The 230686-nt window shown below is 65.2% G+C and carries 209 protein-coding genes, 1 tRNA gene and 19 pseudogenes (2 of these 229 running past the window's edge); 161 read left to right on the top strand and 68 right to left on the bottom strand.

Features of this window, described 5'->3' with window-relative positions:
• The 4 genes in view from LRS12_RS09765 to LRS12_RS09780 are tightly spaced (at most 54 nt apart) and all read left to right on the top strand, a layout consistent with a single transcriptional unit that may run on beyond the window.
• A protein-coding gene (locus LRS12_RS09765; RefSeq protein WP_257844425.1) for an NAD(P)-dependent oxidoreductase crosses the window boundary here: on the top strand, positions 1-652 show its 3' portion. The gene continues 221 nt to the left of window position 1, outside the view; 652 of the gene's 873 nt are visible here — the last part of the coding sequence; its start codon lies beyond the left edge, outside the window; the stop codon is at positions 650-652.
• Positions 639-1520, top strand: coding sequence for a cupin domain-containing protein (locus tag LRS12_RS09770; RefSeq protein WP_257844426.1), 882 nt, complete (start codon positions 639-641; stop codon positions 1518-1520). Before LRS12_RS09765 ends, LRS12_RS09770 begins: the two co-directional genes overlap by 14 nt.
• A gap of 4 nt (positions 1521-1524) precedes the next feature.
• Positions 1525-2055, top strand: coding sequence for a carboxymuconolactone decarboxylase family protein (locus LRS12_RS09775; protein WP_075150287.1), 531 nt, complete (start codon positions 1525-1527; stop codon positions 2053-2055).
• Positions 2056-2109: 54 nt separating this feature from the next.
• Positions 2110-3771, top strand: coding sequence for an MFS transporter (locus LRS12_RS09780; protein WP_257844427.1), 1662 nt, complete (start codon positions 2110-2112; stop codon positions 3769-3771).
• A gap of 6 nt (positions 3772-3777) precedes the next feature.
• Here the strand turns inward: LRS12_RS09780 and LRS12_RS09785 are convergent, their stop codons facing one another.
• From LRS12_RS09785 to LRS12_RS09800, 4 genes are read right to left on the bottom strand one after another with little or no spacing between them, the layout of a single operon-like run.
• The gene (locus LRS12_RS09785) at positions 3778-4569 is read right to left on the bottom strand and encodes an enoyl-CoA hydratase/isomerase family protein (RefSeq protein ID WP_257844428.1); all 792 of its coding nucleotides are present in this window, start codon (positions 4567-4569) and stop codon (positions 3778-3780) included.
• A gap of 7 nt (positions 4570-4576) precedes the next feature.
• On the bottom strand, positions 4577-5383 hold the full coding sequence (locus LRS12_RS09790; protein ID WP_257844429.1) for an SDR family NAD(P)-dependent oxidoreductase: 807 nt from the start codon (positions 5381-5383) through the stop codon (positions 4577-4579).
• A 2-nt stretch (positions 5384-5385) separates the two neighbouring features.
• A complete protein-coding gene (locus LRS12_RS09795; protein ID WP_257844430.1) occupies positions 5386-5802 on the bottom strand; it encodes a nuclear transport factor 2 family protein in 417 nt (138 codons plus the stop codon).
• Positions 5799-6590 carry an SDR family NAD(P)-dependent oxidoreductase gene (locus LRS12_RS09800; RefSeq protein WP_257844431.1) on the bottom strand — a complete coding sequence of 264 codons (792 nt, stop codon included), beginning with the start codon at positions 6588-6590 and terminating at the stop codon, positions 5799-5801. Before LRS12_RS09800 ends, LRS12_RS09795 begins: the two co-directional genes overlap by 4 nt.
• Positions 6591-6743: 153 nt before the next feature.
• Here LRS12_RS09800 and LRS12_RS09805 point away from each other — a divergent pair, with 153 nt between their 5' ends.
• From LRS12_RS09805 to LRS12_RS09815, 3 genes are read left to right on the top strand one after another with little or no spacing between them, the layout of a single operon-like run.
• The gene (locus LRS12_RS09805; protein ID WP_257844432.1) at positions 6744-7808 is read left to right on the top strand and encodes a phosphotransferase family protein; all 1065 of its coding nucleotides are present in this window, start codon (positions 6744-6746) and stop codon (positions 7806-7808) included.
• Between the two features lie 24 nt (positions 7809-7832).
• Positions 7833-9212 (top strand): acyl-CoA dehydrogenase family protein, encoded by a 1380-nt coding sequence (locus LRS12_RS09810; RefSeq protein WP_257844433.1) that lies wholly within the window; start codon positions 7833-7835, stop codon positions 9210-9212.
• On the top strand, positions 9212-9979 hold the full coding sequence (locus tag LRS12_RS09815; RefSeq protein ID WP_257844434.1) for an SDR family oxidoreductase: 768 nt from the start codon (positions 9212-9214) through the stop codon (positions 9977-9979). The genes LRS12_RS09810 and LRS12_RS09815 overlap by 1 nt, the downstream gene beginning before the upstream one ends.
• Here the strand turns inward: LRS12_RS09815 and LRS12_RS09820 are convergent.
• From LRS12_RS09820 to LRS12_RS09830, 3 genes are read right to left on the bottom strand one after another with little or no spacing between them, the layout of a single operon-like run.
• Positions 9976-10317: an enoyl-CoA hydratase-related protein gene (locus tag LRS12_RS09820; protein WP_257844435.1), complete on the bottom strand. Its 342-nt coding sequence runs from the start codon at positions 10315-10317 to the stop codon at positions 9976-9978. The two genes, LRS12_RS09815 and LRS12_RS09820, sit on opposite strands and share 4 nt — an antisense overlap.
• 1 nt (position 10318) lies before the next feature.
• Positions 10319-10747: an enoyl-CoA hydratase-related protein gene (locus LRS12_RS09825; protein WP_257844436.1), complete on the bottom strand. Its 429-nt coding sequence runs from the start codon at positions 10745-10747 to the stop codon at positions 10319-10321.
• Positions 10744-11541, bottom strand: a complete 798-nt coding sequence (locus LRS12_RS09830) for a tyrosine-protein phosphatase (RefSeq protein ID WP_257844437.1) — start codon at positions 11539-11541, stop codon at positions 10744-10746. Before LRS12_RS09830 ends, LRS12_RS09825 begins: the two co-directional genes overlap by 4 nt.
• A 125-nt stretch (positions 11542-11666) precedes the next feature.
• On the opposite strand from LRS12_RS09830, the gene LRS12_RS09835 reads away from it, so the two are divergent.
• Together LRS12_RS09835 and LRS12_RS09840 are read left to right on the top strand one after the other, a co-directional pair.
• Positions 11667-12800, top strand: a complete 1134-nt coding sequence (locus tag LRS12_RS09835) for an epoxide hydrolase family protein (RefSeq protein WP_257844438.1) — start codon at positions 11667-11669, stop codon at positions 12798-12800.
• A complete protein-coding gene (locus tag LRS12_RS09840) occupies positions 12797-13216 on the top strand; it encodes a PaaI family thioesterase (protein ID WP_066580735.1) in 420 nt (139 codons plus the stop codon). Before LRS12_RS09835 ends, LRS12_RS09840 begins: the two co-directional genes overlap by 4 nt.
• On the opposite strand, the gene LRS12_RS09845 is transcribed toward LRS12_RS09840, so the two are convergent.
• The gene (locus tag LRS12_RS09845; RefSeq protein WP_257844439.1) at positions 13213-13833 is read right to left on the bottom strand and encodes a cysteine hydrolase family protein; all 621 of its coding nucleotides are present in this window, start codon (positions 13831-13833) and stop codon (positions 13213-13215) included. The two genes, LRS12_RS09840 and LRS12_RS09845, sit on opposite strands and share 4 nt — an antisense overlap.
• 115 nt (positions 13834-13948) lie before the next feature.
• Here LRS12_RS09845 and LRS12_RS09850 point away from each other — a divergent pair, with 115 nt between their 5' ends.
• Together LRS12_RS09850 and LRS12_RS09855 are read left to right on the top strand one after the other, a co-directional pair.
• Positions 13949-14878, top strand: coding sequence for an alpha/beta fold hydrolase (locus LRS12_RS09850; RefSeq protein WP_257844440.1), 930 nt, complete (start codon positions 13949-13951; stop codon positions 14876-14878).
• On the top strand, positions 14875-15645 hold the full coding sequence (locus tag LRS12_RS09855) for an SDR family NAD(P)-dependent oxidoreductase (protein WP_257844441.1): 771 nt from the start codon (positions 14875-14877) through the stop codon (positions 15643-15645). The genes LRS12_RS09850 and LRS12_RS09855 overlap by 4 nt, the downstream gene beginning before the upstream one ends.
• 179 nt (positions 15646-15824) lie before the next feature.
• On the opposite strand, the gene LRS12_RS09860 is transcribed toward LRS12_RS09855, so the two are convergent.
• From LRS12_RS09860 to LRS12_RS09880, 5 genes are read right to left on the bottom strand one after another with little or no spacing between them, the layout of a single operon-like run.
• Positions 15825-17831: an FAD-dependent oxidoreductase gene (locus tag LRS12_RS09860; RefSeq protein ID WP_066580741.1), complete on the bottom strand. Its 2007-nt coding sequence runs from the start codon at positions 17829-17831 to the stop codon at positions 15825-15827.
• 16 nt (positions 17832-17847) lie between these two features.
• The gene (locus tag LRS12_RS09865) at positions 17848-18657 is read right to left on the bottom strand and encodes an SDR family NAD(P)-dependent oxidoreductase (RefSeq protein ID WP_075150279.1); all 810 of its coding nucleotides are present in this window, start codon (positions 18655-18657) and stop codon (positions 17848-17850) included.
• A gap of 38 nt (positions 18658-18695) precedes the next feature.
• Positions 18696-19859, bottom strand: a complete 1164-nt coding sequence (locus tag LRS12_RS09870; protein ID WP_308222999.1) for an acyl-CoA dehydrogenase family protein — start codon at positions 19857-19859, stop codon at positions 18696-18698.
• Complete coding sequence (locus LRS12_RS09875) at positions 19856-21982, bottom strand: acetate--CoA ligase family protein (protein WP_257844443.1); 2127 nt, start codon at positions 21980-21982, stop codon at positions 19856-19858. Before LRS12_RS09875 ends, LRS12_RS09870 begins: the two co-directional genes overlap by 4 nt.
• Before the next feature lie 42 nt (positions 21983-22024).
• Positions 22025-22168 carry a hypothetical protein gene (locus LRS12_RS09880; RefSeq protein WP_257844444.1) on the bottom strand — a complete coding sequence of 48 codons (144 nt, stop codon included), beginning with the start codon at positions 22166-22168 and terminating at the stop codon, positions 22025-22027.
• A 9-nt stretch (positions 22169-22177) separates the two neighbouring features.
• Here LRS12_RS09880 and LRS12_RS09885 point away from each other — a divergent pair, with 9 nt between their 5' ends.
• The 13 genes from LRS12_RS09885 to LRS12_RS09945 are packed head-to-tail and all read left to right on the top strand — an operon-like array spanning position 22178 to position 34781.
• Complete coding sequence (locus LRS12_RS09885) at positions 22178-22960, top strand: enoyl-CoA hydratase/isomerase family protein (RefSeq protein WP_257844445.1); 783 nt, start codon at positions 22178-22180, stop codon at positions 22958-22960.
• A 3-nt stretch (positions 22961-22963) separates the two neighbouring features.
• Complete coding sequence (locus tag LRS12_RS09890) at positions 22964-24142, top strand: acyl-CoA dehydrogenase family protein (RefSeq protein ID WP_257844446.1); 1179 nt, start codon at positions 22964-22966, stop codon at positions 24140-24142.
• Between the two features lie 10 nt (positions 24143-24152).
• Complete coding sequence (locus LRS12_RS09895; protein WP_257844447.1) at positions 24153-24845, top strand: acyl-CoA dehydrogenase family protein; 693 nt, start codon at positions 24153-24155, stop codon at positions 24843-24845.
• Positions 24763-25272, top strand: coding sequence for an acyl-CoA dehydrogenase (locus tag LRS12_RS09900; protein WP_257844448.1), 510 nt, complete (start codon positions 24763-24765; stop codon positions 25270-25272). Before LRS12_RS09895 ends, LRS12_RS09900 begins: the two co-directional genes overlap by 83 nt.
• A complete protein-coding gene (locus tag LRS12_RS09905) occupies positions 25269-26072 on the top strand; it encodes an enoyl-CoA hydratase/isomerase family protein (RefSeq protein WP_075150274.1) in 804 nt (267 codons plus the stop codon). The genes LRS12_RS09900 and LRS12_RS09905 overlap by 4 nt, the downstream gene beginning before the upstream one ends.
• A 2-nt stretch (positions 26073-26074) precedes the next feature.
• On the top strand, positions 26075-26791 hold the full coding sequence (locus LRS12_RS09910) for a hypothetical protein (protein WP_257844449.1): 717 nt from the start codon (positions 26075-26077) through the stop codon (positions 26789-26791).
• Entirely contained in the window at positions 26784-28919 is a 2136-nt protein-coding gene (locus tag LRS12_RS09915) for a CoA transferase (protein ID WP_257844450.1), read from the top strand. The genes LRS12_RS09910 and LRS12_RS09915 overlap by 8 nt, the downstream gene beginning before the upstream one ends.
• Positions 28916-29773 carry an alpha/beta fold hydrolase gene (locus tag LRS12_RS09920; RefSeq protein ID WP_257844451.1) on the top strand — a complete coding sequence of 286 codons (858 nt, stop codon included), beginning with the start codon at positions 28916-28918 and terminating at the stop codon, positions 29771-29773. Before LRS12_RS09915 ends, LRS12_RS09920 begins: the two co-directional genes overlap by 4 nt.
• 20 nt (positions 29774-29793) lie before the next feature.
• Complete coding sequence (locus LRS12_RS09925; protein WP_257844452.1) at positions 29794-31950, top strand: acetate--CoA ligase family protein; 2157 nt, start codon at positions 29794-29796, stop codon at positions 31948-31950.
• A complete protein-coding gene (locus LRS12_RS09930; protein WP_075150270.1) occupies positions 31950-32312 on the top strand; it encodes a Zn-ribbon domain-containing OB-fold protein in 363 nt (120 codons plus the stop codon). Before LRS12_RS09925 ends, LRS12_RS09930 begins: the two co-directional genes overlap by 1 nt.
• Entirely contained in the window at positions 32309-33460 is a 1152-nt protein-coding gene (locus LRS12_RS09935; RefSeq protein ID WP_257844453.1) for a thiolase, read from the top strand. The genes LRS12_RS09930 and LRS12_RS09935 overlap by 4 nt, the downstream gene beginning before the upstream one ends.
• Positions 33460-34299 (top strand): MaoC/PaaZ C-terminal domain-containing protein, encoded by an 840-nt coding sequence (locus tag LRS12_RS09940; RefSeq protein ID WP_075150268.1) that lies wholly within the window; start codon positions 33460-33462, stop codon positions 34297-34299. The genes LRS12_RS09935 and LRS12_RS09940 overlap by 1 nt, the downstream gene beginning before the upstream one ends.
• Positions 34299-34781 (top strand): nuclear transport factor 2 family protein, encoded by a 483-nt coding sequence (locus LRS12_RS09945; protein ID WP_257844454.1) that lies wholly within the window; start codon positions 34299-34301, stop codon positions 34779-34781. Before LRS12_RS09940 ends, LRS12_RS09945 begins: the two co-directional genes overlap by 1 nt.
• On the opposite strand, the gene LRS12_RS09950 is transcribed toward LRS12_RS09945, so the two are convergent.
• Genes LRS12_RS09950 through LRS12_RS09960 form a run of 3 tightly spaced genes read right to left on the bottom strand, consistent with a single transcriptional unit; the run spans position 34774 to position 36042 of the window.
• The gene (locus LRS12_RS09950) at positions 34774-35259 is read right to left on the bottom strand and encodes a hypothetical protein (RefSeq protein WP_257844455.1); all 486 of its coding nucleotides are present in this window, start codon (positions 35257-35259) and stop codon (positions 34774-34776) included. The two genes, LRS12_RS09945 and LRS12_RS09950, sit on opposite strands and share 8 nt — an antisense overlap.
• Positions 35260-35276: 17 nt before the next feature.
• Positions 35277-35759: an SDR family oxidoreductase gene (locus LRS12_RS09955; RefSeq protein WP_308223038.1), complete on the bottom strand. Its 483-nt coding sequence runs from the start codon at positions 35757-35759 to the stop codon at positions 35277-35279.
• Entirely contained in the window at positions 35725-36042 is a 318-nt protein-coding gene (locus LRS12_RS09960; protein ID WP_257844456.1) for an SDR family NAD(P)-dependent oxidoreductase, read from the bottom strand. The genes LRS12_RS09955 and LRS12_RS09960 overlap by 35 nt, the downstream gene beginning before the upstream one ends.
• Positions 36043-36141: 99 nt before the next feature.
• On the opposite strand from LRS12_RS09960, the gene LRS12_RS09965 reads away from it, so the two are divergent.
• On the top strand, positions 36142-36960 hold the full coding sequence (locus tag LRS12_RS09965) for an SDR family oxidoreductase (RefSeq protein ID WP_257845478.1): 819 nt from the start codon (positions 36142-36144) through the stop codon (positions 36958-36960).
• Positions 36961-36981: 21 nt separating this feature from the next.
• On the opposite strand, the gene LRS12_RS09970 is transcribed toward LRS12_RS09965, so the two are convergent.
• A complete protein-coding gene (locus tag LRS12_RS09970) occupies positions 36982-37986 on the bottom strand; it encodes an aromatic ring-hydroxylating dioxygenase subunit alpha (protein ID WP_257844457.1) in 1005 nt (334 codons plus the stop codon).
• Positions 37987-38011: 25 nt separating this feature from the next.
• Positions 38012-39022, bottom strand: coding sequence for an aromatic ring-hydroxylating dioxygenase subunit alpha (locus LRS12_RS09975; protein WP_257844458.1), 1011 nt, complete (start codon positions 39020-39022; stop codon positions 38012-38014).
• Between the two features lie 83 nt (positions 39023-39105).
• Here LRS12_RS09975 and LRS12_RS09980 point away from each other — a divergent pair, with 83 nt between their 5' ends.
• The gene (locus LRS12_RS09980; protein ID WP_257844459.1) at positions 39106-39633 is read left to right on the top strand and encodes a MarR family winged helix-turn-helix transcriptional regulator; all 528 of its coding nucleotides are present in this window, start codon (positions 39106-39108) and stop codon (positions 39631-39633) included.
• On the opposite strand, the gene LRS12_RS09985 is transcribed toward LRS12_RS09980, so the two are convergent.
• On the bottom strand, positions 39630-40619 hold the full coding sequence (locus LRS12_RS09985; RefSeq protein WP_257844460.1) for an NADP-dependent oxidoreductase: 990 nt from the start codon (positions 40617-40619) through the stop codon (positions 39630-39632). The genes LRS12_RS09980 and LRS12_RS09985 overlap by 4 nt on opposite strands.
• 173 nt (positions 40620-40792) lie before the next feature.
• On the opposite strand from LRS12_RS09985, the gene LRS12_RS09990 reads away from it, so the two are divergent.
• A complete protein-coding gene (locus LRS12_RS09990) occupies positions 40793-41464 on the top strand; it encodes a hypothetical protein (RefSeq protein ID WP_257844461.1) in 672 nt (223 codons plus the stop codon).
• A gap of 2 nt (positions 41465-41466) precedes the next feature.
• Positions 41467-41952: a hypothetical protein gene (locus LRS12_RS09995; RefSeq protein ID WP_257844462.1), complete on the top strand. Its 486-nt coding sequence runs from the start codon at positions 41467-41469 to the stop codon at positions 41950-41952.
• Here LRS12_RS09995 and LRS12_RS10000 read toward each other — a convergent pair whose 3' ends face one another.
• Positions 41953-42774: a class II aldolase/adducin family protein gene (locus LRS12_RS10000; protein WP_075150259.1), complete on the bottom strand. Its 822-nt coding sequence runs from the start codon at positions 42772-42774 to the stop codon at positions 41953-41955. It lies immediately after the preceding gene.
• Positions 42775-42795: 21 nt separating this feature from the next.
• On the opposite strand from LRS12_RS10000, the gene LRS12_RS10005 reads away from it, so the two are divergent.
• The 3 genes and pseudogenes from LRS12_RS10005 to LRS12_RS20345 form a co-directional block, all read left to right on the top strand.
• Positions 42796-43872, top strand: coding sequence for a glycerol dehydrogenase (locus LRS12_RS10005; RefSeq protein WP_257844463.1), 1077 nt, complete (start codon positions 42796-42798; stop codon positions 43870-43872).
• Positions 43869-44942: an NADH:flavin oxidoreductase/NADH oxidase gene (locus LRS12_RS10010; protein ID WP_257844464.1), complete on the top strand. Its 1074-nt coding sequence runs from the start codon at positions 43869-43871 to the stop codon at positions 44940-44942. Before LRS12_RS10005 ends, LRS12_RS10010 begins: the two co-directional genes overlap by 4 nt.
• Positions 44939-45259 (top strand): annotated as a pseudogene (locus LRS12_RS20345) (nuclear transport factor 2 family protein); the annotation flags it as partial. The gene LRS12_RS10010 and the pseudogene LRS12_RS20345, both read left to right, overlap by 4 nt.
• Positions 45260-45556: 297 nt before the next feature.
• Here LRS12_RS20345 and LRS12_RS10020 read toward each other — a convergent pair.
• Entirely contained in the window at positions 45557-46279 is a 723-nt protein-coding gene (locus tag LRS12_RS10020) for an SDR family NAD(P)-dependent oxidoreductase (RefSeq protein ID WP_257844466.1), read from the bottom strand.
• 184 nt (positions 46280-46463) lie between these two features.
• On the opposite strand from LRS12_RS10020, the gene LRS12_RS10025 reads away from it, so the two are divergent.
• Positions 46464-46964 carry a 2,4'-dihydroxyacetophenone dioxygenase family protein gene (locus LRS12_RS10025; protein ID WP_066581594.1) on the top strand — a complete coding sequence of 167 codons (501 nt, stop codon included), beginning with the start codon at positions 46464-46466 and terminating at the stop codon, positions 46962-46964.
• 84 nt (positions 46965-47048) lie between these two features.
• A pseudogene (locus LRS12_RS10030) lies at positions 47049-48037 on the top strand (CaiB/BaiF CoA transferase family protein).
• A 24-nt stretch (positions 48038-48061) separates the two neighbouring features.
• Here LRS12_RS10030 and LRS12_RS10035 read toward each other — a convergent pair.
• Together LRS12_RS10035 and LRS12_RS10040 are read right to left on the bottom strand one after the other, a co-directional pair.
• On the bottom strand, positions 48062-48991 hold the full coding sequence (locus tag LRS12_RS10035) for an electron transfer flavoprotein subunit alpha/FixB family protein (RefSeq protein ID WP_257844468.1): 930 nt from the start codon (positions 48989-48991) through the stop codon (positions 48062-48064).
• Positions 48988-49737 carry an electron transfer flavoprotein subunit beta/FixA family protein gene (locus LRS12_RS10040; protein ID WP_257844469.1) on the bottom strand — a complete coding sequence of 250 codons (750 nt, stop codon included), beginning with the start codon at positions 49735-49737 and terminating at the stop codon, positions 48988-48990. Before LRS12_RS10040 ends, LRS12_RS10035 begins: the two co-directional genes overlap by 4 nt.
• Before the next feature lie 170 nt (positions 49738-49907).
• Here LRS12_RS10040 and LRS12_RS10045 point away from each other — a divergent pair, with 170 nt between their 5' ends.
• The 12 genes from LRS12_RS10045 (at position 49908) to rlxS (ending at position 61004) form a co-directional block, all read left to right on the top strand.
• Positions 49908-50693 carry an enoyl-CoA hydratase-related protein gene (locus LRS12_RS10045; RefSeq protein ID WP_257844470.1) on the top strand — a complete coding sequence of 262 codons (786 nt, stop codon included), beginning with the start codon at positions 49908-49910 and terminating at the stop codon, positions 50691-50693.
• A 34-nt stretch (positions 50694-50727) separates the two neighbouring features.
• Positions 50728-51909 (top strand): beta-ketothiolase BktB, encoded by a 1182-nt coding sequence (gene bktB / locus LRS12_RS10050; RefSeq protein ID WP_075150250.1) that lies wholly within the window; start codon positions 50728-50730, stop codon positions 51907-51909.
• Positions 51910-52332: 423 nt separating this feature from the next.
• Entirely contained in the window at positions 52333-53280 is a 948-nt protein-coding gene (locus LRS12_RS10055; RefSeq protein WP_257844471.1) for an ArdC family protein, read from the top strand.
• Positions 53277-53723, top strand: a complete 447-nt coding sequence (locus LRS12_RS10060; RefSeq protein ID WP_257844472.1) for a DUF2958 domain-containing protein — start codon at positions 53277-53279, stop codon at positions 53721-53723. Before LRS12_RS10055 ends, LRS12_RS10060 begins: the two co-directional genes overlap by 4 nt.
• Before the next feature lie 74 nt (positions 53724-53797).
• Positions 53798-55543, top strand: coding sequence for a ParB/RepB/Spo0J family partition protein (locus LRS12_RS10065; RefSeq protein ID WP_257844473.1), 1746 nt, complete (start codon positions 53798-53800; stop codon positions 55541-55543).
• A 73-nt stretch (positions 55544-55616) separates the two neighbouring features.
• Entirely contained in the window at positions 55617-55739 is a 123-nt protein-coding gene (locus LRS12_RS10070) for a hypothetical protein (protein ID WP_257787067.1), read from the top strand.
• A gap of 408 nt (positions 55740-56147) precedes the next feature.
• The gene (locus tag LRS12_RS10075) at positions 56148-56468 is read left to right on the top strand and encodes a DUF736 domain-containing protein (protein WP_066581897.1); all 321 of its coding nucleotides are present in this window, start codon (positions 56148-56150) and stop codon (positions 56466-56468) included.
• A gap of 146 nt (positions 56469-56614) precedes the next feature.
• The gene (locus tag LRS12_RS10080) at positions 56615-56842 is read left to right on the top strand and encodes a helix-turn-helix domain-containing protein (protein ID WP_066581896.1); all 228 of its coding nucleotides are present in this window, start codon (positions 56615-56617) and stop codon (positions 56840-56842) included.
• Complete coding sequence (locus LRS12_RS10085) at positions 56835-57332, top strand: S26 family signal peptidase (RefSeq protein ID WP_257844474.1); 498 nt, start codon at positions 56835-56837, stop codon at positions 57330-57332. The genes LRS12_RS10080 and LRS12_RS10085 overlap by 8 nt, the downstream gene beginning before the upstream one ends.
• A complete protein-coding gene (locus LRS12_RS10090; protein WP_257844475.1) occupies positions 57320-57919 on the top strand; it encodes a lytic transglycosylase domain-containing protein in 600 nt (199 codons plus the stop codon). The genes LRS12_RS10085 and LRS12_RS10090 overlap by 13 nt, the downstream gene beginning before the upstream one ends.
• A gap of 433 nt (positions 57920-58352) precedes the next feature.
• A complete protein-coding gene (locus tag LRS12_RS10095; protein ID WP_257844476.1) occupies positions 58353-58712 on the top strand; it encodes a hypothetical protein in 360 nt (119 codons plus the stop codon).
• A 309-nt stretch (positions 58713-59021) separates the two neighbouring features.
• A complete protein-coding gene (gene rlxS, locus LRS12_RS10100) occupies positions 59022-61004 on the top strand; it encodes a relaxase/mobilization nuclease RlxS (RefSeq protein ID WP_257844477.1) in 1983 nt (660 codons plus the stop codon).
• Positions 61005-61192: 188 nt separating this feature from the next.
• Here the strand turns inward: rlxS and LRS12_RS10105 are convergent, their stop codons facing one another.
• Positions 61193-61576, bottom strand: a complete 384-nt coding sequence (locus LRS12_RS10105) for a hypothetical protein (RefSeq protein ID WP_257844478.1) — start codon at positions 61574-61576, stop codon at positions 61193-61195.
• Between the two features lie 492 nt (positions 61577-62068).
• On the opposite strand from LRS12_RS10105, the gene LRS12_RS10110 reads away from it, so the two are divergent.
• Positions 62069-63556: an aldehyde dehydrogenase family protein gene (locus tag LRS12_RS10110; RefSeq protein ID WP_257844479.1), complete on the top strand. Its 1488-nt coding sequence runs from the start codon at positions 62069-62071 to the stop codon at positions 63554-63556.
• Positions 63557-63568: 12 nt separating this feature from the next.
• Positions 63569-65251: pseudogene (locus LRS12_RS20350) on the top strand (GMC family oxidoreductase); the annotation flags it as partial.
• On the opposite strand, the gene LRS12_RS10125 reads toward LRS12_RS20350, so the two are convergent.
• Positions 65248-66069: an enoyl-CoA hydratase-related protein gene (locus LRS12_RS10125; RefSeq protein ID WP_066581870.1), complete on the bottom strand. Its 822-nt coding sequence runs from the start codon at positions 66067-66069 to the stop codon at positions 65248-65250. The pseudogene LRS12_RS20350 and the gene LRS12_RS10125 sit on opposite strands and share 4 nt — an antisense overlap.
• Positions 66070-66264: 195 nt before the next feature.
• Between LRS12_RS10125 and LRS12_RS10130 the strand changes: the two genes are divergently transcribed.
• From LRS12_RS10130 to LRS12_RS10155, 6 genes are read left to right on the top strand one after another with little or no spacing between them, the layout of a single operon-like run.
• A complete protein-coding gene (locus LRS12_RS10130) occupies positions 66265-66588 on the top strand; it encodes a 2Fe-2S iron-sulfur cluster-binding protein (RefSeq protein WP_066581868.1) in 324 nt (107 codons plus the stop codon).
• Between the two features lie 14 nt (positions 66589-66602).
• Positions 66603-67820 (top strand): cytochrome P450, encoded by a 1218-nt coding sequence (locus tag LRS12_RS10135; RefSeq protein WP_083954482.1) that lies wholly within the window; start codon positions 66603-66605, stop codon positions 67818-67820.
• A 33-nt stretch (positions 67821-67853) separates the two neighbouring features.
• On the top strand, positions 67854-68663 hold the full coding sequence (locus LRS12_RS10140) for an SDR family oxidoreductase (RefSeq protein WP_066581861.1): 810 nt from the start codon (positions 67854-67856) through the stop codon (positions 68661-68663).
• A gap of 16 nt (positions 68664-68679) precedes the next feature.
• The gene (locus LRS12_RS10145; protein ID WP_257844480.1) at positions 68680-69453 is read left to right on the top strand and encodes an SDR family NAD(P)-dependent oxidoreductase; all 774 of its coding nucleotides are present in this window, start codon (positions 68680-68682) and stop codon (positions 69451-69453) included.
• Positions 69454-69478: 25 nt separating this feature from the next.
• Positions 69479-70639: an acyl-CoA dehydrogenase family protein gene (locus LRS12_RS10150; protein ID WP_075150236.1), complete on the top strand. Its 1161-nt coding sequence runs from the start codon at positions 69479-69481 to the stop codon at positions 70637-70639.
• A gap of 20 nt (positions 70640-70659) precedes the next feature.
• The gene (locus tag LRS12_RS10155) at positions 70660-71466 is read left to right on the top strand and encodes a crotonase/enoyl-CoA hydratase family protein (protein WP_066581957.1); all 807 of its coding nucleotides are present in this window, start codon (positions 70660-70662) and stop codon (positions 71464-71466) included.
• Here the strand turns inward: LRS12_RS10155 and LRS12_RS10160 are convergent.
• Positions 71459-72193 carry a FadR/GntR family transcriptional regulator gene (locus tag LRS12_RS10160; protein WP_257844481.1) on the bottom strand — a complete coding sequence of 245 codons (735 nt, stop codon included), beginning with the start codon at positions 72191-72193 and terminating at the stop codon, positions 71459-71461. The two genes, LRS12_RS10155 and LRS12_RS10160, sit on opposite strands and share 8 nt — an antisense overlap.
• Positions 72194-72446: 253 nt before the next feature.
• On the opposite strand from LRS12_RS10160, the gene LRS12_RS10165 reads away from it, so the two are divergent.
• The 13 genes and pseudogenes from LRS12_RS10165 (at position 72447) to LRS12_RS10225 (ending at position 84432) form a co-directional block, all read left to right on the top strand.
• On the top strand, positions 72447-74462 hold the full coding sequence (locus tag LRS12_RS10165; protein ID WP_257844482.1) for a conjugal transfer protein TraG: 2016 nt from the start codon (positions 72447-72449) through the stop codon (positions 74460-74462).
• 3 nt (positions 74463-74465) lie between these two features.
• Complete coding sequence (locus LRS12_RS10170) at positions 74466-74870, top strand: CopG family transcriptional regulator (protein WP_066581919.1); 405 nt, start codon at positions 74466-74468, stop codon at positions 74868-74870.
• Positions 74867-75856, top strand: a complete 990-nt coding sequence (trbB, locus tag LRS12_RS10175) for a P-type conjugative transfer ATPase TrbB (protein ID WP_066581922.1) — start codon at positions 74867-74869, stop codon at positions 75854-75856. The genes LRS12_RS10170 and trbB overlap by 4 nt, the downstream gene beginning before the upstream one ends.
• A 2-nt stretch (positions 75857-75858) precedes the next feature.
• Entirely contained in the window at positions 75859-76194 is a 336-nt protein-coding gene (locus LRS12_RS10180) for a TrbC/VirB2 family protein (protein ID WP_257844483.1), read from the top strand.
• Positions 76191-76463, top strand: coding sequence for a VirB3 family type IV secretion system protein (locus tag LRS12_RS10185; RefSeq protein ID WP_257844484.1), 273 nt, complete (start codon positions 76191-76193; stop codon positions 76461-76463). The genes LRS12_RS10180 and LRS12_RS10185 overlap by 4 nt, the downstream gene beginning before the upstream one ends.
• A pseudogene (gene trbE, locus LRS12_RS10190) lies at positions 76457-78917 on the top strand (conjugal transfer protein TrbE). Before LRS12_RS10185 ends, trbE begins: the two are co-directional and overlap by 7 nt.
• Complete coding sequence (gene trbJ, locus LRS12_RS10195) at positions 78914-79648, top strand: P-type conjugative transfer protein TrbJ (RefSeq protein ID WP_257844485.1); 735 nt, start codon at positions 78914-78916, stop codon at positions 79646-79648. The pseudogene trbE and the gene trbJ overlap by 4 nt, the downstream one beginning before the upstream one ends.
• Before the next feature lie 122 nt (positions 79649-79770).
• Positions 79771-81063 (top strand): P-type conjugative transfer protein TrbL, encoded by a 1293-nt coding sequence (gene trbL / locus LRS12_RS10200; protein ID WP_257845480.1) that lies wholly within the window; start codon positions 79771-79773, stop codon positions 81061-81063.
• Between the two features lie 3 nt (positions 81064-81066).
• Positions 81067-81903 carry a conjugal transfer protein TrbF gene (trbF, locus tag LRS12_RS10205; RefSeq protein WP_257844486.1) on the top strand — a complete coding sequence of 279 codons (837 nt, stop codon included), beginning with the start codon at positions 81067-81069 and terminating at the stop codon, positions 81901-81903.
• A complete protein-coding gene (gene trbG, locus LRS12_RS10210) occupies positions 81900-82751 on the top strand; it encodes a P-type conjugative transfer protein TrbG (protein WP_257844487.1) in 852 nt (283 codons plus the stop codon). Before trbF ends, trbG begins: the two co-directional genes overlap by 4 nt.
• A 29-nt stretch (positions 82752-82780) precedes the next feature.
• A complete protein-coding gene (locus tag LRS12_RS10215; RefSeq protein WP_257845481.1) occupies positions 82781-83971 on the top strand; it encodes a TrbI/VirB10 family protein in 1191 nt (396 codons plus the stop codon).
• Positions 83972-84199, top strand: a complete 228-nt coding sequence (locus LRS12_RS10220; RefSeq protein WP_257844488.1) for a DUF2274 domain-containing protein — start codon at positions 83972-83974, stop codon at positions 84197-84199.
• Positions 84200-84264: 65 nt separating this feature from the next.
• On the top strand, positions 84265-84432 hold the full coding sequence (locus tag LRS12_RS10225) for a helix-turn-helix domain-containing protein (protein WP_257845482.1): 168 nt from the start codon (positions 84265-84267) through the stop codon (positions 84430-84432).
• Here the strand turns inward: LRS12_RS10225 and LRS12_RS10230 are convergent.
• From LRS12_RS10230 to LRS12_RS10245, 4 genes are all read right to left on the bottom strand, one after another.
• A complete protein-coding gene (locus LRS12_RS10230) occupies positions 84394-85599 on the bottom strand; it encodes a site-specific integrase (RefSeq protein ID WP_257844489.1) in 1206 nt (401 codons plus the stop codon). The two genes, LRS12_RS10225 and LRS12_RS10230, sit on opposite strands and share 39 nt — an antisense overlap.
• A 220-nt stretch (positions 85600-85819) precedes the next feature.
• Positions 85820-87418, bottom strand: a complete 1599-nt coding sequence (locus tag LRS12_RS10235) for a family 43 glycosylhydrolase (protein ID WP_257844490.1) — start codon at positions 87416-87418, stop codon at positions 85820-85822.
• A gap of 17 nt (positions 87419-87435) precedes the next feature.
• Positions 87436-88461, bottom strand: coding sequence for an alpha/beta hydrolase (locus LRS12_RS10240; RefSeq protein ID WP_257844491.1), 1026 nt, complete (start codon positions 88459-88461; stop codon positions 87436-87438).
• Between the two features lie 14 nt (positions 88462-88475).
• On the bottom strand, positions 88476-91295 hold the full coding sequence (locus LRS12_RS10245) for a TonB-dependent receptor (RefSeq protein ID WP_257844492.1): 2820 nt from the start codon (positions 91293-91295) through the stop codon (positions 88476-88478).
• 666 nt (positions 91296-91961) lie between these two features.
• Here LRS12_RS10245 and LRS12_RS10250 point away from each other — a divergent pair.
• The 7 genes and pseudogenes from LRS12_RS10250 to LRS12_RS10280 form a co-directional block, all read left to right on the top strand.
• Positions 91962-92171 (top strand): annotated as a pseudogene (locus tag LRS12_RS10250) (TonB-dependent receptor plug domain-containing protein); the annotation flags it as partial.
• Positions 92172-94020: 1849 nt separating this feature from the next.
• Positions 94021-94959 (top strand): TonB-dependent receptor domain-containing protein, encoded by a 939-nt coding sequence (locus LRS12_RS10255; protein WP_257844493.1) that lies wholly within the window; start codon positions 94021-94023, stop codon positions 94957-94959.
• Positions 94960-94998: 39 nt separating this feature from the next.
• On the top strand, positions 94999-96267 hold the full coding sequence (locus LRS12_RS10260) for a polysaccharide lyase family 1 protein (protein WP_257844494.1): 1269 nt from the start codon (positions 94999-95001) through the stop codon (positions 96265-96267).
• 47 nt (positions 96268-96314) lie between these two features.
• A pseudogene (locus LRS12_RS10265) lies at positions 96315-96608 on the top strand (ThuA domain-containing protein); the annotation flags it as partial.
• A 4-nt stretch (positions 96609-96612) separates the two neighbouring features.
• A pseudogene (locus LRS12_RS10270) lies at positions 96613-96963 on the top strand (ThuA domain-containing protein); the annotation flags it as partial.
• Positions 96964-97002: 39 nt separating this feature from the next.
• Positions 97003-97398, top strand: coding sequence for a cupin domain-containing protein (locus tag LRS12_RS10275; protein ID WP_374581278.1), 396 nt, complete (start codon positions 97003-97005; stop codon positions 97396-97398).
• Positions 97395-98978: a pectate lyase gene (locus LRS12_RS10280; protein ID WP_257844495.1), complete on the top strand. Its 1584-nt coding sequence runs from the start codon at positions 97395-97397 to the stop codon at positions 98976-98978. The genes LRS12_RS10275 and LRS12_RS10280 overlap by 4 nt, the downstream gene beginning before the upstream one ends.
• Here the strand turns inward: LRS12_RS10280 and LRS12_RS10285 are convergent.
• Positions 98975-100144: a cytochrome P450 gene (locus LRS12_RS10285; RefSeq protein WP_257844496.1), complete on the bottom strand. Its 1170-nt coding sequence runs from the start codon at positions 100142-100144 to the stop codon at positions 98975-98977. The two genes, LRS12_RS10280 and LRS12_RS10285, sit on opposite strands and share 4 nt — an antisense overlap.
• Positions 100145-100169: 25 nt before the next feature.
• Between LRS12_RS10285 and LRS12_RS10290 the strand changes: the two genes are divergently transcribed.
• Positions 100170-100754, top strand: a complete 585-nt coding sequence (locus LRS12_RS10290) for a TetR/AcrR family transcriptional regulator (protein WP_374580751.1) — start codon at positions 100170-100172, stop codon at positions 100752-100754.
• Here the strand turns inward: LRS12_RS10290 and LRS12_RS10295 are convergent.
• From LRS12_RS10295 to LRS12_RS10325, 7 genes and pseudogenes are all read right to left on the bottom strand, one after another.
• Positions 100739-102284: pseudogene (locus LRS12_RS10295) on the bottom strand (carboxylesterase/lipase family protein). The gene LRS12_RS10290 and the pseudogene LRS12_RS10295 overlap by 16 nt on opposite strands.
• Positions 102281-103294: a sugar kinase gene (locus tag LRS12_RS10300; RefSeq protein WP_257844498.1), complete on the bottom strand. Its 1014-nt coding sequence runs from the start codon at positions 103292-103294 to the stop codon at positions 102281-102283. The pseudogene LRS12_RS10295 and the gene LRS12_RS10300 overlap by 4 nt, the downstream one beginning before the upstream one ends.
• A 113-nt stretch (positions 103295-103407) precedes the next feature.
• A pseudogene (gene kduD, locus LRS12_RS10305) lies at positions 103408-104162 on the bottom strand (2-dehydro-3-deoxy-D-gluconate 5-dehydrogenase KduD).
• A gap of 144 nt (positions 104163-104306) precedes the next feature.
• A complete protein-coding gene (gene kduI, locus LRS12_RS10310; RefSeq protein ID WP_257844499.1) occupies positions 104307-105149 on the bottom strand; it encodes a 5-dehydro-4-deoxy-D-glucuronate isomerase in 843 nt (280 codons plus the stop codon).
• A gap of 34 nt (positions 105150-105183) precedes the next feature.
• The gene (locus LRS12_RS10315; protein ID WP_257844500.1) at positions 105184-105837 is read right to left on the bottom strand and encodes an RpiB/LacA/LacB family sugar-phosphate isomerase; all 654 of its coding nucleotides are present in this window, start codon (positions 105835-105837) and stop codon (positions 105184-105186) included.
• 149 nt (positions 105838-105986) lie between these two features.
• Entirely contained in the window at positions 105987-107429 is a 1443-nt protein-coding gene (gene uxaC, locus LRS12_RS10320; RefSeq protein WP_257844501.1) for a glucuronate isomerase, read from the bottom strand.
• A 79-nt stretch (positions 107430-107508) separates the two neighbouring features.
• Positions 107509-108534 (bottom strand): LacI family DNA-binding transcriptional regulator, encoded by a 1026-nt coding sequence (locus tag LRS12_RS10325; protein WP_257844502.1) that lies wholly within the window; start codon positions 108532-108534, stop codon positions 107509-107511.
• A 242-nt stretch (positions 108535-108776) separates the two neighbouring features.
• Between LRS12_RS10325 and LRS12_RS10330 the strand changes: the two genes are divergently transcribed.
• From LRS12_RS10330 to LRS12_RS10380, 12 genes and pseudogenes are all read left to right on the top strand, one after another.
• Positions 108777-109568, top strand: a complete 792-nt coding sequence (locus tag LRS12_RS10330; protein WP_257844503.1) for a 2-keto-4-pentenoate hydratase — start codon at positions 108777-108779, stop codon at positions 109566-109568.
• Between the two features lie 13 nt (positions 109569-109581).
• Positions 109582-110775 carry an MFS transporter gene (locus LRS12_RS10335; RefSeq protein ID WP_308223000.1) on the top strand — a complete coding sequence of 398 codons (1194 nt, stop codon included), beginning with the start codon at positions 109582-109584 and terminating at the stop codon, positions 110773-110775.
• Complete coding sequence (locus tag LRS12_RS19985; protein ID WP_308223001.1) at positions 110747-110887, top strand: hypothetical protein; 141 nt, start codon at positions 110747-110749, stop codon at positions 110885-110887. Before LRS12_RS10335 ends, LRS12_RS19985 begins: the two co-directional genes overlap by 29 nt.
• Positions 110888-110992: 105 nt before the next feature.
• Positions 110993-111373 carry a MarR family winged helix-turn-helix transcriptional regulator gene (locus tag LRS12_RS10340; RefSeq protein ID WP_308223002.1) on the top strand — a complete coding sequence of 127 codons (381 nt, stop codon included), beginning with the start codon at positions 110993-110995 and terminating at the stop codon, positions 111371-111373.
• 153 nt (positions 111374-111526) lie between these two features.
• Positions 111527-113623, top strand: a complete 2097-nt coding sequence (locus LRS12_RS10345; protein ID WP_257844504.1) for a malate synthase G — start codon at positions 111527-111529, stop codon at positions 113621-113623.
• A gap of 71 nt (positions 113624-113694) precedes the next feature.
• Positions 113695-115870 (top strand): annotated as a pseudogene (locus LRS12_RS10350) (autotransporter assembly complex family protein).
• Positions 115870-120063, top strand: a complete 4194-nt coding sequence (locus LRS12_RS10355; protein WP_257844505.1) for a translocation/assembly module TamB domain-containing protein — start codon at positions 115870-115872, stop codon at positions 120061-120063. Before LRS12_RS10350 ends, LRS12_RS10355 begins: the two are co-directional and overlap by 1 nt.
• Before the next feature lie 86 nt (positions 120064-120149).
• Complete coding sequence (locus LRS12_RS10360; protein ID WP_257844506.1) at positions 120150-121016, top strand: aspartyl protease family protein; 867 nt, start codon at positions 120150-120152, stop codon at positions 121014-121016.
• Between the two features lie 57 nt (positions 121017-121073).
• Positions 121074-122549, top strand: a complete 1476-nt coding sequence (locus LRS12_RS10365) for an NAD(P)/FAD-dependent oxidoreductase (RefSeq protein ID WP_257844507.1) — start codon at positions 121074-121076, stop codon at positions 122547-122549.
• Positions 122550-122615: 66 nt separating this feature from the next.
• Positions 122616-123380, top strand: coding sequence for a trehalose-phosphatase (gene otsB / locus LRS12_RS10370; protein ID WP_257844508.1), 765 nt, complete (start codon positions 122616-122618; stop codon positions 123378-123380).
• Positions 123377-125173, top strand: a complete 1797-nt coding sequence (locus LRS12_RS10375; RefSeq protein WP_257844509.1) for a glycoside hydrolase family 15 protein — start codon at positions 123377-123379, stop codon at positions 125171-125173. Before otsB ends, LRS12_RS10375 begins: the two co-directional genes overlap by 4 nt.
• A complete protein-coding gene (locus LRS12_RS10380) occupies positions 125170-126585 on the top strand; it encodes a trehalose-6-phosphate synthase (protein ID WP_257844510.1) in 1416 nt (471 codons plus the stop codon). The genes LRS12_RS10375 and LRS12_RS10380 overlap by 4 nt, the downstream gene beginning before the upstream one ends.
• On the opposite strand, the gene LRS12_RS10385 is transcribed toward LRS12_RS10380, so the two are convergent.
• The 3 genes from LRS12_RS10385 to hppD form a co-directional block, all read right to left on the bottom strand.
• Positions 126582-126938, bottom strand: coding sequence for a Rieske (2Fe-2S) protein (locus LRS12_RS10385; protein ID WP_257844511.1), 357 nt, complete (start codon positions 126936-126938; stop codon positions 126582-126584). The genes LRS12_RS10380 and LRS12_RS10385 overlap by 4 nt on opposite strands.
• A complete protein-coding gene (gene hmgA / locus LRS12_RS10390) occupies positions 126935-128215 on the bottom strand; it encodes a homogentisate 1,2-dioxygenase (protein WP_257844512.1) in 1281 nt (426 codons plus the stop codon). Before hmgA ends, LRS12_RS10385 begins: the two co-directional genes overlap by 4 nt.
• 136 nt (positions 128216-128351) lie before the next feature.
• The gene (gene hppD / locus LRS12_RS10395) at positions 128352-129389 is read right to left on the bottom strand and encodes a 4-hydroxyphenylpyruvate dioxygenase (RefSeq protein WP_257844513.1); all 1038 of its coding nucleotides are present in this window, start codon (positions 129387-129389) and stop codon (positions 128352-128354) included.
• A 114-nt stretch (positions 129390-129503) separates the two neighbouring features.
• Between hppD and LRS12_RS10400 the strand changes: the two genes are divergently transcribed.
• From LRS12_RS10400 to xylA, 25 genes and pseudogenes are all read left to right on the top strand, one after another.
• Entirely contained in the window at positions 129504-130106 is a 603-nt protein-coding gene (locus LRS12_RS10400; protein WP_257844514.1) for a TetR/AcrR family transcriptional regulator, read from the top strand.
• Complete coding sequence (locus LRS12_RS10405; RefSeq protein ID WP_257844515.1) at positions 130103-130780, top strand: hypothetical protein; 678 nt, start codon at positions 130103-130105, stop codon at positions 130778-130780. Before LRS12_RS10400 ends, LRS12_RS10405 begins: the two co-directional genes overlap by 4 nt.
• A 105-nt stretch (positions 130781-130885) precedes the next feature.
• On the top strand, positions 130886-132370 hold the full coding sequence (locus LRS12_RS10410; RefSeq protein ID WP_257844516.1) for a tetratricopeptide repeat protein: 1485 nt from the start codon (positions 130886-130888) through the stop codon (positions 132368-132370).
• A 23-nt stretch (positions 132371-132393) separates the two neighbouring features.
• Complete coding sequence (locus LRS12_RS10415; protein WP_257844517.1) at positions 132394-132555, top strand: hypothetical protein; 162 nt, start codon at positions 132394-132396, stop codon at positions 132553-132555.
• Positions 132556-132639: 84 nt separating this feature from the next.
• Positions 132640-133488: a S1C family serine protease gene (locus LRS12_RS10420; RefSeq protein ID WP_257844518.1), complete on the top strand. Its 849-nt coding sequence runs from the start codon at positions 132640-132642 to the stop codon at positions 133486-133488.
• Complete coding sequence (locus LRS12_RS10425) at positions 133442-134062, top strand: PDZ domain-containing protein (protein WP_257844519.1); 621 nt, start codon at positions 133442-133444, stop codon at positions 134060-134062. Before LRS12_RS10420 ends, LRS12_RS10425 begins: the two co-directional genes overlap by 47 nt.
• A 14-nt stretch (positions 134063-134076) precedes the next feature.
• Positions 134077-134883: a response regulator transcription factor gene (locus tag LRS12_RS10430; RefSeq protein ID WP_257844520.1), complete on the top strand. Its 807-nt coding sequence runs from the start codon at positions 134077-134079 to the stop codon at positions 134881-134883.
• 5 nt (positions 134884-134888) lie between these two features.
• The gene (locus tag LRS12_RS10435) at positions 134889-136307 is read left to right on the top strand and encodes a HAMP domain-containing sensor histidine kinase (RefSeq protein WP_257844521.1); all 1419 of its coding nucleotides are present in this window, start codon (positions 134889-134891) and stop codon (positions 136305-136307) included.
• Positions 136297-137718 carry a trypsin-like peptidase domain-containing protein gene (locus tag LRS12_RS10440; RefSeq protein WP_257844522.1) on the top strand — a complete coding sequence of 474 codons (1422 nt, stop codon included), beginning with the start codon at positions 136297-136299 and terminating at the stop codon, positions 137716-137718. Before LRS12_RS10435 ends, LRS12_RS10440 begins: the two co-directional genes overlap by 11 nt.
• 276 nt (positions 137719-137994) lie before the next feature.
• The gene (locus LRS12_RS10445) at positions 137995-138687 is read left to right on the top strand and encodes a hypothetical protein (RefSeq protein WP_257844523.1); all 693 of its coding nucleotides are present in this window, start codon (positions 137995-137997) and stop codon (positions 138685-138687) included.
• A 97-nt stretch (positions 138688-138784) separates the two neighbouring features.
• Positions 138785-139504, top strand: a complete 720-nt coding sequence (locus LRS12_RS10450; RefSeq protein WP_257844524.1) for a hypothetical protein — start codon at positions 138785-138787, stop codon at positions 139502-139504.
• A gap of 34 nt (positions 139505-139538) precedes the next feature.
• Positions 139539-141290, top strand: coding sequence for a CHAT domain-containing protein (locus LRS12_RS10455; RefSeq protein ID WP_257844525.1), 1752 nt, complete (start codon positions 139539-139541; stop codon positions 141288-141290).
• Between the two features lies 1 nt (position 141291).
• The gene (locus LRS12_RS10460; protein ID WP_257844526.1) at positions 141292-142305 is read left to right on the top strand and encodes a tetratricopeptide repeat protein; all 1014 of its coding nucleotides are present in this window, start codon (positions 141292-141294) and stop codon (positions 142303-142305) included.
• A 97-nt stretch (positions 142306-142402) separates the two neighbouring features.
• Positions 142403-142828, top strand: a complete 426-nt coding sequence (locus tag LRS12_RS10465; protein WP_257844527.1) for a hypothetical protein — start codon at positions 142403-142405, stop codon at positions 142826-142828.
• Positions 142825-143079 carry a hypothetical protein gene (locus LRS12_RS10470; protein WP_257844528.1) on the top strand — a complete coding sequence of 85 codons (255 nt, stop codon included), beginning with the start codon at positions 142825-142827 and terminating at the stop codon, positions 143077-143079. Before LRS12_RS10465 ends, LRS12_RS10470 begins: the two co-directional genes overlap by 4 nt.
• Before the next feature lie 122 nt (positions 143080-143201).
• Positions 143202-144818: a caspase family protein gene (locus LRS12_RS10475; protein ID WP_257844529.1), complete on the top strand. Its 1617-nt coding sequence runs from the start codon at positions 143202-143204 to the stop codon at positions 144816-144818.
• Complete coding sequence (locus tag LRS12_RS10480; RefSeq protein WP_257844530.1) at positions 144727-145503, top strand: hypothetical protein; 777 nt, start codon at positions 144727-144729, stop codon at positions 145501-145503. Before LRS12_RS10475 ends, LRS12_RS10480 begins: the two co-directional genes overlap by 92 nt.
• Before the next feature lie 74 nt (positions 145504-145577).
• Positions 145578-146081, top strand: coding sequence for a hypothetical protein (locus tag LRS12_RS10485; protein WP_257844531.1), 504 nt, complete (start codon positions 145578-145580; stop codon positions 146079-146081).
• Between the two features lie 130 nt (positions 146082-146211).
• Positions 146212-149298 (top strand): response regulator, encoded by a 3087-nt coding sequence (locus LRS12_RS10490; RefSeq protein WP_257845484.1) that lies wholly within the window; start codon positions 146212-146214, stop codon positions 149296-149298.
• Positions 149283-150155: a protein-glutamate O-methyltransferase CheR gene (locus LRS12_RS10495; protein WP_257844532.1), complete on the top strand. Its 873-nt coding sequence runs from the start codon at positions 149283-149285 to the stop codon at positions 150153-150155. Before LRS12_RS10490 ends, LRS12_RS10495 begins: the two co-directional genes overlap by 16 nt.
• A complete protein-coding gene (locus tag LRS12_RS10500) occupies positions 150145-151962 on the top strand; it encodes a response regulator (protein WP_257844533.1) in 1818 nt (605 codons plus the stop codon). Before LRS12_RS10495 ends, LRS12_RS10500 begins: the two co-directional genes overlap by 11 nt.
• Positions 151963-152013: 51 nt before the next feature.
• Entirely contained in the window at positions 152014-152799 is a 786-nt protein-coding gene (locus LRS12_RS10505; RefSeq protein ID WP_374580770.1) for a FadR/GntR family transcriptional regulator, read from the top strand.
• A 132-nt stretch (positions 152800-152931) separates the two neighbouring features.
• Positions 152932-154056 (top strand): glycoside hydrolase family 43 protein, encoded by a 1125-nt coding sequence (locus LRS12_RS10510; RefSeq protein WP_257844534.1) that lies wholly within the window; start codon positions 152932-152934, stop codon positions 154054-154056.
• Positions 154056-155509: pseudogene (gene xylB / locus LRS12_RS10515) on the top strand (xylulokinase). Before LRS12_RS10510 ends, xylB begins: the two are co-directional and overlap by 1 nt.
• Before the next feature lies 1 nt (position 155510).
• Positions 155511-156831: pseudogene (gene xylA / locus LRS12_RS10520) on the top strand (xylose isomerase).
• Positions 156832-156885: 54 nt separating this feature from the next.
• Here the strand turns inward: xylA and LRS12_RS10525 are convergent.
• Complete coding sequence (locus LRS12_RS10525) at positions 156886-157143, bottom strand: helix-turn-helix domain-containing protein (protein WP_257844535.1); 258 nt, start codon at positions 157141-157143, stop codon at positions 156886-156888.
• 36 nt (positions 157144-157179) lie between these two features.
• On the opposite strand from LRS12_RS10525, the gene LRS12_RS10530 reads away from it, so the two are divergent.
• Entirely contained in the window at positions 157180-158085 is a 906-nt protein-coding gene (locus tag LRS12_RS10530; RefSeq protein ID WP_257844536.1) for a HEPN domain-containing protein, read from the top strand.
• Between the two features lie 205 nt (positions 158086-158290).
• Positions 158291-158497, top strand: a complete 207-nt coding sequence (locus tag LRS12_RS10535) for a helix-turn-helix domain-containing protein (protein WP_257844537.1) — start codon at positions 158291-158293, stop codon at positions 158495-158497.
• A 287-nt stretch (positions 158498-158784) separates the two neighbouring features.
• Here LRS12_RS10535 and LRS12_RS10540 read toward each other — a convergent pair whose 3' ends face one another.
• Both LRS12_RS10540 and LRS12_RS10545 read right to left on the bottom strand, forming a co-directional pair.
• A complete protein-coding gene (locus LRS12_RS10540) occupies positions 158785-159729 on the bottom strand; it encodes an AraC family transcriptional regulator (protein ID WP_257844538.1) in 945 nt (314 codons plus the stop codon).
• 514 nt (positions 159730-160243) lie between these two features.
• Complete coding sequence (locus LRS12_RS10545) at positions 160244-160834, bottom strand: hypothetical protein (RefSeq protein WP_257844539.1); 591 nt, start codon at positions 160832-160834, stop codon at positions 160244-160246.
• A gap of 107 nt (positions 160835-160941) precedes the next feature.
• Between LRS12_RS10545 and LRS12_RS10550 the strand changes: the two genes are divergently transcribed.
• From LRS12_RS10550 to LRS12_RS10565, 4 genes are all read left to right on the top strand, one after another.
• Positions 160942-161169 (top strand): hypothetical protein, encoded by a 228-nt coding sequence (locus tag LRS12_RS10550; RefSeq protein ID WP_257844540.1) that lies wholly within the window; start codon positions 160942-160944, stop codon positions 161167-161169.
• Positions 161166-163292, top strand: coding sequence for a hypothetical protein (locus LRS12_RS10555; RefSeq protein WP_257844541.1), 2127 nt, complete (start codon positions 161166-161168; stop codon positions 163290-163292). The genes LRS12_RS10550 and LRS12_RS10555 overlap by 4 nt, the downstream gene beginning before the upstream one ends.
• A 683-nt stretch (positions 163293-163975) precedes the next feature.
• Entirely contained in the window at positions 163976-164899 is a 924-nt protein-coding gene (locus tag LRS12_RS10560; protein ID WP_257844542.1) for a hypothetical protein, read from the top strand.
• Positions 164900-164981: 82 nt separating this feature from the next.
• Positions 164982-165959, top strand: a complete 978-nt coding sequence (locus LRS12_RS10565) for an autotransporter domain-containing protein (protein ID WP_257845486.1) — start codon at positions 164982-164984, stop codon at positions 165957-165959.
• Positions 165960-166147: 188 nt separating this feature from the next.
• Here LRS12_RS10565 and LRS12_RS10570 read toward each other — a convergent pair.
• Positions 166148-166222, bottom strand: a tRNA-Glu gene (locus LRS12_RS10570).
• Positions 166223-166467: 245 nt separating this feature from the next.
• Between LRS12_RS10570 and LRS12_RS10575 the strand changes: the two are divergent.
• Positions 166468-167776 (top strand): annotated as a pseudogene (locus tag LRS12_RS10575) (UDP-glucose/GDP-mannose dehydrogenase family protein).
• A gap of 29 nt (positions 167777-167805) precedes the next feature.
• Here the strand turns inward: LRS12_RS10575 and recJ are convergent.
• From recJ to LRS12_RS10590, 3 genes are all read right to left on the bottom strand, one after another.
• Complete coding sequence (recJ, locus tag LRS12_RS10580) at positions 167806-169560, bottom strand: single-stranded-DNA-specific exonuclease RecJ (RefSeq protein ID WP_257844543.1); 1755 nt, start codon at positions 169558-169560, stop codon at positions 167806-167808.
• Positions 169561-169719: 159 nt separating this feature from the next.
• Complete coding sequence (locus tag LRS12_RS10585) at positions 169720-171012, bottom strand: MFS transporter (RefSeq protein ID WP_257844544.1); 1293 nt, start codon at positions 171010-171012, stop codon at positions 169720-169722.
• A gap of 99 nt (positions 171013-171111) precedes the next feature.
• A complete protein-coding gene (locus LRS12_RS10590) occupies positions 171112-172560 on the bottom strand; it encodes a S41 family peptidase (RefSeq protein WP_257844545.1) in 1449 nt (482 codons plus the stop codon).
• Between the two features lie 235 nt (positions 172561-172795).
• Here LRS12_RS10590 and rpsU point away from each other — a divergent pair, with 235 nt between their 5' ends.
• Together rpsU and LRS12_RS10600 are read left to right on the top strand one after the other, a co-directional pair.
• Positions 172796-173002 (top strand): 30S ribosomal protein S21, encoded by a 207-nt coding sequence (gene rpsU, locus LRS12_RS10595; RefSeq protein WP_010162663.1) that lies wholly within the window; start codon positions 172796-172798, stop codon positions 173000-173002.
• Positions 173003-173093: 91 nt separating this feature from the next.
• Positions 173094-173711: an FKBP-type peptidyl-prolyl cis-trans isomerase gene (locus tag LRS12_RS10600; protein ID WP_257844546.1), complete on the top strand. Its 618-nt coding sequence runs from the start codon at positions 173094-173096 to the stop codon at positions 173709-173711.
• Positions 173712-173723: 12 nt separating this feature from the next.
• Here the strand turns inward: LRS12_RS10600 and glpD are convergent, their stop codons facing one another.
• Together glpD and LRS12_RS10610 are read right to left on the bottom strand one after the other, a co-directional pair.
• A complete protein-coding gene (gene glpD / locus LRS12_RS10605) occupies positions 173724-175259 on the bottom strand; it encodes a glycerol-3-phosphate dehydrogenase (RefSeq protein ID WP_257844547.1) in 1536 nt (511 codons plus the stop codon).
• A gap of 23 nt (positions 175260-175282) precedes the next feature.
• Entirely contained in the window at positions 175283-177376 is a 2094-nt protein-coding gene (locus LRS12_RS10610; protein WP_257844548.1) for an acyltransferase family protein, read from the bottom strand.
• Between the two features lie 242 nt (positions 177377-177618).
• Between LRS12_RS10610 and LRS12_RS10615 the strand changes: the two genes are divergently transcribed.
• The 31 genes and pseudogenes from LRS12_RS10615 to LRS12_RS10760 all read left to right on the top strand — a co-directional run bounded on the left by LRS12_RS10615 (position 177619) and on the right by LRS12_RS10760 (position 208565).
• On the top strand, positions 177619-178851 hold the full coding sequence (locus LRS12_RS10615) for a M48 family metallopeptidase (protein WP_257844549.1): 1233 nt from the start codon (positions 177619-177621) through the stop codon (positions 178849-178851).
• A 43-nt stretch (positions 178852-178894) separates the two neighbouring features.
• A complete protein-coding gene (locus LRS12_RS10620; protein ID WP_257844550.1) occupies positions 178895-180322 on the top strand; it encodes an O-antigen ligase in 1428 nt (475 codons plus the stop codon).
• Positions 180323-180394: 72 nt separating this feature from the next.
• A complete protein-coding gene (locus LRS12_RS10625) occupies positions 180395-180730 on the top strand; it encodes a polysaccharide biosynthesis/export family protein (protein ID WP_257844551.1) in 336 nt (111 codons plus the stop codon).
• Between the two features lie 29 nt (positions 180731-180759).
• Positions 180760-181083 (top strand): polysaccharide biosynthesis/export family protein, encoded by a 324-nt coding sequence (locus tag LRS12_RS10630; RefSeq protein WP_257845487.1) that lies wholly within the window; start codon positions 180760-180762, stop codon positions 181081-181083.
• A 28-nt stretch (positions 181084-181111) separates the two neighbouring features.
• Entirely contained in the window at positions 181112-183334 is a 2223-nt protein-coding gene (locus LRS12_RS10635) for a polysaccharide biosynthesis tyrosine autokinase (RefSeq protein ID WP_257844552.1), read from the top strand.
• A gap of 81 nt (positions 183335-183415) precedes the next feature.
• Entirely contained in the window at positions 183416-184474 is a 1059-nt protein-coding gene (locus LRS12_RS10640; protein WP_257844553.1) for a Gfo/Idh/MocA family protein, read from the top strand.
• A 22-nt stretch (positions 184475-184496) separates the two neighbouring features.
• Positions 184497-184895 carry a hypothetical protein gene (locus LRS12_RS10645; protein ID WP_257844554.1) on the top strand — a complete coding sequence of 133 codons (399 nt, stop codon included), beginning with the start codon at positions 184497-184499 and terminating at the stop codon, positions 184893-184895.
• Positions 184896-184914: 19 nt separating this feature from the next.
• On the top strand, positions 184915-185205 hold the full coding sequence (locus LRS12_RS10650; RefSeq protein WP_257844555.1) for a hypothetical protein: 291 nt from the start codon (positions 184915-184917) through the stop codon (positions 185203-185205).
• Between the two features lie 30 nt (positions 185206-185235).
• A complete protein-coding gene (locus tag LRS12_RS10655; RefSeq protein ID WP_257844556.1) occupies positions 185236-186336 on the top strand; it encodes a DegT/DnrJ/EryC1/StrS aminotransferase family protein in 1101 nt (366 codons plus the stop codon).
• Positions 186337-186358: 22 nt separating this feature from the next.
• Positions 186359-187771 carry a lipopolysaccharide biosynthesis protein gene (locus LRS12_RS10660; protein ID WP_257844557.1) on the top strand — a complete coding sequence of 471 codons (1413 nt, stop codon included), beginning with the start codon at positions 186359-186361 and terminating at the stop codon, positions 187769-187771.
• Between the two features lie 535 nt (positions 187772-188306).
• Positions 188307-189305, top strand: a complete 999-nt coding sequence (locus tag LRS12_RS10665) for a hypothetical protein (protein ID WP_257844558.1) — start codon at positions 188307-188309, stop codon at positions 189303-189305.
• A 427-nt stretch (positions 189306-189732) separates the two neighbouring features.
• Complete coding sequence (locus tag LRS12_RS10670) at positions 189733-190788, top strand: hypothetical protein (RefSeq protein ID WP_257844559.1); 1056 nt, start codon at positions 189733-189735, stop codon at positions 190786-190788.
• A gap of 1 nt (position 190789) precedes the next feature.
• Entirely contained in the window at positions 190790-191800 is a 1011-nt protein-coding gene (locus LRS12_RS10675) for a glycosyltransferase (protein WP_257844560.1), read from the top strand.
• Entirely contained in the window at positions 191737-192012 is a 276-nt protein-coding gene (locus LRS12_RS10680) for a hypothetical protein (protein ID WP_257844561.1), read from the top strand. Before LRS12_RS10675 ends, LRS12_RS10680 begins: the two co-directional genes overlap by 64 nt.
• A gap of 1 nt (position 192013) precedes the next feature.
• Positions 192014-192874 carry a bifunctional 2-polyprenyl-6-hydroxyphenol methylase/3-demethylubiquinol 3-O-methyltransferase UbiG gene (locus LRS12_RS10685; RefSeq protein ID WP_257844562.1) on the top strand — a complete coding sequence of 287 codons (861 nt, stop codon included), beginning with the start codon at positions 192014-192016 and terminating at the stop codon, positions 192872-192874.
• 144 nt (positions 192875-193018) lie between these two features.
• Positions 193019-193744 carry a hypothetical protein gene (locus LRS12_RS10690; protein WP_257844563.1) on the top strand — a complete coding sequence of 242 codons (726 nt, stop codon included), beginning with the start codon at positions 193019-193021 and terminating at the stop codon, positions 193742-193744.
• An 82-nt stretch (positions 193745-193826) separates the two neighbouring features.
• Positions 193827-194981 (top strand): N-acetyl sugar amidotransferase, encoded by a 1155-nt coding sequence (locus LRS12_RS10695; RefSeq protein WP_257844564.1) that lies wholly within the window; start codon positions 193827-193829, stop codon positions 194979-194981.
• Positions 194978-195580, top strand: coding sequence for an imidazole glycerol phosphate synthase subunit HisH (gene hisH, locus LRS12_RS10700; RefSeq protein ID WP_257844565.1), 603 nt, complete (start codon positions 194978-194980; stop codon positions 195578-195580). Before LRS12_RS10695 ends, hisH begins: the two co-directional genes overlap by 4 nt.
• A gap of 2 nt (positions 195581-195582) precedes the next feature.
• Positions 195583-196362 (top strand): AglZ/HisF2 family acetamidino modification protein, encoded by a 780-nt coding sequence (locus tag LRS12_RS10705; protein WP_257844566.1) that lies wholly within the window; start codon positions 195583-195585, stop codon positions 196360-196362.
• A 33-nt stretch (positions 196363-196395) separates the two neighbouring features.
• Positions 196396-197436 (top strand): polysaccharide biosynthesis protein, encoded by a 1041-nt coding sequence (locus LRS12_RS10710; protein WP_257844567.1) that lies wholly within the window; start codon positions 196396-196398, stop codon positions 197434-197436.
• Entirely contained in the window at positions 197433-198545 is a 1113-nt protein-coding gene (locus tag LRS12_RS10715; RefSeq protein WP_257844568.1) for an NAD-dependent epimerase/dehydratase family protein, read from the top strand. The genes LRS12_RS10710 and LRS12_RS10715 overlap by 4 nt, the downstream gene beginning before the upstream one ends.
• Positions 198546-198549: 4 nt before the next feature.
• Positions 198550-199683, top strand: coding sequence for a non-hydrolyzing UDP-N-acetylglucosamine 2-epimerase (gene wecB, locus LRS12_RS10720; RefSeq protein ID WP_257844569.1), 1134 nt, complete (start codon positions 198550-198552; stop codon positions 199681-199683).
• Positions 199684-199779: 96 nt separating this feature from the next.
• A pseudogene (locus LRS12_RS20355) lies at positions 199780-200184 on the top strand (glycosyltransferase WbuB); the annotation flags it as partial.
• Positions 200185-200366: 182 nt separating this feature from the next.
• Complete coding sequence (locus LRS12_RS10725; protein WP_374580788.1) at positions 200367-200912, top strand: glycosyltransferase family 4 protein; 546 nt, start codon at positions 200367-200369, stop codon at positions 200910-200912.
• A gap of 1 nt (position 200913) precedes the next feature.
• Positions 200914-201444, top strand: a complete 531-nt coding sequence (locus LRS12_RS10730) for a WbuC family cupin fold metalloprotein (protein ID WP_257844571.1) — start codon at positions 200914-200916, stop codon at positions 201442-201444.
• A 124-nt stretch (positions 201445-201568) separates the two neighbouring features.
• A complete protein-coding gene (locus LRS12_RS10735) occupies positions 201569-202792 on the top strand; it encodes a sugar transferase (protein WP_257844572.1) in 1224 nt (407 codons plus the stop codon).
• A 288-nt stretch (positions 202793-203080) separates the two neighbouring features.
• A pseudogene (locus LRS12_RS10740) lies at positions 203081-204047 on the top strand (IS481 family transposase).
• Positions 204048-204133: 86 nt separating this feature from the next.
• Positions 204134-204649: pseudogene (locus LRS12_RS10745) on the top strand (transposase); the annotation flags it as partial.
• A gap of 124 nt (positions 204650-204773) precedes the next feature.
• Positions 204774-205670, top strand: a complete 897-nt coding sequence (gene cysD, locus LRS12_RS10750) for a sulfate adenylyltransferase subunit CysD (RefSeq protein ID WP_257844573.1) — start codon at positions 204774-204776, stop codon at positions 205668-205670.
• Positions 205670-207584, top strand: a pseudogene (gene cysN, locus LRS12_RS10755) (sulfate adenylyltransferase subunit CysN). Before cysD ends, cysN begins: the two are co-directional and overlap by 1 nt.
• Positions 207585-207812: 228 nt before the next feature.
• Positions 207813-208565 carry a 3'(2'),5'-bisphosphate nucleotidase CysQ gene (locus tag LRS12_RS10760; RefSeq protein WP_257844574.1) on the top strand — a complete coding sequence of 251 codons (753 nt, stop codon included), beginning with the start codon at positions 207813-207815 and terminating at the stop codon, positions 208563-208565.
• On the opposite strand, the gene wecC is transcribed toward LRS12_RS10760, so the two are convergent.
• The 3 genes from wecC to LRS12_RS10775 are packed head-to-tail and all read right to left on the bottom strand — an operon-like array spanning position 208562 to position 212054.
• Positions 208562-209863 carry a UDP-N-acetyl-D-mannosamine dehydrogenase gene (gene wecC, locus LRS12_RS10765; protein WP_257844575.1) on the bottom strand — a complete coding sequence of 434 codons (1302 nt, stop codon included), beginning with the start codon at positions 209861-209863 and terminating at the stop codon, positions 208562-208564. The genes LRS12_RS10760 and wecC overlap by 4 nt on opposite strands.
• Positions 209841-210980 carry a non-hydrolyzing UDP-N-acetylglucosamine 2-epimerase gene (gene wecB / locus LRS12_RS10770; protein WP_257844576.1) on the bottom strand — a complete coding sequence of 380 codons (1140 nt, stop codon included), beginning with the start codon at positions 210978-210980 and terminating at the stop codon, positions 209841-209843. Before wecB (LRS12_RS10770) ends, wecC begins: the two co-directional genes overlap by 23 nt.
• A 51-nt stretch (positions 210981-211031) precedes the next feature.
• Positions 211032-212054, bottom strand: a complete 1023-nt coding sequence (locus LRS12_RS10775; RefSeq protein WP_257844577.1) for an NAD-dependent epimerase/dehydratase family protein — start codon at positions 212052-212054, stop codon at positions 211032-211034.
• Positions 212055-212153: 99 nt separating this feature from the next.
• Here LRS12_RS10775 and galU point away from each other — a divergent pair.
• Positions 212154-213022, top strand: a pseudogene (gene galU / locus LRS12_RS10780) (UTP--glucose-1-phosphate uridylyltransferase GalU).
• Between the two features lie 285 nt (positions 213023-213307).
• On the opposite strand, the gene LRS12_RS10785 reads toward galU, so the two are convergent.
• Positions 213308-213550, bottom strand: coding sequence for a hypothetical protein (locus tag LRS12_RS10785; RefSeq protein ID WP_257844578.1), 243 nt, complete (start codon positions 213548-213550; stop codon positions 213308-213310).
• 224 nt (positions 213551-213774) lie between these two features.
• Positions 213775-214518, bottom strand: coding sequence for a metallophosphoesterase (locus LRS12_RS10790; protein ID WP_257844579.1), 744 nt, complete (start codon positions 214516-214518; stop codon positions 213775-213777).
• Between the two features lie 116 nt (positions 214519-214634).
• Between LRS12_RS10790 and LRS12_RS10795 the strand changes: the two genes are divergently transcribed.
• Entirely contained in the window at positions 214635-215645 is a 1011-nt protein-coding gene (locus tag LRS12_RS10795; protein WP_257844580.1) for a M48 family metallopeptidase, read from the top strand.
• Here the strand turns inward: LRS12_RS10795 and LRS12_RS10800 are convergent.
• The 3 genes from LRS12_RS10800 to LRS12_RS10810 form a co-directional block, all read right to left on the bottom strand.
• A complete protein-coding gene (locus tag LRS12_RS10800) occupies positions 215642-216529 on the bottom strand; it encodes an alpha/beta fold hydrolase (protein WP_257844581.1) in 888 nt (295 codons plus the stop codon). The genes LRS12_RS10795 and LRS12_RS10800 overlap by 4 nt on opposite strands.
• 62 nt (positions 216530-216591) lie before the next feature.
• Positions 216592-217491 carry a pirin family protein gene (locus tag LRS12_RS10805; RefSeq protein WP_257844582.1) on the bottom strand — a complete coding sequence of 300 codons (900 nt, stop codon included), beginning with the start codon at positions 217489-217491 and terminating at the stop codon, positions 216592-216594.
• Positions 217492-217566: 75 nt separating this feature from the next.
• Positions 217567-217851, bottom strand: coding sequence for a BolA family transcriptional regulator (locus LRS12_RS10810; protein ID WP_257844583.1), 285 nt, complete (start codon positions 217849-217851; stop codon positions 217567-217569).
• A 35-nt stretch (positions 217852-217886) separates the two neighbouring features.
• Here LRS12_RS10810 and LRS12_RS10815 point away from each other — a divergent pair, with 35 nt between their 5' ends.
• Complete coding sequence (locus LRS12_RS10815; protein ID WP_257844584.1) at positions 217887-218492, top strand: J domain-containing protein; 606 nt, start codon at positions 217887-217889, stop codon at positions 218490-218492.
• 1 nt (position 218493) lies between these two features.
• Here the strand turns inward: LRS12_RS10815 and LRS12_RS10820 are convergent, their stop codons facing one another.
• From LRS12_RS10820 to LRS12_RS10860, 9 genes and pseudogenes are all read right to left on the bottom strand, one after another.
• Positions 218494-219009 carry a dihydrofolate reductase family protein gene (locus tag LRS12_RS10820; RefSeq protein ID WP_257844585.1) on the bottom strand — a complete coding sequence of 172 codons (516 nt, stop codon included), beginning with the start codon at positions 219007-219009 and terminating at the stop codon, positions 218494-218496.
• Between the two features lie 167 nt (positions 219010-219176).
• Positions 219177-219836, bottom strand: a complete 660-nt coding sequence (locus LRS12_RS10825; protein ID WP_257844586.1) for a glutathione S-transferase family protein — start codon at positions 219834-219836, stop codon at positions 219177-219179.
• Positions 219833-220624, bottom strand: a complete 792-nt coding sequence (locus LRS12_RS10830; protein WP_257844587.1) for a VOC family protein — start codon at positions 220622-220624, stop codon at positions 219833-219835. Before LRS12_RS10830 ends, LRS12_RS10825 begins: the two co-directional genes overlap by 4 nt.
• A gap of 114 nt (positions 220625-220738) precedes the next feature.
• Positions 220739-221149, bottom strand: a complete 411-nt coding sequence (locus LRS12_RS10835) for a DUF1428 domain-containing protein (protein ID WP_257845488.1) — start codon at positions 221147-221149, stop codon at positions 220739-220741.
• Between the two features lie 66 nt (positions 221150-221215).
• Positions 221216-221329 (bottom strand): annotated as a pseudogene (locus LRS12_RS10840) (DUF1428 family protein); the annotation flags it as partial.
• Position 221330: 1 nt separating this feature from the next.
• The gene (locus tag LRS12_RS10845; RefSeq protein WP_257844588.1) at positions 221331-221465 is read right to left on the bottom strand and encodes a DUF1428 domain-containing protein; all 135 of its coding nucleotides are present in this window, start codon (positions 221463-221465) and stop codon (positions 221331-221333) included.
• 22 nt (positions 221466-221487) lie between these two features.
• The gene (locus LRS12_RS10850) at positions 221488-222138 is read right to left on the bottom strand and encodes a glutathione S-transferase family protein (RefSeq protein ID WP_257844589.1); all 651 of its coding nucleotides are present in this window, start codon (positions 222136-222138) and stop codon (positions 221488-221490) included.
• A 26-nt stretch (positions 222139-222164) separates the two neighbouring features.
• A complete protein-coding gene (locus LRS12_RS10855; protein WP_257844590.1) occupies positions 222165-222659 on the bottom strand; it encodes a VOC family protein in 495 nt (164 codons plus the stop codon).
• A 24-nt stretch (positions 222660-222683) separates the two neighbouring features.
• Positions 222684-223127: a VOC family protein gene (locus LRS12_RS10860; protein WP_257844591.1), complete on the bottom strand. Its 444-nt coding sequence runs from the start codon at positions 223125-223127 to the stop codon at positions 222684-222686.
• Positions 223128-223263: 136 nt separating this feature from the next.
• Here LRS12_RS10860 and LRS12_RS10865 point away from each other — a divergent pair, with 136 nt between their 5' ends.
• From LRS12_RS10865 to LRS12_RS10880, 4 genes are all read left to right on the top strand, one after another.
• On the top strand, positions 223264-223944 hold the full coding sequence (locus LRS12_RS10865) for a helix-turn-helix domain-containing protein (protein ID WP_257844592.1): 681 nt from the start codon (positions 223264-223266) through the stop codon (positions 223942-223944).
• Between the two features lie 217 nt (positions 223945-224161).
• A complete protein-coding gene (cobS, locus tag LRS12_RS10870) occupies positions 224162-225166 on the top strand; it encodes a cobaltochelatase subunit CobS (RefSeq protein ID WP_257844593.1) in 1005 nt (334 codons plus the stop codon).
• Positions 225167-225218: 52 nt separating this feature from the next.
• Complete coding sequence (locus LRS12_RS10875) at positions 225219-225491, top strand: type II toxin-antitoxin system Phd/YefM family antitoxin (RefSeq protein WP_257844594.1); 273 nt, start codon at positions 225219-225221, stop codon at positions 225489-225491.
• A 3-nt stretch (positions 225492-225494) separates the two neighbouring features.
• Complete coding sequence (locus LRS12_RS10880; RefSeq protein ID WP_257844595.1) at positions 225495-225881, top strand: type II toxin-antitoxin system VapC family toxin; 387 nt, start codon at positions 225495-225497, stop codon at positions 225879-225881.
• Positions 225882-225932: 51 nt separating this feature from the next.
• Here the strand turns inward: LRS12_RS10880 and LRS12_RS10885 are convergent, their stop codons facing one another.
• Entirely contained in the window at positions 225933-228116 is a 2184-nt protein-coding gene (locus LRS12_RS10885; RefSeq protein ID WP_257844596.1) for a methyl-accepting chemotaxis protein, read from the bottom strand.
• A 194-nt stretch (positions 228117-228310) separates the two neighbouring features.
• Between LRS12_RS10885 and cobT the strand changes: the two genes are divergently transcribed.
• The 3 genes from cobT to LRS12_RS10900 all read left to right on the top strand — a co-directional run.
• On the top strand, positions 228311-230143 hold the full coding sequence (gene cobT / locus LRS12_RS10890; RefSeq protein WP_257844597.1) for a cobaltochelatase subunit CobT: 1833 nt from the start codon (positions 228311-228313) through the stop codon (positions 230141-230143).
• A gap of 57 nt (positions 230144-230200) precedes the next feature.
• On the top strand, positions 230201-230407 hold the full coding sequence (locus tag LRS12_RS10895) for a ribbon-helix-helix domain-containing protein (protein WP_374580802.1): 207 nt from the start codon (positions 230201-230203) through the stop codon (positions 230405-230407).
• A 79-nt stretch (positions 230408-230486) separates the two neighbouring features.
• Positions 230487-230686 carry the 5' end (the start) of a TonB-dependent siderophore receptor gene (locus LRS12_RS10900; protein ID WP_257844598.1) on the top strand. It continues 2119 nt past the right edge of the window, so only the first 200 of its 2319 coding nucleotides appear in the window; the start codon lies at positions 230487-230489; the stop codon falls past the right edge of the window.

Here is a 230686-nt window from a genome sequence, read left to right on the forward strand (position 1 = left end):
GATCGATCGCGGCATGATCGCGGCTCTGCGCAAGCGAAGCCTGGTCGCGATCCATTCGACCATCAACCCGAAAACCTGCGTCGAGCTGGCGCGAATGGTTTCCGCCCGGGGCGCCACCTTGCTCGATATGCCGGTGTCGGGATCAGGGCATGCCGCGCTCGCGCGCAAATTGCTGGTGATGACGGGGGGCGATGCCGGCGCGATCGCGCGAACCATGCCGGTGCTCGAGAGCTACGCAGGAACGATCATCCGCATGGGGGATGTCGGCGCCGCGATGAATGCGAAGCTGGTCAACAACCTGATGGCCGTGGTCAATATCGGCCAGGCATTCCACGCGCTCGCGCTCGGCCGGAAGGTGGGAGTCGAGCCCGCGGCGCTGCGCCAGGCGCTGATGGTGGGAACCGGGCGCAGCTTTGCCATCGATCTGATCGCGCGGCTGCATGTGCCAAAGCGCGCGCATCATGTGCGAGGGGTATTGGTGAAGGATGTCGACCTGGCGATCGATGCGATGCCGGCGGACGAACGCGCCTATTGGCGGCCGCTGGCTCAGGCCGGGTTGGATGCACTCGAACAACTGATCTCCGGCGGGGTGACGCTGCTGCCGGCGAAGGAGGAGGAACATGGCGAATATATCGTCTATGGCACGGCCTGACAGGGCCGCTGCGCGCGCTGAATTCTATGCGCCCGAAATCGCCTTCGACCGCCCCGTGCCCAAGGTGCCGGCCGCGGCGTTCCGCGCGGAGCGCGATCGCGCGTTCGCGGCCGATGCGGCGACGGGTTCGATCCCTTGCGACCTGTCCGGGCAGCTGGGCAGCCCCTGGCCCGCGACCACGCCGACCATGCTCGCCCGTTATGTCGTGATCCGCGCGGGCGAGACGCTGCAGCACCAGCACTGCTCGACCGGCGAGGTCTTCTACGTCATGCGCGGCGCGGGAGAGACGGTGTGCCGGGCCGAACAATTTGCGTGGAAGCGCGGCGATGCATTCTGCCTGCCCGGCGGTGAGCCGGTCGAGCATCTGGCAGCGCAGGATGCGATCCTGCTGCAGGTGACCAACGAGCCCGAGCTCGCCTATCTGCGGGCCGCGCCGGGCGACGCCGCGATCGAGCCGACGCTGTTTCCCGGCGAGATCGCCGAACAGCATCTCCACAACGTCCATGGCCGCAACAGCGAACAGCGCGCGGCGGGCAAGTCCGTCGTGTTCCTCACCGCGATGATGGCGAGCCGCCGTGTCACGACGCCGACCCTGCTCTCGGCGCTCAACACGCTGGAGCCCGGCGGCGACCAGCGGCCGCATCGTCACAGCTCGGTTGCGCTGACGCTGAGCATCCAGGGCGAGGGCGTCTATTCGATGGTCGATGGCGAGCGCATCGACTGGGCGCCCGATACGCTGTTCGTCACCCCGCCCGGCGCGGTGCATTCGCACCATAACCGGGGAGACAAGATGATGCTGAGCTATGTCGTGCAGGATACCGGCCTTCACAGCCAGCTGCGTACCACCAACTTTGCATGGACGGAGTGACACGATGCCGGTGATCGCCCCGTTGCCGATGGAAGAGATCGATGCCGAGAGCCGCGCGCGGATCGCCGCCGGTCAGGCGACGGGCATGTACAGCCAGACGCTACCGCTTCAGGTCATGGCGCGTGCGCCCGCCGCGTTGCGCGCGATGGACGAGGGGTACAAGGCGATGTTCCGCCGGTCGCTGCTGGATGACCGGCTACGCGAGCTGCTTCGCATCCGCAGCGCCCAGCTCAACGGATGCGGACCCTGCTCGCAATCGCGCAAGGAGACGGACGTCGCCGAAAGCGACGTCGCGTGCCTGATCGATCCCGACGCCGGCAGCTATTCGCGACGTGAACGTCTCGCGCTCCAGTTCCTGGTGCGTCTGTGTACCGAACCCGATGCGATCACGCCGGCGACCTATGTCGAATTGGCCGAGGCGTTTTCGGTCGCGGAGATCGTCGAACTGGGCTGGACCTGCGCACAGACGATGGCGGGGCATCGATTCATGCACACACTGGATCTGCTGGGTGACGGCGAGGCCGTTCTTGGATGATGCGTCGTTGGGCGCAGCTTGCCGCGGATGCGGACGCAGCATGGCGGCGAAGCGGTGAACGAAGAAGCTGATGGCACCAGGAAGGACAGCGGCACCTTCCAGCCGCTCGTCCATCGCAATTTTCGCGAGATATGGCTCGCCAGCCTGATGTCGAACCTGGCGCTGCTGATCACCGGCGTCGGTGCAGCCTGGGCGATGACGCTGCTGACGGACAGCGCGCAGATGGTGGCGCTGGTCCAGTCCGCGCTGATGCTGCCCTTTCTGTTCCTGGCAATGCCGGCGGGCGCGATCGCCGACAGCTATGACCGGCGCAGGGTGGCCATCCTTGCGATGGGGGGCGCCGCCTTGTCCAACCTGCTGCTCCTTGGCGTGGCCCTATCGGGCCTGCTCACGCCCTGGCTGTTGCTGGCGCTGTGTTTTCTGGTCGGCATCTTCAACACCATTTTCACGCCCTCCTGGCAGTCGGCAGTCTCCGAACAGGTGCCGGCCGAGGATCTGCCGCGCGCGGTCGCCCTCAACGCGATCAGCTTCAACATCGCGCGCAGCTTCGGGCCGGCGCTGGGCGGCGCGATCGTCGCCGCCATCGGCGCGGCAGCGGCATTCGCGGCATCGGTGCTGCTCTATGTGCCGATGATCGCCGCCTTCTGGCGCTGGAAGCGCGTGCCGGACACGCCGCGCCTGCCGCCGGAGCGCGTGGGCGGAGCGATCGTCTCGGGGATCCAGTATATTGGACATTCAGGGGCGATGCGCGCGGTGATCGTGCGCAGTTTCCTCTATTGCGCAGGGGCGTCGTCGGTCGCGGGATTGCTGCCATTGATCTCGAAGCTCCATCTTCAGGGCGGCCCGCTCGTCTTTGGCCTGCTGCTTGCCTGCTATGGCGGCGGTGCGGTGATCGGTGGCGTGTTCCTGCAGCGGCTGCGCAGCATGCTGGGACACAGCCCGACCGAGAATGGCGTTGCCCTGACGGCGGCGGCGATCATTGCCCTGGCCTTTGCAGGGTCGCTTTGGGTAGCGGCGCCGATCCTGATCTTCCTGGGGGCGGTCTGGACGCAGGCGCTGACCACGCTGAATGTCGCGGTTCAGACGGGCGCGCCGCGCTGGGTCTCGGGACGGGCGCTCGCAGGCTTTCAGGCGACGGCGGCGGGAGGTTTTGCGCTCGGCAGCTGGGTGTGGGGCTATGTCGTGGAGGAATCGTCGCTGACGGCGGCGATGATCGCATCGGGTGTCGCGTTGATGGCCTTCTCGATTGCCGGGCGCTTGATGAAATCGCCTGAGGATATCCCTAACCCTGCCGCCGCACGATACGATCCGGCCGACCCCGAGATCGACCTCGCGCTAACCGGGCGTAGCGGCCCGATCGCCATCCAGGTCGTGCATATCGTGCCCGAAGAAGATGCGCGCGGCTTCTATGACATCATGCTGGAAATCCGTCGCATCCGTCGCCGCAACGGGGCCAGCGCCTGGTCGCTTGCGCGCGATATTGCTGACGCGCGCCGCTGGATCGAGCGATTCCACTGCCCGACCTGGCATGACTATCTTCGCCATCGCACCCGCCTGACCGCCGAGGAGCTCGGGCTACTGAGCGTTATCGCGGAACGCTATGGCGAGAATGGTCAGCTTCGCATGACCAGGCTCCTCGAGCGGCCGGTCGGGTCGGTGCGTTGGCAGGCCGACACGCCTGATCGGGGCGAGCTTCCCGCCGCGCTCGCCCCCTGAGGACGATCAGCTGCTCCGCGTGAAGTCCGGCGGCCGTTTCTCGAGAAAGGCGCTGATCGCCTCCCGAAAATCGCCCGAACCGCCGCACAGCAATTGGGTCCGCGCTTCCAGCGCAATAGCGGCCTGCATCGAAGCGGTCTCCAGGTTGCGGCGGACGACGTCCTTGGTCATCGCAACGCCAAAGGGCGCGTTCGCGGCGATCAGGCGGGCCGTTTCGAGCGCGGTATCGAGCAGCGCATCGTCCGCCACGGTCCGCAGGACATAGCCGATCCGCTCGGCCTCCTCGGCCTCGAATTTGCGGCCGGTCAGCATCAGCTCGAATGCGCGCGACAGGCCGATCAGGCGCGGCAACAGCCAGGAAATTCCGCACTCGCCAGCCGAGAGACCCAGCCGTGCGTTGGCGATGGAAAAATGGGCCGAGCGCCCGGCGATGCGAATATCGGCGGCAAGCGTGAAGGCGAAGCCGCCGCCCGCCGCCGCGCCGTTGACTGCGGCGATCACCGGCTGGCGCAGATTGGCGATGCGCTCCATCAGCCTGGCGAGGCGAAGCTGCGAAGCCAGCGACTCTTCGGGTCCTGCGCTTTCCACGAAATCGCTCTTGAGGTCAGCTCCGGCGCAAAAGGCGCGGCCGGCGCCGGTCAGGATCAGGACCCGGGCCTCGCGATCCGCGTCCAGCCGGTCGAACAGCGCCTCGAACGACGCGATCAGGTTGCGGTCGATCGCATTCATGCGCGCCGGGCGGTTGATCGTGGCGATGACGATGCCGCCGTCGTGCCTGTCGATCTGCAGTTCGTTCATCTGGCCCTCACTGGAAATGGGAGCCGCCATCGACATTGGTGTTGGCGCCGGTCATGAAGGTGGAGATACGCGAGGCGGCGAGCAGGATGGCGGGCGCGATCTCCTCGGGATGTGCCACGCGGCCGAGATCGGTGCTGCTGCCGAACCGCGACTTGAGCCATTGGCCCGATGCGGCGAGGTCGTCGGGATCGACACGACCCTCCGACCCCGAACTGACATAGGCACGCAGATTGGCCGACATGACCGGGCCGGGCGAGACGATGTTGACCAGGATCCCCTCGCCAGCCAGCTCGAGTGCCATGTTCTTGCTGATCGAAACCAGCGCGGCCTTGGCGGCGGTATAGTCCGCCAGCCCGCGCGAATGATGCTGGGTCGACATCGCGGACAGGTTGACCACCCGCGCCCAGGGCGCCGCGCGCAGCAAGGGCAGGGCGGCGCGAACGCACCGCATCGCGCCGAGCGCGCCGATGCTGAACGAGTCGATCCACCGGGCGTCATCGATTTCGTTCCATGGCTGGCCGCAGGTCTGCGGTCCGGCGGCGTTGACCAGCGCGTTGAGATGCGGCCAACGTGCCGCGATGGCCGCAAATGCGGCAGCGACCGATGCGGTGTCGCCGATATCGGCAACCGCGGTCAGCACGTCGGGACTGCCCAGCTTGCGCAGCGCGCTGGCGGTTTCGCCGAGGCGGCCGGCGTCGCGCCCGATCACGGCAATTTTCGCGCCCTCGCGCGCGAAGGCTTCCGCCGCCGCCCGGCCCATGCCTGCGCTGCCGCCGGAAACGCAGACACAGGCGTCACCCAAGCCGAGATCCATATTTAATCTCCCAGTGTCCAGAGCAGCTTGACGCGGCGATGCGCGATCTGCCAGCCGGTCGGCCCCCGGACAAAGCGATCGACATAGCTTCCTTCCTGGATCACCTGGCCGGCGCGCATCACGAAGAAATAGGTCCAGCCCTGTGCGTTGCCCGCGTCGGTGAACTCGATCCGGCTCGTCGTCAGATGATGGCGCGATCCGCGCAGATCGATCCCGTCCGATCCGGTCGCGGCGACGCCGGACAGGAATCGCGTGATCGCCTGTTGTCCGCGATGGATCGCATTGGGAATCTCCAACACTCCATCCTCGGCAAACACCGCCACCACCTCGTCGATTTTCCCGCGATCGCCAGCGCTGTTGTAAACGCTTTGAAGATGCCGGATCTCGGCGCGCGCCTGTGCCTGCTCGGACTCGGTCATGACGTAAGCTGCCAGTTGCCGGTCTCGGAGCGATGCCATCCGCCGGCCGCCGTGATGCCACCGTCCACCGGGATGGTGGCCCCGGTCACCCAGGACGCCGCCGGGGAAGCAAGGAAGGCGATGACCGATCCTGCTTCATGGATCGTCGCCATTCGACCCAGCGGCACATGACGGTCGCGCGCCGCGATCCTGGCTGGCTCGGTCGGCATGTGCGGGCGCAGGCCGGGCGTGTCGATCAGGTCCGGCGCGATGCAGTTCACCCGAATCGCCCGTGGGGCAAGCTCCAGCGCCATCGTCTTGGTGAACTCGACCATCGCCGCCTTGCAGGCAGCATAGACGCTGAACCCTGGCGCCGCCCGCAACGCTTCGGTGCTGGCGACATTCACGATCGCGCCCCCGTTCGCCATCACCCGCGCCGCTGACTGAGTCGCGGCCAGCATGGAGGTGAAGTTGAGATCGGTGACCCGCTGCCAATTGCCCTCATTCTGATCGAGAAAGGCGCGCGGGCGCACGCCGCCTGCGTTATTGACCAGAATGTCGATCCGCCCGAACTCGGCCGCTGCGAAATCCACCAGCGCGCGCGCCTGATCGGCCTGCATCATGTCGGCAGGCCGGAAGGCTGCGCGGCCGCCGATCGCTTCGACCGCTGCCGCGACGCGCGCGCCGTTATCGGCATCGATATCGCCGAGCACGATGTCGGCGCCCATGCCCGCCAAAGCGAGCGCTGCGCCCTCTCCGATTCCGTTCGCGCCTGCGGTCACGACCGCGACCTTCCCTTGGAGCTGCACTGTCCTCTCCTGTCGCTGCGATCTCGACCCAAGGCTTCGGAACCGTCCGGCGCAACCCGCAAGCACATCGCATCATGGATGCGATGGAACACAAGACTTGCTGGACACTTGTCTAGTCAGATGTCTAGCGAGGTGCGAACGGAGAGGAATCGGATGAGCGATCTATTCACGCCCGCGCAATTCGAAGCGCTCGACGCGTGGCTGACGGCCAATGTTCCCGCGCTGGGCGATGGCGTGCTGACAGCGAGTTTCGTGACCGGCGGCACCAGCAACATCGTTGTCCGGCTGAGCCGCGGCGATATCGCCGTCGTGCTGCGCAAAGCGCCCGAGCAGGCGCCCCCCGCCAGCGCGAAGGCGATCCAGCGCGAAGCGACCGTGCTGAAGGCGCTGGGCGGATCGCGGGTCCCGCACCCCCGCTTCCACGGCTATTGCGGGGACGCCTCGATCGCAGGCGGTCCATTCTACATCATGGATCTGGTTGATGGTTGGGCCGCCGATCTCAGCCCGGTCGATAACCAGATGCGTTTCAATGCCGCCTTTACCGGACCCGATCTGCATTATCTCGCGCATGCCATGATTGACGGCATCGTCGAGATGGCCAACCTCGACTATGTCGCGGCCGGACTGGAGGGCTATGGCAAACCCGACAAGTTCCTGGAACGCCAGGTGGAGCGGTGGCGCAGCCAGCTCGCGAGCTATCCCGACCGTTATCCGGGCTTCGAGAGCCGCCAGCTGCCGGGCCTCGACTATGTCGCCGACTGGCTGAGCGCGAATGTGCCGACGACCGGCCGGCCCGGACTGATGCATGGCGACTATGCGATGAACAATGTGCTGTTCGCCAATCGCCCGCCTGCGCGGCTCGCGGCGATCATCGACTGGGAAACCTCGACCATCGGCGATCCGATGATGGATCTTGCCGCTTATTGCGGACAATTGCGCCGTGGCAACGGACCGCAGCCGGCGAGTCCCTATCTCGATCCCGTCCGTTTCCCCTGGTTCGAGGATGCAGTCGATTATTTCGCGGAGCGCACCGGGCGCGACGTGTCCGCCATCGACTATTACCAGATCCTCGCCAAATACCGGATGGCCTGCATCATCGAATACAAAGTCGCCGAGGCAGCGATCGGCCTCGCGCCGCCCGAAAAGGGGCGGCGTTTCGACGGACTTGTCCGCGGCTTGTTGTCCGAAGCCGAAAGCATCGCCCGCGCCAGGGGCTGACACCTTATCTCCAGGAGACTAGCCATGGATTTCACCGTCGACGCCGAGTTTCAGAAGAAGCTCGACTGGATGAAGGACTTTGTCGAGAACAAGGTCCGGCCGCTCGAATTCATCTATGATTACGACAAGGATGCCGCCTACGACATCGAGAACAAGCCGCTTCGCAAGGTCATCAAGCGCCTCCAGCAGGAGGTGAAGGACAATGGCATGTGGGCTGCCCATCTGCCCGAACATCTGGGCGGAAGCGGCTGCGGCGCGGTCAAGCTCACCTATATGAACGAGATGTTCGGCACCTCCGCCTTCGGCCCGGTGGTGTTCGGGTGCCAGGGGCCGGACACCGGCAACAGCGAGATCCTCGCGATGTTCGGCACCGAGGAGCAGAAGGCGCAGTATCTGCAGCCGCTGCTCGACGGAGACATTTTTTCGACCTTTGCGATGACCGAGCCCCAGGGCGGGTCGGACCCGACCAATTTGCGCTGCGTCGCGGTCCGCGATGGCGACGACTGGGTGATCACCGGGGACAAATGGTTCGCATCCAATGCCAACCATGCCAGCTTCATGATCGTGATGGCCGCCACCGATCCGACGGCGCCGCCGCATAGCCGTGCGACGATGTTCATCGTACCCACCGATGCGCCGGGCTTCGAGATCGTCCGCAACATCGGCTTCTGGACGGACAGTCCCAATTCGGGCGGCCACCCCTGGATCCGCTTCAACGGGGTACGCGTGCCGGACAGCGCCCGGCTGGGACCGGTGGGCGAAGGGTTCAAGGTCGCGCAATCGCGGCTGGGCGGGGGACGCCTGCATCACGCCCAGCGCACGATCGGGCTGGTCAAGCATTTGATCGACATGATGGCCGAGCGCGCGGTCAGCCGCATGTCGGGCGGGGAACCGATCGGCAACAAGCAGGCCGTGCAGGCGATGATCGCCCAAAGCTATATCGAATATATGCAGTTCCGACTGCTTGTCCTCTACACCGCCTGGATGTTCGACCAGCAGCAGGAACATGGCCGCGAGGGCCGCAAGATGATCAGTGCGATCAAGGCCGCGATGGCGAAGATCGCCCAAGACGTGACGATCCGCGCGGTGCATCTGCATGGCTCGCACGGCCTGTCGAACATCATGCATTTCGGCGAGTATCTCGCGGTAGCGCTGCACGAGGGAGCGGCGGACGGTGTGACCGAACTCCATCTCGGCGCCGTCGCCAAGCAGGTGCTGCGCGACTACAAGCCGCGCGAAGGCAGCAACTTGCCGAGCGAGACGACGTTCCTCAAAAAGGCCTGGGCGGAAAAGCAGCTCAAGCCGATCCTCGATGAGCTTGGCCTGACCTTCGACGATGGCCGTGCGGACATCGAGAAGAACCTGCCGGTCGAGAAATATAACCTGAAGCCGGTATCGGCCTGATGGATCTCTCGATCGGGTCGCTGTTCACGGTCGCGGGCAAGACCGCGATCGTGACCGGCGGGTCGAGCGGGGTGGGACGGATGATCGCGTCCGCGCTCGCCGCCAATGGCGCGCGGACCTGTATCGTCGGCCGCAAGCGGGCCGCGCTCGAGGCGGTAGCGGGCGAGATCGGCTGCGATTTCATTGTCGCCGATCTGTCGTGCCCCGATGCGATCGCCCGGCTCGCAGGCGAGATCGCCGCGCGCGAGGCCGCCATCGACATCCTCGTCAACAATGCGGGCACGACCTGGGGTGCGCCCTTCCCGGCATTTCCGCTGGAGGGATTCGACAAGGTGTTTGCGCTCAACGTCCGCACGCCGTTCCTGCTGACACAGGCGCTGTTGCCGCTGCTCGAGGCTGGAGCGAGTACCAAGGACTTCTCGCGCGTCATCAATATCACCTCGGTGGGCGCGCGGATGATCGGCGAGGATGGCGGGTCGGTTGCCTACGGCCCGTCCAAGGCCGCGGTCGAACAGATGACACGCGTGATGGCACGTCAGCTCGGCAGGCAACGGATCACCGTCAACGCTATCGCGCCTGGCTGGTTTCCGTCCCGGATGAATGCGCCGCTCGGCGATCAGGCGGCGGAGGACTGGATTTCGCGGACACCTGCCGGACGCCTCGGCACCGCGCGGGATATGGCCGGGCTGGCGCTGTTCCTGTGTTCGCCGGCCGGGGCCTATGTGAGCGGGCAAGTCATCGATATCGATGGAGGCCGCTCGCTCTAGGCGTTGCGGGCCTTTGTGGCGATCGCCTCGCGGTCGAGCGATTCCTTGCGGAACGACTGGTTGGCATCGCGCGATCTGTGATGCTCATTGTCGATCGCGCCGGCATAGGTGAGACCGAAATTCTCGTCGATCAGCGCGTTGTAGCGGCGGATGACGGATGGGTCGTTCGCTGCGATATCGTCGGCCAGCTTGAGCGCGGCTTGCATCAATTCCGCCGGTTCGACGACGCGGTTGACCAGCCCCCAACGCTCCGCCGTTTCGGCATCGATGGCATTGCCGCCGAGCGACATTTCCTTGGCGCGCCCGATGCCCACAAGGCGGGAGAGCAATGCGCTCATTCTACCCCCCCGGAATGACGCCCACGCGCGCATGGGTATCCGCGAATTTGGCGCCGCGCGCCGCGATGCGGATGTCGCAGCACATAGCGAGCTCAAGCCCGCCCGTAATCGCAAAGCCATTGATCGCGCCGATCACCGGGCCATGGAATGCCGCCATGCCGAAACGGCGATGGCCCGCACCCTGGTCCTCGTCCGGCGCTTGCAGCCCCGACTCGCCGCTCGACAATTCCTTGAGGTCCATTCCCGCGCAAAAGGCACGTCCCTTGCCGGTCAGGATCGCGACCCGTGTCGCGTCGGAAAGGCCGGCAAAGGCAGCTGCAAGCTGCGAGGACAGGGCGCGCGACATCGCGTTCAACGCGTCAGGCCGATTGAGCGTGACGATCGCGATCGGCCCGCGATGTTCGACGAGGACGACGGGTTCTTCCATCATTCAGGCTCCAGCAAATGGGTGCGGATCGCGTTGATTTCGGCATCGCCAAGACCAAGCCACCCGAAATAGCCGGCGATATTGCCATGGGCCTCGTCGATCGCGGCAAACATCGCGTCGAGATAGGCGGCATCGACGATCAGCATCGGCTCCCACACCGCAGGATCGACGTCGTGCCGCGCGATATGGTTGTGGAAGCGGCGGCGGGCCGCATCGAGATAGACATTGCTCAGCAGATAGTCCGCCATGATGTCCGGGCGGGCGACGCCCAGCAGATCCAGCATGAGCGCAGCCAGCGCGCCGGTGCGGTCCTTGCCTCCGGCACAGTTGAACAGCAGGGGAAGCTCACCTGCTGCCGCGGCCTGAAATATCGGCTTGAACGCATCGGCCTGATCGAAGGGGAGGGCGCGGTAAAGCGCCAGCATGCCATCGCGCATGTCTGCGGCGGTCGGGGTCGCGGCGGCTGCGAGGGCGGGAAGATCTGCGCCGCTGTGGCGATAATCGCGCGCGAGACGACGGATCTGCGATCCCCAGCTGCGTGCCGGACGGCGTTCGCGCTCGATGCTCGTTCGCAGATCATAGATCAGGCGAAGATCCAGCGCCTCCAGCGTGGCAATATCGGCATCGGTGATCTTCGCCAGTTCGCCCGCACGATAGAGCTGGCCCCACCGGACCGTGCGGCCGAAGCGTGTCGCATAGCCGCCCATGTCGCGCACATTACCGGCGCGCTCGAGGTGGACATGGCGATCGACGACCTCGCCTGTTCGCAGCCGGACCCTGTTCGTCTCGCATTCCATGCCCTCACCCTGACCGGCCGCGGCGGTTGCGGCCAGCGTTGAAGTGCAAAGCATCGCATAGGTGCTGGGTGCGGGATTGCCTCGTCCGGCCCGAGCGGTGATGGTCCGCGGCCAAGGAGGGACCGATGGTCAAGGCATTTGCAGTTGAGTGGAGCGAGCGCGAGGTCGAGGCGCTGAAGGCTCGGCTGGCGGCCTGTCCGCTCCCGCCGGCGCCGCAAGGTTCCGGCTGGGCGCTGGGTTGCGATCGGGATTTTCTGGAGCGGTTCCGCGACCGGTGGCTGAACGGCTATGACTGGCGTGCCGCGATGCGCGATCTCAACCGTTATCCGCAGTTCATCGCGGAGATCGACGGCCAGACGATCCATTTTGTCCATATCGAAAGCGCGGTCGCGGATGCGCGGCCCTTGTTGCTGACCCATGGCTGGCCCGGTTCGCATTACGAATTCTGGTCGGTGATCGAGCCATTGTCGGCGGCGGGGTTCGATCTCGTGATCCCAAGCCTTCCTGGCTATGCATTCAGCGGCAAACCCGATCAGCCGATCGGGCCGAAGCGAACGGCAGCGCTGTGGGACGGGTTGATGCGCGATGTTCTGGGCTATCCGCACTATCTTGCGCAGGGAGGCGATTGGGGGGCGACGGTGACGTCGCAGATTGGCCTCAACCATCCCGAAGGCGTGCGCGGCATCCATCTCAACATGCTGGGCCTGCGCAGCACCGAACCGCCGCAGAATGAGGCGGAGGCTGCCTGGATGGCGAAATCCGGCGGCGCGCAGCAGATGCTCGGCGGCTATTCGGCGTTGCAGATGGTGAAGCCCCTCTCGCTCGGCTGGCTCGGGGCAGGCAATCCGCTGGGGCAAGCAGCGTGGATACTCGAGCGGTTTCACGACTGGGCCGATCTGTCCCAGGGCGATCTCGAGACCCTATTCGGTCTCGACCATCTGATCACCAACGTCATGCTCTACATGATGACCGACAGTTTCGCCTCGTCGCTTTGGTTCTATCACGGACTGATCCGCGAGGGCGGGATCAACGTGGCTGCCGGGCAGCGTTGCGAAGTGCCGACGGGCTTTGCTGCCTTCCCCCGCGACGCGCTCATGCCGCCACCGCCCAGGAGCCGGGTCGAGCTGTGCTTCAATCTCGTCCACTGGACCGAACCGGACATGGGCGGGCATTTCGCCGCGATGGAGGCACCGCAGGCCTTCGCCGCCGATGTGATCAAATGGGCCGACAAGGTCTGGCTGACGGAGACTCACGCATGACCGACTTGATTCCCGACGGGTATAGCTATGCCGAGTCGCCAAGCGCATTCCCGAATCATGTCGGGCGCATCTTCCACAAGACCGTTGAAGTGCCCGGTGGCGAGCCGGAGAAGTGGGTCGCGCTCTATGTCGAGGACCATCATGTCAACAGCTGGGGCATGGCGCATGGCGGCCTGATCGCCTTCCTCGCGGAAGTCGGAACCGCCGGCGCTGCCTGGGATCCGGCTGGGCCGCCCGTGGTAACGATCTCCCTCACCATCCAATTCCTTCGCGCGCCCAAGCTTGGTCAGTTGCTGGAAGTGCGGGCAAAAGCTTCGCGCCGGACCCGGAGCCTGGTGTTCGTCGATGCGCAGGCCTTTGCCGGTGGCGAGCTTCAGTTCACGGTAACCGCGGTGAACAAGGTGATCGGCGGCTAGGAGGCTCGGTCGAGCGCCGCGATCACCTCTTCCGCCGTCGTGATGCGCGCGAGCATGCGCAACTGTTCGGTGACGATCACGCGATGCGTCTCGGGGTCGGCGCCTGCGGTGCAATCTTCCGGGATCACGACATAATAGCCCAGATCGACGGCGGTCATGGTGTTGCCGGGCATGGCGATATTGGTCGAGACGCCGGTCAGCACCACCGTCTGGATGTCCATGCGCCGCAGCGTCGCATCCAGATTGGTCCCGTTGAACGCGATCAGGCCGGCGGGCCGGTCAAGCACGAAGTCCTGGGGATGCGGTTTCAACTGCGGCACGAATTCCGCCTCGACGCTCCCTTTCTTCAGCTTGCCGCCCTTCAGCGTCAGCGCGTTGATCAGCGAATTGGGCTTGATGTCGGCGAGATCGTCGCGATGGACGACGGGGGCATGAAATACCGGCAGCGTCCTCGCGCGGAATGCATCGGCCAGCGTCGCGATACGATCGAGAATCCCGCGCTCGGCGACTTGGTGGGCCAGCCCCTTGAAGCCGGCATAGGCCGCATCGACGACACCAAGCTGGCATTCGTTGATGATCAGCGCGGCGCGACCCTCGATCTTCATTTCCTTCGCCATTGCATGCTCCTCTCTGGCGATCCGGGTTAGCGCAAACGAGCCGTCTATTCCCGCACATCCTTGATCAAATGCGCCGGACATTGCGGCGTTGCGCGCAGGCGGGAAGAGGTAGGGCATGGACCAGATGAAGCCAGCCGGAGTGCTTGCCCCCTATGCCGGTGCGCCGCCGCCTGCGCCTGCATGGTATCGATGGGCAATAGACCAGCTACCCGCGCGATCGATCTTCGAATGCGACGGCGTTCCCGTCGAGCTGTTGACATGGGGTGAGGTCGGCAAGCCCGGCCTGCTGTTCCTCCATGGCGATAGCGCCCATGCGGACTGGTGGTCCTATACCGCGCCCTTCTTTGCCGACGAATGGCGATGCGCGGCGATCTCCTGGAGCGGGATGGGCAGTTCGGGGCGCCGTCCTGACTACACATTCGACGCATGGGCCAGGGAGGCGATCGCTGCGATCGACGCCGCTGCGCTCGACAATGGCACCGGCACCATGGTCGTCGCGCATTCGCTGGGCGGGTACCCAGCGCTCATTGCCAGCGCGCGCGAGCCCCGCATCCGCGGCATTGTCTCGCTCGACAGCGCGATCATCCCTCAGGATCTGATGGCGGAGGTGCCGCGCCCGAAGCCCCGTCCGCACAAGGTCTATGCGAGCGAACAGGAGGCGCTTGGCCGATTCCGCTTCATGCCGCCAACCATCGGCGACCAGCATTATGCGGTGGATCACATCGCGCGGCGCGGCCTGCACGAAGCGGAGGGCGGCTGGACATGGCGCTTCGATCCCGAAATCTGGCGCGATCTTGAAAGCCGCAGCGGGGAGAATCTCGCCGACTTGCCGCGCAGGGCGAAATGTCCGCTGGCGCTGATCGTCGGCGAACGGTCCGAACTGATCCGCGACGAAATCGCCACCTATATGCGCGGCATCTACCCCGCAGGAACGCCCTTCATCGGCATCCCGGATGCAGGACATCATATCATGGCGGACCAACCGCTGGCGCTGATCGCCGCGCTGCGGAGTTGTTTCGCCTACTGGCCGGAGAGGACGCCATGAAGCTTGCAGGCAAACGGTTCATCGTCACCGGCGCGGCGACGGGCATGGGCGCGGCGAGCACCGCCGCGTTCGTTCGCGAAGGGGCGAAAGTCATCGGTTTCTATCGCAGCCGCGGTTATGAGGCATTGGCCGAGCGCCTCACCGGGGAGGCCGGATCGGTGCACTTCCTGAAGGTAGACGTCGCCGAGCAAGATCAGGTGTTGCCGGCATTTGCGCAGGCCGTGGACTGGCTTGGCGGGCTTGATGGCCTGATCCACGCGGCCGCGATCTGCCCGACCACGCCCGCGGAAGATATCCGCCACGAGCAGTTGATGGACGTGCTTCGCGTCAATGTCGGCGGGACAATGCTGACCAACCAGGCCGCGCTGCCCTATCTCAAGGCCAATGGCGGCGGACGGATTATCAACTTCGCGTCCTCTACCGGTGCGACAGGGTCGGCGATCAAGGCCGACTATGCCGCGTCGAAGGGGGCGGTGATGGCATGGAGCCGATCGATCGCCACCGCCTGGGCGAAGCATGACATCACGGTCAATATGATCTGCCCGGTGATCAGCACCGACATGTATCTGGCGACGCGCGCGGCGATGACCCCCGAGCAGCTTGCCGCGCATGACGCCTCGCTGGCGACGTCGATCCCGCTGGGCGGGAGGTTCGGCGATGCCGAACGCGATTTCGCGCCCGTGGCGGTATTCCTGGCCGGCGACGGCGCGGGGTTCATGACCGGACAGATGTTCTCGGTCGATGGTGGCGTATTGATGGTACGATAGTCATGAGCGTGGGGCGGGATCAGCCGCCTGGCCCGGCCGCGGCTTATAACGGCTTGCTGCCTCGGACTCGCTGACCATCCTCCTGCAAATCGCGGGCGCCGCATTCCGGGTATCCTCTGCGACATGAAGGCCGGCCCATGATCGCGGGTCCTTGTCGGCCGTTGCCCGCCATCCGCGGGTCAGCAGGCCAGTTTCGGCATTCTCGCATATTGCGCGCTCAGTGCCTGAACCGCGCGGTAGGACATGTGCACGGCATCACCGATGCGCCCGACCTGACGGCTGTCGCCGACCACGCTGACGGCGATCCCGGCATCGCCCAGCGCCGCGGCCAGTTCGTCGGCGGAGCGGCGCCCTTGGGCGAGCAACAGGCGATCCGCCTCGATCTCGCGTGCGACGCCGCCCGTTTCGATCGTCACCTTGCGATTCCCGACGCTGCGGACATGACTATTGTCGACAATCGTGATGAGCGGATTTTCGTGCAGGCGGCGCAGCAGGCCCATCCGATAGACCCACTCCGCCGAGCGGGCGAGCTTGTCGGCGGGGGAGCGACTGACCAACGTCACATGGACGCCGTGATGCGCGCAGAATTCCGCCGTCTCGCAGCCGGTCTCGCCGCCGCCATAGACGATCGCATGCTGTCCTTCGGTCAGCCCGAGGTCGCGCTCGCGCATCAACAGGTCATAGGCATCCATCACGATCGGATCGTCCAGGCCCTCGATGGGCAGGTCGATGCGGCGTGTGCCCGCAGCAAGGATCGCGACATCCGGGTTCAGCGCGAGGATATCCTCCAGTTCCGCACGCTTGCCGAAATGACGGATCACGGCGCTTTCGGCCAGTCGGTTGCCCAGATAATCCGAATACCAGAACAGCTTGTCCTTGCCCGGCGGGGTGGCTGACGCGATGATGCCGCCGCCGGTGAAGGCGCGGGTCTCGAAGATGTGTGTCTCGAACCCTGATTGCTGCAACAGCAATGCCGCCGACGCGCCGCCCGGACCTGCGCCGATCACGACAGCGCGCTTGCCCTTGCCCATATCGACCGGAATCGGCGGATCGAGTTCGGTGCCTGTGCGCGGATTTTCAGCGCAGCCGACCTGGACGCGCCCCGGATGCGGGCTGATGCACCAGTTGCAGGAGGTGCATGGACGGATCAGGTCGCGGCGGCCCGCCTTCGCCTTGTTCGCCCATTCGGGATCGGTCAGCATGGGCCTGCCCAGCGCGATCAGATCGGCATCGCCGCTCGCGACCGCCTGTTCTCCCGTCTCGGGCCAGCGGATCTGTCCGACGGCGATCACCGGGACGCCCGTCGCAGCCCGGATGCGCGCCGCATAGGGAATGCGCCAGCCCTCGGGCATCGACATCGGTTCTACCACTTTTTCGAAGGCTGGGCCGACACCCCAGCCCATCGAGACATGCAGCGCATCCGCACCCGCTTCGACCAGCCTCGGTGCGATTTCTTCCATGTCATCGATCGTCAGTCCGCCGGGCCGGAACTCATCGGCGGAGAGCCGATAGACCAACGGCAGCTCACCCAGTTTCTCACGCACCGAGCGGATCACTGCCAGCGGGAAGGCAAGGCGCCGTTCGGCATCGCCGCCCCACTCGTCGTCCCGTTTGTTGCCCAGCGGCGACATGAATTGCGTCAGCAGATAGCCGTGCGCGCCATGCAGCTCGACGCCGTCATAGCCGGCCTCGACGGCCAGCGCGGCGGTGTTGCCAAAGGATATGACGAGCTTTGCGATCTCTTCGGACGTCAGTCCGCGGCAGGTCATCTGTTCGGGATCGCGCTTCGAGAAGATGTCGCTTGGCCCCACCGGCATACCGCCGGGCAGCACCTTGCGATTGGCATATTGGCCGCAATGCTGGATTTGCATGAAGATCTTCGCACCCGCGTCATGGATGGTGCGGACCAGACGGCGATGGCCGTCGAGATTCTTCCGGTCGTCCAGCGTCAGCTGATATTCGTGCGCGCGGCCGGTATCGGGATCGACACAGGTATATTCGACGATGATCAGACCCATGCCGCCCAGTGCACGCTCGCGGTAGAAAGCGATCATCGCCGGCGTGACCTCGCCTTCCAGCCCGCCCAACTCGGTCGACATCGGCGCCATCACCAGCCGGTTCGGCAGTTCGACGCCGCGCAGACGCAGCGGCGTGAACAGATTGGGATAGGCGGTCGAACCGGTCATTGGGTGCGGGCCTCGTTCAGGACAGCGACGGGGAAAGACCCCCGTCGACATGGAAATTGATACCGTTGATGAAATCCGACCGCGGGCTTGCGAGCATGACGACGGCATAACCGATGTCGCGCACCTCGCCGATCCGATTGACCGTCTGCCCGCCGCCTTTGGCGATATAATCCTCTGCCTTGGCGAGGTCGTCGCCCCAGCCGCGCTTTTCCGCCATCTTTCTGAGGACCTTGATCAGGCCTTCGGTGCGGATCATGCCGGGGGAGACGCTGTTGACGGTGACACCGGTCTGTTTCAGCGCCTTGGACAGGCCGAGCGACATGTTGAGCATCGCCGCCTTGGCAGGACCATAATCGGCTTGCCCGGAAGTCGGCGTGATCGCGGCGGCGGTACTGATGTTGATGATCCGGCCCCAGCCGCGCTCCTTCATCTCGGGCGCGAAGGCGTGAATCAGCCGAACCGCTGCCAGCGTGTTGCGCTGATAGGTATCGACCCATTGATCCGTATCATAGGCGAACCAGTTGGGGCTGTCCGACACGGCGCTGCCACCGGCATTGTTGACGAGGATGTCGATGCCTCCGAACGCAGCGTTGGCGGCTTCAGCCACGGCGGCGCATCCCTCCGTGGTGGACAGATCGCCGCACGCGGTCGCCGCCCGATAGCCCTGATCGGCGAGACGCTTGGCGACCGCATCGACGCGCGCGGAATCGCGGCCGTTGACGACAACCGATACCCCTTCTGCCGCGAGCATTTCGGCGATGGCGACGCCGATTCCCGAGGAACTTCCGGTGACCAGCGCCCGCTTGCCTTCGAGATTCAGTTCCATGCCGCTCCTCATTCTCTCTGGGTGGCCGGGAAGAAGGGTCAGGCGCGCTGATTGAAGCGGCGGCCGACCAACGCCGATGCGATATTGGTTTTCTGGACGTCGGTTGTGCCGCCCGCGATGCCCCAGGCGTAGCTGTCGCGCACGCGCTGCTCCATGCGATACTCCTTGGAGTAGCCATAGCCGCCCATGATCTGCAGCCCCTTGGACGCGACCTCGACGACCATTTCGTTCGAGAAGCATTTGGCGAGCGAGCTGTCGAGGATCGAGGGCAGACCCTGGCTGGCGTTCACCGCGGCGCGATAGATCAGCAGGCGTGACGCTTCGACCTTCATCGCCATCTCGGCGAGCTTCAGCTGGATCGCCTGGAAATCGACGATCGGCTTGCCGAACTGATGGCGTTCCTGCGAATATTCGGTCGCCTCCTCCAGCGCAGCGGCGGCGATGCCGAGGCCCATGGTGGCGTTGCCGCAGCGTTCGAGGCTGAACGCGGTCATCAGCTTGCCGAAGCCGCCCTTGGGCACGATCAGATTGTCCTTCGACACGCGTACTTCGTCGAGATAGATGTCGGCCGAGGGGATGCCGCGAAAGCCCATCAGACTTTCCGGGCGTCCGAAGCTGATCCCTTCGCGCTCCTTCTCGACCAGCACCGCGCCGATGCCCTTGGCGCCCGGCTCATCATCGAAGCGGCAATAGACGATGTAATAGTCCGAATGGCCGCCGCCCGAGCACCAGCGCTTCTGGCCGGTGAGGACGATCTCGTCACCGTCATAGCGGGCAGCGGTCTTGAGATCGGTGAGCGCGGTGCCTGCTGCGGGTTCTGACATCGAGACCGCGACGATCTTCTCGCCCTTGATGACCTCGGGCAGGATACGCGCCTTGAGCTTGTCGCTCGCGAAATGCTCGACGGTGCGGACGGGACCCGTGGCGCTCTCGAAGATGGGCCATGCGACGGCCGGCGAAATCATTGCAAACTGTTCGAGCACCAGCAGTGCCTCGAGATGCCCGAGGCCCAGGCCGCCATATTGTTCGGGCAGGTTGATCCCCAGAAAGCCCATTTCGGCGTAGCGTTTGCGCATTGCGTCGGGGAGCGGCATCGCCTTCTCCTCCATGTCACGCGAAAGTTCCATCAGCTCGGATCGCGCAAATTTCCTTGCGGTTTCCTGTAGTTCTTTCTGGTCGTCGCTAAGCTGGAAATCCATCATTCTGCCTTTGTCTCGATGACCGCGTCGAGCGCGACGACCCCGCCTTGACCGGGCCGGGCCACAAGCGGGTTCACTTCGATCGTCGCAAGCGTGTCGCGATGCTGCACGGCGAGGATCGACAGGCCCGAAATGGCCTTTGCCAGTGCCTCGATGTCGTGGCGCGGTGATCCGCGCCATCCGGTCAGGAGCGGCGCGGTCTTCAGGCTCCCGATCATCTTCAGCGCCTGCGCCTCGCTGACCGGGGCGAGGGCGCAAACCGTGTCCTTGATCAGTTCGACCAGTGTCCCGCCAAGGCCGAAGGTCACGACCGGGCCGAACGCTTCATCCCGGTGGATGCCGACGATCGTCTCGACCCCGCCGCTCACCATTTCGGAGATCAGATAGCCGTCGATCCTTGCATCCGGCAGCTGCCGCGGGATGTTGTCCGCCATCCGCGTGACCGCATCATGGACCGCTTCTGCCGAAGAAAGGCCCAGCGCGACGCCCCCCACTTCGGTCTTGTGCAGGATGTCGGCGGAAACCACCTTCACGACGACGGGGAAGCCGATGCTCGCGGCAAGCTGCATCGCCTCCTGCGCATCGCTCGCCAGCGCTTCCTTGGGCGACGGCACCCCGGCCCGTTCCAGCAGCGCCTTCGCCTGCGCCTCGTTCAGCTTGCCGTGAACGCCGAGCGGTGTCGCGGCGGGCAGCGCCAAGGGCTCGGGCGCAGGCTGCGCGAAGGTATCGCGGAACTTCGACAAGGCCGAGAGCGCAGCGATGGCGCGCGAGGGGTCCTCGAACGCGAGCAGTCCCTTCGCGTCATATTCGCGAACCATTTCAGCGTCTGTCGTGACCGAGACGAAGACGAGCTGATCGGGCGCGCGGGCATGGGCATTGGCAATCGCCTGTTGCAACGGACGAGCCATCGAAGGCGCGGCACCGGCAATGCCGAGAAAGATCAGCGTCGCGTCGAATGCCTTGGAAGCGAACACCGCATCCAGCGTCTTTTCCATGATGTCATGGTTGGTGGTGACCAGCCCGGTCATGTCGATCGGATTGGCAGGCGAGCAATGCGGCACCAGCGCTTTCAGCGCGGTCTGGGTTTCCGAAGGAACCGTGCCCATCTTCAGGTTCGCGTCGCTGACGAAATCGGCGATCTGCACCCCGACTCCGCCGGAGATGCTGATCACGCCGACGCGCGGCCCCTTGGGTAGCACCCCCTTGGACAGCGCATAGGCGATGTCGAGCAGTTCGTCGGTCGTGCGCGCGCGATGGACGCCATATTGGTCGAAGACCGCGTCATAGATGCTGTCCTCGCCGGTCAGCGATGCCGTGTGGCTTGCGGCCGCAGCGCTTCCCTCGGCCGTGCGGCCGACCTTCATCATCACGACCGGCTTGTTGGCGCGGCGCGCGCGGTCGAGCGCTGCGATCAGCTTGTCCGCGTCGCGCAGCCCTTCGATATAGGCCAGCAGCACGTCGCTTTCGTCCTGGCCCGCCATCCACCACAATGCATCGCCGATATCGACATCGGCTTCGTTGCCGGTCGTTACCCATTGGCTGATGCCGAGGCCGCGCCGGAACAGATGCTTCATCAGATAGCCGCCATAGCCGCCGCTCTGGCTGGCGACGGCGATCCGGCCGGGGGCGGGAACCCCCTCCTCCAGCGCCGAGGCGAAGGTGCCGTAAAAGCGGGCATGGGTGTTCATCAGGCCCATGCAGTTCGGGCCGAGCAGCCGCATGCCCGCCTCGCGCGCTGTCGCCACGATACGGTCCTGCCGCGCGCGACCCTCCTCGCCCGTTTCGGAGAAGCCGGCGCCATACAGCACGGCGCTCTTCACACCCCGTGCGATGCAATCCTCGATCGTCTGCTGGGTCGCGTCGGCGGAGATGGCGAGGATCGCGCAATCGACGGGTCCGGGCACATCCAGAATCGACGGATAAGCGGTCAGCCCCTGAATCTCCGGACGGCCCGGGTTGACCGGATAGACCGGCCCTTCGAAGCCCGCTTCGAGCAGATACTGAATCGGACGCCCGCCGAAGCGGCGCTGGTCGCTTGATGCGCCGATGACGGCGACGGAGCCGGGCGCAAACAGTGCGGTCAGGTTGTCGGCTGCCGGCGAAGAAGGTTTGAGTAAAGTGGCCATGATCGGGCTGCCTTTGACCTGAAGCTGCGGCGCTTCCAACCGTTACGCCGAAACCAACACATCCATGCTAACCCCTGCAATGAGGCCTGCACCGGTATACGCCCGCCGACCAACTGGATACATCAACAATGCCAATTCAGCGCCGGACAGCGGGATCATCGCGTCTGTCGAGCGGTATTTGATCACAGGGGCTTCATGTCGGAATTCATTCTGCAGCGCGAACAAGATGGCGTCGTCGTCTTGACGCTGAACGTGCCGCAATTGCGCAACGCGATCTCGCTCGAAATGCGCGAAGCGTTGCTTGGTCATCTGCGCGAAGCGGGCAACAATCCTGACATTCGGGCGGTGGTGCTGACGGGGGCCGGAGGCAATTTCTGTTCGGGCGGCCAGTTGCAGCCGACCAACGGCGCGGCCGCGCCGGATGCGCAGCGGACCAAGCGCAACATCGCAATCCTGCAGGACATTGTGCGGTTGCTGAGCGGCGGGCCCAAGCCGACGATCGCGGCGGTCGAGGGGTATGCCTATGGCGCGGGCATGTCGCTCGCCACGGCCTGCGACGTGCTGGTGGCGGGCGAAAGCGCACGTTTCTGTGCATCCTTTGGCAAGATCGGGTTGATGGCGGACGCAGGGATGCTCTGGTCGCTGCCGCAGCGCGTCGGGCCGGGGCGCGCGCGCGAGATGATGCTGACGGGGCGGGTCGTCGAAGCAGCTGAGGCTGGTGCCTTGGGTCTGGCGAACCGGGTGGTGTCTGCAGGAAGCGCACTGGATGCAGCCCTGGAAGTTGCTGCGGGCTTTGCCGGTGTCGCTCCGCTTGCGATTGCCGCGATGAAGCGGGTCATGGCGCGCGGACCGAATTCGCTGGAAGACGTGCTTCATGCCGAAAGCGACGCGCAGCCGGTCCTGGCGTTGAGCCAGGACTATGTCGAGGGCCGCACGGCGTTCAAGGAGAAGCGCGCGCCGATGTTCCGGGGAGCCTGAACGATGGATTTGACGATTCCGCCTGAAGCCGAGGCGCTGCGCCAGGCGATGCGGAGCTTCCTGCGCGACCAGCTGCCTCCCGAACTGGCGGAGGCGACGCTCTATGGCAGGAAGCTGACTAAAGACGATCATCAGCGCTGGCAGCGGATCCTGGAGAAACAGGGCTGGCTGGCGCCGAGCTGGCCCACGCAATGGGGCGGCACCGGCTGGGGGCCGCTTGAACGCTTCATCTGGGACGAGGAATCGGCGCTGGCGGGCGCGCCGCGCGCGAATATCCCCTCGCTCGACCTGCTGGGGCCGGTGATCGTCGAATTCGGCACCGAGGCGCAGAAGCGGGAATTGCTGCCCCGGATCCTGTCAGGCGAGGACTGGTGGTGTCAGGGCTTTTCGGAGCCGCAGGCCGGGTCGGATCTCGCTGCGCTTCAGATGCGAGCGGTGCGCGACGGCGACGACTATATCGTCAACGGTACCAAGCTGTGGACCAGCTGGGCGCACATGGCGAACAAGATCTTCTGCCTGGTCCGCACCTCCGCGGACGGACCCAAGCAGGCAGGGATCTCGTTCCTGCTGATCGACATGGAACAGCCGGGCGTGACGATCAGCCCGATCCTGACACTGGGTGGCATGCACGCGGTCAACGAGGTGCAGATCACCGATGTTCGCGTGCCGGTCGCCAATTTGCTGGGCCAGGAAGGCGATGCCTGGACCATCACCAAATTCCTGCTGGGGCACGAGCGGCTGGTCGGCGCCGGCATTGGCCCGAGCATGGCGTTGTCGCGGCAGTTGCGCGGCGCGCTTGGCCGTATCGGGCCGGGCGGAGCGCCGCTGGGCGATGATCCGGTTCTCGCCCAGCGCGTCGCGGAGGTCGAGACCGATCTGCTGGCGCTACGCTACACAGCGTATCGCGTGCTGGCCGATGAATTGTCGGGCAAGGCACCGGGGCCGGAAGTCTCGGTGCTCAAGATCCGCGGCGGCGAGGTCCAGCAGGCGCTGACCGAATTGCTGATGGAGGTCGGCGAGATCGTCAGCCTGACCCATCCCCTGACCGTGTCAGAGGGCGTGGTGCCGATCGAAAGCGCCTATATGGCGCAACAGCATTTCGACCGGCGCAAGCTCACCATCTACGGCGGCAGTTCCGAGATTCAGCGCAACATCATTGCGCGCCGGCTGCTGAACGTCTGAGGGCGGAACGATGGATTTTCATTACGGCGACAACCAGCAGATGCTGCATGACACGGTCGACCGGTTCCTGACCGACAAATACGACCTTGTTACGCGGCACAAGCTGCTCGGCGACCTCGAGGGACAGGCGCAGCTATGGCGCGAGATGGCCGAACTCGGCCTGATCGGCGCCGCATTCCCCGAAGGGCTCGGCGGCTATGGCGCATCGCCCGTCGATGCGTTGGTGGTGATGGAGCGTTTCGGGCGGCATCTGGTGACGCTGCCCTATCTGATGACCGCGATCGTGTGCGGCCGGCTGCTGATTGCGGGCGGGCGCACCGATATGATCGAACGGGTGATCGCGGGCGATGCGCGGTTGGCGCTGGCGGCGGGCTCGACGCACGTGCTGCGCAGCGCAGAGCATCACAGCTTTACCGCAGCTGCAGCGGGCGCCGGCTGGACGATCAGCGGGCGGATGCCAGTGGTGATCGGGGGGGGACAGCGCGGACACGTTCATCGTGGCGGCGCGGACCTCGGGCGCATTGGGGGATCGCGACGGCATTACCTTGTTCCTCGTCGATGCAGACCAGGTTGCGCGCCGCAGCTTCCGCATGATCGACGCGCACGGCGCGGCGGAAGTCGTGATCGACGCACTGAGCGTCGGCGAGGATGCGGTGCTGGGCGAGATCGGCGGCGGCGTTGCGCTGGTCGAACTGGCGCTTGACCATGGTATCGCTGCAGCATGTGGCGAGGCGATCGGGTCGATGGGCCATCTCGTGCCCGCCACTGCCGAATATACCCGCACCCGCGAACAATATGGCGCGCCGCTCGCCAAGTTTCAGGTGCTGCAACACCGTATGGCGGACATGTATATCCAGACCGAAACGGCGCGTTCGATGGCCTATGTCGCGTCGATGTCGCTCGGCGACACTCCGGTGGAGCGGGCACGCATCGTCTCCGCCGCCAAGGTCCAGATCGGCAAGTCGGGCAAGTTCGTCGGCTATCAGGCAGTGCAGCTTCACGGTGGCATGGGCGTGTCCGAGGAGCTGGATATCGGCCATCACTATATCCGCCTCAACACGCTGAACCAGATGTTCGGCGATCCCGCTTTCCATCTGCGCCGCTTTGCAGCGGTAGGAGCACCGGCATGAAATTCGACTATTCCCGCTATGACAAGCTCAGCGTCCAGCTTGACGATGCTGTCCTGCGCTTGACGCTGAACCGGCCCGAAAAGCGCAACATCATCGACGATCCGGTGAACGAGCAGATCTCGGATGCCTTCCATGACGCGACGTTCGACGAGCGAGTGCGGTGCGTGGTGCTGTCCGGCGAGGGCAAGTCGTTCTGCGGGGGCGGCGATTTCGCCCAGATGAAGCGCAAGGTCGAGGATCCCGGACTGTTCTTCAAGGGCATCTGGAACTCGCGGCGGCTGGTCTATACCGTGCTGGATTGTCCCAAGCCGACCATCGCCCGGATCCACGGCCATGCGATGGGTCTGGGCGCGACGCTGCCGTTGCTCTGCGATTTCGTGGTGGCGACGGACGATACCAAGATTGCCGACCCGCATGTCAATATCGGGCTCGTCGCGGGCGATGGTGGGTCGCTGATCTGGCCGCAGATGATGGGCTATGCCAAGGCGCGCAAGTTCCTGATGCTGGGCGAACCGATTACGGGCAGGGAAGCTGCGGATCTTGGTCTGATCGCCGAATCCGTCCCGACGCTTGAGGAGGCAACCGCGCTCGCCGATCGCTGGGTCGACAAGCTGGCCAATGGTGCGAGCATGTCGATCTACGGCACGAAGATGACGATCAACCAGCCGCTGCGCCAGCTTGCACATGCTGCGATGGATACCGGCATGGCCTATGAAGGCCTGTCCAACATCAGCCGGGATCATGCCGAGGCGATCGAGGCCATCGGCGAAAAGCGCAAGCCGAACTTCAGCGGGGAGTGACGGTGGCCGACGCGTTCACCGGCTACCGGCGGCGTGTTCGCGTCGTGCCGGGAGACGGGCGCATCGACGTCGACATGGAGGATGACGCGCATTGCTTTGGCGTGTCGCTGATCCATGATGGCGCACGGATCGAAGCGGTGGAGACGCGGGCGCCGCGCTATCCCTGGTCGACCTGCCCCGCCGCCGGAGGCTTCCTTGCCCAACGGATGGCCGGGGTCGCGCTCGCCGATGCGGCCCTGGTTGAAAATCAGCGCGATCACTGCACGCATCTGTACGACCTGTTCGTTGTCGCCGCGCGACATGCGCTCGATCCTGCGCCGTTCACCTACGACATTCGCGTATCCGATCCGGTCGAGAGCGTGATCGTTGCCGAGATTGATCGCGATGGCGAGACGCTGTTGCACTGGCAGTTCGACGATGTTCGCGAAAACGCGGTCGGCGTACCGGCCGGCGACCGGCGGGCGTTCGATGCCTGGACCCGGGCGCAGCCGGAGAATCTCATCGAAGCCGGGCTGATGCTCCGCCGGGGGGTGATGGTGTCCGGCACCCGCTTTTTCGATTTTCCCGTCGGGGCAGCCGCAAGCGCGATGAGCCAGATGATCGGATCCTGCTTCACCTATGCGCCCGAGCGCGCCGGACAGGCGTTGCGCGCACCCGACACGATTCGCGATTTCTCGAATCATCCAGAAAAAATGCTGAGCGGAGAGCGGGATGACTGACGTGTTGCGCGGTTTCAAGGTGCTCGATCTTGGTGCCGGACAGGCGGTGTCTGCGGCAGGATTGCTATTGGCGCAGAGCGGCGCCACGGTGATCAAGCTCGACCGCGACGATACGCCTCTCAGTCCCGAGCAAGATGCGCTGTGGAACCGCTACAAACAGCGTGAGCCATTCAGCACAGCGCGGCTTGATGCGCTGCTCGGCGAAGTCGATGCAGTGATCCACGACGTGCTGCCCGCCGCTGCGGGCGCGCTCGGCCTTGATAACGCGACACTCTCCATGCGCCATCCGGCACTGATCCATGTCGCGGTCGGCGGCTGGCCTGCCGGCCATCCGAACGAGAACCGCCCGGTCAGCGACGCGCTTGTTTTGGCTGAAGCCGGCCTGCTGGACGAGCAGAAGGCCGTGGCACGCGATGGCCCGGTCTGGCTGCGCTTTCCGCTGGGCAGCGCGCATGCGGGCTATCTTGCGGCGATCGGCGTGCTGGCGCGGCTCTATGCGCGACGGCGCACGGGCAAAGGCGGATCGGTAGCGACCAGTCTGTTGCAGGGCGCGCTGATTCCGACCGCGCTGATCTGGCACCGCGCCGACAGGCCCTCGCCGGCGCTCAAATTCGGATTTCCGAAGGATGCGGGGGCGACACTGTTCGAATGTGGCGATGGTCTGTGGATGCATACCATGGGTCAGCCGATCAAGGCGCCGTCCGTCGCGCGCGCGCTGGCGGCAATGGACCCGGACAGGCGCGCTGCACACAACGCCAGATATGCGAACGCCGTGATCAAATATATCGAGGATCGCGGTGCGATCGAGGCGATCTTCAAGACGCGCCCGCGCAGCGAGTGGCTCGAGGAACTCTGGGCGTCCGATGTGCCGGCCCAACCGGTGCAGAACATGGGCGCACTCTATGAGGACGAGCAGGCGGCGGCGAATTCCTATGTCGTCGATGTCGAAGATACGCGGTTTGGCCGGACCCGCCAGCCCGGGCCGCCGATACAGGTCGCGAGCGGAACGCCGACAGGCGAACCCATGGTCGAAGCGTGCGCGATGGCATCACCGCTGCAGGGCCTGAAGATCGCCGATTTCGGCAACTTCCTGGCAGGGCCGCTGGCTCCGCAACTGCTCGCCGATATGGGCGCGGACGTCGTGAAGGTCAGATCGACGACGGGCGATCCGCTGCGCCATGCCGACTGGGCGTTCAATGGATGCCAGCGCAACAAGCGGGACATCGCAGTCGCGCTCAAGCATCCCGATGCGGGCAAGGTGCTCGAGAAGCTGATCGGATGGGCCGATGTGGTCCACCATAATCAGCGGATGCCTGCCGCGGAAAAGCTGGGCTTTGGATGGGATGCGGTTCGCGCCACCAACCCGCGTGCCGTCTATTGTCACGTCAATTCCTATGGACCGCAGGGGCCGCGCAAGGACTGGCCCGGCTACGACCAGTTGTTTCAGGCTGCCTCCGGATGGGAAGCGGCGAATGCGGGCGAGGGCAATCGTCCGACCTGGTGCCGTTTCGGGATGATGGATCACCTGTGCGCGCTCGCATCGGTCGTGGCGACATTGCTCGCATTGCTCAGGCGCGACGCGACGGGGGAGGGCGAGTTCGTCGCGGCGTCATTGCTCGGCGGCAGTCTCGCGACGATGGAGACCTTTGTCCTCCCCGACGGCACGCTCGCCCCCTTGACCCGACTTGATCGTGACCAGATCGGGATCGGGCCGGCGCAGCGGCTGTTCGAATGCGTGGATGGCTGGGTTGCCGTCGATGCTCCCGGCCGCGATGCCCTGCCCGGCGAGCTGAGCGAAACGGCAATTGCGGCGATGACCAAAGCAGCGGCGGTGTCGGCGCTGACCGCTCGGGGATATCCGGCTGCCGCCGTCGCGCTGGACAACGGCGCTGCCTTTCTCGCCGATCCTGACAATCGCGCAGCGCGTCTCGTCGCCTCGTTCGACCATCCAGCCTATGGCGGCTATGATCAGGTCGGCGTTGCGTGGAGTTTCGGCGATCTCGCGACGCCGCTTCGCCGGCCGCCGCCGTTGCTCGGCGAGCATAGCGCGCAGCTTCTGGAGGAGCTCGGCTTTGATGCCGATGCACGCGCCGCGCTGTTCGCCGCCGAAGCCGTGAAAGCCGCATGACCAGCTGGCTCAGGGGGCTGGGTGGCATAAGGCTGGCGGCGAGCATGTTCGGCCCGGTCGATGGGCCGCCTGTGCTGATGCTGGGCGGATTGGGCCAGACGCGCCATGGCTGGTCGCGCGCGGCGGAACGGCTGAGCGAGCGAGGCTGGCGCGCGATCACGCTCGACCTGCGCGGGCATGGCGAAAGCGATTGGTCACCCGATGGCCATTATGGCTATGCCCGCACGGTCGGCGACTTGCTGGCGGTGATCGACGGACTTGGCCGGCCATGTGTACTCGTCGGCGCCTCGCTCGGCGGCAAGATCTCGCTCGTGGCTGGAGCACAGGCCGGAGCGGAGAGGGTTCGCGCGCTGGTGATCGTCGATACCGTCCCGCGGACCAATCCGGCTGGAGTAGCAGAAGTTACGCAAGTGCTGCGTGCGCCGCCCGAAGGGTTCAGCTCGCCCGACGAAGCCGCGGCGGAACTGGCGCGCATCCGCGGGCAGGAGCCCAGGCCGGACGCGGGCGAACGCATGCAGAGAAACATGCGCATCGACGGGGCTGGGCGCTGGCACTGGCACTGGGATCCGGCCTGGATGGACCGCGAACAGGGAATCGGACTTGCCGCCGCGACCGGCTTTCTCGAAGAAATGTCCGCGCGGCTGACCATGCCGGTCCTGCTGACCCGTGGTGAGCGGAGCCAGGTCGTGAGCGACGAGGGGCTCGCCGCGTTCCGTGCGATCGTTCCCCAGCTTGAAGTCGAGTCGATCGCAGGCGCGGGGCACATGATCGTCGGTGATCGCAACGATGTCTTTGCCGATGCCGCGCTCGCTTTTCTGGACCGGATGTTCGGCCTTCACCCCGTATGTGATTGATTGCTCCGCGCACTTGCCTTGTGCCTCGCATCGACGAAGAGCGAACGGACAATCATAAAGGGCTTTCGATCGACGTGCTTTCGAGCTTCTTCACGCCCGCCAGCATCGCCGTGGTCGGTGCAGCCGACGATCCGTCCAAGCTTCGCGGCAAGCTGCTCAAGCTGGCAAAGGACAGCGCCTATCCGGGCGTGGTGCATGCGGTTCATCCCAGGGGCGGTACGATCCAGGGACAGGCTGCCTATACCAGCCTGAGCGAGATCCCCGGCGGCGCGGAACTGGTGCTGGTCGCGACTCCTGGCGCAACGGTGCCAGGCGTGGTGCGCGAGGCGGTGGCGGCAGGCGCGAAGGCCGCGGTGATTCTGTCCTCGGGCGTCGATATGGCGGATCTGACCGACGCGATCGGCGATAGCGGGCTGCGCTATATGGGACCAAATACCGAGGGGTATTTCGATCTTGCCGGCATTGCCTCCACCTTCGCCGCAGTGGTCGAGGAGGCGCTGTCGCAGAACAGGGCCGCCCCGCGCCCGGGGCGCAAGGTTTCAATCGTGTCGCAATCGGGTGGCCTGGGCTTTTGTCTGTTCGGCCGGGGGCTGTCGGAGAATCTCGACTTCCAGTCCGTCATCACGACGGGCAATGAAGGCGACCTCGAATCCCTCGATTTCGTCGATCACCTGCTCGACCAGGGCGAGAGCGGTGTCATCGTCATGTTCATCGAGGGGCTGAAAAACCCCGCGCGCTTCGCGTCGGTAGCCGCAAAGGCAGCCGACAAGGGCGTGCCCATCGTCGTCATGAAAGTCGGCCGCTCGGAAGCGGGGCAGCGCGCCGCTGTCAGCCACACCGCCCATCTGACCGGCGCGGACACCGCCTATGACGCGGTGTTCGACCGCTACGGCGTGATCCGGGTGTTCGATATGGAAGAGATGCTGGCGGCTGCAGCAGCGCTGGCACGATTCCCGCAGGGCCGTGTGGCCCGTGCGGCGGTGGTCTCGACTTCAGGCGGCGCAGGTGCCTGGGCGGCGGATCTGCTCGGCGCCGCGAGCATCGACGTCCCCGTTCTGTCCTCGCAGCTGCAGGCGAGCCTCCAGGAATTCATTCCCGAATTCGGGTCACCCGCCAATCCGGTCGACGTCACCGCGCAGGCCGTCGAGGCGGGCGGGCGGCCGCTGGTCAAGGTGCTCGAACGCCTGCAGCATAGCGATGAGATCGACGCGATCGTCGTCAATATGGGCCTGCACAAGCCAGGTCGGGTCAAGGCGCTCGCCGACCTGCTCGGGCCGCTCTATTCGGGCGCGACCAAGCCGATCCTGTTCCATTCGCATATTCTGCCGCACCCGGAGAATATGGCGGCACTGGCGGAACTGGGAGGTCAGGGCTTTGCAAGCTTCCGTGGTTGCGCATCCGCCCTTTCGGCGCTCAACAAACATGCGGCCTTTCTGGCTGACTGGAAGGCGCGCGCACCTGTTCTGGCGCCGGCTGCAGCAGCGGTCTGCAACGATATCGCGCCGGGCATATTGAACGAGCTGCAGACCCGCTCGCTGCTGTCGGCCTATAGCATCCCGGTGCCTGCCAACGCGCTGGTTTCCGATCGCGCGGCGGCGCTCGCACAGGCGCGCGCGATGGGCTTCCCGGTCGTGCTGAAAATCCAGTCGCCCGATATCGCCCATAAGACCGAGGCCGGAGGTGTCGCGCTCAACATCGGCGAAAGCGATGTCGAGGCGGCGTTCGACCGGATCATGGCATCGGCGATAGCCTATGCGCCCGATGCCCGAATCGAGGGGGTTCTGGTCCAGAAGATGATGCCCAAGGGGCATGAAATCGTGATCGGCATCACACGCGATCCCGATTTCGGACCGCTGGTGATGTTGGGATCCGGCGGCATCTATCTCGAGGTCCTGAAGGACGTGGTGTTCGCGCCGCCGCCCATTTCGACCGAGGCGGCAAAGACGCTGATCGGGCGTTTGAAGACCGCCCCGATCCTGGAAGGTGTTCGCGGGGAGGCGGCGGGAGATCTCGACGCCCTGGCGGCGCTCATCTCCCGCGTCGCCGACCTCGCGCGCGCCGAAGACAATATCGACCAGCTCGATCTCAATCCCGTATTTGTCTACCCGGCGGGTGAAGGCGTTGTCGCGGTCGACGCGCTCGCCGTCGCCGGCCAGCCCGTCGGCGGAGGCCATTGATGCAGCCCGAAGAACAATATCTCGCGTTTCTCGCCCAAGGGCGCTTCATGCTCCAGCGCGCGAAGGAGAGCGGGACCTATGTCTTCTTTCCGCGCGTCGCTGTGCCGGGAACGGGCGAGACAGACCTCGAATGGGTGGAAGCGTCGGGGGACGGAACCGTCTATTCGACCACGGTGGTTCGCAGCAAACCGCCTGCCGAAGACTATAATGTCGCGCTGATCGACCTGGCCGAGGGGGTACGGATGATGGGCCGCGTCGTCGATATCGACCCGGCAGCCGTGCAAATCGGGCTGAAGGTGAAGGCGAAGGTCGGTGAGATCGACGGCAAGCCCGCAATCCTGTTCACGGAGGCAGGCGCATGAGCTTTCCACGCGGCAGGACAGCGGTGGTGGGCAGCGCCACCTTCGGTATGGGATCGGCACCGGGCTATACGGCGGCCGAACTGCTGGCCAAGGCATCGCTCGGCGCCATCGCCGATGCGGGTCTGAAGCCTTCGGACATTGATGGCGTCTTTGCGATGCTGCCGCAGGACCCGTTCTGCGCGATGTCCGTTCCTGAATATCTGGGCATCCGGCCCAAAATAGTGGAATCGACGCGCACCGGCGGATCGGCGTTCCAGATCCATGCGATGTGGGCAGCGCTCGCGCTCGAGGCGGGCCTGTGCGACGCGGTCCTGATTGCCTATGGCAGCAACCAGCGGTCGGCATCGGGCGGCTTGGTGTCGAGTGGCGCGGCCCCCTTTCCCTACGAGCAGACCTACAAGCCGCGCAATCCGCCGAGCAGCTACGCGCTCGCCGCCGCGCGGCACATGCATGAATATGGCACGACGCGCGAGCATCTGGCCGAGGTTGCGGTAGCCGCACGCAAATGGGCGCAACTGAACCCGGATGCATTCGCGCGCGATTCGCTGACGATCGAAGACGTGCTGGCCGCGCGGATGGTATCCGATCCGCTGACGGTGCGCGATTGCTGCCTCGTTACCGACGGCGCCGCGGCGATCGTGATGACACGCGCCGACCGGGCAAGAGACTTGCCCCAGCCCCCCGTCTATCTGCTGGGCGCGGCGTCGGCGACCTGGTTCAAGAACATCTCCGAAGCAACCGACCTGACCGTGACTGCAGCATCGGAAGCCGGCGCGCGGGCCTATGAACAGGCCGGCGTGAAGCCTTCGGACATTGACATCGTCGAACTCTATGATGCCTTCACGATCAACACGATCCTGTTCCTCGAAGATCTGGGATTTTGTCCGAAGGGGGAGGGCGGACGGTTCGTCGCCGATGGCGGGATCGCGCCGGGAGGCCGGCTGCCGGTCAACACCAATGGCGGCGGCCTGAGCTGTGTCCATCCCGGCATGTACGGTCTGTTCACAATGGTCGAGGCGGTGACCCAATTGCGCGGTCAGGCGGGCACCCGGCAAGTGGCGGACGCGAAGCTCGCGCTGGCGCACGGCAATGGCGGCACGCTTTCCAGCCAGTCGGTCACGATCTTCGGCACAACGGAGACACTCTGATGCCGCTCAACGCCGACTATATCCTTTCGCGCGAATTCGCGCCGGTCGAATCGGTGGTCACCGACCGCGATGTCATGTTCTATGCGCTGTCGATCGGCCTCGGCCGCGATCCGATGGATCCATGGGACTTGCGCTATGTGTTCGAGAAGGACCTGAAGGTCTTTCCGACCATGCCCATCGTCATCGGCCACCCCGGCAACTGGATGACCGATCCCGAAACCGGGATTACCCGAACGATGGTCGTCCATGGCGCGCAGCGGCTGACGACGCTTCGCGACCTGCCGGTTGGCGCGACGGTGATCACCACCAACCGCGTGACCGGCATCTGGGACAAGGGTGACAAGGGCGCGGTCATGGATCTGGTGCGCGAGACCATCGACAAGGCGACCGGAGCGTTGATCGCGCGCAGCGAATCGAGCGTCTTCTGCCGCGCTGATGGCGGCTTTGGCGGACCTCAGGGCGAGTCGCATGTCTTTGAACCGGTGCCCGATCGCGCCGCCGACCGCTCGGTCGAGATGCCGACCGATCCGAACATGGCGTTGATCTATCGCCTCAACAACGATCGCAATCCCCTCCACGCCGAGCCGGCTTTCGCCGCCAAGGCGGGCTTCCCACGCCCGATCCTGCACGGGCTGGCCACCTATGGCGTCGCTGCGGTCGCGGTCGCGAAGACATTCCCCGAACGGGCGATCACCTCGTTCGAAGCGCGCTTCTCCAAGCCGGTGCTGCCGGGCGAGACGATCGCGGTCGATCTGTGGGATGAGGATGGCGCGGTCGCGTTTCGGGCGCGCGTCGGCGACAAGGTCGTGCTCGATCGGGGGCGGGCAATATTGTCGTGATGCTGCTTGAACGCCGGCTGATCGACGAGATCGAGATCCAGCGGCTGGCCGCGGCGTACAGTCATGCGGTGATGCGGCTCGACGGGGCCGCGGCGGCAGCAACCTATGCCGAAGACGGCGTTCTCACCGCCTTCTCCAAGCCCGGCATTGTCGGGCGCGCCGCGATCGCGGAGGCACTGATCCTGACGCTGGAGCCGCTCGCCTTTCTCAATCAGAATTGCGGCGCAGGAATCATCTCGGTCGACGGCGATAGCGCAACCGCAAGCTGGACCGTCACCGAGCTGCTTCAGCGCAAGGGTGAAGACCGTCTATCCTGCTGCTTCGGCAGCTATCAGGACCGGTTGGTGCGCACAGCCGATGGCTGGCGGTTCGCGCACCGGACCTTCGTGCCTTTCTTCCGGGGACGGATCGAGGCGGACGGTCGCTCCTACCCCAATCCGGCTTTCACCGGGCCGGCGGGGCCGCAGAGCGCGCTTAGCTGACCGGGCCAGGCAGCGGGTTTCCCTTCGCTTTCCACGGTTCGCGGTTCTTGAGCGCCGGCACGATGCCCTGCTTCGCGCCATTTTTCTCCAGCAGCGCCAGATAGTCGGCCATGTCCTGTTCCGACCAGAATGCCTCACCACTACCGGCGATCACACCGAGCAATTCGCAGCCGTCCGGCCCGGCGACCCAGGGGCCGAAACGGTCGCCATGCATCAGGAAGATGTGCGTGCCCTTGTGGCATCGCCGGTCGCCGACCGTCACTTCGCCCTCGAGCACGAACACGGTGTGATCGCCCTGGTGCCCATGGGTGAGCGAGATCATCCCCGGCTCCCATCGATTGTAGAATGCGAAGTAACGCGGCATCGATCCGAGGAAGCGTTCATAGATCGAAGCCGTTCGCCCGTCCGCAAACTCGATGCGAACCACCTCCTGCTCGTAAACCTCGTCGATATGTTTGATCCGCGGTGCGCCCAGCATCTTCGCTCTCCCGTCTGTTATCGCATCATCAAGGCCCCGCCATCGACGGGAATGATCTGTCCGGTCATGAAATGCGCGCCGTCTGAAGCCAGGAACGCGACCACCGGCACCAGGTCGCGCCCGATATCGCCGAGCTTGCCGCCGATCGGGATCGCGATCTTGAGGGCGGCATCATGGGCAGCAAGCTGGTCGGTGCTCATGCTGCTTCGGGTCTTGTCGTACATCGGTGTCCAGATGGTGGGCGCGATGGCGTTGACGCGGATATTGTAGCGGCCCCATTCGCTGGCGATTGAGCGCACCCAGGCGACGACGGCCCCCTTGGCGGCGGCATAGGCTGCCTTGCCCGGATAGCCCTTGATCCCAGCCGCCGATGCGAAGTTGATGATCGCGCCGCCCCGATCCTTGAGGTGCGGGAACACCGCCTGATTGATCAGGAAAGTGCCGGTCGCGTTGACGGCGATGGCTTCAAGCCATTGCGCCGGCGGGATCGATCTCGGCAGGCGCGCCGGGCGCTATTCCCGCGGCATGGATCAGCACGTCCAGCCCATCCAGCGCAGCGACGGCTTGGTTCGTCGCAGCATCGACCGAGGCCTTGTCCGTCACGTCGACCGCAAGGAATCTCGCGCCCGCTTCTCCGGCGACCCGTGCCCCGGCATCGGCGTTGAGGTCGAGCGACACGACGCGCGCGCCCATCGCAGGCAGGGCGCGGACCAGCCCTTCGCCCATACCGCTCGCTCCGCCCGTCACGATGATCCGGCGGCCCTCCAACATCCTGTCTGCCATCGCGCTCTCCTTGGACCCTCGATAGCACCGACCAACTGTCCAGCGGATCGCGGCTGTGATCGTTAGCTTCAACGCGTTGCGAAATATCCGCGACTGGCGATCCTTTGGGCCACTGGTTCAAGGGAGAGAGGCGATGGATTTCGGTATCCGGGACAAGGTTGCGTTCGTGTCGGGGGGAGCAAGGGCATGGTGCGCGAGGCCGCGCTGATGCTGGCCGACGAAGGAGCGAAGGTGGCGATCGTCGCCCGCACGCAAGGGCCGATCGACGATACGGTCGCTCAGATCCGCAGCCGGGGCGGTACCGCGATGGGTTATTCCGCTGACCTGACGACACGCAGCGGCGTACGCGACGCCGTAGCTGCGGTGCGTGCGCAATTCGGCGATCCCGACATCGCGATCAGCTGCGTCATGGAGAATATCGCCGGCGACTTCGACGATGTGAAGGATGAGGATTTCGAACGCTTCTTCATCGTCTATGCAATGTCGGTGGTCTATCTGGCGCGCGAGGTCATTCCGGCGATGAAGACCAAGGGCTGGGGCCGGTTCGTCGCGGTCGGATCGGGTACCGCGAAGGAACCCGTCGGCAACATCCACCATATGCTCGCGAACACGACGCGGCCCGCTGCCGTCGGTTTCGTCAAGACGCTGTCGGACGAAGTGGCAAAGTACGGCATTACCTGCAACACTGTCGGGCCGGGCTGGATCGGCACCGCCAATATGTACGACTATCTCGAGAAGAAGATGGGCGTGACGCCCGACAAGGTCGGCGAATTCCTGCATGATCTGATTCCGGCGGGTCGTGTCGGCCGGCCGGAAGAGATCGCATCGACCATCGCCTATCTATGCTCCGACCTCGCCGGCTATATCAGCGGCAACTGGATCGGCGTGGACGGCGGCAAGCACAAGTCGCTGTTCTGACGAGGCGAGGCGGTGGCCGGGCTATAGCTCGACCACCGCGCGGGTCGGTGTCGTGCCCTCGGGCGCTTCATAGAATTGTTCGCCCCATTTGCGCAGCGCCATATAGCCGGCAATGTCCTGTTTCGCGAACACCGGGCGCTGAACGAAGACCTGATGCCGCCAGATGCGCGCATCCTCCTCGAACAACTCGATCGTATGGTGCGCGAAATCACGTTTCGCCTGGGGCATCACGTCGGGGGACGCAGGGTCGCGGGGCAGGAAATAGCTGACCCGAAGGTCCGACACGGCATCGTCTACCGGCGTCGCTGTCAGGATCAGGCGATAGGGATTGCGTCCATCGAATGCAGCGAAGGACAACCCCGGCCCCATGTTGAGCGTATGCAGTGTCATTGCCACCTGCTTGGTCTTTGCCGATTTGAATCCCATGCGCGAGCGCCACCGCGTGCCGGGCGTCTCGAACCACAGGAGCTCAGGGTCTTCCGGCGCGCCATGCGTGAAGCGGAAGTGCATCGAATCGGCCGCATTCTCCTGGATGAGTTGCGGGTGGATCGGTTCGGAAGGCTTGTCGACGATCGCTTGCGGATAGCAGGGATAGCAGTCTGCCTCGCTTCCGGGGAGATCGAAATCGGCGAACAGGTCGGGTAGCTCCCAGCCTTCGCGCGGTGGCCCGCCGGCTGGATCGTGCCACATGAAGATCAACCCGTGCCGCTCGATGATGTGGCGGGTGCGTAACCTCGCGCCGGTCGGCTTGTCCTGATAAGGGATCTGGGCGTTCCGGCCGTCTTTGTCCCACATCCAGCCATGATAGGGGCAGACGACGCAGCCATTTTTCACCTTGCCGCCATAGCCGAGATGCGCACCGAGATGCTTGCAGTGCGCATCCATCACAGCAAGGTCGCCAGCTTCGTCGCGAAACGCCACCATGTCCGCGCCGAAATAGCGCATCGGGACCACGCCGCCCGGAGCGATCTGCGCGCTCCAGCCGATCTGGAACCAGCCTGTCGGTTTCATGCTCAGTTTCAGCATCGATCGTCCTTCGGTGTAGCGATTGTCAAAGGGTCTCGACAAAGGGGGTCGGTGAAGTGCCAGACTCGCCTTCGTAGAAGCGTTCGCTCCAGCTGCGCAGCATCGTGTAGCCCCTGATATCCTGCTGGGCGTAGACGGGGCGCTGGACGAAGATCTGATGCCGCCAGATGCGGGCATCCTCTTCGAACAACTCCGCGGCATGAGCGGCGAAGTCGCGCAACCTGAGCGGCATCATATCGGGCGATGCCGGATCGCGGGGCAGGAAGTAGCTGACCCGGAAATGGGCCGTTTCGTCGTCGATCGGCGTCGCGGTGAGGATCAGGCGATAATGGACATTGTCGCCGTCGAAAAAGGTGAATGAGAGGCCGACATTCGGCTTGATGCCCCGGTTGAACAGGGCGAACTTTCCGGTCTTCGGCGACTTGAACGCCATGGTGCTGTGCAGACGATTGCCCTCGATCCGGCAGTCGGTAAGCTGCGGATATTCCGGCGCGCCATGGGTGAACACGAAGTGCACCGAGTCTGCCGTGTTCTCCATCATCAGTTGTGGATGGATATGCTCGCCCGGCCGGTCGACCACCGCTTGCGGATAGCAGGGATAATAGTCAGCCTCGTCCGCGAGGCTTTCCGGAAAATCGGCGAACAGGTCGGGCAACTCCCACCCGTCGCGCGGCCCCTCGCCGCTCGGATCGTGCCAAAGGAAAATCAGCCCATGGCGTTCGATCGTGGTCCATCTGCGCAGCTTCGCGCCCGTCGGCTTGTCCTGATGGGGGATGTCGGCATTGCTGCCGTCTTCGCGCCACGCCCAGCCATGATAGGGACATAGGATGCAATCCCCGCGAACCTTGCCGCCATGGCCGAGATGAGCGCCCAGATGCTTGCAATGCGCGTCCAGCACGCTCAGGCGGCCGGCACCGTTGCGAAAGGCGACGAGGTCTTGCGCGAAATAGCGCAGGGGCACGGCTTGACCTGGTGCGATTTCAGCCGACCATCCGATCTGAAACCAGCCGGTGGGCTTCATGTTGAGTTTGAGCATCGTCGTCTCGATTTAATTCGAAAATCGAAGTATCATGCGCGATGCGCGGTTTCATCTCTGCGTGCCGATCCACCACATATGCGATGGCGGCGGCCGGAGGGATCGGGCAGCGTGACCGGATGAGCGAGGACCTGCCCAAGACTGTCGCGCATTTGCAGGCCCGTCTTCCATCGGGTCCGATCGGGCGATTGCTGGCGTCGATCGGCAATCTGTCGACCTCGTTGGGCGCGATCCATGCCCGCTTCGCCCAGGACCATGGCCTCGGGCCTCGCGGGATCTGGATCATGAGCTGGATTTCGGAAGGTCAGGGCAATCCCGGCGCCATCGCCCGCGCGATGATCCTGCCGCCCAGCGTCATCTCGGGAGACCTCAACCGGCTGGTCGAGCAAGGACTGGTCGTCCGGCAACGGGGCGCAGCGGACGGCCGGCGGCTCGACTATAGCCTGACCGAAACGGGACAGGCATTGCTGGCGAAAGCGCATGCCCGCTATGTCGCGATCCTGCAGGGCAAGTTCGCCGAATATCCGCCCGACCAGATCGATGCGCTGCTGCGTATTCTCTTCGAGATCAGCGGTCATGTCCGGTCGCATCTCGACGCCGCGGACGATTAAAGGCGGATCAGCCGCTTACCGATCCCCGCACCCTGCAGCATGTTGAGATAGGCGGCGGGGGCCTGTTCCAGATGATCGATGATCGTTTCGCGATGCACGATCGTGCCGCTTGCAATGCCGTCCGCCAGTTCGGCGCGAGCAGGTTCGAACAGCTCTGGGTGCTCGGCGGTGATGAACCCGCGCAATGTGAGCGCGCGATAGAGCAATGTCTTGAAATGCCTGAGCGCCAATGGCGCCTCGTCATTATAGTGCGCCGCCAGTCCGCACAGCATGATCCGGCCGCCCTGCACCATGGCGGGCAAGGCCGCATCGAGACTGGGACCGCCGACATTTTCGAACAGGATATCGATGCCCTCAGGCGCCGCCGCGGCGATCCGGCCCGCCAGATCGGGATCGCGATGGTCGAGGCAGGCATCGAACCCCAGCGTTTCGACGACATAGGCGCATTTGTCGGCGCCCCCGGCGGTGCCGACGATGCGCAGTCCGCGCGCCTTTCCAAGCTGGCCGACCACGCTTCCCACCGGGCCGCTGGCGGCCGAGACGAGAAGGGTTTCGCCCGCTGCAGGCTGAGCGAGGTGAAGCCCGACCCATGCGGTCATGCCCGAGCGGCCCAGCACCCCCAGCGCCAGCCGGGGCGGGTGGATCGCCGCGGAAATTACTTCGGCACGAGCGGCGGCAAGGCTTTGCACCGCTTGCCAACGTCCGATGGCCAGCACGGTATCGCCCACGGCATAGCCCGGCGCTCGCGATGAAATGACTTCGCCTATGATCCGGCCATGGATGGTACCGTCCGCCCAATCCGGAACTTCGCCCGCCCAGCTGCGCATCGCCCGCGCGAGATAGGGGTCGAGGGCGATGTATCGCGTATGGATGGTAATCTCATTCTCGTCCGGCGCACGTGGCTCATCCGCGGCGAACACGAAATCGTCCAGCGCCAGCGTTTCGCAGCGCCGACGCATGCGCCAGAAGCCGTTACTGCCCTGCATCGCCACCTCCCGCCCGGGACTTAACGCATCGATGCCGCATCGCCAGCCGACATGGCATAGAGCGCACATACTTGCGCAATCGGCGCGCGACTTGAAACCTACACCTTGTCGGCTTTAGGGCTGTGAGCAACGTCGAGATACGCCCAGAGGAATTGGATTCCATGCCATCAGCCGTGATCGTTAGCGCAGCGCGCACCGCCGTCGCCACCGCCCGCAAGGGAACGCTCGCCAATACCAGTGCGGAGACATTGGCGCTGGCCGTGCTCAAGGAAGTCGTGGCGCGTTCGGGCGTCGCGCCGGACAGGGTAGACGATGTGATCCTTGCCGAATCGCTCTATGGCGGCGGCGCGGTCGCGCGGCATGCCGCTGTCGAGGCCGGTATGACAAAGGCCGGGGGGATGGCGCTCAACCGGCATTGCGCGGGGAGCCTGACTTCGGTCGGCCTTGCCGCAGCTCAGGTCATGTCGGGGATGGAAACATTCATCGTTGCGGGCGGGGTGATGTCGATCTCGACCGCGCCGAAGATGCAGCGCAGGGTGCCCGGTACGGAGGACGTCCAGGATTTCTGGATGCCGCCGACTCACCCGGACAGCCCGGAGGCACCCAATCTCGACATGTCGATCACGGTCGGCTGGAACACCGCCCGGGCGGCGGGGCTGACGCGCGAGGAACAGGATGCCTGGGCGGTCCGCTCGCACCAGCGTGCGATTGCCGCGATCGACGCGGGATATTTCAACCAGCAGATCGTACCCGTCCAGGCATTGATGCCGGATGGCTCGACCGTGGCGTTCAAGGTCGATGAGCATCCCCGCCGCGATCGACCATCGAGAAACTCGCCACGCTGAAAGTGCTGCATCCCGAAATCGAGGGCTTCTCGATTACCGCAGGCAATTCGAGCGGCGTCAATGATGCGGCATCGGCGATGATGGTGACCACCGACGCGGTTGCCGCGGCCCAAGGTCTCGGGGTGATGGCAAAGATTCGTGCCTGGACCTCGGTCGGCGTCGATCCGGCGAAGACCGGACTTGGCGTTCTCGATGTCATCCCCAAGCTGCTGTCGCGAGCCGGGGTGGATCAGTCCGACGTGGCGTTGTGGGAGATCAACGAGGCGTTCGCCTCGGTCCCGCTGGCAGCGTCGCGGATGCTCGGCATCGATGACGAGACGATCAATATCTCGGGTAGCGGATGCTCCATCGGCCATCCGGTCGCGGCGTCGGGCGGGCGGATGCTGATCACGCTGATCCATGATCTCAAGCGTCGCGGCGGGGGGCTCGGTGTCGCGGCGATGTGTGCCGGCGGCGGTCAGGCGGGCGCCGTCCTCATCGAGGTCTGATCAGTCCCGGTAGCGTGGATCGGCCCGGTCGAGCTGCCGCAGCAGCGCGGGCCATTCGCGACCGCCATCGGTCGAGACCTCCGCACTCCCCGTTTTCGGGGCGAATAGCTGCGCGGTGCGCTGCTGGCTTTCCGCGCTCGGCATGACCGGGGCGCCGCCCGCCAGCGCTGCTACCTGGATCTGGCACGCCGTCTCCAGCCGCTGCATCAGCAGGAACGCTTCCGGGATCGATCGGCCGACGGTCAGCAGTCCGTGATTGCGCAGGATCAGCGCGTCGTTGGCGCCGAGCGCAGCGATCAAACGGACCCGCTCGCCCTCGTCGATCGCCGGCCCTTCGAAATCATGATAGCCGGTGCGGCCGAGAAAGCGCAGTGCGGTCTGGCTGATCGGCATCAGCCCCTGCGGCATGCACGAAACCGCGACGCCCGCACGGGTGTGCGTATGAATGACCGCCTGCACATCGGGCCGGGCCGAATGCACTGCGCTGTGGATGACATAACCCGCCCGGTTTATCCCATAGTCCGTATCGCCCGCGTCGAGGACATTGCCCTCGATGTCGATCCGCACCAGTGAACTGGCGGTAATCTCTTCATACAGCAGCCCGAACGGGTTGATCAGCAGATCCTCCGTATCCGGGATGCGCGCCGTGATGTGATTGAAGATCAGATCCGTCATCCCGTAGCGCGCGATCAGGCGATAGCAGGCGGCAAGGGCGATCCGGGTGTCGCGTTCGATCGGGTTCATGCCCGATGTTTTGCGCCGATCCGCCCGAACCAACAATCGCGGATGGGATGCTTTCGTTTGAACCTTTCGCACGGGCATGTGCTGGGGCAATTTCGGCGGATGATCAGGATCTTTGGCGGGCCGACCCGCTATGTGCAGGGCCCAGGCGCCATCGGCGAACTCGGCACGCTTACGGAACGGCTGACAAAGCGGCCTTTGCTGGTGGTCGATGCCGATGTGCTGCCCTTCGTCGAGGCGCAACTCTCGACCGCCTTTACCGGGCGTCCCAGCATCACGCTCGCCTTTCGCGGCGAGGTCACTCACGCCGCCATCGACCTGCTGGTCGAACAGGCCGGCGACGCGGATTGCGTGATCGGCATCGGCGGGGGCAAGGGACTTGATGCGGCCAAGGGGGTGGCATTCAAGCTGGGCCTCCCGTTCATTGCCGTGCCTTCGATCGCGTCCAACGACTCGCCCACGGGCCGCTCGATGGCGATCTATAATGACGAGCATGTGCTGGTCGCGATCGAGACGATCCCCGACAGTCCGTTGCTGGTCGTCACCGACACGCAATTGATCGCGAATGCGCCCGCACGCTTCCTGCGGACGGGCATGGGCGACGCGCTTGCCAAGAAGTTCGAGGCGGAGCGCGCGGTGGCCGATGGCGCGAGCAACTTCTTCGGAACACGCCAGTTGCGCACGGCATTGGCGATTGCCGATGCCTGTTATCAGACGCTGCGCGAACATGGCGTAGCGGCGATGGCGGCAGCCGAACGGCACGAGCCCGATGAGGCGTTCGAGGCGGTGGTCGAGGCGAATGTTCTGATGGCGGGGCTCGCCTGGGAGAGCGGCGGCCTGTCCTACGCCCATGCTGTCGTACGCGGGCTGGTCAAGGCGCGTGGCGCCGCCAGCGCACCGCATGGCGACCATGTCGGCTATGCGACGCTGGTTCAGCTTGCCATCGAGGGACGCGATGACGGGTTTATCCTCGACGTGATCGGCTTCAACCGAAGCGTCGGTCTGCCTGCCTCGTTGGCGGAGCTGGACATGGGATCACCGACGCCGGATGAAATCGCCGAAATCGCGCGGTTGACGACAATCGGGCCCAAGGGCGGCCGCATCATCGTGAATGCTGACCCCGGCCAGATCGCAGACGCCATCAAGCGGATCGAGCAACTGGCGACCCGGGAGTCGTGACGGCATCGCTCTTTACGCCGTTCACCCTTCGCGGCGTTTCGATGCGCAATCGCATTGGCGTGTCGCCCATGTGCCAATATTCCGCAACCGACGGGCTGGCGAACGCCTGGCACCTCACCCATCTGGCCAGCCGCGCGGTCGGTGGCGCAGGACTGGTGGTCACCGAAGCCGCCGCGGTGACCCCGGAAGGCCGGATCAGCCCGGCCGATCTTGGCCTATGGTCCGATCGGCACAGGGAGGCGTTGCGGCCCGTTGCCGCCGCGCTTGCAGCCGCCGGCGCAATCCCTGGAATCCAGCTCGCCCATTCAGGACGCAAGGGCAGCACTCAGGTGCCATGGCTTGGCCGCGAGGCGGTGCCGCTCGAAGCAGGGGGGTGGAGGGCCGGGAGTGCGACCGCGGCGCCGTTCTCGGCCAGGTCAGCGCCAACCTATGCGCTCGATACCCCGGCTATTGCGGCGATCGTCGATGGCTTTGGCGCAGCCGCGCGCCGGGCCGTTGCTGCAGGATTCCGCTGGGTCGAATGCCATTTTGCGCACGGCTACCTGGTCCATTCCTTCCTGTCCCCGCTCGTCAATGACCGCACCGACGACTATGGCGGCAGCTTCGAGGGACGGGCGCAGCTGGCATTGGAGATCGTCCGGGCCGTCCGCGCCGCGGTGCCGGAAGATGTCCCGGTCGCGGTGCGGCTGTCCTGCGTCGACTGGACTCCCGGCGGCTGGACACTCGACGAGTCGATTCGCCTTGGCCGGCTGCTCGGTGAAGCCGGAGCCGACCTGATCGATTGTTCGAGCGGGTCCGCGATACCCGGTGATGCCCCGCCGGACGGGCCGGCGGTCCAGCGGGATTTCGCGCGCGTCATTCGGGCCCGGACGGGGATGCCGACCGCAGCGGTGGGCGGAATTGTAACGGCTGAGGAAGCCGAGGCGCTCGTCGCGAATGGGGCCGCCGATATCGTCCTGCTCGCGCGCGCCATGCTTCGCGATCCCTATTGGGCGCTGCATGCGGCCCGAGCCTTGGGCGAAACGCCGTCATGGCCGCCACAATATGCGCGCGCGATGGGGACCGGATGACCGACGACATCACCGCAAGGCTCGGGCGGATCGAGGCGATCGAAGCGATCCGGCAACTGGCGTTCGGCTATGCACTGTGCGTCGATGCGCGCGATCTCGATGCGCTGGTCTCGCTCTATGTCGATGACGTTCGGGTGGGCGAGGGCAAGCAGGGACGACCGGCACTGCGCGAAACCTTCGACGCGGCATTGCGCCAGTTCACCACCAGCGCACACCATGTGACCAATCACCTGATCGAACTGCTCGGCCCCGACGACGCCATCGGGCTGGTGAGTTGCCGGATCGAGCATGAAGTCGGCCCCGATTGGGTGACGGCAAGCCTGCTCTATCATGACCGCTATGCGCGGCGGAACGGCATATGGTTGTTTCGCGGGCGGGTGCAGGCCCGGCTCTATGCGACGGCGCAGGACGATCCGCCGGTGGGGCCGGCCAAGATGCGTTGGCCGGGCGCGCCGGTTGCGGAAACCGGCTTCTACGACCCCCTTGCCGTCCTGGGCCGAATATTGGGATGGCGGGACGCGAACGGCATGGAACGGAGAGGGCGCGGATCTGCTCGTTTCCCGCCTGCGGCGCGGCACCCGCCTGCCGCCGCCGCCGCGCTACATCTTCCGGGATCAGACGGAGGAATAGCCCCCATCCACCGGCAATACGACGCCGGTGATGAAGCTCGCTTTGTCCGAACAGAGGAATGCCACCGCATCGGCAATATGGCGTGGCTCGCCCCAGCGGCGCATCGGCGTGCGGCCGATGACGCGCTCGCGCAGCGCAGGGTCGATCTGACGGTCGGTCAGCGGCGTGACGATCCAGCCCGGTGCGACGGCGTTCACGCGAATGCGCTGTTCGGCCCAGGCGATCGCAAGGCTCTTGGTCAGCAATGCAACGCCGCCCTTGCTCGCCGCATAGCCTGGCGCAGTACCGCTGCCGAAGAGGCTCATCATCGATGCGATGTTGACGATCGCGCCGCCGCGTACGGCCAGGGCCGGGCGAAACGCGCGGCAGCAGCGCATCGTACCGGTGAGGTTGACGTCCAGCACATGCTGAAATGCCTCCTCCTCGAACGCCGCGTGGCCGCGTGCGGTCGTGCCCGCGCAATTGACGAGGAAGTCGATTCCACCGGTGTCTGCGGCAAAGGCGCGGACCGCGGCGTCATCGCTGACGTCCAGCGGCTTCATGGCGATTCCGGCAAAGCCCGCTTCGCCGGTCCGGGCATCGACCTCGGCCTGATCATATCCGGTGGCGACGACCTCCGCGCCCGCGGCGTGCAGCGCCTGCGAGATCGCACCCCCGATACCGCCGATACCGCCAGTCACCACCGCGCGTTTGCCCGTGAAGTCCATTTCGCCGTCTCCTTTCCTCTGGTGGATAGTCAGAGACGGGGTGCCATGACAGGGCAAGGCCAGCACATGGGTGATGACTGGCCGTCGGCCGTCCCAGCCATTGACCCTGCGCTACCCCAGGCCGATGAAAGCGTGGACAGGGGCCGCGCCCTCGCGTGTTCCAATTTTGAAGCGGAGCTGCACTATGGCGTCGATCGCCAAGGATTTCCGGCCGGAAGGAATGGCCGCCAATTTTCTGCCCAAAGACCTGGTGGTCAAGATTCCGGAGGATCTGAGCAAATGGGTCCGGCGTCCGGCCGGGCATTATTATTGCCCGATCATGTTCGACACCTCCGCCGGCATTACCGTCAACGTGCTTCACTATCCCAATCCCGGCGTGATCGGACGGCACGTACATGACGGTCCTGTCTTCTCCTACACGATGGAGGGAAGCTGGTATTATCCCGAGCACGACTGGGTCGCGGAGAAGGGATCGTTCGTCTGGGAACCGCCGGGCGAGCATCACACGCTGACCGTCAAGGAATCGATGACGGCGCTCTATGTCATGCATGGCGGCCTGACCTTGCTCGACGAGAATGAGAAGCCGATCGGCTTCGACAATTGCCTTACCCTGCTAGGCTTCTGTGCCGAATGGTATCGCGAGCAGGGTTATGACGACGACTATATCAAGCAATTCATTCGCTGAGCTGCGGCGCGAATGACCACTCGCCCGCTGGATGGCATCCGGGTCGTCGAATTCGAAGGTCTGGGACCCGGACCGACTTGCGGGATGATATTGGCCGATTTCGGGGCCGAGGTCGTTCGCATCTCACGGCCGGATTACGCGCAATGGGCTGACCCGGTCACCTCGCGCGGCAAGGGGCTGCTTGCCGTTGACCTCAAGGATCCCGCCGGGATGACGCAGGTTCGCGAGGCGATCGGGTTGGCCGACGTGCTGATCGATCCGTTCCGGCCGGGCGTCATGGAGCGGCTGGGTCTCGGCCCGGATGATCTGCTGCAAAGCCGTGCTCGCCTCATCTACGCGCGATTGACGGGCTGGGGGCAAACGGGGCCGCTTTCGCAGCGTGCCGGCCATGATATCAATTATCTGGCGCTGTCGGGCGCGTTGGACGGGATCGGCCGTCCGGGCGAAGTGCCGACACCGCCGCTCAACCTGATCGGCGATATGGGCGGCGGCGCGGCGCTGGCTGCCTTTGGTATCTGCGCCGCATTGTTCGAGCGAGAGCGCTCCGGGCTGGGGCAAGTGATCGACGCGGCGATCGTCGATGGCACGAGCATGCTGATGGCAATGTTCCACGGCATGCAAATCCCGCTGACGCGCCAGGACTCGCCGCTCGGCGGGACACAGCCTTGGTATGACTGCTATGCCTGTTCCGACGGGCGACACATCGCAATTGGCGCGCTGGAGCCGCAATTCTGGGACAATCTGGCCGAAGCGATCGAGCTGCCGCAGCAATTGCGCGATCGCCAGCGCGTTCCCGCAGACGTGATCCGGGGGCACTGACGGCGATCTTTGCGACGCGAACGCGTGACGATTGGGACAATCGATTATCGCAGCTCGATGCGTGTGCGACGCCGGTCCTGTCTGTCGACGAAGCCATGGCGCATGCCCAGGCGCTGGATCGTAACCGGTATTGCGAACGCGGTGGGATTGCCCAGCCTTCGCCCGCGCCGCGTCTGTCGCGAACCCCGGCGGCGCCATCGGCCGAGCGGGACGGGTGGGCAACGGTTGAGCGCTGGCGTACGGCGGGGAGCTAGTCCCGCCGTACGCCGACGCGACGCTCAGAGCTTCTCGGTCAGTTCCGGAACGATCTTGAACAGATCGCCGACCAAACCGAGATCCGCGACCTGGAAGATCGGCGCATCCTCGTCCTTGTTGATGGCGATGATGGTCTTTGAATCCTTCATGCCGGCAAGGTGCTGGATAGCGCCCGAAATGCCGATCGCGACATAGACTTCGGGGGCTACGATCTTGCCCGTCTGTCCGACCTGATAGTCGTTGGGAGCATAGCCCGCATCGACCGCCGCACGGCTGGCGCCAACCGCCGCGCCGAGCTTGTCGGCGAGTGGGTCGATCAGGCCGTGGAACTGCTCCGACGAGCCCAATGCGCGGCCGCCGGAGACGATCACCTTGGCGCTGGTCAGCTCCGGACGCTCCGATTTGGCGATTTCCGCGCCGACGAAGCTGGAGAGACCCGAATCGCCCTTGCCCGAAACCGCCTCGACACTTGCCGAGCCGCCCTCGGCCGCAGCCTTTTCGAACGCAGTGCCGCGCACGGTGAGGACCTTCTTGCCGTCGGCCGACTTGACGGTGGCGATCGCATTGCCGGCATAGATCGGGCGGGTGAAGGTGTCGGCGCTTTCGACCGACAGCACTTCGCTGATCTGCATGACGTCGAGCAAAGCGGCGACGCGCGGCGCGATGTTCTTGCCGGTGGTGGTGGCGGGCGCGACGAAGGCGTCGTAGCCGGCCATCAGATCGGCGACGAGCGGCGCGACATTCTCGGCCAGCGCATGACCGTAAGCGGCGTCATCCGCCAGCAGCACTTTCGAGACGCCGGCGATCTTCGCCGCGGCATCGGCCGCACCCTGCGCGCCCTGTCCCGCAACCAGCGCGACGACATCGCCCAGCTTGGTGCCGGCGGTGACGGCGGCAAGCGTCGCGTCCTTGACGCTTTCATTGTCGTGTTCGACCCAGACCAGAACGCTCATTTCGCAACTCCCAGCGCCTTGAGCTTGCCGACAAGCTCATCCACATCCGCAACCTTGACGCCGGCCTGGCGCTTGGCCGGCTCGGTGACGCTGACGACGGTGAGGCGCGGGGCCACATCGACGCCATAGTCGGCGGGGGCCTTCTGATCGAGCGGCTTGCTCTTCGCCTTCATGATGTTGGGCAGCGAGGCGTAGCGCGGCTCGTTCAGGCGAAGGTCGGTGGTGACGATCGCGGGAAGCTTGAGCTTCACCGTCTCCAGCCCGCCATCGACTTCTCGGGTCACGTCGACCTGCTCGCCGGCGATCTCGACCTTCGACGCGAACGTCCCCTGGCCCCAGCCGAGCAGCGCGCCCAGCATCTGGCCGGTCTGGTTGTTGTCGTCGTCGATCGCCTGCTTGCCCAGGATGATCAGGCCCGGCGCTTCGGCCTCGGCGACCTTCGCCAGCAGCTTGGCGACGCCCAGCGGCTCGACCTTGTCTTCGGCGACAATCAGGATCGCGCGGTCGGCACCCATCGCCAGCGCGGTGCGCAGCGTTTCCTGCGCCTTCTGCTCGCCGATCGAGACCACGACGATCTCGGTCGCCGCACCCTTTTCCTTGAGGCGAATCGCCTCTTCGACGGCGATTTCGTCGAACGGGTTCATGCTCATCTTGACGTTGGCGAGGTCGACCCCCGTTCCATCCGCCTTCACCCGCGGCTTCACGTTATAGTCAAGCACACGCTTGACCGGCACCAATATCTTCATTCCGTTTCTCCGACCGCCTCGAGGCCTTGGATTGCATCGCGCGCCATGCGGAAATGGCGGCTCCCCCGTCAATGCGAACGCCGGTTTGATCAGGAGGGTGATGGCGAAGGGGCGAAGCTTGCCGCGGGCAGCCTGGGCCTTCTAGCAGCAGTCGCGCCAAAGGAGTTTCCATGACTGAATCGCCGTCCGTTATCTGGCAGATTGACGAAGGCGTGGCGATCGTGCGGCTGAACCGCCCCGAACGGCTCAATGCCCTGACGCTCGAGATGCTCGATCGCCTTCGCTACACGCTTGACGAAGTCGTGGCCGCGGGCGCGCGCGCGATCCTGGTGACCGGCGAGGGCCGTGCCTTCTGCTCGGGGGCCGATCTTGCTTCAAGCGAGGACGGGCTGACCGAGCGCGACTTGGGCGATGCGGTGCGGGCTCACTATAATCCGTTGACCCAGACCTTCGCCGCGCTGCAGGTGCCGGTCGTAACCGCGGTGAATGGCGCAGCGGCGGGGGCGGGCGTTTCGATCGCGCTTTCGGGCGACATCGTGGTCGCAGCGCGTTCTTCCTATCTGCTGCTCGCCTTCGCCAATATCGGACTGGTCCCCGATGCCGGCGCAACCTGGCTGATCGGCAAGTCGGCGGGACGGCTCAAGCTCCTCGAAATGGCATTGCTCGGCGAACGGTTGGGCGCCGATGCGGCGCTCGATGCCGGGTTGGTGACGCGGGTGGCAGACGACGATGCATTGCTGGAGACGGCGATGGCGCTCGCGCGCAAGCTCGCCGCGATGCCGACAGTCGCGCTGGGACTGATCCGCACACAGGCGGCGGTCGCGCTCAGCGGCACGCTCTCCGATCTGCTCGAGGTTGAAGCCGCCCATCAGGGACGCGCCGCCGACACGAGCGATTTCCGCGAAGGGGTCGCCGCTTTCCTCGACAAGCGCAAACCCAGTTTCACGGGGCAATGATCCCCCAATCCCCGGCTACTCAAGGAAATCCATCATGTCTGACGTTCTCATCCTCTCCGGCGTCCGTACCGCGATCGGCGACTTTGGCGGTGCCCTGAAGAACGTGCCCGCGGCGGATCTGGGCGCGCTGGTGATCGGCGAGGCGATTGCGCGTGCGGGTATCGCAGCCGATGCGGTCGGGCATGTGGTGATGGGCAATGTGATCCCTTCTACGCCCAGCGACGCCTATCTGGCGCGCGTCGCGGCGGTGCGCGCGGGCGTGCCGGTGGCGGTGCCCGCACTGACCGTGAACCGGCTGTGCGGATCGGGGCTACAGGCGATCATCTCCGCGGCACAGGGCATTGCGCTTGGTGAATGCGGCGTGGCGGTCGCGGGCGGCGCCGAGAATATGAGCCAGGCGCCGCATTATGTGGCCAGCGCGCGGTTCGGCCAGAAGATGGGCGACATCCAGATGCTCGACGCGCTTACCCGTACGCTGAGCGATCCGTTCGACCAGGTTCATATGGGGGTGACTGCGGAGAATGTCGCGGCGCAATGCGGCATCGATCGGGCGGCGCAGGACGAAGCCGCAGTCGAGAGCCATCGCCGCGGCGCGCGTGCGATCGCCGAGGGACGTTTCCGCGATCAGATCGTACCGGTCGAGATCAAGAGCCGCGGCGGCACCGTGATGTTCGATACCGACGAGCATGTCCGGGCCGAGGCGACGCTGGAGGATATGGCGAGGCTGCGCCCTGCCTTCCAGCGCGACGGAACGGTCACCGCGGGCAACGCTTCGGGAATCAACGATGGTGCTGCGGCGGTGGTGCTGGGCTCGCCCGAGGAAGCGCAGCGACTTGGGGCCAAGCCGCTCGCACGGATCCTGGGCTGGGGCCATGCCGGGGTGGAGCCCCGGGTGATGGGGCTTGGGCCGGTCGAGGCGGTGCCGATCGCACTGCGGCGCGCGGGCGTGACGCTCGACCGGATCGATGTGATCGAATCCAACGAAGCGTTCGCGGCGCAGGCATGCGCGGTATCGGCGCAGCTCGGGTTCGATCCCGAAAAGACGAACGTCAACGGATCCGGCATCTCGCTTGGCCACCCGGTCGGCGCAACCGGGGCGATCAATACCGTCAAGCTCCTCTATGAACTCCAGCGATCGGGCGGCCGCCTCGGCCTGGTTACGATGTGCATCGGCGGAGGGCAGGGCATCGCGCTGGTGATCGAGCGACTGGGCTGAATTTCAACCGGTCCAGTCCGCTCGCTTGCAGCTCCCCCAGACCGGCGCATCATCAGCGCCCCTGAAATGCCTTGCGCCCCGCCCGTGACCGGGCGGCCGCGTGCTATGGCTCGGCTGCGCCTTGCCACCGAGCCCCGGCGGGTCTCGGCCATGCGGTGACGCCCGCTGGCGCGAAGGCCCTGCGGGCCAGCGGTCGCCGCTTGCGCGGCGGCGTTGCGGGTGGCCCGCCGGCAGCGGGGATGGGCGACCGCTCGCAGCAAAGGCCGGTTCGGGCCGCCGGCAAGCCGGGCCCTGCCCGGCTGCTCCACTTCGTTCCGCCCCCTCGGGTGCCGGCGCCCCTTGGGGAACCGGCCTCCTTGCTCGCTCGCCGCCCACCCCCGCTGCCGGGGGCCATGCTGGTTTTGGGGCGGCGAGGAGGAGAAGATGCCCCGCCACCGCCCCGCAGGAGATGGGCCGCGCGCCAGCCTCTATGATGAGGTCACCCAGCGCATCGTCGCCGAACTCGAACAGGGCTGCGTTCCATGGGTTCAGCCATGGGACAGCGCCGCCGCCGGGCCTTCGCTGCCGCGCAATGCGCTGACCGCGCGCTGCTATTCGGGCGTCAATATCCTCATCCTCTGGGCGTCAGGCGTCGCGGGCGGTTTTTCCTCGCAAAGCTGGCTGACCTTCCGTCAGGCCCAACAGGCCGGAGGCTGTGTGCGCAAGGGCGAGCGCGGGACGGGCGTTGTCTTCGCCGACCGCTTCATTCCCCAAGCCGAGCTGGAACGCGCCACCCGCGACGGCGAGGCCGCCAAGGCCGTGCCGTTCCTCAAGCGCTTCACCGTCTTCAACGTCGCGCAATGCGACGGACTGCGCCCCGGTCTCGCCGACGATCCCGCGCCGCTGCCGCGCTGCGGGATCGCCCCGGTTGCAGAAGCCGTGATCGACGCGTCGCGCGCCGATTTCCGCGTCGGCGGCGCGCACGCCTTCTATGCGCCGGGCGAGGACTATGTGCAGGTGCCGCCGCACAGCGCCTTCGGCGATCCGATCAACTGGTATCGCACCGCGCTCCACGAACTCACCCACTGGACCGGGCACGGCTCACGCCTCGCGCGCGATCTTTCAGGGCCGTTCGCATCGGCGGCCTATGCGCGCGAGGAACTCGTCGCCGAAATGGGCGCGGCTTTTCTCTGCGCCCATCTCGGCATCCATCCGAGCGTGCGCCATGCCGACTATATCGCTGCGTGGCTCGCCGTGCTGCGCACCGACAATCGCGCCATCTTCCGCGCCGCCGCCGCAGCCTCGCGCGCCGCCGACTATCTGCTTGCACTGCTCGGCGAGGCCAAGGCGGCAGCGCTCGAAGTGGCGCAAGCGGACAGGATCGCGGCATGATCGCGCTCCCGCCCGACCTGCGCGCCGCGCTGCTGGCCAATGCCCGCGCCGCCGCCGCCAACCCCCATCTCGATCCAATGCCGCTGGTCAAGTTCTTCAATCCCATGGGCGCGGCGACATGGCTCGCAAGTGAACTCGATGCGGACGGCGACACGCTGTTCGGGTTGGTCGATCTCGGCTTTGGCTGCCCCGAACTCGGCAGCTTCAGTCTCGCCGAGATCGCCAGCGTGAAGCTCCCCTATGGCCTTACCATCGAGCGCGATCTCAGCTTTGCGACCCGGTTCAGCCTCTCGATCTGGGCCGACTGGTCGCGCCGCGCCGGATCGATCCTCTGGGCGGAGACCCTGCTCCGCCGTGTCGAGATGAGCGTGCCGCCCGGCACCGACCCGCTTCCGCCCCATGCCAACGATCCGGCTCCGCCGGACCGCCGCAAGGGCGGCTGACGCTGGCGGCCGTCCGCCGCCGAACATGAGCCGGTCCCCGGCAAGCCCGGGACCCGCACCCAAGGAGACGACCGATGAAACTCGACTTCATTGCGCTCGACAGGCTGGCAGTCAGCCCGCTCAACATGCGCCACGGCAAGAAACCGCCTGACATATCGGACATCCTCCCGACCGTGCTCAAGCGCGGCATCATCCAGCCGATGATCGTCCGCCCCGAGGGCGGGGAAGGCCGGTTCGGCGTCGTCGCCGGGGCGCGGCGGCTGCACGCCGCGCAACTTGCCGCGCAGCAGACCGGCCATACCGATCCGCTACCCTGCGCGATTCTTGAAGAAGGCGACGACGCCGACGCCATCGAGGCCTCGCTGATCGAGAATGTCGCACGCCGCGATCCCGACGAGGTCACCCAATGGGAAAGCTTCGTGAAGCTGGTCAAGCAAGGCCGCGATCCCGAAGCGATCGGCGTGACCTTCGGTATCCCCGAAGCGGGCGTGCGGCGCATCCTTGCCCTTGGCAATCTGCTCCCGCGCATCCGCAACCTCTACCGCGCCGAAGAGATCGACCGCGCCACGATCCGCCACCTGACCATGGCCTCCAAGAAGCAGCAAAGCGCATGGCTTGCGCTGCTCGATGATCCGCACGCCTATGCCCCGACCGGCCATCAGCTCAAGTCATGGCTGCTCGGCGGGCACTCGATCCGGACCAGCCATGCGCTGTTCGCGCTCGACGAGTATAAGGGACCGATCATCGCCGACCTGTTCGGCGAGGACAGCTATTTCGGGGATAGCGCCGCCTTCTGGACGCTCCAGAACGCGGCCATCGAACGGGTCCGGCAAAGCGCGCTCGATGATGGCTGGCACGAGGTGGTGGTGATGCCGCGCGACACCAGCTTTCATAGCTGGGAGCATGAGAAGACGCCCAAGGCCAAGGGCGGGCGCGTCTATGTCGAGGTGCGCGAGAGCGGCGAGGTCGCGATCCATATCGGTTACCTGACGCGCAAGGAAGCGCGCGCCCGCGAACGCGGCGAACCCGCTATGACCGCCGCCAAGCCCGCACGACCCGAGGTCACCAGCGCGCTCAACGACTATGTCGATCTCCATCGCCACGCCGCCGTGCGCGCCGCGCTGACCGCGCATCCCGGTGTCGCGCTGCGCCTGCTCGTGGCGCACGCCATTATCGGTTCGCCGCTTTGGCGCGTGCGGCCCGAACCGCAGGCCAGCGCGAACGAGGCGGTCTGTGCCAGCGTCGCCGCCGCGCGCGGCGAAGCCGTGTTCGGCGAGCGGCGCCGAGCGGTGCTGGCGCTGCTCGATCTCGATCCCGAGCGCTCGACCCTGACCGACGGCAATGGCGACGATGCCGCGCTCGCGGCGCTGTTCGCTCGCCTGCTCGACCTCCCCGACCCGGCGCTGCTCGATGTCGCAGCGGTGGTGATAGGCGAGAGCCTGCACGCCGGAAGCGCCGCCGTCGAGGCAGCGGGGGCAAGGATCGGTGTCACCATGGCCGACTGGTGGCAGGCCGACGACACGCTGTTCGAGCTGATCCGCGACAAGGAGGTCATGCACGGAATCGTCGGCGAGATTGCCGGACCCGCGACCGCGAGCGCCAATATGGACGAGAAGCTCAAGACCCTGAAGCGCATCGCTCGCGACCATCTCGACGGCACCGGCAGCCGCAAACGGCACGAGGGCTGGGTGCCGCGCTGGATGGCGTTCCCGCCCGCCACCTATACCGCGCGCGGCGGTGTCCGTGCGGTCACCGCCCATGCAACGCTCGCCGGCGCGTGCGCCCCCGAAGCCGGTCCGGCGCTCGCCATCGCTGCCTGACCGGCGCGGCGGCGCGGTCTCCCGCCGCGCCGCCGCACTTTCCTACATCGCCGCGATCTGCTCCAATCGGGCGGTGAAACGGCGTTCCGGCTCGCGGGCCTTCGCGCTCGCGCTCGAATATTGGCTGCTCGCCGCGCTGCTCGCAGGCGCGTTCCTGGCTGGTGTCTGGGGCGGCCTGCGCACGCTCATCGGCTGACCATCGCCCCTGAATCACCGCGCGCAGAAGGCACGAAAGGCTGCGCCGATGGGCGGCTATGAGCAAGCGGATCCGGGACCACAGGCCCGCGATTGCGCGCCGTTGCCGCGATAGCAGGGCGGGGGTGCGCGCCATGCGAGGGTTCGAACCGCGCGCCGCCCGCGGTCCAGTCCGGGCCTGACGTGCTTGGCTGGCAGCGCCGCGCCTGCCCGAAACCATCGCCCCGGCGCTTATTTCCCCGGCGGGCTGTGCCCGCCTCCTCGCGGCCGCTTCGCTGCAAATAAGCGCTGGGGCTCCGGTCCTCCGCTCGCGCTCCGGCCGTGCCGGTTCGGTCCGCCGCTCGATCCGCTGCCTTGTGCCGCACATCGCCCCGGATGGTCCGCGGGCGAGACGCAAGGAGTATGAACCATGCCTGCAATCGGACACGTCACCCGCACCAGCGACGGCTTCAAGGGCCAGCTCAAGACCATCTCGGTTCGCGCCGAGATCGAGATCGTCGCCAACCGCAGCCGCACCAGCGAGGCGCAGCCCGACTATCGCGTCTTCTGCGGCGGCACCGAGGTCGGCGGCGGCTGGGTCCGCACCGGCGAGCGCTCGGGCAAGGACTATGTCTCGCTCAGCCTCGCCGCGCCCGAGTTCGGGCCGCGCACCCTCTACGCCAATCTCGGCCGCGCCGCAGGGCAGGACGATCCCGATGCGTTCGCGATCATCTGGAACCCGGCCGACTGACCTCGCTCCCGCCCGCGCCGGCAAGCCCGGCGCGGGCGGGGCTCGATTTTGCGGGGGAGGGTTTTCGAGCCTCCCGCAGAGCCGCGCCGATCCGCATCCCTTGCCGCACCGCGCGGCGCCCCGCCGCGCCAGCCAGCGAGGCAAGGATGCAGGACGAGGATGCGAATGACCGGGCAGCGCGCGCGGCGCGCGGATCGCCCTTTCTCACGCCCCAGCAGGCCGCGCACTTCCTCGGCCTCTCGGTGCGTACGCTCCAGGAATATCGCTCGGCGGGCACCGGGCCGCGCTACCGGCGTCACTCGCGCCATATCCGCTACCATATCGACGACCTCGAGCATTGGTCGCGGCAGGTCGCGGAAGCCGGCGATGCGTAAGCGCAGCCTGCTCGCGCTTGGCGTACTGGTCGCGGGGCTGGGGGCGACGCTGGTCTTCGATCTGCCGCCCTTGCTGATATGGAATCCGAGCGCCAGCGCGCCGGTCGGGCTCTACGCCGTTCTACCCGGCGTGCACCTGAAGCGCGGCGACTTCGCGCTGGCATGGCCACCGCGCGCAGCGCGCGAACTCGCCGCACGTCGCCACTATTTGCCGCGCAACGTGCCGTTGGTGAAGCGCGTCGCCGCGCTCGATGGCGACCGTATCTGCGCCCGCGGCGTCCGGATCATGGTCGGTCAGCGCATCGTTGCGCGGCGGCACGCAGTCGACGCCCATGGCCGCCCGCTGCCCGCCTGGCAGGGCTGCCGCATGCTGACGGACGGCGAGGTCCTGTTGTTGATGCCGCACCCCGACTCGTTCGACGGACGCTATTTCGGGGCGACGCAGCGCGCGCAGGTGATCGGCAAGGCGGTGCCGCTATGGGTGCGCTAAGCCACGCGATGAGCGCGCTGGCGCTGCTCGGCGCACAGGCACCCGCCGAGGATCGCGTGACCCGCTGGGCACCGCTGATCGAAATGGCCGCACGGCGCTGCGTCGTGCCTGCGTCATGGATCGCGCAGGTGATGGGTGCCGAATCCGGTGGCCGGACGCAGCTGCGCGGGAGCCCGATCGTCTCACCCAAGGGGGCGATGGGTCTCATGCAGCTGATGCCCGGAACCTGGGCCGAGTTGCGCGCCGCCCATGGGCTCGGCAGCGATCCGCATGACCCCCATGACAATATCGTCGCCGGGGCCTGCTACCTTAAACGCATGCATGACCGGTTCGGCTATCCCGGCTTGTTCGCTGCCTATAATGCCGGGCCAGCGCGCTACGCCGCCTATCTCGCCGGACGCGCGCGACTGCCCCGCGAGACGCGCGACTATCTTGCGCGGGTGTCGGGAACGAGCACCGCGCCGCCGCCTGCGCGCCAGCCTTCCAGTGCGCTCTTCTTCACGCTGGGCCATGCCAATGACACCCCGATCTTCGTGCGTCGCAGGCCAGCGCAAGTGGCCCGTCGCGCGGATCAACCGGAACACTGAGACGATGCGGGGCAGTTCAAGCAACGATGGTGTTTCGGGTTTCGCGATGGTATTATTCGCTACCCCGGTCTGGTGACGCGGTAACGCCCACCCACCTCTGAGAACGCTCTTGGGATGGCCGGGGGACCATTCTTCGAACCTGACGATCATCAGCGCATGAGCTCATGTGTCATCTGGTGTGCCGCCGAGGCACGCGATGCCATCGGTCCGACCTTGCGGGCGGGTAGGAAGCTGTCTCGGCTCTTCCCATGATGACGGGCGCCGCGGCGGCTGTGCAAGGCCGGCGGCCCCTCCAATTTGCTTCGCAAATCGGTTCCTCCGCCGCCGCTCCGCGGCGCGCCGGCATGCGCCGGCGCGGCCCTGACAGCCGCCGCGCCGCCCGCCCGCAGGCGACCTGTCCTCGTGGTGAGGACGGGATCGCAAGGAGGTTGTCATGGGCATGTTCGAGCAGGTTTCAGTGGCATCGGATCGCGTGATCGAGGCACTGGTCGCAGGGCTCGAAATCGAGTTCGGACGCGGCGCAGGGGAGGCGCTGGCGCAGCGATTTCTGACGGCGGAGGAGGTGGATTTCTGTTGGGAATCCCGCCTCGCGGAACGCTGGCTCGGCTATTATGGACGCGGGGAAGACGAGCGGGATATCGAGCTCGATCGGGTACGGATCGTCGGATTTCTGGATGGCAAATGGTTCGTCGCGACGATGATCGTGGACGGCGATGGCATTGCGCACGGCATGACCGGGCGGCGCGAGTTCATGGCCGAAGGCGAGGCACTGGCTGCATATACGGATGCATGAAGCGGCCGGTTTTTCATGGGGATGGTGCCGGGGTGGGCGCCGTCCCTCTTTTTGCCCTTGGCTTGAGCTCGGGGCGTGGAGGGAGTGGGGAGGCGCGGAAGGCAAGATAGAGAAGCTACGGCACCGTTGGTTGCCGTAAGCTATTGTCTGCACATCCATATTTCAGGCGCAGAAACAGTGCTGCTCCGCCGAAGCCAGTGCCAGTGCGCCGGAAAGTGGCGGAATTCTGAGGTGTCTGGCGGCACCGATTTCCAACTGCAGGGCATGGACGCATGGTTGGGCTCCCGCTTCCCTTTCCTGGCTCCGCACATGCCCAGCGATGATGATTTCAAACCCGAACTTGGCCGCTTGCGGAGCAGGGGCGGGCAGCCGCGCGCGCGCAAGTTCCTCTCCCGTGTTCTTGCTGCTGCGAACCTCGCTCGCGGTGGAGGTGCCGCGCGTTCGCGCAGGACCGGTTTTACCGGCAGCCGGATCGGCCGCGGCGCCGGTGTCGGACGTGTCCTTTCCGCGCGTGATCGCTATGCGGCGTTTCGGCAGCGGCGGGTCATCGTCAAGGCGCGGCTCGTGTCGCTCAAGGGCAGGGGGTTCGATGGCGCCAAGGCACACCTCCGCTATGTCGAACGCGATGGTACGACGCGCGAGGGCGGGCGGGGTGAACTTTATGGCGCCGAAAGCGACAAGGTCGATCGTGGCGCCTGGCTCGAGCAGGGAAGGGATGACCGCCATCAGTTCCGCTTCATCGTCAGTCCCGAGGATGGCGCCGAATATGAAGACCTCAGGCCGCTGACGCGGCGGCTGATGGCGCGCATGGAGGAGGATCTCGGCACCCGGCTCGATTGGGTGGCGGTCGATCATTACAATACTGGCCGTCCCCACACCCACATCATCCTGCGCGGGAAGGACGAGCGCGGGCAGGATCTGATCATTGCGCGCGACTATATCAGCCATGGCCTGCGCGAGCGGGCGTGCGAGCTGGTCGACCTCGATCTTGGCCCGCGCAGCGACAACGCAATCGAACAGCGCCTCCGTGCCGAGATCGAGCAGCAACGGCTGACCAGCGTCGACCGCGCGCTGATCCGCGATGCCCAGGAGAATATCCTGGCCAGTGCGGAGGGGCGCGGTGCGTTCGATCAGACGATCCGCATGGGACGGCTGAAGACGCTCGAACGGCTTGGGCTCGCGAAACAGATTGGTTCGCATTGGCGTCTCGCGCCGGACCTTGCGGATACGCTGCGGCGCATGGGCGAGCGCGACGACATCATCCGCTCGATGCAGCGCGCCTATGCGGCGCGGGGCACTGCGCCAGCGCTTGCCGACCAGGTGATCTACGATCCGGCTGCGCCCGGCGCGCGTCCGCTGGTCGGTCGGATCGTCCATCGTGGGCTGTCCGACGAGATCGCCGATCGATATTACATCATCGTCGAGGCGACCGACGGGCGCTCGCACTATGTCGACATCGGTAAGGGCGAGAATGTCGAGAGCCATGCTCCTGGAGCGATCGTGCGCATATCGCCCGTCGAGGTTGGTATTCGCGCGTCCGATCAGACCGTGGCCGACGTCGCCGCGGCGAACGGCGGTCGCTATTCGATCGATGCGCATCTGCGCCACGATCCTGCGGCGACCGAGGCCTTTGCCGAAGCTCATGTCCGGCGGCTGGAGGCCATGCGTCGGCTGACCCGCAACATGGAACGCGATCCCGACGGAAGCTGGGTCATTGCGAGCGATCATCTCGACCGCGCCACCGCCTATGAAATCGCGCGTGCGAAAGATCAGCCCGTGACCGTCGAAACACTGTCGCCGCTGCCGCTCGAGAAACTGGTAGGCGCTGAGGCTGCGACGTGGCTCGATCGGGAACCCTTTGTGTCCTCTCCCGAGCCACTGCGTGACGCCGGGTTCGGGCATGATGCGCGCCAGGCCCAGATGCGGCGGCAGCAGTGGCTGGTGGCCGAAGGATTGGCGGAGGAGCGGGGAGGGCAATTTTCCTATTCGAGCGGGATGCTCGCGACGCTTCAGCGGCGCGAGCTGCTGCGTGTCGCGCAGGGCTTGTCGGAAGAGCTGGGATTGCCGTTCGCGGAGCCGAAGGTCGGCGAACGGATTGATGGGATCTATCGGCAATCGGTCGATGCTCTGAGCGGGCGCTACGCGTTGATCGAAAGGTCGCGCGATTTCACACTCGTGCCGTGGCGCCCGGTACTGGATCGCCATGCCGGTAAAGCCGTGTCGGGTATCATGCGCGATACCGGGGTCAGCTGGACACTGGGACGGCAGCGCAGCGGGCCGAGTATTTCTTAGTCTGGCCGCTAACGGCCAGTCTGCTTTCTGACGTTAAAACGAAGGATGGGACGTCGCCCGCTTGTCAGTTTGTGCATAATCCAAGGCCTCGTGCCTTGCATTCCATAAGTACCTTCTCGACGAGGAAGTCGATCAGACGGCAGCATTTGTTCGGCTTGACGCACATTATGGCGTGCCCTCCGCCTCGCTCATTTCCCTGGCTCTACATCTAAGCGACCAACCTGCTCGCGGCTTTTGAGATCGAGTACCGGGCCGGGGAAACACTCGGGGTCCGCGACGATCGCGCATACATGCCGGCCGACTTCGATGTCGGTCACCCAATCGGGCTGGGCGCGGTCGCGCTTGCTTTGGCCGTTGACCATTGAGACGATAATGAGTTCGCGGATCGCAACGCCTTCGCGCTGCTCGCGAGCAAGTCCGCGATACAGCATTCGCTGGGCTGCCTGCATTACCGAGAGCGGCGCCATCTTCGGAATGATGAAATCGGCGGTGCCACCACCGATACCGAGGAAAACCCCATCTGCCGGCAGTCGGGGAATGAAGATTTGGGCGGCAATGAAGTGGCTGACCACGTTGGAGGCGAACAGCGCAGACAGTTCGTTCGGCTGCCACGCGGTAAGCGGACGAATTTCGTTGGGGGGCGTTCACAGCGATGATGGCGGCGTCGATCGTGCCGAACGATGACGTTGCGCCAGCCCAAATGGCTTCAGCGCCGGCCTCCGTAGAAATATCGCCGACGATGGCGGCGATACCGGGATCGTCGCCGAACCGGGTCAGCTTGTCCGCAGAGCGGCCCACCGCCACAACACGCCAGCCGCAAGTACGGGCAGCGGCTACGATGCCCTGTCCGACATCACCCGCGGCACCCACGACCAAAATTGTCTTTTCAGCCACCTGCCAGCTCCCATTCCAACCACTCCTGTCTATGCGGAGAGGCAACCGGCTTCGAGGCGCCGGGAGGTTTCAGCGCATATGTGCTGAGGCAGTGCGCCTCCTGTGAGTGAACGATGTGCCGATATAGGTAGATATTTGATCTACCAATACGAGAATTCGTCAGGAGAGATATGGCCAACCCCAGCGGGAATCAGCGTCGTTCCGAAGCGTCGCTCTATATCGATGGAGCATTCGTTGGCGGGCTGGGTGCACCGGTGGACGTCGAGAACCCATCTGACGGGACGATTTTCGCCACTGTACAGGGCGCCTCGGCCGCGCAGGTGGAATCGGCGATCCACGCTGCGTGGCAGGCTCGGCAGAGCGGACTCTGGAGCGGCAGACCAGCTGCGGATCGGGCGGCAGATTTATCCCGAATGATAGCGTGGTTCGCAGACAACAAGGATGTCATCGAAGATCTTCTGGTGGCTGAGGCGGGCGTAGTGCGGGCATCGCTGGTGCGTGCAGGACAGCTGGACGCCGCGATCCAGCATGCAACCGACCTCATCGAGCTGTTCCTGACGCTACCTGAGATCGAGGACAATCCGCTTCCGCTTCGCGATCGATTCAAGGAAGTGTCCGCCATACAAAGTCTTCGGCGTTACGAGTCCGTAGGGGTCGTCGCTGCGATTTCGGCCTATAATTTCCCGTTCGTCATCAGCATGTGGAAGACGATTTCAGCACTGATCGCCGGAAACTCTGTCGTGCTACGCCCAAGCCCGCTCGCCCCGCTTTCCAGCCTCGTGTTCGGAGAAGCCGCGCATACCGCGAACCTTCCGGCAGGCGTATTCAACGTGATCGTCGAATCCGGGGCGGAAGGCGCCGTCCTGCTAGGGACCGATCCCCGGGTCGACATGGTGAGCTTTACGGGCTCGACCAAGGTGGGCCAGCAGGTGATGGTGCAGGCCGCCGCGACAATGAAGCGCCTGCAGCTTGAGCTGGGTGGAAAGTCCGCGCAGATATTCCTGCCCGACGCTACCGCCTTGGCTTCCACGGCCGGCAATCGCGCTTGCGTACCCCACTCAGGCCAGGTCTGTGTCGCCGGTACGCGAATCTTCGTGCCGCAGGACGAGAAGGAAGCGATAATGGCCGCGATCGCACAATCGCTGGCCGGCGTCGTGATCGGGCCTGCCGACCACCCGGCCACTACCATGGGGCCGCTGATCAACGGAACTGCCGTCCGGCGATGCGAGGCTTTCGTTGCAGATGCGCTGGCCAGCGGTGCCCGGCTCATTTGCGGCGGCCGTCGCCCACCAAAACTTGATCACGGACATTATTTCGAGCCGACAATTCTGGATTTGCCGGATTGCGCCAATATAGCCGCTCGCGAAGAGATATTCGGGCCTATCGCCTGTGTCATCGGCTATCGCGACATCGACCACGCCATCGAGATGGCGAATGATACGCCCTACGGCCTGTCAGGCCATGTGTTCGGCAAGGATCTGAGCCGCGCGATCGAGGTCGCCTGCCGGCTGCGGACCGGATCGGTCAACGTGAACGGCAGCGCGCTGAGCGCCTTTGCCTCAGGCGGCGGGCAACGGTTGAGCGGCGTGGGCCGCGAGCGGGGGATTGAGGGTCTGCGCATCTATCAGGAGCTGAAATGCATCACCGTCGTGAGCTGACCGGCCGATGAGATACAGCCACATCATCATTGGCGGTGGATCCGCGGGATCGGTGCTTGCGAGTCGGCTCTCCGAGCGTGGCGCAAACCAGGTGCTGCTGATCGAGGCCGGCCCGGATACCCCACCTGGCGATGAACCGGCCGCGATTCTCGATAGCTATCCAGGTAGCGCCTACCTCGACGCGCGCTTCGTTTGGAGCAATCGGCGGGTGACGGTCGCTCCGACCGGAAACCTCCAGCCCGGGACCATGTTGCCGCCGCGCAAATATGAGCAGGCACGGGTGCTTGGCGGAGGCTCCGCCATCAACGGGCAGCTCGCCAACCGCGGGTTGCCTTGGGATTTTGAAGACTGGGTTGCTCGTGGTGCGATGGGGTGGGGATGGGACGATGTCCTGCCCTTCTTTCGCAAGCTTGAGAACGATCTGGATTTCGATGGTCCGCTCCACGGGAATACGGGGCCATTGCCCATCCGGCGGATTCCCGAGGCGTTCTGGCCCGGTCAGGCAAAGGCATTTTCTGCCGCGCTCACGGAAGCGGGATTGCCGTTCCTCGCCGATCAGAACGGTGAGTTCGGTGACGGGCACTATCCGTTGCCGATCTCAAATATCGACAACCACCGCGTGACCGCGGCGATGGCCTGGCTGACACTCCAAGTCCGCTCCCGCTCCAATCTTCAGATCAGGACCAACACCACCGTCGAGGCGCTGCTGTTCGATGGCTTGCGAGCCATCGGGGTTCGAGCGGGGGAGAGGTACTGCTTGGCAAAACCATCATCCTTTCGGCCGGCGCGCTCATGACCCCGGAACTCCTGCTGCGCAGCGGGATCGGTCCTGCCGACGATCTCGCAAGAGTCGGAGTCGAGGTTCGCCTGAACGCGCCGGGTGTCGGGCGCGGTCTGACCGATCATCCATCGATTGCGATTGCAAGTTACCTTCCGAGCGCGGCCCGACTCCGCCGCCAGCGGCGGCACATTCTGCTCGGCGTTCGCTTTTCCACCGACACTAACCGCTTTCCGGCGGGCGATATGTCGGGGCTCATTTCAACAAAGGCTGCGTGGCATGCAGTTGGTGAGCGGCTCGGCACATTGGCTTTCTGGATCAACCGGCCGCTATCCGAAGACGGTCGTATTCACCTGACATCTGCTGATCCTCGCCAGGCCGCGCAAGTCGATTTCAACCTTCTTTCCGATTCGCGGGACGTCGAGCGGCTGATGCGCGGCTTCCGGCGGATGGCAGCGCTTCATTTGTCGCCGCTGCTTGGCAATGCAGCCCTGGACGCCTTCCCTGCCAGCTACAGCGAGAAGGTGCGTCAGATTGGCACCATCAATCTGAAGAACCGCATTCTGACTCGGCTCGCGGCCCTGTTTCTCGACGGTCCAGCTCCGATCCGGAGAGCATTCATCGAGAATCTGGTCATGGAGGGCGAGTCGATAGCCGACCTTCTATCCGACGACGCAAAGCTGGAGGTATTTGTACGCTCCGCCGTCGCCGGGGTATGGCATGCGAGTTGCTCGTGCCGCATGGGGGCCGCCGACGATCCAATGGCAGTCCTGACCCCCGATGGACGGGTCAAGGGCATCGAGGGCCTGCGCGTCTCGGACGCTTCCGCTTTTCCCGCGATCCCCAGCGCCAATACCAACCTAGCAGTCTTGATGCTGGCGGAGAAATTGGCCGAGCAAATGAAGGCTGAGAACTAGCGACCGGTGAATGCCGGGATACGACGCTCCATCACTGCGGCCACCGCCTCGTGCTGGTCGTCGGTCTGCTGCACGATCGCCTGCATCCCCGCGGCGATCTCGAGCGCGGTATGCAGGTCGAGTCTGGCGGAATCGCGCAGGAGCCGAGTGTTGAGCCGGATCGAGTGCATCGGATGTCGCGTAATCCGCGCCGCCAAGGTTCTCGCCTCGTCGAGCAGCGCATCATGTTGGACCACGCGAGACACGAGTCCGATCGCAAGCGCTTGTTCGGCATCGAGCGTGTCGCCGGTAAGCGCCATCTCTGCGGCTGCCGACTGGCCGATCGCGCGCGTCAGAAACCATGCGCCGCCCGCTGCCGAAGTCAGGCCGAGCTTGATGAAACTTTCCGCGAACTTCGCTCGATCCGACGCGATCCGCATCGTGCACATGGTAGCAAAGTCCATTCCGGCACCCATTGCGGCGCCGTTTACCGCAGCGATGGAAGGCACCTCCAGATCGTGGAGCGCGCGCGCGATCGTCTGCACGCCGGCCAGATAGGTCCGACGGATCTCGGCGGCGTTGCCGGCGAAGTGATTGGCGCGGGCGTACATGTCCTTGAGGTTGCCACCGGCACAGAAAACATCGCCTGCCGCCGTCAGGATTACGCATCCTACGCTCATATCGGCATTGATGGCATCGCATGCGGCGACCAGCTCGCGCGTGAGTAATGGACTAAGTGCGTTGCGGGTGCCGGGATCGTCGATGGTCAGAATGACGAGTGGCCCATCGCGCTCGACCCGAAGCACGGCGCGGCTGCTTTCGTTCACGTCAGCGCTCATGCGCCAATCTCCAGACCCTGCCGCTCGGCATGCATCAATCGCTCGTCAGTCATGATTCCTCCCGCAGGTGACCTGCCCATCACCAGTGTGCGGACTTCTAGCTGCATCTGGAGAACAGGCACGCTCTAAAATAGGTAGATATATAACCCGCATGGTTCTGATGCTTCGACTGGCACCGCACGAAAGAGAAATGAGATGCGCATCGTTTTCGGACTCCCTTCCCAGGAACAGATCTTTGCAACGGTTGCGGAAGGGGAAAGTCTCATGCGCGCCGCCGTCGAGCATGACGTGCCCGGGATCTATGGCGATTGCGGGGGGCAGTGCGCGTGCGCGACCTGCCATGTCTATATCGACAGCGACTGGATCGAACGCGTGGGCACGGCCGAACCCGGCTCGACTGAAGAATCGATGCTCGAAGGCGCTCCGGCCGATGTCCAGCCTAACTCCCGGCTGGCGTGCCAAGTGATCCTCACGCCTGAACTCGACGGGCTGGTCGTGCTTGTGCCGGAAGGCCAATGAGAAAGGACGGGGCAATGAACACTCAGATTCGCGGTGCGATCGAGACGATCGATGTCAGCCGTCCGAGCATCTTCCGCGACGATTCCTGGCGACCGCTGTTCGCGAAGCTCAGGGCAGACGATCCGGTGCATTACTGCGCCGACAGCCGCAGCGGACCCTATTGGTCGATCACACGCTACGAAGACATCGTCCGGGTCGATACCGACCCAGACGGCTTCTCTTCCCATTATTCGCGCGGAGGTGTGACCCTGGATGATCGCAAGACGAGCCAGAGCTTCATGCAGATGGATCCGCCCGACCACACGCGTAAGCGCAAGAGCGTCACGGGCATCGTCGCCCCAAAGAGCCTGGGCCAGATGGAAATTCTTATCCGCGAGCGGGCTGGCCGTACGCTCGATGCGCTGCCCCGCAACGAGGAGTTCGACTGGGTCGAGAATGTATCCGTCGAGCTCACCTCGATGATGTTGGCCACGCTGTTCGGACATCCGGTGGAAGATCGCCGCCGGCTGGTGCGCTGGTCGGACATCATTACCGCTGATCTTGAGGATCCGGAGAGTCCCATCAGCACGGAGGAAGAAAGGCAGGAGGTTCTCAAGGAGTTCTACATGTCGATGGTGGAGGTCTGGCAGCGACGCCAGAGCGAGCCGCCGGGCTTCGACATCATTTCGATCCTCGCGCACGACCCGGAGATGCGCAACGCGTCGCTTCAGGAAATCACCAGCGTCTTCGGTCTCTTCCTCGTCGGCGGAAACGACACCACCCGCAACTCTATGTCGGGCGGGGTATGGGGATTCGCGCAGAACCCCGATGAGTGGACGAAGCTCAAGGCAAATCAGAAACTGCTCGGCAACGCCGTGTCCGAGATCATCCGTTTTCAGACACCGGTCATCTATGAGCGCCGAACCGCGACGCGCGACATCGAGCTTGGCGGTAAAATCATCAAGGAAGGCGACCGGGTCGCCATGTGGTATATTTCGGGCAATCGCGACGAGAGCGTGTTCGATGAGCCCGATCGTCTCCGGATCGAACGACCGAACGCACGCCAGCATCTATCATTTGGCATGGGGCCGCATCGCTGCATCGGCTCGCGCCTGGCGGAAATGCAGTTGCGCGTATTGTGGGAGGAAGTGCTGGCCCGCGGACTCGAGATCGAGGTGCTTACACCGCCCACTTACGCTTTCTCGAATCTCGTGCGCAGCCCGACCCGGCTGCCGGTCCGTATCAAGGGCTGAAAGCAGATCAGCTCATAATTTACTGGACAGTTCATGACCCGATCAGTCTTTCGTCCTGACCTCTTGCGAGGCAAGTCGGTCTTCATCGCCGGCGGCACCAGCGGCATCAATCTTGGTATCGCAGAGGCATATGCGGATGCGGGCGCAAGCGTAGCCATAGCCGGCCGCGACGCCGAAAAGGCCGAGAACGCCGCGAACCATCTGCGCGGGAGAGGTGGCGAGGCCATCGGTGTCAGCCTCGATGTGCGGGACTATGCCTCGGTGGAGGCGGGGCTTGAACTCGCGCGGAACAGGTTCGGCGAATTCGACATCGTCATATCAGGTGCTGCCGGAAACTTTCTCGCGCCCGCGCTCGGCATGTCGGCGAACGGATTTCGCACCGTCATCGACATTGATCTCAATGGTACCTTCAACATATTCCGCGCCGCCTATGCGCTGCTTCGCAAACCCGGTGCATCGCTGATCGCGATCAGCGCGGGTCAGGCGACGAACCCGATGATGTTCCAGGCACATGTTTGCGCAGCGAAGGCTGGCATCAACATGCTTGTGAAGGTCCTGGCGATGGAATGGGGCCCGGCGGGGGTGCGCGTGAATGTGATTTCACCAGGCCCGATCGGCGGTACCGAGGGCATGGCGCGTCTCACTCCCACAGCAGAGGAAGAAGCGTCCTGGAAGGCCCGCATAGCGCTGCGTGATTTCGGACAGAAAAGCGATGTCTCCGAGATGGCGATGTTCCTCGCAAGCGACGCATCGGCCTATGTCACTGGCTCGATCTTCCAATGCGACGGTGGCTGGACGCTGGGTAATTCCTCGGGCGAGACCCTCGGCGGCGAGGCGCGATAGCAGAATGGAGACGAACATGATCAACCCGATGTCACTCGATGGCCGCAGCGTGATCATTACGGGCGCCGCGCAGGGAATAGGACTGGCGACCGCTCATCTGTTGTACGAACTCGGCGCGCATGTAACGCTGCTCGATCGCAATGAGGAAAGGCTTAGCGAAGCCGCCTCGGCATTCGATGTACAGCGCATTCTCGTGCAATGCGGCAGCATTACCGACCGGTCGTTCGTGGGCCGCGCCATGGCCGCACATATCGCCCGGTTCGGTGCGGTCGATGGTCTGGTCAACAACGCAGGGATCACCCGTACGGCGATGATCGAGAAGATGACTCTCGAGGATTGGCAGGCCGTGATCGATGTCAATCTCACCGGCGTCTTCAACATGCTGCAGGCAGTCGGCACAACGATGATCGCCAGAGCCAAAGAGGGCGAGGCCAATCCGGGCGCTATCGTCAACATATCCTCCGATGCCGGTCGCAAGGGAACGATCGGCCAGATCAATTATGGTGCCGCGAAATCCGGAGTGCTCGGGATCACGATGAGCGCAGCCCGTGAATGGGGCCGTCACGGCATCCGCGTGAACAGCGTCGCCTACGGGGTCGTCGAAACTGAGATGACCGAGATCGCACGCAGCGAGAAGTTCCGGGACCGATATCTTTCGAACATCCCGCTCGGCCGCTTCCTCAGTCCAGACGAAGCCGCCTACTCGATCGCCTTTCTGCTCTCGCCTGCCTCGGCCTTCATTACGGGTCAGCATCTCAGCGTGAACGGCGGCGGCCACATCACCGCCTGATCCTACTCGTGACGGGAAGATAGACATGGAATTTCGGCTCACGGACACCCAGCGCGAACTGCAGGAAGCCGCGCGCAAGTTCGCCCGCGCGGAACTCTCGGACCTGGCGCGGGAGCTTGAGGAGAAAGCGAGTCCGGTCCCGGACGCGATGCGCAAACGCTACGCCGAAATGGGCTTTCTCGGCGTTAACCTGCCCGAACAATATGGCGGCCTGGGCCTCGGGCATCTCGAGGCACTGCTGGTGCTCGAACAATTCGCAATGATCTCGGTGGCGGTGGCATTTCCGGTGTTCGAGAGCGCCACGGGTCCCGTCCGCACCGTCGAGCATTTCGCGAGCGACAAGCTCAAGGCGCGTATCCTGCCCGAGGTCATCAAGGGCGAGAAGATCGTCGCGGTCTCGATGTCCGAACCTGCAGCAGGCACCGCGCTCACCGATCTCAAGACCGCTGCCCGCTATGACGGTGACGAGATCGTCCTCACCGGCCAGAAGCGCTGGTGCTCGGGCGGCGGCCATTCGGACTATTACATCGTCTATTGCCGCTTCGATGATGAGCCGGGCGCCAAGGGCATCGGCGCGGTGCTGGTCGAGAAGGAGCGCGAAGGGATCAGCTTCGGACGCCCGGAAAGTCTGATGGGCTTTCGCGGCATCCCCTCGGCCGACATCTATCTCGACGAAGTACGCGTGTCGAAGGACAATCTGATCGTGCCCAAGGGCGGCTTCGGCAAGCTGATGACCGCGTTCAGCCTCGAACGCTGCGGCAACGCCACCATGGGCCTGGGCATCGCCGCCGCTGCGCTGGAGGAGGCGACCGAATATTCCCAGGAACGCCATCAGTTCGGCAAGCCGATCGTCGATTTCCAGGCGATCCAGCTGAAGCTCGCCGAAATGGCGATGAAGGTCGAAGCGTCACGCCTGCTGATCTATCGCGCCGCGGTGAACGCCAGCCAGGGTCTGCCCTCGATCCTCGACAGCTCGCTCGCCAAATGCTTTTCGAACGAAATGGTGGTCGAGGTCGCGTCCAAGGGGCTGCAGATCATGGGCGGCTATGGCTACTCCAAGGAGTATCGCATGGAGCAGCGCGTGCGCGACAGCTACGCCTGGGGCATCGCGGGCGGCACAACCGACGTCCAGAAAACCAATATCGCATCGGCGTTGGTCGGCCGCCGCTTCAATCAGCGCGCCTGATGCGCCAACTTCAGGAGCGCATGATCGGCGATCGCGTCTCGATCGGGAGAGCGGGCGCCGTCGCGGATATTCGATTGCGCCGCCCGTTCAAGATGAATGCTCTGGATGGGCCGATGTTTGATGCTCTCATCGCGGCCGCGGAGTCGGTCGCAGTCGATCCGACGATCCGGGCAGTAGTTCTCTCTGGAGAAGGCAAGGCGTTCTGCGCAGGAATAGACTTGGAAAGCCTCCAGGCTTTGATGAGCGACGAGGGCAAACAGGCGATGCAGTCGCGCAGCCACGGACTCGCTAATCGCTACCAGCAAGCTGCCTTGGCATGGCGCGAAGTTCCGGTCCCGGTAATTGCCGCGCTGCATGGCGTCGCCTTTGGCGGCGGATTGCAGATCCCGCTCGGCGCCGACATTCGCATTAGCGCGCCGGACACTAAATTCTCGCTGATGGAGGTTCGCTGGGGAATCGTTCCCGACATGGCGGGCACCGTCCTGCTGCGTTCGATCGTTCGGGAGGATGTGCTGCGCGAGCTGATCTATACCGCGCGCGTGTTCACGGGGATCGAGGCGGCGTCGATGGGCATCGTTACCCAGCTGGCGGCGAATCCTCACGTCGCGGCACTCGAACTGGCGAGTTCCATCGCGGAGCAGGGACCCCGCGCCGTTCGGGCGGCAAAGCAACTCCTGAACGAGACTCAATCGGTGTCGCCGCAGGTCGCCCTATTGTCTGAATCCGAAGCCCAAGTCGGTCTTCTGGCTGGCCCCGATCAAATTGAAGCGCTAAACGCGCATGCCGAACAGCGAAAGCCTTACTACACCGATCCTGAGGTCAGCTAGCCGTTCCCGGCGTTATCATTCGCTGATCGAGCAGCGAAGGATCGATGCGTGACCGCGAGAAATGCGCATTCTGGCGGCTCGCACGTTGCGCTTGCTCGACATCCCCAGCAACGATCGCCGAGAGCAGCCGCACTCTGGCTGTCCGACGAAATTGCATCAAATCTTCGCGCCCCTCGAAAATGGAGGGAAAGGCGGAAACGCCCAGCGAATACATCATTCGCAGCAACAGCTCGACAGCAGGGTTGCTCCCCATCTCACAAAGTAAGGTGATCAGCGTAATTTCGTCGTGCTGAAATCTTGCGAGGTCCTGCGGTGTATTCTCGGCCGCAGCCAACGTTTTCAGAAGCTCCCCAGCCCTCGCTCTGAGCGCTTCATCTTGGAATCCAGCCGCCAGCGCAGCGGCGTCACGTAACAGCGACGTAGTTGTCAGAAGCAGATCCCCCAAAGTCGTCCCGCGCGAGATCAGGAAAGTCGATGCCGAGGAAATCACTCCGCCAATGTCTGGCCGACGACTGAAGATGCCGCCCTTGACGCCGCGAACCACCGAAAGCAGCTGCTCGTGCTCGATCAAGTTGACCGCTTGCCGAAAAGTCGGGCGGCTAACACCAAGCGCGCCCATCAGATCCTTTTCTGACCCCAGGAATACACCCGGCGCTTCCGAAAGCGAGATACGGCGCAGTTCTTGGGCGACGCTTTGCGTAAGCGGTCGGTGCTTGGGTCGGGGCATATCCCTCTTTGGCGGTATGGCTGCCGCCACTGCAAGTCGCATCAGCGTGACCTGCGATATCGGCGCTCGAAGTGTCACGCCCGAAATCCGCAGCTATACGCTCGAGCACACGCTCTGAACGACCGCTCTCATCGGCGATGGCGCGTAGAGACGCCTAGTGGCGCGCCAAGGGCGTAATTTTCTCGAATCGCCAAGTCCTCAATTCTTCGAGGCCTGAACCGGGGCGGACTGTCGCCTGCGGGCGGAGCGCCTCATGACCCCCACCAAATTGCTGATCGGCCAGATCCTCGTCGTGTTCGCGATCGTCGTGGCGGGCGTCTGGGCCGCGACACAATGGTGCGCGGCCATGCTCGGCTACCAAGCGGAGCTCGGTACGGCTTGGTTCCAGATCGGCAACCTCCCGATCTATCGCCCCTGGGCGATTTTCTGGTGGTGGTATTCGTACGACGCCTATGCGCCGCATGTCTTCGACAAGGCTGGTACGCTTGCCGGGGCCAGCGGTTTCCTCGGCTGCGCCGCGGCGATCGCCGGATCGCTCTGGCGTGCGCGGCAATCGCGGCATGTAACGACCTATGGTTCGGCGCGCTGGGCGACGTCCGGCGAGCTTGTCCGGGCAGGCCTTCACAATGACGCGGGCGTCTTTCTGGGGCGGTTTCGCGGGCGCTATTTGCGTCACGACGGACCAGAGCATGTCATGGCGTTCGCGCCGACACGTTCGGGCAAAGGCGTCGGGCTCGTTGTCCCCACGCTCCTGAGCTGGACCGGCAGCACGGTCGTCCACGACATCAAGGGCGAGAACTGGCAGCTCACCGCCGGCTGGCGCTCGCGCTTCTCCCACGCGCTGTTGTTCAACCCGACCGATCCGGCATCGGCCAAGTATAATCCGCTACTGGAAGTCCGCAGGGGAACCGACGAAGTCCGCGACGTTCAGAACATCGCAGATATTTTGGTCGATCCCGAAGGGGCGCTCGAGCGGCGCAACCACTGGGAAAAAACCTCCCACTCGCTGCTGGTCGGCGCGATTCTACACATTCTTTATGCCGAGGAAGAGAAGACGCTCGCCCGCGTCGCGACCTTCCTCTCCGACCCGCAGCGCCCGTTCGTTGCCACGCTCAAGCGGATGATGGAGACCAACCATGTCGGTAGCACCGATGCGCCGAAGGTTCATCCCGTCGTGGCTTCCGCCGCGCGAGAAGTTCTGAACAAGAGCGAGAACGAGCGCAGCGGCGTGCTGTCGACCGCGATGTCGTTTCTCGGTCTCTATCGCGATCCGACCGTGGCGGCGGTGACCTCGCGATGCGACTGGCGCATTGCCGACCTGGTCGAGGCCGAACATCCGGTCTCGCTCTATCTCGTCATTCCGCCTTCGGACATCTCGCGGACCAAGCCGCTCGTTCGCCTCGTGCTCAACCAGATTGGCCGCCGCCTGACCGAGAAGCTCGATGCCGATCGGGCAGAGGGCCGCAAGCACAAGCTCCTGATGATGCTGGACGAGTTCCCGGCGCTCGGGCGGCTCGATTTCTTCGAGACCAGCCTGGCCTTCATGGCGGGCTATGGCGTGCGCGCATTCCTCATCGCCCAGTCATTGAATCAGATCGAAAAGGCATACGGCGAGCACAACTCCATCCTCGACAACTGCCATGTGCGCGTCGCCTTTGCCACGAATGACGAGCGCACGGCGCGTCGGATCTCCGATGCACTCGGCGTCGCCACCGAGCAGCGCGCGATGCGCAACTATGCCGGACACCGGCTCGCGCCCTGGCTCGCGCACGTCATGGTCAGCCGGCAGGAGACCGCACGCCCGCTGCTAACGCAGGGCGAGGTGATGCAGCTGCCGCCCGCCGACGAGCTGGTGCTGATCTCCGGCATGGCGCCGATCCGCGCCAGGAAGCTTCGCTACTATGAGGATCGCAACTTCCGAACCCGGCTCGCGACCCCGCCAGCGCTGGAGGCGGAAGGCTATAGCGACCGGCCGCGTCCGCGCACTGACGATTGGAGCGATTGCGTCAGCGCGGTCGATACGCGCCTCAATGTGGAACAGGTCGATGCCGTCGAGAGCGAAGGCGGCCTCGAACAGCAACGGCATCCCGGGATCGAGGTGAAGCCCGCCAAGGCCGAACCCGCAAAGCAGCTCGAGCTCCTCGATGCTGATCGCGACGACCCCGATGCCGCCGCCGACAAGCGGGTGATGGATCGCGTGCGTGCCTCGCTCGTGCGCGGCCACGCGATGAACCAGTCCCAGACTCCAGATCTGATGCCGGGGATCTGAGCGATGAAAGTCCGCCAAAATCTCTACATCGATCTTGACCTCAGCAATGCGCTCGACGCGCTGGTGATCCGGCGCGGCGGCAACAAGTCGCGCATCGTCAACGAGGCTCTCAAGACCTGGCTGGCGCGGGGCGCGAGCAAGGAGGTCGATGATCTCCTGAAGGTCCGGCTCGATCGCATCTCGCGTGAGGTCGGTGCAAGCCGACGCGACATCGAGGTGGTGCTGGAAGCGCTGGCCCTTTTCGTTCGCTACCAGCTGACCGTCACGGCGCCGTTGCCCGAGGCCGATGCTGCTGCGCTGGCGGTCGGTAATCAGCGTTTCGAGCGCTTCATTGCCCAGCTTGGTCGCCAGATCGCCGGTGGCAAGCGCACACTCGATACCAGCGACATGGCGGAGGCGCGGTCATGAGCGAACTGCTCTCGGCCGAGCGCCGCCGTGCCATGCTCCGCACCGCGATGGGACCGGCGATCACCGGCGCGCTCGCGGATCCCGCGGTCATCGAGATCATGGTCAATCCCGACGGGCTGCTCCGGCTCGACCGGCTCGGCGAGGGCCGCGTCGATACCGGTATCCGCTATGACCCCGCCCAGATCGAACGGATCATCCGGTTGGTCGCGAGCCATGCCCGCACCGAGGCTAATGCGGTATCGCCGATCATATCGGCCGAATTGCCGCCGCATGGCGACGGAGCAGGAGAGCGGTTCGAGGGGGTGTTGCCCCCCGTCAGTCTCGCGCCCTGTTTCTCGATCCGGAAGCCCGCGGCACGCATCTACACGCTGCTCGACTATGTGACTGACGGCATCATGCCCGCTGAAACCGCGCGGTTGCTGTCGCTGGCCGTGGTCGAACGCCGGAACATCCTGGTCGCCGGCGGCACAAGCTCGGGCAAGACGACGCTCGCCAATGCCTTGCTTGCCGAGATGGCGCATCTCGATGAGCGCGTGCTGATCATTGAAGACACGCGCGAGCTGCAATGCGCCGCGCCCGATGTCGTTGCGCTGAGGACCCGATCCGGCAGCGTCAGCATGGCCGATCTCGTGCGCTCGACGCTGCGCCTCCGCCCCGATCGCATCGTCGTCGGCGAAGTCCGGGGCAGGGAAGCCCTCGACATGCTCAAGGCCTGGAACACCGGCCACCCCGGCGGCATCGCCACGGTTCACGCGAACAGCGCCGTCTCCGCGCTCTATCGGCTCGAGCAGCTGGTGCAGGAAAGCGTGATCACTGTGCCGCGTCGGCTGATCGCCGAAGCGATCGACATGGTCGTGTTCATCTCAGGGCGAGGGCTCGCCCGCCGCGTCGACACCGTCGCGCGCGTCGCGGGCCTCGACCCGGACGGAAACTACGCGGTCCTCGACCTCACCCCCGATCCCACCAGTCATTGCGAAGGAGAATAGCCATGCGTCTGTCCCGCATCTCTCAAACCAGCAACATCGTCACCGTCGCGGCCGTCGCCGCGCTCGGTCTCGCTATCGCAACAACCGCGCAGGCGGCGGGCTCGGGTATGCCCTGGGAAGAACCGCTCCAGCAGGTGCTGGAGTCGGTGCAGGGACCGGTCGCCAAGATCGTCGCGGTGATCATCATCATCGTAACCGGTCTGACCCTGGCGTTCGGCGAGACCGCGGGCGGGTTCCGCCGGTTGATCCAGATCGTCTTCGGTCTCTCGATCGCCTTTGCCGCGTCGAGCTTCTTCCTGAGCTTCTTCAGCTTCGGTGGCGGGGCGCTGATCTCGTGATCGGCACCGGGCAGCATATCGACGGCTTCGAGGCGCCGATGCACCGGGCGCTGGCCCAGCCGATCCTGCTTGGCGGAGCGCCGCGCGCGATCGCGATCGTCAATGGTACGCTCGCGGCGGCGCTCGGGCTCGGCCTCCAGCAATGGATCGCGGGCCTCATCATCTGGGCGTTCGGGCACACGCTCGCTGTGTTCGCGGCGAAGCGCGATCCCGATTTCGCGCCGGTACTCGCCCGCCACCTTCGTCAGAAGGGGCGGTTGTCATGCTGAACCTTCGCGAATATCGCAGCCGCGCCGACCGGCTTGCCGATCATCTACCCTGGGCAGCGCTGGTGGCGCGCGGCGTCGTCCTCAACAAGGACGGCAGCTTCATGCGCGTGCTCGCTTTCCGCGGGCCAGACCTCGAATCCGCGACCGAGGCCGAACTGGTCGGGGCGTGCGCGCGCGCGAACAATGCCCTCAAGCGCTTCGGCTCGGGCTGGGTGCTGCATTTCGAAGCCGAGCGACGCGAAGCGCTGGGTTATCCGGCCAGTCATTTCCCCGAAGCGGCTTCCTGGCTTGTCGAGGAAGAACGCCGCGCCGCGTTCGAGAGTGCGGGAGCGCATTTCGAGAGCTGCTATCATCTGACACTGAGTTTCCTGCCTTCGCCCGATCAAGCGGACATGGCGGGCCGCGCGCTGGTCGAGCGCAGCGACGAGGTGAAAGGGCGCGACTGGCGCCAGGCCTTGGCGGCCTTCATCGCGGAAACCGATCGCGCTCTTGATCTGTTCAGCGGCTTCATGCCCGAGGTCCGCGCGCTCGACGATGCCGAGACGCTGACCTTCCTGCACGGCACGATCTCGACGCGGCGCCATCCGGTCACCGTCCCCGAAACCCCGATGTATCTGGATGGCGTGCTCACGGACACGCCGCTGACCGGCGGTCTCGAGCCCATGCTTGGCGCCGAGCATCTGCGCACCCTCACCATCCTGGGTTTCCCGAACCTCAGCCGTCCCGGTATTCTCGACGCGCTCAACCATGAGGGCTTCAGCTATCGCTGGGTCACCCGCTTCATCGCGCTCGACAAGACCGACGCGATCCGGACGCTGACGAAGCTGCGTCGGCAATGGTTCAACAAGCGCAAGTCGATCACGGCGCTCCTGCGCGAGGTCATCTACAACCAGCCCGTCCAGCTCCTCGACAGTGATGCCGACAACAAGGTGGTCGACGCCGACCTCGCCCTGCAGGCACTCGGCGCCGACCATGTCGCGTTTGGATATCTGACAACGACGATCACCGTCGCCGACGACGATCGTGCTCGCGTCGAGGAGAAGGTTCGTGCGGTCGAGCGGATCGTCAATGGGCTCGGCTTCGCCTGCATCCGTGAGAGCATCAATGCGGTCGAAGCCTGGCTGTCGAGCCTGCCGGGCCATGCCTATGCCAATGTCCGCCAGCCGCTCGTCCATACGCTGAACCTTGCCCATCTCATGCCGCTGTCGTCGGTCTGGGCCGGGCCGGCGCGAAACACGCATTTGGGCGGTCCGCCGCTGCTCTATGCCGAGACCAGTGGTTCGACACCGTTCCGGCTTTCGACCCATGTCGGCGACGTCGGCCATATGCTGATCGTTGGCCCGACAGGGGCGGGGGAAGTCGGTGCTACTCGCACTGCTTGCGCTCCAGTTCCGGCGCTATCCCGACAGTCAGGTCTATATCTTCGACAAGGGATTCTCGGCGCGTGCCGCCGTTCTCGCGATGGGCGGCGCACACCATGCGCTCGGCCTTGGCAGCGAGGATGGCGAAGGGGGCAGGGCCATCGCCTTTCAGCCCTTGCGGCATATCGACACGGCCGACGAGCGTGCCTGGGCGGCGGAATGGATCGGCGCGTTGCTCGCCCACGAAAAAGTGCTCGTCACGCCCGAGATCAAGGAAACAATCTGGTCGGCCCTGACGAACCTCGCGACCGCGCCGGTCGAGGAACGCACACTCACCGGCCTGTCGCTGCTGCTCCAGTCGGCACCACTACGCTCCGCGCTGGCGCCCTATACCTTGGAAGGGCCGTTCGGCCGCCTGCTCGACGCGGCGGAAGACGACCTAGCCATCGCCGATGTCCAGTGTTTCGAGACCGAAGCGCTGATGGGGCAGGCGGGCGTGGTCGCGCCGGTCCTGACCTATCTGTTCCATCGGCTCGAGGCGCGCTTCACGGGGCGGCCGACGCTGCTCATCCTCGATGAAGCCTGGGTGTTTCTTGATCACCCGTTGTTCGCGGCACGCATCCGCGAATGGCTGAAGGTGCTGCGCAAACGCAACGTCGCCGTGGTGTTCGCCACCCAGTCGCTCGCCGATATTGCCGACAGCACAATTGCGCCCGCGATCATTGAGAGCTGCCCGCAGCGGATATTGCTCCCGAACGACCGTGCGATCGAGCCGCAGAGCCAGGCCGCCTATGTCCGGTTCGGACTGAACGCGCGGCAGATCGAACTGGTCAGCCGGGCGACGCCCAAGCGGCATTATTATCTCCAGTCGACCCGCGGCAATCGCCTGTTCGAGCTGGGCCTCGGCCCGATCGCCCTGGCGCTGTGCGGCGCGTCCGATCCTGAAACCCAGAAAACCATCGATGCGCTGCTTGCCGAGCATGGCGCCGCGAATTTCGCCGCGCGCTTCCTCACGAATGCCGGCCACGCTTGGGCCGCATCGCTGCTCGCCGATTTTCCCGATCCCTCAGTCCCCGAAGGAGAAGCCCAATGAAGAAATATGTGATCGCCGCCCTGCTTGGAACGGGAGCAGTCGGTTCGCTGACCGCAGGTGTCATGACGAGTATGCCGGCGTCCGCGCAGCTCAGTGTCTTCGACCCGTCGAACTACTCGCAGAACCTGCTCACCGCCGCGCGAACGCTCCAGCAGATCAATAACCAGATCCAAAGCCTCCAGAACGAAGCGCGGATGCTCATCAACCAGGGCAAGAACCTGACCCGCATCGACTTCCCGCAGCTCGACCAGCTCCGCCAGAAGCTCGCCGAGATCGATCGGCTGATGGGGCAGGCGCAGGGGATCGACTTCCGCGTCGACCAGCTCGACGAGCGGTTCCGCCAACTCTTTCCCGACAGTTTCGATCAGGTCTTGGGCCGCGACCAGCGCGTCGCCTCCGCCAAGGAGCGACTCGACACTGAAATGGCCGCGTTCCGGCAGACGATGACCGTTCAGAGCGGCATCGTCGAAAATGTTCGCGATGATGCCCAGACCCTGAAGGCGATCGTCGACAGGAGCCAGGGCGCCGAGGGATCCTTGCAGGTCAGCCAGGCGACCAACCAGCTTCTCGCGCTGACCGCCAAGCAGCAGTTCCAGATCCAGACGCTGATGGCCGCGCAGTTCCGCAGCGAGTCGCTCGAGGCCGCGAAACGTGGTCAGGCCGAGCGCGAGGCGCGGGAGCGGACCAACCGCTTCCTTGGCGACGGCAAGGCTTACACGCCGCGGCAATGAGCTGGGCGGCGCTGGTCTTCGCCCCCAGCCAGCGCCGTTCCGTCGCGGGGGCCAGGTGGCTCGCCCCCTCGGTCTCCGGTCCCCGCGACACCTTTCGAGGCTTCACGCAGGAATCCACGCATATGGACGACCTCAACGTCATCGATCAGTTCATGGATGCGTTCGTTCGCTACATCGACAGCGGCTTCGGGCTGCTGGGTGGCGATGTCGGCTTCCTGACCACGATCCTGATCGGCATCGACATCACGCTTGCCGGCCTGTTCTGGGCGCTGGGCGGCGAGGATGACGTGCTCGCCAAGTTCCTCAAGAAGATCCTCTATGTCGGGGTCTTCGCGCTCATCCTGAACAGCTTCTCGACGCTGTCCGACATCGTCTTTCGCAGCTTCGCCGGCCTTGGCCTGACCGCAGGGGGAGGTGCGATCACCGCCGAGGACCTGTTGATGCCGGGGCGGCTCGCGGGAACCGGGTTCGAAGCGGCCTGGCCGTTGCTCGAACAGGCCAAGGAACTGGTCGGACCGGTCGGCTTCTTCGAGAATTTCATCGAGATCGCGGTACTGGTGATCGCTTGGATTGTCGTCATCGCGGCCTTCTTCATCCTCGCGATCCAGCTCTTCATCACGATCCTCGAGTTCAAGCTGACGAGCCTTGCCGGCTTCGTGCTGGTCCCGTTCGCGCTGTGGAACCATACCGCGTTCCTTGCCGAGCGCGTGCTCGGCAATGTCGTGAGCTCCGGCATCAAGGTTATGGTGCTCGCTGTCATCGTCGGCATCGGCTCGAACTATTTCGCTGACTTCACCAACGCGATCACGGGTGACACGGTGTCGATCGAGCAGGCGGTCTCGCTGATGCTTGCGAGCCTCGCGATCTTCGGGCTTGCGATCTTCGGCCCCAGCATTGCCTCCGGCTTGGTGGCGGGCGCGCCGCAACTGGGCGCCGGATCGGCGATCGCCACGACCGCGCTGGCCGCCGGCGGTATCGCGATGGGCGGCGCTGGCGCCATCGGCGCGGCGCGGGGCATCGCTGGTGCCGGGCTTGGCGCGATCCGTGCCGGCACGACGATGGGGAGCGCCGCATCGACCGCCTACAAGCTTGGGCAGGAAACTTCCGGCCAGTCCAGCGTCGGCGCGGGCCTTGGCGGCATGGCAAGCGCTGCCAAGGGGGCGGCCGGCGACAGGGTTCGCAACGCTTTTGGCCTTCGTGCTGCAGCCGAACGCGGCCGACAGGCTGTCTGGGCCGCCGGAAGCGGTGGGGCCTCCGGCAGCGCCCCAGAACCCGCCGGGTCCATGCCGGCCTGGGCGCAGAAGCTCCAGTCCACGCAAGCCTCCCGCCACCGCCGTCAGATGGCGGTCCACACCATTCAGGGCGGAGATCGCGGCGGCGCGGGCATTACTCCAGACATCCGGGAAAGGGATTAGATCATGCGATTCAAGCGTGCCGTCGAGCGATATGGGCGAACGCCCGAGCCGGAAACGCCGTATCAGCGTGCCGGGCAGCTTTGGGACGAGCGGATCGGTTCCGCCCGCGTGCAGGCCAGGAACTGGCGCCTGATGGCGTTCGGTGGGCTGTTCCTGACCACAGGCCTGTCGGCCGCGCTGGTCTGGCAGTCGATGCAGAGCCGGGTTGTGCCCTATGTGATTGAGGTCGATCGCCTGGGTGAGGCGCGCAGTGTCGCGCCCGCCGCGGTCGACTATCGGCCGACAGATCCCCAGATCGCCTGGCACCTTGGGCGGTTCGTCACCAATCTGCGGTCCCGCTCGCTCGATCCGGTGCTGATGCGCGAGAACTGGCTGTCGGCCTACGATTTCGCGACCGAGCGCGGGGCGCTTTTCCTTGGCGAATATGCCCGCACCTCCAATCCGTTCGCCGAGGTTGGCCGCAAGACCGTGTCGGTACAGGTCACGAGCGTGGTGCGCGCGTCGGACACCAGCTTTCAGGTTAAATGGACCGAGAGCGCTTATGAGCGTGGCAGCCTCGCCGGTACGTCACGCTGGACCGCGATGCTAACCGTAAAGGTACAGTCCCCGCGCTCTGCCGATGTCCTGCGCAAGAATCCGCTTGGGCTCTATGTCGATGCGATCGACTGGAGCCGCGAGTTGGAAGCGCCTGCTGAACGTGCGCCTTCCTCACAGCCAATCCCATCTCCGGCGGAAACCCCAGCTACAGCACCGCCCGCCGGCCTCCCTCTCGGCTCGCCTCTCGATCCGAACCTCTCGCAGCCAGCCGCCGCGCCGTCCCCTGAAAGGAACGCCCGATGATCCGTGCCATCCTCCTGTCGGCGAACATGATCGTGCTCGCCACGCCCGCCGCCGTGCACGCGCGTGAGACCGTATCGTCGGTCGATCGTGTGACAGCTGCGAACCGGGCTGCGTTGCGTGAGCCTTCGCGCGACGGCTACATCAATGCCGTTCAGATCTATCCCTATTCGGAAGGAGCGCTCTACCGGCTCTATGCCGCGCCTGAGCGCGTGACCGACATCATGTTGCAGGTCGGCGAGGCGATCGTCTCGGTGGCGGCCGGCGATACGGTACGCTGGACAGTCGGCGACACCACCAGTGGAAGCGGCGAGGGCAAGCGCGTCCATATCCTGGTGAAGCCATTCGCGGCCGGATTGAGCACGAATCTGGTCATTACCACCGACAGGCGAGCCTATCACCTTCATCTTCAGAGCACCGCCGCAAGCGCAATGGCGGCATTGTCCTGGAGCTATCCGCAAGATGAGCTCGTCGCGATCCGCCGGCGCGAGGCTGAGGCTAGGGCGGCGGCGCCCATTGCGTCGGGGGTGACGGTTGAAAGCCTCAACTTTGACTATGCGATCGGTGGCGACAAACCCGCCTGGCGACCGATCCGCGCGTTCGATGATGGGCGGCAGACCTATATCGAATTCAGTCCGAACATCGCGGTTGGCGAGGCGCCGCCGCTGTTCGTCATCGGCGACGATGGCGAAGCCCAGCTCGTCAACTACCGCGTCGCCGGACGCTATTATGTCGTCGATCGCCTGTTCGGTGCGGCCGAGCTGCGCCTTGGCGGCAAGAAGCAGAAAGTCGTTCGGATCGAGCGCACGTCTGAGCGGCGGGCGCGTCGTGAGGCGGGGAGGGTGTCGTGACCGACGCGCCCGCTCCACCGGATACCACGATGCCAAAGGCCGATCCTGAAGCGCTGGTCCTGCGGGCATCGCCTGGACGGGTGACCCGCTTCCGGCGTGGCGCGATCATTGCCATCGCAGCGGCGGGTTCGACCGCTATTGCCGGCGCCGCCTGGCTTGCTTTGAAACCGGCGACACTCAGCCTGATCGCACCGGGCGAGGACAAGCAGATCGGCACGAAAGCGCCACCTGACGCGCTCGCGGGCGCGCCGGCGGGGTATGGTGACGTACCGAAGCTTGGGCCGCCGCTTCCCGGTGATCTCGGGCGGCCGATTCTCGAGCGCCAGCGGCAGCTCGGTGGACCGCTTTCGGCCGATCCGAATGCGGACGTGGCGTCCAAGGTGGCGCAGGACGCTGAGGCCGAGCGTCAGCGAGCGGCTGCCGAGCGCCGCACGGCGCGTGAGTCCGGCGTCATGCTGCAGCTCGCAGGCGGGCGCGCCACGGCGGCACCCGCAACCGCCGTTGCCGCCGATACACCCTCTGCGCCCGAAGGAGCCAAACCCTTCCTCGATCCCGATCTCGACCCCAATGCTCAGGCACGCAAGAATGAGCTGGTCGGGCGCGCGAACCGCGACGAGGACACCAATCCGCATGCGCTGACCGCAGCGCCTTCGCCCTACACGCTCAGTGCCGGAAGCCTGATCGCGGCAAGCCTCATCACTGGGCTCAACTCCGACTTACCGGGGCTGGTGGCAGCGCAGGTGACCGAGAACGCCTATGACAGCGTGACCGGCAGGATCCTACTGATCCCGCAGGGCTCGCGTTTGATCGGCAGCTATGACAGCGTCGTCGCATTCGGGCAGAGCCGCGCCTTGCTCGTCTGGCAGCGGATCATCCTGCCGGACGGCTCCTCGATCCGCATCGACAATGTGCCCGCGACCGATACCCAGGGCTATGCGGGGCTATCAGACCGGATCGACCGTCACACCTGGCAGCTCTTGAAAGGCGTCGTGCTGTCGACGCTGCTCGGTGTTGGCACCGAACTCAGCTTTGGCAGCGGCGAAAGCGATCTGGTCCGCGCCATCCGCGAATCCGCGCAGCAGAGCGGCGCAAGGGCAGGAGATCAGCTCGTCACGCGCAATCTCAACATCCAGCCGACCCTGAGGGTGCGGCCAGGCTGGCCGCTTCGGGTGGTCCTCCACAAGGACATTGTGCTGCGACCTTGGCGGGGAGGGAAATAGATGCCTGAGATCAAGCTTGCCAGGCTGCCCGATCGCACGCCGGTGAAGATCTCGGTAAGCCTTCCACCGACCCTGATGACGGCACTGAGCGATTATGCGGCCTTCTATGCGGATACCTATGGGGTGGCGGAGCCCGTCGCCGAGTTGGTCCCGGCAATGCTCCAGGCCTTCCTTGAGGGCGACAGGGCGTTCATGCGCGGTCAGGCCGCCAGGGAGCGGGGCAGGTGAGGAAGCTCCAGCGCAAACCCTCGGTGACTCTGGAACCTGTAGCTGGCGCCTTGCGGCCGCTTTGCGTGACCATCGAAGAGGCGGCGGGCCTACTTTCGATCGGACGGACTCGAGTCTATCAGCTGATTGCATCCGGTGAGATCGAGATGATCAAGATTGGCAAGAGCAGCCGTGTGACCACAGAGAGCCTAAGCTCATTTCTTGCGCGCGCGGCTGTTCGAAGCGGGAACTGAAGCTTTGGCCGAGCTCTGGCCGTGGAGATAGTTCGCCCACGCGGTCATCAGCTTCCCGCGCTTCTCGAAGAAGTCAGTACGCCGATAGGCGGCCTCGACCTGGTCAGGAATCCGGTGCGCGAGTGCTTTGTCGGCCACTTCTTTGGGAAAGCGTGTCCGCTCCGCCGCCCAGTCGGTGAAGCTGCTTCGGAAGCCATGCACAGTGTAACTGCCGACGTTCAGCGCCTTGAGAAGCTTGGACAGCGTCATGTCGGAAAGAGGCTTCTTACCGCCGATCGAGAACACCAGCGCGTCATCGCCTCGCCGCGCGCGCCAGTATGTCTTGAGGAGGGCGACCGCGGGCGCGGACAATGGAACAGTATGTGCCACTCGGGCCTTCATGCGCTCCGCTGGTATCGACCACACGCCCGCATCGAGATCGAACTCCGGCCATGTCGCGTTACGGATCTCGTTCGAACGGGCAGCCGTATAGATCAGGAGACGCAGCGCATCGCGGCTGACCGTGGGCTCGCTGACCAAGCGATCGATCAGGCTGGGCGCCTCCGCATATGGCATCGCTTCGAAATGTTTGCCGCGATCCGTCTGTCTGGGGAGACCCTTGATCACTGTCCGAAGTGAGGTTTCCTCGCGGCGCCACCCTTCGATATGGGCGAAATCAAGGACGGCGGAGATACGCTGAAGAATTCGGCGCGCCGTCTCCGGAATCTTCAGCCATATCGGTTCCAGCGCTCCGCGGACCATCGCGCTGTCCACCGTGTCGATCGGCTTCTTCCCGATAAGCGGAAAAATGTGGTTCTCAAGGCTGGAAAGCCAGTTTTTCTTTCGTCGATCGTCCCATCCTTCGGACAGAGTCTCGTAACACTTCCTTGCGGCCTCATCGAATGTTGGAATGGGCTGTGCTTTTGCAGTTATATTGCGCTTGGACTCGCGGCCGATCGACTCAACACCTTTCTTGATATCGGCGCGAAGAGCAGCAGCAGCGGCTCGCGCTTCGGCGAGCGTAACCCAGTCCGTGGACCCAAGTCCGAAGTCGCGTCGGCGCCCTTGGTGCTGGATACGGAGCATCCAGCTTTTCGCCCCAGTCGGCGTGACGCGAAGCAGCAAGCCTTTGCCGTCGCAGTAAGTTCCTGGCTTCGCCTTGGCGATGCGGAGTGCAGTCAGTGCCATTGTCAGCTCGTGAGCTGGTCAAATCCACTCCCGATCCCGCCCAATATACGACCCCACGAAATGAGGCGAATTTGCACGTTCGGTAGCGAACGCAGGCAATCACGGACGATACGTAACGTCAAGAACAAATTAGATAATTGGACAATGATGAACAGTAATGAACAAGTATTATGTAGTCCTCAGCTCCACCAGCCGCTCCGCATCCTGACGCGCCATCGTCTTATCCCAGTGCCTCGAACCGGAAATCGCTGAACTTCGCCGTGCCTGCACCCGCCGAATAGAGGCCGGGGCGGAGCATCAGGAAGCCGCCGCGGACATTGTGGTGGTATCCCGAAACCTCCATGCCGCGATCGAACCGGTGCCAGGTCTTTCCGCCATCGCCGCTGGTGTCGTAGGTGACAATGTGACGGTCGTTGGTGACGCGCAGCCGCATCTTGCGGCCATGCGGGTTGGCGGGGCGGCCGCGTTCGATGCCGTATTGGTGGGTCACGAAGCGCTTCTCGTCGAAGCCGAGGCCGCAATAGAGTTTGTCGTCGTAGAACAGGATGAGGCCGGCGGTCCCGCCCGGTGCAATCTCGATATCGCATTCGAAGCGATAGGCGGGGTCGCCCGCGATCAGCAGCAGCGGCGACGAGCTGGACGGCGCGGTGCCGCGCGCGTCGAGGTGCAGGACGTTCTTCGCAACGCGAACGCGCGTGCGTTCATCAGGGGCGGGGCGGAAGAAATTCCATTTGGTGCCGAGCGCGAGCGTGGCGAAATCGTCCGACAGCTTCATGCCGTGCGGGCCGCTCTTCGTCCCGCCCCTGGGCTTGGCGATCGGCTGCGACAGGTCGCCGCCTTTCATGCGGAACCAGCCGTCATCGGTCCATTCTACGGGATCGAGCAGCGCCTGTCGCCCCAGCGTCCAATAGCCATTTTCATAGCCGTGATAGACGCTCCACCAGTCACCCCCCGGCCCCTCGACCAAGGTTGCATGGCCGCGCGACCACCATTTTTCCTGCAGTGAGGTGGTGCGGACCAGCGGGTTGTGCGGGCAATTCTCCCACGGCCCGTGGATCGAGCGTGAGCGCGCGGCGATCACCATATGCCCGGTCGGCGGCCCCGCCGTCCCGCCGACGGCGGTGATCATGTAGAACCAGCCCTTGTGGCGCGTGATCTTCGGCCCCTCCGGCGCAAAGCCCTCGACGATCCAGTCCTTGGGATAGCGCCACGGGTCATAGACATGCTCGGGCTCGCCGATCCGTGACAGGCCGTCGTCGGACAGCCGCACGCGGTCGCCACCCGACAGGAACAGCCAGCGCGAGCCATCCTCGCCCACCGCATGGCCGGGGTCGATATGGTTGGGCAGCTTCAAGTCGATCGGATCGCTCCACGGCCCCTCGATCCTGTCGGCCCAGATCACCCAGCTGGTGTTCGGCCCCTTGGTCGGAATGTAGAGGAAGTAGCGGCCATTGTGTTTGCACAGTTCGGGGGCCCAGACCGATCCGATATTCTTTGTGAGCGCTGCGCCGACCGGCTGCCAGTTGATCAGGTCGCGCGAATGCCAGATGACCAGGCCGGGGTAGGAGTCGAAGGTCGAGAAGGTCATGTAATAGTCCTTCCCGTCCTTGAGGATCGTCGGATCGGGATGGTCACCCGCCATGAGCGGGTTGAGGAAACGCCCATCGCCAAGGTCGGGAATCCGCTGATTGTCGAAGCCGCGCTTCCAGTCCGGGGCGGTCGGTGCAGCCTTGGTCTCGGTCGCCAGCGCCGCGGGAAAGGTCGAGAGCGCGCCTCCGATCGAGGCGGCGCCGATCAGGTCGCGACGGTTGATACGCATGGCTACTTCCCTTGGGTTCAGACGAGGATGCCGGTTGCCCAGGCGAGGAACAGGTCGGGCCAGATCGCGACGGGCTTGCCCAATGTCCGGCGCAGGCCGAATCCATGGCCGCCATGGGCGAAGAGATGCGTTTCGACGGGGATGTTCTTCGCCCGCAATGCCGCGCGCAGCAGCAGGGCGTTTTCGACCGGAACGACCGCGTCATCCTCGGCATGGACGATGAAGGTCGGCGGGGCATTGGCGGGGACGTTGCGGTGCGGCGAATGCGCCGCCTCGCGCGCGGCATCCGCGGTGTCGCCGACGAGCAAGGTGCGCGAGCCGGGGTGGGCGTGCGGCGCGCTCATGCTGATCACGGGGTAGATTGGCGCGGCGGCGTCGGGGCGCGCGCTGAACCGGTCGGCGGCGTCGACGGGGTCATAGACGCGTGCGTCGAAGCGGGTGAGCAGATCGGCGCAGAGATGCCCGCCGGCGGAAAAGCCCATCGCCGCGACGCGTTGCGGGTCGATGCCGTAATCGCGCGCGCGGTGGCGGATCAGGCGCATCGCGCGCTGCGCATCGGCGAGCGCGACATTGGGGCCAGCAGCCCAGCCATCACCCGGCAGGCGGTAGAACAGGACGAAGACGGTGAAGCCGCGCGCCGCCAGCCAGCGGCCGAGCTCATAGCCCTCCTTGTCGATGACGATGTGGCGATAGCCGCCGCCGGGGGTGATCATCACCGCCGCGCCATTGGGGCGGTGCGGGCGGAAGACGACGAGGCGCGGGCGCGTGATGCCCAGCACGGCGCGGTCGGTCAGGTCGCGGTCGGTGCTGCGTTCGGTGACGGTTTCGACCGGCGGGGTCGCGGGCATCCCCGGCGCGCCTCTGGGCCACAGGTCGATGGTTTCGGTCGGGTCGGGAAGCCCCGCCGGCCCCGGCTTTCCGGTGGCCGGCGGTGCGGTCTGGCCGCGGGCGGCGGCGGACGCGATCAGCGCCGCAGTCACCCCGGCGGTGGCGAGAAATTCACGGCGGCCGGGCCGAAGGGGAGCCTCACTCCCGGCCGCCATGTCCCCTCTCTCGGTCACATCTTGATCCGCGCGCCCACCAGGATCGTGCGGCCGAAATGATTGCTTTCGTAATTGCGACGCGCACCGATATCGACCCAGCGACCGCGATAGGCGTCGGTGAGGTTGGTGCCCTCGACCGAGACTTCGAGATAGTCGGTCAGCTTGTAGCGGACCGAGGCGTCGACATTGGTGATCGCGTCATAGCCTTCGAAGATGTTGCCCGTCGCGGATCCGGCATCGGTGAAGCCGTCACGATAGCTGACCGAAGCGCGCGCGCTGAACTTGCTGTCTTCGTAGTAGAGGGTCGCATTAAACTGCTTCTTCGACAGGCCGAAGAGCGTGTTTTCGAGCGACACCGACGGGAGCGCCCCGCCCGGTGTCGTCGCCGGTCCCTGCTGGGTGTAGGTTGCAGAGCTGTCGACGAAGGTCGCGTTCACGATGCCGCCGAAGTTCGACAGGAAGCCGGGCAGGAACTTGAACGGTGCCTGGAGCGCGACTTCGACGCCCTCCAGCGATGCGCCGGTACCATTGCCGGGAGTCGAGATCGTCCAGATCGGCTGCGACTGCTGCGCCGGATTGAGTGCGGCGGGCGAGGACGGGACCAGCACCGAGGGAGAAAGGCCGGTTTCGGTGAAGGTGCCGGTGCGGGTGAGCGCGACCGGGAAGCTCGCGACATCCTTCTTGAACAGCGCGACCGAGAAGATCGACTGCGGCGCGAAATACCATTCGACCGCGAAGTCGAAATTGGTCGCGCGGAACGGCAGCAGGAACGGATTGCCGCTGGTCACGCGATAGTTGAAGCCGTCGGCCGAGCCGCCCGGAGTCAGATTGCCGAGCGAGGGACGGGTCATCACCTTGGCGATCGCGCCGCGGATGATCAGATCCTGCGACGGATAGAGCGCGAGATTGAACGATGGCAGCCAGTCCTCGTAATCGCGCTCCACCGTGACCACGACACCGCTGTTGATGCCGTAGGATGACTGGTCGGTGCGGACATAGCGGATGCCTGCGTTGAGGGCATAGTCGAGCCCAAGCAGATTGCCCTTCGCATCGAACTGGAGGTAGCCGCCGGTGGTTTCCTCGACTACGCCGCGATTGTTGCCGACGTCGAGCGCGGCGGTGCGCCCATAAAGGTTGGTATAGGCGGTCGCCGCGTCGAGGTTCGGAATCAGCCACTGGGTCGTCGTGCCCGTCGGGGCATTCGAACCGGTGAGCGTGAACAGTTCCGACAGGGCAGACGTCACCGGGAAGCCGTAGATCGCGGTCGGGCCGAACAGGCTGGTCGGTGAGCAGGTGAGCGTGCCGAGGACGCGATCGACGCCGCCATTGCCGCACACCGCCGTGTCGCGGGTGAAGGCGACGATGTCGTAATTATAGCGCCGCCACACCGCGCCCGCCTTGACCGTGAAATCCTCGGTCACGTCCCATTCGGTGCGCAGCTGGGCGTTGCGGAACTGGTTGAGCACGTTCGACGGCCGGTCGCGGATTTCGGCGAGCTGGAAGTTGCCCGGGGTGGTGACGCTGGTTCCGAAGGTCAGCGTCGGTGCCATCATGTTGCGATAGTCGTAGCTGTAACCCTGCGCATCGCGGTCATCGAACACGATGGTGGTTTCGCGCGGCACATCGGCGTTCGAGCGCGAATAGCCGCCGATCAGGGTGAAGCGGAAATTGTCGGTGACGTCCTGGTCCCAGCTCGCCCCGATCTGGTAGAATTCGGTTTCGGTCTGCTTGAAGAAATGCTCGGTCCGCACCCACGCATCGTTGAGCGTCGCGGCGATCATGTTGTTGTTGCTGTCATAGACCGGGTTGACGACGTTGATTGACCGCTCGTTGGAGCGCAGCAGCACCTCGCCCCATTTCTCGCGGCGGTCGCCCTTGAAGTTGGAATAGAGCGCGTCGATCGACAGGCGGGTTGCGTCGCCCGGCGACCATTGCAGGCTGCCGGTGACGCCCAGGCGCTCGCGATAATGGGAGATTTCGCCATAGCGCGGGATCCGCGGGTGGAACGAGGTTGCGGCCTGGTCGCACGCGGCGCTGGGGACATAGGTGCCGCCGCTGTTCGCGGTGGTCCAGCAATTGGTGCCGTTGACCGAGTCGAAGCGCGCCTGTGCCCAGCGCACGGTGTTGTTGCCGACCTCCCGGGTCTTGGTCTTTTGATACGCGGCGGAGATCGAGGTGCCGAGCGTGCCGTCGGGCGACTTCCAGCCGAGCAGACCGGCGACGCGCGGCCCCCAGGTGTCGGACAGGTCGTTGTAGCTGCCCTGTGCCGATGCGGCGAAGGTCAGCCCATATTTGCCCTTGAGCGGGTTGCCGGTGTTGAGGTCGACGACCGCGCCCAGCGAGCCTTCGTCGAGGTCTGCCGATGCGGTCTTGTGGACCACGATCGAGCTGAACAGTTCGGATGCGAACACGTTGAAATCGAACGCGCGGTCGCGGTTCGAGGCGGCACCGTCATGGCTGGTGGTGATCGTCTCAAGCCCGTTGACGCGGACGCGGGTGAATTGCGAGCCGAGGCCGCGCACGGTGATCGCGCGCCCTTCGCCGCCGTCGCGCTGGATCGAGATGCCCGGAATGCGCTGAAGCGATTCGGCGAGGTTCTGGTCGGGGAATTTGGCGATGTCCTCGGCGACGATGGCGTCGACCGCAGCGACGGAGTCGCGCTTGACGTTGAGCGCGGCGTCGAGCGAGGCGCGGAAGCCGGTGACGACGATTTCCTCATCCTCGCCCGCTGCGGGGTCGGCAGGCGCGTCCTGCGCCTGGGCGGCGGTGGCGATAACAAGGGCGGAAGTGGCTGCCAGCAGGCGGGCGCCGCCACGGCGAACAGTGAACCGCATTGATATTCCCTCTCAAACGGTGTCGTTGACACCGGTAACTTCAAAAGACCCTGCGAAGTGCGCGAGGCCGGATGTTTTGCGGAGGAGGGCGGCCGAGTCGCGAATCGCGATCACAGGACATGATCCTCTCCGTCATCGCCGTGTTCTCACGGTCGTGCACTGGCTTGCTTGAGAAACCGGTGTCATGGCGCTTCTCCGCCATTCTGTTGCGGGTGTCAACCCACGTACCCCGGCCGGGTCCCAGTGCACGCTTGGAGGCGAACCCGCTTCTAATGCGAGTCATTACGGGACGGTCGTCGGGCCGGGCCTCGGTTTGCCAGTTGAAAATCCGATGTCTGCCTGATACCGGTGTCATTCGACGGGTCGGCCACAGGCCCGCGCCGATATCAGAGAGAGGGGATTCCATGGCCATTCGTCATCTTCATTTCGCACGCCGCTCGAGCTCGGGGCTGGCGCTCGCTTTGGCATTGGTCGCAGCGGGGCCAGCCTGGGCGGCGCAGTCCGATGCCGCACCTGCGGATGGCCAGGCCGACGCCGACAGCGAAGAGGTAGTGGTTACCGGTTTCCGCGCCAGCCTGGCCAACGCATTGAGCGACAAGCGCAAGGCCGACCAGATCGTCGATCTCGATCACTGCCGAGGATATTGCGGACTTCCCCGACGCCAACATCGCAGAATCGATCCAGCGCCTGCCCGGCATCTCGATCGATCGCGACAATGGCGAGGGCCGGTCGATCACCGTGCGCGGGCTGGGGGGCGACTTCCAGAGCGTGTTTCTGAACGGTGCGGATGCGCAGAACATCTCGGGCGGCAACCAGTCGGATGCCGGCGCGAACCGGTCCCGCGGGTTCGACTTCAACACCTTTGCCTCGGAGCTGTTCAGCGGGGTCAAGATCACCAAGTCGGTGACTGCGTCGAACGAAGAGGGGTCGCTGGGCGCGATCATCGACCTCATCACCGGCCGCCCGCTTGCCTATAAGGGCGACCGGTTCGCGGTCGGCGCGGAGGCGGAGTATCGCGAGAATGGCGACAGCTGGAACCCGCGCCTGACCGCGCTCTTCTCAAAGCGTCTCGCCGAGAATTTCGGCGTACTCGCGACGGTGGCCTATCAGGATCAGCGCCAGCAGATCGATTCCTATCGCCGCCAGCCGGGCCAGTTCGAATTCGCCTATCGCAATTCGCAGCATGCCGGCGTGTCGCCCAACGTGTTCGGCTTTGCGCGACCGACCGGCACCGGCACTGGCGCGACCTTTGGGTCCGACCCGGCGGCCTATGCGCTGGTCACCCCGACGACGATCATCCCGGCGCTGCCCCAGATCGGACGGCAGGATCTGGAATATGACCGACTGGGCGTGACCTTCACCGCCCAGTGGCAACCGACGTCGCGGACCGAAATCATCGGCGACTTCGTCTATTCGCGCTATCGCCAGGAATCGAATTCGCAGGGCATCACCACAATCGGGCTTAACCGCAACGGGACCAATGCCCGTGTCGCGCAGAACACGTTGCGCGCCCTCAATACGGCAAACGGTCTGGCCGACCGGCGAGCGCTCTATGCGCGTTGCGACGCCAGCGCCTCGCTCGATTGCGGCCAGGCGCTGTACGGCAACACCCTCGTCACCGGCACACGCGCGAGCTACAACCCGTTCAACCTCGACCCGTTCGATTATTACAATTCGACCGTGTCGCCGGGCTACATCCCCAACGCCAACAGCATCGCCTATTATGACGAGCTGCTCGGTCGTCCCTCAACCCAGATCCGCGCGGCAAATGTCAACGCGGCAGGTCAGGCCGATTACCTGGTGCTCGACAATGTCGACTGGCGCAGCTTCGCCGATGCGCAGATCGGCCAGACCGACTTCAAACAGGCGACGCTGAACGTGAACCATGAGTTCAGCGACAATTTCCGCGTCGCGGTGACGGGGGGCTGGTCTAAGTCGGAGTTCAATGCCGAGGGGATGCTGGTCGAATTCAACGCAATCGACCGCGACGGCTATGTCTTCGACGAGCGGGGCGGCGGGAAAATGCCGATCTTCAACCCCGGCTTCAACGTCGCCGACCCGACCCAGTGGACGCTGGTGAAGGGGCTATCGACGATCCGCTACTTCACCAATGAGGTGAACAACGAATTCCGCGTGGGTCGCGCCAATTTCGAACTGGACCTGTCCGAACAATTCACGCTGCGCTTCGGCGGCACCTACAAGACGTTCGACTTCGACAGCCTGACCGGTCGCCGCAACCAGGGGATCGAGGCGATCAACCCGACGCTTCAGGAGGCGGGGTTGCAGATCACCCAGCTGGGCCAGCTGGTCGGATTCGGCCAGGGACTGAACGTGTCGGCAGGGACGCCGACCAGCTTCTACGCCCCCAATCTCGACGCGTTTCGCCGCTATTTTTCGATCGACTGCAACTGCATCAACAAATGGGGCGACTATCGCGCCCAGACCGATGGGCGTGAACGCAATGCAGTGCGCGAGCGCGACATGGCGGGGTTTGTCCAGATGGACTTCGACCTCGACCTGATGGACCGCCGCCTGCGCGGCAATGTCGGCGTGCGCGTCGCCAATACGCGGGTTGACGGGACCGGGTCGGTCGGTGGCGCGGCGAACGGCGTGCTCGGTACGGTCGTGACCGCGCGCAACGAATATACCGATGTGCTCCCTGCCGGTAACCTGACCTATGAAGTCAGCGACAATTTCCAGATCCCGCGCCGCTGCCGCCAAGACGATGTCGCGGCCGCAGCTGTCGGCGCTGACGCCCGGCACGACCTCGTTCCCGACCGGCCTGACCGTCGGCGGGGCTGCGCCGTCGATCACGGTGGGCAACCCGTTCCTCAGCCCGTTCCGCTCGACCAACCTCGACCTCAGCTTCGAATATTACTGGGGCACCAACGGCTTTGTCGGGCTGGCGCTGTTCCAGAAGGACATCAGTTCCTTCCCGCAGCAGGTCGCGGGCGAGTTTACGCTGCAGGACATCTATCCGCAGGCGATCATCGACCAGATCCTGACCAACGTCACCAGCGCAACGTTGGCACAATATATCCGCGACGGCGGGGTGTTCGCGGTGCGCCAGTTCAACGACGCGCCGGGCGGCAAGATTCAGGGGCTGGAGCTCAACGTCCAGTCGAACTTCTTCTTCCTGCCCGGTTTCCTCGAGCGGTTCGGCGTCACTGCGAACTACACCTATATCAAGTCCGAGCTGAACTACCTGACCGGCACCGCGCTCTCGACGACGCAGGGGCAGACCGGATCGACGGCGGTCAATGATTTCGCGACCGCGCCCTTCCTCAACACCTCGCCGCATTCGTTCAACGCGACGCTCTATTACGAGCATGGCCCACTCAAGGCGCGCGTGTCGGGGGCGTATCGCAAGGAATATGTGAACCGCTTCCCGCTCTCTTCGGGCACCTGTGCGGTCGGCACGACGACCAATGGCGGCGGGGTGTGCAACTCGCCGGTGGTCGCGGACTTCGGGTACAATGAGGATACGTTCAACCTCGACTTCGCGATGTCCTACAAGCTGACCAGGGCGATCAGCCTGTCGGTCGAGGGGCGCAACCTGACCAACACCCCGCAGTATCGCACCATGTATCAGGCGAACCCGGTGTCGAGCAGCTATGCCAGCACCGGCCGCATCGTCACCTTTGGCGTGCGCGCAAACTTCTGATGCTGGCTGCCTTGCTGCTGATGTCTGCGGGGGACGGCCGTGCCGCTCCCCGCTTTTCCCGGCGCGGAAGGCGCGGGTGCGCTGGCGCTGGGCGGACGCGGCGGCAAGGTGCTGACCGTAACCACGCTCGCCGATAGCGGCCCGGGCAGTCTGCGCGCGGCAGTGGAGGCAAAGGGGCCGCGGATCATCGTCTTTGCGGTTTCCGGCACGATCCAGCTGCAAAAGCCGCTTACGGTCCGCGAAGGCCAGGTGACGATCGCCGGGCAGAGCGCACCCGGCGACGGCATCACGCTGCGCGATCATCCGTTGGTCGTACAGGCGGACGATGTGGTGATCCGCTTCATCCGATCGCGGCTCGGGGATGAATCGAAGACCGAATCCGACGCGATCTGGATCCGCGCGGGGCGGCGGATCATCCTCGACCATGTCTCGGCGAGCTGGTCGGTGGACGAGACGCTGTCGGTGTCGGGCAACTATGCCGAGCCGGGCGAGGGCTGGTTCGACGTCACCGTGCAATGGTCGATCATCGCGGATTCGCTGACCAGATCGCTCCACGCCAAGGGCGCGCACGGCTATGGCAGTCTGGTGCGCGGCGGGCGCGGAGCGCGGGCGAGCTTTCACCATAATCTCTGGGCCAACCACAGCGCGCGGATGCCGCGCCCGGGCAACTACGCCCCCGCGGCGAGCGATCCCGAGGGGGCGTATTTCGATTTCCGCTGCAACCTGTTCTACAATTGGGGCGGCAGCCGGTCGGGCTACAATGCCGACAAGGACAGCCTGTCGCGGTACAATTTCGTGGGCAATGCGTATGTGCGCGGGCCGCAATCGACCAAGGCGATCGCATTTCAGGAAGGCAATCCGGTCGCAAAATCCTTCTTCGCCGACAATATGATGGATGGGGTGATTCCATCCGATCCCTGGTCGCTGGTGAGCGGGATTGTCGATCCGGCGCAGAAGCTGTCCGCCCCGGTCGAGATGGCAAAGGTCGGCTGTGCCGGTTCGGCAGGGGTCGAGGCCAAGGTGCTGGCGAGTGCCGGGGCATCACGCAGCCGCGACAGCGTCGATGCGGCAGTCGTCGAGGGCGTGCGCACCCGGACCGGCCAGCAGATCGATCGCCAGAGCGACGTCGGCGGCTGGCCGGCATTGCGCAGCGGCCCCGCGCCGGTCGACAGCGACGGCGACGGCATGCCCGATGCGTGGGAGACCAAGCAGGGGCTGGACCCGAAGCGCGACGATTCCGCGGGCGATCGCGACGGCAACGGCTATACCAATATCGAGGATTATCTGAACGCGCTGGCCGTCCGCTGAGTGGACCGCTCGCTTGAAATGAGGAGAGTGACATGCGGGCGATGCTGATGCTGCTGGCGGCGATCCTGCTGGGCGGAACCACGCCCCCGCCCCCGCCCGAAGTCCTGATCTTCAGCCACACCACCGGCTGGCGGCATGACTCGATCGAGCCTGCGGTCGCGGCAATCACCAAAGCGGCGGAGGCGAAGGGTTATCGCGTCGCGGCGAGCGAAGACCCGGCGCTGTTCGACGATGCGGCGCGGGTGAAAAGCTTTGCGGCGATCGTGCTGCTCTCGACCACGACCAACCCGAAGGAGCCGGCGAGCGAGTGGTTCACAGGCGCGCGGCGCGACAATCTGGTCGCCTATGTCCGTGGGGGGCGGCGGGATCGTCGGCGTGCATGGCGCAGCGGACTCGCATTACCATTGGGACTGGTATGGGCGGATGATGGGCGCGCGCTTTGCGCGGCATCCGGCGGGGACGCCCAAGGGCGTGGTGCGCCGTGCGCCGCTCGACCACCCGGCGATCCGCGCCTTTCCCGACACCGCCGAACTGGTCGATGAATGGTATTGGTTCGACGATCTCGACCCCCGCCTGCGCCCGCTGCTGACTCTCGACCCGGCGTCGATCGGGGAGAAGGGCGTCAATCCGCGTCCGCTCGCCTGGGCGCATCGGTTCGAGGGCGGGCATGTCTTCTACACCGGGCTCGGTCACACCAAGGAAGCGTGGAGCGACCCGCGTATCCTCGCGCATGTGATGGGCGGGATCGACTGGGCGGCAAAGCGCGGCGCGCGGCCGATGGTGGTGATCGACGAGAATACGAAGCGCGTCGATGAGCCGCCGCCGCATGGTGCGATCGGCATGAGCACCGCGTGGCGGATCAGCGACGGCGTGCCGGGCCGGATGATGGAATATCGCAAGCGCGCGCTGCACAAGGGTGCTGCGATCGGCGTCCACCCGATCGGCCATGACGAGGTCTATGCCGTGGTGTCGGGCGAGGGCGAAGTGACCTCGGATGGCCAGACCGCGCGGCTCAAGCCGGGAATGACCGCCTATCTCTATGATGGCGCGCATGTCGGCATTCGACAGATCGGCGAGAAGCCATTGGTGCTGATCGTCGCCTATCCGCTTGAAGGAGTACCGCGTAAATGATCGACCGCCGCAAGCTGCTTGCAGCATCCGCCGCACTGGCGCTGACCCCCGCAGTCGCGCGCGCGCAGACTCCGTCGAGCAGCGAGATTGCCGCGACGATGAAGCGCGCGACGCGGTTCATGGTGGAGAAGCTCGCCTATCGCGGCGGCTATCTCTGGTCCTATCTGCCCGACCGGTCGCGCGTGTGGGGCGAGCTGGAAGCGTACAAGACGATGGTGTGGGTGCAGCCGCCCGGCACCGCGACGATGGGGCATCTCTATCTCGACGCGTATCATGCGACCGGCGACGACTATTATTATCAGGCCGCAGCCAGGGCGGCACAGGCGCTGATCGACGGACAGCTGCCGACCGGCGGCTGGGGTTATTTCATCGACTTCGGCGGTCCTGCCTCGACCAAACGCTGGTACGACACGATCGGCAAGAATGCCTGGCGGATGGAGGAATTCCAGCACGACTGGGGGAACGCCACCTTCGACGATCAGGGCACCGGTGAGGCGATCCGTCTCCTGATCCGGATCTATGTCGAGAAGCGCGAGCAGCGGTTCAAGCGCGGGCTCAACAAGGCAATCGAATTCATCTTCGCCAGCCAGCTCGACAATGGTGGATGGCCGCAGCGCTGGCCCCGCGTCAAGGACGGCGGGCTGCACGGCAAACCCGATTATACCGGCCTCATCACCTTCAACGATGGGGTAATCTACGACAATATCGACGTGCTGCTGACCTATCACCAGGCGATCGGCGATCCGCGCGTGCTCCCCGCGATCGAGCGGGCGATGGACATCTATCTGAAGACCCAGCATCCCGCGCCGCAGGCGGGATGGGGGTTGCAGCATCGCGCCGATTTCTCCCCGGCTGGCGCGCGGACCTATGAGCCGGAGGCGCTGGTCACGCATACGACCGCGTCGAATATCGAAGAGCTCATGCGTTTCTATCGCCTCACCGGCAATGCCAAATATTTGGCGCCGATTCCGGCGGCGCTCGACTGGCTCGACAGCGTACGGCTGCCCGAGGAATTGCGGGTAGGGACCCGGCACTTCCCGACCTTTGTCGAGATCGGCAGCAACAAGCCGCTCTGGGTCCATCGGCGTGGGTCGAACGTGGTCAATGGCGAATATTATGTCGATCACGACCCCGCGCACACGATCGGCCATTACAATCCGCGCCGTTCGGTCGATGTGGCGAAGCTGCGCCGCGAATATGAGAAATTGCGCGCGATTCCCGGCGGCCCGGTTTCGAAGGATCCGCCTTTGCTCAAGGGCCGCCAGCCGCTGTCGCCCTATTGGGTCGCTGCGGTCGAGCCCGGGTCGGACATGAATGTCGCCGGCGGCAAGAGCGTGGCCGAGCTGGTCGCGTCGCTGAACACCGAGGGCTGGTGGCCGACGCAGCTCAAGGCGATCAGTCACCCGTATCGCGGTCCGGGATCGAAGGAGGTCGCGCCGGGCGATTTCCGCTCGACCAATGTCGGCGACAGCAGCGACACGTCGCCATTCGACGTCAAGGACGGGCCGATCGGGATTTCGACCGGCACCTATATCGATCACATGGTGACCCTGATCGGGGCGCTGCGCAGCGGTTCCTAGGTGGGGTCGACGACCAGGCGGCAGTTGCGCAGCTCATAGCCCGCGACCAGCGGGTTCCAGCCAACATCGGGCGCGCGCTCCAGTCGCATGCCGGGGATGCGCAGCAACCGGTCGAGGAACACGGCGGATTCGTGCAGCGCCACGCCCGCGCCGGGGCAGCGATGCTCGCCGTCACCAAAGGCGAGGCCCGGGCCGGTGACCTTGGGCGCGCGGGTCCGGTCGGGGTCGAGCGCGTGCGGGCAGGCACCGACCGCCGCCGTATCGCCATTCGCCGCGCGGATATCGAGCGCGACGGTGCCGCCTTCCGTGTGGCGATAGAGCGTACCAACCACGGGTTCGAGCCGGAGGATTTCCTCGAGGATCGCGATCTGCCCATCGGCATCGGCGGCAAGGAACTGCGCGCGCAGTTCGGGCCGTTCGAGCAGATGCCAGCCCGCCATGGTGATGAATTCGCGCGTCGTGACCATCCCGGCCGCGCCATAAGTAAAACATTCGGTGAGGATATCGAGCGGGGTGTAACCCTCGCTCAACAGGTGCGAGATCACGTCCTCACGCGGCGCGGCGCGGCGTGCCTCGATCGCCGGTTTCACGTCCCTGGCGTAGAAGCGCCGCATGCGCCACTGGCCGAGCAGGAAGCTCATCAGCTCTGCAATCTTGCCGCGTCCGGTCTGGAAGGTGGTGCTGAAAAATGCGTCGAGGCGGCGGCTCATGCCCGGAATGTCGCTTTCGGTCAGGCCGACAATCTCCGCCGCGACGGTCACCGCGAGTTCGAGCGACAGCCGGTCGAGATCGCCGCCGCCATCGCGCACCAGCCGTGCGATCAGCGCGGCGCTGGTACGCTCCATCAGCTCGCGATAGCGGGTCTCGACCACGCGCGGGGTAAAGAAGCGCGCGGTCCCGCCGCGCTGGCGGCGATGCGCCTCGCCATGCAGGAACAGGATCGGCGGGCGGGCGCGGCCGCGATAGCGCAGGATCACCTCGGCCTTGAACCCCGCCTGACGCGCATCCGGATCGCGCAGAACCGCGCGCACGGGATCGAAGCCGGTCAGGGTGGGCGCGTCGAGCAGTCCGCCGCGCGCCGCGCTTGCCGATTTGCGGTCGTCGCGCGCATGATCGACCGGACAGCGTCCCGCATTCGGGGCGGCGACCTGCGACGGGGCTGGCATGGCGATCTCCACATTGTGATATACTATGGATCATAAAATAGCGAAGCGCAGCGCGGTTTCAAGCGACGCGCGCGCGGTCCGGTCGCGCGTGGCGCTCCGCACGGCATTGATCGAGTTGATCGGCGAACGGCCCTTTGGCGAGATCAGTGTCGCCGCGCTGACCGAGCGTGCGGGGATCGGCTACGCGACCTTCTTCCGCCATTATCCCGATCTGGCGGCGGTGCTGGCGGAGATCGCCGACGGGCTGATCGCCGAGCTGCTCGAACTGCTGGTGCCGTTGTTGCGCGCGCGCGACGGGGCGGCGGCGATGCGCGCGCTGACTGCCGAGGTCGGGGCGCGGCGGCAGCTCGCTCACGCGCTGCTGACCGGAGCGGGGGATTCGATGCGCCAAGCGATCACGCGCCGCGCAATCGATCAGGCGATGGCCGCGCCGACCGACACGCCGGGCGGACTGCCGCGCGAGCTGGCGGTGACGCATCTGGTCGGCGCGACGCTGACGATCCTGACCTGGTGGCTTGACCGCGCGCCAGAAACGACGGCCGATGAAGTCGCGACAATCCTCGACCGGCTGGTGCTGGCACCGGTTCTGGCGGATCAGGTTCCGGGCTGAATATAGGGGATGCGGGCGAACAGCTCGCGCTGCCATTTGCGCGGGTCGTTCTCGACGCGGCTGTGCGTGTCGAAGAGCATGGTCGCGCGATCGGGCAGGGGAGTGTTTGGGCCAATCGTGCACGCCTGCGCCGTTGGGATTGCCCGTCGCCGCGAGGTTGACGAAGGCGCGCTGCATCGCCGCCGATACCGCCTGTGCGCCGGGTCCGGTACCGGAGACGGTGCCCTCCGCGCCGATCGTGCCGAACACCAGCGGGATGTCATGGGTGTGCGCCGCGCCGCGTTCGGGCGCGACCGGGGACTGGAAGTCGAGCTGATAGACCCAGGCGGGGACGCCGGCCTTTGCGCGCTCCTCGGCTTCGATCACCTGCCCGCGCCAGCTGCGTCCGGCGGTGGTGGCGGCGTAGAAAATGTCCTGCGCCGACCAGTCGGGGAACTGCTTGCGATACTCGGCGACGACCCATTCGGGGTGGGCATCGATGCGCAGTTGCGGCGCGATGCGTTCGGCGAGGTTCGACCAGTCGAGCGTGCGGACGCTCTCGCTTTTCGGATCGATGAACGCGCGGGTCTCGTCGCGGGTGTTGCCGAGGATCAGCGGGATCGCGTTGCCCTGCGGATTGGCGTCGGGCCAGAAGGGGTGGCGGGTCAACCACTTCATGTCGAGCACGGGCCCCATATAGACCCCGCCGCCGAGGACCGGGTCCTCCGCCGCTAGACCCTCGATCAGCCTTTGTACCGGCATGCCAATCAGGTCGGCGGGGGTGGCGTTGAGCTTGGCGAGGAGTGCCTTGGCGCGCGCGGTGGCGTTCAACGGGCCGCTCGCGGTAACCTGCTGCCCGCTCATCGTGGCCGCGCGGTGGAACAGGCCCTTGGCGGCGGGCATGCCCATCAGTGTCGCGATCTTCGCGCCGCCGCCGGACTGGCCGAAGACCATCACGCGATTGGGATCGCCGCCAAAGCCGATGATGTTGTCGCGCACCCATTGCAGCGCGAGGATCAGGTCGAGCTGCCCCAGATTGCCGCTGTCGGGGAAGCGCGGGTCGAGCCGGGCGAGGTAGAGATAGCCGAGCGCATTGAGCCGGTGGTTGACGGTGACGACGACGACATCGCCTTTTTCCGCCAGCGTTGCGCCGAACACCTGCGGCTCGATGACGGTGCCATTGGAGTAAGCGCCGCCGTGGAAATAGACCATCACCGGGCGGCGGGCGTTCGGGTTGGCGGCGGGGGTCCAGACGTTGAGGAACAGGCAATCCTCGCGCTGATCGGCGATACGGCTGGATTGCGGGCAGCTGGGGCCGAAGCGTGTCGCTTGTTGCGGTTCGCGAGAGGGGGGCGGAACGGTGGCCGGCCGGAAGCGGTGATGGCTGGTGTCGTTGCCGTAGCGGATCCCGAGAAAGGCCGCCACGACCCCATCGCGCCGTCCGTGCCAGCGACCGGTTCGGCCCGTTGCGATCGGATCACCCTTGGCGAACGCGGCGGAGGGCAGGGCGAACGTCGCCCCAGCCCCCAGCAGCGTCCGCCGGGCAATCACCGGCGCACGTCCAGTCCGCCTTCGAGGAAGGCGTCGATGTCCGCTTGGCGGAACAGGGAGGCGTCGCCCGGCAGCGAGTGTTTGAGGCAGGTGAGGGCGAGGCCCGAGGCGACGGTCGCCTCCAGATCCTGACCCGACAGCACGCCGTGCAGGATGCCCGCCGCGAACGCGTCGCCGCCGCCGATCCGGTCGACGATCCCCGCAACGACGACCTCGTCGGTCTGGTAACCGCGCTCACGCGTATCGACGCGCGCGGCGATGCGATGGCGGTCGGCGTCATCGACATGGCGCGCGGTCGAGGCGATGCGCTGGAGGTTGGGGAAGGCAGCGAAGGCAGCTTCGGCGGCCTCGCGGCGGCGGTCCGCGCCGTCGCCCGAAAAGCTCTTGCCGAGCAGCAGCGAGACGTCGCGGTGGTTGCCGAACATCGTGTCGGTCAGGCTCACAAGTTCGGACAATACGCCACGCGGATCGCTGTCCCATGCTTCCCACAGGCGGGCGCGGTAATTGCCGTCGAAACTGACCGCGACGCCCATCTCTTTCGCGGTCTTTGCTGCGGCAATTGCTGCAGCCGCCGTCGCGGGACCGAGCGCGGGGGTGATGCCCGAAAGGTGCAGCATGGACGCGCCGTCGAGAATGCTGCGCCAGTCAAAGGCGTCGGCGGGCGCGGTGGCAAAGCTCGATGCGGCACGGTCGTAGACGATGTCCGATGCGCGGAGGCCAGCGCCGACCGAAAGGAAGTAGAGACCCATGCGCCCGTCGCGCAGCTGGACGCCCCGCGTATCGACGCCCTGTCCGCGCACGAAGCGGATCGCGGCCTGGCCCAGCGCATTGTCGGGCACCGCGCTGACCATCGACACGGCGTGGCCGAGATTGGCGAGGCCGATCCCGACATTTGCTTCGGCGCCCCCGACATGCACGTCGAGGCTGCCCGTCTGGAGCATGAGTTCGCGCCCCGGCGCGGTCAGGCGGAGGAGGAGTTCGCCGAAACAGACGATATGGCCGTGGGTCAAGTCGGTCTCCCTAGGGGGTCAGTTTGCCGGACCACCTAGCCCAAAGTGTCATGCCGGTTAAAGCCGAGTTCGGCTTGTTCGGCCCATACCAAAGCTCGCGGCGTGCGTCGGGGTCAGCGTGCCAGCCAGCCGCCATCGACGGCAAGGATATGGCCCTGCACATAGTCCGACGCGGACGAGGCGAGGAACACCGCCGCGCCGCCCAGATCGGCCGGATCCCCCAGCGGCCTGCGGGAATCCGCTCCATGATCTGGCGGTTGCGGGTTTCGTCCTTTTGCAGCGCATCGGTATTGTTGGTCGCGATGTAGCCCGGCGCGATCGCGTTGACCGTGATGCCCTTGCTCGCCCATTCGTTGGCCAGCAGCTTGGTCAGCCCGCCGACGCCGCTCTTCGACGCCGTATAGCTCGGCACGCGGATGCCGCCCTGAAAGGTCAGCATCGATGCGATGTTGATGATCTTGCCCCCGCCATTGGGGATCATGTGCCGCGCCGCGGCCTGGCACAGGAAGAACACCGACTTCAGATTGGTGTCCATCACCGCGTCCCAGTCTTCTTCGGTGAAGTCGACGCTGTCGTTGCGGCGGATGATGCCGGCATTGTTGACGAGGATGTGCAAGCCCCCAAGCTTATCCACAGTTTCATCCACAATCCTGCCCACAGGCTCGATCGTCGACAGGTCGGCGCTGATGATCTCCGCCTTGCGGCCCAGCGCGCGGACCTTTTCGACCGTCTCGGTCGCGGCCGAACGGCCGACCGCGGCGATGTCTGCCCCCGCCTGTGCCAGCGCGAGCGCGATGCCCTGGCCGATGCCGGTATTGGCACCGGTGACGACCGCGACGCGGCCGGTGAGATCGAAGGGGTTGGTCATTTCAACTCTCCTCCCCTCCCTGAAAGGGAGGGGTCGGGGGTGGGTGCGCGGCGCGGAGCGTCGCGCGTGTCGCGGGCGGTGTCGGCCGAGCCTTGCGGCTCGGCATCCACCCCCAGCCCCTCCCTTGCAGGGAGGGGAGCAAGTTTACGCCAGCTGGCAGATGTCCAGCACGTTCATGTCGGTATAGTCCTGATTCTCGCCCGCCATCGCCCAGATGAAGGCGTAGGATTTAGTCCCCGCGCCCATGTGGATCGACCAGGGGGGCGAGATCACGGCTTCCTCATTCTGCATCACGATGTGGCGGGTCGCCTCGCCCTCGCCCATGAAGTGCATCACGCGGTCGGTGTCCGCATTGTCGAGCTCGAAATAGAAATAGATCTCGCTGCGGCGCTCATGGATGTGCGGCGGCATGGTGTTCCACACGCTGCCTTCCTTGAGCACGGTCAGGCCCATCACCAGCTGCGCGCTGTCGCACACGCCGGGAATGACCAGCTGATAGATCGACCGCTCGTTGGATTCGGCGAGGCTGCCGCGGTCGAGCCGGTTGGCGTCGGCGATGCCCAGCTGGCGCGTCGCATATGCCTGATGCGCCGGGCAGGAGACGAGATAGAAGCGTGCACCCGCACCGGAGAATTGCACGTCCGCCGCACCCATCGTCACGTAGAGGCAATCCTTGTTGCCCAGCGTGAAGGTTTCGCCATCGACGGTGACGACACCCTCGACTGCGCCGACATTGACGATGCCCAGCTCGCGCCGCTCGAGGAACGGGTGTCCCGCTGCCGAGGGCGGCTCGCTCTGGTCGGGCAGCTTGATCGGGGCCGAGTCAACCAGCACCCCGCCGATCACCATGCGATCGGCGTGGGTGTAGTACAGCACGCATTCTCCGGCACGGAACAGGTCCGTGATCAGGTAGCGGTCGCGCAGCTCGTCGTTCGACACGCACTCCATCATGTCGGGGTGGGTGGCGTAATAGGTGCGGTCGAACATGGACTCTCCGTTGCGAGCTATGCGGCGAATGGGATCAGGCGAGCGCCGGTTCCGCGGTCACGCTCTTGAGATAGTCGGCGATCGCCGCGTCCTGGCAGTTGGCGTAGAACAGCTCGGCGAACTTCTCGCCCGCGATCGCGGCGCGCAGCAGGTCCTGATCGACATTCTTGAGCACGGTCAGCATGTCGTGGCAGGTCGTCGCCTTGAGATCGGCGAGGATGCCGCGGTTCTTGCGCATGATCTCGGCGCGCTCCTTGGGGTAGCCGAGGCCACGCTCGCCGTCGAACAGCTTGCGGTACACATCCTGCAGGTTGAGCTCGGCCGCCCAGCCAAAGCCCTTGGCATAGGGCATCGAGATGGCGTTGCCGTCGTTGATCTGGCCGAACAGGAAGGCGTCGGTCGGGTCGATGACCAGCCCGCAGAACACGCCCGGCATCGCGTTGCACGCGAGCATCGACCCCATGCCGGTGCCGCAGCCGGTGACGACAAAATCCGCCGCCTTCGAATTGAGCAGGATGCCGGCGAGCAGGCCGTTCATGACATAGGTCAGCGATGCGCTGTCGTCGGCCGAATACATGCCGTAATTGAACACCTGATGCCCCAGCGGCTCGGCCACGGCGGTCAGCGCGTCGTGGATGATGCCGTTCTTGGCGGCCTGGCTGTTCTCGGTGATCAGCGCGATCTTCATGGTCTCAAATCCTCTCCAAATGCGGGACGCCGGGGCGGCGGCACGACTCCGGCCGCAGGGCGCACACCTTAAACGACGATGGCAATGGCTTCTAGGTAACCGGTGTCAAGTTTCGATGCAAGTTGTCTTGCAACTTTGCGTGTGAGCAATCAGGCGACCTGCGCCGCCGGCGCGAAATTGTCGAGCCGGTACGCCTTGCGCACCAGCGTCGAGGTCAGGTCATGGGCGAGTTCGGCGGCTTCCCAGTCCTGCATCCGCCCTTCGGCGACGAGGCGGGCGAGGAAGGCGCAATCGACCCGGCGCGCGACATCGTGCCGCGCCGGGATCGACAGGAAGGCGCGGGTGTCGTCGTTGAACCCGACGGTGTTGTAGAAGCCCGCTGTCTCGGTCGTCATCTCGCGGAACCGGCGCATTCCCTCCGGGCTGTCATGGAACCACCAGGCCGGGCCGAGCCGGAGGCAGGGATAATGGCCGGCGAGCGGCGCGAGCTCGCGCGCATAGGTCGATTCGTCGAGCGTGAAGAGGATGATCGTCAGGTCACGTTCGTTGCCGACCACGTCGAGCATCGGCTTCAATGCCCCGACATAGTCGGTGCGCGTCGGGATGTCGGCACCCTTGTCACGGCCATGGCTGTGGAACAGCTGATGATTGTGGTTGCGGCACGATCCGGGATGGATCTGCATCGTCATGCCATCCTCGACGCTCATCTTCGCCATTTCGGTGAGCATCTGCGCGCGGAACAGTTCGGCATCGGCGGGGGTCCATTTGCCCCCGATGATGCGGCCGAACAGCGCCTCGCATTCCGCTGTCGACAGGTTGGCGGTTTGCGCGGTCGCGAAGCCGTGGTCGGTCGCGGTCGCCCCTGCTGCGCGGAAATCGGCGCGGCGTTTGCGATGCGCGGCGAGATAACCCTGCCAGCTGTGGACGTCCTCGCCGGTCAGGTCGGCGAACGCCTGCATCGCGCCGTCGAACGCCTCATGCTCGACATCGATCACCGAATCGGGGCGATAGGTGGTTACCACGCGCCCATGCCAGCCGGATCTGCGGATCGCGGCATGATGGTGGAGCGGATCGTCGGCGCCCTCGGTGGTGGCGAGGAAGTCGATCCTGAACCGGTCGAACAAGGCGCGCGGGCGATAGGCCGGCGTCGCCAGCGCATCGGTGATCATATCGTAATAGTGATCCGCGGTCGCCGCGCTCAGCAGCCGGTCGATCCCGAACACCTCGGCAAACACATGGTCGAGCCACATGCGCGACGGGGTGCCGCGGAACAGATGGTAGTTGCTCGCGAACACCCGCCACGCGCTACGCGGATCGGTCGCCGGGACGACGCCATCGCGACGCGGCACGCGCAGCGCGTCGAGGTCGACGCCCTGGCTGTAGAGCATGCGAAACACATAATGATCGGGCGCGAGCAGCAGTTCGGTCGCATTGTCCCACGCCGCGTCGGTCGCGAACCATGCCGGGTCGGTATGGCCATGTGGGCTGACGATCGGCAGCCCGGCGATCTCGCGATACAGCGACCGCGCAATGCCGCGCATCCCGGGATCGGACGGAAACAGCCGGTCGGGGTCGAGGGTCAAAGCGTGCACGGGCGTCCTCTCGCTGGCTTTGCGGCTTCGGTAATCGGTGTCAGCGGCGCGATCAATGCGACCTTTGGCTAGGCTAGCATTATTCGACGGGTGGGGCGACCGACGCGCGGCGGATCAGGGTGGATACGAACAGCGATTCCGCCGCTTCCTCATCCGCATCCTCGGCGGTGCCGATGAGCTTCAGGGCGGCGGCGCGGGCCATCGTCGCGATCGGCCAGCGCACCGTGGTGAGCGGAGGCCAGAGATAGGAAGCGATGGTGGTGTCGTCGAAGCCAACGATCGAGAGATCGCGCGGCACGTCCAGCCCGCGCTGGCGCGCGGTGTGCAGCACGCCGGCTGCCATGGCGTCGTTGGAGCAGAACACGGCGGTTGGACGCGGCGACAGGTCGAGCAAGCGCTCGGCCGCCCGCATCCCCGATTCGAACGTATAGTCGCCCTGGGCGATCAGGGTGCGCTGAATCGGCAGATCGGCTTCGTCGAACGCGGCCTCGTAACCCTGGCTGCGTTCGAACGCCGACCGGAACCCGTGCGGACCGAGGACAAGACCGATGCGACGATGGCCCATCTCGATCAGGTGCCCGACCGCGCCGCGCACCACTTCGCGGTCGTTCGATGCGACCATGTGCGCGGGGTCGTCGAACGACGCTGAGCCCATGCGAACGTAGCGGGTGCCAATCTCGGTGCACAATTCGGCGATCGAATCATTCTCACTGATCGGCGGCAGCAGCATCACGCCATAGGGCCGCTGTCGTTCGAGGAAGCGCCGGATATCGTCGAGCATCGTCGGCGATCCGCGATCGACCGGGTGGACGATCAGTTCGAACTCGGTATCGCGCAGCACCTCCAGCAACCCCTGCTGGACGTTGAGCACCATGTGCGGATTGGGGTTGTCGTGGATCAGGCCGATCAGGAAATTGCGGCGCAGCGCCAGCGCGCGCGCCTGCGGGTTCGGCACATAGCCGATCTCGGCGATCACCTTCTCCACCCGCTCGCGCGTCTCCTCGTTGAGCAGGGGTGAGCGGTTGATGACGCGGCTGACGGTCTTTTTGGAAACCCCGGCGAGCCGCGCGACATCGTTGATCGTCGCCTGAGCGCTTTTCTTCATGACCAGTGCATAGCGCGCAACCGGCCCCTAGCCAATCGTTGCGCGGCGGCGTAGTTGACACCGGTTTCGGACGGGCCGGGAGCGTGCAATTTGGAACGGATAATCTCCATGGTCGATAACGCCGAACCGCAACCGCCTGCATTCGTGGGCGATCCGTCTAATTTGCGCCTTCAGTAACCGGCGCCTTGATATTGACACCGGTTTCCTTTAGCGATGCAGCCGAGAACAGAAGTGAGGGGTGGATGAGCGACCTGGACGTGATTGCGGAGGCTTTTGTCGCCGCGCGCCGCGATGCCCGCGGACTCCCCGACTATCCCGGCGCGGTCCCCGCCACGCTTGCCGAAGCCTATGCGATTCAGGACCGCGCGCTGGCGCTGGCCGGTGCCGAGGTTGCCGGGTGGAAGGTCGGACGAATCAATCCGCCACTCGATGCCCAGTTGGGCACCAACCGCCTCGCCGGGCCGATCTTCGCCCCGTTCGTGCATGGCGACGAACCCGCGCCGGCAATGCCGATCTTTGGCGAAGGGTTCGGCGCTGCGGAGGCGGAGTTCCTGCTGCGCATCGGCACCGCACCCGATCCGGCCAAGACCAGCTACACGCTCGACGAGGCCTCCGAGCTGATCGACGCGGTGCATGTCGGGCTGGAGATCGCCAGCTCACCCTTCCCGGGTATCAACGCCCATGGTCCGCTGGTCACCATTTCGGACTTCGGCAACAATCACGGCTTGGTCGTGGGCGCCGCCATCGCGGACTGGCGCAATTCGGGGTTTCTCGACTGGCCGGTGACGCTGAGCATCGACGGGGTCGAGATCGGTGCCGCGACCGCGCGCACGATGCTCGACGGCCCGGTCGGCGCGGCACGCTTTCTGTTCGAAACGATGGCGGCGCGCGGCATCGCATTGCGGCCGGGGCAGTGGATTTCGTCGGGGGCCGTTACCGGCGTCCATGAAGTCTCGCCAAGCTCGGAAGTTACTGCCACGTTCCGCGACATGCGGGTGAGCTGCACGATCGAGGCCGCCAGACCCGCTTTATAAAGGGAGAAGATGCATGGAAGCGACGCAGGCCGATAGCGGCGGCGCCCCGCCCCGCGCGGCACCGGTCCGGAGCGGCCGTTATCGATGGATGATCATCGCGATCCTCTTCTTCGCGACCACGGTCAATTACATCGACCGCACCATGTTGGGCCTGCTTGCCCCCGATCTGGGCAAGGAACTGGGCTGGAACGAGAATGACTATGGCAACATCGTCACCGCGTTTCAGGCGGCCTATGCGCTCGGTTTCCTGCTCATGGGCTGGCTGGTCGACCGGTTCGGGCCCAAGATCGGCTATGGCATCGCGATCACCGTCTGGACGATCGGCCATGTGATGCACGGCTTCGCCAGCTCGGTCGCGTCGTTCATGGCAGCGCGCATCGTGCTGGGCGTGGGTGAGGCGGGGCATTTCCCCTCGGTCGTCCGCGCGAGCAGCGAGTGGTTCCCGCAAAAGGAACGGGCCTATGCGATCGGCTGGGTCAATTCGGCGACGACGATCGGCGTGATCCTGACGGCGCCGACGTTGTGGCTGTTCATGACCTGGATGGGCTTCGACTGGCGCGAGACGTTCATCTATTCGGGCCTGTTCGGGGTCGTGCTGCTGCTGCTGTGGATCAAATTCTACAGCAATCCGCGCGAAAGCGGACGGGTGAGCGAGGGCGAGCTCGCCTGGATCGAGCATGACCCGCCCGAGCAGATCGAGAAGATCGGCTGGAGCCGCGTGGTGCGGCTGCGTGAGGCGTGGGCATTCGCCGTCGCCAAGTTCCTGACCGACCCGGTCTGGTTCCTGATGCTGTTCTGGCTGCCGAAATATTTCGCCAGCACCTATGACGTCGATCTCAAGGTCGTGCTGTTGCCGATGATCGTCATGTATCTGCTCTCTGACGTGGGCAGCATCGCGGGCGGTTGGCTGTCGTCGAACCTGATCCATCGCGGCTGGACTCCGAATGCGGCGCGCAAGGTGACGATGATCATCGCGGGCGGGTGCGTCCTCCCGCTGCTGTTCGTGACCCAGCTTGAGAATATGTGGCTGGCGGTCGCGCTGATCGGGCTGGCGCTGGCGGGGCACCAGGCATTCTCGACCAATTTGCTGTCGCTGCCGCCGGACATGTTCCCCAAGCGCGCGGTCGGGTCGGTGATCGGGCTGGGCGGCTTTTGCGGCGGTGTCGGGGGGCATGATCATGGCCAAGTCGACCGGTCTCGTGCTTGACGCGACCAACGGCAATTACACGCTGATCTTCGCGGCGTGCACGGTGGTCTATTTCCTTGCTGTCGGGGCGATCCACCTGCTCTCGCCGCGACTGACCCGCGTGTCGGTCTGACAAGATGTGCCGGGCACGGGACATTTCATGTCCCTGCCCGGCATTTTCGCGCAATGAAGCATTGCTAACATTGCATCGTACCCGCGAACGCGGCATCACTGTCCTATGACGGCAACACTCAAGCTCGACGCCTTTCTGCCCTACCGGCTCTCGGTCGCCTCGAACCGCGTGTCGGGGACGATCGCCGGTGCCTATCAGGCGCGGTTCGGGCTGCGCATTCCCGAATGGCGGCTGGTCACGGTGCTGGCCGAGTTCGGGTCGATGAGCCAGCAGGCACTGTGCGGGCGCACGCAGATGGACAAGGTGACGGTCAGCCGCGCGGCAATCTCGCTGCATGAACGCGGGTTGGTAACGCGCACCCCCCAATCCGGACGACCAGCGCTCGCATCTGCTCGACCTGAGCCCCGAGGGGTGGGCGCTCTACCGTCAGATCGCACCCCAGGCGCTGGAGTTCGAACGCCGCATCTTCGCCAGCCTCAACGATGAGGAGCAGGCGCAACTGCGCAAGATGCTTGAACGGGTCGAGGCAGCAGCGGCAGCTATCTCGCCGGGTTTCTAGCCCCTTGATCCCGGCCACCATCCTCGCCTAATCGGACCATCCCTCCCCAGGGCAGTCGATTTGCTAGCCAGGAGGATTCCATGACCGCTTACCAGACCCGCGCCGGGCTTTCGGTCGCCGCACCGCTCGTCGCGTTCGTCGAGGAGCGGGTGCTGCCGCCGCTGGGCATCGCCGCCGACGACTGGTGGGCTGGCGCAGCGGAGATTTTCGCGCGCTTCGCCCCGCGCAACCGTGACCTGCTCGCACGGCGCGAGGATCTTCAGGGGCAGATCGATGATTGGTGCGCCGCGGACCCTGTGCGGGCGACCGACCCGGCGGCGCAAGAGGCGTTTCTGCGCGCGATCGGTTATCTCGCGCCCGAGCCCGGTGACTTCATGATCGGTACCGCCAATGTCGATGCAGAGATCGCGACGATGGCGGGGCCGCAGCTGGTCGTGCCCGCGCTCAACGCCCGCTTCGTGCTCAACGCCGCCAATGCGCGCTGGGGAAGTCTGTACGACGCGCTCTACGGCACCGATGCGCTGCCCGGTGCGGCGAAGTCGGGTGGGTACGACGCGGAACGCGGGGCGCAGGTGATCGCGGCGGCGAAGGCGTTTCTCGACGCGGCGGTGCCGCTGAGCGGCATGGAATGGGCGGAGTTTGCTGGCGGTGACCTGCCGCTCGCGGATCCGGGGCAGTTCATTGGCACGCGCGACGAATCGATGCTGTTCGCTCACAACGGCCTGCATATCGAGGTGGTGGTTGACCGCGCCCATCCGATCGGCGCGAGCGACCCGGCCGGCATTGCCGATGTGCTGCTCGAGGCCGCGCTCACCGCGATCGTCGACCTTGAGGATTCGATCGCGGCGGTCGATGCCGAGGACAAGGTCGCGGCCTATGCCAACTGGCTCGGCCTGATGCGCGGAGAGCTGACCGAGACCTTCGCCAAGGGCGGCCAGACGCTGACCCGTACCCTTGCCGCCGACCGCGTCTATCAGCGCCCCAACCAGAGCGACCTGACGCTGCCGGGCCGCAGCCTGTTGTTCGTGCGCAATGTCGGGCACCTGATGACCAACCCGGCGGTGATGATCGCGGATGAGGAGGCACCCGAGGGCATTCTCGACGCGATCATCACCAGCACCATCGCGTTGCACGATCTCAAGGGGCTGGGCCGCTTCCGCAACAGCCGCACGGGCAGCATCTACATCGTCAAGCCCAAGATGCACGGGCCGGACGAATGCGGCTTCACCAACGATCTGTTCGATGCGGTGGAGGATCTGCTGGGCCTCGCCCGTCACACGATCAAGGTCGGGGTGATGGACGAGGAGCGGCGGACCAGCGCCAACCTGGCCGCGTGCATCCATGCGGTGCGTGATCGCATCGCGTTCATCAACACCGGATTCCTCGACCGCACCGGGGACGAGATTCACACGTCGATGCGCGCCGGGCCGATGATCCCCAAGGCGGAGATGAAGGGGAGCGCCTGGATCAAGGCCTATGAGGATCGCAATGTCCGCATCGGCCTCAAGCACGGCCTGTCGGGCAAGGCGCAGATCGGCAAGGGCATGTGGGCCGCGCCCGACCGCATGGCCGACATGATGGAGCAGAAGATCGGCCATCCGCTGAGCGGCGCGAACACCGCCTGGGTGCCGTCGCCCACCGCCGCGACGCTGCACGCGATGCATTACCACCAGGTCGATGTCTTTCGGCGCCAGCGCGAGATTGCGGGGGAGGCGGTGCCCGCGCTGCGCGATCTGCTGACCATTCCGGTGGCGCAGGGGCGCAACTGGACGGAAGAGGAAGTCGCGCGCGAGCTCGACAACAACGCGCAGGGCATCCTCGGCTATGTCGTGCGCTGGATCGACCAGGGGGTCGGCTGTTCGAAAGTCCCCGATATCCACGATATCGGCCTGATGGAGGACCGCGCGACGCTGCGCATATCCTCGCAGCATATCGCCAACTGGCTGCTCCACGGCGTCGCGACGGAGGCGGACGTCGATGCGGCGTTCGCGCGAATGGCGGCGAAGGTCGATGCGCAGAATGCGGGCGACCCGGTCTATCGGCCGATGGGGGGCAATCCCGACGGCCTCGCGCTGCAGGCGGCGCGGGCATTGGTGTTCGAAGGGGTGACGCAGCCGAGCGGCTATACCGAGCCATTGCTTCACGCCTGGCGCGCGCGCGCAAAGGCGCGCGGCTAAGCCTCAGTCCGTATTGAACCTTCCCGACGCTGGCACGTTGCGCTAGCGGTCGGGGTGCGTGCTGTCTCCAAATGGCGCGATCCCATTGGGAGGTCAGGGGTATTTCGGGCGTGAGGCTGTTGATTCTGCTGCTGGCGAGCAGCGCGCTCGATCCGGGTATCGCGCGCGCGCAGATCGACAGCGGCGCGGGGAAACCCGGTCAGGGTGCGCCTGCCGAAGACCCCAAGACGCTGGAACGCGAAGCCGAGCGGCGCGCGCAGGGGCAGAGCGAGAAGCCAATCGTCGCCGACGATGAATTTTCCGAGGCGCTTCCGCCACTGTCCGGCGACATGGATGCGCCGCTGGAGCAGATGGTGCCGCCGGCAGGCCCCGTCACCCCGATCGAGCCGATCGAGGACGCGCCTCCGCTCGACGATGCTGGCAGCGAGGCTGAGATCGCTGCGCCGCTGCCGCCGCTGTCGGCATTCGACACCACGCCCATTGCCGAGCCGGTGGCGGGCAATGACGAGGCGGCGGTCGAGATCCGCTATGCCATCCGCGTTACCGGGCTGGATGAGATCGGGCTTGAGGATCAGTTCCGCGACCTGTCCGCCCTGGAGGACGGCGACGGAGTCGCCGCCAATGCCGCGATCATCGGCGCGCGTGCTCGCGAGGATGAGGGGCTAGCGGTGCGGCTGATGAAATCGCTCGGCTATTATGATGCGACCGCCGTCTCGACCATCGAACAGACGCCGCAGGGCGATCGGCCGGTAACCGCGACGGTCGCCGCGGTGCCGGGGCCGCTCTACACGTTGGGCGAAATTCGGGTCGAGGCAGAGCCGACCGTGCCGGCGACGCTGATCGCCGACAATCTGAAGCTGCGAACGGGTGAGCCGATCGATGCCGTGCGGGTGCAGGCGGCGGAAGCTGCGGTCAGTGTCGCGCTGCCCCAGACCGGCTATCCTTTTGCCGAAGTCGGTCAGCGCGACATCCTGCTCGACGAGACGACCCGCACCGGGGACTATACGCTCCCGGTCAGCATCGGCCCGCGCGCGCGCTTTCGCGGGATCCGCATTGAGGGCGATCCGGTGCTCGCGCCCGACCATATCGATGTGCTGACCCGGTTCGACCGGGACGATCTGTACGACAGCCGCAAGGTCGACGATCTCCGCGACGCGCTGATCGCAACCAGCCTGTTTTCCACCGTTTCGGTCGAGCCGGTGAAGACCGGCGAAGCCAATTCCGACGGCACCGAGGCGGTCGACCTGCTGGTGCGACAGACCAAGGGGCCGCCGCGTACCCTGGCGGGCGAAGTGGGCTTCAGCACCGGCCAGGGGTTCCGGGCCGAGATAAGCTGGACTCATCGCAACTTGTTCCCGCCCGAAGGCGCGCTGATCGCGACCGGAGTGCTCGGCACGCAGGAACAGGGCGCGTCGGCGACCTTCCGTCGATCCAATGCCGGACGGCGTGACCGGACGTTTCAGATCGTGGCGTCCGCGCTGCGTTCCGATGTCGCGGCATTCACCGGCCTGACCGGCACGCTGTCGGCGCGCGTTTCCTACGACTCGACCCCGATCTGGCAGAAGAAGCTGACCTATGCCTATAGCGTCGAGCTGGTCGGCACGAGCGAGGACCGGTTCGACTTTGCGCGCGGCGCGCGTGAGCGGGGGGTCTATTTCATCGCAGCGCTACCGCTGTTCGCCGGGTGGGATCAGTCGGACAATCTGCTGAACCCGACGCGCGGCTGGCGATTGAAGCTGAACGTCAGTCCCGAAACATCGGTGCGCGGCACCGCGCGACCCTATGCCCGGGCGATGGCGGAGGGGACGATCTATTACCCCGTCACCGACAGCATCGTGCTCGCCGGGCGGGCACGATTCGGGACGATCCAGGGGGATTGACCGCAACGACCTCGCCCCGTCACGGCGCTACTACGCCGGGGGTGGCGGATCGGTGCGCGGCTTTGGCTATCAGGAACTTGGCCCGCGCGGTCCCGACGACAAGCCGATCGGCGGGCGCAGTTTCAACGAATTCGCGATCGAGGCGCGCTATCGATTCGGCAATTTCGGGATCGTGCCGTTCCTAGACGCGGGACAGGTCTATGAGGACTCCATGCCGCAACTCAGCAGGTTGCGGTTCGGCGCAGGGATTGGCGGGCGCTTCTACACCAATTTCGGTCCGATGCGGCTCGACGTCGCGACGCCGATCGCGCGAAAGCCAGGTGAGAGCAAGATCGCGCTCTATATCTCGATCGGTCAGGCGTTCTGATGACCGACGAAGCACCCGCGCCCGAAGTTGTCGTCGTGCAGCGCCCGACGTGGCAAATCGTGGCCAAGTGGGGCGCGATCGGACTGGGCGGTCTGGTCGCATTGCTGCTCGCTGCAGCTGCGATCCTCGATACGGGGGTCGGGCATCGTTTCGTCGCCGACCGGGTGGCGGCCTATACCACGGCATCGGGCCTCAACGTCAAAGTCGGGCGGATCGAGGGTTCGATTTATGGCGCGATGGTGCTGCGCGACGTGCGGGTGAGCGACCCCAAGGGCGTGTTCGTGACTTCGCCGCGGGTCGCGGTCGACTGGCGTCCGTTCGCGTTCCTCAACAACCATGTCGATATCCGCTCGGCAACCAGCCCGCTGGTGCGCGTGACGCGGATGCCCGAACTGAAACCCGGCGATCCCAATGCGCCGTATTTGCCCGATCTCGATATCGACATTGCGAAGCTGTCGATCGACCGGCTGGTCTTGGAGGCACCGGTCGCGGGCCGTCGGCACGTCGCGACGCTGGCCGGTGAGGCCAAGATCGCTGATCGCCGCGCGCGGGTGATCGTCAATGGGCGGACGCTCGGAACATCGGGTGGCGACCGATTGGCGCTCGTCCTCGATGCGGTGCCGGACGACGACAAGCTCGACCTGCGCGCGGAATTGAACGCGCCGGTCGGCGGGCTGGTCGCGGGGCTCGCCGGGCTCGAAGCGCCGCTTGCGGTGCAACTGCGCGGCGCGGGCAGCTGGTCCAACTGGCAGGGGCGCGCAATCGGGCGGCTGGGCAACGACGAACTCACCAATCTGCGCATCGCCGCGCGGAGCGGTACGGTTCAGGTGCGGGGGACGGCGCAGCCCGGTCTCTACCTCAAGGGACCGGTCGAGCGGCTGAGCGCGGGCGGGATGCAGGTCGCGCTCGACGCGACGCTCGACCAGCGCCGCGCCGACACGAAGCTTCGGCTGCGGTCAAGAGCGATGGCGCTGATGACCAGCGGCACGATCGACCTTGGCCAGAGCCGGTTCGACCAGTTCCGGGTCGAGGCGATGCTGCTTACCCCCGGCGCGATCGCCCCCAATCTCAATGGTCGGTCGGTGGCAGGCGAAGTCGCGCTCAACGGCCCGTTCGCGACCCCGACGGTCGATTACAAGATCAAGGCCGCTGCGCTGGGATTTGGCGAGACCGTTGTCGAGCGGCTCTATGCCGAAGGTCTGGCGACGGTGAACGCCGACCGTATCCTGATCCCGGTCAGGGCGCAGGCAGCGCGGATTTCCGGCCTCAACGCGGCGGCGGGGGGCTTGCTGACCAATGTCACGCTGGCCGGCGATCTCGCGATTACCGGTGACCAGATCTTGTCGGAAAATCTGCGCATCCGGTCCGACCGGATCGACGCGACTGCAATTCTTGCCGCCGATGTGAGCACGGGCCGTTACACCGGTGCGCTCAGGGGCCGGGTCAATGATTACGAGATCGACGGCATCGGCATCGTCAATCTGGAGACCGACGCCGATCTTTACGCCGCCGCACAGGGCGGCTGGGGGATCAAGGGGCGGATCGTCGGGCGCAGCACGCGGCTGTTCAGCGATGGCGTGCGCAGTTTCCTCGGTGGCAATGCGGTGGCGCGGGTGTCGCTCGATTTCGGGCCGGACGGGATCGTGCGGTTCAGCGATCTGAAGGTCGCCGCGCCCTTGTTCCGCGTGATCCGCGGATCCGGGCGCTACGACCCCGCCGGGCCGCTCAGCCTGACCGCCGACGCCTGGTCGAACGCCTATGGCCCGATCACGGCGCGGGTGACCGGCAGCATGGCGAAGCCGGTGATCAATCTGCGCGCGCCGCGTCCGGGGCTCGGCGTCGGTCTGGCCGATCTTCAGGCGCGTGTGGTCGGCAACGATGGCGTCTATGCGGTCGATGCCAAGGGTGAGACGAGCTACGGCCCGTTTACCGCCGACGTGCTGCTTCGCACCGGTGCGCGGCTTGAGATCGACGTGCGCAGCGGGCGCTTTGCCGGGGCGGATTTCAAGGGTGAACTGGTCCAGACTGCGGCAGGGCCGTTCGATGGCGACCTGACCTTTGTCGGGTCAGGACTCGACGGGTCTGTCGCTCTGTCGGCGGCCGGCAAATATCAGCAGGCGGTGGTCCGGGCGACCGCGAACAACGCAAAGATCCCGGGCGACATGGAACTGACGATCGGTCGCGCGCTCATCAACGGCACCGCGATTCTCTATGACGACGCGCCCGCGATTACCGGCGAGGCGCAAGTGGCGAACCTGCGCAACGCGCAAATGACGCTGACCCGCGCGCGGGCGAAGATCGATTATCGCGGCGGTCGCGGCAGCGCACAGGCCTTTGCCGAAGGATCTTCGGCCGTCCCGTTCCGCATCGCGGCCAACGCCCGGTTCGAACCGGAGCTGTGGCGCGTCGCGCTGGCCGGGCGGGCAAACAATATCGGGTTCAAGACGGCGCAGCCCGCGCAGATCGCGGTGAGCGGATCGAGCTACACCCTTGCCCCCGCGCGGATCGATTTCGACAAGGGCAGCATGCGGCTGTCGGGCAATTGGGGGGAGGGGCTGCGCGTGCAGGCGCGGCTCGACAAGCTTGATCTGTCGCTCGCCAACGCGCTGTCGCGTACCGCTGGCCTGGGCGGCACGGTGACCGGCGCACTCGATTTCAGCCAGGCCAGCGACGCGACGTTCCCGCAGGCGATCGCGCGGCTCAACGTCGACGACTTCACCCGGTCGAGCCTGGGCGGCGTGTCGTCGCCCGTCGACATCGCGTTCGTCGGACGGTTGCTGCCTGATGGCGGTGATGCGCGCGCGCTGATCAAGCGCGGTGACACGACGATCGGGCGGATGGTTGCCAGTCTCCAGCCGCTCGGACCAGGCGCGGGCGGCTGGACGACGCGGCTGCTCGCGGCCCCGCTCTCGGGCGGCATCCGCTACAACGGCCCGTCTTCGGTGCTGTTCTCGTTGGCCGGGTTCGCCGATCAGAGCCTGGCCGGCCCGATCGCTGTCGCCGCTGATTTCTCCGGCCAGGTCCGCGCGCCGCAGCTCGCGGGACAGCTGCGCGCCGAAAAGCTGACCTATGAAAACGAGACCTGGGGCACGCGGCTGTCGCAAATGGCGGTGCAGGGGCGCTTCGACAATGACTCGCTGGAGATCGAACAGATTGAGGCGGTGGCGGGCAATGGCCGCCTGACCGGCTCGGGCACGATCGGCCTGTCGGCGGAACAAGGGTTTCCGATCGACCTGACCGTGCGTTTCCGCAACGCGCGCCTCGCCCGCAGCAATGCGCTCGGTGCCACCGCGACCGGGCAATTGCGCATCACCAACGGGCTCGATGGCGGATTGATCGAGGGGCGCATCATCATCCCCGAGGCGCGCTATCAGATTATCCGGCAAGGCGCTGCGGAGGTCCCCGAGCTCACCGGCGTCTATCGCAAGAGCGAACTGACCGAAGACGGCAAGCGTCCGACGCGGGTGAGGCCCGCGGGGATCTTCCGCCTCAATGTCAGTGTCGTTGCCGACAACCGGCTGTTCGTGAACGGCATGGGCCTCGAATCCGAATGGAGCGCGCGGATGCAGGTCACCGGCACCTCCGCCGCGCCGATCGTCACCGGTGAGGCGCGGGTGGTGCGTGGCACCTACAGCTTCGCCAGCCGCCGCTTCGAACTGACCCGCGGCATCGTCAGCTTCGAAGGCGGGCCGCTCGCGGATCCGCAGATCAATATCGGCGCGAGCACCACTGCCGAGGGTGTCACTGCCAACATCAACATCACGGGCAGCGGACAGGTGCCGCGCATCGCGTTCAGCTCGACCCCAAGTCTGCCGCAGGACGAGGTGCTCTCGCGCCTGTTGTTCGGCAGCTCGGTCACCAACCTCTCGGCGACCGAAGCGATCCAGCTCGCCGCTGCATTGAACTCGCTACGCGCGAGCGGCGGCGGCCTCAACCCGCTCGGCCAGCTCCGTTCGGCGGCGGGGATCGATCGGCTGCGCATCCTGGGCGAGGACGACACCACCGGGCGCGGCATGGCACTGGCGGCGGGGCAATATCTGACCGACGATATCTATGTGGAGATCATCACGGACGCGCGCGGTTTCACGGCGGTGCAGCTGGAGATCGCGCTGACCCGCGCGCTCAGCCTGTTGTCCGCGACCGGATCGTTCGGCGGATCGCGGGCGGGTCTCAAATATTCGAAAGACTATTGACCCTCCAGCCCCAAGCGTCATGGTCGACTAATACAGTTGATATCGAGCGGGGAAGCGTGGCGCGGACGGGAACTTGGAGCGGCGCTGTGGCGCTGGCCGGCGCATGCGTTGCGCCAGCGCATGCAGCGGATACTCCGATCGTCTGTGCGCTTGCCGAAACGGCGCGCACGGGGGCGGTGATCAGCGTGCCGTTCGAAACCGTCGATGGCCGCATCTACGTCACCGCCCGCGTCAACGGAAAGGGACCGTTCCGCTTTGCAGTCGATACCGGGGCGAGTGGTCTCGGACGCGCCGATGCACGGCTCGTGGCCGCGCTCGGCCTGACCGTCACCGGGAGCGGGCAGTCATCGGACGGGGTTGCCACCGCACAGGTCGATACGGTGTCCCTGGCGTCGCTCGAACTCGGCGGGCTTGCGCGCCGCGACCTCAGTGTCATCACCCGCGACTATAATGGCCGCATGTCGAAGGAAGCGGCGTTCGACGGGATCATCGGGCGCGACTTCTTCGCCGACGGGCTGCTCGTGATCGACTATCCCAATCGGCGCCTGACCTTCACCCGCACGGCAGGACTGCGACGCGACGCGCCCGGCGTGCTCGGCTATGCGCGCGCGTTCCGCGTGCCGGTGACGATCGGATCGGTGACGGTCGAGGGACAGCTGGATACCGGAGCGAACGTCGCGTTCGTCCTGCCCCAGTCGCTGTTCGAGCGGATCGGTGGCGGCGCGGTCACGGCAAGCGGTGAGGGCAGTCTGACCAACACCACGATCAAGACCGATCGCGCGACCGTTGCCGGCCCGTTCCGGATCGGCGCAGCATCGCTTGCCAATGTCGAAGTGCGCGTGTCCGATCGCTTTCCCGAACTGCTCGTCGGCGCGCATGCGCTCCAGAATTTCGCGCTGCTGATCGACCAGCGCACCGCCAGCGTCGCGCTCTGCCCCACCGACCGGGAATGACCGCGCCCCATTGCGCTCAACTTACACGCATGTAAGTATCGCCGCCGGGAGAGCGCGATGGCCGAGCATTTCGACGTGGTGGTGGTGGGCGCCGGGATATCCGGGATCGGCGCGGGCTATTTTCTCCAGCGCGACTGCCCCGACCGCTCCTATGTAATCCTCGAAGGGCGCGCGCGGTTGGGCGGGACATGGGACCTGTTCCGCTATCCCGGCATCCGCTCCGACAGCGACATGTACACGCTCGGCTACAGCTTCAAGCCGTGGACGGAGGCGAAGGCGATCGCCGACGGGCCGTCGATCCTGCGCTATCTCGACGAAACCGCGCGCGAACATGGCATCGACCGGCATATCCGCCACCAGCATCGCGTCGTCGCGGCTAGCTGGTCCACGCCTGACGCACACTGGACAGTGACGGTCGCGCGCGGGCCGGAGCAGGAGCGGGTCGAGTTCACCTGCAACTTCCTCTTCATGTGCTCGGGCTATTACAATTACGAGGCCGGCTATCTCCCGCATTTCGAGGGGCGCGAGGATTTCGCCGGGACGATCGTCCACCCCCAGCATTGGCCCGAGGGGCTTGATTATGCGGGCAAGCGTGTCGTCGTGATCGGGTCGGGCGCGACCGCCGTGACCCTGGTGCCGGAGATGGCGAAGGCGGCGGCGCATGTGACCATGCTCCAGCGCTCCCCCACCTATATCGTCTCGCGGCCGAGCGAGGACGGCATCGCCAACTGGCTGCGGCGGAAGCTGCCGGGCGGCATCGCCTATCGCCTGACGCGGACCAAGAATATCGCACTCGGCCAGTTCTTCTACCGGATCGCGCGCAAGAAACCCGAGAAGACGAAAGAGCGGATCGTCCAGATGGTCCGCGACGAGCTCGGCCCGGATTACGACGTCGCGACGCATTTCACGCCCAGCTACAATCCCTGGGACCAGCGCATCTGCCTCGTCCCCGACGCCGATCTGTTCGCCGCGATCCGTGAGGGGAAAGCGTCGGTGGTCACCGATCATGTCGAACGGTTCGAGAAGGGCGGCATCCGGCTCAAATCGGGCGAATTGCTGCCCGCCGACATCATCGTCACGGCGACCGGCCTCGACATGCAGCTGATGGGTGGAGTTCCGTTCAGCGTCGACGGGCAACGCGTCGATCCGGCGAAATCGCTGGGCTACAAGGCGATGATGTATTCCGACATTCCGAACCTCGCCTCGTCATTCGGCTATACCAATGCCAGCTGGACGCTGAAGTCGGACCTGACCTGTGCCTATGTCTGTCGCCTGCTCAACGCGATGAAGAAGCGCGGGATGCGACAGGTGACGCCACGCGTCGGGGCGGATGTGACGCAGGAGAATTTCCTGACCTTCACCTCCGGCTATGTCCAGCGCGCGATGGATCGCTTCCCCAAGCAGGGCGACAAGCGCCCATGGCGGGTGCACCAGAATTACACGCTCGACCTGATCGACCTGAAATTCGGCGGGATCGATGCGGGGATGGAGTTTTCCAACCCCGAACCGGCGCGGGTGCGCGAACCGGCCTGATCGGGTTTCTCCCGCATTGCAGCAGAAAATTCGGAACGATTGCGTTCCGGATGCATTGCCCCTGTGATGCCCAAGCTAGCGGAAATGGACACGGCGGCGCTGCTGGCACCGCCGCCGATGGATTTGGCGAACAACGCCAGCCTGTTCCTCGACTTTGACGGGACGCTGGTGGAAATCGCACAACGACCCGACGCGATAGAGGTCGATGCGCGGTTGCGCGGACTGATATCAGCGCTGGGCGCACGCTTCGACCGGCGGGTCGCGATCGTCAGCGGGCGCGGCGCGGAAGAGATCGACCTGTTGTTCGGCGGTGCAGGCTGCCCGATTGTCGGAAGCCATGGCGCGGAACTGCGCGGCGTCGAAGCGGCGGTGACACCGGAGCGCCCGGCTGCGCTGGATGCGGTGGCCGAGCGGTTCAGGTCGCTGGCCGACGCGATTTCGGGCGTGCTGGTCGAAGTAAAGCCGCTGGGCATCGGCCTTCACTATCGCGGCGCGCCCGATGCCGAAACGGCGTGCCGCGCGCTTGCCGAGGAACTGGCGGGGTCGACCGGCCTGACGCTGCAACGGGGCAAGATGGTGTTCGAACTGCGCGCGCCGGGCGACAAGGGCCGTGCGATCGCTGCGCTGATGGCGAGCCCGCCCTTTGCCGGTTCGCGTCCGATCTTTCTTGGCGACGACCTGACCGACGAGCCCGGCTTTGCAACCGCCGCGCGGCTGGGCGGCGCAGGGGTGCTGGTCGGCCCGGTGCGCCAGACCGAGGCGGTCTATCGCCTGCCCGATGTCGCCGCCGCGCTACGCTGGCTCGAGATGATCGTGAAGGACGCCGCATGAAACCCAATCTCGACCTGTGGCCGATCGGCAACTGCCAGGTCAGCGCGTTGATCGACCGCACCGGACGCTTCGTCTGGGCGTGCGTGCCCAAGGTGGACGGCGATCCGCTCTTCGCCTCGCTGCTCGATGGTCGCGACCCGCGCAGCGACGATGCGGTCGGACTGTGGGCGATCGACCTGGAGGACTGCGCCACCGTCGAGCAGCATTATCTGACCAACACCCCGATCCTGATCACGCGGATGACCGATAGCAACGGCAGCGCGATCGAGATCACCGATTTCTGCCCGCGGTTCGAGCGGCTGGGGCGGATGTACCGCCCGGTCGCCTTCGCGCGGATCGTGCGCCCGGTGGCGGGATCGCCGCGTATCTGTGTCCGCCTGCGCCCGACGCGCAACTGGGGCGATCCGGCGGTGCTGACCACGGCGGGATCGAACCATATCCGCTACCTGCTCGATGGCATGCAGCTGCGGCTGTCGACGAACGCTCCGGTAGGGCTGCTGATGGATGAGCGCTGCTTCCGGGTCGAACGACCACTGCACTTCTTCCTCGGTCCGGACGAGAGTTTCGCCGGCAACCTTGCGACGACAGTCGATGAGATGGCGGACTATACCCGCTATCACTGGCAGAACTGGGCGCGCGGGCTCGCCACGCCGTTCGAATGGCAGGATGTCGTGATCCGCAGCGCGATCACGCTGAAATTGTGCCAGCATGAGGAGACCGGCGCGATTGTCGCCGCGCTCACCACCTCGATCCCCGAACATGCGAACAGCGGGCGGAACTGGGATTATCGCTACTGCTGGATCCGCGACGCCTATTATACCGTCCAGGCGCTGAACCGTGTCGGTGCGCTCGACGTGCTGGAGGGCTATCTCGCCTATCTGCGCAACATCGTCGATCAGGCCAAGGGCGGGCATATCCAGCCGCTCTACGGCGTGCAGGGCGAATGCGTGCTGATCGAGAGCGAGGCACCGCGCCTCGCCGGCTATCGTGGCATGGGGCCGGTGCGGGTCGGCAACCTTGCCTATGAACAGGTCCAGCACGACGCCTATGGCCAGATCGTGCTGTCGAACGTCCAGGCGTTTTTCGACCAGCGGCTGTTCCGCATGGCGGGGCGCGAGGATTTCGACGCGCTGGCACGGGTCGGCGAGCGTGCGGTCGAACTGTTCGACAAGCCCGATGCCGGACTGTGGGAGCTGCGCACGCGCCAGAGCGTCCACACTTACTCCGCCGCGATGTGCTGGGCGGCGTGCGACCGCCTCGCCAATGCTGCCGAGCGGCTGGGCATGGAAAGCGAGCGCAGCGTCTGGCAGGAACGCGCCGACCGAATGCGTCGTGCGATCGAGGATGCGGCGTGGCGACCCGACACCAACCGCATGTCCGCGACCTTCAGCGGCGACGATCTCGACGCCAGCTTGATCCAGCTGCTCGACCTGCGCTTCATGGCGCCCGACGATGCGCGGTTTCGCGGTACGCTGGAGGCGGTCGAACAGGGCTTGCGGCGCGGCAGCCATATGCTGCGCTATGCGACCGAGGATGACTTCGGCCTGCCCGAAACCGCGTTCAACGTCTGCACCTTCTGGCTGATCGAAGCGCTGCACTTCACCGGGCGCGACGCCGATGCGCGCGCGCTGTTCGCGGAGATGCTCGAGCGCCGCACAGCCGCCGGGCTGCTGTCCGAGGATATCGACCCCGTCACTGGGGAATTATGGGGCAATTACCCCCAGACCTACTCGCTGGTCGGCATGATCAACTGCGCCGTCCTGCTGAGCAAACCCTGGAGCGCCATAAGATGAGCCGCCTGATCATTATCTCCAACCGCGTGTCCGCGCCCAAAGACTCCCATGCCGGTGCGCAGGGTGGCCTCGCCGTGGCATTGCAGGCGGCGATCCGCGAATTTGGCGGCATCTGGTTCGGCTGGTCGGGCGAGACAGTCGAGGAGTTTACCGGCCAGATCAACTTCCAGCGCGCGCAGGGCGTGACCACCGCGACCGTCGACCTCGAGGAACAGGATATCGAGGAATATTATAATGGCTACGCCAACCGGACGTTGTGGCCGCTCTTCCACTACCGCATCGACCTTGCCGAGTATGAGCGCGGCTTTGCCGGGGGATATCAGCGGGTGAATGAGCGCTTCGCCGACACGCTGCGCCCGCTGGTCGAGGGTGAGGATATATTGTGGGTGCAGGATTATCACATGTTCCCGCTCGGCCAGTGTTTGCGCGATCGCGGCGTCAAGAACCGCATCGGCTTCTTCCTGCACATCCCATGGCCCCCGCGCCGGTTGCTTGCGACGATGCCCGAGGCGCAGGAACTGGTGCGGACGATGTTCGCCTATGATCTGGTCGGCTTCCACACGATAGAATGGCTGGAGTCGTTTCGCGACTATGCGACCTATGAACTTGGTGCCACCGTCGAGGGGGACACGCTAAAACTGGATGGCCGCACCTTGCGCGCGATCGTCGCGCCGATCGGGATTGACTGCAAGGAGTTCGTGGCGGGAGCATCGACTCCCGCCGCCAAGCTCGCCTATCGCCGGATGCGCGACAGCGCGGTAGGGCGCGACATGATCGTCGGGGTCGACCGGCTCGATTATTCCAAGGGGCTGGAGGAGCGCTTCGCCGGTTACGAGCGCTTCCTCGCCGAACATCCCGAGGAGCGCAAGGAAGTGTTCCTGCTTCAGATCGCGCCGCCGTCGCGCGGGGCCGTCGAGAGCTACAAGAAGATCCGCACCGCGCTGGAGGGGCTGTCGGGGCAGATCAATGGCGCCTATGCCGATGTCGACTGGGTGCCGATCCGCTACGTCAACCAGGGCTATCCGCGCGACGTGCTGGCGGGCATTTACCGCGCGGCGCGGATCGGGCTGGTGACGCCGTTGCGCGACGGGATGAATCTGGTCGCGAAGGAATATGTCGCGGCGCAGGATCCCGAGGATCCCGGCGTGCTGATCCTGTCGCGCTTTGCCGGGGCGGCCGCGCAGCTCAAGGACGCGGTGCTGGTCAATCCCTATAGCGCCGACGAGGTATCCGACGCGATCATGCAGGCGCTGCGCATGGATCTGGGGGAGCGCAAGCGGCGCTGGCGGTCGATGATGGACAATGTCGAGGCGGAGGATGTCGTATGGTGGCGCAAGCTGTTTACCGACGCCCTGATGGGGAACGACACACCCGAACCGATCTCCGCCGACAATGACGCGGCGGCGGCTTAGACGGTGAAGATCGCACCGTCGCGGACTTCGAGCGGCCAGGGCGTGAGAGCCGCACCAGCGCACGGGCCGCCGACGCACTGTCCATCCTCGATCCGGAACAGCGCGCCATGCCAGCTGCACTGGATCATGCCGCCATCATCGGTGAGATAGGCATCGAGCTGCTGTGCCAGCGGCAAACCCATATGCGGGCAGCGATCGACATAGCCGCTAACCGCGTCACCCTCGCGCACCGCAAAGCCGTGGAATCGCCCCGCTTTCATCTCCAGCACGAAATTCCGCGCGGCACCGTCCGCGATCAGATCGAGCGGGCCCAGCCGGACGCCGGGCGGGGTCTGCGTCAGCCGCTCGCTCACCCGGGCAACTGCGCCTTCGGGAAGCCCGCCCAGGCCGCGTCATAGTCCGGTTGCGCCGTCTCCAACGCGAACTGCGTCGGCCGATAGGGCCAGCAGCTTTCGACCATAAACGCCATCGTGCCTTCGATCTTGTGCGGCTTGAGCTGGGCGTTGCTCGCCCCGTCCCAACTCGCGACATCGGGACCGTGGCCGGCCATCAGATTGTGGAGCGACAGCCCGCCGGGAACGAAGCCGTCGGCCTTGGCATCATAGGCACCGTGGATCAGCCCCATCGCCTCGCTCATCACGTTGCGGTGGAACCAGGGCGGGCGGAACGTGTCCTCGGCCACCATCCAGCGCGGCGGGAAGATCACGAAATCGGCGTTCGCCCGTCCCGGCACGTCGCTGGGCGAGGTCAGCACGGTGAAGATCGACGGGTCAGGATGGTCGTAGCTGACCGTATTCATCGTGTTGAACCGCGCCAGGTCGTAGCGCCACGGCGCGAGGTTGCCGTGCCATGCGACAACGTCGAGCGGGCTGTGGTCGATCGTCGTGGTCCACAGCTGGCCGAGCGACTTCTGGACGACCTCGAAAGTTTCGTCGCGATCCTCATACCACGCCGCCGGCGTCTCGAAATCGCGCGGGTTGGCAAGGCCGTTGGCACCGATCGGGCCGAGATCGGGCAGGCGGAACAGCGCGCCGTAATTCTCCGCGACATAGCCGCGCGCTTCGCCGTCCGGCAGCACTGCACGGAAGCGCACGCCGCGCGGGATCATCGCGATCTGGCCGGGCGCGATGTCGATCCGTCCGAGTTCGGTCAGCAGCGTCAGCCGCCCGGCCTGCGGAATGAACAGCAGTTCGCCATCGGCGTCAAAAAACACGCGGCGGTCCATATCGGCATTGGCGGCGTAGCGATGCACCGCGACGCCCTCAAGATCGGCGGGGTCGCGGGTGACCAGCATGCTCGTAATGCCATCGATCAGGTCGGTGCCAGGCGCGGGATCGGCGATCGGCCCCCAGCGCAGGCGGTTCGGCGCGAGCGGAGCCGGGTCCGGCTGCGGCACGAAGCGCGTGGCGCCTTCATAGGGCTCGAATGGCGGATGCTCGGCGCTCGGGCGCATGCGGTAGAGCCAGCTGCGACGATTCTCGTGCCGCGGCGCGGTGAAGGCGGTGCCGGAAAGCTGCTCGGCATAGAGGCCGTAAGCGGGCCGTTGCGGCGAATTGCGCCCGATCGGCAGTGCGCCCGCGACCGCCTCGGTCGAGACGTGATTGCCGAAACCCGGGAAATAGTCGGTCATAGGTCAGACCCTAAAGCGCGCTCTGGCGACTAGTCGGATGAGGGGGCGGTCTCAGGCCGCCTCCCTCATCCTCCTGCGTTCCTTCCCCCTTCGGAAGGTATGGGGCCGGTTGTCCCGGCTCTCCTCTCCAACCTCGTTACGCGTCGACCTTGATCACCCCTCTACGGATTTGATCGAGTTCGATCGACTCAAAAAGTGCCTGGAAGTTGCCGTTGCCGAAACCTTCATTGCCCTTGCGCTGAATGATCTCGAAAAAGATCGGGCCGAACATGTTTTCGGTGAAGATCTGCAACAGGATGCCCTCATCGCCGACATTGCCGTCGATCAGGATGCGGTTCTTCTTGAGGCGCTCCAGATCCTCGCCATGGCCGGGGACGCGCTTGTCGACCAGCTCGTAATAGGTCTCGATCGTGTCCTGCAGCTTGACCCCTCGTGCGCGCAGCCGCTCGACCGTGTCGTAGATGTCCGGGGTGGTCAGCGCGAGGTGCTGGATGCCCTCGCCATTATAGTCGCGGATGAACTCCTCGATCTGGCTCTTGTCGTCCTGGCTTTCGTTCAGCGGGATGCGGATCGCCTTGTCGGGGGCGATCATCGCCTGGCTGAACAGGCCGGTCGCCTGACCCTTGATGTCGAAGTACTTCTGTTCCTCGAACCCGAAGAGCGTCTTGTAGAATTCCGACCACACCCGCATCTGGCCACGCCGGACATTGTGGGTGAGGTGGTCGAGCAGGTCCAGCCCGACATTGTTGTCCGCCTCCGCCTGCTGCCAGCCGGGGATCTCTTCCCAATCGGCATAAAGGTCGGTGCCGTCCTGGATGAAGTAGAGATACGAGCCGCCGATGCCGATGATGCAGGTGTCGTCCTCGGCGGTGCGCTGCGCGCCGTTGTTCAGCGCCCACTCCATCGCGGCGACCGGATCGGCGACGCGGAACGCCATCGCGCTGGCCGAGGGGCCGTGCGCAGCGCGGAACTCGGCGACGCGGCCGGTTTCGTCGCGGTTGAGCATCAGGTTGATGCGCCCCTGCTTGAAGCGGGTGATATTCTTGGTCGGGTGGCGATGCGAGGGAACGAAGCCGAGCTGCTCGAACTGGCGCGCCATCGCATCGGGATCGGGCGAGGTGAATTCGACGAATTCGAAGCCGTTGAGGCCGAGGGGATTGGTCGGATCGGTCATGTCGAGGACTCCGCAGAAGTTGATCCCGCGTTACACCCCGGCGGCATTTGGTGTCAAATGTTACTAAATTGCGCGACCCTTGACCCATTCCAGTAAAAGTGACCATAGTCATTTATGACCATGGTCGGAATTCGCGAGCGCAAGCGGCTCAGTACCCGTGCCAGGATCATGGAATCGGCGTGCGACCTGTTTGCGGCGCGCGGGATCGAGGCGGTCACGGTCGAGGAGATCGCAGCGGCCGCCGATGTCGGCAAAGGCACCGTCTACAATTACTTCTCCGCCAAGGAGGACATCGCCGTCGCCTTCCTCATCGAGATCGACCGCAAGGCGCTCGATTCGATTGCGCTGCTCCCGGCGGACGGAATGAGCGTCGCCGATGCGCTGGATGCGGCGGCATGGTGCCTGCTCGAGCGAAAGCCGCCGTATCGGGCATTCGTCCGCGCGTTCATGGCGCGCGTCTTCGCGGCGGATCATTTCGCCTATGAGCTGGCCGAGTTCCAGGCGCAGCTCGACGAGGCGCTCGGCGCGCTGTTTGCACGGCTGCTGGCGCGGGCCGGCGCTCGGAAAGCGGTCTCGATCGACGAGCAGGTGATGTCGTTCAAGACGATGCATTTCGGGATCAGCGCGATCTGGGTGCTCGAAGGTCCGCCCTTCGCCGCGGCCCGGACGCTCACCCGGCGGCACATGACATTGCTGGCAAAAGGGATCGAACAATGATGGTCGCTTTATACCTGTTGCTCACCCTCGCGGCGATGGCGCTGGCGGGCTATGTCTCACCCGCGCGGGGGCGTCCGCTTGCGACCGCGCTGCTCGCGCTGGCCTGGGTCGTCGGCCAGTTCAACACGCTGATCGAGGCGGTGGTGTTCAGTGTCATGCCGCTGCGCGAGGCGCTGGTGCCAATGGGCGTCATGCTGGTGGTGCTGGCGCTGTTCGCCGCGCTCGCCGTGACGATCCTCGGCCGCTGGCGTGGCGCGGGTTCGGCGACGGTCGCACTCAGGGCCACGCCGCTGCGGCTGCTCGGCGTGATAGCCGCCTATATCGTCCTCTATTTCACGGCCGGGACGATCGCCTGGCCCCATCTCGCGCATTTCTACACGCCCGAGATGCTGCCGCCGCAATGGCTGGTCGCACTGCTGCAGGTGCCGCGTGCGCTGATCTTCGTCGCAGCGGCGTGGCTCTGGCTGCGTACCGGTCCGCGCGCTGCTCCGCTGGTGCTGGGACTTGCCTTTTCGGTGATCGGGGGCATCGCCCCGCTGCTTCCCGAGAATCCATATATGCCGGGCGATGTCCGGCTGGTTCACGCGATCGAGGTCGGAACGTCGAACTTCCTGTTCGGCATCGTCCTGGCCTGGCTGATCGGGCCGGTACGCGGTGCCGCCAGCGCGCGATAGATACCGGCACGGCGGCCCCAGCACGATATTCCAGTCCACCGATCCCGGCGTGTAGCGCTTGCATTGATCGGTCCGGAGCGCGAAGCTCGTTGCGAGGGGGACGGGATGATCTACCCATTGCTGCTCGCCGCCGCCGCGCTGACCATCCAGGATGCCGAACCGGCAGCGGTCGAGGTCGACGTGATCCAGACCAGCCCGGAATTTGACGCCGCGATGGATGCGGGCGATGCGCGCAAGGCACTCGCGCTGATCGAGCCGGATACGAAAGCGTGTATTGCCGCGAATGGCGGAGATGCGGCGACGCCCGAGCAACAGCGCCCCTGCATATTGCTGGTATCGAGCCTCGCAGTCGTCCTGGGCGAGGCTGGCCGAACGGCGGAGGCGGTGGCTGTCGCGCGCCGGGCCGTCGCGATCGGAGAGACGTTCGACGAATCGACCGGCATGTCGACGCTGGCCAACCTCACCCTGGGGGCCGCGCTGGAGCGGTTGGGGCGGCATGGCGAGGCGGAGCCGGCGTTCGTCGCAGCGCTGGCGAGTGCCGAGAAGATCCTGGCGGGCGACCCGGCGCTCGCCACTTACATCGGTCGTCGCGCGAACAATCTGGTGATGCTTGGTCGGCACGCCGAGGCTCTGCCGCTCGCGCGTCGTGCGGTCGAGATGGCAGGCGACACGATCGAAGGCGCGGTGTTCCGGATGATGGAAGGGGCGGCGCTGACGCGGCTCGGACGACTGACCGAGGCAGAGGCGACGCTGCGCATTTCGATCGCGCGGCTGTCGGCGCTGATGGGGCCGGGCGCGAGCCAGACAATCCGGTCGCGCGAGGCGCTGGCGCATTGCCTCGAGCAGCAGAATCGGACGCAGGAATCGGTCGCCCTGTGGCGGGAGGCGGTGGCGATGCGCCGCGCGGAGGGCGACAGCCCCGATCTGGCCGACAGCCTGTCGGGCCTGAGCGTCCTGCTGGTCCGCACCGGCGAATATCGCGAGGCGGAGGCAGCTGCGCGCGAGGCGCTCGCGGTTCGGCTGCGCTTCTTTGGGGAGGCGAGCAATTTCACCGGGCTGGCATATAATAATCTCGGTCTTGTCTTGCTGGAGTCGGGCCAGATCGAGGCGGCAGCGGAGATGCTTGGCCGGTCTGTCGAAGTGATCAAGGCGTCCGGCGTTGCAAATATAGACGAGATGATCGCGATCCTGACCAACCTTGCGACCGTCCTCGCCCGTCTCGGCGAAACCGGGCAGGCGATCGATGTGCAGCGCCAGGTGCTGAGCTATGCCGAGCGCGCCTTCGGGCCCGCACATGCGCGCGCGGTGATGGCGCGTAACAATCTGGCGGTCGCGTTGGGCGCTGCGGGTCGGCGCCGTGAGGCGATACCACTACTGGACGCCAATTATGCAGCAGCAAAGTCGCTCGGGGTGCAAGGACAACAGATCGCCGTGCAGTCCGCAGGAAGCCTTGCGGCGTTTGCGGACCAGGAAGGCGATTCCGCCAAGGCGCGCCTCTGGTATGCGCGCGCAGATGCCGACGCGCGTGCAGCGTTCCGTCCGGATCATGTCCAGCGCATCCTGCTGGGGGAAGCTATGGTGCCTTTCTGATCGGACAATCCGGCGCGCTGCCGTTGGCGCGGACGCTACTGCGCGAGGCGGGCGGCCAGGCGCTGGCGCGGATGGCGACCGGGGCCGGATTCGACACCCGCGCACAGGCGGAGATGGGGCGGTTCACGCATGTTTTCCGCGATCAGGTCCGCGCAGCCTGGAGCCTGGCAAAGCCCGCCCGCTGACCCCGTCCGTCTGATCCTGACCGTCGCTTTCACCTGAACCAAATGACAGGAAAGGGGCATCTGAAGTCAGTATCCGGAACTTCCATGAACCCCAATCCATCCGTGAACCTGACCCGCCGCACACTCGGCTGGTTCCTCGGCGCGGCGCTCTGTCTTGGTGTTGCGCTCCCGACCACCGCGCGGGCAGCGGCGATGCCCGATACGCCCAAGGTGGCCGCGCCCGCCCAGGATGAAACTGCCATCGACCGCGCGATGAAGGCGGTGGTCGCGATCAGCCCGCAGGACGAGGCCGCGCGCAAGCAGAATGGCGATACCGAGGCGGCGGGCGGCTCCGGCTTCGTGATCCATGCCTCGGGCCTGATCCTCACCAACGCGCATGTCGTCGCGAAACTCGATACGGTCGAAGTCACCTTTGCCAATGGCAAGCGCTACCAGGGCAAGGTGATCGGACGTGACGGGCGCACCGATCTTGCGATCGTCAAGATCGAGGCAGACGGGCCACTCCCGGTACTCAAACTGGCGAAGTCATCCAAGTTGCCGCTGGGCGCAAAGGTCTTCGCGTTGGGCAACCCGATGGGCAACCGTTTCTCGGTTACTTCCGGGATCATAAGCGGTTATGACCGCGCCTATGACGTCGCATGGCCGGTGAACTTCATCCAGCATGATGCGGCGCTCAACCCGGGTAACAGTGGGGGGGCCGCTGATCACCGAGGAGGGGGAAGTGATCGGTATCAATACGGCAACGCCGCCCGAGACCATCTTCGACATCGGCATTGGCCTTGCGATTCCTGCCGAACTGGCAGCGAAGATCGCACCCCAGCTTGTCGCCGATGGCAAGGTCGTGCGCGGCCGGCTGGGCGTCACCGCGAGCAGCGCGGATGCCGGGATGGCCGAGGCGCTGGGCGCTCCGGGCAAGACGGGTCTGATCATTGATGCGGTCAGCGATGGTGCGACGGCGCGCGGCGGGCTCAAGATCGGCGATCTGCTGCTGAGCGTCGATGGGCGCAAGATGGAGGTCGTGCGCGATCTGTCGATGGCGTTGATCGACAGCAAGCCCGGCGACAAGGTCAGGGTCGAGATCGTCCGCGACGGCAAGTCGGTTGCGCTCGCGGTCCCGCTTGAGGCCGACGACGATCTCGCCGGCGAGCGCGGCAAGGTCGCGGCACTGGCCATGGACATGAGCGGGGCTGCCGCAGGGCCGTTCACGCTGGGGTTCGCGCTGCGTGCGGATGGTGCGCGCGTTCTGGTCGGCAAGGTAGAGGAGGCTTCGATCGGACAGATGTATGGCTTGTACGAGGGCGACGAATTGCTGGCGGTCGATGGCGTCGCGCCACGCGACGCGGCTGCGGCAATGGCCGCGATCAAGGCATCGAAGCGTGATGTGGCGGTGCTGCGCATCCAGCGCGCGGGACAGGGGACGCTGCATGTCGCGCTCCCGCTCAGCGCCGAAGCGGCCAAGGCTCGGCGCCCCGGCGTGCCGCGCCGCTTTCCGCGGGGACCGTTGTGACGGAGGGTGTGACGATGAGTAAGTTGAGACTGGACGCTGAAGCCGCGCAGAACATTGCCGACACCTTTGCCGGATGTCGCGCACTCATCCTGGAGGACGAGATCGGCGCGGAAATGAAGGCCGCGCTGGAAGCCGCCGGGTGCGAGAGTGTCGACCTGTTCGAGACCGGCGACGCCGCGCTCGCGGCACTGGAGGTCAACGCCTATGACGTGCTGGTGCTCGACCGGATCAATCCGGGGATCGAAGGGCTCGAGGTGCTCGACCGGGTGCGCCGTCGCCCCAATGGTCTCAAGACCGATCCCGATGTTCCCGCGCTCGTCTATTCGCTGCTCGGGGGCGAGGAACAGCGCATCCATGGCCTGATCGCGCGCGGTGCCGATGATTATGTGCCCAAGCCCGCGACCAGCGAGGAACTGGTCGCGCGTGTCGCCGCGCAACTGCGCCGCCGCAAGCCGACGATGCGCAGCAAGGGGTGGACCTGCGCGCCGCTGGAGGTCGATGCCGATACCAAGGACGTGCGGTGCAACGGACGTCTGCTCCAGCTGACCAGCCGCGAGGCGGACATATTGGTCGAGCTGTACAAGGAACGTGGCAATCCGCTGAGCCAGTCGATGCTGTGGGACCGCTGCTGGATCGGCAAGGGGTGGAGCCATTTCCCCGAGGAGTTCGCCAACACCGTCGATCAGGCAATCAAGCGGCTGCGCAAGTCGCTCAAGCGGCAATGCCCGGACATTCCGGACGACTGCCATCCGCTGGTGACCAATATCTGGGCGCAGGGTTTCGCGTTGCGCAACCTGGCGGGTATGGAGGGTGGCCGCTAGTTCGCATGCTCCGCTGGCTTCCGCTTCGTACCACTTTGGTGATCGGCGCGCTCGCCGCCGTCGCGCTGGTCGGCTTGACGCTCGGCCTGTTGCAGATGGTGTCGATGAACGCGCGCGAGGTGGCGATGGTGCGGGCGCAGGCCGACGCGGCGGTGCTGTCGAGCAAGATCGACAGCCTTGCCCCGGGCCTGTCCGTCGAGGAGCGCGATGCCGAAATCCTGACGATGGTCGCGGCGCGCGCGTCACAGGCGACCGATGGCGGGCGCTGCGACAGCGGCGAGCGGGCGCGGGCGCTGTTCCTCTATCGCGGAGCGGATGGTGCGCTGACCGGCACGCCCCGGCTCGACTGGCCGGCGGGCAAGGGCGAGGTGCGCTTGCGCGTTCCCGCCGGGACCGCATGCCAGCGCGCGGATGCGACCGCAGTCGGCACCGTCGTCGATTTGGGCGATGGCCGCGCGTTTCTGAGCGCGCGGATATTCAGTCCCGATCCACGGCTGGTGACGCGCGCCTATCTGCTTGCCGCGGGGGTCGGCTTCGGCTTCCTGCTGCTTGCCGGATTGCTTGCCTGGGCGCTGATGCGCGGGTGGCGTACCCGGCTCGATGCGTTCAACGCCCTGCTCGACCGCGCCGACCGCACCGGCTTTGCCGAGCGCGCCCCTGTGGACGAGGGCCAACCCGAGTTTCGGCTGTTGGCCCAGCATCTCAACGCGCTGTTGGCGCGGTCAGAGGATATGATCGGTGGCCTCAGGCGGCTCCACCGCCATGTCGCGCACGATCTGCGCGGGCCGGTGATGGTCGCGCGCAAGCATCTCGAGGCGCTCGCGCTCAAGGTGCCGGGCGAGCCGCTGATCGCCGACGCCGACGCGAAGCTGGTGACGATGGACAAGCGCTGCCGCATGCTGCTCGGCATCATCGACGCCGAAGTGTCGCGACGGCACGAGGCGGACAGTGTCGATCCCGGCGCACGGATCCGCCAGCTGATCGACGACATGTTCGTTTATCTGGGTGACGACAAGGATCTGGAGTTTGAACTGGACGCGGTCGACGCGCGGGTCTGCGTGGCGGGTGACCTGTTCGACCGGATGGTCGAGAATGTCCTGGGCAATGCCGTTAAGTTCGCGACCCCTGAATCGACGATCCGCTGTGCGGTCACGCGATCGGACGATACGGTGACCGTCGCGGTCGACAATGACGGGCCGGGGATCGAACCGAGCCGGACCGAGCGGATCTTCGAGCCCGGCTATTCCAGCGGCGGGGCGGACAGCCACGGGCTGGGGCTCGCCTTTGTCCGCACCGTCGCGCTGCGCGCGGGCGGCAATGTTCATGCTTTCAATCGCGCGGGCGGGTTTCGCATCGAAATCACATTGCCCGCGCAGGACGATGTAGATCAGAACCAGAGGGAAAGGGGACATGATGAGGTCTAGTTTTCACGGACGGCTGCTCGCCGGGGTCGCCGCCATCGCGATGCTGGGCACGCCGCCGCTCACGGTGAGCGCGGCGGCACAGACCGCACCCTATGACAGCGAGCGCGGCGTCTATAGCTATGCCCGCGACCTCAAGGCGGTTGCGCCGAGCGTGGTCAAGGTGATCGTGCTCGGCCACAAGCAGCAGGACGGCGAGCGCACCGCGTCGCGCGAAGGCCAAGGCGATCCGTTCCGGGGGCAGACGACATCGGCGCAGGCGGGACCGCAGGGTCAGGCACCGCAGGGCGCTCCCCAGCCGATCGGCAGCGGGTCGGGGGTGATCATCGACGCGGCGCGCGGCGAAATCCTGTCGAACAACCACGTCGTCGAGAAGGGGACCGCGTTCAAGGTCCAGCTCCATGACGGCCGCGTCGTCGATGCCGAGGTGGTCGGCCGCGATCCGCAGACCGACATCGCGCTGCTCCGCGTCAAGGCGACCGGGCTGCGCGCGATCGAGGTGGGCGACAGTGGCAGGATCGAGGTCGGCGACCTCGCCTTCGCGATCGGCTACCCCTTCGGGTTCGACCAGACGCTGACCATGGGCGTGATCTCCGGCCTGGGGCGCACGGGAATCGGCGACGGGCTTCAGGATTTCATCCAGACCGATGCGGCGGTGAACAGTGGCAATTCGGGCGGCGCGCTGATCGACAGTCGCGGGCGGCTGATCGGCATCAACACTGCGATCTGGTCCAAGTCAGGGGACAATAGCGGCATCGCCTTTGCCGTTCCGATCAACATGGCGATGGCGGTCGCCGACCAGCTGCGCCGCAACGGCAGCGTCAAGCGCGGGCGGATCGGCGTGACGGTCGGCCCGGTCACCGCCGAGGCGGCGGGCAGCGGATCGACGCGCGGCGCGCTGGTTGCCGAAGTCTCGCCCGACAGTCCGGCGGCCAGGGCGGGCCTCAAGTCGGGCGACATCATCACCTCCGCCGATGGCCGGTCGATCGAGGGCCCGGGCAACCTGACCGCGATCCTGGGCGTGCTTGAACCGGGCAAGACAATCGCGCTTGGCTATCGGCGCGGCGGCTCGACCGGGACGGCGCAGGTGACGGTCGAGGCACCCCGGCCGGTTGCGGTCACGCGGCCTTCGACCGGCGGGGCAGGACTGGCGGCACTCGGCGCGACGTTCCGCGACGTCAACGCGACCGACAAGGTGCCACAGCAGCTGCGCGGCGCGGTCGTCGCAACGGTTCAGCCCGGTTCGGCTGCGGCGCGGTCGGGCCTGGCGGTCGGCGACATCATCGTCGGGGTCAATGGCGAGCAAGTCCAGAGCGCTGCGGAACTTGCCCGCGCCTTCCAGAATATCGCGGGTGGCGCAGTGTTGTTCGTCGCGCGCGGCAACAGCCTGGTACAGCTCAAGCTGGAACGGTGATTGGGATGCGCCGGGCAAGTCCCGGCGCATTCCCATCTTGGGTAGGCTTGGGCCGGGAGTCGCGTTCATGTAACCGGAAACCGCCCGAATAGTGGCGAAAGCCATTCTAAACTGTCACGAATCAGAGACTTCGCGGCAAGTTTGATATGGAAACAAGGACTGAAACTGTTAGTGTCGCGCGGGCGGGGGCCACATTAAAGAAGAACCTGCCTGATCGAGGGATCAGTTCGCGAGGCCGGCTTGGGAGCAGGCCCGGAGAGTGAGGAGACATAGGTAATGGTTAAGTTCAACAAGAAGATGGCGATGGCACTGGTTGCCGCAAGCATGCTGGCCTCGCCGTCGGTCGCGCAGGACAAGAAGGGCACGAACCTCGGTGACAAGGAAGTGCCGGCGACCGAAAGCTCGAAGGCTGTCGACACGCTGGCGCTGGGCTATCGCCTGGCCGACTATGCCCGCACCGCCAAGGATGCGCGCGCGATGATCGTCGCCGCCAAGATGGTCGACTCGGTCACCGTCAAGGAAGGCACCGACAAGGGCAAGATCGAAGGCACCGGCAAGGGTACCGGCACCGCGAAGGTGACCACCGCAGCCGACCTGTTCGCCGAGGCGAAGACGCTCGCTGCGGGTGACGCCGACATTGTCGCTGCGGTCGAGGAAGCTCAGGCCGAAGCATCGCGCGGTGTCGTGGGCGGCGCAATTCGCACCGTCCAGTATGTCCCCGGCAACACCGTGTGGACCGTCCGCTTCGCTGCCCGTGGCGGTGAGCCGCTGGTCGTCGGCGTGCGCCGTGACTCGGCGACCCCGGTCGGCCTGAAGATCTTCGACGAGAACGGCAATCTGGTTTGCCAGGACATGTCGGGCAATGTGACGCTGTACTGCCGCGTCAACCCGATCTGGACCGGCCCGTTCTCGGTCCAGACGATCAACTATGGTGCCTATGGCACCGGCGCTGCGCTGGTGACCAACTAAGCGAAACGGCTGCTCGCCCCGGGGTGCGGACTTATCCCGGGGCGGTAGCTTTCTCAAGCACGCAGCGGCCTTGCCGCGCGTCGATGGGGAGGACGTGATGCGCTCCCGGACTCTGATCACCGCCCGGCAACTTCTGCTGGCAGCCGTGATATCGACTGCATCCCTGTTCGCCGCTGGACCCGCGACGGCCCAGATCCGCGACCTTGCCGATCCGGCACCCAAGATTTTACCCGATAACGAAGGCTCAGAAGCTGCGGAGGCGCTGGTGCTCGGCTATCGCCTCGCCGATTATGCGCGCGCGACCAAGGATGCGCGCGCGATGATCGTCGCGGCGAAGATTGTCGAATCCGCTCCGGTCAAGGAGGGGACCGACAAGGGAACGCTGGACAGCGGGGCAAAGGCGGAGGGCAGCGCCAAGCCGCTGACCGGCGCCGATCTCTTTGCCGAGGCGGCCCAGTTCGCCGCGGGCGACGCGGATCTGCTTGCCGAAATCGAGACCGCCCGTGCCGACGCGGGCAAGGGTATCGTGTGTCCATGCAACTCAATCCGCACCACCCAATATGTGCCGGCCAAGACGGTCTGGACCGTCCGCGCGACGTTTCGCGGGGGCGAACCCAAGGTGATCGGGATGCGCCGGGATTCGGCGACTCCGCTGGCGCTCAAGGTCTTCGATGAAAATGGAGGCCTGGCCTGTCAGGACATGTCCGGCAACGTGACCCTCTATTGCCGGGTCAATCCGATCTGGACTGGCCCTTTCTCGATTCAGGCGATCAATCTTGGGGAGACCGGCACCGGCGTGGCGCTGGTGACGAATTGACAAGGAGCAAGTGATGCCGCGCACCAACCCGTCCATGAGACTCAAGTGCGCGGTTGCCCTGCCGCTTGCTGCAGCGTTGCTGTCCGCCCAGACCACGCCCGACATCAAGATCGAGCCGGTGCCGTCGCCCGAAGTGCTGCGGTCAGAGGCGTTCGAGGCGGCGCAATATGCCCAGATTTCCGGCGCGGCAGCCGCGCTCGACCGCACCACCGCGCGCTTTGCAGCGGGCGGCGGTCCGCTCGCGGTCCTGGAGCAGGAGCGCGACAAGAAACTTGCCGAGATGGAGGCGGTCGATCGCCAGTTCAGCGCGCTGATCGAACGCGGCGCGCAGGTGCCGGAGGAAGAACGTCGCGCGCTGACCCAGCGCCGCGCCGCGCTGCGCGCCGAGGTCGATGTGATCGAAGCGAAGATCGCGAAGGATTTCCCCCAATATTTCGACATGACGCGCCCCAAGGCGCTCGACATCGCCGCCGTGCAGAAGCTGCTCAACCCCGATGAGGCGATGGTCGTCATCCTCGTGTCCGACGACGCCAGTTACACTTGGGCTGTGACGCGCGAGGGATCGACCTGGTCGCGCTCGGAAGCGATGAAACAGGACGCATTGGCCGCCAAGGTCAATCTACTGCGTGCCAGCATGGAAGTGGACGGCGCGCGCGGATCGGGCCGTCAGCCGCCGCCCGGCACCGGTACCGCCGCCGTCGCTCCACAGGGCAAGGCGTTCGACCGCAAGCTCGCACATGAGATTTACAAGGAACTGATCGCGCCGGTCGAAGGGGTGCTGAAGGGCAAGCAGGTGCTGTTGACCAATGTCAGCGGCCCGCTCACCTCGCTTCCGCTGGCATTGCTCGTCACCGCGCCGCCGGAAGGATCGGACACCGACCCGGCGGCGGTCGCGGGTAGCCCCTGGCTGATCGACAAATATGCGCTGGCCGAGCTGCCCTCGGTGTCGGCGTTGCGCTCGCTGCGCTGTTTGCTGATCGAAAAGCCGTCCGATGCCCATCCCGGCTGCGACGTTCGCGCCGGTTCGGCCAGCTACGCGCAGGTGCGCGGCGGCGGGATTACGCTTGCCGCTTATGGGGCACCGACGCTTGCCGGGGCCTATACTCCTGAGACCGGGCGCAGCGTGACCCCAGGGTTGGCCGGCCAGATGTACAAGGGCAAGCTCGCCGATCCGGAAAAGCTGCGCGCGCTGGCCTATCTGCCGCAGGCTAAGGCAGAGCTGGAAAGTCTGCAGAAGTCGTTCGGGACGCAATCCACCGTGGTGATCGGGGATGCTGCGACGGAAACGGCGGTCAAGGCGAGTAAGGCAATATCTGGAGCGCGCTTTGTCGTGTTCTCGACCCACGGTTTGCTCGCGACCGAGGTTGGTGACAACGCCGAACCGGGCCTTGTGTTTACCCCGCCCAAACAGGCCACGGAACTTGACGACGGGCTGCTTACCATGTCCGAAGTGACGGAGCTCAAGATCCCCGCCGATGTCGTCGTCTTGTCGGCGTGCAACACTGCTGCGGGAGACGGGAAGGACGCGAGTGGCTTGTCGGGCCTCGCCCGCGCATTCTTCCAGGCAGGCACTCGATCGCTGCTGGTCAGTCATTGGGCGGTCAGCGACGCAGCGACCTCGCTGCTGATGCAGCAGACCTTCGGCAACATCCAGAAGGGCGATGTCGCTGGGCGCGCGCGCGCGTTACAGGCGGCAATGAAGACCGTGCGCAGCGAAGGGACGGGCCAGTTCGTCAGCCCCAAATACTGGGCGGCGTTCACGCTGGTCGGCGATCCGGGCAAGTGAGGTGGCGGCGCGGCGCTCCTCCGGCGTCGTGCGCACGACGCTGATTGGCATCGCGCTCGGACTAGCGGCTGCCCCGGCAGCCGCGCAGAGCGTACCGCCGGTCGATCAGGCCGCGCAGTTCGAGGCGGAGGCGCGCGCCACATTGCGGTCCGCGACGCCCGGCAGCGAGGAGCATGTCGGGGCGCAGATTGCGCTGGGGATGTTGCTCCAGGCGCGCGGACGAGACCGGGAGGCAGAGGTGCTGCTCCGCGCCGCGCTGGTCGCGGTGATGCGGTTCGAGGGCGCCGATGGGCCGACCGCTGCGCTGATCAATTCACGGCTGGCGATCATGCTGATCGCGCAGGATCGCGCGGTTGAGGCCGAGAAGATTTTACGCCGCGCCGCAGCCATCCTTACCGCGACCCCCGATGCACCGCCCGATGCGGTGGCCAGCGTGCTGATCGAACATGGCCTGGTCCTCGCAATGCTCGAGCGGCATGCGGAGGCGGAGGCAAGCCTCAATCGCGCGTTGAAATTGGTCGATTCGGGTGTCGCGGAGGCCAGTTCGTCGCTCGCGGGCGCGTTGATGGCGGTTGGCTATGGCCTGCTGGGGCAGGGGCGTCACGCCGAGGCGGAGGTGGCATTGCGGCGATCGCTGGCGCTGCACGAGGCGCAGTTCGGGCGCGACCATTTGCAGACGCGCAAGGTTTTGGTCGCGCTCGGCATGACCCTGCGCGAACTGGGGCGTGAGGGCGAGGCGGAGCCCTATCTGCGCCGCGCGGTGATCGCCCATGCGCTGACCGGAATCTGGGACAATATGGACGCGATCATGGCGGCAGTCGCGATGGGCGAGGTGACCCGGACCCGCAGCCCTGGCGAGGCGCGGGTATTCTACGCCCGCGCGGCGCTGGGTGTGCAACGGCGGATCGCCAGCTTTCGCGGTTACGATGCCGGTGCGCAGGCCGAGTTGCGCTATTTTGCGCCGATCTTTGCGCGACAGGTCGAGGCGGCGTGGCGGATGGGCGCGACGCGGTGACCCGATTGTCAGACCCTGTCGGTCGCGCCAGACTGGGCGCAGGGCCAGGATGCGGCTCGTTCGAACCTGCAGGAATTGCGCCAGACCGATGCGCCTGATGATGCCCTTAGCCCTATTGCTCGCCGCACTGCCCGTCGCCGCAGCGCCGGTGGCGCATGACGGCCATGTCGAGGCCACGCCGCCCGATGCGGTGATCGCCCGCGCCGAGCTGGTCCGCGACCTGATCGCGCGCGCGCGCGCCGATCGCGATGTCGATATGATGATGGTCGCCGCGCGGATGCTGGACAGCGGCGATTTCGTGCTGGTCCAGGCGGAGAATGCGCCGATGGTGATCGGCCGCGCCAGCGCGAGCGAGCAATTGCCCGTCACCGCGCCCGCAGCTTTGCTTGTCGAGGCGCGCGGCTGGGCCGGGGGCGATGCGGACAAGATCGCGGCGATCGAGGAAGCGCAGGCCGAGGCGAGCCGCGGATCCTGCCTGCCGCAATCGTCTATACCCATGATTTGCCCGCCGAGCGCACATTGACCATGCGCGCGCGGGCAGAGGGCGGGCGGCTGGCGCTGGTGCGGGTGCGCGGCGATGGCGACGCGGCGCTGGAACTGGCGGTGACCGATGCTGCGGGCCGCGTCGCATGCACCGATCGTCCTCCGGTGACGTCCGGACTCGCGCGCCGCGACCTGCTGTGTCGCTGGACTCCGGGCCGCACCGAGGAATATCGTATCACGTTGAAAAACAAGGGCCGCGTGTGGACGCGCGCGATCCTCGTTTCGAACTGAAGGGGACGGACGATGTTGAGGCAGATCATGCTGGCGCTCGGAGCCCTGGGGCTCATCGCGGCGGGCCTGCCCCCGCGCCGTCGGCCGCGTCCGCGCCAGAGGCCAAGGGCCGGATCTGCGCCGTGATCGTCGCGGTGGCGGGTTATCGCGAGGGCATCGCCTCGCCGCTGCTCGGCACGTACAACGACGCGGTGCTGATCGCCGAGACGCTGATGCGATCCGGGGCCAAGCGCGACGACATCATCCTGCTCGCCGACAAGCCGTCGCCCGAACTGCTCGCGTCGAAGGGGAACCCACGACTGCGCGCCACCAGCCTGAAGATCGACGCACTGGCGACGCGCGAGAATATCCTCGGCGCGCTCAAGCGCGCGGCGATCGACACCCAGGCGGGCGACGAGGTGCTGCTCAGCTTCTCCGGCCATGGCGTGCAACAGGTCGAGGCGGTCGCCGGGTCTGAGCCGGACGGGCGCGACGAGGTGTTCCTGCCCTATGACACCGGCGCGCCCGACGCGAACTACACCAAGGTCGAGAATGCGATCCTCGACGACGAGATCGGCGCGGCAATCGACGCGATCCGGTCCAAGGGCGGCAACGTCACCTTCATCGCCGACTTCTGCCATTCCGGGGATTCGCAGCGGGACGCGAACGCGCCTCCGCCCGAGCCGATCGAGGCGAAGCTCAAGCTGCCGCCGCGCAAGTTCGTCGCGGTCAGCGATGCCGGATTCGTCCGCGATCTGGCGGGCGAAACCAAGAAGGGCGGAGCGGGCTGGGGCGCCTATGTCGGCATGATGGCTGCACCCTCGGCGGTGCAGGCGCGTCAGGCGATGGCCCCCGCCTTTGCGGATCCCGCCGAGCAGGCACCGCACGGCCTGCTCACCGTCTATGCGATGGCGAACTGGAACAACCCGCGCGTCTATTCCTATCGCGACCTCGCCAACCGCGTGACTGCCGGAACCGACAAGCACCCCAAGGCACCGCGCCCCGAATTCGACGGCGATATCGACCGGCCGCTGATGGGCGGGCTGGTCAAGAGTGGCGCGACCGCAGGAGCAGGCAGCTGGGCGGTGTACAAGCCCGCGCGCGTGTTCACCGCCGACACCAAGTCGACCGATCCCGTGAAGCTGGAACGGCTGGAGATGAGCGCAGGCCAGCTGCAGGGCGTGATCGAAGGGGCGATCGTCGGCCTCGCGCTCGCCGCGCCGACCGGGGACAAGGTGATCCTCTACGGTCGGGTCGAACGGGCCGATGCGTATAAGGCGATCCTGGTCCCGACTGCGTTCGGTGACATCCCGGCGGAGGCGTGGAACGATGTCCGCGACATCGACGGCAAGCCGCTGTCGCGTGAGGTGCGGCTGATCGCGACGATCGAGCAGCAGCCGGTCCAGCTCGACTATCGCATCGCGCTGCCCGCCGCCCCCGCCAGCCCCAGCGCGGCACAGGCGGCGGCACTGGCGGCGCTCAAGGAGATCAAGCCCGCCGATGTCGGTGCGACCTTCGTCCAGCCGGGCGAGGCAGCGGATCTGGTGCTGACGTTCAACGGCGACAGGCTGGCGCTGACCCAGCCGCCCGGGCAGGTGACCGCAGACTTTGGCGCGATCGATCTCGCCGCCGAACTGGCCAAGGGCGGCAGCACCCCCGACGATCCGCGTGCGCTTCGCGATCGGTGGCGCGCTGGTCAAGGCAACGCGGTTCAGCCGCCTGCAGCGGGTACTGGCGAGTCCCGCGCTCGCGACGGGTGAGCCGGGCGAGGATCCGGCGAAGAACGTGTCGGTCGAATTCTATGTCGGGCGGCCCAAGGCGCTTCCGGCAGGCGCCGCCTGCCCCGATACGACCGCCGACTATTATGCAGTCGACAAGGATGCGCGCCGCATCGGCGGTGACGGCAGCGAGGTGGGCGGCTTCCGGTTCCAGCGCTGCGACTGGCTGTTCATCAAGGTGACCAACACGGGCAAGTCCGACCTGTACGTGAACCCGCTGATCTTCTCTCCCGATGGCGGCATTCTGCTGTTCGATGGGCAGGACGGGCGATACAAGATCAAGGCCGACAACCCGACCCGATTGCGCGCGGGGGAGAGCGGCGTGCTGCAATACAGCCTGACCGACGCCAGCCCCGGCGGCGACCTGCGCGACGACCTGGTGCTGCTGGTCAGCGACGTCACCGACGGCGTCCCGGCGAGCTATGCGCGGCTGGCGCAATGCCCGGTGGTGCCGGGGCCGGAGGACGGCGCGGCCTGCGCCACCGCCGCCGGGCCGACGCTTGCGGGAACGCGGATGCGCAACAATGGCGGCGCAGGCACGGGGATCGAGGAGCTGATCGATTCCGCTTTGGTCGGATCGACGACCCGCAGCGGTCCCGCGAAGAAGCCGAGCGCGGTCTCCGCCCTGCGGTTCAGCTGGCAGACCGAGCGGACTGGCGGGCAATGATTGCACACCCCGGTTGAATCCGGCACATTCTGCGCATCACTGATCGGGGGAACGCAGTGGTGTCGGGAAACTGGATGATCGTGGCGCTGTGTCCCGCGTTGGTTGCGGGGCCGGCGCTGGCACGCGACGGGCTCGTTGAGCCGGTCACGACGGCTGCCATCGCGACCGACAGTCGTGGCATGCTGATGGCCGAGGCGCGCGTTGGCGGGGGTGAGCCCATCGAGGAGCGGTATAGCCCGGTCGCATTGCCCCCGCGCGACACAGGAATGACGGGCGACAGGTATCTCGCACGGCTTACCGCGATCGACATCCCGACATCTTCAGACGCCCACGCCCTCCCGGTCATTCCAGTCCCGCCTGCTGTCTGGAACCTGTCACCCGATCGACCGCGAAAGTCGCGGCTCGACGCTGCCCCGGTCGAGCGCATGTCGCTCGAGGGAACTGCGGACTATCGTCGCCGCCGCAACATCGGGATCGACGCGCGACTGGAGCTTCGAATCGACGGACGCGAGGAAAGCGCGATGGTGAGCCTCGCCGGACAGCTGGCGCGTGCGATTCAATCGCTGGAGCGCCGCTGACCCCAGTGCGGGGGGCACCGCGAGATGCAGGTGCCGATAAATGCATCATCGTCCGGGAACCGAATGCAGCGCGCCTCGTTAAGGCTGGTCGCTTTGGGGCTAAGGGCGGGATCAGGCGTTGAAAGTTAGCATGCACGGGCAAAAGCCCAATCGGACGGCGTGGCTTTATGGTGCCCTGGCCGTTCTTCTCTTTGTACCGTTCGTCGCAGACCTGAACTACCCGCTGGGGAGTTCGGTGTGGGTCGGCTACATGCTGCCCACCGTCTTGGCCTATCTTGCGCCGCGACCGGTGGTGCCGCCGATCATGGCGGCGCTCGCGACGTTGCTTACCATTCTCGGCTTCACGCTCGCCCCTGCCGGGGTCGATCCGTCAATCGCGGTGTTCAACCGCTCGCTCGGCATGACGGTGACCTGGCTGCTGGCGATCACCGGATTCCTGTTCGTGCGCAACCGCCTCGCCATCCAGCGCGAAGAGTGGTTGCAGGGCGGTCAGGTCGGGCTTGCCAAGGCGGTGGGCGGCGAACAGCCGCTCGACCAGCTCGGCACCAGCGCGCTCAAATTCCTGGTCGACTATCTCGGTGCACGGGCGGGGGCAGTGTTCATCCGCAATGGCGACGGGTTCAGGCGCTATGCCACGCAGGGCGTGCCCGCCGATGCGCGCGTGCCGGAGCGCTTCGGTCCGGGCGACGGATTGCTGGCGGATGCGGCGGCGGATCGGCGCAACTTCGTCGTGACCGATGTGCCGGACGATTATCTCTATTTCGGGTCGGGGCTGGGCAGCGCCAAGCCCGCCAATCTGCTGATCGCCACGACCAGCGTCGATGGCGCGGCCAATGCGGTGATCGAGCTGGGCTTTCGCGAGGTTCCCGCCGACGCGCTGGCGCTGTTCGAGCGGGTTGCCGAACAGCTTGGCGTCGCGATCCGGTCGGCAAAATACCGCACCCAGCTGCGCGAACTGCTCGAAGAGACGCAGCAACAGGCCGAGGAACTGCAGGTCCAGAGCGAGGAACTGCGCGCGAATAACGAGGAGCTGGAGCAGCAGAGTCGCCAGTTGCAGGAGGCCGCCGAGCGGCTGGAGGAGCAGCAGAGCGAGCTGGAGCAGACCAATGCCCAGCTGGAGGAGCAGACCCGACAGCTGGAAATCCAGCGCGACGATCTGGCACGGTCGCAGGCATCGCTCGAAGCGCAAGCCGGCGAGCTGGAAACCGCGAGCCGCTACAAATCCGAATTCCTCGCCAATATGAGCCACGAGCTGCGCACGCCGCTCAACTCGTTGCTGATCATGGCGCGGTTGCTCGCCGAAAATCGCGACGGCAACCTGAGCGCCGCACAGGTCAAGCATGCCGAAACGATCGAGACGTCGGGCAACGACCTGCTGACGCTGATCAACGACATCCTCGACATCTCGAAGATCGAGGCGGGCAAGCTGGAGTTGCAGCCGCGCCGCTTCCGGATCGCGCCGACGCTCGACAAGCTGCGCACGCTGTTCCAGCCGGCGGCTGCAGCGAAGGGGCTGTCGCTCGATGTCGCGGTCACGCCCGGCGCGCCGACCGAGATCGAGACCGATCCGCAGCGGCTGGAGCAGGTGCTCAAGAATTTCGTGTCGAACGCGATCAAGTTTACCGAGTCCGGAACGGTGACGCTGGAGACGGCGGCGCGCGAGGATGGGCGGATCGCATTCACCGTGCGCGACACCGGGGTCGGCATTCCGGCCGAACAGCAACAGGTGATTTTCGAGGCGTTCCGCCAGGCCGACGGGACGGTCAGCCGCAAATATGGCGGCACGGGGCTTGGCCTGTCGATCTCGCGCGAGCTGGCGCATCTGCTCGGCGGCGAGGTGAGCGTGGCGAGCGCACCGGGACAGGGCAGCGCGTTCACGCTGATCTTGCCCGACGTCTATGAGCCGGTCGCGGTCGGCCCCGCGCCAATTCCGGCGCCTGCACCGACCCGCGCGCGCCCGTCCAACCCCAAGCCGGGAAAGAAACGCGGCGTGGTCCCGGCAGAGGATGACCGTGAGCGGTTGTCCGGCGACGCGCGCGTCATCCTGATCGTCGAGGACGATCCGGTGTTTGCGCGCATCCTGTGCGAAATCGCGCACGAACAGGGGTTCCAGTGCCTGATCGCGGGAACGGCGGACGAGGGCGCGTTGATGGCGCGGCAATATATCCCGCATGCCGTGATCCTCGACATGAACCTGCCCGATCACACCGGGCTGTCGGTACTCGACCGGATCAAGCGCGACGTGCGCACGCGGCACATTCCGGTTCATGTCGTGTCGGTCGACGACGACAGCCAGGCCGCGCTGTCGAGCGGGGCGGTCGGTTACCTGTTCAAGCCGGTGAAGCGCGAGCAGCTGATCGACATGCTCGAAGGGCTGGAAGCGCGGATGGCGCAGCGGATGCGCCGCGTGCTGGTGGTCGAGGACGATGCGCAGCAGGCGGAGAGCGTCAAATTGCTGCTCGCCAGCCGCGAAGTCGAGACGATCGAGGCGCATTCGGCGGCGCAATGCGTCGAGCTGCTCGGCCAGCAGACCTTCGACTGCATGGTGCTCGACCTCAACCTGCCCGACGCGTCGGGGTTCGACCTGCTCGAGAAATTGAGCGGGGACGAGAGCCTCGGCTTCCCGCCGGTGATCGTCTACACGGGCCGCGACCTAAGCGCGGACGAGGAATTGCGGCTGCGCAAATATTCCAAGTCGATCATCGTCAAGGGCGCCAAGTCGCCCGAACGCCTGCTCGACGAGGTGACGTTGTTTCTCCATCAGGTCGTGTCCGACCTGCCCGAACCGCAACAGGCGTTGATCGCCAAGTCGCTGACCCGTGATGCAGCGCTGGAAGGGCGCAGCGTGCTGCTCGTCGAGGACGACATTCGCAACGTTTATGCGGTGACCAGCATCTTCGAGCCGCACGGCGTCGATGTCCGCATCGCGCGCAACGGGCGTGAGGCGCTGACCGCGCTGGAAAGCTCGGCGGCGGGCGAGAAGCCGGTCGACCTGGTCCTGATGGACGTGATGATGCCGGAGATGGACGGACTGACCGCGACCCGCGAACTGCGCAAGGCGAGCTGGGGCCGCGACCTGCCGGTGATCATGCTGACTGCCAAGGCGATGGCGCGCGACCAGCAGGAATGCCTCGATGCCGGGGCCAATGACTATCTAGCCAAGCCGCTCGACGTCGACAAACTGCTCAGTCTGGTGCGCGTATGGATGCCGCGATGAAGGAGGTGTTCGCGCCGCACGAGGAGATCGAACTCGATCTGTTGCTGGAAGCGATCCACCGGCATTTTCATTACGACTTTCGCGGCTATTCGCGCGCGTCGCTGCACCGGCGGATGGAGCGCGCGCAGCAGCATTTCGGGTGCGAGAGCCTGTCGCAGCTCCAGCACAGGCTGCTGCGCGAACCGGGGGTATTCGAACAGCTGCTGGCGTTCCTGACCATCCAGGTCAGCGAGATGTTTCGCGACCCCGGCTATTTCCGGGCCTTGCGCGAGCGCGTGATCCCGCATCTGCGCACCTATCCTTCGCTCAAGGTGTGGATCGCGGGATGCGCCAATGGCGAGGAATTCTACTCGCTCGCCATCCTGTTCCGCGAGGAGGGGCTGGAGGATCGCACGATCTTCTACTGCACCGACATCAGCCCGGCGGCGCTGCAAAAGGCGGAAGCCGGGATCTTCGGCCTCGACCGCATCCAGCAATTCACCGAGAACCACCGGCTGGCGGGCGGCAAGTCGTCGCTCTCGGACTATTACACCGCAGCCTATGGTGCGGCGGTGTTCGACAAGAGCCTGCGCCGCCGCGCGGTATTCGCCGAGCATAACCTCGCCAGCGACTCCGTCTTCACCGAGGCGCAGCTGGTGTCGAGCCGCAATGTGCTGATCTATTTCGACCGGGCGTTGCAGGATCGCGCGCTGGGGCTTTTCGGCGAATCGCTGGTGCGCGGCGGGTTCCTGGGGCTGGGGTCGAAGGAGACGTTGCGCTTCTCGTCGCAATCAGACGGGTTCGACGATTTCGATGTCCCCGAAAAGATTTTCCGTCGCAATGCGGCGGCACTGGCGGGGGTGCGCGATGCCGCCTGAACCGGTCCCCGTCCTTGCCGTGGACGACATCCCCGAGAACCTCGCCGCGCTCGATGCGCTGCTGAGCGGGGAGGGGGTCGAGCTGGTGCGCGCGCGATCGGGGGCCGAGGCGCTCGAACTGCTGCTGCACCGTGATTTCGCCGTCGCGCTGCTCGATGTTCAGATGCCGGGGATGGACGGGTTCGAGCTGGCCGAGCTGATGCGCGGGACCGAGCGGACGCGGCGCATTCCGATCATGTTCCTGACCGCCGTCGCCACCGACGAGATGCGCAAGTTCCGCGGCTATGAGGCGGGCGCGGTCGACTATCTGCTGAAACCCGTCGATCCGCAGATCGTGCGCAACAAGGTCGGCATCTTCGTCGAGCTGTTCCAGCACCGCCGCGAGATCGCGCGGCAGCGTGATGCGCTGTCCGAGGCGCTGGGCCGGCTCAGGGCGCATGGCGACAATTCGCCGCTCGCGGTCGTCGAGCTGGACGGCGAGCAGCGCATCCTCGCCTGGTCGAACGGTGCCGAGCGGCTGTTCGGCTGGCGCGCGCACGAGGTGTGCGGGTTCCGCCCGTGCGAGTTCGAGTGGATCGCGCCCGAACATGGCCCGGCCTTCGCGGCGCTGATCGCCGACATGATCGGCGGGCAGCGGGTGCGCGAGATGCAGCCATTGCGGATGCGGACCACCGAAGGGGTGATGCTCGATTGCGAATGCTATTGCTCGGCGCTGCACGACGCCGCGGGCAGGCTGACGTCGGTCAATGTCCAGATCCTCGACGTCAGCGCGCGCAAGCGGGGCGAGGATACGCAGCGGCTGCTGATCGGAGAGCTCAATCACCGGGTGAAGAACACGCTGGCATCGGTGCAGGCGATCGCGACCCAGACGTTGCGCCATTCGACCGGACCCTCGGATTTCGCGCCGACCTTTATCGGGCGCATCCATGCGCTCGCCAAGGCGCACTCGCTGCTGAGCAGCGCGACCTGGGAGGGGGCGCGATTGCGCGAGTTGATCGAGGGGCAGTTGCGGATCGGGGCGATACCGCCCGACCGGCTGGGGATCGAGGGACCGGAGCTGGACCTGGCCCCCGAGCCCGCGTTGCATCTGGCGCTGGTGCTGCACGAGCTGGTGACCAACGCACACAAATATGGGTCGCTATCGGTGCCCGAAGGGCGCGCCGATATGCGTTGGCACGTCAGCGGCGCGACGTTGCGGCTCGAATGGATCGAGAGCGGCGGACCGCCGGTCACGCCGCCGACGCGCCGCGGCTTTGGCACCGCGCTGATCGAGCGCAGCCTGAAGGCCGAGGGCGGCGTTGCAACCTCGACCTATGCGCCCGACGGACTGCGCTGGACGCTCGACCTGCCGTTCACCGGCAAGTCGCGGCTCGGCCCGGCACAACGCGCGATCGCCCGCAGCGCCGCGCTGGCACCCGCCGGTCGGCATGCCCTGCTTACGGGCAAGCGCTTCCTGATCGTCGAGGACGAACCGCTGGTGATGCTCGAACTGGTCGACCTGCTGAACGGGGCAGGCGCGACGGTCGCGGGACAGGCGTCGGCGCGGTCCGATGCGCTGGAGCTGGCGCGCGTCGCAGAGGTCGATGGCGCGCTGCTCGACGGCAATCTTCAGGGCGAAATGGTCGATGAGATCGCCGCCGCGCTGGCCGCGCGGGGCGTGCCGTTCCTGTTCGTCAGCGGCTATGGGCGCGAGCATCTGCCTGCACAGTTCGACCGGGTGGTGGTCGTGACCAAGCCGTTCGCGCCGACGGTGCTGCTCGACAGCGCGGCGAGCCTGTTCGGCAGCGAGGCTGCAACCGTGCCCTGATCGGTGCCGGTTGCGGTTGACTTGCCCCCTCCATTGGCCTTGATCGTTCCTATGGCAACGGATGAGGCCGGACACGCGGCCGGAACAGCGCAGACCGGCGATCAAGCGGCGCGGATGCGCGGGCCGGGCCGTCGCCTCCGCGGGGCGGTGACCAACAAGATTGGTACGGCGATCCTGTCGGGGGAGTATCAGCCGGGCGACGTGCTGCCTGGTGAGATCGCCGCGGCCGAGGCTCTCGCCGTGTCGCGCGGTGCCTATCGCGAAGCGGTGCGCGTGCTGGCGGCCAAGGGGCTGGTCGAAAGCCGGACCAAGGCGGGTACCCGCGTGCTGCCGCGCGAGCGATGGAATCTGCTCGATCCCGAAGTGCTTGCCTGGGCCTTTGCCGGCGATCCCGATGCGCGGCTCATCCGCAGCCTGTTCGAACTGCGGCTGGTGATCGAGCCCGCTGCCGCCCGGTTCGCCGCGCTGCGCCGGAGCAAGACGGACATCAAGCGGATGCGCGATGCGCTGGCGGGGATGCGGCGGCATTCGCTGGCGACGGCGGAGGGACAGGCGGCCGATCGCAACTTTCATGATGCATTGTTGCGCGCGACCGACAATGACGCGCTGGTCGCGATCAGCGCGTCGATCGGCGCGGCCGTGGCGTGGACGACGCGGTTCAAGCAACGCACACGCGCGCTGCCGCGCGATCCCATTCCCGATCATGCCCGTGTGTTCGACGCCATTGTCACGGGCGATGGCGAAGCGGCGAGCGAGGCAATGCGGCTGCTGGTCGAATATGCGCTCGCGGATACGCGCGATGCGATGGCGCACGAAGGCCGCCCGGACTCCGCCTGATCCGCGCGGCGATCGCGCGCGCCATCGATCCCGTCAATGCCCAGCCCCAACAAAAAACCTGTTGGCCCGAATCGGTGTTAGCGCTACCAGAACGGTGAGGTCTCACCCGAATGCGACCCATAGGAGAGAGAGATGAAGCGAAGCGTGACCCTGTCCGTCCTGATGCTCGGCGCATGCCTTGCCGCGTGCAGCACCGGAAGCGCCGATAACCAGGCCGAACCTGCGGGCAATGCCGTTGTCGCCAAGTCGCCCGATGGTCGCGCCTATCGCGAACAGCCACTGGTCACCGAAATCTTCGTCGCCGACCCCTCGGCGCATGTCTTCAATGGCAAGATCTACGTCTATCCCAGCCACGATATCGATGCCGGCGTGCCCGACGACGATCTGGGCAATCAATATGCGATGCGCGACTATCGCGTGCTGAGCATGGACAGGATCGGTGGTCCCGTGACGATCGGCCCGGTCGCGCTCGACGTGAAGGACGTGCCCTGGGCGTCGCAGCAGATGTGGGCGCCCGACGCGGCGTACAAGAACGGCACCTATTATCTCTATTTCCCGGCGCGCGATAAGTCCAAGGACAAGAACGGCCTCGGCGCATTCCGCATCGGTGTCGCCACCTCGAAGAATCCGATGGGGCCGTTCACGCCGGAGCCGAACTATATCCCCGGCAGCTTCTCGATCGACCCTGCCGTCTTCACCGACGAAGATGGCACAAGCTACATGTATTTCGGCGGGATCTGGGGTGGGCAGCTGCAGCGCTGGAAGGACGGCGTCTATAATCCCAACGGGTCCGACACCGACCTGATGCAGGACGACAAGCCCGCGCTGTCGGGCAAGGTCGTCAAGATGAACCCCGACATGAAAACGTTCGCGGAGCCGGTGCGCGACGCCGTGATCCTGGACGAAAAGGGCAAGCCGGTGCTGGGCGGTGACCATGACCGACGCTTCTTCGAGGCCGCCTGGGTCTTCAAGCGCGGCGGCAAATATTATTACACATATTCCACCGGCGACACGCATTTCGTGAACTACGCGATCGGCGACAATCCCTATGGCCCGTTCACCTTCAAGGGGCATATCCTCAAGCCCGTGCAGGGCTGGACGTCGCATCATTCGATCATCGAATGGGGCGGGAAATGGTGGCTGTTCTACCATGACACCCAGCTCAGCGGGAAAAACCATCTGCGCAGCGCCAAGGTGACCGAACTCAAGTTCAATCCCGACGGCACGATCCCCACCATCGACCCGTTCCTGCCCTGATGTTCCTCGGCATCGATATCGGCACGTCGGGCGTGAAGGCGGTGGCGCTGGACGAGACCGGCGCCGTCGCGGGGGCAGGGCACCGCCGCGCTCACCGTTCAGCGGCCGCAACCGGGCTGGTCGGAACAGGATCCGGCCGCCTGGTGGCTGGCGACCACCGCTGCGGTGCAGGCGATCGATCCTGCGGTCCGGCGGTCGATCCGTGGCGTTGGGATTGCCGGGCAGATGCACGGCGCGACCCTGCTCGACGGCGATGACAAGCCGCTGCGCCCCGCGATCCTGTGGAATGACGGCCGCTGCGACCTGGAGTGCGACGAGCTGGAGGCGGCGGTCCCCGATCTGCGCGCGATCACTGGCAATATCGCAATGCCCGGCTTCACCGCGCCGAAACTGCTGTGGGTGCGCAAGCATGAGCCGGAGTTGTTCGCGCAGGTCCGCGCCGTGCTGCTGCCCAAGGACTATGTCCGATTGATGATGACCGGCGACAAGGCGTCGGACCTGTCGGATTCGGCGGGAACCTTGTGGGTCGATGTCGCCCGGCGCGACTGGAGCGACGAAATCCTGTCCGCCACCGGCCTGTCGCAGGCGGCGATGCCGAAGTTGTACGAGGGGAGCGAGGTCACCGGATCGCTGCGTCCCGAAGTCGCCGAACTATGGGGCATGCCGCAGGTGCCGGTGGTCGCGGGCGGCGGCGACAATGCCGCAGGCGCGGTCGGGGTCGGCGTGGTGCGCGACGGCGATGCGCTGCTGTCGCTCGGCACATCGGGCGTGATCTTTGTCGCGACCGACCAGTTCCGCCCCAATCCGGCGCGCGCCGTCCACGCCTTTTGCCACTGCCTGCCGGGCATGTGGCACCAGATGAGCGTGCACCTGTCCGCCGCGTCGTGCATCGACTGGGTGGCGCGGCTGACGGGTGCTGCGGGGGGCCGCCGACCTGTTCGCGCGCGCCGAGGCCGCCGGGCCGGGGACGGGGGAAGAGCTCTTCCTGCCCTATCTCTCGGGCGAGCGGACGCCGCATAACGATGCGCGGGTGCGCGGCGCGTTCCTCGGCCTCGACAATGACACCGATCCGAACCGGCTGGCGCAGGCGGTGCTGGAGGGCGTCGCCTTTGCGCTCGCCGACGGGCTCGACGCGCTGCGCGATGCGGGGACGCAGGTGTCGCAGCTGTCGGTGATCGGCGGCGGTGCGCGCTCGGGCTATTGGGGCCGGATCATCGCCGCCGCGTTCGAAGTGCCGCTGGTCTATCTGAAGGGTGGCGAGGTCGGCCCAGCGCTGGGGGCCGCGCGGCTCGCCCAGCTCGCCGTCGACGGCGGCGATCCCGCCAGCGTCTGCGCCGCGCCGCCGGTGTCGCAGCGCATCGAACCCGAAGCCGATCTGATCGAGCGTCTTGCCGCGCGCAAAACGCTGTTCCGCCAAGCCTATCCCCGCATCACGCCCAAGAAAGGTCACTAAAATGTCCGCCGCCGACTATTTCGCCGACTTCCCCACGATCGCGTTCGAGGGGCCGGAGAGCGACAATGAGCTCGCCTACCGCTTCTACGACAAGAATCGCGTCGTGTTCGGCAAGACGATGGAGGAGTATCTCCGCTTCGCCGTGTGCATGTGGCACACCTTCTGCTGGCCGGGTTCCGACGTGTTCGGCGCGGGCACGTTTCAGCGCCCCTGGCTCGCCAATCCCGATCCGACGCAGGCGGCGGCGCAGAAGCGTGAGACGGCGCTGGGCTTCGTCCAGAAGCTCGACCTGCCCTTTTACTGTTTCCACGATGTCGATGTGATGGAGCCCGCGACCGACGTTGCGTCCTATCAGCGCAATTTCGCCACTGCGGTCGATCATCTCGAAACGTTGCAGGGCCAGACCGGGCGCAAGCTGCTGTGGGGTACTGCAAACCTGTTCTCCGACCCGCGCTATGCGGCGGGTGCGGCGACCAGCCCCGATCCGGAAGTCTATGCTTGGGCCGCGCTGCAGGTCCGCTCGGCGCTCGATGCGACCAAGCGGCTGGGTGGCGCCAACTATGTGCTGTGGGGCGGTCGCGAGGGCTATGAGACGCTGACCAACACCGATCTCAAGCGCGAACTCGACAATTTCGGGCGGTTCCTCGCCCTCGTCGTCGAGCACAAGCACAAGATCGGCTTCACCGGCACGATCCTGATCGAGCCGAAGCCGCACGAGCCGACCAAGCATCAGTACGACTTTGATTCTGGCGACCGTGTACGGCTTCCTCAAGCGCTACGGCCTGGAGAAGGAAGTGTGCGTGAACATCGAGGCGAACCACGCCACGCTGTCGGGCCACACGTTCGAGCATGAGATCGCGACGGCGGCGGCGTTCGGCATATTCGGGTCGATCGACGCCAATCGCGGCGACCATCAGAATGGCTGGGACACCGACCAATTCCCCAATTCGGTCGAGGAAACGACACTGGCGATGCTGGAGATCGTGCGCGCGGGCGGGTTCACCACCGGCGGGTTCAACTTCGACGCCAAGGTGCGTCGCCAGTCGGTCGATGCCGAGGATCTGTTGCACGGCCATATCGGCGGGGTCGATGTCGTCGCGGCGGCGCTGCTCAATGCCGAGCGGATCATCGCCGACGGGCGCATCGATGCGTTCAAGAAGCAGCGCTATGCCGGTTGGGACGGTGAGCTGGGCCAGATGATCCACCGCGACGGCACCAGCCTGTCCGACATCGCCGACCATGCGGTGAGCGCCAACCTCGATCCCAAGCACAAGTCGGGCAAGCAGGAGCGGCTCGAGAATCTCATCAATCGCTTCGTGTGAGGGCCGCGCGGCGGCGCGTCTGCAGGTCCGCCGCCGCCGTTGGGCGAACCCGGGTCAGCGAACCGCGTTGCGCGCCTCGCGTGGCGAATGGCCGAAGCGGCGACGGTACATCCGGGCAAAGCTGGACAGATCGAGAAATCCGGAGCGATAGGCCGCGTCGGTGACCGAGAGTGTCGCGTCATGCAGCAGGAGCGCGCGCGAGTGTTCCAGCCGGGCTGCCCGGATCGCTTCGGCGACGCCTTCCTGATACCGCCCGAACAATCGGTAAAGCGAAGCGCGCGACAGGCCGAGCAGCTGCGCAAGGCGCGCCATCTCGCAGCCGAATCACTGATGTGATAGGCACCTAAAATGAGGTCCGAGACCGATCATCTTCCAGAGCGCCAGCAGCGCGAACTCGAGCGCGTGCGCGCTATCCTGCTCGAGGAATTCGACAGGGCGATCGGTTCTGCAACCGCCGCGCACAAACGCAATGGCAAAGTGCTCAAGATCATCCTGTTCGGCAGCTATGCCCGCGAGGATTGGGTCGACGAACCCGACAATGGCTATCAGTCCGACTTCGATCTGCTGATCGTCGTCAGCCATGCTGACCTCACCGATATCGCGGACTATTGGTACGTCGCCGAGGACAGGATCGCGCGCGATTCCAGCATCGCACGCCCGGTGAACATCATCGTCCATGCGCTAGACGAGGTGAACCGCAGCCTCTCGCGCGGCGAGTATTTCTGGATCGACATCGCGCGCGACGGCATCGCGCTTTACGAGCTGCCGGGCCATTCACTGGCAATGCCCAAGCCGCTTACCGCTGCCGACGCGCATCGCATGGCGAGCGAGTATTGTGAACGATGGCACGAGAGCGCCGACGAATTTCTAAAGCTTGCGCGATACGCCCAGCAGGAGGGGTTAGCTAACAAAGCGGCGTTCCTGCTGCATCAGGCCACCGAGCACTATTACATCTGCTTCCTGCTTGTGCAGACGCTGTATTTCCCGCGCTCGCACAACATCAAGTTTCTGCGCTCGCTCGCCGAGGACAAGGACCCGCGTTTGGTCGATGCTTGGCCGCGCGCAACGAAGGCCGACCGCGCGCGGTTCGAGCGGTTGAAACGCGCCTATGTCGAGGCGCGCTATTCGGCGAGCTACGCGATTACGCGCGAAGATCTCGATGCGCTGGCACGCTCGGTCGGGAAACTGAGCAATCTTGTAGGCGCGCTTTGCACGGAGCGCCTTGCTGCTCTGAGTGCAGCCGAGGCAGGCTGACAGCCAAACAAACACTGCCTGCTCTCACATCGTCGATCCGCGCGCGCCGAAACGAATAATCTGCCTTGCTGCAAGAATCGACCCGAGCCGCCTGAGATGCCTCCAGGAGGCCCTCTGGTGCCCTCGCGAGATACTGGTGCCCGGGCAAACCAGATGAGATTAAATGTGGAGTATCAGTTCACCCATGACCAAAGGAATTGGCCTCATGATCGACCAAAAAATGCAACCGATCAGTATCCGTGTCGACGAAGCGTCCACGCTTACCGGCATGGCGCCGTCCCTGCTCTATCGGCTAATAAGGCAGGGCGACATCAATGCAGTGAAAGTGGGCCGACTGAACTTGATACCGCTTGCCGAACTGCGAAGCTTTATGCAGAGAAATAGAACTCGGGCAAAAGATGGCCTGCTGTAGCGGCGCGCGCTGCTGGGTGCTGCATTCAGTTCGCTCTCTGCGGCTATTCGGCACCCCTCTTCTCACGGCGGATCTTGTCACGCTTACGGTCGCGTGCAGTTCGATTGGTGTAGGTGTTGCGCCGCAGGTGAAGCGCCACCGCTAAAACGGCCAGTACCATCAGAACAATAAGACCATAAGCCAACATCAAGCGGGGTTCGATAAATAATACCTGTCGAGAGAAAGTGTGATCGACGTCTATCACGAGCAGGTCGAAGCGCTAAGCGTATTCGTAAGGTGAGCACTGCTCACCTGGCCGCGTCGCGCGCCTCGCGTGGCGAATGGCCGAAGCGGCGACGGTACATCCGGGCAAAGCTGGACAGATCGAGAAATCCGGAGCGATAGGCCGCGTCGGTGACCGAGAGTGTCGCGTCATGCAGCAGGAGCGCGCGCGAGTGTTCCAGCCGGGCTGCCCAGATCGCTTCGGCGACGCCTTCCTCATACCGCCCGAACAATCGGTAAAGCGAAGCGCGCGACAGGCCGAGTAGCTGCGCAAGGCGCGCGGGATCGAACTCGTGATCCGCGCAATGCTGCTCAATGGCGCGAAGTGCTGCGGCGTAGAGCCCGTTTGCGAACGGTTCGGGCTCGTCCTCGACCTCCTTGGGCGCGCTCAGCGCCGCAAGCGCGAGCTCACCCATCACCCGCATCGCAACGTCCCGTTCCGCATCGCTGAGGCGTGCCGCCTCGGCTGCGAGCGCGCGCATATGCGAGGCGAGCAGGCCGCCGATGCCGCTGGTCCGCAGCGCATGCCCGCCAAGGTCATCGACGGCGTCGCCAATCGCCGCGCGAACCGCCGCTCTCGGTAGAAAAATCGCCATTTCCTGATGATCGGGAAGGACGCTGCTCACCGGATGGCCGAAATCTATGACGTAGAGCTGGCCGCGCTGCAGCTTCATTTCGCGGCCATGCTGAACTGCCCCGGTGGTCGGGCTCGCGACCAGGCCGATGCTGATCTCATCCCGGTCGTCGGCCGCGCACATCCGTTTGGTGCGGTCCATGATGAAGCCGCGGGATTCATAGTTCATGAACTCGATGCCGGGTGCGGCGAGCGCGGTGACACGAGCATGGACAGGCGCGTCGGCGCTCGCGCGCGTGCAAGCCATGCGACCGCCCGTATTCGAGAACCAATAGTCGAGCCGCTGCGCTTCCGGGACGGCATCGGTCGACAGTTCGGCATGAACAACTGAGGCCATGCGTGAGACGATGTCACAAGTTGCCGCGCGTGTCCCGCCCCGGCGCGCAACGCTCCCGCATGCAAAGAAACCAGATAATGTCGTTGGGATATCGTAACAACTTGTCCAGACGAGCTAATTTGCCTCCTGTGCCGGTTCCGGACATCGCGACGGCTGTGAGACGTCGGGCACATTCTCGGAGACGTGTGGCCTAACCGCCACGCTTTTGCGCCGACTACCCTTGCCGGGATCAGTCGCGGACAGGATTCGCCGCAGATCCGGGGGACAGAATGAACGGATATATGACTCGTCGAATCGCGACGCTTCTCGGAAGTACGGCGACCGCTCTCGTCCTGCTGGGGCCGGCGGGTGCGGCTGCCCAGTGCGTGCCGGCGTGGGACTCAGCTGTGGCGGCGCGAGTGCTGACGGGATGGACGGACCGACGACCGGACCTTTCCCGGACGCCGGTGTGCCGGGCGGTGGCGGTACGGCGGGACTGACGGTCGATGAAACGATATCCGCGAACATTTCGACATCAGGTGGCACCCCGGCACTCGATGTGATCAGTCGTGGCGGGCGCGGGGGCAAGGGCGGGACCGGCACGCTGATCGGTGGCCGCGGAGGTGCCGGCGGCGACGGCGGCTCGGTCGCGATCAACCTGTCCGGCAGTTTCACGACCATTGGCGATCTGGGTGCCGGGGTTCATCTCGGCAGCTATGGCGGGCGCGGTGGCGACAGCGGTGTGACCGGACTGCTGGCGTCGCTGGATCCGGGGCGTGGCGGTGCGGGCGGCGACGTCCTCCTCTTGACCGGCGCGAGGGTCTCGACCGACGGGTTCGCGACGTCGGGTATCTTCGTCGAGAGCCTTGGCGGCATGAGTGGAGCTCAATCGGCGCGCGGCGGCGGCCTCGGTCCGCTGTCGGGAGCGGGCGGACGCATCACGATCGTCAACACCGGCGCGGTGACGACCCTGGGCGCTGAATCGCGTGCGATCCATGCGATCAGCATCGGCGGGACGGGCGCGGACTGGGTCGCGGCGTCGCGTGGCGGAGGGCGCGGTGGCGCCGGCGGCGCGGTGTCGGTCACGAGTAGCGGTTCGCTTCAGACCGCCGGTGCCTTTGCGCATGGTGTCGATGCCTTTTCGGGGGTGGTGCAGGGGGCGACGGTTCCGACACGTCCAGCGCTTTCTCGACTGCAGCGGGGCCGGGTGGCACCGGCGGCGGCGGCGCGGCAGTGGACGTTGTGCTTTCGGGTACGATCACGACCCTCGGCAACGACGCGACCGGCGGCCGCGTCGCCAGTCAGGGCGGCCGCGGGGGTGCCGGGGGCACCGGCAGCGCGGTGTTCGGCGAAGGTCGTGGCGGTGACGGTGGCCGGGGCGGCGACGGCGGCAGCGCGACGGCGGCGATCAATGGCACGATCGTCACTGCAGGAACCGCGCGACGGGGCTGGCGGTCATGAGCATCGGCGGCGATGGCGGCAATGCGGGCGCTGGTGCCGGCGCTGCTGCGACTGGCGGCACCGGGGGTGCTGGCGGTGTCGGAGGCGCGATCGAAATAGTGATCGGCACCGGGGGACGCATCACTACAGCGGGGATCGAGGCGCATGCAGTCGCGGCGCTCAGTCGCGGCGCTCGCGGTGGCGTTGGTGGCAACGCCAGCGGCTTTTTCGGCGATGCTGCGGGCGGCGGTGCCGGGGGCGACGGCGGCGCGATCGACATTGAAAGCCTTGGCACCCTCGTCACCAGCGGAAGGGACGCGATGGGGATTTCGGCGCTGAGCGTCGGCGGCTCCGGCGGCTATGGTGGAAGCAGCGGCGGCGTGATCGCTATCGGGGGCAGTGGCGGGGGCGGCAGCGACGGCGGGCGGATCGACGTCGTTCATGGCGGCACCATCACCACCGGTGGCGATGGCGGCCACGGCATCTTCGCGTCAAGCATCGGGGGAGATGGTGGTCTGGCGGCCGGAGCGGCGGGACTGGTCGCGTTCGGCGCGCGTGGCGGTGGCGATGGCACGCTCGCCTGTCTGTTGCAGCCAGCGGGATGCAACAATGGCGGCACCGTCACGGTCATCAATCGCGGGGCGATCCGCACCGGCGGCGATCTCGCGCTCGGCATCCTCGCCCAGAGCATCGGCGGCGGCGGCGGCGCGGGAAGTTCGCAGGCCGGCTGGCTGACGATCGGGGGATTTGGCGGCGAAGGCGGCGACGGGCGTGCGGTGACGATCACCAACGAGTCGACCGGTACGATTGTCACGACCGGCGATCAGGCGCCGGCGATGCTTGCGCAGAGCGTCGGCGGCGGTGGCGGTTTCGCAGGCAATGCCGACAGTATCGCGGTTGGGGTGACTGCCGCGATCGGCGGCGACGGCGGCAATGGCGGCAATGGCGGCCGGGTAGAGATCGTCAACCATGCCGCATTGGCGACCAAAGGTTATGACTCGCCGATCATCCAGGCGCAGAGCATTGGCGGCGGCGGCGGCAATGGCGGCGACGCCACGACCGAGGGACTTGCCCTGTTCACGGTCGCGGTCGGCGGATCGGGATCGGCGGGTGGGGATGGCGGACTGGTAACCGTGCGCAATCGTGGCGCACTCGCCGGCGATCTCGACCGGTCTAGCGGCATTGTGGCGCAGAGCATCGGTCGCGGCGGCGGCACCGGCGGCTCGGGCTATACCGCGACTGTGTTTCCGGTGGTCGATATCGGCATTGCCGTCGGCGGTCGCGGCGATGGCGGCGGCAGCGGCGGGCGCGTCGAGGTCGAAAATTGGGGCGCGATCTCGGTCGCCGGCGACGACAGCCGCGGCATTTTTGCACAAAGCATCGGCGGCGGCGGCGGTATGGGCGGATCGGCCGTCGCCTATACGCTCAGTGGTGGTCCCAAAATATCCTTCTCCGCCTCGGTCGCCGTTGGCGGTGCGGGCGGTAGCGGCGGCAATGGGTCGCTGGTGACGGTCGGCAACCATGGCCGGATCAACGCCTATGGCGATGCGGGTCACGGCATTCAGGCACAAAGCGTGGGCGGAGGCGGTGGCGTGGGCGGCGATGCCTCGGCGTCGGCGACAGCGATCACGGTGACCGGCAGCAGCATCGCGCTGACCGTGGCCGTCGGGGGTAGCGGCGGTGCCGGTGGCCATGGCGGATCGGTTGACGTGACCAACACGGCGGCGGTCACCACGCTGGGCGCGCGCGCGCATGCGATCTTCGCCCAGAGTGTGGGTGGCGGCGGCGGCGAAGGGGGGGCTGGGCGACGCATCGGCGACCCAGCTCAATGCGCGCGCCGGGATGCTGGCCAAGTTCGCGCTCAAGACCGGTGCCAGAGTCTTCAAGACCGCCACGCCCACCTTCGCCAAGGGGCGGGCAATCCAGATCGCGGTCGGCGTCGGCGGCGCGGGCGGTGCGGCCGGGAATGGCGGCACCGTGGAAGTGGTCAACAGCGGTGCGCTGATGACCGATCTCTATGGTTCGCACGGCATTCTCGCGCAGAGTGTAGGCGGTGGCGGCGGATCGGGGGGCCTCGGCTTTTCGGATGCGACCGGAATTCCGCTGACCGCCGCGTTCGGCGCTTCGGTCGGGGTCGGCGGTGAGGGCGGCGCGTCGGGCAACGGCGGCGCGGTCACGGTGATCAACACCGGCAGCATCGTCACCTATGGTGGCAACGCGTTCGCGATCATGGCGCAAAGCGTCGGTGGGGGCGGCGGCTTTGCCGATACGGGAGCGGACCTGACTGGCGGTCAGGGCGGCGACGGCTCGGGGGTCGGCGGCTTCGGTTCGATCAACCTCAGCATCGGCGGCACGGGCGGTGCCAATGGCGACGGCAATGCGGTGATGGTCGATCATGCAGGCACCCTCGTCACGCACGGCAAGACCGCGCATGCGATCTTCGCACAGAGCGTGGGCGGCGGCGGCGGCTTTGGCGGCGATGCCAGCAACAACATCATGGGCAAGATCAGCGTCGCGGGCGACGGCACGGGCGAGGGCGATGGAGGCGCGGTCCTGGTTGCCTTTAACGGCACGATCATGACCTCGGGCGCAGGCGCCTATGGCGTGCTTGCGCAAAGCGTGGGCGGAGGCGGCGGCATCGGCGGCGATGTCACCACGCTGCCGCTCAGCGTGCTCGGCCAGCAACTGGTGCCCGCAGTGTGGGCGGGCTTCGTCCAGGTCGACGGGATGAACGGCAAGGGTGGCAATGGCGGTGACGTGATCGTCGACGGCATGGGCGCGATCGTCACGACTGGCGCCGGCGCGCACGGCATATTTGCCCAGAGCGTTGGCGGCGGGGGGCGGCATCCACGGCTCGATTCTGCTCGCCGATTTCACGGGCGTGCCGCCCGGCGAGAACCCGCAAATCTCCGGCGTTGCCGATCTGATCTTTGGCAGCGTCGGCAACTTCGGGACTGCCGGCATCGTCGATGTAACGCACAGCGGCGGGATCAGCGCGACCGGCAACAATGCCAGCGCGATCTGGGCGCAGAGCGTCGCAGGCATGCCCGACGCTGGAAAGCGCCAGGCTGGCGGCGATGTTTCGGTCAGGGTCGCCGGTGGCGACTATCGCGGTGGCGGCGGAGACGGGGCAGGGATCCGGGTCGCCAATGGCAATCTCAACACGATCACCATCGGCCCGGGTGCCAGCGTTTCGGCCCAGAGCGGCGTTGCGATCCGCGTGACCGACGATGCCGGCTTTGCGCGGACGACGATCTCAAACGCTGGTACTGTCATCGGCAATGTGCTGGCAGGCGAGGGCGTGCGCAGCGATTTCGCCAATCTGATGGGCGGGCTTTTTCTCCCCGGCAGCCACGTGACGCTCAGGGGCGGCACGCTCTCCAATGCCGGGACGATTGCGCCGGGTGGCTATGGCCTGATCCAGACCACCACGCTCACCGGCGGATATACGCAGACAACGGGCGGCGCGCTCGATCTGGATATCCGGATCGGCGGGGCATCGGACCGAATCGCCGCGACGGGGGGCGGTGGCGATATCGGGCCAGGTTCGCCCGACGGTCGACGCCTTTGCCGGTGCCTGGGCACCCGTGACGATCCTCACTGGATCAAGCGCAAGCGTCGCCGGCGTGTCGGTCCGCGATACGCTGGCAGTCGACTGGTCGGCGAGCGCCATAGGACAGAATGTGGTTCTCGACGCGCGATTCGATTTCGGGTTGCGCGGCACCAACCCGGCCGGGCTCAACGCCGATGAACAGGCATTGGGCGGGCACCTTGACGCCGCCGCGATCACCAATGGCGCAGGTCTCAGCATGCTGCTGACGCCGCTCGCCAACATGACCGTGCCAGCCGACTACAAGGCCGCCCTCGAGACCCTGACGCCCGAGCCTTATGCTGCCCAGCGCTGGCTGGGTGTGCGCGCAACCGCACAGTTCGCCGACGCGGTGCTGAGTTGTCGTGACAGCTCCAATGACACGCCGCTGCGCGAGGCGAGTTGCGCCTGGATCCTCGGCAACGACCGCAACTTTGCCGCGGACGCAACGCCCGCCACCGTCGGCTTTCGCGAAGACGCGCAGAGCGTGAGTGGGGGCGTCCAGTTCAAGCTGGGTGACAATTGGGTGCTCGGCGCAGCGGGCGGGTACGAGACCGGGGACTTCGTTCAGCCCAACCGGGCCACTGGCGCGATTGAGCGGACACTGCTCGCGGGAACGGCAAAATACATGACCGGCCGCTTTGTCGGCTCCTTCACCGTCGCCGCAGCGCTGGGTCAGGCGACCACTGCCAGGATCGTGTCGGCGACAGTTCCCGCCATCTCTTCGAGCTCGGGCAAGTTCGATACCTATACTCTCCGGGCCAGGGTCGCCTATGGCCTCTCGTTCGGCAGCGTGACGATCGCGCCACGCGCCGACTTCGACCTGAGCTTGGTCCGCAATGGCCCGATTACTGAGGCAGGTTCCGGGGCGCTGTCGCTGGTCCTGCCGAGACAATCGGAATCGCTCTTCGCCTTCACCCCGGCAATAGAGGCGGGTATGACGCTCGACATCGGCAAGGCGCGCATTCGTCCCCTCATTTCGGTCGGTGCCACCCTCTTCGAAAAGGCCCAACTGAGCATTTCCGCCGCGCTTGCGGGCGCTCCCGGCGGAATCGCTCCATTCGCCGCATCCGCAGAGTTAAATGGCCCGCTCTATAATTTTAGCGGAGGCGTGGAGGTGACGGGGATGTTGGGTGCGATCCTGCGTCTCGAATATACCGGACGCTTCGCTGAGGGCGTGGAGGAACAGAGCGCGTCGGCAAAGCTGGGATGGCGCTTTTGACGGCGCCGACCCACGCCCGCTCTGGCGGCTCCACCGTCCGCTGGAATACCGTCTGACGAATAGTGAGGTGATGAGTGCTCGGCATGTCGCCAGAGAGCGCGCCGGTTCACGTCACCGGGGCTAAATCGAGCTGCTGTCGGGGTATGCGCCAAATTGGCGGAAAGCCTGAAATCCGCAAAGCCTGCGGATGGTGACCCCTACGGGAATCGAACCCGTGTTTCAGCCGTGAAAGGGCCGCGTCCTAACCGCTAGACGAAGGGGCCGTGAGGCGAGGGCGTCCGTTAGGCGCAGTGCTTTGCCGGGTCAAGAGGGTAAGCGACGGGTTTCAAGTTTATCGCTGGAGCCGTGTCTGGTCGGCGCGTCGCGGCCGCAGACTCGACGTCAACCTCGCCTGATCTGGCGAAATTCCGGTAGACGGACCCGCAAAACGGCCATAGCGCGATGGCGGCAATTGTGCCCTGTCGCGCTGTTCGTGCGCGGATTGAAAATCGTTTCGGAGGTTTGTTCGATGCGCATCGCGATGATCGGCACGGGGTATGTTGGCTTGGTGTCGGGCGCCTGCTTTTCCGACTTCGGTCATGATGTCGTCTGCGTCGACAAGGACGCGCGCAAGATCGGGCTGCTGCATCAGAATGTGATGCCGATCTATGAGCCGGGGCTGGCCGAACTGGTCGCGTCGAACGTCAAGGGCGGGCGGCTGTCCTTCACCACCGATATCGCGGAGGGCGTCAAGGGCGCGGACGCGGTGTTCATTGCGGTCGGCACGCCGAGCCGGCGCGGCGATGGCCATGCCGACCTGTCCTATGTCTATGCAGCGGCCGAGGAGATCGCCGCCGCCGCCGATGGCCCGACCGTGATCGTCACAAAGTCGACCGTGCCGGTCGGTACCGGCGACGAGATCGAGCGGATCGTCGCGCGCATCGCCCCCGACAAGGGGATCCGCGTCGTATCCAACCCGGAATTTCTGCGCGAAGGCGCCGCGATCGAGGACTTCAAGCGTCCCGATCGCGTCGTGGTCGGCAGCGAAGACGAGAGCGCCAGCGATGTGATGCGCGGCATTTATCGTCCGCTTTCGCTCAACCAGTCGGCACCTGTCATGTTCACCGGCCGCCGCACCGCCGAGTTGATCAAATACGCCGCCAACGCCTTTCTGGCGGTCAAGATCACCTTCATCAACGAAATCGCGGACCTGTGCGAACAGGTCGGCGCGGACGTGCAGGAGGTGTCGCGCGGCATCGGCATGGACAATCGCATCGGGCGCAAGTTCCTGAATGCCGGTCCGGGCTATGGCGGGTCGTGCTTCCCCAAGGACACGCTGGCGCTGCTCAAGACCGCCGACGATAACGAGACGCCGCTGCGGATCGTCGAGGCGACGGTCCAGGTCAACGATCATCGCAAGCGGGCGATGGGCCGCAAGGTGATCAAGGCAATGGGGGGGCGACGTGCGCGGCAAGACGGTCGCGATCCTTGGCCTGACCTTCAAGCCGAATACCGACGATATGCGCGATGCGCCGTCGATCGCGGTGATCCAGACGTTGCAGGACGCGGGGGCCACGATCCGCGCCTATGACCCTGAGGGCGTCGAACAGGCCCGGCCGCTGCTCAAGGATGTCGAGTTCACCGACGGCCCCTATGCGGCGGCGCAGGGTGCCGATGCGCTGGTCATCGTGACCGAATGGGACGAGTTCCGGGCGCTCGACCTCAAGCGGATGAAGAGCGAGCTAAGCCAGCCGCTGTTGGTCGACCTGCGCAACATCTATCCAGCCAAGGAAGCGGAGGCTGCGGGCTTTACGCTCGTTGGCGTCGGCAAGGGCTGAGGCGCGGGCGAAGCTGATGGCTTCGCGCTTCACTCCGCCCAGGCTGCATCGTCGAGATGGATTTCGGCGGCCGGACGCGGACCCCAGTCGTCGATCTTCGCGCGGCCCGCGATCCAAAGCCTGCGATCGCGCGGTGCGCCGAGCAGGGCGAGGCCGAGCGGGGTGTCGGCGGCGCGGAAGGCCATCGCCTTGATGCTGCGTCCGTCATCTCCCGCGACGATCGCACGGACATGGCCGTTGCCGACCACGTCGCACTTGATCAGGCGCACCGGCCCGGCGACGACGCGCGGCGCGGGCCAGCCCATGCCATAGGGGCCGCCCGCCTCCATCGCGGTGACGAGGTCGGGATTGACCCCGCCCGGTGCCAGCACTGCATCGAGCAATAGCGCGCGATCGCCCGATGCCCGCTCGACCGCATCGGCGAGCTTGGCGTTGAGGAAGGCGACGAATGCCGGAATCTGGTCCTCGGCAACGGTGACGCCCGCCGCCATCGCATGGCCGCCGCCAGCGATCAGCAGCCCGGCCTCCTTGGCCGCGATGATCGCCGCGCCGAGATCGACGCCCGAAATCGAGCGGCCGGAGCCCTTGCCGATCCCGTCCTCGCCGATCGCGATGACGATTGCCGGGCGACCATGCTTTTCCTTGAGCCGGCCGGCGACGATGCCGATCACCCCGGGGTGCCAGCCGCGTGCGGCGACGACCGCGACCGCACCTTCGGGCTCCATCGCTTCGGCGGATTGCTGGACCTCAGCCTCGATCGCGCGGCGTTCCTCGTTGAGGCGGTTCAGCTCTTCGGCGATGGTGCGCGCTTCGTCGGCATCCTCGGTGGTCAGCAGGCGCACGCCCAGGTCCGACTTGCCGACGCGTCCGCCGGCGTTGATGCGCGGGCCGAGCGCGAAGCCGAGATCGGTGCAGGTCGGCGCGCGGGTCAGGCGGCTCGCCTCGATCAGCGCGTTCATGCCGATATTGCGGCGCTGGCCCATCACCTTGAGCCCCTGCGCGACGAAGGCGCGGTTGAGGCCCTTCAGCTGCGCGACATCGGCGACGGTGCCGAGCGCGACCAGGTCGAGCAGGTCGAGCAGGCGCGGCTCGGCCCGGTTAGCGAAGAAGCCGCGCCCGCGCAGCACGCGGACCAAAGCCGCGCCGAGCAGCCAGGCGACGCCGACCGCGGCGAGATGGCCGTGCGCTGCCCCCTCATCCTCGTCGAGCCGGTTGGGGTTGACCAGCGCCAGTGCGACCGGGAGTTCGGAGGCGCATTTATGGTGGTCGACGACGATCACCTCCGCGCCGACCGCCTTGGCCTCGGCCAGCGCGTCATAGGCCATCGCACCGCAATCGACGGTCACGATCAGGTCGGCGCCGTCGCGCTTCAGTTGCACCAGCGCCTCGCCCGAAGGGCCATAGCCCTCCATCAGCCGGTCGGGGATATAGGCTTTGGGATCGAGGCCGAGATCGCGGAGCAGGCGGATCAGCAGCGCGGCGGAGGTCGCGCCGTCGACGTCGTAATCGCCGAACACCGTGACCTGCTCGCCGCGCTGCACCGCATCGGCGACGCGTTCGGCGGCGCGGTCCATGTCGCGGAAGATCGATGGGTCGGGCATGAAGGCGCGGATGCTGGGGTTGCGATGCGCCTCCAGCTCCTCGCGCGGGCAGCCGCGCGTCAGCAGCAGCTGGGTGACCAGATCGTCGGGCGCGAAGCTGGGGTCGCGCGCATCCGCCGCCAACCCCCGCCAGCGCCATGCTTGGCCGAGGATCGAACGATGGACGTTGAGCACGGGAGTCATCGGGGGGCTTTAGCGTTGTTTGAGAGATAGGGGAATCGCTCGTCCCTTTTCCATCGTCATCCTGAACTTGTTTCAGGATCCACAGCGCCACCAGCGGCTCAGTCGCGTGGGGAATGGTGGATGCTGAAACAAGTTCAGCATGACGGAAGAGGGGCGGGGTCAGTCCTCCAATATCTTCGAATGCACCCGCGTGTCGCGCATCATCAGATAGGTGACCAGCGATACGCCGATCATCGCGGTGACATACCAGTAGAAGCCGCGCTCCATCCCCTGATCCTTGAACCACAGGGCGACATAGGGCGCGGTGCCGCCGAAGATCGCATTGGCGAGCGCATAGGGCAGGGCCACCCCGAGCGTGCGGATATGCGCGGGGAACAGCTCCGCCTTTACCACCGCGTTGATCGACGTGTAGCCGGTGACGATCACCAGCGCGCCCGACATGATCAGGAAGGCGGTGAGCGGAGTCTGGACGGTTTCGATCGTGGTGAAGATCGGCCAAGTGAAGAGGACGCCGAGCACGCCGAAGCCGACCATCAGCGGCTTGCGCCCGATCCGGTCGGAAAGGGCGCCCGCCAGCGGCTGGATACACATGAACACGAACAAAGCGGCGGCGCTGATCTGGGTCGAGACCTGCTTGGTAAAGGCGCCGGTGCCGCTGAGGAAGGTGAGCAGGTAGACCGAATAGGCATAGAAGGCGAGCGTACCGCCGGCGGTCAGCAGCATCACCAGCGCCGCCTCGCGCGGGTGGCGCAGGAACAGGCCGCCGAAGCTGGACCTGTCCTCCGCCGCCGTGCTGCGATTGGCGAAGCTTTCGGTCTCGGGGAGATTGCGGCGGAGCCAGAACACGCCGACCGCGAGCACCCCGCCGATGAAGAATGGGATGCGCCAGCCCCATTCGGCCAGCGCGCTCTCCGCCATCGACCATTGCAGCAGCAACAGCACCGCGAGCGCGACCAGGTGGCCAGAGATCAAGGTCACATATTGAAAGCTGGAATAGAAACCGCGCCGCTCGCGCCCCGCCATTTCCGACAGATAGGTCGCGCTCGCGCCATATTCGCCGCCGACCGACAGTCCCTGCATCAGCCGCGCGACGACCAGCGATACGGTTGCCCACGCGCCGATACTGTCATAGCCGGGGGTCACCGCGATCAGCATCGATCCGCCGCACATCAGCGTCACCGACAGCGTCAGCCCCGCCTTGCGCCCGCGCCGGTCGCCGTAAATGCCCATCAGCCACGCGCCGATCGGCCGCATGAAAAAGCCGACCGCAAAGATCGCCCAGACGTTGAGCGCCTGTGCCAGTGGATCGCCCTTGGGAAAGAAATGCGGGGCGAGGAAGCTGCTGAACGCGGCATAGGCGTACCAGTCATACCATTCGACCAGATTGCCCGCCGACCCGCCAAAGATCGACTTGAACCGCTGGCGCGTGTCGATCGCATTGTTCGGCTTCATGCGCAGTTCCTCCCCAGGCTCACAATGGTGAACCCAATTTGCGCGTAGCAGACAAGAGCGGATCGGTTCGCGGGCGACGGAAACGCCCCCGCGCGAGGGTCAGAAGGATCCGGGCAACTCGCGCTGGGCCGTGTTCGGGCGCTCCGGGCTGAGCAGGTCGAAGCGGATCGACTGAACCGGCGTACGGTCAATCGACATCGTCGCGACCGCTCCGATCGGGGTACATGCCCGTCCGCCGAGGAAGTCGAGTGCAGCCTTTACCGAAGCTTCCTGGGGATCGCCCAGCGGTCGGGTGATGTCGTCGCCCGCCTGGCAGGTCGCGCCCATGAACCCGGCGAGGCCGGTATAATATGCACCCTGGCGCGCGCTGTTTTCGGTGGCGAAGGCGACCACGCGCAGCCGGTCGTCGCACGCGCTGCGGTCGATTGCGATCTGGCCGACAGGCTTGCCATATGTGTTGGTTCCGACCAGCGCTGCGCGGTTGCCCAGATAGGGGATGAAGGTGTTCATCACCAGCTCGCTCGCCGACGCGCTACCACTCGTGCCGATAAAGGCGATCCGTGTGGGTGCGATCGATTCGGGCTGCGGGCTGAAGAAGGCGGTTTCATTGTTCGAAGCCTTCGACGCGCGAAATGTCGTGTAGTTCGCGACCTGGGTGGTCGTCTTGTCGCGCGCCAGCAGATTATTGATCAGCGTGGCGATCGAGACGAGGCCGCCGCCATTGTAGCGCAGGTCGATGATTACTTCGGTGATCCCCTGCGACCTGAAATTGGCAAAGGCGGCGCGCAGGGGCGATTCGGCGGTGTTGATGAAGGTACGCAGGTTGATGTACCCGACCTTCTTGCCGCCATCGTCGATGACCTTGGCACCATAGCGCGCCGAAACCGGGGTCAGCGTATAGTCTGCCTTGGTGATCGTAACCGTCTGCGGCGTCGCGGAACCACGTGTGAAGAATCGGAACGTTCGCGTCATCGGATCGAGCGCCGCGTTGAGTCCGGCTGTGCCCTCGCTCGCGAGGATGTCGCTGACATTGCGTAAAGACCCCGTATCCGCACCGATTGCGGTGATTTCAGTCCCCCGGTCGATGCCGCCCGCAAACGCTGGCGCGCCCTCGAACGCTTCGGCGATGAACAGCCGCCGTGCCGTCGAATCGAGGATCAGGCGAAAGCCGAAACCGGCGTTGGAGCCGGAATTGTAATAGGCATTCTCCTCGGCGATCGACGTTATGTAGGTGAAATACCGGTCCTTGTTCTGGGATCGCGCGGTGGCCGTCAGCGCGTCGATATAGCCCTGCACCGTGGTATAGGGCGTCGCGCTGAGACTCGCGGGCAATGTCTCGGGGAAGAGGTACCATTCGTTGAGCTGCTGCGCCGCCCAGGACTGGCGTGAACTCAGCGAGCATGTACCGGACGGCGTCGGGGTGGGCGCGGAACCCGTTCCGCCTCCGCCCGTGCTGATCGACCCACTGCCGCCGCCGCATGCGGACAACAGGGCCAGGGTTGCGGCGGTCGCCGTAAGGCGTTGCGAACGAAAGTGAAACAGGCGCATGACGGCTCCAGATTATCGTAAGCGCCTAGCTGCGTCATGCGATAAATGCGCTATAGGAAGGCTGCCCCGGTCAGGCGACTGCCGAGAATCCATCGGTGTCGCTAAAAGGCGTCGAATGCGACGCTTTGCCTTGTCTTTTCATTAGCCCTTTGCTAGGGGCGCGTCCCAACGCCCGGGGCAGGAGCTTCGGCGACCCCTGTTCTATTGAATAAGATTCTGGAGTTGAGACGGACTTATGCAAATCATCGTTCGCGACAATAATGTCGACCAGGCGCTGCGGGCGCTCAAGAAGAAGCTGCAGCGTGAGGGCGTCTATCGCGAGATGAAGCTGCGCCGTCATTACGAGAAGCCCAGCGAAAAGCGCGCGCGTGAGCGTGCCGCAGCTGTGCGCCGTGCGCGCAAGCTGGAGCGCAAGCGCATGGAGCGCGACGGCGCCCGTTAAGGCCCGATCGCTGTCGGCGCGCGATGCGTGCCGACAGTGCGACTTTGTGACCTTTCGCCGCGCGCGCCGGCCGCTTCAGGATAGCTGACTCATGTCGTCCGTCACCGCCGTGCCGATTCCGCCGACCAGGCGCAGCTATCTCGTCTGGCTCTGGCTGGGGATCGTCGTGGCGATTGCGGGCGCGGTGGCGCTTGCCTGGGTCGGAACGGACAAGGTCGTCGCCGAGCGCGCCGACAATGCGACCTTCCTTGCCCGCAATGCATCGCAGGCGGGGGTGACGCAGACCGCGTCGGGCCTGCAGATCCAGACGATCACCGAGGGCACCGGCGCCAGCCCGACCGACAGCGACGTCGCGCTGGTCAACTACAAGGGCAGCCTGCGCAACGGCGAGGAATTCGACGCCAGCCAGCAGCCGACCCCGCTCCCCGTCGCTGGCATGATCCCGGGCTTCACCGAAGCGCTCAAGCTGATGAAAAAGGGCGGAAAGTACCGCATCTGGATCAAACCGGAGCTGGGCTATGGCAGCGAAACCAAGGCCGATCCGCGCACCGGGCGTGAGATCATCCCGGCCGATTCACTGCTGATCTTCGAGGTCGAGCTGCTCGAATTCCTGCCGATGAGCGTCTATCAGCAGATGATGCAGCAGCAGATGGGCGGTGCAACTGGCGGCGCTCCGCCCGCTCCGGACGGCGAGTCCAGGGGCCGCTGATCGAAGGCTTTTCTAGGGGGCCGAGAGGCTGGGCTGCGCAGGCGCGACGTCGTGCGGCCTTACCCGGGCCGCGACCCATTCGCTGACTGCTTCGACCTCCGAGCCGGTCAGATGCAGGCCGAGCTTGGATCGGCGCCACAGGATGTCCTCCGCAGTCAATGCCCATTCGTTGGCAACCAGGTGGTTCAGCTCGGCCTCGGTCAGGCCCGCGCCGAATGCGGCACCAAGGTCGGTGAGCGTTCGTGCGTTACCGACGATGTCGAACGCAATGGTGCCATAGCTTTCGGCAAGGCGTCGAACGGTGAAGGGGTCGAGAAATGGCGCTGTCTCGCCTAGCGCGCGCATCAGTCCGTCCAGCCCTTCGGAGCCGAGGTCGCCGCCGGGAAGGATGGCGGTGCCGGTCCAGGCCGGGCCGAGGTCCGGCAGTGCCGTCGACAGCTTGTCCATGGCATGCTCCGCCAGCGCGCGATGGGTCGTGATCTTGCCACCGAACACGGAGAGGATCGGCGCGCCCGCCTCGGTATCGAGCGCGAGGACATAGTCGCGGCTCACCTCGGACGGGCTGGCGGCATTGTTGTCATAGAGCGGGCGCACCCCCGAATAAGCAGAGACCACGTCCGTCGGCCCGATTTGAGCGTTGAACCAGCGGTTCACCGAGCTGCACAGATAGTCGATCTCGCCGGCGTCGATCGCGACCTTGCCGATCGGTCCGTCCACTGGGATGTCCGTCGTGCCGACCAAGGTGAAGCGGCTCTCGTATGGAATAACGAAGACGATCCGCCGATCGGTGTTCTGCAGCATATAAGCATGATCGCCGTCGAACAGGCGCGGCGTCACGATATGACTTCCCTTGACCAGCCGGAGTCGGCCGGATGGAGCGAGGCCCGCCTGCTCGGTCAGGAAACGCTGGGCCCAGGCGCCCGTCGCGTTGACGAGTGAGCGCGCGGTGACCGTCTCCGTGTCGCCGTCCTTGCGCTCCAGCGCGACCTGCCAGTAACCGTCGATGCGGCGTGCCTGTCGCAGTCGGGTGCGCGCCCGGATTCGGGCGCCGTGCGCCGCTGCATCGAGCGCGCAGCTGAGGGTGAGGCGGCTATCGTCTCCCCAGCAATCGGAATAGAGATAGCCACGCGCGGCGTCCGCCTTCAGCGGCGTGCCATAGGGGGTGTCGCGAAACGGGATCGCCCGCGAGCGGGGAAGGCTCGAGCGTCCACCGAGCCTGTCGTAGAGGAAGAGGCCGATCCGCATCATCCAGCCCGGCCGCATCGCGCGGTCGTGCGGCAGCGCAAAGCGCAGCGGGCGGATCAGGTGGGGCGCCGCGCCCATCAGCCGCTCGCGCTCCGCCAGTGCCTCCGCCACCAGCCTGAACTGATAATGTTCGAGATAGCGAAGCCCGCCATGAATCAGCTTAGTGCTGGCCGACGAGGTGTGCGCCGCAAGGTCGTCCTGTTCGACCAGCAGCACCCGCGCCCCGCGCCCGGCCGCATCGCGCGCGATCGCAACGCCGTTGATGCCGCCACCGGCAACGACCAAATCATAGTCAGGCTGCATTGTTCCCCCGTGTCGGCCTTGGATCAGTTCCGACATACTTGATCGCGCCCCGCGCTGCGCACACCGCGCTCTTGCTGTCTGTCCGCGCACTTGGCAACCGAATCCCCGATGGCGGAGTCCAGCGCCGGTGCAGCCGCCGACAGTGCTGCCCGCGCGCCCGTCGCGCTCAGGTGGTCATCGTCGAAATAAAGCGGGACGCCATCGAGGACGAGAGCGCAGCGACCCGATTGGGGATCGCACAGACCCTTGGCGGGATCGACCCTGAACAGCCGCGGGTGATCAGGCAGCGAATCGAGCGCCCGTCGAGCCGCTCTCGAACGGTTCTCGACCCAAGCGGTCGAGACCGACAGCCGCTGGGGATCGCCGACGCCATACCGATGGGCCTTGGCCATCCATCGTGGCACATCCCATCCCGCCTCTGGAACGGGATAGACGATCACCACCCGCTTTCCCCGTTTGATCAGCCAGCGCACTGTATCGCGGATCGACGCGGCCAGTGCCTCCAGATCGGCGTCGGAAGCGGGAGGGAGCGGTGTGCCCGTCTCCATCCCACCCTCACCGTTGTCGGGATAACTGCGCTCGAAATAGAGCGTCCAGCGCGCGGCTAGGACGACCGTGCGGATCGACGCTTCGTCCGCGATTCGCGCGAACGCAGATCGAAGCATCGTGGGGCAGGGTGTCTGATCGGGCTGGAACGGCCGAAATGCCCGGATCGGCGGGCAACTGGAGTTGGCGAGAAGGAGCGTGCCTGCACCGTTGCGCCGCGCCGCATCGACGATCGCCGGGGCGATCGCGGCGGCGTGGGAGTCGCCGATGATCGCTACATTTGGGCCGTCTGCGGCCGCGGGTTCGGTCCGGCAAGCCTGTTCCACACTCCGCGCCGGAGGCAAGCCGACGTAGCAGGCACTCTGTGCGACACGGGCCTGCTGCGCCGTGGCGCCGAGCCGCAGCGCCGTCGCGCCGAGACGCGCGGGAACGCCATTTGCGAGGACGAACCATCCGCTCAGCGCGACGCAGGCGGCCCAGAACAGGCCGCATCCAATCACGAAGCTCCTGGTTCCCACGCGCCCCGGTCGACGCAGCGGCTGTTCGACGATTCGCCACGTCAGCGCACCGAGGGCGATTGCGAGCAGAAGCAGCGCGCATGTCGCCAATGGTCCTAGCGCATTCATGGGAAGCACGCGACCGAATGCAAGAACCGGCTGGTGCCAGAGGAAGGTGCTGTAGGACACAAGCCCGAGCGCGACCAGGGGTGGGGAAGCCAGCAGCCTCCCGACTCCGCTGACGGGGTTCGCATAGCGCAGTACGAGTAGCGTCCCGATCACGGTGGGCAGCGTGGCCACCCCGGGGAACGGCGTGTCCGCATCGAGCAGGAAATAGGGGGCCAGCAGCATCGCCACTCCAATGCTGGCCAAGGGCAGTTTATGAAGTCGAGTCTCGACCGCGCCCTTTGCCGATGGCGCCATCGCGAGCAGCGATCCGGCGAGGAACTCCGACGCCCGGGTCGGGAGCAGATAATAGGCTGCTGCGGGCATGCGGGTGGACAGAAGTTCGGCGAGCGCGAAAGAGACGAGCGCGGCGGCGAGCAAAAGCGGGGTAGCATAGCGCCGAAAACGCGGGAGGAGCAGGAGCAGCAGCGCGGGGGGCAGGACCAGGTAGAACTGCTCCTCCAGAGACAGGCTCCACAGGTGCATTAGCGGGTTGAGTTCCGCCGCATCGTCGAAATAGCCCTGACCCTCCCGCCAGAAATGGACATTGGCGAGGAATAGGAGCGCGGCAACCCCGCTCCGGCCGAGCGACTCGAGCTGCTCTGCGGTGGGTAGCAGCAGGCCGGCCAGAGCGGTTGCCAAAATCACAGTGAAGAGTGCCGGAAAGATGCGGCGGGCGCGGCGCAGAAGGAAGTCCCGAAACCGAAACCGGCCTGACATCATATCTCGAAGGATGATGCCCGTGATGAGATAACCGGAGATGACGAGAAAGACATCGACCCCGGTGAACCCGCCCTCCGCGCCGGCGAGCTTGCCGTGGAACAGCATCACGCCCAGGACGGCGAGCGCGCGCAGCCCGTCGATCTCGGGCCGATAGGCAAGTCCTTCCTCCTGTGACCCGAAGCTCAACCCGTCCCCCCGCAATGTCGGATTTCAACCCGCGCCCGAATCGCGATGCCGCGATCGCCCCGCTCGCAGCCACGGCCTTACGTCACCCGGCACCTTGCAACCAGATCGCTTCGTGGCATAGAGGGTCACAGCGAACGGCAGCCGGTTTCGGTGTGCGGTCAGTGATTTGAACCGACGTGAAGGGGCGTGTGGCATGGCTGTCGATACCGATTGCGTCCGACGTCCGAGCCGCTGACGCCGCGATGCAATTTCGTACCCGTTTGATCGTCGCGATCGTCGGCCTGTTGCTCACGGTATTCGTGGCGCGGGTAACGGTGACCGACTTCCTGCGCGAGCGCTCGCCAGAAGCCGCTCTAAAGGTCTCTCCTTATGACGCGCAGTCGCGCGCGACGGTCGCGGCCATGGCGATGACGACTCGACTGGACGCGAAGCAGCGGATGAAGGCGCGCGACGATGCGCGCGAAGCCTTCTTACGCAGCCCCGTCAATGTCGCCGCCCTGCGCGTGCTTGGGTTCGAGCGCGAGCTTGCCGGCGATCCCGCGGGGGCGCTTCGGATCATGCGGCAGGCCGAACGGATATCGCGCCGCGACATCCTGACCCAGTTGTGGCTGCTCGAATATAACAGCCGCACCGGCAATCTGCGCGGCACGCTCCATCACTACAACCTCGCCATGCGGTCTAGCAGGACGACGCGCACCCTGCTTTTCCCGATTCTGGTCTCGGCCGCAGCCGATCCGGAAGTGCGCGTGGCGATTCGCGAGTTGATGGTGACGAAGCCCGAATATTGGTGGCGCGACTATCTGATTGAACTCATTTCGGACGGCGATCCAATGGCCGCAGTCGAAATCGCCGATGGCCTGCTCGACGTGCGCAAGCAGGAGGATCGGCCGATGGTCGAGCTGTTCCTCAACCGACTGAATGGCGAGGCGTTCCGGACAAAGTCGGAAGCGCCGATCGACCTTGGTTGGCGGGTCTATAGTTCGGCATATCACCAGGCCGGCTTGAAGCCTTCGATCCTGCGGGACGGCGGGTTCGAGCGCGAAAGCCGTTTGCCGGTCTTCGAATGGGCGCTGGTCGGCGACATCGATCTCGGCAGCGCGGTCGTCGCCCGCCCGGACGACAAGGGCGGACGCGCGCTCGCGCTCACCGCCTATGGCGGCCGGTCGGGCGAGGTGGCTCGCCAGATCCTGAAGATGGGCGGCGGCCGGTATCGGCTGTCGCTCGAATCGGGAGGGTTCGGCGCGACCGCGCCCGATGTCGAGGTGCGGATCGTATGCAACAAGGTCGAGCCGGGCCGCGATCGGGTGGTCGTTCGCGTGCCGCGCGGGGAAGCCACCGTGCGCTCGGCGCCGGCGGCCTTCGCCGTACCCGCCGGTTGCGACTGGGCGTGGCTGATCGTCAATGCTTCCTCGCGTGCACCATCGCAGGAATCGATGCCGTGGATCGACTCGATCAACGTGGAGCGCGTGAAATGAGGGGGGCGGTCGCGCCGAGCGCCGATGGACAGGAGCGGCGCGCATGGAGCCGGTGACGATGCTGCGCAGCTGGCCCCAGCACTTGCGCTTCTCCCTGTTGATCGCGCTGATTGGGCTGGCAGCCGTTATGGGCGGATCGTCGCGCGGAGATGCGTTCGGCGCACCGGTCGTTCAACCCCTTGCGATACTGTTCGCGACGATCGGCCTGCTCGTGCCCGGCCCGGTGCGCTGGCGCGAGTTCCGCGCGCCGATGCTGTTGCTGCTGGCGCTGGCCATGCTGATGATTACCCAGGTAATTCCGTTTCCCGCCGGGATCTGGACCGCCGTCCCGGGTCGCGAGCCGTTCGTGCGGATCATCGAGGCTGCGGGGCTGCCATTGGGTGCTCGCCCGATCAGCGTCGCGCCCGATCTAACCCTTTCTTCGCTTGCATGGCTTGCGGTGCCCGCTTCGGTTCTGGTGCTGTCGGCTTCGTTGCCCGGCGAACGAGTGATCGCGACGCTCCCCTACCTTCTGGGGATCGCGTTGCTTTCGGTCTTGGTCGGGCTGGCGCAGCTGCTCGGCGGGGACAAGAGCGCCTTTTATCTCTATCGCGTGGTCAGCGAGACTTCGGCGTCGGGGTTCTTCGCCAACCGCAACCATCAGGGTGCGTTCATGGTCTCTTTGATGCCGGTCGTGGCGCTACTCGCCGCGACTTGGGAGCGCGCTCCCAGCCGTCGCGCTCTTTATACGGTCGCGGCGGCAGGGATGCTGCTGCTGATCGCCAATATCGGGGTCATCGGTTCGCGTGCCGCGCTGTTGCTCGCGCCGCTGGGCCTGGCGGGCGCACTGCTTGTCTTTGCCTGTGGCCGTCCCGATGCCGGGAAAAAGCGGGTATGGAGCGGCCGACATCTCGCGATCGCATCGGTTGCAATTCTTGCGCTTGCGCTCGCGGCCTATCTGATTTCGGACACGGCGGCGGTCCGCAGGCTGTTCGGCGGCGACGCGGCGAATGTGCGCGCGATGGCCTATCCGCATCTGGTCGAGCTGCTCAAGCAGGTCTATCCGCTCGGAACCGGGTTCGGAACATTCGACCTGGTGTTCCGCGTGCACGAGCCGCTGGTCATGCTCCGCCCCACCTATCTCAACAACGCGCATAATGACCTGATCGAGCTCGTGATCACCGGCGGGCTGCCCGCAATCGCGATTCTGGCCGGGTTTCTGTCCTGGCTCGCGATTCGCGTGATGTACAGCGTACGGGGCGCAGCCGGAAGCCGCAGGCGCGCCGCCGCGCTGGCTGGACTTTCGATTGTCGCCATCCTGTTTGCTGCCAGCCTGGTCGATTATCCGTTACGCACGCCTGCCCTGGCGGCTCTGGCCGCCTTGGCTGTTGCGTTGGCGGTTCCCTGGGGAATTCCGAGCGTGCCGAAACGCGCCGCAAGGGTGGCGGGGCGCACTTTACCGCCGCCGGTAATTGAACTAGAGCGCTCGTGACGAGCTGGCCTCGATGCGAGACGGTTGTATTCTTAACTTTGTGAATTGGGGCCAGTTTTGATGCGTTTGGCTGTGAGCGCTCTGCTTCTACTCGGTGCCTGCTCGACCGGCCCGGGGCTAGTTGATACCGGGGTGGTTCGGGTCGTCGGCGCGAGCGATCTTCCCGCGCCGCGACGCGACGATCAGGCGGCCGGTCGGCGCGACTATATCATCGGCCCGTCCGATCAGCTTTCCATCGAGGTATTTGGACTTCCCGACTTGAGCCGAGACGAGGTGCGCGTCGATAGCGGCGGCTATGTCTCGATCCCGCTCGCTGGCGTGGTCGAAGCAGCGGGAAAGTCCCCGATCGAGCTGACGGCGGTCATTACCGAGCAGCTGCGCAAGGGGGGGTCCGCGATCCGAAAGTAACCGTCAACATCAAGGAGATGTTGAGCCAGGTGGTCACCGTTGATGGGGAAGTGCGCCGGCCCGGTAACTACCCGCTGGTCGGTCGCGCGACGCTACTGCGTGCGGTCGCGCGCGCCGAGGGGACGAACGAGTTCGCCGACGCAAAGCGAGTCGTAATCTTCCGCACCGTGGGGCAGCAGCGCATGGCCGCGCTTTACGATCTCCGCGCGATTCGGATCGGCGCCTATCAGGATCCCGAAGTCTATCCCAACGATGTTATCGTCGTGGGCGAGTCGGCGAGCAGGCGCCTTCTGCCCGTGATCGTGCAGGGCGCTAGCGTGTTGCTGACCCCACTCGTATATCTCCTGCGCTGATCTGCGCCGTCTTGATCTGGATGTTTCGATGAATGATGCCGTGCTGAGCCGTCACCTTCCGAATGGGGGTGGGCACCTGATTTCGGACACGGCACCAGTGGCGGACCGGGGGCCTCCCTCGCGCCTGCCCTCTCTCGTCACCTATCTGCGGATCCTGAAGCGCTGGCGCTGGGTGATAATCGGCGCGATAGCGGCGAGCCTCATCGCAGGCCTCGTCACCACCCTATTGACCACTCCCAAATATACCGCATCGGCGACGGTCGAGATTCAGCGCGACAGCTTCCAGATCGTCAATGTCGAGGGTGTAGAGCCCAAGTCGCAGGCGGCCGACGCAGAATTCTATCAGACCCAATATGGTCTCCTAAAGTCCGAGTCGCTCGCGCAGCGCGTGGTGCTTAGCCTGCGGCTTCAGGACGATCCAGCATTTTTCGAGATGTTCGGCGCGCTAGAGACGGCGGACAAGATCCGTGCCGGTGGCGTCGGCGCGCGGTCGGCGCCGGCGCGCGCGGAGCGGGTCCGTACCGCAGGCGAGTTATTGCTCGGTATCGTGAATGTCGCGCCGGAGCGCGCTTCGCGCCTCGTCCGTATCGACGTGACGACTCCCAGCGCTATCTTCTCAGCCAAGATCGCCAACGCCTGGACACGCCAGTTCGTCGAGACGACGCTGGCGCGGCGGTTCGAGGCGACCTCCTACGCACGCAACTTCCTCGAGCAGCGGCTCGGACAGCTGCGTGAGCGGCTCGAGCAGTCTGAGCGCGAACTGGTGCGCTATGCGTCCGCGCAGAACATCGTGAATCTGCCCACGTCGACAAGCTCGATGAACGGGCCGCAGGGCGCGGTCACGGAACGTCCGCTCGTCGCCGAGACTCTCGCGGCGCTCAACCAGGAGCTGAACGAGGCGACTGGGGCGCGCGTCGCTGCCGAAGCGCGTCTGCGCAATTCCGCCGATGCAACTGCGGAGGCGTTGCAGAACCAAGGGATCACCGGCATGCGCCAGAAGCGGGCCGAGGCGGCCGCCGAGCGCGCCAAGCTGCTTTCGCAGTTCACCTCCGACTATCCGCAGGTGCAGGCTCTGACCGCACAGGTCAGCCAGCTCGACGCCGCGATTGCGCGCGAGGAGCAGCGCGTTCGCACGACGCTGCAGGATGTATACAAGGCGGCGCGTGCTCGCGAAGCCGATCTGGCATCGCGTGTGTCGGTGCTGCGCAGCGAGATGCTCGACCTGCGCAGCCGGACGATCCAATACAATATCTACCAGCGCGAGGTGGACACCAACCGCCAGCTCTACGACGGGCTGCTCCAACGCTACAAGGAGATCGGCGTCGCTGGCGGTGTCGGCGTCAACAATATTTCAGTCGTCGATCCGGCGCTGATCCCCGAGCGGCCGTCGAGCCCGAATCTGATTCGCAACCTGCTGCTTGCGCTCATCCTGGGCGGCATGGTTGGCGTCGCGGCCGCGTTCGCCCTAGACCAGATCGAGGATGTGATCTCCTCGCCCACGGATGTGGAGCGCCTGCTCCGCGTGCCGCTGCTTGGCACGATCCCGAAGGTCGATACCGACGATCCTCGCGGGGAGTTGAGTGATCCCAAGTCGTCGCTGGTCGAGGCCTATCTGTCGATGCAGACCAGCCTGGCCTTCACCACCGATCACGGCGTCCCGCGCTCGTTGATGATCACTAGCACGCGGCCTGCGGAAGGCAAGACCACCAGCAGCTACGCGCTGGCGCGGTCGCTTGGGCGCACGAGCAAACGCGTCCTGCTGATCGACGGGGATATGCGCTCCCCGTCGCTTCACCACATCTTCGGGACCGAGAACCGCCGCGGGCTCAGCAACTATCTCGCGGGGACCGGGCTGGACGAGGATCTTATCCAGCGCAACTTCGACGGCGTCGATTTCCTATCGACCGGCCCGCAGCCGCCGAACGCCGCCGAACTGTTGACCGGGCCCAGGCTCGGGCGCCTCATCGACGAGCTAGCCGCGCGCTACGATCACGTTATCATTGACGCGCCGCCGGTGATGGGTCTGGCCGACGCGCCGCTGATTGCCAGCCGCGTCGAAGGCACGGTGTTCGTCGTCCAGTCGCACGCGACGCGGACCGGCGCAGCTGACATCGCGATTGCCCGCCTGTCTGACGCGCGCGCTCATGTGCTGGGCGCACTACTGACCAAGTTCGAAGCGAAGCGCGCCGACTATGGCTATGGCTACGACTATGGCTATGGCTACGGTCGGCGATCGGATTCGAAGGTCTGACGCTGGTCAAGCGAATGTTTAGCTACAGCGACTTGCGGGTGAGAGACCCGCGTGTCCGTGGGGAAGTGTAGTGGGGGGAAAATGCTCAAGTTCTGCCTGGTCGGGTGCGGCCGGATCGCTAAGCGCCATAGCGAGTTGCTCGGCGAAAAGGTTATCAAGGGCGCCGAGCTCGCCGGCGTCTGCGATTTGGTTGCGGCGAAGGCTGAGAAGATCGGCGCACAATTCGACATTCCCGCGTTCACCGACATGCACGAGATGATGAAGACGGTCCGGCCGGATGTCGTCGTTGTGCTGACCGAAAGCGGCAACCATGCGCGCCACGTGATCGAGCTGGCGCCCTATGGCGCGCACATCGTCGTCGAAAAGCCTATGGCGCTCACTCTGTCCGATGCCGACGCGATGATCGAGGCGTGCGACAAGGCCGGCGTGAAGCTGTTCGTGGTCAAGCAGAACCGTTTCAACGTGCCCGTGGTGAAGCTGCGCGAAGCGCTTGAGGCGGGCCGTTTCGGTAAGCTGGTGATGGGCACGGTCCGCGTTCGTTGGTGCCGTCCGCAATCCTATTACGACCAGGATTCATGGCGCGGCACCTGGGCGCTGGATGGCGGCATCTTGACCAACCAGGCTAGCCACCATGTCGATCTGCTCGAATGGATGATGGGCGATGTCGTCAAGGTGTCCGCGATGAGTGCTACGCGCCTGGTCGAGATGGAGGCCGAGGATACCGCGGCGGTGATCCTCACCTTTGCAAGCGGCGCGCTCGGCGTCATCGAGGCGACCGGCGGCACCCGCCCCAAGGACCTCGAGGGATCATTGTCGATCCTAGGCGAGGGCGGATCGGTGGTGATCGGCGGTTTCGCCGTCAACAAGCTGGAGACCTGGTCGTTCGTCGAGACTCAGCCGGGCGACGAGCAGGTCGTGCAGAATTACTCGGTCAACCCGCCGAGCGTCTATGGCTTCGGGCACCAAGCTTATTACGAGCATGTCGTCGATGTGATCGAGAATGGTGGGCCGCAACTGGTCGACGGGATGAAGGGCCGCCGCAGCCTCGAGCTGATCTCGGCGATCTATGAATCCATCGAGACCGGCCGTGAGGTGAACCTGCGCTTCAAGCCGAAGATGGCCCGGCTGGGCCGCGTCTGAAGCAAGCAGGCGGAGACAGAGGGTGCAGGACCGCAATCGCGCCGACCGGCGCATCGCCATCATCACCTATGATGCGCGTCACCTGAAGACCGAGCAACTCGCGATCGGCCTGGACCAGGCGGGCTATCGGAACCTTGTCTTTTACGCACTGCCCTTCGTCAGCCGGCCGTCGCGTGAGATTCTGTTCGCGCATCGGCCGGACATGCTGGGCGGCTCCGCCACCCCCGCGATGGCGGAGTATCTTGGGGCGGAGTTCGTCGCGGTGAGTGGGGCGCAGGATATTCCTGCAGACGGGGCCGACCTGTTCCTCATCGCTGGCGCGGGAATTCTGCCTGAAGCGTTCGTCCGCGCGACCCGTGGCCGGGTGCTGAACTGCCATCCGGGCATTATCCCGCTGGTGCGCGGGCTCGATTCTGTTTAAATGGGCGATCTTCGATCAGATGCCGATCGGAAACACGCTGCACCTGATCGACGAACAGGCGGATGCCGGCGATCTGATCGCCGTCGCGCCGACCCCATTGTTCAAGGACGACGATCTCGAGTCCTTCGCGCGTCGCCATTACGAGAGCGAAATCCTGATGATGCTCGCCTTCGATCATCTCATGGCAGCGCCCGAGCGACCCGTCATCGACGAAAACTTGGTGCGGCCGGCACGCATGCGCATGCCCGCCGAGAAGCAATCCACGCTTCGAAGTGCGTTCGAGGCGTATAAGGAACGGTTTGTGCGCTGATCTGCGCCGACGGAATTGATAGGAAGACACATGGTTAAGTTTCTCGATCTCACGGCTCAATATGAATCGATCAAGGGGGACATCGACGCCGCGATCGCACGGACGATCGAACGCACCAGCTTCATCGGCGGACCCGACCTGAAGCCCTTCGAGGATTCGTTTGCGGAGTTCCAGCAAGCCGCGCACTGCATCGCGGTGGGGAACGGCACCGACGCGATCGAGATTGCCCTTGAGGCATTGGACCTGCCGCCCGGGTCCGAAATTCTGGTTCCCGCTAACAGTTTTATCGCCAGCTCGGAGGCGGTCACCCGGTCCGGCCACCGCGTCGTGTTCTGCGAGCCCGATCCGGAAACGATGCTGATCGATGTGGCCGACGCAGCGAAGCGGATCACGCCGAAGACCAAGGCGATCATGTGCGTCCATCTCTATGGGCAGCCTTGCGACATGGACGGGATCAACTCGCTCGCCGACGCGCACGGCCTCAAGATCATCGAGGATTCGGCGCAGGCTCATGGCGCCGAGCATCGCGGCCGTCGCGTCGGTGCGATCGGCGACGTCGGCACGTTCAGCTTCTATCCTGGCAAGAACCTCGGGGCCTATGGCGATGGCGGGGCGATCGTGACCAGCGACGCCGATCTGGCGATGAAGTGTCGGATGATCGCCAATCATGGCCGTATCGACAAATACGACCACAAGTTCGAGGGCCGAAACAGCCGCCTTGACGGTATGCAGGCGGCGATTCTGCGCGCGAAGTTGCCACACCTCGACGGGTGGGTGGATCGCCGCAACGCGGTCGCCGCCGCCTATCACGCTGGCTTGGCGGGGATCGAGGGCCTTACCCTTCCGACCGTGTCCGCGAACGTTCGCCACGCCTACCACCTGTTCGTCGTTCGGACCGATCGCCGCGACGCGCTTGCCGCGCACCTCAAGACGGAGGGGATCGAAAGCGGCATCCACTATCCGATCGCGCTCAACGATCTGGAGGCCTATGCTTATCTGCGTTCGGCTGACGCGCCGGTGCGCGCGAGCGCGATCGCGCCCACGTTGCTCAGCCTGCCGATGGGCGAGCATCTGGAGGAGGCCGAGGTCGAGCGCGTCATCGCATCGGTCCGGGCATTCTTCGCGGGCTGACGGCCTGCGGGAAGGCCGTGCCGTGCGTGAGCACCACACCGTGATCGACCGGGCAAGACGGCGCGTCGCGCAGACCCTTCAGAACGGCTTCGTGCGTGCGACTGGGGTGCTGGTCGGCGGTACGGTGATCGCCAACCTGGTCACGGCTGCGGCGATGCCAGTGTTGACCCGTCTCTACACGCCCGAGGACATGGGAATTCTGGCGGTGTTCGCCAGCATGCTGGCGATCCTCTACATCTCGATCTGCCTCCGCTTCGACCTGGCGCTGTCGATCGCCGAGCGGGACGACGAAGCGGTCAATTTGCTGGCGCTCGGCGGAATCAGCGCCGTCCTGCTGTCCGCGCTCCTCGCGCTGGCGATGCTAGCGGTGCCCGACCGCGCGTGGGAAACACTCGGATCGCGCGCCTTCGCGGCCTATGCGTGGATCCTGCCTCCAACCGTCATGGTGGCCGGCTTCTACAGCCTGTTGCAGTTCTGGTTCGTACGGCGCCGCGCTTTCGGACCGATCGCACGCAGCCGGATCAGCCAGTCGGGGGCAAGCGTCGCTGCACAGATCAGTCTCGGAGCTGCAGGCACCGGGCCGATCGGGCTGGTCGTGGGAACGGTGCTGAACAGCGGCGCGGGTGCGCTGCTGCTCGGCGCGCGCTTCCTGCGGCACGACCGGGCGCTGTGGCGCCATGTCTCGCGCGCGCGGCTTCGCGCCGCGTTCGGGGCCAACGTCAACTATCCGCGCTACTCCGCGCTGGACGGAGTGGTCGTGGCGGTCGCCGTCCAGTTGCCGGTGATCCTCGTCGCGGCGATGGCGGGCCATGGCGAGGCAGGGCAGCTGATGCTCGCGCTGTTCGTGATCCAAGCGCCGATGTCCCTGCTCGGCAACGCCCTCGGGCAGGTGTTCCTCTCGGAGGCGCCGACCCGGCATCGCGACGGGACCCTCGCGCCGCTGCTCCAGAACATCCTCGTCGCGCTGGCAAAGACCGGTGTCGGGCCGCTGATCGCGCTGGGCTTCGTCGCGCCCTTTGCCTTTGGCTTTGTGTTCGGCTGGGAATGGGAGCGCGCGGGTGTGCTGATCGCGTGGATGGCCCCCTGGTTCGCATTGCAGCTGCTGACCACGCCGGTCGGCTATGTGATGCAGGTGACGGGCCATCAGCGGATGGCGCTCGGCCTGCAGGTGTTCGGGTTAACCCTGCGCGTCGGCACCGTTGCGCTGGTGGGCGCGACCGCCCCGGTCTACATGTCCGAAGCGTTCGCGGTCTCGAGCGCGCTCTTCTATCTCGTCTACCTCAGTGCCGTCGTGCATAGCGGGGATATCCAGTTGCGGTCGCTGATCGGCCAGTTTAGCGGCGCGGTGCCGCTGCTGGCGGCATGGACGGCGGTTGGAATTGTGTCGGCTGTGTTGGCGTCCGCGCTCACTGAAGCGATATTCGCCGCAGGATAGGACGGGTCGATGAGAAGGCGCGGGTTCTTGCTAAGTGCTGCCAGCGGAGCGGCCGCGGTGAGCGTTGGGGCATGCGGTGCGATCTGCGCCCGGGCGCGAGAACGGCGCTCGCTGTTGGAATGGCTCACTCCCGCTGAGCGCGGCCGGATTGCCGATGGGTTCAAAGTTCCCCGGATCGCATCCCGTCTCGGCACTGCGATTTCCGACTGCCCCGATGGCTCGATCCTTGATTGCTCAATGCTGCGAGGCACGATCGCGCTCGAGGAGGATTTTTTTCCGCTTGCCTCGGCGGCCGATCACGCTCCGCACTGGCCTCGTTACCTTTGTTCGCGATCTAGGTGCGGGTAATCTGGTAATGCCCGGCGGACTACGATGGGAAATGGAAGGAACGCGCATTGCGACCTCTAGACCGCCGACCCGAATCGCGAGCGACAATGCCGTCGCCTACGGTATGGTTGAAACGTTCGTCGGCCCGGGCTCTTGTGACGGTAACCGGGGGAACGGGCGCTTCGCCTAAATTATCCGGGCGATTCTGGTGTATTTCGAACCGGGAGCGCGAGTCGCGGTGTTCGGAATCGAGGCATATCCGGGGATTCTCCTCGCTCTGGGCACGACCATTGACGCCGCTATGGGCAGATTTCCGATCGTTGGAAACACTGCGGCAAGCATCGAGGGCGGCGCCATCCATCTTCTGATCGAGGACGAGATCGTCTATGGGACCGTGTCCGGCGGCATTTTTACGGCCGATGAAGTTTACGGGCGCGGCGCGCTTGGAAGTTCGGCTAAAGCGCACCGAGCCGGCGTGTCCATCTCCGCACTTCGCTCGGCGATTTTCACGGTTGAGCGCGTAACTGCACGTGAGGTGCATCTCAATAAGCCGCTGCCGCGTTCCTTTGCCGGGGCGCCGTTTCGCGTTGGCAGCGTCGGCGGTGGACTCTCAGGGCGTTTCGAAATTGCCGGGGGCGGCGGGCGTGGCGACGTTGTCAGTTTTCACTGCCTCGCAGCCACGCTAGCGCGCGGCTTCACAGTCGAAGGGCAGGGAAGCCTGTCCGGAGGTAGTCATGGCGGTTTCATCGCTTTTGGCGCGATGGAATCAAACGTGCGTTTGAACCGCATCTCTGGGTGCGGACGTCCTGATCGCGGCCTGGGTGGTAGCGTTTGGATTTTCGGCCGCTCACAGGCCAATCGCGTTGACGTTGGGCAGGTGGTCGACGGCCACGCGGCGTGGCTCATAGACGACAAGTCATTCGGCCTGTCCTATTATGGTCTCGAAGGTGCGCCGCACGACAACGTCATAGCGTTCGCGGACGTGACGGCCCATGATCTGGAAGGGCAACTGACGGGAGGGATCAATAACCGGGTAGAGGTTGGCAGAGCGGACACGCGGAAGGCGTCGGTTATCATCGACACCGGAGTGAGCCAAGTGACAGACCCTAGACCCCCGCGGGGCAATGTCATAACGACCTCGATGCGGATGCGACCCTTCTCTCCTCAAGGCGACGGCTTGATGCAGAACCGCGTCTCGTCCGACTAAAGGTGGCCGGGTTGCGCCGACACCCTTGTTTGCTAAATGCGTCGCGGTCGTGGTGCCGCGCTGTATGGCCGCTAATTTCAATGGGCCCTAATCTATGAACATATACAGCTCTCGCCACCGGTTTGCGACCCTGACAGGCCGAGCGGATCATTTCGACCTTCTTAATTTGCTGCAGACTCGGCTGGCACTGGTAGTGGCGGTTTGCGCGTTCGTATTCAGCCTCCATATGGCGCACCGGGAGTATCTGAGCGACACGTGGGCCTACCTTGGGTTCACCTACGCCGCGCCCACATTGACCACTGGGACCGCGACACTATTCCTCGCACTGTTGCCATCGTTTACAATCGCCCTGCGGTTCGTGAGGCCATCGTCCCTCATCCTATTTTTCATGTACTCCGTAATTTATTTGCCCGCAGTCGCAATTATCATGATGCTCGGGTCCGAATCACTCCAACGCTATGGGGTTACTTTGCTATGTATCGGGATCGCAATTTCGGCGCTTTCCATTTCGGCTGACGTCTTCGGGCGCAAGCAAACTGGAACCGTTTCTGTTCAAATACCAGATTGGATTCCAATGCTACTCGTTGCAATTTGGATAATAGCAACAGTAACCCTCTTCATCGCCTATGGCAGCATTATGCGTTTTGCGTCGCTAGATGAGATTTATGATCAACGCTTCTCAATTCAGCGTGGAACAATCAGTTTTGTCGGTTATATACAGACGTATTACTCAGCAATGATTTCTCCAGCATTGCTATCAATTGGCATTGTTCGTAGAAATGTGTTTTTATGCTTTCTTGGCTCCGCGGGAGCTGTCATTGCTTATCTAGTTGATGCGCAAAAATTTGCGTTGGCCACTCCGTTTATTATTGTGGCTTTCTATTTTTTATTTTCCACGATGCGCGGTCGCCTTAACTCATCTGCCTTGATACTAATTGGATTGACATTGCTTGTATCTTTGGCCGTTATCTTTCAGGGGACGGGGCTAGGATCCGTTATAGGATCTCAGCTAGTTATGCGTGGCCTCGCAATCCCGGGATTGACCATAGCGCAATACAGCGACTTCTTCGGGACGTTCGGATATACGTGGTGGTCCAACATCACAGGCTTGGGTATGGTGGTTCCCACCCCCTCTGCGTATGTTGGCGATCCGGATTGGCCCAGGCTGGGCGAAATTGTTGGGCGTCACTACGCTGGAACGTTCGCCTACGTGAATATGAATGCCAATGCCTTTTCCGGTGAAGGGCTCGCGGCCGCCGGGCCGTTCGGCGTCTTTGTGATTGCGTTCGTTATCGCGATATGGCTGCGTTTTTTTGACCAGTTCTCGATTGGTTGGGATTATAAGCTAGTGCTCTTGCTTACTGTCCCGCTGGCCGTTTCGCTCACGAACGTTCATTTCTCAACGTCTATGGTGTCCTTTGGTGGCGGATTGCTGACCATCCTTCTTTTTCTGGGCCAGCATCTGGCACTTCAAAGGCGGTAGAATGCAGATGAAAATCGTGATGCTCTGCGAGTTCTTCAACGAAGAGCTCGAGTTCCAAGAAAATTTACTGGTCAAATATTACCGCCGCCATGGGCACGACGTGACCGTGATTGCTTCTCTGTTCGAATCGGTCTTCGACTATTACGAGGACCGCGCACCGAAGGGCGGCGAGCATCGGGAATACCAGCATGAGGGCGCACGGATCATCAAGCTGCCCTTTAGGTTTAACCTGCTGAACCGCGTGCGGCCCTATGTATCGATCCGAACGATCCTGGAGGAGGCAAAGCCCGACCTGATTTTCGTCCACGACATCATGCCGAACCTGCCGGAGTGCATCGCCTATGTGAAGGCGAACCCGCAGACGAGGATGATCATGGATTACCACGCCGACTACAGCAACAGCGGCAAGAACTGGGTCTCGCTCAAGATTCTGCACGGCGTGATCCGCAAATGGTATCTCGATCGCGCGCGGCCCTATCTTCAGAAGATATTTCCGATCGTGCCGGCAGGTTTCGAGTTCCTGGAGCAGGTCTATCGCGTGCCGATGCACGAGATGGAGCTTTTGCCGCTCGGCACCGATCTCGAATATGGCGTCGCGATCACCGAGGCAGGCGGCGGGGCCGCAGTGCGCAAGCGGCTGGGGATCCCGGCGGATGCATTCACCGTGTTCACTGGCGGCAAGCTGAGCCGCAACCGCCGGACTGAGCATCTGATCGACGCGGTGCGCCGAATCTGCCGCGACGACCTTCACGTCATCATCGCGGGAGCCCCCCGCCCCAGCATGTCGAATATGCCGAGATGCTCAAGGATCGGGCGCTGGGTATGCCCAATGTCCACTTCGTCGGCTGGCAGGACAAGAAGGGGATGTATGAACATATGGACGCGAGCGATGTCGGGGTATTCCCCGGCGGCCAGTCCGTGCTGTGGCAGCAGGCGATCGGGATGGGCTTGCCGCTGCTGCTCGTCGACCGATCCGAGCAGATTCGCGGACACCAAGACGCACGCTATCTAAACCGACACGGCAATGTCGTCATCCTCGATCCGGAAACCACGTCGCAGCAGATCGAGCAGTGGCTACGCGACCTGATCGATGATCGGGCTCGCCTGGCGGAGATGAGCGAAGGCGCGCGGCGCACTGCGGCGGAGATGCTGGACTGGAACGTGCTGATAGATACAACGCTCCGGTTCAACCGTGCTGGGAATGGAAAGTTGGGGGAGGGTTAAAATGGCCAGTGTTGGCGAAGCAACGGCGAAGCTAGAGACGATTCCCTGCCCGAATTGTAAGAGTGCACAATTCGAACCTTGGGCGGAAGAAATAGGCTTCAGGGTGGTGCGGTGTGCCTCTTGTCGTCTTCTTTATGTGAATCCTCGATTGCCAATGGCTGCGATAGACAAAGCCGTGCAAACAGGCGCGCATGGTGAAGAGGCGGGCGGGCTGATTGTCACGTCCCGTCGTAGCCCGAGGCGGGTCACTGCATATTACAATAAGTTTAAAGATTTGTTCGCTGACAAATGGGCAGGTGGACAGCCCATTCGATGGCTAGACGTTGGCGCTGGCTACGGTGAGATTGTCGAAGCTGTATCCCGATTGGCGCCACCAGGCAGCGTCGTCGAGGGTCTAGAGCCCATGAAACCCAAGGCTGACGCCGCCAAGGCACGCGGTCTCGCCGTCAAACAGCAATATCTGTCTGCTGACCATCCGAAGGTAGATGTTGTATCTACCGTCGATGTATTTTCCCATATACCTGATTTCGACGCCTTTTTGGGAGATGTGCGGGCGGTGCTCGCGCCGGGTGGGGAAGTTTTCGTCGAAACTGGTAATCTAGCAGATATCGAGAATAGGAATGAATTCCCAGATGAGCTCGGTGTCCCAGACCATCTTGTTTTCGCTGGAGAAGCCCAAATCACTCAATACTTGGAGCGCGCCGGATTTTCTGTCGTGGATATCAGAAGAAGCCGACTCGACACACTCGAGTCGTTCGTCAAAGGCGTCGCGAAGAAGATACTGGGCCGCAACATTATTCTTAGGATGCCCTACACCTCTTCCTATCGCTCACTTCTAATACGTGCCAAATTCGCTTCGTAAGGGGCTGGCAATATTGGAGATTGGCCGGGTGTCTGCGAGACTTGTGCTCACGAAGCCGCAGTCGTGCCGCTGCGAAACGGTCGGTGCGGTGGGCGGCGTGACTCTCCGCGCCCCTCCGTGTATCGGCGACTGGGGGAAGGGGCCATGAACGTGATGACCGAACAGAAGACGCTAGCCGTCGACCAGATCCAGGCATTCTATCACGACGAGTTCGTCGAGGATCAGGTGCGCGATTTCGGGACGCTGGTCCCGGCTGGGGCCGCGCGCGGCGTGGTGGTGGACGTGGGTGGCGGTTGCGGCTTCTTCGCCCGTGCGCTGCACGACAGGCTCGACCTCCTCACGCGCGTGATCGACATGGATCCCGGCTCGATCGACGCATGTGGTCGCAACGGCGTCGAAGGTCGGCTGGGCGATGCGCTCGCACCGCAGATCGAGGGGGATGAGGGGATCGCCTGTTTCAACCTGATCCTCCACCATCTGGTTGGACCGAACGAGCGCGCGACGCGCGCGCTCCAGGTCCGCGCGCTCAAGGCCTGGCACGGGCGGGTGCCGGCCGTGTTCGTGAACGAGTATATCTATCAGTCGTTCGTCGGCCGAATCAGCCCCAGGCTGATCTTTGAGATCACGTCGAGTCGGCTATTGTCGGCGATCGGCAACCTTGTCTCGCGCATCGTCCCGTCGTTCAAGGCGAACACCTTCGGCGTCGGCGTGCGGTTCCGCTCCCATGAGGAATGGCGCGAGCTGTTCGCGGAGGCGGGCTACAAAGTCGCGGACGTGACGATCGGCAAGGACGAGCGCATTGCCCCGCCGCTGCGCTTGATGTTGATCAAGGCGATCCGCCGGGACAGCTATCGTCTCGAACCGGTGTGATGCAACGCACCATTTAGCCCTTGGCGCACTCGGCGCGCGCCTGTATCAGGCGCGCGTATCACGGAAATGCGAACGGAAACCGATGCTTCACGCTCCTGCCTCGACGCGCGAATACCAGATTTGCGCGAACTGCATCATGGACACGAGCGATTCGAACATCACGTTCGACGAACGTGGCTGGTGCGATTACTGCAATAATTACCATGAGAATATTCTGCCGCACTGGCACACCGATGCGCGCGGCGAACGCGAGATCATGGCTCAGATCGAGAAGATCAAGGCGGACGGCAAGGGTAAGGACCATGATTGCCTGATCGGCCTGAGTGGCGGCGTCGACAGCAGCTATGTCACCTACATCGCCAAGGAGAAGTTCGGGCTCCGTCCGCTGCTCTATCACGTTGATGCCGGGTGGAACTCCCAGGAAGCGGTCAACAATATCGAGAAGCTGGTCGACGGCCTCGACCTCGACCTCTTCACCGAGGTGGTCGACTGGCCGGAGATGCGGGATCTGCAGCTCGCGTTCTTCAAGTCGCAGGTGGCGCATCTCGACACGCCGCAGGACCACGCTTTCTTCGCGGGCCTCTACAATTTCGCCGCGAAGAACGATGTGAAGTACATCCTGACCGGCGCGAACTACTCGACCGAATGCGTGCGCGAGCCGCTGGAGTGGCACTATCACGCGTCGGACCTGCGCCAGATCCGCGATATCCAGAGCAAGTTCGGGACCCGTCCGCTCAAGAAGTTCCCGCTCGCCGGGATTTTCAAGTTCAAGCTCTACTATCGCTTTGTGAAGGGTGTCCGGGTCGTCAAGCCGCTCAACCACGTTCCCTATCATAAGGAAGCGGCGATGCAGGAGCTGGTGGACCGCTTCGGCTGGCAGCGCTACGCGCACAAGCACTATGAATCGCGCTTCACCCGCTTCTACGAGGGCTATTGGCTGCCGACCAAGTTCGGGTTCGACAAGCGCCGCGCGCATTTCTCCAGCCTGATCCTGACCGGGCAGCTGAGCCGTGCCGAGGCGCTCGAGAGGATCGCCAAGCCCGCTTATGACGAGGAACGAATCGCCGAGGACTTCGAGTATATCGCGACCAAGCTTGGCATCACCGTCGACGAGCTGCGCACGCTGCACAACGGCCCGAACAAGTCCTATCGCGACTACAAGAACAACATCACGATGATCGACCTGGGCGCAAAGGTGCTGCGCGCCGCAGGGATCCAGAGGGCGATCATCCGTTGATCACGATCGTCGACTACGGCCTCGGCAATATCGGGGCCTTCCTCAATATGTACAAGCGGATGAACATCCCCGCGACCGCGGTCTCTGGCGCCGCCTTGCTCGAGAAGGCGGAGCGGATTATTCTTCCCGGCGTGGGCGCGTTCGACCATGCGATGGAGCTGCTTGACGCATCGGGCATGCGGCCGGTGCTCGAGCGCAAGGCACTTGAGGAGAAGGTGCCGGTGGTCGGCATCTGCGTCGGCATGCAGATGCTGGCCAATTCGAGCGAGGAAGGCGAGGGTGAGGGGCTCGGCTTTATCCCCGGGCGCGTGCGCCGTTTCCAGACCAACGCGCTGCCGCTGCCCCATATGGGCTGGAACGACGTCGTGCCGCGCGAAGGCGAGCCGCTGTTCGCCGGGTTCGAAGAGGCACCGCGCTTCTATTTCCTGCACAGCTATTATTTCGAATGTGCCGATCCGGCCGATGTCGCGGCGACCGCTAACTATGGCGGCGATTTCGGCTGCGTTGTGCGGCGGGACAATGTGTGGGGCGTGCAATGTCACCCCGAGAAGAGCCACCATTTCGGTGCCGCGCTTCTCCGCAATTTTGCGACGCTCTGACCATGCTGCGCCCGCGTATCATCCCGTGCCTGCTGGTTCACGAAGGGGGTCTGGTAAAGACCGTCGGGTTCAAGGACCCGAAGTATGTCGGCGATCCGGTCAACGCGGTAAAAATCTTCAACGAGAAAGAGAGCGACGAGCTCATCATCGTCGATATCGACGCGACGGTGACCGGCGCGGAGCCCGACTATCCCCGCATCGCGCATTGGGCGGCGGAGTGTCGCATGCCGCTTTGCTATGGCGGTGGCGTGAAGACCGCCGAGCAGGCGAAGCGGATCATCGGGTTGGGCGTCGAGAAAGTCGCGATCAGTGCTGCGGCGGTCGACAATCCGGCGCTGGTCGCCGAGATCGCGGAGGCGGTCGGGCGCCAGAGCGTCGTGGTGGTGATCGACGTGAAGAAGCGCCGCCTGCTCCCCGGCTGGGACGTCTACACGCACAACGCAAAGATGAATCGAAAGCTGGAGGCGATCGAGTTCGCGCGCGAAATGGAGCGCCAGGGCGCTGGCGAGATCGTCGTAAACGTGATCGACCTTGACGGAACGATGAAGGGCTATGACCTCGCGCTGGCCGAGAAGCTGCGCGCCGCGGTGCGCATTCCGATCTCGATCCTAGGCGGGGCCGGCTCACTCGACGATATCGGGCGCCTGGTCGAGAAGGTCGGCGTCGTCGGGGCGGCCGCAGGCAGCCTGTTCGTGTTCAAGGGGCAGTACCGCGCCGTTTTGATCAACTATCCGTCGCCTGATGCGAAGGAACGGCTCGTCCGGTCGGCGCTGGGCGGGTAAGAGGCTTTCCGGGTCGCGGCCCGAGGGGGGATGATGTTCGACAACAAGACCTTGCTGATTACCGGGGGTACCGGCTCCTTCGGGAATGCGGTGCTTCGCCGTTTCCTTGATTCCGACCTCAAGGAAATTCGCGTCTTCTCGCGCGACGAGAAGAAGCAGGACGACATGCGCAAGCGCTATGGCAGCGACAAGCTCAAATTCTATCTGGGCGATGTCCGCGACGAGCGCAGCCTGGTGCCGGCGATGCGCGGAGTCGATTATTGCTTCCACGCCGCAGCGCTGAAGCAGGTCCCCTCATGCGAGTTCCATCCGATGCAGGCGGTGCGCACCAATGTGCTGGGCACCGAAAACGTGCTGGGGGCGGCGATTGCCGCTGGGGTGCGACGCGTGATCTGCCTGTCCACCGACAAGGCGGTCTATCCCATCAACGCCATGGGTATCAGCAAGGCGATGATGGAGAAGGTGATGGTCGCCGCGTCCCGCAACCTGGAGGGTACGGGAACTGTGATTTGCGGAACGCGCTACGGCAACGTCATGGCCTCGCGCGGGTCGGTGATCCCGCTGTTCATCGACCAGATGGTCAGCGATCGGCCCATCACCATTACCGATCCGCAAATGACCCGGTTCATGATGACGCTGGACGATGCGGTAGAGCTTGTCCTCTATGCGTTTCAGCACGGTAACAATGGCGACATTTTCGTCCAGAAGGCGCCCGCCGCGACCGTCGAGACGCTGGTCGAAGCGCTCAAGCAGCTGATCGACAAGCCCAGCCACCCGGTTGGCGTCATCGGCACCCGGCATGGCGAGAAGCTCTACGAATCGCTGCTCTCAAAGGAAGAGCGTGCGGTCGCCGAGGACCTGGGGGATTATTTCCGCGTTCCCCCCGATGCCCGCGACCTCAACTACGACAAGTTCGTCGATCAGGGCGAGGCGCGGCTGAGCCACGGCGAGGAATATAATTCGCACAACACCCACCGGCTGGATGTCGAGGGCATGAAGGCCCTGCTGCTCAAGCTCGACTTCATCGTCCGCGTGCAGCGGGGCGAGGGGGTGTCGATGGAAGCGCAGGTATGAAAACGGTCATTGTCACCGGAGCGCGTGGTTTTGTCGGCCGCAATCTGTGCGTTCGGCTGGGCGAGCTTGGCGACGCGGTTCGGGTAATCCAGATCGGGCGAGAGGACGGTGCCGACGCGCTGCGCGCCGCAGCGCAGGAAGCGGACTTTGTGTTCCACCTCGCCGGGGTGAACCGCCCGAGCGACGAGGGCGAGTTTGCGCTGGGTAATCCGGGCCTCACCCGCAACCTGTGCGACGCGCTGGCACAGGCCGGGAATACCGCGCCGATCGTGCTCAGTTCCTCGACCCAAGCGGCGGCCGACAATCCTTATGGCCGTAGCAAGCGTGAGGCCGAGGATGTCGTGTTCGCGCACGCCCAGGCGACCGGCGCGACCTCGTATGTGTTTCGCCTGACCAACGTGTTCGGCAAATGGGCGCGCCCCAACTATAATTCAGCGGTCGCAACCTTTTGCAACAATGTGGCACGCGGCCTGCCAATCGCCGTCAACGATCCGTCGGCGCCGCTCAACCTTGTCTATATCGATGACGTCGTTGATCACTTCATTGCCCTGCTGAACGGGTCGGACGTCGCGACCGGCTATCGCAAAGTCGATCCGGCCTATGCGACCACGGTGGGTGCAGTGGCGGATGCGATCTGCGGCTTTCCCGAGAGCCGCGGATCGCTGGTGTCGCCGCGCGTGGGTACGGGCCTGATTCGCGCGCTTTATTCGACTTATCTCAGCTATCTGCCGACCGAAGCGTTCGATTATACTGTGCCGGTGCATGGCGATCCGCGCGGGGTGTTCGTCGAAATGCTCAAGACCCCCGATGCCGGCCAGTTCTCCTATTTCACGGCCGGACCCGGCATTACCCGCGGCGACCACTATCACCACACCAAGGCCGAGAAGTTCTTGGTCATCGCGGGCACCGCGCATTTCGGCTTTCGCCACATCCTGTCCGGCGAGCGGCACGAGGTGGTCGTGAAGGGCGGCGAGGCGCGGATCGTCGAGACGATTCCGGGCTGGACTCACAACATCACCAATATCGGCGATGACGAACTGATCGTCATGCTGTGGGCGAACGAGATTTTCGACCGGGCCCGCCCCGACACCATCGCATTGAAGGTCTGACGGCATGAAGAAGCTGAAGGTGATGACCGTCGTCGGCACGCGGCCGGAGATCATCCGGCTGTCGCGTGTTCTTGCGCGGCTCGATTCCGATTGCGAGCATGTGCTGGTCCATACCGGCCAGAATTACGACTATGAGCTGAGCCAAGTCTTCTTCGACGACCTGGGGATCCGCAAGCCGGACCATTTCCTGAACAGCGCGGCGGGCGCGCCCTCCGCGACGATCGGCAACATCCTGATCGCGATGGATTCGCTTCTCCAGGTAGTGCGCCCCGATGCGCTGCTGGTGCTGGGCGACACGAACAGCTGTCTGTCGGTCATTCCAGCGAAGCGCCGCCGGATCCCGATCTTCCACATGGAGGCGGGCAACCGCTGTTTCGACGCGCGGGTTCCCGAAGAGACCAATCGGCGCATCGTGGACCACACCGCGGACATCAACCTGACCTACAGCACCATCGCGCGCGACTATCTCCTGCGCGAGGGGCTTTCGCCGGACATGGTGATCAAGACGGGCAGCCCGATGTTCGAGGTGCTGCAACATTATATGGATCGGATCGACGCATCGGACGTGCTCGACCGGCTGGGCCTCGATGAGCGGGGCTATTATGTCGTGAGCGCGCATCGCGAGGAGAACATCGAGTCCGACCGCACCTTCTTCAAGCTGGTCGAGGTCCTGAACCGCATCGCCGAGAGCCGCGACGCCCCCGTGATCGTCTCCACGCATCCGCGCACCAGCAACCGGATCGCCGCAGCGGGCGTCGCCTTTCATGAAAATGTCCGGCTCCTCAAGCCACTCGGCTTCCACGATTATGTCCGGCTGCAGAAATCGGCGCGCGCCGTGCTGTCGGACAGTGGTACGATCACCGAGGAATCGTCGATCCTCAACTTTCCTGCGCTCAACATTCGCGAGGCACATGAGCGGCCCGAGGGCATGGAGGAAGCGTCCGTCATCATGACCGGGCTCAACGTCGAGCGCGTGGAGCAGGCGTTGGCACTCATCGACCGCCAGGCGCGGGGCGAGGATCGCGCGTTGCGGCTAGTTGCCGACTATTCAATGCCGAACGTCTCCGAAAAGGTGGTTCGGATCATCCACAGCTACACCGACTATGTGAAGCGGGTGGTCTGGCGCGAATACGACTGACGCCGATGCGCATCCTGATCCTCAGTCAATATTTCTGGCCTGAGAATTTCCGCGTCAATGACCTCTCTTCCGAGCTGATCGCCCGGGGGGCACGAGGTGACTGTCCTGACGGGAGAGCCCAACTATCCCGACGGCAGCATCTTCCCCGCCTATGCGGCGGACCCGGCCGCGTTTGCGCGGTTCGAAGGTGCGCCGGTCTACCGGGTGCCGATCATCCCGCGCGGTGGCTCCAGTCTTCGGCTCCTTCTTAACTATTTGAGTTTCGTGGTCAGCGGCCTGCTGCTTGGCGGGTCGCGCCTGCGAGGACAGGAATTCGACGCGATTTTCGTGTTCCAGACATCGCCGATCACCTCGGCAATTCCCGCGCTGTGGCTCGGCTGGCGCAAGCGGGCACCAGTCCTGATGTGGGTGCTCGACCTGTGGCCGGAAACGCTGTCCGCGATCGGCGTGGTGAAGTCGCGGTGCCTATTGTCACTGGTCGGCGCAATGGTGCGGATGATCTACAAGCGCTGCGACAGGATCCTGGTCCAGTCGCGCGCCTTTACGCCAATGTCGCGCGCTATGCAGGCGGCGACGAGAAGATCCTTTACTTTCCCGGCTGGCCCGAGCCCGTCTTCTCGACCAGCGGCGGTGAACCCGAACCGGCAGGCGAGCTTGCCCCATGGCAGGGGATGTTCAAGGTCATGTTCGCCGGGAATTTGGGCCAAGCACAGGACATTCCGGTCATCATCGCCGCTGCGGACCTGCTTCGCGACGAACCGAACCTTCGATGGATTATCGTCGGGGACGGGCGGGCCGGGGCCGACGCGCGCGAGGAAGTCGCACGACGGGGGCTGGAGGGTCGAGTGATCTTCGCCGGACGCTATCCGATCGAGCGGATGCCTTCCTTCTTCGCCGCCGCCGACGCGCTGCTCGTGTCGTTGCGCGACGAGCCGATCTGGAGCCTGACAATTCCGGGCAAGGTGCAAAGCTACCTCGCATCGGGCAAGCCGGTCGTCGCGATGCTCAACGGGGAGGGCGCGCGAGTGATCGCCGAATCCGGCGGCGGTGTGGCGGGCCCGGCGGGCGATGCCGCCGCGCTGGCAGAGAATGTGCGCACCCTGATGGCGATGCCGGTCGAACGACGCGCGGAAATAGGACAGGCTGGGCGCGCCTATTGCCAGCGCGAGTTCGACCGGGCGCAACTGGTCAACAAGCTCGAGGGCTGGATCGAGGAGCTGGGGAACTGACATGGCGCTGGCCGATTTCTCGCCCAACTTCGTCGCCGATCTGGTTTCGCGCGCGCGCGGGTCGGCACGGCGGCGCCAGCACTTCAATATCCATGCTGAGTATGCAGACCCCGTCCAGCGGCTATTCAACGGGATCGAGCCAGACAGCTATATCCGGCCACATCGACACCTGAGCGATCCCAAGCGCGAATGCCTGATCGGCGTCCGCGGCGCGTTTGCGCTCATCGCGTTCGATGCGGAAGGTGGGATCGAACGGATCGTGCATTTCGGGGCGGCACCCGACCTCTCCATCGGGGTCGAACTCGATCATGGTCAGTGGCATACGGTGATCGCGAAAGCGCCCGGATCAGTCCTGTTCGAGGTGAAGCAGGGCCCTTTCGATCCGCTGGCGGCGAAGAATCTGGCACCCTGGGCTCCCGAGGAGGGGAGCGGCGCGGCGGTCGCCTATCTTGAATGGCTGCATCGCGCGGCCACCCGCCGCGGGCTGGACCATAGCGGGACTCGGTCTGAGAAGTCTCTGAATTCAGACTAAATCCATATCGGCTATTTATTGATCGTGGGCCGGGATGTAAGGCGGCGTCACGGGTTGGGGGCGGTATACCATGCATAGTCCGAGGCGGACGAGCAAACATTCGGATGTCCGGTTCTGGTCGCGCTTGCGCACGCAGTCCGTCGGGCTGTTGCTGATCGCGGTGGTGCTGCCGATGGCAATGGCGCTGCTGGCGCTTCCCCATAGCGACGTCTCCGAACTGGTTCAGCTGACCGCAGCGGGCAATGCATGCGCGTGCCTGCTCACGCTCTATCTGCTGCGCAATATCGTCGTCTATCCGCGGATCAGCGGTGCCTTTTTCGTATTGCCGATCACATTGGTCGGCTTCGGCATGACGTTCGCGATGTTTCTGCTCCTGCGCCTCGACTTCAGCCGCATCTTGTTCGTCGCGAGCGGCATGGGGACCCTGGTCTGGCTGTATTTGGTGCAGATCATGATCGAGCGCGGCCCGCCGCTTCGCGTCGGCGTGGTGCCGACCGGTGAGGTGTCGGCGCTCGCCGATATCGACCATTTCCGGATCGACTGGCTTGAGCGTCCCCAGGCGCCCTCGCGCTACGATCTGCTCGTCGCGGATTTCCGCGCTGATCTGGATGACGAATGGGAATCGTTTCTCGCCGATTGCGCTCTAGACGGCGTACCCGTGTTCCACGTCAAGCAGCTCCAAGAATCGGTGACGGGGCGGGTCGAGATCGAACATTTGTCGGAAAACAGCTTTGGTTCGCTGATTCCGTTTCTCGCCTATCTCCGTCTGCGCCGCGTGATCGACCTCATCGCTGCGGTTCTGGTCGGGATCCTGCTGCTTCCGTTTCTTCTGGCGGTCGCGCTCGCCATCCGGATCGACTCACCGGGTCCGGCCTTGTTCCGGCAGGTGCGCATCGGATCGCGCGGGCAGCCGTTTCGGGTCGCAAAATTTCGGACCATGACCCATGCGCAACTTAGCGGTGAGGCACTAGACGGCGCGATCACCAAGGAAAATGACGCGCGGATCACCCGGCTCGGCCGCTTTCTTCGCCGGTCCCGCATCGACGAGCTGCCGCAGATCCTCAACATTATTAGCGGTGAGATGAGCTGGATCGGCCCGCGTCCGGAGGCTGAGGTGCTGTCACGCTGGTATGAAACAGAGCTGCCTTTCTACCGTTATCGCCATATCGTGCCGCCGGGGGTGACCGGCTGGGCTCAAGTCAATCAGGGGCATGTCGCGGATCTAGGCCAAGTCAAGAGCAAGCTCGAATATGACTTCTACTATATTAAACACTTTTCACCTTGGCTCGACGCCCTGATTGTCGCGAAAACAGTCCATATTGTCATTACCGGCTACGGGTCAAAGTAATGGATCGAAATAGGCGGTTTGAGCTATCGCCGATGCGATCGCATCGCTGAATAAAGTATCGAAGCTCGCGGAGTGAGGCGAAGGACGGATTTGAAGTTTGATTACTTGGAGTGAGCGTGCTGCTTCGAATTCATCGAGCAGCGCTTTTATGGTCAAACTCACGCATCTGATCGATTGTCTGCTAGGCCCTGTTGACAAAGACTTCAATCATAGGCGTGTGGCGGCGAGGTTGAGGAAGCTCTCGAACGAGAGAAGTGTCTTGACCGCGTACGAGTGGAGGGATGCGCTATGGGACAGATTCTACACGGGGAGCGCCCGCACGACAGCGGCGGTCCGTCGAGCGATACAACATAGTCAAGAGAGCCTGAGGGCTCTCGCCAAGCGTCACGGCATCAACCAGAAGACCGTGGCGAAGTGGAAGCGACGCACGGCGGTCAAGGATCTGCCAACCGGGCCGAAGGCGCCTCATTCCACCGTGCTGAGCATCGAAGAGGAAGCGATCATCGTCGCGTTCCGCAAACACACGCTGCTGCCGCTCGACGACTGCCTCTATGCGTTGCAGGCGACAATCCCACATCTGACACGCTCGTCGTTGCACCGCTGCCTGTAACGACACGGAATCAGCCGATTGCCCGAGGTGGCCGGCGACAAGGAGCCCAAGCGCAAGTTCAAGACCTACCCGATCGGCTACTTCCACATCGACATCGCCGAGGTGCGAACCGCCGAAGGCAAGCTCTACCTCTACGTCGCCATCGACCGCACCTCGAAGTTCGCGTTCGTCCAGCTCGTCACCAAGACCGGCAGGACATCAGCCTCGGCCTTCCTCGTCGCCCTGATCGAAGCCGTACCCTACAAGATACACACCGTGCTGACCGACAACGGCATCCAGTTCACGTTCCCGCCGCGTTACGCGGAGGGGCCAACGGCCCAATACATCACCCACATGTTCGACATGCGCTGCCGCGAGAACGGGATCGAGCACCGCCTCACCAAGATCAAGCACCCCTGGACCAATGGACAGGTCGAACGGATGAACCGGACGATCAAGGAAGCGACGGTCAAGCGCTACCATTACGACAGCCACGTCCAGCTGACCGCCCACCTCCACGACTTCATCAACGCCTACAATTACGCGCGTCGGCTCAAAACGCTACGCGGCCTCACACCCTACGAATACATCTGCAAATGCTGGACATCAGAGCCCCAGCGCTTCACATCAAACCCGCACCATCAAATGCCGGGACTAAACACCTAGCAATACTTTGGCAGAAACCTGATTTTTGGAATTCCCATGGTGCGGCTGGCGTGATTCATGGGGAGCCAGCTTGACGGAGGCTTGCGATGGACGAGGACTGGAAGGCGGATCTGGAGCGGTGGCTTGCCCCGTATCTGGAAGGTCTGAGCACAAGACGCGGCGACGGATGTGTCCGGCCTATATTGCCGGCTTGATTGGGCCAGGTGATCGCAAAAGCATCCAGCCCATAGCGGCCCGGTCAGACGCCAGTTCCTATGCCGGCTACATCATTTCATCGGGGCCGGTTTGTGGGACAGCGCGCCGCTGGACGCGACCTTGTGGGATCAAGCTGAAAATTGGTTGGTGGCGATGAAGCTTGGCTGATCATCGACGACACTGCCTTGCCTAAGAAGGGGAAGGCCTCGGTTGGCGTCGCGCCGCAAGATGCTACGGCGTTCGGCAAGAATGCCAACTGTCAGACGTTGGTGCCGGTGACGCTGGCTTCGGGCGAAGTTCCGCTCATGCTGAGCTTGCGGTTGTTCCTGCCGGAAAGCTGGGCGAGCGATACCGCGCGGATGGACAAGGCGGGCGTGCCTGCCCCTTTGCAGGAATGCCGCACTAAGAACCTGGCGACCGGCGATGGCGCGCTGGGCGCGCTCGGTGGCGGCTGATCAAGATGTCGCGCATACGGGAGCGTAAACAAATACTAGATCGCGGAGCGCGGGCATGGTCCATAGATGGCCGCCTATGGAATCCCTCACACATCTCGCCCGGCTTGAGGCCGAGAGCATTTACATCCTGCGCGAAGTGGTGGCCGAAGCCGAACGGCCGGTGATGCTCTATTCGGTGGGCAAGGACAGCGCGGTAATGCTGCACCTGGCCAAGAAGGCGTTCTTCCCCGCGCCGCCGCCGTTCCCGCTGCTCCATGTCGACACGACCTGGAAATTCCGCGCGATGTACGATCTGCGCGACAAGGCGGCGCGCGATGCCGGAATGGAGCTGCTGGTCCATCACAATCCCGAGGCGGTGGCGCGCGGGATCAACCCGTTCGACCATGGCGGCCTCCACACCGACATGTGGAAGACCGAGGGGCTGAAGCAGGCGCTCGACAAATATGGCTTCGACGCGGCGTTCGGCGGCGCGCGGCGCGACGAGGAAAAGAGCCGCGCCAAGGAGCGCGTGTTCAGCTTCCGCTCGGCCAGCCACCGCTGGGACCCCAAGGCGCAGCGGCCCGAACTCTGGCGGCTGTACAATGCGAAGAAGGCCAAGGGCGAAAGCATCCGCGTCTTCCCGCTGTCCAACTGGACCGAGCTGGATATCTGGCAATATATCCGCGCCGAGGGGATCGAGATCGTCCCGCTCTATTTCGCCGCGCTGCGCCCGACCGTAGTTCGCGGGGGGCTCACGCTGATGGTCGATGACAACCGTTTCCCGCTCGATGGTGAGAAACCGGTGATGCGCTCGATCCGCTTCCGCACGCTCGGCTGCTATCCGCTGACCGGCGCGGTCGAGAGCGAGGCCGCGACGCTCGACGATGTGATCCAAGAGATGCTGCTGACGACAACCAGCGAGCGACAGGGGCGGGCGATCGATCACGATCAGGCGGCGTCGATGGAGAAGAAGAAGCAGGAGGGCTATTTCTGATGTCCTCCAGCTACCGCCCCGACGCGCTGATCGCGTCCGACATTTCCGCCTATCTCGAACAGCACCAGTCGAAATCGCTGTTGCGCTTCATCACCTGTGGCTCGGTGGACGACGGCAAATCGACGCTGATCGGGCGGCTGCTCTATGATTCGAAGATGATCTTCGAGGATCAGCTCGCCGCGCTTGAGGCCGACAGCAAGCGGGTGGGAACGCAAGGGCAGGAGATCGACTTCGCCCTCCTCGTCGATGGCCTCGCCGCCGAGCGCGAGCAGGGGATCACGATCGACGTCGCCTATCGCTTCTTCGCAACCGAGAAGCGCAAGTTCATCGTCGCCGATACGCCGGGGCATGAGCAGTACACGCGCAACATGGTCACCGGCGCGTCGACCGCCGACCTAGCCGTCATCCTGATCGACGCGCGCAAGGGCGTGCTCACGCAGACGCGGCGGCACAGCTTCCTCGCGCATCTGATCGGCATCCGTCACATCGTGCTGGCGGTGAACAAGATGGATCTGGTCGGATACGATCAGGCGATTTTCGACGGCATCGTCGCCGACTATCGCGTCTTTGCCGACAGCATCGGGATTACCGACTTCACCGCGATCCCGATTTCGGGGTTTAAGGGCGACAACATCACCGGCCCCAGCGGCAATACGCCCTGGTACGGCGGCCCCGCGCTGATCGAGCATCTCGAAACCGTGCCGGTCGGCGGGGAGGGCGAGGCGCGCCTGTTCCGCATGCCGGTGCAGTGGGTCAACCGCCCCAATCTCGATTTCCGCGGGTTCGCCGGCACGATTGCCAGCGGATCGATCAAGCCGGGCGACGCGGTGCGAATTCTCCCCTCGGGCCGCACCAGCACCGTGGCGCGGATCGTCACCTATGACGGTGACCTGACGGAGGCGGGGCGCGACCAGTCCGTGACGCTGACACTGGCGGACGAGGTCGATTGCTCGCGCGGCGACGTGATCGTCGCGGCCGATGCCCCGCCCGAGGTTGCCGACCAGTTCCAGGCGACGATCGTGTGGCTGGATCAGGAAGAACTGCTCCCCGGCCGCGCCTATTGGCTCAAGCTCGGCACCCAGACGGTCAGCGCAACGGTCCAGCCGCCGCGCCACGTGATCTGCGTCAACACCATGGCCGAGTTGAGCGCGAAGACGCTGAGCCTCAACGATATCGGCGTCGCGGAGGTCTATACCGACCGCGGGATCGTGTTCGAACCCTATGCCGAAAGCCACGACCTTGGCGGCTTCATCCTGATCGACAAGCTGACCAATGCGACCGTGGCGGCGGGGATGCTCAACTTCTCGCTGCGCCGGGCGCAGAATGTCCATTGGCAGGCGCTGGAGATCACCCGCGAAGCGCATGCCGCGCAAAAGGGGGCAGCACCCGCGCCTGTTGTGGTTCACCGGCCTGTCGGGATCGGGCAAATCGACCATCGCCAATCTGGTCGAAAAGAAGCTGCACGCGATGGGCAAGCACAGCTTCCTGCTCGACGGCGACAATGTCCGCCACGGGCTCAACAAGGATCTGGGCTTCAGCGATGCCGACCGGATCGAGAATATCCGCCGCGTGGGCGAGGTCGCGAAGCTGATGTGCGACGCGGGGCTGATCGTCCTCACCGCCTTCATCTCGCCGTTCCGCGCCGAGCGGGAGCTGGTGCGGCGGATGCTGCCTGAGGGCGAGTTTCTGGAAATCTTTGTCGATACGCCGCTGGAGGATGCCGAACGCCGCGACGTGAAAGGACTCTATAAAAAAGCGCGGGCCGGGGAAATTGCGAATTTCACCGGTATTTCAAGCCCGTATGAGCCGCCGATCAATCCGGAGATTCAGATCGATACACAGATTGTGACACCGGAGGCAGCCGCCGAATTGATCATCGAACAGGTCGTCGGTATCTGGGCTCCAGTGCTGTGATTGGCCACGGTACGAGTTCATGGAGTGTCGGTGTTGGTCGAAGTGGAAGGCCGGGAATTTATAGCTTATGCTCTGATCGCGATCGGGGTCGCGTTGGTCGCGGGTTGGGCGATCATGGCACGCCGACGGCGCTACTGGAAAAAGCGCCGGATGTCGGGCCACTCGGAGGCGAAACGGCGCGAAATCCGAAAATACTGATCCGTGATCGATATCCAGACGCCGACGTCTATGGATGACGCATCACTCGCCCGCTCTGTCGCAGACGCGGCGGCGGCGCTGCTGCTGAAAATTCAGGACGATGGGGCCGATGGCGCACGAGGGGATCGCGACGCCAACCGTCTGATCCATGACATGCTGCTTTCCAAGCGACCCGATGATCCGATCCTTTCGGAAGAATCGGCGGACGATCCATTGAGGCTTGGTGCGCCGCGCGTCTGGATCGTCGACCCGCTCGATGGGACGCGTGAGTTTGCCGAAGGGCGGGACGATTGGGCGGTCCATATCGGTCTGGCGATTGATGGCGTGGCGGCGGTCGGCGCGGTCGCGTTGCCCCGTCGGGGCGTGACGCTCGCGACCGATGCGCCTCCGGCCTTGCGTCCGGCGAGCGGAGTTCCGCGGATGCTCGTGAGTCGCACGCGGCCGAGCCGCCTATGCGGTGCAGTCGCCGATATGTTGGGAGCGTCGTTGATCCCGATGGGCTCGGCAGGAGCGAAGGCGATGGCAGTCGTGATGGGTGAGGCGGAAATCTATCTCCATTCGGGCGGACAATATCAATGGGATAACTGTGCCCCGGCGGCGGTGGCGCTGGCGGCGGGTCTCCACGTCTCGCGGATTGACGGCACCCCGATCGTTTACAACCGTCCTGCGCGTGAACTCCCCGACCTGCTGATTTGCCGCAAGCAACTGGCGGACGGGGTGCTCGCCACGATCAAAGCGTTTCAGCATGGGTTACGTCGCTCACGCGGAAGCCGACGTACTTAGCCTGCTCGGACAGAGCGCAATCGAAAGCTCTTGTCGGCCGACGGCTGATCCGGCCAGATCCCGCGCGTGTCATACACGAGCTTGTTGGCCCGCTCTTCGAGGGGGATCGACTTGAAGACGTCGTGATCGACCAGCACGATTAGAATCGGACAGGTTTCAAGCGCGGTATCGATGTCGGTAAGCTTCGCGCCGCTTTCGGCGAGCGCGGCGGGGAGTCGCGAGGCGTAAGGCTCGACGATCCGCACGCGCGACCCGTGACGCGCTGCGATCGCTTCCGCGACATGCAGCGCCGGGCTTTCGCGGAAATCGTCGATGTTCGCCTTGAACGCCAGGCCGAGGCACGCGATGGGGGCGTCGGAGAGTTGCGCGATCAGCGTTTCGGCGCGCGCGACCGTAAAGGCGACCTTGCCGTCATTTACCTCGCGTGCCGTGCGAATGAGCGGTGTATTCTGTGGGTCTGCGGCGACCAGAAACCAGGGGTCGACGGCGATGCAATGGCCGCCGACTCCGGGACCGGGCGAGAGGATGTTGACCCGCGGATGGCGATTGGCGAGGCGAATCACCTCCCACACATCGATCCCCATCCCGTCGGCGACGATCGAGAGTTCGTTTGCAAAGGCGATGTTCACGTCGCGAAATGCATTCTCGGTCAGCTTGGTCATTTCTGCCGCGCGCGCGCTGGTGGTGACGCACGCGCCCCGTACGAAGCGGCGATAGAATTGAAGTGCCTTGCGGGCGCAACGGGGCGTGACGCCGCCGATGACACGATCATTATCGATCAGTTCGACCAGAATCCGGCCCGGCAAAACACGCTCGGGGCAATAGGCGATCGCGATGTCGGAAGTGCCGCTGCAATGTCCTGGAATTTTTAGGTCGGGGCGGAGCTGGCTGAGCAATTCGGCGACCTTCTCGGTCGTGCCGACCGGGGATGTCGATTCGAGGATAACCGTATCGCCCGGCTTCACCACCGTCGCGACCGTGGTGGCCGCTTTCAGGACGTAGCCGATATCGGGCGCGTGATTCTCCGCGAACGGGGTCGGAACCGCGATCACGAAGACATCGGCGGGTTCGATCTGGATCGATGCGCGCAACGTCCCCCGTGCGATAACGCCGGAGACAAGGCCGTCGAGGTCGACCTCCTCGATATGGACGCGGCCGGAATTGACGGTGTCGACGACGCGCTGGGATACATCGATGCCCAGCACCATCGCGCCCGTCCGCGCGATCACTGCGGCGGTCGGGAGGCCGATATAGCCCAGACCGAGGACGGCAACTTTAAGCTGAGTATCCGAATCCATGCGCGACGACCTTCGCAATTCTTGCCGAGGCATGGCCGTCGCCGAACGGATTGTGCGCGCGCGCCATTGCCTGATACGCGTCCTTGTCGTCCAACAGGGTTGAGATTTCGGAAACGATCCGGTCGGTGTCGGTGCCGACCAGCTTGGCGGTCCACGCCGAAACGCCTTCGGGGCGCTCGGTCGTCTCGCGCATGACCAGCACCGGCTTTCCGAATGCAGGTGCTTCCTCCTGCACGCCGCCCGAGTCGGTCAGAACGAGATGGCACAGCTCCAGCGCACGGATGAAGTTGGGATAGTCGAGTGGGTCGATCCGCAATATGTTCGGCCGACCGCCGATCACCCGATCCATCACCGCGACCACATTGGGATTGGGATGCATCGGAAACAGCACCACCACGTCGGGGCGTTCGGCGATGCGCGATATTGCCCGCGCGATCGACTCCATCCCGTCTCCGAAATTCTCGCGGCGGTGCGTTGTGACCAGGACGACGTGCTTGCCTGAGAGCCGTTCGCGAATGGGGTCGAGCGCAGTCGCGAGGTCAGGGTGCGCTGCGATGCGCTCACGGGTCGCCAACAGCGCATCGATCACCGTATTTCCGGTGACGAAGACGCTGGCGGGATCCACATTTTCACGCAGCAGCGCATCCGCAGCGGTCTGGGTCGGTGCGAAATGCTGGTCCGCCATGGTCGCGACGATGCGACGGTTCACCTCTTCCGGCCAGGGCTGCCAGATGTCGCCCGAACGCAGGCCCGCCTCGACATGGCTGACCGGTATCTTGCGAAAATAGGCGGCCAGCGCGCCGGCCATCGCCGTCGCGGTATCGCCCTGAACGACGACGCGGTCGGGGCGTTCGGCATCCATGACCTCCCCGAGCCCGGTCAGCAGCCGGGCGGTGAGGCGATCGAGCGTCTGCCCCGGTTCCATGACGTTGAGGTCGATATCGGGGGTAATTCCGGCGATCGCCAGAACCTGATCGAGCAGCGAACGGTGCTGTGCCGTGACACAGGTTCGGACGTCCAGGCCCGATACGCGCTGCATCGCATGAACGACGGGGAACAGCTTGATCGCCTCCGGTCGGGTGCCGAAAATCGTCAAAATCTTTGCTGGATTCCTCATGAACGGGTCCTTAGCGGAACGACGTTAACGGGCCGATACATCTTTAGGCAGTTACGACGCGGATCCTGCCATCTCATCCAGATACCAGCGCACGAACGCAGCGACGCCCGCACGCACCGTAGTCTCCGGCACGCGGCCAATCAGGGCGCGCAACAATTCGGGCGAGGCCTCGGTCGCGGGAACATCGCCTGCCTGTATCGGCAGGAAATTCTTGCGCGCGGCCTTGCCCATCGCTGCTTCGAGAGCGGCGATATACTCTGTCAGCGAGGTCGACTTGCCGCCGCCGATATTGACGACCCGAAAGGGCGCGACAGGGGACAGGCTGTCATGCATTACAGGCTCCTTGCCGGGCACCACGGTGAGCAAATCGACAATCGAACGCACCAGATCGTCGATATAGGTGAAATCACGCTTCATCTCGCCATTGTTGAATACGTCGATCGGGGCGTCGCGCAGCATCGCATCGGCGAATTTGAACAGCGCCATGTCGGGCCGACCCCAAGGTCCATAGACCGTGAAGAAGCGGAAGAAGGTCATCGGGATGCCGAACAAATGGGCATAGCTGTGACCGATCAGTTCGGTCGCGCCCTTGGTCGCCGCGTAGAGGCTAATCGGTGTTTGGGTGCGTTGCAGCTCGTCGAACGGCATCGCGGTATTCGAGCCATAGACCGAGCTGGTCGACGCGGCGAGAAAGTGGCGGACCGGATTGTGCCGCGCCAGTTCGAACAAGTTGAACGTGCCAAGAATATTGGTGCCGACATACCCCGCCGGCTGCTCGATGCTGTAGCGGACACCGGCCTGAGCCGCGAGGTGGATCAACGCGTCCGGCGCGAAATCGCGCCACGCCTGCTCAAGTGCCGGTGCGTCCTCGATCGAGATGCGGGCCAGCTCGAAATTGGGGTGGTTGGCGAGGATCGCGTTGCGCCGCTCCTTGAGCGAGACATCGTAATAGGGTGTAAAATTGTCGATCCCGAGCACCTTGGCTCCGGACTGAAGAAGCAAGCTCGCAGTGTGAAATCCGACAAACCCCGCCGACCCGGTGACAAGAACGCGGCGTTGGGTCAGGTCATTCATTGCGCAGGATTTCCCTTTTGGCTTGCCGCGCCCCTAACCTAATTCCGCCCCTTGTTCTATGTCCCACTTCAGCTATGCGCGCTGCCAGGAGACACCGGAATGACGTTCAAACCGCTTCGCAAGGCCGTTTTCCCGGTTGGGGGGCTTGGAACGCGCTTTCTGCCCGCGACCAAGGCAATGCCCAAGGAAATGCTTCCGGTCGTCGATCGCCCGCTGATCCAATATGCGGTGGACGAGGCGATCGAGGCGGGAATCGAGCAGATGATCTTTGTCACCGGTCGCGGCAAGAGCGCGATCGAGGATCATTTCGATATCGCTTATGAGCTTGAGGCGACCATGGCGTCGCGCGGCAAGTCGCTGGACGTTCTTGAGCCGACGCGGCTCAAGCCCGGCGCGATTGCCTATGTGCGCCAGCAGGAGCCAATGGGCCTGGGTCACGCGGTCTGGTGCGCGCGCGACATCGTCGGCGATGAGCCGTTCGCCGTGCTGCTCGCCGACGATTTTATGGTGGGCCAGCCGGGCTGCCTCAAGCAGATGGTCGCGGCCTATAATAAAGTGGGGGTAACCTCATTTGCGCGCAGGAAGTGCCCGACTCGCAGACCGACAAATATGGCGTCATCACCCCGGGCGAACGCGACGGCGTGCTGACTCAGGTGCGCGGTCTCGTGGAAAAGCCGAAGCCCGGTACCGCGCCGTCGAATCTCGCGGTGATTGGACGATATATTCTTCAGCCTGAAGTGATGCGGGTTCTGGAGACGCAGGAGGCCGGCGCAGGTGGCGAGATCCAGCTGACCGACGCCATGGCGCGGATGATCGGCGACCAGCCGTTCCACGGGGTGACATTCCAGGGGATGCGCTATGATTGCGGCGACAAGGCCGGATACGCTCAGGCCAATTTCGCGCTCGCGCTCAAGCGCGACGACATTGGCCCGGCCGTCCGTGAGTTTGCACGCACGCTCATTGGCTAGGCGCGTCGGGAGCTTCAGCACTTAGGACGAGGTTCTGGTCGGCGCTGCGGCCGTGTCCGGAATGCGTGGGCGTGCTGCTGCCCTGCCCGACATGGGCGGTTTGATCCCGATTCGGGACATCCTCCGCTGATTAGTTTCGGCAGGAACCGCGCCGGATCACCCGGTGGTCGATCTCTGCGAGATTCGCGAATAGGTGGTGATCCCGCCGTAGGCCGGTGCGAATCGTTCGAACAAAAAAATGGCGGCCACCGGGGCCGCCATTCTAATTGCCATCGGCAGACCGAATTACGTGCTGTCGGGCGTATCGTCACCGCTGGTCGCGGCATAGATGCCGAGGCCGACTGCAATCACCACGAACACGATCAGGAAGGGAAAACCCGCCTGCTCGTTGGCTTCACCCGCCGGCGTCGCAGTCCGCGCAGCAGCGGCCTTCGAGACGGACAGCTTTGCCGATGCCGACGAAGCGAGCGCCGGAGTCGTTGCAAGCGAACAGGCCGCCACGGCCATCATCAACTTTGCGAACCGCATTATTTCTGCTCCCTCTTATCAAACAACCTTAGTTGCCTGGGGGCTATGGCAGATTCGCGCGTCGATCTCAACCCGCAAACAACCAAAAGAGCGCCGCCCAGTGCTCCCTGAACATCTACTATGCTACTCTGTTCCCACGAAATCCGCCGATTGCGGCTAAATGTTCGTGACAAGAGACAGCACGCCGCCTCCTGAGCGAAGAGTGTTAAATTTTTATGGCGGCGTCAACTGGTCTCAAGATACCAGCGGGTCGAACCCTCAAGTCCCAGCGCGGTAAGGCGACCCGAGGCATAGGCCCCTGTGTCGATGCCGATCCGATGCGATCGTTCCTCGACGGAATCGCTGATAGTGTGTCCATGCACGACGATCTTTTCAAGCGACCCGCGATGATTGATAAACTCGTCGCGAATCCACCGGAGCGTGGCGGACTTCTGGTCGGCAAACGGGCTGGTCGGATCGACGCCAGCATGGGCGAACGCATAGTCCCCGATCACGATAAGATCTTCGAAACTGGACAGAAAATCGACATGCTCGCGTGGGACGCGCGCCTGGAGCAGCTCCTGCAATGCCACGTAATCCGCTTCGAGATATTCGGCTTCGGTAATGTCGTAGCTCAGGACGGTGGATTTGCCTCCGATTCGGATGAAGAAGGGCAGCGCATTCTTTTCGCCCGCCAGCGCCTTCAGGAACACCTCCTCGTGATTACCGAGCAGGAAGCGGACGGTCGCGTCGCCGGGACGAAATTGCCTGAGTCGTTCCACCACCTGTGCAGAATCGGGACCGCGGTCGACCAGATCGCCCAGAAAAATGATCGTCGTCTCTGCCGGGCCGCGCGCAAGCCGGTCCTGCTCGATTCGCGCGAGCAGGTCATCGAGCAGGTCGAGCCGCCCGTGAATATCGCCGATCGCATAGACGCGCTGCCCCGGAGGGATCGACCCATCCGGCGCAACCTGCGCCCGTTGGGGCATGAAAGAAGAAAGAAGCCGCCGCAGCATTAAAATATACCTGTCTGCCGCCCCTTAGGCCAGACTGGCTTCCCGGCGCAACGCCAACGCGGCATAGACCGCGCACGATGTTCGACCGGATGCGTTTCACTGTCCTGACGATTGCGATGTGGCTGGGCGCGCTGCTGGCGGGTCCGGCCAGCGCCCAGTCGCTCGACCCACAGACGCTGGAGGCGATTCGCGCGGCAGACCTGCGGTTGGCGATCGACGGCTTCCGGCTCAGCACGGCGAATGCGGCGCTATGCGATCGACTGGAGCCGGGTCACGGCATCCAGATCCATACGCTGGATCAATATGCGCGGCCGCAACGTGCGGCGGTGCGCGCGCATTTCAGGTTCGCGGGTCCGGTCGCGGTGGAGGGCGTCGTTCCTGGCAGCCCGGCCGACCGCGCCGGGGTGCGCGCCGATGACACGATCCTGTCGATCGGCGGTATCGCGGTCGAGCCGCAGGGCGATGGTCCCGCATCGACCGATCGGCTGGTCAATCTGTGGACGCAGATCGCACGGCTCCCGGCTGCCGCGCCGATGCACGTGGAGCTTCTTCGCGCAGGATCGCATCTGGCGCTGACCCTCACGCCAGTCCCCGCGTGCCGGACGCGGTATGAGCTGGCGATCACGCCTGCGCTCGAGGCAAGCGCCAATGGCGAGATGGTGCGGATCAGTTCGGGCTATTATGACAGGTTCGATGCCGACCTTGTGCCGGTCGTGATCGCGCACGAACTGGCGCACAACGTCCTTCGCCATCGCGATCGGCTCAAGGCGGCGGGGGCCGAATTCGGGTTGCTGTCGGGGTTCGGTCGCAACGCCAACCTGTTTCGCCAGACCGAATTACAGGCGGACATCCTTGCCGTTCATCTGCTGGCGCGCGCGGGGTATCCGGCGGATCTGGCGGTCCGGTTCCGCATGCATCGCACGGCGAAAGCCATGTCGGGCGCGTTCCAGGCGCGGTCACACCCCCATTGGAAGGACCGGCTGCGCATCGCGAAGGCGGAACGGGCGCGAATCGCGACCAGCGGGCCGGGCGCACCTTTCGTTGCAGAGCGGGAGGCGCCGCTTACCGGTGACTGGCGACCTCTGGTCCCGGCGGATTAGTCCTCCAGCCACTTCCGAATCGCATCGGTCACCGGCTGCGGCTTTTCCCAGGGCACGAAATGCCCGGCATCGACTTCGACCAGCGTCAGGTCGGGGATCAGCGCGTCGAGCCCCTCGAGCTGCACCGGGAGCAACGCGGTGTCGCGCATGCCCCAGATCACCAGCACCGGCATCCGCAGCGGCGGAAACGGCCCGTCGAGGAAGGCGGGGCGCTCGGGGGTCTCGTCCATCGCCGGGACGACCACCGCGCTGGCGCGGTACCAGTTGAACATCGACCCGATCGCGCCCGGCTGGCCCCATTGGTCGAGATAGGTGTCGCGCTCTTCGGCAAGCAAGGCGGGATCGCCATGCTTGGCGAAGGTCGTGTCGAAGAACCAGGCGACACCCTTGGTTTCGATCGCGGCCTCCAGCGCCGGATCGCGGAAGGCACGGATATACTGGCTCGCCGCGCGCTGGCCCATGTCATCGTAGAGCGACTTCTGAAAGACAAAGGGATGGGGGGCGTTGATGATCACCAGCCGCTCGACCCGGCCGGGATGCTGGAGCGCGGCCATCCACGCAATCGCCCCGCCCCAGTCATGGCCGACCAGCACGAACTGGTCCTTGCCGAAATGGGTGGCGAGCGCGAGCAGGTCGGCAACCGGCTTGTCCGGCGTGTAATTCTCGACCCCCTCGGGCCGAGACGAGCGCGCAAAGCCGCGCTGGTCGGGGGCGATGACGAAATGGGTCTTCGCCAGTTCGGGGATTACGTGCCGCCAGGTGCGGTGCGATTCGGGAAAGCCGTGGAGCAGGATGATCGCGGGCGCCGCGGGGTCGCCGGCGGTGGCGACGTCGAGTTCGACCCCGGTGGGCAATGCGATGTGCTGAAGCTCAAACCCGGCCATGACCCTCTCCCTCGATTTTTTTCGAAATCAGGGTATGGGTGCGTGGCCGGGCTGGCAAGCCTTCAGGGATAGCTGACCGTCTTGGGCACTTCGGGGATCGGGATGAATTCCTTGTCGTCGCCCGGCACCTTGGGGAACAGCCCGGCTTTCCAGTCTTCCTTGGCCTGGTTGATCCGGTCGCGGTCGGACGAGACGAAGTTCCACCAGACATGGCGCGGTGTGCTGAACGCGTCGCCACCACACAGCATCACCCGCCCGCCCTCGACCGAACTCAGCCGTGCCGAGATCCCCGGGCGCAGCACGTACAGAGTCTGCGGCTCCAGTTCGACGCCATCCAGTCGCGCCTGCCCCATCGCCAGATAGACGGCGCGCTCCTCGGCCTCGGCATAGACCGGGATGCATGCCCCTTGGTCGAGCACGATGTCGGCATAGATGGTCCCGGCATAGGTCGTGGTCGGCGCGGTCTGGCCCCAGAGCGAGCCCATGATGATCCGCGCCTTTACCCCGCCGTCGTCGAGCACCGGCAGATCCGCCTTGGCGACATGCTCGAACGCCGGGTCCATCTCCTCGAGCCGCTCGGGCAGGGCGAGCCAGGTCTGGATGCCCGACAGTTCGGGGCCCGCGGCGCGCTCACTGGCGGGGGAGCGCTCCGAATGGACGATGCCGTTGCCCGCGGTCATCAGATTGACCGCCCCGGGCTCGATCGTCGCGTAGGTGCCCAGGCTGTCGCGATGGTCGATTGCCCCGGCGAACAGATAGGTGACGGTGGCGAGGTTGATATGCGGATGCGGGCGCACGTCGATGCCCGTGCCGACCTCGAGGTGCGCCGGCCCCATCTGGTCGAAGAAGATGAAGGGGCCCACCATCGTGCGCGGGCGCGACGGCAGCGTGCGGTGCACCTTGAACCCGCCCAGATCATGGGTGGTGGGGTGGATGGTATGGATGAACAGGTCGTCGGTCACGCCGCGTCTCCGAATTGGGTCGGAACACAGATAGGGGCGCGGGCGGGAATGTGCCATCCACCCGAACGGGTGGCTTTACTCGCCCGGCGCGGTCGCCTTGATCGCCATGGCGTGGACCCGCTCGATCATCAGGTCGCCGAGCGCGCGGTTGACGAGGCGCTGGCGGTCGAGCCGCGACTTGCCGGCAAAGGCGTCGCTTTCGATCACCACGGTGAAGTGCGATTCGCCGCTGCCGTCGTCGCCCATATGGCCGCGATGCTTGGCGCTGTCGTTGATCACGTCGAGCTGCGACGGGGCGAGCTGGGTGGTGAGGCGGGCGGTGATTTCGGCGGCGACGGGGCCGGTAGAAGTGTCGATCATCGCGCCTATATAGGGCGTTTTTTCCCGGAGTCAGAGTGTCGCGCGAAGCCCCCAAAGACCGCCCCAAGGCCCGCTTCCACGGCCGTGTCGAGGCGCCGGGGCGGCTGTGCGCGGAGCCGGGCTGCGCCGAACCGGGCGAGTTTCGCGCGCCAGCAGGCCCGGCGCAGCGCAGCGCCGACGGACCGGGGGCGTATCGCTGGCTGTGCCTCGACCATGTCCGCGCATTCAATTCGGGCTATAATTTCTTCTCCGGCATGACTCCGGACGAGATCCACGCGGCACAGCGGCCCTATGCCGGGTGGGAGAGCGAATCGCGCGCCTTCACAGCGACCGGGGGCGCCGACCGCCCGCCGCGCTGGGCCGACTTTGCCGATCCGCTCGACGCGATCGGTGCGCGCTTCCGCGCTGCCCGCCCCGCCGAGCGCAAGGACGGCAAGCCGCTGTCGGGAAAGGATCGCGAGGCGATGAAGGTGCTGGCGCTCGACCTCGATGCCGACCGCATGGCGCTGCGTCGCCGCTATTCGGAGCTGGTCCGCCAATATCATCCCGACCGCAATGGCGGTGACCGCAGTCATGAAGGTGCGCTGCAAAAGGTGATCGAGGCCTATCAGCAGCTGAAGTCGTCGCCAGCCTTCGCGTGATTCACCAGCCCTCGCCCGCGTCGATCCGCGCGCGGCGGGCCAGTTCCTCGGCGGTGGGCTCGGGGAACTGGAAGTCCGCCTGTTCGACCTCGCCCTTCACGTCATAGGTCGCCATCGCGGTGCCGTTGCGGGTCACGCGATGCTCGACCAGTTCGAGCGACCGGGGCGGGGTGCCGTCGCCGAACATCCGCTTGCCCCGGCCCAGCACCACCGGCGCGGTCATCGTCACGATCCGGTCGAGCAAGCCGCGTTCGAGCAATTGCGGGTAGAGCGTCGAGCTGCCCTGAATGACCAGGTTCGGGCCATCGCTGTCCTTGAGCTTGGTAAGTGCGTCGATGTCGGCGAGGCGTTCGCTGCCCTCCCATTCCAACGGCGCGTCGCTGGTCGTCAGCACATATTTGCGGATCGTGCGGAACAGGTCGCCGATCTCGTCGCCCTCCGGCGCGAACGGCCAGTGCGCCGCGAAAATCTCGTAGGTCCGGCGGCCGAGCAGCAGGTCGAACGGCGGCTTGAACACGCTGTCGACCTGATTGCCGATCCCTTCGTCGAACAGCGCGGCGAGCCAGCCGCCCTGTTCGAACCCGCCGGTCCAGTCCTCCTCCGGTCCGCCGGGGGGCCTGCATCACCCCGTCGAGGCTGAGGAACGCGGCGCCGATAATGCGTCGTGGCATGATGTGCTCCTGATTAGTCGCGGTCGGGCGCGCCGAGCGGGAAGAAGTGGCGATAGGGCCGCGCGCCATCCACTGCGCGGGCGACCGAGGGGTAGGCGAGCAACCGGGCGCGATAGGCGCGCAGGTTCGCATGTTCCTCCGGGATCGGGATGATCCAGTCGGCGTAGAACAGGGCGGGCGCGGCGGAGAGATCGGCGAGCGTGAAGCTGTCGGTCGCGACCCACTCGCGCCCGGCGAGATGCGCGTCGAACCAGGCGTAGCTGGTAGCGAGCTGCGCCGCGACCTGCTCGTCCGCCAGCGGATCGAGCTTGTCTGCCGGCCGGATCGCGTTGAACACCAGCCGGGTGGCGGGGTCCATGATCTGCTGGTCGAACAGTCGGTCGAGCATCCGCACCTGCAGCGCCGCGTCCGGATCGGCGGGGATCAGGAGCGGCGCGCCCGACAGCCGATCGACATGCTCGGCGATGATGCTTGATTCCCCCAGCACCAGATCGCCATCGACGAGCAGCGGGAAGCGCTTGAACGGCCAGAGTTCGGCCCAGCGCGCGCTGTTCGCCGGTTCCTCGGGCGCGACGATCTTCAGCGTGAACGGCAGATCGTGTTCGTAGAATGCGATCAGCGCCTTCCAGCAATAGGAGGAGAAGGGGTGGGCGTAGAGGTCGGGGCCGCTCATTTGGGCGCGACCAGTCCGAACACCGCGCCGTGCGGGTCGGTCGCGTGGAACACCCGCTCGCCGCCGGGCACCTCCATCGGATCGCTCAGCGGCGTGCCGCCCAGTTTCGTCACCTTGGCGTGCGCCGCCTCGATATCCGGCACGCGGAAGTAAAAGGTCCAGCCGACCGGCTTGTCCTCGCATTCGCGCGGCATCATCGCGCCCCACACGCTGTCCATTTCCTCGCCCGCATCCTTCCCGCGCAGGAAGCTGTACTCGCCCCATGGCATCGGCATGCCGCCCGCCTTTTCCCAGCCGAACAGGGCCGCATAGAAGGCGAAGCCGGCGGCATCGTCGCTGGTCTGGAGTTCGTTCCAGCTGACATGGCCTTCGCCCATCCGCGCATAGGCGGTGCTGGTTTCGGGGCTGGATCCGCGCATCACATAGAAGGGGATGCCTTGCGGATCGGCGACCATCGCAAAGCGGCCGACGCCCGGAATGTCGGTCGGCGGGACATGCACCGACCCGCCCGCTGCCTTGAGCTGTTCGACCGTCGCATCGACATCGTCGACCCCGACATAGCCCAGCCAGGCCGGCTTCGCGCCGCCCGCCAGCATCGCGGCGTCGAGCGTCAGCATGCCGCCGATATCGCCATCGCCCGCGTGGAGGATGCGATATTCGGCACCGCCGGGCGCCATCGATTCGGCGTCGATGGTCCAGCCGACGACGGCTTCGTAAAAGGACCGCGACGCCGCCGCGTCGGGGGTCATCAGTTCGTACCAGATCCATCTGCCGTGGGGATTGGTCATGGGAATCCTCCCTCTCGGATTGTCGTCACCCCGGCGAAAGCCGGGGTCTCATGTGATGTGCACATGCCTCCCGAGACCCCGGCTTTCGCCGGGGTGACGGTGACGTGGCGAGGATCACCCCTTCGCCGTATCCAGGATCGGCGCGAAGCCGCCCCACATCATCCGCTTGCCGTCGAACGGCGGCTCGGCCGGCGGCTTCATCCGCTCGTCCTCCATGATCTTCGCCCAGCCGGCGTCGCGCGTCGCCTTGTCGGGCCATTCGATCCACGAATAGACGACCGCCTCGTCGTCCTTCTTATGGGTCGCGCGGTTGTAGTCGGTGACCTTGCCGTCGGGCGTATCCTCGCCCCACGCCTCGACCACGCGCAGCGCGCCGAATTCCTGGAACAGCGGCACCATCGACGCGGCGAGCTCGCGATACGCCTCCTTGTTCGCGGCGGGGACGGGCAGGACATATCCGTCGATATAGCCGGTCTGACCCGCATCGCCTGCCTCGACCAGCGCGTCGAACCCGGCAAAGATCATGCGGCTCCCGTCGAACGGCATGTCCTTCATGCCTTCAAGCGCGTTGGGGTCGCTCATCATCTTTTCGTTGGCGGCGTCGCGCGTCGCCTTGTCGGGATATTCGAGCCAGCTGAACAGCACGGTCTCGTCCTCCTTGAGGGCGACCGATTGCTTGAGGTCGTTGATCTTCCCATCGGGCACATCATCGCCCCAGGCTTCGACGAAGCGGGTGGCGCCGAGCCCCCTTGAACAGCTCGATCGCGCTGTGTGCGTGCTTGGTATATACCGCCTTGTTGGCGGTGGGGACGGGGGTCAGGAATCCTTCGACATAGGTCATTGGGTCTCTCCCTGGGATCGCTTCACGCGAGGGCGTGTTCGGGTTTGAAATCGGCAAGTTGCGCGGCGAGCGCGGCCTTGAAGGCGGGACGAGCAATGGCGCGCTCCAAATAGGCGAGCAGCACGGGCCGGTCGGCGAGCAGCCCGCTGCCTTCCGTCTGACGCAGCACCGTCGCCATCGCGATGTCGGCGATGCTGAACTGCCCCGCGAGCCACTCACGGTCGCCCATCGCGACGGCAAGCCGGTCGAGCCTTTGTTCGATATCCGCGATCAGCGAGGGGCGACGCAGCTCCGCCCATTGCTCGCCGGCCGAGAAGATCTCGACATTGCCGAGTTCGAACAGCATCGGCTCGACGCTGTTATAGGCGGCGAACAGCCAGCTTTGCGCATCGGCGCGCGCTTGTGGGTCGCGCGGCAACAGCCGTTCGTCGCGTTCGCCAAGGTGCAGCAGGATCGCGCCGCTTTCGAACAGATGCACGCCGCCATCGACGAGGGCGGGGACCTGCCCCCAGGGCTGCTCCGCGAAATAGGCGGCGGGCCGGTTACGCGGGTCCATCAGCCGCATGTCGTAGCGCAGGCCGATCTCCTCGCACGCCCAGCGCGGACGCAGGTCGCGGACGAACCCCTTGGCGAAATCGGGCACCCAGTCGAACCCGGTAATCTCGACGGTCATGATCAGTCTCCTTGCGGGAGGTAAGGTCAGGCGGGTTGGGTTTCCCCCGCAGCGGCAGCCTCGACCGTGGCGATGTCGATCTTCTGCATCGTCATCATCGCCTGCATCGCGCGCTGGGCTGCCGCCTTGTCGGGATTGTCCCACACCAGCTGCATCAGCCGGTCCGGCGTGACCTGCCAGCTGACCCCCCATTTGTCCTTGCACCAGCCGCACATGCTCTCCGCCCCGCCATCGGCGGTGATCGCGTTCCACAGCCGGTCGGTCTCGGCCTGATCCGGCGTGTGGAGGATGAAGCTCATCGCCTCGCTATGCTGGAACATCGGGCCGCCGTTGAGCAGCAGGTAGCTGTGCCCGGCCAGTTCGATCTCGCACAGGATGACGTCGCCCGCCTTCTGGCTGGGCGTGTCGATCGGGGTGCGCTCGGTGCGGACGATACGGGCGTCGGGGATCAGCGACGTATAGAACGCCGCCTGATCCTCTGCGGTGTAGTTGCTCCAGATGCAGGTGGTGATTTTGGTCACGGCATCTCTCCTTGGTATCTCGGTTCAGGCCGGTTCGTGCGCCGGTCCGTCGGGGAAGGCGGCCATTGCGGCCTCCATGTCCATGAACATCGGCTCGAAGATGTGGCCGTCAGGGTCCTCGAAGCTGCGGCCATACATGAAGCCCATATCCTGCGGTTCGCGGACATCGGCCTTGCCGCCCGATGCGCCGGCCTTCTCCGTGATCGCATCGACAGCTTCGCGGCTGTCGAACGACAGGCACAGCAGAACCTCGTTCACTTTCGAGGAATCGGCGATCGTCTTGTGCGGGATGAAGGTCGAATAGAAATCATGGCCGAGGATCATCAGCGTGATCTCGTCCGACCACTGCATCGCGCTCGCCATCTCGTTGCTGAAGCGTGGGTCCCTGGTGAAGCCGATCGCTTCGTAGAAGGCGGTCGATGCCGCCACGTCCCTCACCGGCAGGTTCACGAAAATCATCTTGGCCATCGCGCTTCTCCTTGGACGCGTCCGGGAAACTCACCGGTTCCGAATCGCTTGCTTGATGTTGATGCGCCTTTGAGTTATTAAAAGCAACTATGAAGTTAGAAAAAATGACTCATATTTTTAAGTCGCGGAAATCGCTATGAAAAAGGAGCGGCGGCGCTGGTATGACGACGCCTGCGGCACGGCGATGGCGCTGGAACTGGTGGGTGAGCGCTGGTCGTTGATGATCGTGCGCGAACTGATGTTCGGCCCGCGCCGGTTCAGCGAGATCAAGGGCGCACTGCCCGGACTTTCGGCGAATGTGCTCACCCAGCGGCTCGAGGGGCTCGAGGAATCGGGCATCCTGACGCGGCACAAACTGCCCCCGCCGGCCAACGCACAGGTCTATGCGCTGACCCCCTGGGGTCATGAGGCCGAAAAGCCGATCCAGCTGCTCGGCGCATGGGCGGTGCGGTCGCCCGAACATGATCCGACGCTGCATCTGTCCGCAGCCTCCGCCATGATGTCGCTGCGCACCATGCACAATCCGGCGCTCACCGGCGACCTCGATTTCGTCGTGGGGTTCCGGATGGGCGACGACCTGTTCGTCGGGCGCTACAATCGCGACGGGATCGAGCTGAAGCGCGGCGATCCGGCCGGTGCCGACGTGATCTTCAACGGCCCGCCGACCGCAATCGCGGGCGCGGTCTATGGCGGCGCGCTGGCCGAGCTGGAGGCAGCGGGGATACTGCGCATAGAGGGCGACCACGCGCTCGCCGAGGCGTTCGTGACGCGCTTCCCGCTGCCGAAAAAGTGGAGCGAGGACCAGGATAGCCAATAATCCTCCCCCGCGAGGGGGAGGTGTCAGCGTAGCTGACGGAGGGGGAGGAAGCACGACGATCGAGAGGACACAGCCGTCCTCCCCCTCCGTCGCCTTCGGCGCCACCTCCCCCTGGCGGGGGAGGATTGAAGCGAACCGATCCGTCGCCCGCGCTTGCGGAGCGGGGCGCTAGCCGATACCGCACCGCAAAAGAACAGTCCCCGAGTCCGGAAGCCCGATGAGCAGCATCCCCAACACCCAGCCCGACAGCCGCGAGACGACGATCCTCGCTGCGCCTGACAAGAGCGTCAGCGTGCGCGACCTGTTCGGCATCGACATCGACATGGAAGTGCCGGCGTTCAGCGAGGCGGACGAGCGCGTCCCCGATCTCGACCCGGCTTATGTCTTCGACGGCGACACCACGCTCGCGATCCTCGCCGGCTTCGCGCACAACCGCCGCGTGATGATCCAGGGCTATCACGGCACCGGCAAGTCGTCGCACATCGAACAGGTCGCCGCCCGCCTCAACTGGCCGTGCATCCGCATCAATCTCGACGCGCATATCAGTCGTATCGACCTGATCGGGCGCGACGCGATCGTGCTCAAGGATGGGCAGCAGATCACCGAGTTCCGCGAAGGGCTGCTCCCCTGGGCGCTGCAGACCCCGACCGCGCTCGTTTTCGACGAATATGACGCCGGGCGCCCCGACGTCATGTTCGTGATCCAGCGCGTGCTGGAGACCGAGGGCAAGCTGACCCTGCTCGACCAGAATCGCGTGATCCGTCCGAACCCCTGGTTCCGTCTGTTCGCCACCGCCAACACGGTGGGTCTGGGCGACACCAGCGGGCTGTATCATGGGACACAGCAGATCAACCAGGGCCAGATGGACCGCTGGAACATCGTCGTCACGTTGAACTACCTCCCCGCCGCGACCGAGGCGCAGATCGTGCTCGCCAAGAGCGGCGAATATGACAAGCCGGGCGGCAAGGAGATGGTCGAGAACATGGTCCGCGTCGCCGAACTGACCCGGCGCGGGTTCATCAACGGCGACATCTCCACCGTGATGTCGCCCCGCACCGTCATCACCTGGGCGCAGAATACCGAGATCTTCAAGGATGTCGGCTTCGCCTTCCGCCTGAGCTTTCTCAACAAGTGCGACGAGGCGGAGCGGGCGCTGGTCGCGGAATATTATCAGCGCGTGTTCGGCAAGGACCTGCCCGAGAGCGTGGTCAGCAAGGCTTGAAGATCTGAGTGGACTTAGCTAACTTGGCTTAGTCCACTCAAGGAGCTGCGCGATGGCCGAGGCTGATCCGCAAAAGACGTTCAACGTTCATGATGCCAAGACCCAGCTGTCCAAGCTGATCGACCGCGCGCATGCGGGCGAGGAGATCATCCTGTCCAAGGCGGGAAAGCCCTATGCGAAACTGATTGCATATGAGCCCACGCCTTTGCCGCGCCGCCAGCCCGGCCGCTTTAAGCATCTGTTGAAGGATGTGCCGAGCGACATCTGGTTCGAACCGACGTTTACCGAGGAAGAGCTGGACGCATTTGAGAGCAAGGAGCTCTGAGCGTTGCGCCTGCTGCTCGATACGCACGCATTGGTCTGGTGGTGGATGGGAGATCCTCGCCTCTCGGATCGCGCGCGCGTTGCGATTTCCGACCCGGATATCGAGCGATATGTCTCCGCCGTGTCCTGCTACGAGATCGCACTCAAGGTCGGCAGTGGCAGACTTCCCGCGATGGTCGAACCACTGTCGCAATTTGCAGAGGCGTGCAGTCAGGATGGCCTGATCCATCTCGATCTGCGCTATGACCATGCGCGCGGCGCGGGGTTGTTGCCATTGACGCATCGCGATCCGTTCGACCGCATGATCGTGGCGCAGGCGCTCGCCGAACGGCTAATCGTGGTAACCCGTGATCCACAGATCGCCGCATTGGGTTGCGAGACGCTTTGGTAGCACCCCGAACGCTCCGCCGCCCGCCGGGATAACGGAGTGCGCGGTTTCACTTCACGCCGCCGCCGCGTAGCTCCGGCTTTGCGGCGTTCCGTCGATCTCGAACTGCGCAGCGCGGCCGGCGAGATCGGTGGCTTCGGTGCGCAGCTGTTGCGCCGCCGCCGAGGTTTCCTCGACCATTGCGGCATTCTGCTGCGTGGTGCTGTCCATCCCGCTGACCGCAATCACGATCTCCGAAATCGACATCGCCTGAACGCGGTTATTGTCGACCAGCGACCCGACCAGCGTATCCACCTGGGTGAAGATGTCGGCGATCTGGACCAGCGCCCCGTCGACATTGCCGACTGCGCCGACCGCATTGCCGACCTCTTCCTGGGTGACGGTCAGCTGGTCGCGGGCGCGCTTGGCCTCTTCCTCGGCGCGCATCGCGAGCGCGGAGACGAGGTCGGCGACCACCGCGAAACCACGGCCTGCTTCTCCGGCACGACCCGCCTCGACCGCCGCGTTCATCGCAAGGACGCGAGTCTGGAAGGCAATCTTGTCGAGCCCTTCGATCACATCGTCGATGCCCTTGGCGCATTCGGACACGCGGTGCATCGCGGCGACTGCGCCCGATGCGACATCGCGGCCACCGGCGACGCTGACATTGGCGCGCTTGGCGCAATTCAGCGTTTCGTCGGCGGAGGCGGCGCTGGCGCGCAGCCGCTGATCGATCTGCGACAGCGCGGCGGAGGTTTCCTCCAGGCTGGCCGCACTGCTTTCGCTGCGGCTCGCCAGGTCCTGCGCGGCGCGGGCGATCTCGGTCGATCCGGTCTGGATGCTCTCCGAACGCTCGACCACGGCGGCGATCAGGTCGCGCAACGTGGTCGCGGTGGCGTTGAAATCGGTCTTGAGCTGGGCATAGGCCGGCGGGAAATCGGCGTCGATCCGCGCCGTGAGCTTGCCTTCGCGCAGTGCCGAGAGGCCGGTGCCGATGGCGGCGGTGACGATCCGCTGCTCCTCGGCATTGCGCGCCTGTTCGCGCTCGCGCTCGGCGGCGGCGAGGCGGAAGACATCGGCGGCGCGGGCGAGCGTGCCGACCTCGTCGTTGCGCTCGGTCTCGCCGACCGGAACGTCCTCACCCTTGGCGAGGCGGTCGACCGTGTCGCTGAGCCGGCCGAGCGGCAGCCCGACGACGCGCTTCGATGCGACCCACAGTGCCGCAGCGGCACCGGCGATCAGCACGATCGCGATCACCACCAGCATCCAGGTCAGCGCATTGGCCGGGGCGGTGATCGCCGCCGCCGGGATATCGACCACGACCGCCCAGCGATCGTCGATCCCGTCGATCGCCACCGGCACCGCGAAGCGGGCCCAGTGGCTGCCATCGGCGTCGACATGGTCGAAGCTCTGCGCCTTGCCCGACTTGACGACCGCGTCGATCAGATCCTTTTCGGCCTCGTCATAGGACTTCATGCGCAGCTGCGCATTTTCATGCGCGATCCACTTGCCGTCCTGCGCGATCAGGCGCACCCGGCCCGATCCCAGCGGCTTTTCCTTCATCAGTCCGGCGGACAGGTCGTCTAGGCTGATGTCAAAGCCGGACACGCCGACCACCTGATCTCCGCGGCGCAGCGGGAAGGTGATGCTGAACATCGTCACATCCTTGCCGTCGACCGGATAGACATAGGGGATGCTGAGGCGGCCGGCGGCGCGCTTGAGGCCCTCGGCGTAATAGTCCTTCTGCCAATCCTCGGGCGGGCTCGCGGGCTGCATCGCGATCTTGCCCGCCTTGTCGCGGGTCACATAGGGCGCAAAGCCCCCCGCAACGTTCCAGCCGGGCTGTCCCGCCAGATCGGGCCGGTGATATTCCGGCTCGAGGATCGACCAGGCGCCCAGTACGGTCGGCGCGGCGGCAAGGAAGCCGCGCAGCTGCGGGATCGTCCGCTCGGCCGCAAAGCCGGTCGCGGTCAGGTCGGTCGAGATCGACCGCGCCATTGCGTGCGAGGCACCGACAATGCCGTTCACATCGGTCGCGATGCCGCTGGCATAGCGCTCCGCCGTCGCCTGCGCCGTCTCGCTCGACCCGCGCCCGACCACCGACGAGGCCTGAAGCGTGACGATGGTGAAGCCGATCGTCAGCAGCACGCCGATCGCGGCGGCACAGAGCGTCACCAGCTTTCCGGCAACGGGAAGACGGTCGAAGCGGCCGCGCAGCTTCTGGGTCTGGGCGTGCAGCGTGGCGTTGGCGTTGGACAAGTCGGTCCTCCTTGCAGGCGCTTTGCGGGGCGATCGTTGCTGTCGCGAACTGACCCGGTTGATGGCTCAATCTATAGGTGGGGGACGGCACCGCGGGTCGCGTGGTCCGTAAAATTACCCACTTCCCGGACTTCGGCTTTGACGGGACGCGCTCCCCGCTTGTGTCGCGCGGCCGCTCCGCGCATGGAAATCGCATGGCCAGCGACACTCCCCTCGATCAGTTCAAGTCCGTCCTTGCCGGGACCGCGCGAGCGTTGAGCCACGAGGCCGAGCTTGAGCTTGCCTTTACCGCCGACGCGCCCGCGCAATCGGGGCGGCATCTCAAGGTGCCGATGCCCGGTCGCACCCTGCCGCCCGAACAGGTGGCGGAGGCGCGCGGTTTTGCCGACGGCTTTGCGTTGCGGCTGCGCCTGCACGACGCCGCGACCCATTTGAAGGCAGCCCCGAAGGAGCCAGTGGCGCGCGCCGTGTTCGATGCGGTCGAGACCGCGCGGGTCGAGGCGCTGGGATCGCGTGGCTATGCCGGGATCGCCGACAATCTCGACCATGCGCTCGAGATGAAGATGCGCTCGGACCCGATCAGCCGCGCGCGGACGCGGGACGAGGTGCCGCTGTCGACCGCAGTTCAGCTGCTTGTGCGCGAACGCCTGACCGGGCGGGAGTCTCCTGCCGCCGCCGCGCTCGGCCTGGCGCTGGTGCGCGACTGGATCGAGGACAAGGGTGGCGCGGATCTCGACGCGCTGGCGCTGGCGATCGACGATCAGGCGACCTTCGCGAAACTGGTCGGCAATCTGCTTGCCGATCTGGAGCTGACCGAGGGCGACCTCATCCCCGACGAGTCCGACGAGGGCGGCGGCGAGGACGAGGGCACCGACGACGTCGACGAGAGTGAGGCCGACGCCGGCGACGAACAGGGAGAGACCGGCGAGGGCGAGATCGACGCGCGCGGTGAGCAGCGCGAGGGCGAGACCGACGAGGGCGAGGAGAGCGAGCAGGAGCAGGGCGAGTTCGAGGACGGCGAGGGCGATCCCGGCGATGCCGGGGACGAGGGGATGATGCCCGTCCGCCCCAATCGCCCCTGGTCCGACATGCCGATGCAGTTCGACTATGGCGCGTACACCACGCAATATGACGAGGTGATCGCCGCCACCGACCTGTGTGACGATGAGGAGCTCGACCGGCTGCGCGCCTATCTCGACAATCAATTGTCGAACCTTCAGGGCGTGGTGACCAAGCTTGCCAACCGGCTCCAGCGGCGGTTGATGGCGCAACAGAACCGCAGCTGGGACTTCGATCAGGACGAAGGGCTGCTCGACGCCGCGCGCCTCGCACGGGTGATCGTCAACCCGATGCAGTCTTTGTCCTACAAGGTCGAGAAGGATACCGAGTTCAAGGACACGGTCGTCACCCTGCTGATCGACAATTCGGGGTCGATGCGCGGCCGCCCGATCAGCATCGCCGCGATCAGCGCCGATATCCTCGCGCGCACGCTGGAGCGGGTCGGGGTCAAGACCGAGATTCTCGGCTTCACGACCCGCGCATGGAAGGGCGGCCAGTCGCGCGAGAAATGGCTGGCCGAAGGGCGTCCGGCGCAACCGGGCCGCCTCAACGACGTGCGCCACATCGTCTACAAACAGGCCGACGAGCCGTGGCGGCGCGCGAAGAAATCGCTCGGCCTGATGATGCGCGAAGGGCTGCTCAAGGAGAATATCGACGGCGAGGCGCTGCTCTGGGCGCACAGCCGCCTGATCGCGCGGCCCGAGGATCGCAAGATCCTGATGGTGATCAGCGACGGCGCACCGGTCGACGATTCGACGCTGAGCGTGAACAGCGGTTCGTATCTCGAACGCCATCTGCGCCAGGTGATCGGGTGGATCGAAAGCCGCTCGCCGGTCGGGCTGGTCGCGATCGGTATCGGCCATGACGTGACCCGCTATTATGGGCGCGCCGTGACGATCATGGATGTCGACCAATTGGCCGGCACGATGATCGAGCAGCTTGCCGCCCTGTTCGACATCGATGCCTGACGGCCCGGGCGGCATCGTGCCGCCGCCGGGCGGGTTCCACCCCCGGTCAAGCGGTCGATGACGATTGCCGCGCATCCGACCTCGATCAGCCTTGAACCGATATTCTGGGACGCACTGGAGGCTGCGGCGCAGGCGCGCGATCTGCCGCTCAGCGCACTGGTCGCGCAGGTCGATTATCTGCGCATCCAGGCCGACGATCCGCCCAATCTTGCCAGTGCGTTACGCAGCTGGCTTCTGGCCGACGCGACAAATTTGCGACAATAATGAAAACGATTCGCATTAGTGTTGACAGTGCGAACGACTCGCAATAGCGGGACCCCAACGACAATCAGAAGGGGTTTCCATGTCTCGCAGCTCGTCCGACGCGCACCGCGCCGCGCCCGCTTTCCTCGCGCTGGCCGCCATCGGCTTCGTCGCATCGGCACCTGCAGCCTATGCCGGCGATCCCGCCGATCCGGCGGAGGAGCAGGATCGCGCTGACGTCGTCGTCACCGGCGAGAAGGTGCGCTCGGAACAGGCCAGCCCCAAGGTCACGCGCCCCGT

This window comes from Sphingomonas sp. J344 (assembly GCF_024700005.1).
Classification (GTDB): Bacteria; Pseudomonadota; Alphaproteobacteria; order Sphingomonadales; family Sphingomonadaceae; genus Sphingomonas.

Coding starts and splice junctions, on each gene's coding strand:
- LRS12_RS10170 (WP_066581919.1), top strand. CDS start 74,466: ATGAAAGTCCGCCAAAATCTCTACATCGATCTTGACCTCAGCAATGCG.
- LRS12_RS10145 (WP_257844480.1), top strand. CDS start 68,680: ATGATCAACCCGATGTCACTCGATGGCCGCAGCGTGATCATTACGGGC.
- LRS12_RS10060 (WP_257844472.1), top strand. CDS start 53,277: ATGATCGCGCTCCCGCCCGACCTGCGCGCCGCGCTGCTGGCCAATGCC.
- LRS12_RS10445 (WP_257844523.1), top strand. CDS start 137,995: ATGGTTAAGTTCAACAAGAAGATGGCGATGGCACTGGTTGCCGCAAGC.
- LRS12_RS09815 (WP_257844434.1), top strand. CDS start 9,212: ATGGATCTCTCGATCGGGTCGCTGTTCACGGTCGCGGGCAAGACCGCG.
- LRS12_RS10220 (WP_257844488.1), top strand. CDS start 83,972: ATGCCTGAGATCAAGCTTGCCAGGCTGCCCGATCGCACGCCGGTGAAG.
- LRS12_RS09865 (WP_075150279.1), bottom strand. CDS start 18,657: ATGGAACTGAATCTCGAAGGCAAGCGGGCGCTGGTCACCGGAAGTTCC.
- recJ (WP_257844543.1), bottom strand. CDS start 169,560: ATGACTCCCGTGCTCAACGTCCATCGTTCGATCCTCGGCCAAGCATGG.
- LRS12_RS10150 (WP_075150236.1), top strand. CDS start 69,479: ATGGAATTTCGGCTCACGGACACCCAGCGCGAACTGCAGGAAGCCGCG.
- LRS12_RS10280 (WP_257844495.1), top strand. CDS start 97,395: ATGATCGACCGCCGCAAGCTGCTTGCAGCATCCGCCGCACTGGCGCTG.
- LRS12_RS09945 (WP_257844454.1), top strand. CDS start 34,299: ATGCTGCTTGAACGCCGGCTGATCGACGAGATCGAGATCCAGCGGCTG.
- LRS12_RS10400 (WP_257844514.1), top strand. CDS start 129,504: ATGACCATGGTCGGAATTCGCGAGCGCAAGCGGCTCAGTACCCGTGCC.
- LRS12_RS10160 (WP_257844481.1), bottom strand. CDS start 72,193: ATGCCCCGACCCAAGCACCGACCGCTTACGCAAAGCGTCGCCCAAGAA.
- LRS12_RS10540 (WP_257844538.1), bottom strand. CDS start 159,729: ATGGCCTCAGTTGTTCATGCCGAACTGTCGACCGATGCCGTCCCGGAA.
- LRS12_RS10825 (WP_257844586.1), bottom strand. CDS start 219,836: ATGAGCGGCCCCGACCTCTACGCCCACCCCTTCTCCTCCTATTGCTGG.
- LRS12_RS09770 (WP_257844426.1), top strand. CDS start 639: ATGGCACGGCCTGACAGGGCCGCTGCGCGCGCTGAATTCTATGCGCCC.
- LRS12_RS10760 (WP_257844574.1), top strand. CDS start 207,813: ATGGATGACGCATCACTCGCCCGCTCTGTCGCAGACGCGGCGGCGGCG.
- LRS12_RS10355 (WP_257844505.1), top strand. CDS start 115,870: ATGACCGACGAAGCACCCGCGCCCGAAGTTGTCGTCGTGCAGCGCCCG.
- LRS12_RS09825 (WP_257844436.1), bottom strand. CDS start 10,747: ATGATGGAAGAACCCGTCGTCCTCGTCGAACATCGCGGGCCGATCGCG.
- LRS12_RS10230 (WP_257844489.1), bottom strand. CDS start 85,599: ATGGCACTGACTGCACTCCGCATCGCCAAGGCGAAGCCAGGAACTTAC.
- LRS12_RS10165 (WP_257844482.1), top strand. CDS start 72,447: ATGACCCCCACCAAATTGCTGATCGGCCAGATCCTCGTCGTGTTCGCG.
- LRS12_RS10635 (WP_257844552.1), top strand. CDS start 181,112: ATGAATGATGCCGTGCTGAGCCGTCACCTTCCGAATGGGGGTGGGCAC.
- LRS12_RS09975 (WP_257844458.1), bottom strand. CDS start 39,022: ATGCTCAAACTCAACATGAAGCCCACCGGCTGGTTTCAGATCGGATGG.
- LRS12_RS09960 (WP_257844456.1), bottom strand. CDS start 36,042: ATGGCAGACAGGATGTTGGAGGGCCGCCGGATCATCGTGACGGGCGGA.
- LRS12_RS10365 (WP_257844507.1), top strand. CDS start 121,074: ATGGCCGAGCATTTCGACGTGGTGGTGGTGGGCGCCGGGATATCCGGG.
- LRS12_RS10785 (WP_257844578.1), bottom strand. CDS start 213,550: ATGCGGTTCGCAAAGTTGATGATGGCCGTGGCGGCCTGTTCGCTTGCA.
- LRS12_RS09885 (WP_257844445.1), top strand. CDS start 22,178: ATGTCGGAATTCATTCTGCAGCGCGAACAAGATGGCGTCGTCGTCTTG.
- LRS12_RS10095 (WP_257844476.1), top strand. CDS start 58,353: ATGGGCATGTTCGAGCAGGTTTCAGTGGCATCGGATCGCGTGATCGAG.
- otsB (WP_257844508.1), top strand. CDS start 122,616: ATGCCCAAGCTAGCGGAAATGGACACGGCGGCGCTGCTGGCACCGCCG.
- LRS12_RS09830 (WP_257844437.1), bottom strand. CDS start 11,541: ATGGAATGCGAGACGAACAGGGTCCGGCTGCGAACAGGCGAGGTCGTC.
- LRS12_RS10125 (WP_066581870.1), bottom strand. CDS start 66,069: ATGAGCGCTGACGTGAACGAAAGCAGCCGCGCCGTGCTTCGGGTCGAG.
- wecB (WP_257844576.1), bottom strand. CDS start 210,980: ATGAGGAATCCAGCAAAGATTTTGACGATTTTCGGCACCCGACCGGAG.
- LRS12_RS09970 (WP_257844457.1), bottom strand. CDS start 37,986: ATGCTGAAACTGAGCATGAAACCGACAGGCTGGTTCCAGATCGGCTGG.
- LRS12_RS10315 (WP_257844500.1), bottom strand. CDS start 105,837: ATGAAGATCGCGCTGATCACCGAGAACAGCCAGGCCGCCAAGAACGGC.
- LRS12_RS10465 (WP_257844527.1), top strand. CDS start 142,403: ATGATGCCCTTAGCCCTATTGCTCGCCGCACTGCCCGTCGCCGCAGCG.
- LRS12_RS10425 (WP_257844519.1), top strand. CDS start 133,442: ATGGCCGAGGCGCTGGGCGCTCCGGGCAAGACGGGTCTGATCATTGAT.
- LRS12_RS10155 (WP_066581957.1), top strand. CDS start 70,660: ATGATCGGCGATCGCGTCTCGATCGGGAGAGCGGGCGCCGTCGCGGAT.
- cobT (WP_257844597.1), top strand. CDS start 228,311: ATGGCCAGCGACACTCCCCTCGATCAGTTCAAGTCCGTCCTTGCCGGG.
- LRS12_RS10775 (WP_257844577.1), bottom strand. CDS start 212,054: ATGAATGACCTGACCCAACGCCGCGTTCTTGTCACCGGGTCGGCGGGG.
- LRS12_RS10860 (WP_257844591.1), bottom strand. CDS start 223,127: ATGGCCAAGATGATTTTCGTGAACCTGCCGGTGAGGGACGTGGCGGCA.
- LRS12_RS10620 (WP_257844550.1), top strand. CDS start 178,895: ATGGAGCCGGTGACGATGCTGCGCAGCTGGCCCCAGCACTTGCGCTTC.
- LRS12_RS10405 (WP_257844515.1), top strand. CDS start 130,103: ATGATGGTCGCTTTATACCTGTTGCTCACCCTCGCGGCGATGGCGCTG.
- LRS12_RS10565 (WP_257845486.1), top strand. CDS start 164,982: ATGACCGTGCCAGCCGACTACAAGGCCGCCCTCGAGACCCTGACGCCC.
- LRS12_RS09950 (WP_257844455.1), bottom strand. CDS start 35,259: ATGCTGGGCGCACCGCGGATCAAACATATCGACGAGGTTTACGAGCAG.
- LRS12_RS09840 (WP_066580735.1), top strand. CDS start 12,797: ATGACCGACTTGATTCCCGACGGGTATAGCTATGCCGAGTCGCCAAGC.
- LRS12_RS09860 (WP_066580741.1), bottom strand. CDS start 17,831: ATGACCGGTTCGACCGCCTATCCCAATCTGTTCACGCCGCTGCGTCTG.
- LRS12_RS10795 (WP_257844580.1), top strand. CDS start 214,635: ATGCGTTTCACTGTCCTGACGATTGCGATGTGGCTGGGCGCGCTGCTG.
- LRS12_RS10830 (WP_257844587.1), bottom strand. CDS start 220,624: ATGACCAATCCCCACGGCAGATGGATCTGGTACGAACTGATGACCCCC.
- LRS12_RS10725 (WP_374580788.1), top strand. CDS start 200,367: ATGTTCGCCGGGAATTTGGGCCAAGCACAGGACATTCCGGTCATCATC.
- LRS12_RS10240 (WP_257844491.1), bottom strand. CDS start 88,461: ATGGCGGCCGGGAGTGAGGCTCCCCTTCGGCCCGGCCGCCGTGAATTT.
- LRS12_RS09820 (WP_257844435.1), bottom strand. CDS start 10,317: ATGAGCGCATTGCTCTCCCGCCTTGTGGGCATCGGGCGCGCCAAGGAA.
- LRS12_RS10435 (WP_257844521.1), top strand. CDS start 134,889: ATGCTCCGCTGGCTTCCGCTTCGTACCACTTTGGTGATCGGCGCGCTC.
- LRS12_RS09980 (WP_257844459.1), top strand. CDS start 39,106: ATGGCGGCGGCCGGAGGGATCGGGCAGCGTGACCGGATGAGCGAGGAC.
- LRS12_RS10555 (WP_257844541.1), top strand. CDS start 161,166: ATGAGCATCGGCGGCGATGGCGGCAATGCGGGCGCTGGTGCCGGCGCT.
- rlxS (WP_257844477.1), top strand. CDS start 59,022: ATGCCCAGCGATGATGATTTCAAACCCGAACTTGGCCGCTTGCGGAGC.
- LRS12_RS10710 (WP_257844567.1), top strand. CDS start 196,396: ATGTTCGACAACAAGACCTTGCTGATTACCGGGGGTACCGGCTCCTTC.
- LRS12_RS10040 (WP_257844469.1), bottom strand. CDS start 49,737: ATGAAGATATTGGTGCCGGTCAAGCGTGTGCTTGACTATAACGTGAAG.
- bktB (WP_075150250.1), top strand. CDS start 50,728: ATGTCTGACGTTCTCATCCTCTCCGGCGTCCGTACCGCGATCGGCGAC.
- LRS12_RS09905 (WP_075150274.1), top strand. CDS start 25,269: ATGAAATTCGACTATTCCCGCTATGACAAGCTCAGCGTCCAGCTTGAC.
- LRS12_RS10325 (WP_257844502.1), bottom strand. CDS start 108,534: ATGAAGAAAAGCGCTCAGGCGACGATCAACGATGTCGCGCGGCTCGCC.
- LRS12_RS09875 (WP_257844443.1), bottom strand. CDS start 21,982: ATGGCCACTTTACTCAAACCTTCTTCGCCGGCAGCCGACAACCTGACC.
- LRS12_RS09940 (WP_075150268.1), top strand. CDS start 33,460: ATGCCGCTCAACGCCGACTATATCCTTTCGCGCGAATTCGCGCCGGTC.
- LRS12_RS10695 (WP_257844564.1), top strand. CDS start 193,827: ATGCTTCACGCTCCTGCCTCGACGCGCGAATACCAGATTTGCGCGAAC.
- trbG (WP_257844487.1), top strand. CDS start 81,900: ATGATCCGTGCCATCCTCCTGTCGGCGAACATGATCGTGCTCGCCACG.
- LRS12_RS09855 (WP_257844441.1), top strand. CDS start 14,875: ATGAAGCTTGCAGGCAAACGGTTCATCGTCACCGGCGCGGCGACGGGC.
- hppD (WP_257844513.1), bottom strand. CDS start 129,389: ATGACCGATCCGACCAATCCCCTCGGCCTCAACGGCTTCGAATTCGTC.
- LRS12_RS10800 (WP_257844581.1), bottom strand. CDS start 216,529: ATGGCCGGGTTTGAGCTTCAGCACATCGCATTGCCCACCGGGGTCGAA.
- LRS12_RS10130 (WP_066581868.1), top strand. CDS start 66,265: ATGCGCATCGTTTTCGGACTCCCTTCCCAGGAACAGATCTTTGCAACG.
- hmgA (WP_257844512.1), bottom strand. CDS start 128,215: ATGACCGACTATTTCCCGGGTTTCGGCAATCACGTCTCGACCGAGGCG.
- LRS12_RS10075 (WP_066581897.1), top strand. CDS start 56,148: ATGCCTGCAATCGGACACGTCACCCGCACCAGCGACGGCTTCAAGGGC.
- LRS12_RS10420 (WP_257844518.1), top strand. CDS start 132,640: ATGAACCCCAATCCATCCGTGAACCTGACCCGCCGCACACTCGGCTGG.
- LRS12_RS10640 (WP_257844553.1), top strand. CDS start 183,416: ATGCTCAAGTTCTGCCTGGTCGGGTGCGGCCGGATCGCTAAGCGCCAT.
- LRS12_RS10180 (WP_257844483.1), top strand. CDS start 75,859: ATGCGTCTGTCCCGCATCTCTCAAACCAGCAACATCGTCACCGTCGCG.
- LRS12_RS09920 (WP_257844451.1), top strand. CDS start 28,916: ATGACCAGCTGGCTCAGGGGGCTGGGTGGCATAAGGCTGGCGGCGAGC.
- LRS12_RS09850 (WP_257844440.1), top strand. CDS start 13,949: ATGGACCAGATGAAGCCAGCCGGAGTGCTTGCCCCCTATGCCGGTGCG.
- LRS12_RS10410 (WP_257844516.1), top strand. CDS start 130,886: ATGATCTACCCATTGCTGCTCGCCGCCGCCGCGCTGACCATCCAGGAT.
- LRS12_RS09775 (WP_075150287.1), top strand. CDS start 1,525: ATGCCGGTGATCGCCCCGTTGCCGATGGAAGAGATCGATGCCGAGAGC.
- LRS12_RS09915 (WP_257844450.1), top strand. CDS start 26,784: ATGACTGACGTGTTGCGCGGTTTCAAGGTGCTCGATCTTGGTGCCGGA.
- LRS12_RS10065 (WP_257844473.1), top strand. CDS start 53,798: ATGAAACTCGACTTCATTGCGCTCGACAGGCTGGCAGTCAGCCCGCTC.
- LRS12_RS10590 (WP_257844545.1), bottom strand. CDS start 172,560: ATGCGCCTGTTTCACTTTCGTTCGCAACGCCTTACGGCGACCGCCGCA.
- LRS12_RS10455 (WP_257844525.1), top strand. CDS start 139,539: ATGAGACTCAAGTGCGCGGTTGCCCTGCCGCTTGCTGCAGCGTTGCTG.
- LRS12_RS09845 (WP_257844439.1), bottom strand. CDS start 13,833: ATGGCGAAGGAAATGAAGATCGAGGGTCGCGCCGCGCTGATCATCAAC.
- LRS12_RS10020 (WP_257844466.1), bottom strand. CDS start 46,279: ATGGACTTCACGGGCAAACGCGCGGTGGTGACTGGCGGTATCGGCGGT.
- LRS12_RS10585 (WP_257844544.1), bottom strand. CDS start 171,012: ATGAAGCCGAACAATGCGATCGACACGCGCCAGCGGTTCAAGTCGATC.
- LRS12_RS10255 (WP_257844493.1), top strand. CDS start 94,021: ATGTCGCGGCCGCAGCTGTCGGCGCTGACGCCCGGCACGACCTCGTTC.
- LRS12_RS10235 (WP_257844490.1), bottom strand. CDS start 87,418: ATGCGTATCAACCGTCGCGACCTGATCGGCGCCGCCTCGATCGGAGGC.
- LRS12_RS10340 (WP_308223002.1), top strand. CDS start 110,993: ATGACGGCAACACTCAAGCTCGACGCCTTTCTGCCCTACCGGCTCTCG.
- LRS12_RS10485 (WP_257844531.1), top strand. CDS start 145,578: ATGATCGTGGCGCTGTGTCCCGCGTTGGTTGCGGGGCCGGCGCTGGCA.
- LRS12_RS10440 (WP_257844522.1), top strand. CDS start 136,297: ATGAGGTCTAGTTTTCACGGACGGCTGCTCGCCGGGGTCGCCGCCATC.
- LRS12_RS10110 (WP_257844479.1), top strand. CDS start 62,069: ATGGCCAACCCCAGCGGGAATCAGCGTCGTTCCGAAGCGTCGCTCTAT.
- glpD (WP_257844547.1), bottom strand. CDS start 175,259: ATGCAGCCTGACTATGATTTGGTCGTTGCCGGTGGCGGCATCAACGGC.
- LRS12_RS10670 (WP_257844559.1), top strand. CDS start 189,733: ATGATGCTCGGGTCCGAATCACTCCAACGCTATGGGGTTACTTTGCTA.
- LRS12_RS10495 (WP_257844532.1), top strand. CDS start 149,283: ATGGATGCCGCGATGAAGGAGGTGTTCGCGCCGCACGAGGAGATCGAA.
- LRS12_RS10245 (WP_257844492.1), bottom strand. CDS start 91,295: ATGCGGTTCACTGTTCGCCGTGGCGGCGCCCGCCTGCTGGCAGCCACT.
- LRS12_RS10655 (WP_257844556.1), top strand. CDS start 185,236: ATGGTTAAGTTTCTCGATCTCACGGCTCAATATGAATCGATCAAGGGG.
- LRS12_RS10045 (WP_257844470.1), top strand. CDS start 49,908: ATGACTGAATCGCCGTCCGTTATCTGGCAGATTGACGAAGGCGTGGCG.
- LRS12_RS10490 (WP_257845484.1), top strand. CDS start 146,212: ATGCACGGGCAAAAGCCCAATCGGACGGCGTGGCTTTATGGTGCCCTG.
- rpsU (WP_010162663.1), top strand. CDS start 172,796: ATGCAAATCATCGTTCGCGACAATAATGTCGACCAGGCGCTGCGGGCG.
- LRS12_RS09805 (WP_257844432.1), top strand. CDS start 6,744: ATGAGCGATCTATTCACGCCCGCGCAATTCGAAGCGCTCGACGCGTGG.
- LRS12_RS09870 (WP_308222999.1), bottom strand. CDS start 19,859: ATGATGGATTTCCAGCTTAGCGACGACCAGAAAGAACTACAGGAAACC.
- wecB (WP_257844569.1), top strand. CDS start 198,550: ATGAAGAAGCTGAAGGTGATGACCGTCGTCGGCACGCGGCCGGAGATC.
- LRS12_RS10510 (WP_257844534.1), top strand. CDS start 152,932: ATGAAGCGAAGCGTGACCCTGTCCGTCCTGATGCTCGGCGCATGCCTT.
- LRS12_RS10450 (WP_257844524.1), top strand. CDS start 138,785: ATGCGCTCCCGGACTCTGATCACCGCCCGGCAACTTCTGCTGGCAGCC.
- LRS12_RS09985 (WP_257844460.1), bottom strand. CDS start 40,619: ATGCAGGGCAGTAACGGCTTCTGGCGCATGCGTCGGCGCTGCGAAACG.
- LRS12_RS09810 (WP_257844433.1), top strand. CDS start 7,833: ATGGATTTCACCGTCGACGCCGAGTTTCAGAAGAAGCTCGACTGGATG.
- LRS12_RS10330 (WP_257844503.1), top strand. CDS start 108,777: ATGAGCGACCTGGACGTGATTGCGGAGGCTTTTGTCGCCGCGCGCCGC.
- LRS12_RS10875 (WP_257844594.1), top strand. CDS start 225,219: ATGGCCGAGGCTGATCCGCAAAAGACGTTCAACGTTCATGATGCCAAG.
- trbL (WP_257845480.1), top strand. CDS start 79,771: ATGGACGACCTCAACGTCATCGATCAGTTCATGGATGCGTTCGTTCGC.
- LRS12_RS10005 (WP_257844463.1), top strand. CDS start 42,796: ATGATCAGGATCTTTGGCGGGCCGACCCGCTATGTGCAGGGCCCAGGC.
- LRS12_RS10865 (WP_257844592.1), top strand. CDS start 223,264: ATGAAAAAGGAGCGGCGGCGCTGGTATGACGACGCCTGCGGCACGGCG.
- LRS12_RS09785 (WP_257844428.1), bottom strand. CDS start 4,569: ATGAACGAACTGCAGATCGACAGGCACGACGGCGGCATCGTCATCGCC.
- LRS12_RS09795 (WP_257844430.1), bottom strand. CDS start 5,802: ATGACCGAGTCCGAGCAGGCACAGGCGCGCGCCGAGATCCGGCATCTT.
- LRS12_RS10675 (WP_257844560.1), top strand. CDS start 190,790: ATGCAGATGAAAATCGTGATGCTCTGCGAGTTCTTCAACGAAGAGCTC.
- LRS12_RS10135 (WP_083954482.1), top strand. CDS start 66,603: ATGAACACTCAGATTCGCGGTGCGATCGAGACGATCGATGTCAGCCGT.
- LRS12_RS10090 (WP_257844475.1), top strand. CDS start 57,320: ATGGGTGCGCTAAGCCACGCGATGAGCGCGCTGGCGCTGCTCGGCGCA.
- LRS12_RS10430 (WP_257844520.1), top strand. CDS start 134,077: ATGAGTAAGTTGAGACTGGACGCTGAAGCCGCGCAGAACATTGCCGAC.
- LRS12_RS10535 (WP_257844537.1), top strand. CDS start 158,291: ATGATCGACCAAAAAATGCAACCGATCAGTATCCGTGTCGACGAAGCG.
- LRS12_RS10525 (WP_257844535.1), bottom strand. CDS start 157,143: ATGGCGCGCCTTGCGCAGCTGCTCGGCCTGTCGCGCGCTTCGCTTTAC.
- LRS12_RS09935 (WP_257844453.1), top strand. CDS start 32,309: ATGAGCTTTCCACGCGGCAGGACAGCGGTGGTGGGCAGCGCCACCTTC.
- LRS12_RS10085 (WP_257844474.1), top strand. CDS start 56,835: ATGCGTAAGCGCAGCCTGCTCGCGCTTGGCGTACTGGTCGCGGGGCTG.
- LRS12_RS10080 (WP_066581896.1), top strand. CDS start 56,615: ATGCAGGACGAGGATGCGAATGACCGGGCAGCGCGCGCGGCGCGCGGA.
- wecC (WP_257844575.1), bottom strand. CDS start 209,863: ATGGATTCGGATACTCAGCTTAAAGTTGCCGTCCTCGGTCTGGGCTAT.
- LRS12_RS10545 (WP_257844539.1), bottom strand. CDS start 160,834: ATGCGCAAAGGCACCGGCGGTCTGAAGCGAACCGCTACTCGTGACCGA.
- LRS12_RS10835 (WP_257845488.1), bottom strand. CDS start 221,149: ATGATCTTTGCCGGGTTCGACGCGCTGGTCGAGGCAGGCGATGCGGGT.
- cysD (WP_257844573.1), top strand. CDS start 204,774: ATGGAATCCCTCACACATCTCGCCCGGCTTGAGGCCGAGAGCATTTAC.
- LRS12_RS10290 (WP_374580751.1), top strand. CDS start 100,170: ATGGATCATAAAATAGCGAAGCGCAGCGCGGTTTCAAGCGACGCGCGC.
- LRS12_RS10895 (WP_374580802.1), top strand. CDS start 230,201: ATGACGATTGCCGCGCATCCGACCTCGATCAGCCTTGAACCGATATTC.
- LRS12_RS10035 (WP_257844468.1), bottom strand. CDS start 48,991: ATGAGCGTTCTGGTCTGGGTCGAACACGACAATGAAAGCGTCAAGGAC.
- LRS12_RS09930 (WP_075150270.1), top strand. CDS start 31,950: ATGCAGCCCGAAGAACAATATCTCGCGTTTCTCGCCCAAGGGCGCTTC.
- trbJ (WP_257844485.1), top strand. CDS start 78,914: ATGAAGAAATATGTGATCGCCGCCCTGCTTGGAACGGGAGCAGTCGGT.
- LRS12_RS19985 (WP_308223001.1), top strand. CDS start 110,747: ATGGCCAAGTCGACCGGTCTCGTGCTTGACGCGACCAACGGCAATTAC.
- LRS12_RS10615 (WP_257844549.1), top strand. CDS start 177,619: ATGCAATTTCGTACCCGTTTGATCGTCGCGATCGTCGGCCTGTTGCTC.
- LRS12_RS09895 (WP_257844447.1), top strand. CDS start 24,153: ATGGATTTTCATTACGGCGACAACCAGCAGATGCTGCATGACACGGTC.
- LRS12_RS10345 (WP_257844504.1), top strand. CDS start 111,527: ATGACCGCTTACCAGACCCGCGCCGGGCTTTCGGTCGCCGCACCGCTC.
- LRS12_RS10285 (WP_257844496.1), bottom strand. CDS start 100,144: ATGCCAGCCCCGTCGCAGGTCGCCGCCCCGAATGCGGGACGCTGTCCG.
- LRS12_RS10810 (WP_257844583.1), bottom strand. CDS start 217,851: ATGATCGACACTTCTACCGGCCCCGTCGCCGCCGAAATCACCGCCCGC.
- LRS12_RS10335 (WP_308223000.1), top strand. CDS start 109,582: ATGGAAGCGACGCAGGCCGATAGCGGCGGCGCCCCGCCCCGCGCGGCA.
- LRS12_RS09835 (WP_257844438.1), top strand. CDS start 11,667: ATGGTCAAGGCATTTGCAGTTGAGTGGAGCGAGCGCGAGGTCGAGGCG.
- LRS12_RS10275 (WP_374581278.1), top strand. CDS start 97,003: ATGGGCGGGATCGACTGGGCGGCAAAGCGCGGCGCGCGGCCGATGGTG.
- LRS12_RS10505 (WP_374580770.1), top strand. CDS start 152,014: ATGGCAACGGATGAGGCCGGACACGCGGCCGGAACAGCGCAGACCGGC.
- LRS12_RS10000 (WP_075150259.1), bottom strand. CDS start 42,774: ATGCCCGTGCGAAAGGTTCAAACGAAAGCATCCCATCCGCGATTGTTG.
- trbB (WP_066581922.1), top strand. CDS start 74,867: ATGAGCGAACTGCTCTCGGCCGAGCGCCGCCGTGCCATGCTCCGCACC.
- LRS12_RS10055 (WP_257844471.1), top strand. CDS start 52,333: ATGCCCCGCCACCGCCCCGCAGGAGATGGGCCGCGCGCCAGCCTCTAT.
- LRS12_RS10705 (WP_257844566.1), top strand. CDS start 195,583: ATGCTGCGCCCGCGTATCATCCCGTGCCTGCTGGTTCACGAAGGGGGT.
- trbF (WP_257844486.1), top strand. CDS start 81,067: ATGCGATTCAAGCGTGCCGTCGAGCGATATGGGCGAACGCCCGAGCCG.
- LRS12_RS10715 (WP_257844568.1), top strand. CDS start 197,433: ATGAAAACGGTCATTGTCACCGGAGCGCGTGGTTTTGTCGGCCGCAAT.
- LRS12_RS10600 (WP_257844546.1), top strand. CDS start 173,094: ATGTCGTCCGTCACCGCCGTGCCGATTCCGCCGACCAGGCGCAGCTAT.
- LRS12_RS10380 (WP_257844510.1), top strand. CDS start 125,170: ATGAGCCGCCTGATCATTATCTCCAACCGCGTGTCCGCGCCCAAAGAC.
- LRS12_RS10375 (WP_257844509.1), top strand. CDS start 123,377: ATGAAACCCAATCTCGACCTGTGGCCGATCGGCAACTGCCAGGTCAGC.
- LRS12_RS10140 (WP_066581861.1), top strand. CDS start 67,854: ATGACCCGATCAGTCTTTCGTCCTGACCTCTTGCGAGGCAAGTCGGTC.
- LRS12_RS10850 (WP_257844589.1), bottom strand. CDS start 222,138: ATGACCGTCGAGATTACCGGGTTCGACTGGGTGCCCGATTTCGCCAAG.
- LRS12_RS10500 (WP_257844533.1), top strand. CDS start 150,145: ATGCCGCCTGAACCGGTCCCCGTCCTTGCCGTGGACGACATCCCCGAG.
- LRS12_RS10215 (WP_257845481.1), top strand. CDS start 82,781: ATGCCAAAGGCCGATCCTGAAGCGCTGGTCCTGCGGGCATCGCCTGGA.
- LRS12_RS10530 (WP_257844536.1), top strand. CDS start 157,180: ATGAGGTCCGAGACCGATCATCTTCCAGAGCGCCAGCAGCGCGAACTC.
- LRS12_RS10690 (WP_257844563.1), top strand. CDS start 193,019: ATGAACGTGATGACCGAACAGAAGACGCTAGCCGTCGACCAGATCCAG.
- LRS12_RS10730 (WP_257844571.1), top strand. CDS start 200,914: ATGGCGCTGGCCGATTTCTCGCCCAACTTCGTCGCCGATCTGGTTTCG.
- LRS12_RS10650 (WP_257844555.1), top strand. CDS start 184,915: ATGCCGATCGGAAACACGCTGCACCTGATCGACGAACAGGCGGATGCC.
- LRS12_RS10845 (WP_257844588.1), bottom strand. CDS start 221,465: ATGACCTATGTCGAAGGATTCCTGACCCCCGTCCCCACCGCCAACAAG.
- LRS12_RS10025 (WP_066581594.1), top strand. CDS start 46,464: ATGGCGTCGATCGCCAAGGATTTCCGGCCGGAAGGAATGGCCGCCAAT.
- LRS12_RS09890 (WP_257844446.1), top strand. CDS start 22,964: ATGGATTTGACGATTCCGCCTGAAGCCGAGGCGCTGCGCCAGGCGATG.
- LRS12_RS10685 (WP_257844562.1), top strand. CDS start 192,014: ATGGCCAGTGTTGGCGAAGCAACGGCGAAGCTAGAGACGATTCCCTGC.
- kduI (WP_257844499.1), bottom strand. CDS start 105,149: ATGTTCGACCGCACCTATTACGCCACCCACCCCGACATGATGGAGTGC.
- LRS12_RS09790 (WP_257844429.1), bottom strand. CDS start 5,383: ATGGATCTCGGCTTGGGTGACGCCTGTGTCTGCGTTTCCGGCGGCAGC.
- LRS12_RS10790 (WP_257844579.1), bottom strand. CDS start 214,518: ATGCCCCAACGGGCGCAGGTTGCGCCGGATGGGTCGATCCCTCCGGGG.
- cobS (WP_257844593.1), top strand. CDS start 224,162: ATGAGCAGCATCCCCAACACCCAGCCCGACAGCCGCGAGACGACGATC.